Genomic DNA, 230686 nt, shown 5'->3' with positions numbered 1-230686 from the left:
CTGGCACAGAGCATCCTCATACTGCTCAGCAGCCGCAACAACTGGATATCTAACGGGAGCCGATTATGTCGACTAATTTTAACTACGGTACAGGTCGCCGTAAGACATCTACAGCTCGTGTATTTATCAAGTCGGGCAGTGGTCAGATAGTTGTTAATGACCGTCCTTTGGACGAGTTTTTCGGTCGTGAGACTGCTCGCATGGTTGTTCGTCAGCCTCTAGAGTTGGTTGGAATGGCTGATAAGTTTGATATCAAAGTTACTGTTGTTGGTGGTGGTAACACTGGTCAAGCTGGTGCGATTCGTCACGGTATTACACGTGCGTTGATGGAATATGATGAGACATTGCGTCCAGCTCTTCGTGGTGCGGGTTATGTTACTCGTGATGCACGTAAAGTTGAGCGTAAGAAAGTGGGTCTACGCAAAGCGCGTAAGCGTCCACAGTTCTCCAAGCGTTAATTTACGCTTCGGATGCAGTCTTAAAACGCCCGAAGGGATATCCTTTCGGGCGTTTTTTTGTTTATGGGGTGCTGTCAACTGCATATCGTTGATTTAGCGCAACGCTCAACGATTAAAGTGCCAAATTTCTTGAAGAAAATGCTTATTTTCTTTACTATTTGTGCCGTTTAAATTTTTGGGTCCTAAAGTTTTTAAACTAAAAAATGACTCTTTAAAGGGTTGTGAGCTGCTTGATGGGAGAAGCCAGTATGAGTAATGGCGAAGTTAACGCCGGCCGACGTCGATTTTTAATCGGCGCGACCTCCGTAGTAGGTGGGGTTGGGGCTGTCGGAGCTGCAGTACCGTTCGTCGCGTCTTGGAATCCAAGTGCGAAAGCGAAAGCTGCAGGTGCGCCGGTTACGGCCAATATAAGTAAGATTGAGCCGGGCCAGCAAATGACAGTGGAATGGCGTGGTAAACCGGTATGGATTGTTCGTCGAACACAAGAAATGATCGACAACATTGAGAAAATGAACGATAAAGTTTTGGATCCTGATTCTCTAGAGCCTCAGCAGCCTGAATATATTACAGGTATTTATCGTGCCTCTCGTCCTGAGTTTGCAGTGCTTGTTGGGATTTGTACACATCTAGGTTGTTCACCTCAATACCGTCCAGAAGTAGAAGCGGCCGATTTAGGTGCTGATTGGTTGGGTGGCTTTTTCTGCCCTTGTCATGGGTCAAAGTTTGATTTGTCTGGTCGTGTATTTAAAGGGGTTCCGGCGCCTTTAAATCTAGAAGTGCCTCCATACAAATATATTGATGACAATAATCTAATTATTGGTGTTGATGAGGAGACCGCGTAATGCAAAAGTTGATTGAATGGATTGACGAGCGGTTACCTGTTGTCACCGCTTATGAAAAGCACATGAGCAAGTATTATGCTCCGAAGAACTTTAACATTATGTATTTCTTCGGTTCGCTATCAATGTTGGTGCTTGTTAACCAGTTGTTAACCGGTATTTGGTTAACGATGAGTTATAACCCATCTGCAGAAGGTGCGTTTGCGTCAATTGAATACATCATGCGTGATGTTGAATACGGTTGGTTGCTTCGCTACTTGCACTCAACGGGCGCGTCAGCGTTCTTCGTTGTTGTTTATCTACATATGTTCCGTGGCTTGATGTATGGGTCTTATCGTAAGCCGCGTGAGCTAGTGTGGATTTTTGGTATGACAATCTACCTAGTCTTGATGGCTGAAGCCTTTATGGGTTACTTGCTTCCTTGGGGGCAAATGTCTTATTGGGGGGCACAGGTTATCATCAATTTATTTGGTGCTATTCCTGTTGTAGGTGAAGACCTTTCTTTGTGGATACGCGGTGATTACCTAATTTCAGGTGTTACATTAAACCGATTCTTCGCACTTCATGTTGTGGCGCTACCAATTGTATTGCTCGCTTTAGTTGTTTTGCACTTATTAGCATTACACGAAGTAGGCTCAAACAATCCAGATGGTATTGAAATAAAGAAAAACAAAGACGAAAACGGTATTCCTAAAGATGGTATTCCTTTCCATCCTTATTACACTGTTCATGACATTGTGGCGGTGGTCGTATTTTTGTTTGTTTTCTGTACCGTTGTGTTTTTCTTCCCAGAGATGGGCGGTTATGCGCTTGAAAAACCCAACTTTGAACCTGCGAATCCTTTGAAAACTCCAGAGCATATTGCACCTGTATGGTATTTTACGCCCTACTACGCGATGCTACGTGCTGTTACTGTGGGTATCTTAGGCTTACCTGCTAAGTTCTGGGGTGTTGTTGTAATGGGTGCTGCAATTGCTATCTTGTTTGTATTGCCATGGTTAGATCGTAGCCCGGTTAAATCTATTCGATATAAAGGGTGGATCAGTAAAATTGCACTTATTGCATTTGCTATCAGCTTTGTTGTTCTGGGTTATTTAGGTGCTGTGCCGAGTACGCCTGGAAAAACAACCTTGGCTCAAATACTGACGTTTATCTATTTCGCATTTTTCATCTTGATGCCTTGGTATAGCCGAATCGATAAAACTAAACCAGTACCAGAAAGGGTGACAGGCTAATGAAAAAGATACTTGTAACTATGGTGTTTGCAGTCTTACCTGCGTTTGCTTTTGCTGCTGGTGGGGGGGTTCCATTAGATCACATGAAGCCAGATCTTTCGGATAAAGCATCACTTCAAAAGGGTGCTGCAACATTTACTAACTACTGCATGGGGTGTCACTCCATGAAGTATGCTCGATATGAGCGTGTTGCTACCGATTTAGGTATTCCTTTGGCAGCTTACGAAGAGAACTTAATATTCAGTGACGCTAAAATTGGCGAACTAATGAATATTGCAATGCAGCCTTCTCAGGCTAAAAACTGGTTTGGTAACCCACCACCAGATCTAACATTGGAAGCGCGTCTTCGTGGACCTGATTGGCTTTATAGCTATATGCGTGGTTTCTATGCTGATCCTGCCCGCCCTTATGGCGTGAATAATTCTGTGTTTAAGGATGTGGGTATGCCTCATGTTCTAGCAGGGTTGCAAGGAGTTTGTGCTCATAAGCCTGAAACGGGTGCGGAGCCAGTGGTAGATCCATTAAGTGGCCGTATTGTTTCAGATAGTGGTTGTTCAACTTATGCCACTGAAGGAAGTATGACCAAAGAAGAGTATGACGAAACCATATATGACCTAGTTAACTTTATGGTCTACATGGGTGAGCCTTCTCGAATGGAAAGCGAAAGCTTGGGTAAATGGGTTCTTCTATTCTTAGTAATCCTATTTATACCTGCATATTTCTTGAACAAAGAATACTGGAAAGACGTTCACTAGATAATTGGTGTATAATTCGTTAACTTTCTTGTGTCCAGCGCGTGGGTAACTCCATTCGCTGGATTTTTTCATCCGTTTTTATAATGATATAGAAACGTCGATATTATGGGGTAGCTCTATGGGTGTTGTGACCAAACGGTCTTCGATGACCTTTTTCTCAGATGGTCAAAGTCATTATAGTCATCGGGTTAGAATTGTGTTGGCAGAGAAAGGTGTTGCTGTCGACGTGATTGATGTTGATCCTGATAACAAGCCTGAAGAATTGGCAGATCTGAATCCTTACAATGCTTTACCAACGCTTGTCGATCGTGAATTGGTGCTTTATGAGGCCAATATTATGATGGAGTATTTGGATGAGCGTTTCCCGCATCCTCCTTTATTGCCTGTGTATCCAGTAGCTCGCGCCCAGAGTCGACTAATGATGCATCGCATTCAAAAAGACTGGTGTGACTTCGTTGATACGATTTTGCTAGGTAAAGATGAAGCGGCAGTCGATAAGGCTCGTAAAGAGTTTAGAGAAAGCCTTATTGCAACAGCGCCTATTTTCAACGAGAAGCCTTATTTCATGAGTGAGGAATTTACAATCGTTGATTGCTGTGTAGCGCCGTTATTATGGAGACTTCCTTTATTAGGCATTGAGCTCCCAGAAAAGCAAGAGGCGTTGATTGAGGCTTATATGGAAAGGCTGTTTGAAAGAGAGTCTTTCAAGGCAAGTCTTTCTGACGCAGAGCTTGAAATGAGACTCTAGTGTTTTAAAGAAGCATGCTAAAAAGGGATGTTCGCATCCCTTTTTCTTTGAGTTGATTTTATATCTTCTTTAGTTGGTTCAGATTAATCGTTAATATCAGTCTAATTATTCGTATTGCACTGTTTGTGGAGAAATATAATGACGCCAAGTCGTCCTTATTTAATAAGAGCTCTCAATGAGTGGATTCTTGATAATGGTATGACCCCTTACCTAGTTGTTGATGCGGGTATAGCGGGTGTAGAAGTGCCTAGAGAGTTCGTAACTGACGGTCAAATTGTCTTGAATATCTGTCCTACTGCAGTTGTTGGGCTGACTATTGATAATGAAGCGGTGATGTTTAGTGCTCGTTTTGGCGGAGTACCTATGCAGATATATGTTCCTTTTATCGCTATCATGGCTATTTATGCGAAAGAGAACGGTCAGGGGATGGTGTTTGGTTCTGAGCCTGGGGTGCCGGACCCAGAGGGGCCTGCTGACGTTAAAAAAGAGAAGTCAACCAAGCCTTCATTGAAGGTTGTGAAGTAGTGTAAGGGTATAGCAGTTGCACGCTTTTAGGGTGCAGCTGCTTGCTTTGGTTTTACTGTGATAATGCTAAAAGTGTAAAGTTCTACCTATCCCACGCCAAATATTTGCTGATCTATAAGCGAGCATATTGTGTTAATCGCTAGTAGATGTCCTTCCTGAATCCTAGCGCCTGAATTGGATGTAATCCTAACTTCAACGTCTTCAGGTTGAAGTAGTGAGGATAGGTGGCCTCCATCTACGCCTGTTAAGGCAACGATCTTCATTTCTTTATCGTGTGCCGCTTGAATGGCCTGTATGGCGCTGGCGCAATTTCCGTCTTCTGTTAAAACAATTAATGTATCTTTCGCTTGGCCTATCGCACGTATCTGTTTGGAGAAGATATCGTTGTAGTTAGAGTCGCGCGAGATTGCGGTGATGGTTGAAATGTTTGATGAAAGGTTGATAGCTGGAAGCCCAGGTCTTTCGTGCTCGTGTCTATTCATAAGGCTGGTTGTTAAAAAGCTAGCTAATGGTGCGCTGTTTCCGTTAGCGCATACGACAACCTTCCCATCATTTAGTAAGCAGTTGACCATTACTTGACTTGCTGCGGTTACATTCTGGGGTAATGTTTCCAGTATGTCGGTCAGTGAATCTATGCTGTCGCAAATTATTCTTCTAGCGGTATCTTCAGGATGCATTCTATTTCTCTATTAATCGCTCTAATTTTTTATAAAACTTAGCCGCTTTATTGCCTTGGCAGGCTAGTTGTTAAGTATTGGAGGCCTAAGGGGTCATTTAATGTACCTTAACAGAAGGCAGAAACAATCCAATTGATATCATGTGACTGAAAAGGCCTCTTTGACGGTTTAATTGTAATTGCGTCAAAACGGCATGAGGTATCCCATAGTTTCTTTTTCATGAGAAAGTAATTTGCAGTCGAAATGATACTTTGCTGTTTTCTGTAGGTAATGCTTTCTTCAGCAGATCCGAAAAAGTCTTGCTTTCGGTACCTGACTTCAACAAAAACAAGCGTGTTGTCGTGGCGCATAATAAGATCAATTTCACCTTGTCTATGGCGAAAGTTCTTTTCTAGTAGTGTGAGTCCTTGTTTTTGAAGGTAGCGGTGCGCCATCTCCTCATAGAAGGACCCTTGTTCAGTCGTGTTGCTCATTATCTCATCCTTGAGAGTGTTGCGTTGTATGGTTTATCTTTCCGCTCTAGCTTCTCCGCGAACAAAGCGAGCCCAGTCAAGCGTCCTTATGATTTGTTTTTTCTCATTCATTGTTAATAAGCCTGTTTGACCATTTACTTGGCTGCCTTCAATTCGTTCTAGCAAGATAAGGCGAGGGGCTAGTGTATAAGCGTCAGAGCCTAATGCAAACAGGCGATCATAGTACTGGGCGCGTCGCGGCATTAACTTATGTACTTGATGCTTGATGGCGTTGGTTTGGCTTAGTACCCATGGCGTTTCAATAAACTTGATGCCGTTTAAGTCGTTATCCTTTTGTGGTGATGGCGTGCCAGAGTATATATGAGAGGTTGAATAAATCGGGATGTCGCTCGCATAATGAAACGAGAATAGAGGTTTTAATTGCCTAGCTGTTTCGGGTTTTGAAATGAGAACAATGGCATCGATATCTTGGCGTCGTCTTGGTGTGAACTCAAGTGACTCGACTACCGTGTTTCTAACCTGCCTTGCTCTTTGCTTGCTTTTATCGACGGCTAGTAAACTTTCAACCACGCTAGATAGTTTATCTGTGGTGAAGAAAGCGCTGTCTACAATTTCGCCATTTCGACTTAGCCATTCTTTAGAAAATGCGTCATAAATGCGCTGACCCCAATCAGTCTCGGGCATTACAGTAATGACTTGTCGAGCGCCGGTAGACCATATTTTATTAACGAGCTGACGAGCTTCGTCTTCAGCAGATAGTCCAAACTGATAAAGTTGTAAGGGTGCGATTGCATCGTCATTAAGATAGTTTAAAGCAAGTACAGGTGTTGTCAGAGCCCCTATTTTTTCGAGTGCCATTAAAGACCCTTTGTCTAAAGGGCCTATTATTAAGTCTGGCGCGTTGCTTAGAATCTCTTGGTACACTTCATTAAAGCTTCGCTGGTTTGTGTCATAAAGTGTTATTTCTGTATTGCTAGTTGTGTGATATTTGTCGGCGTAATATGTCGCTAAAAAACCATCGCGGATAGCTTCTCCGGCCTTAGCTAGAGGGCCTGTTAAAGGGAGTGCGAGAGCTATACTGTCGGGTCGCCTGTCTGGGAGTGTTGATAACAGTTCAAGTTCCTCCGGTAGCTTTAATGCAGCCGGGTGCTCTGGCCATTGAGCAAGCCACTCGGATAGGCTGGAAAGTTGTTGCTCAAGACTGATTTGATTTTGTTTAATACCTGTTGCAAGCTGTAGCCATCCTTTCAGTTCGTAATTGTTTGCGCCTGCTTGTTGTTGGCTCAACTCCGAAGTTTGAGCTTTACTTAAAGATTGCCAAATTCGTTCGTGATTACTCCAGTACTCATCACCTGAAAAAAATGCTGAGTTATTAATGCGTTCTTTTGCTGCAAAAAAGTATTGCTTAGTTAAATCGTATCCTTGGGCTTTTAACTCACCTGCTTGGCGTTGAATGTCAGGCGGTACTTGTTGAAAGAAATGGTCAGGAATGTTGGTGAGCAGTAGTGTTGTTTGTTCTATGTTTGCATCTTGTACTGACATAGAAAGGGCGATAAGGATGTATTGCTCCTTCATGTCTTGAGGCAACACAGGGTAATCTACTGTTTGTAAGAGTGTTTGAGCTTGTGCTCGGTCGTCATTTTGACGGAATGCTTCTGCAGCTTGTAGTTGGAATTTAGCTCTAGTGATGGGATCTGCTGCATTGGCCGCTTGTTTAAGTAGTGATGTTATAGATGAAAAATCTTCATCAGCAATTTTTCTGGAAGCCTCTTGACTCTCTTCTAAGGGGGTCGTTGCGCACCCGACAGAAAAAATAGTGAGAAGTATGAGTCCGGCTTTTATAAAATTGTGCATAGTCAAATGATAACCGTTAAATACTACCTGTCTCTAAGGTTGGACAGATGTTGTTAGGATAATCCTGTAGAATAACAAATAACGCTTGGCGTGTGGTCGATTGATTGATAAAAATTGATTATTTTGGGAGGTCTTTTGTTTCTCTGAAGACTTCTAAATAAAGTAAATGGTATTGGAAGGCATTCGGTGAATACAGAAGCAAGTTTGTATATTGTGGCAACGCCCATCGGTAATTTAGATGATATTACGTTAAGGGCGGTTGAAATACTAAAGAAGGTAGACTTTATTGCGGCCGAAGATACTAGGCACAGTCAGAGGTTGATGAACCACCTTGGCGTGACAGCCCGAATGATGGCGCTGCATGAGCATAACGAAAGAGATAAGTCTCAAGCGTTGATTGATAAAATCAAAGAGGGTAAAAGTATTGCTTTAGTTTCAGATGCCGGTACACCTCTTATATCAGACCCAGGATACTTTTTAGTTAAGCTAGCGAGAGAGCAAGGGGTAAGAGTGGTGCCCATTCCAGGTGTTTCTGCAGTTGTTACTGCGTTGAGTGTCTCTGGGTTGCCTTCAGACCGATTCGTATTTGAAGGTTTTTTGCCCGCCAAGCAGGGTGGTAAAATAAAACGCTTAGAAGCGTTTTTGTATGAGACGCGTACGGTTATTTTTTATGAGTCGCCTCACCGAATCGTGGATACCTTGGAGGCAATGGATGAGGTATATGGCTCTGAGCGCTATTTGGTTATCGCAAGGGAGTTGACTAAGACCTTCGAAACCATCAAAGGAGATTCGCTAGGTGCGTTGCGTGAATGGGTGGATGGCGACCTCAATCAGCAAAAAGGTGAATTTGTTCTGCTGTTGGAGGGTGTGGTCGAGAGTCCCGATGTGTCAACGATAGAGCAGGATAAAATGCTCACCTTGCTTATGGCAGAAATGCCAATAAAGAAAGCGAGCAAAATAGTGTCTGAGCTGGTGGGTGGAAACAAAAAAGATTTATATCAGCGCGCGCTTGAGAAGCAGGGGCGAGCAGGCAGTAAGGTTGATGGCTAAGTGGCTTGAGTGGGGGGGGGTAAAAAGATACTCTCACATAGGGTGAAAATTTCTTGCCCAACTGAGGTGATCAGGGTATCTTGTCGTCTGAGTTCGCCAGGCAGTCGCTATCTATGTAAATAGGTGGAGGAAAGTCCGGGCTCCAAAGGGTAGAGTGCCAGGTAACACCTGGGGGGCGCGAGCCTACGGCCAGTGCAGCAGAGAGTATACCGCCTAAGCAGCTTCGGCTGACGGTAAGGGTGAAATGGTGCGGTAAGAGCGCACCGCATGACTGGCAACAGTTCATGGCGATGGTAAACCCCACTCGGAGCAAGACCAAATAGGGATCCATTGGTGTGACCCGCACTGGATCCGGGTAGGTTGCTTGAGGTATGCGGTGACGCATATCCCAGATGAATGACTGTCCACGACAGAACCCGGCTTATCGGCGAACTCAATTCTTCTTTATTCTCATCTTTTTCAAATTAGCTTCCTGTTTTTATAGCCAAATATTCTTAAACTTAAAGTGGTTTCTTAAGAGTTATCTGTATCTCTGTGATTATAAGCGCTAATTGCTTCGATTAACCCTCTAACAACCTCCCTAAAGCGTTAACTGATGGGCTTTTTAGCCAAATCTTCCTTCTTTATATCTCTATTTTATCTTGCATTGTTTTGTCTCAATTCCTATAGTGTGTGATAGTGGTGAAAAGTGGAAAAAAGTGTGTTTTTGTGGTGTTTTTAGAAAAAACTCACCAAAACCTACGATTTTAGAGGACGAAAAACGTGTTTCAGGGCAGCCAATCCATAAATTTGGATGTAAAAGGGCGTGTTGCGGTACCTAGCCGGTATCGTGAAATGCTTGCTGACGCCTGTGATGGACGTTTGGTTGTTACTGCAAGTCCATATGAGCGGTGTTTATTTGTATACCCTGAGCCTCAATGGAAAGAAGTAAAGAAGACGCTTGAAGATCTGCCTAACAGCAATCCAAAAGTAAGGCGTATGCAGCGCTTAGTGCTGGGTAATGCGAGTGAACTAGAAATGGATGGTAATGGCCGGTTGCTGCTACCGCCAACGCTTAGAGCTTTTGCAAACTTAGATAAAAAAGTAATGCTTGTCGGGTTGGGCGATAAAGCAGAGCTTTGGAGTGAGCAAAGCTGGAACGACATGTTGGACGAACCTGATGATGGGTTTATGCCAGAAGAAATGAACAACTTATCTTTATAGAATTTTAACTGAAGCTTCATTTAATGACGGGTTTATTGTGGCAACAAGTGTAGATATTGAATCAGGCTCAGAAAACGGCTCCGGTGTGGCGCATTTAACTGTTTTGTTAGAAGAGGCAGTCGCTGAGCTCGTTAAAGATAAGTCAGGTGTCTATATTGATGGCACTTTTGGTCGCGGAGGCCATAGCCGAAAAATTCTTGGTGAGCTTACCGAAGAAGGGCGGCTATTAGGCGTAGATAAAGATCCAGAGGCTATTTTATCCGGTGAAGCGCTGAAAAAAGAAGATGCGCGTTTTTCAATTCATCACGGTTCATTTAAAGAATTAGATGACGCCGCTAAAGAGCAGGGTTGGGAAGGCGTAACCGGTATTTTATTAGATTTAGGTGTGTCATCCCCGCAGATTGATGATGCCAGTAGAGGGTTTAGTTTTCTTAACGACGGCCCTCTTGATATGAGAATGAATCCTGAAAAGGGGCTAAGTGCACAGCAGTGGATTGCCTGTGCAGATGTAAAAGAAATTATAACGGTACTTAAAGAGTACGGCGAAGAGCGTTTTGCTAAACGGATTGCAGGTGCAATTGTAGAGGCGCGCGACAAAGGTGTGATTGATACGACTGCGAAATTACAAAAAATTGTAGCTGAAGCAAACCCCGCATGGGAAAAAGGCAAAAACCCAGCAACAAGAGCCTTTCAAGCTATTCGTATCAAAGTGAACGACGAGTTAACTGACTTAGAAGAAGTGCTAGAAACAGCAGCAGAAGCGCTTAAACCAGGTGGTCGATTAGTGGTAATTAGTTTTCACTCTCTTGAAGATCGTATGGTTAAACGCTTTATGAGAAATAAAGTAAAAGGTAATGAGCCACCGGCTGGCGTGCCTGTAAGAGAAGATCAAATTGAACGGCACTTTGCACTAGTGGGTAAGGCAATTAAACCAAGTAAACAAGAGGTTGAGCGTAATGTTAGGTCTCGAAGTGCGGTAATGCGAGTGATGGAGAAGCTTGGTTGAATGCACTGAAAGATTGGTGGCTTTTCTTCAAGGCGATATCAGGCGCATTGCTAGGAAAATCGTCAGTAATAACATTTTTTATGTGCATTGCGTTAATCGCGAGTGCGGTTGGGGTGATTTATGCTTCGCACCTTAATCGTCAGCTGTTTACTGAGTTATCGGTGTTGCAGTCGGAGAGAGATGCATACGAAATGGAGTGGAGCCAGTTGCTCCTTGAACAAAGCGCATGGAGCGCACATGGAAGAATAGAGCATGTAGCCATTACTAAATTGGATATGAAAATTCCAGAAGCAGCAGACATTATCGTCATTAAGTAATCGGCGATTGACAATAAGAATAGACGGACGCCCTTTAAGGGAAATAAAAAATGAGCGGCAAGATTGACGCAAAAAATGAACAGTTAGATGACGAGCAAGGGGTCGCAGTATGGCGGTTCTGGTTTGTTGTGTCTGTTCTTTCTTTTGCTGTGATTGTGCTCATGTATCGTGCGGTAGAATTACAAGTAGTAGATCAGCAGTTTTTAAAAGGGCAAGGCGATGCACGCACTATTCGACATGAGAAGATCGATGCTCATAGAGGCATGATCACAGACCGATTTGGTGAGCCTTTAGCCGTTAGCACTCCGGTTGAAACTGTGTGGGCTAACCCTCAAGAAATGCAGTATGACGCAAGGGGTCTTCGCGAGTTGGCCAACAGGCTTGAAGTAAGTGAGACCTGGTTAACTAAAAGAATTAATAGCAATAAGTCGAGAGAGTTTATTTATCTAAAACGCAAGATTTCGCCAGCTCAGGCGGCCCGCGTTACAGATTTAGATTTACCGGGGGTGTATAGCCGCCGGGAATATAAGCGATTTTACCCAGCAGGAGAGGTTGCGTCTCACGTTGTAGGGTTTACCAATATCGATGAAATGGGGCAAGAAGGCGTTGAGCTCGCTTACGACGAATGGCTTATTGGGCATCCAGGTAAAAAGCGTGTTTTAAAAAATAGACGTGGGTCGGTGATTAAGAATTTAGATCTTGTTCGCGACGCTCAGCCCGGCAGATCGTTAAGTCTTAGCCTTGATATGCGCGTTCAATATCTCGCTTATCGAGAGCTTAAAGCGGCTGTTATGGCGCATCGAGCAAAAGCAGGTTCAATGGTTATTCTTGATGTGGCGACGGGTGAAGTGTTGGCGATGGTTAATCAGCCTTCTTATAACCCTAACAACCGTTCAAAACTTTCGACCTCGGCGTTACGTAACCGAGCCATTACAGATGTGTTTGAACCGGGTTCGACAGTAAAACCGGTTACAATTGCGGCTGCATTAGAAACAGGTGATTACTCGCCAGGGACAAAAATAGATACAACGCCAGGTTATTTTAGAGTTGGGCGTAAGTCGATAAGAGACCATCGTGATTACGGTGTTATTGATCTGTCGACGATCATCTCAAAATCAAGCAACGTTGGAACTAGTAAGATTGCGCTAGATCTCAGCGGAGAAGTCGTGTGGGATATGTTTTACCGATTAGGGTTTGGGCAGGCAACAGGCACGGGCTTTCCTGGTGAAAGCATTGGTTTATTAAGAAATCCAGTTAAGTGGCGACCCATAGAGGTTGCCACTATGTCGTATGGTTACGGTGTTAGTGTTAATGCACTTCAATTAGCGCAGATGTATATGGTTTTGGGTAATAATGGCATGAAGCCTCCGGTTAGCCTTATAAAAACAGAAGGTAATATCGCAGCAGAGAAGGTGATGGATGCCGTTGTTGCCAAAAATGTACGCCTAATGCTGCAAAAGGTAGTAGAAAAAGGTGGTACAGGCACAAGAGCTCGAGTCGCTACTTATGATGTAGGTGGAAAGTCTGGCACGGTTCATAGTGTTGGGCGTAATGGGTATGAAGATAGTCAGTATAAGGCTTTGTTTGCAGGGGTTGCACCGATTGATAACCCACGAGTAGCCGCGGTAGTCGTGATCGATGGGCCTCAAGGTCAGGAGTATTACGGTGGGGAGGTTGCGGCACCAATTTTCTCAAGAGTCATGTCGGGTGCAATGCGCTTGTTAAATGTTACACCTGATAATTTACCTCTAATGGCAGATCAGCGGACGCTTTCTTTAGATAGAAAGCAAACTAATTCAACTGATAATGGCAGAGTGAAGGGTTGATCATGATGGCGATAGAACCCCGCGAACATACATTGAGTGCGTTGTTAAAAGGCATTTGTGTTTTGCCATCGGTGCTAGATTGCCGAGTTTATGGTGTTGCGCTTGATAGTCGAAAGGTAAAGAAGGGTGATTTGTTTATCGCGCTGAAAGGGTTTAGCGCTTCGGCGCGCGCGCATGTACCTCAAGCTGTCGCCAATGGTGCTGTTGCGGTATTAGTGGATAGTGATAAAGACGTTTTGAGTATTTGCGAAGACGGTGATTCCGTAGAATTGTTTGTTCCTGGCTTGAAAGCGCATGTCGGCGAAATTGCGTCTCGATTCTTTGGTGCGCCTTCAAAACATATGAGGGTTGTGGGGGTAACCGGTACGAATGGGAAAACCACAGTTTCACAGTACTTGGCTCAAGTGCTAAGCGGACTAGGAGATAAAACAGGGGTTATTGGTACGTTGGGTTATGGGTTGCTTGATGATCTAGAGGTGGCAACGCATACCACACCAGACGTTGTTAAGGTGCAGCAAATTTTAGCAAACCTAAAAGGTCGCGGAGCAAGCTGTGCTGCGATGGAGGTTTCTTCACACGGACTAGATCAAGGCCGTGTAGATGAAGTTAACTTTGCTGGAGCAGTATTTACAAACTTATCCAGAGATCATCTTGATTATCATGAGTCGATGGAAGCGTATGGTAATGCTAAGAAAGCCTTGTTTCAAAAGCCTGGTTTGTCGTTTGCAGTGATCAACTTTGATGATGAATATGGTCGTGAGTTAGTAGGATCTATTGCAGATACAACCAAAGTCATCAGCTACGGAATCAGTGAGCCCGCCGATATTTCAGTAGATCGTATTCAGTACACCAAGCAAGGAATTAACGCCGAGTTATCAGGGCCTTGGGGGACAACAACATTAAACTGCCAGTTAATGGGGGCGTTTAATCTTAGTAACGTCATGGCAGTAATAGGTGTTGCGTTTGCTATGGGGTATGGCATAGAAGAAATTTGTCAGGCTACAGCAGAGTTGACGCCTGTTACAGGAAGAATGCAGGCCTACAATGTCGAAGGGCAGCCTGGCGTAATCGTCGACTATGCGCACACACCAGATGCGCTAAAAAATGCACTACAAGCCGTAAAGCAGCATTGCACGGGTAGCGTATGGTGTGTTTTTGGGTGCGGCGGGGATCGTGATGCTGGCAAACGCGCCATGATGGCTGCAATAGCCGAAGACTATGCCGATGTGATTGTGGTGACAGATGATAACCCTAGAGGTGAAAAGCCGGAAGATATCGTTGAAGATATTATTTTTGGATTCAGCAAAAGCGCAGATGTTAGTGTGATTCATGATCGTCAATCTGCGATTGAGTATTGCATGTCTAATGCCTGTATTAACGATATGGTATTGGTGGCAGGTAAGGGGCATGAGGACTACCAAGAAATTGAGGGGCAGCGGTTAAGTTATAGCGATATAGACGTAGTTGAGCGCTATTTGGGTGTAGGTGTGTCGAAATGATTAATGATTGCTCATTAGCAACGCTTGCAAGCATCACCAGTGGTGATGCGTTTGGTGAAGACTGCGTATTTAGGTCTGTCAGCACGGATACTCGTAGTATTCAGGCAGGCGATCTTTTTGTTGCGTTGCAAGGTCCTAACTTTGATGGCAATCAGTATGTTATTAGCGCAAAAGAACAAGGGGCTGTTGCAGCACTAGTTGATACGTATCAGGATGTGGATATCCCTCAAGTTCAGGTGACCGATACATTAAAAGCACTAGGGGTTTTAGCCAGTTACAACCGTCAATTGTTTAGCGGACGTATTGCGGCAATTACGGGCAGTAGTGGCAAAACATCTGTCAAGGAAATGCTAGCTGAACTATTGAGTGAGCAGGGTAATACTTTAGCGACCAAGGGTAATTTAAATAATCATATTGGCGCGCCATTGACCTTGCTCAGGATTAGTGAAGAGCACAAGTTTGCAGTGGTAGAGCTGGGTGCTAGTGGCGTTGGCGAAATCAACTACACCGCATCACTTGCTAAACCTGATGTATCGATTCTTACTAATGCAGGTAATGCTCACTTAGAGGGTTTTGGTAGTTACGAGAATATTGTTCAAGCAAAAAGTGAAATTATTAGTGCTTTAGATGAAGACGGTGTGGCGATTTTAAATGCTGATGATCCTGCGTTTGAACAATGGAAAAAGATAGCCGGCTTTCGCAAAACGTGCGCGTTTAGTCTTAATGCAAATGCTGGTGCGGATGTTTGGGCTGAATCCATTGATCTAAGACCTAATGGTTCAAGTTTTGAACTGTGCTGGAGTGAAGGGAGAGTTTCAATATCGTTACCTTTACCAGGAGAGCACAATATCGCTAATGCATTGGCAGCGTCTAGTGCAGCCAATGTGTTAGGTGTTAGCTGGCAGGCCATTAAAAAAATATTAAGCGAATTGAAGAGTATTAAAGGGCGACTTGAACTCGCTACATCGGAGCAGGGTTATACGGTTATTAATGATACCTACAATGCGAACCCTTCATCTACTAGAGCTGCATTGGACGTGTTAGTGAGTTCGAATGGTTTTAGAGTTGCTGTGTTGGGCGATATGGCAGAGTTGGGGGAGGATGCAGCAGATATGCATCATGAAATAGGGCTTTATGCCAAAGACGCGGGTGTTGATGCTCTATATGCCTTTGGTCAATATGCCAAGGATACTGTGAAAGGCTTTGGCAGTAAGGCACAAGAATTTAATAGCAAGCAGGATTTGATAGACGTGCTTAAGAAAGAAATAAGGGAAGACGCTACCTATTTGGTGAAAGGGTCTAGAAGCTCTGCAATGGAAACAATTGTAGAAGAAATGCTAAAACAAAAGGTGGTTGCGTAATGTTAGTTTGGTTAGCTGATTTTCTATCTCAGTATATCAGTGTATTTGGTGTATTTAAGTACCTGACGTTAAGAGGCATCTTGGGTGTACTAACGTCCCTTACTATCGCACTGATTGTCGGTCCGATTATGATCAGGAAACTAAGCCAGTATCAAATAGGGCAGTCAGTTAGAGGTGACGGGCCGCAATCGCACCTTAGTAAAGCCGGCACACCAACAATGGGTGGCGCGCTTATTTTAGTGGCTGTTGCTGTTAGTACATTAATGTGGGCAGACTTGAGTAATCGTTATGTCTGGATAACGCTTTTGGTGACACTGCTTTTTGGTGCTATTGGTTGGGTTGATGACTACCGAAAAGTCGTTGAAAAAAATTCAAGAGGGCTACCAGGAAAGTGGAAATATTTTTGGCAGTCAGTATTTGGTTTAGGGGCTGCATTTGCACTCTATAGCACCGCGACATTGCCACAAGAAACAACGCTAATCGTGCCTGTGTTTAAAGACTTTGCGCTTGAGATGGGGCCGCTATTTATCTTGCTAAGCTATTTTGTCATCGTGGGTAGTAGTAATGCTGTAAACCTAACGGATGGACTGGATGGGTTGGCAATCATGCCAACGGTAATGGTTGCCGGTGCATTGGCAATCTTTTGCTATCTATCAGGTAATGTTCGTTTTGCTGATTATCTTCATATCCCATATCTACCAGGCGCAGGCGAGCTTATTATTTTTTGTGGAGCATTAGTGGGCGCAGGCCTTGGCTTTCTATGGTTTAACACGTATCCAGCTCAAGTCTTTATGGGAGATGTAGGTGCATTGGCACTAGGTGCTGCGTTGGGCATTGTTGCGGTCATTGTAAGGCAAGAAATCGTACTGTTTATCATGGGCGGCGTTTTTGTTATGGAAACGGTGTCTGTCATTCTTCAGGTCGGCTCATATAAATTAACCGGCCGAAGAATCTTTAGAATGGCGCCATTACATCATCATTTTGAATTAAAAGGTTGGCCTGAACCTCGTGTAATCGTCCGGTTTTGGGTAATAACAGTGGTCTTGGTATTGGTAGGCCTGGCAACACTAAAATTGCGTTAAATTAAACGTTAAGTCGTTGAATAAACATTAGGAGTTAGTTTGTGTCACTTATAGCAACAGATAACAGAAGTATTGTAGTGGGGCTCGGTATTACCGGGCTTTCCTGCGTGCGTTATCTGAAGTCTAAAGGGCACCAAGTTGTTGTGGTTGATAGCCGCGAAAATCCTCCAGGCATAGATGCATGCAGATATGAGTTTCCTGATGTGCATATTGAGTGTGGTGCTTTTAATGTCGAGTTATTGGCTTCAGCGACACAGTTGATCGTGAGCCCTGGTGTATCGATCGCGGAGCCTTCAATTCAAGAGGCTAAATGTCGCGGAGTTGATGTAAGAGGCGATGTAGATATTTTTCGTGAGTTAGTTAAAGCACCTATTGTCGCGATTACAGGTTCAAACGGAAAAAGTACTGTTACCACATTGTTAGCAGAGATGGCTAAACAAGCAGGCATCAACGTTGCCGTTGGCGGCAACCTTGGGATTCCTGTTTTAGACCTGCTAGATGACAGTGTGGAATTGTATGTTGTGGAATTATCGAGTTTTCAGCTAGAAACGACTCAGCAACTGAATGCATTGGCCGCAACAATTCTGAATATTTCAGAAGACCATATGGATCGATATCCAAATAAATTAGCGTATTTGCAAGCCAAACAGAAAGTATTTCAGGGGTGTCGGTATGTCATCGTAAATGAAGATGATGTTCTCAGTGAGCCGTTGCTCGCACAAGGTATGGAGCCCGTTAGGTTTGGTGTTGGTAAACCTGATATTCGTAAATTCAGCACAATAAGCGAAGGTGATGATTGTTTCATTTGTTATGGGTTTGAGTCACTTATTAATGTCAACGATGTGGCAATCAAAGGAACCCATAATATTAGTAATGCCCTGGCTGCTTTAAGTTTAGGTCACGCTGCAGGCATTGGGATGGATGCCATGCTTGAAACGTTGAGGCATTACACAGGGCTTGCTCATCGTTGTCAGTGGGTTAGGCGTATTGATGGCGTTGATTACATCAATGACTCTAAAGGGACCAACGTTGGTGCGACAGTGACTGCGGTTGAAAGTTTTGGGCAAACGAGCGCAGGTAAAGTTGTATTAATTGCTGGTGGTGAAGGTAAAGGCGCAGATTTCTCTCCATTGCGTGAAGTAATTTCGGCTTATGGACGTGTGGTTATTTTGTTTGGGCGTGATGCGGATAAGATCAAGTCAGATTTAGCAGATGCCGCTCAGGTGATACGTGTTAACTCGTTAGCAGAAGCCGTAAAAGAAGCCCAAAAAATTGCGCAAACAGGCGATACCGTGTTGATGTCACCCGCTTGTGCCAGCTTTGATATGTTCCGTAATTTTGAGGCGCGTGGTGATGTCTTTGTGAATGTGGTGGAGCAGCTATGAGCAGCCTCGCCGCTACAAGTGCGCCAGAAAAGCAATTGCTGACGCTAGATAAAGGCATCGACTTTTGGTTGTTGGGTGCCGCGGGTTCATTATTAATGATTGGCCTGATTATGATCTCATCAGCGTCGATTGATATCGCCGATGTGCGAAATGACAACCCATTCTTCTATGTCATGAGACATGGAACGTTTTTGATAGTGGGTTTGGTTGCAGGCTTTGCCGTTGTTAATGTACCTGTAGCATGGTGGATGAAAAGTGGCTGGTTACTACTGTTTGTATCGCTCGCATTACTGGTTTTGGTGCTATTGCCTGGTGTTGGGCGAACAGTGAATGGTAGTACCCGGTGGATTGGTTTTGGTGGCCTTAATCTACAGGTTTCAGAGTTAGCTAAGTTGTTTTTGATCGCGTACATGGCAAGTTATCTAGATAGACGAAGAGAAGAAGTGATGGCGAGCTGGTGGGGCTTTGTTAAGCCCATGCTGGTGATGTTTATGGCTGCATTTCTCTTACTGATGGAGCCTGATTTTGGTGCAACTGTTGTAATTGCGTCGGCTGTGTTGGGAATGATTTTTCTGAGTGGTGCGCGCATCGGTCAGTTTTCAGTATTGATTGTTGGGTGCAGTATTACTGCAGTTTTGTTGGTGATGTCTCAGCCCTATCGATTGAAACGCTTTACTGGGTATACCGACCCATGGGCAGATCAGTTTGGTAGTGGGTATCAGTTATCTCAGGCCTTAATTGCATTTGGCCGAGGAGAGTGGACAGGCCTAGGGCTCGGTAACAGCATACAAAAGCTGTTTTACCTACCAGAGGCACATACTGATTTTGTGTTTGCCATATTAGCAGAAGAGTTTGGTTTATTAGGATGTTTTGTGGTTATCGGTTTGTTCTCTTTGTTGGTATTTAGAGCATTAAAAATAGGTATTAAAGCTGAGAAGGCTAACCAAAGATTCGCCGCTTATTTTGCTTATGGTATTGGGTTGTTAATAGGCGGCCAAGCCTTAATTAATATGGGTGTAAATACTGGACTGTTACCTACTAAGGGGCTGACGCTTCCGTTGGTTAGTTATGGTGGAAGTAGTTTAGTGGTTAGCTGTATGTGTATTGGTGTTTTAGTGAGAATTAATTTAGAGCGCTGTCAGTTTATAGCGGATGACAGTAAAACAGCAGCCGGAGGGAAAGGTGGATAAAAATAAAACCTTTTTAATTATGGCTGGTGGAACAGGGGGGCATGTCTTTCCTGCGTTGGCAACCGCTCGAATGCTTCAAGAGCAAGGTGTAAAAGTGCACTGGTTAGGTTCAGTAAACGGAATGGAAGTGGATTTGATTTCAGCCACAGACATACCGGTTTCGTGCATCTCCATATCAGGCCTTAGAGGTAAGGGTAAATTGGCCTTACTAGCGGCACCTTTTAAGTTAGTCAACGCTCTGATTCAGGCCGTTTTGGTTATCCGTTCTGTCAAACCGGACGGTGTATTGGGTATGGGCGGTTTTGTTACAGGGCCTGGTGGATTGGCGGCATGGCTGATGGGTAAACCTCTGTTGATTCATGAGCAGAATGCTGTAGCAGGAATGACGAATAAGCTGCTGTCTAAGTATGCAACTGTTGTGATGGAGGCGTTTCCTAACTCGTTTCCGTCAGATGTGAAAACAGTGGTGACTGGCAACCCAGTAAGAAAAGATATTTGTGATCTGCCCATTAGGCAGTTGAAGCAAGATGCCCGTTATAGTCTGAAAATTTTAGTGCTAGGCGGTAGCTTGGGGGCAGTGGCAATCAATCAGGTTGTGCCAGAAGCCATGAAACAACTAGGTGATGAAACACAGTTTGAAATTACTCATCAGACAGGTAAAAAAAACCTAGAAGATACACAAACTAGCTATCAGCAGGCAGGGATTAAAGCAGATGTTGTTCCCTTTATTGATGATATGAAATCAGCTTATGAATGGGCTGATGTGGTTATTTGTAGAGCGGGCGCATTGACTATTTCAGAATTATGTATGGCAGGCGTGGGGGCTATTCTAATCCCTTATCCTCATGCAGTGGATGATCACCAGACTAAAAATGCAGGCTTTATGGTTGAGTCGGGTGCAGCTGAATTAATGCCTCAGCATGAACTGACCGCCTCAGCCCTGAGTGAAAAGTTGAAAACATTGATCGAGAAGAAAGAACTAATGACGAGTATGGCTCAAGCGGCTAGAAAATTGGCCAGACCAGACGCCACCGAAAAAGTGGTTTCTTATTGTATGGAGGCGTGTAATGGCTGATAAAAAGATAGACCAAGTAATGATTTGTGATGTGCCTGAAATGAGAAGGATTCGTCGTATCCACTTTGTTGGAATTGGCGGTGCGGGTATGTGTGGTATTGCCGAGGTATTACTCAACCAGGGCTATGAAATTTCGGGGTCAGATTTAGGTGATACCGTTGTGACAAACCGCTTACGTTCACTCGGTGTAACAGTATTTATAGGTCATCAAGCGGAGAACGTTGAGGGCGCCAACGTTGTGGTTGTTTCGAGTGCTGTTAACGAAGAGAACCCTGAGGTTATTCAGGCTCGTAGTAGTCGAATCCCTGTTGTACCTCGCGCAGAAATGCTAGCTGAAATTATGCGATATCGTCACGGTATTGCAGTGGCAGGTACTCATGGCAAAACAACGACAACAAGCTTGCTTGCTTCTGTTTTAGCTGAAGCGGGTCTTGATCCTACGTTTGTTATTGGCGGTCGCTTAAATAGTGCGGGTACCAATGCAAAATTAGGGGGCTCACGTTACTTAGTGGCAGAAGCAGATGAGAGTGATGCATCATTTTTGCACCTGACCCCGATGATTGCCGTTGTGACCAATATTGATGCAGACCATATGCATACCTATGGCGGTGACTTTGACAAGCTAAAGCAAACGTTTGTCGACTTTTTACATAACCTGCCGTTTTATGGTGCAGCAGTGATGTGTGTTGATGACCCTGTTGTAGAAGAGATTATTCCTCATGTGTCGCGTGCGGTGATTACCTATGGCGTTAGTGACCATGCTGATTACCGAGCGGAGTCTATTACTCAAGTCGGTGTGCACACTAAGTTTGTGGCTAAGCGACCCGGCGAACACTCTGATATCGAAATCACTCTGAACATGCCAGGGCATCATAATGTTCTGAATGCTTTGGCAACGATTGCGATTGCCACAGATGAGGGTATTGATAACGACTCTATTCAAAAGGGGTTGGCAAACTTTGAAGGCGTAGGACGACGGTTTCAGGTGTATGGTGAATATCAAACAGGTCGTGGCGAGGTCATGTTAGTTGATGACTACGGACACCACCCAAAAGAAGTCGAGGCGACGATTAAAGCGATACGCGCTGGTTGGCCTGATAAGCGTCTTGTAATGGTTTATCAGCCGCACCGTTATAGTCGTACATGTGACTTATACGAAGATTTTGTCCGAGTGTTATCAGAGGTAGATGTGCTGTTGCTAATGGATGTTTACCCAGCGGGTGAACGACCTATTCCAGGTGCCGATAGCCGTAGTCTTTGTCGTAGTATCCGTCAGAGAGGTCATGTAGACCCAATATTTATCGATGATGGGAGTGAAATTGAGTCTGTATTGGGCAACCTTTTAGAAGATGGCGATCTTTTAATTACACAGGGGGCTGGTGATATAGGGCGTCTTTCGACCCGTTTGGCTGAGATTGATTTAAAGGTAGTTTGAGATGAGTGTAGTGAGCAGCCATTACAGAGTATCACCTGAGCTAGCCCAACAACTGGGTAAGGTGGCTGTATTGTTGGGTGGAAATTCAGCAGAGCGAGATGTGTCACTTAAAAGTGGCGGCGCAGTACTTGAGGCGTTGTTGAGTGCAGGCGTTGATGCTCAGGCTATCGATATTAAAGGGAGTCCTCTGGACTGCTTAAAACGTGTTGAGTTTGATCGTGCATTTATCGCGCTACATGGTCGAGGTGGAGAAGATGGCACCATTCAAGGGTTGTTGGAGTGTTTAGATATTCCTTATACCGGCAGTGGTGTTATGGCCTCTGCATTAGCGATGGATAAATTGAGAACAAAATATTTGTGGCAGGGCGTTGGGTTGCCAACACCTCCATTTGTGTCTCTTGATTGTGGTGAGGTAGACGATCATTACTTTGAATCTATCGTAGCTCGCTTAGGTTTACCTTTGAGCGTCAAGCCCGCGCGCGAAGGTTCGAGTATTGGTATTAAAAAAGCGAGAACACTTGAAGAGCTGATTGAAGCCTATAGCGAAGCCATAGAATTTGATGCGCAGGTGTTAATAGAAAAGTGGATTGAAGGGCCTGAATTTACGGTAGCGGTGCTAGATGGCAAGGCACTACCGGTTGTTGGACTCAGTACTAATCATATTTTCTATGACTATGATGCCAAGTATCTCGCGGATGATACCCATTATTATCTGCCTAGTGGTTTGAGTGAAGAAAAAGAGCAGGAAATTGCAAAACTGTCTGAATTAGCTTGTGAGTCAGTAGGCTGCAAAGGTTGGGCTCGTGTTGATGTGATGCAAGATAGCCACGGCGAATTTTGGTTACTAGAGGTCAATACCTCTCCGGGTATGACGGATCATAGTTTGGTGCCGATGGCGGCAAAGCATGCGGGTATTACGTTTGAAGAATTGGTGGTTCGCATCCTTGAAGATACGATAGCGGTCCCTAAATTATTAGGCTCATTGTAGTGGTAGGGGATCTGCAGTGATTGGGTATTTATAGTGGCTCGTCGAGATCATGAACCTAAGCCGGCAAAGGCGCAGGGCGCTACTTTAAGACCGCAGAAAGTAAAGCGATCATTTAAGATCGATACGTCAAGATTAAGTGGCGTAAAAAACATTAAGTGGTTGCCGGTCATTATAGTGATGATGGTGTGTGTTGTCGGAGCAGGGCTGACAATTTACTGGGATGAAATGGTCAGAAATCTTGACCGTGAAGTGACCAGAATAGAGGTAAGAGGGACGCTTAACTATCAGCAGCCCGAAGCACTTCAAGAAGCGCTTAATAGGCACTTAGGAGAAGGGTTTCTTTCGCTGAATTTAAATGCCGTAAAAAAAGAAGTAGAAGCCATGCCTTGGATTTACAGTGCATCGCTTAGGCGGCGCTGGCCAGGCACAGTGGTGATTACAGTGAAAGAGCAGTATCCCGTAGCAAGCTGGAATGAAGTGTTTTATCTGAATGAGTATGGGGAAACGTTTCGACCCCCAGAGAGCATTGAAGTCGATGAGGTTCCTGATCTTTCAGGGCCAATAGGTAGAGCGAAAGACGTGCTGAAGCAATATGTTAGTTATCGAGATGAACTAGCAGCGGTTAATGAGCGTATTGCGGTGTTGAGCCTAGAAACCCGAGGGGCTTGGCGTTTAACACTACAGAGTGGAATAGATATAAAGCTTGGTAGAGCGCCGCTAGATGAAAAACTTAATCGTTTTTTGCGGGCATACAAGCAGGGTTTGAATAGTAAGGCGAGTGAGATTAAGTCTATTGATGCGCGCTACACCAACGGTATAGCGGTGAAGTGGAAAGAAACAGCTGAGAGTGAAGGCGAGAAGGCCGGATCGATCTAGGTCAAAAGACATAGATAAATAAATAAATGTTAGTGATCATGTTTAGGGTCACTAGCGACAAGAATCTGAGATATCAGAGTTAGTGAGTAGCAAAATGATTGTAGGACTGGATATAGGAACATCAAAAGTTGTGGCGATCGTTGGCCAAGAAACACCAGATGGTGGTGTTGAGGTTATCGGGATTGGGTCTCATCCATCCAAAGGCCTTAAACGCGGTGTTGTCGTCAACATAGAAGTCACCGTGCAGGCAATACAGCGCGCAATAGAAGAAGCCGAGCTGATGGCTGGATGTGAAATTCATTCAGTTTATGCCGGTATAGCGGGTAGCCATATTCGCAGCCTTAACTCTCACGGTATTGTGGCCGTAAGAGAGCGCGAAGTAGTTCAGGCAGATATCGACAGAGTGATCGATGCGGCGCAAGCCGTAGCCATTCCGGCTGATCAAAAGATTCTGCATATACTGCCTCAAGAGTACGTAATTGATAGTCAAGAAGGCATTAAAGAACCACTAGGTATGTCGGGCGTTCGTCTTGAGGCGAAAGTGCACTTGGTGACTTGTGCCGTTAATGCCGCACAGAATATAGAAAAGTGCGTGAAACGCTGTGGCCTAGAAGTTGATGATATTATTTTAGAGCAGTTGGCTTCAAGTTATGCCGTGTTAACTGATGATGAGAAAGAGCTTGGTGTGTGCGTTGTTGATATTGGTGGTGGCACCACAGATGTTGCAATCTTTACTGGGGGGTCAATTCGTCACACTGCAGTTATCCCGATTGCGGGTGATCAGGTGACTAATGACATCGCAATGGCACTCAGAACACCCACTCAAAATGCAGATGAAATAAAGATCAAGTATGCATGCGCACTCACGCAGTTAGCGGGTGCAGATGAGACGATAAAAGTACCGAGTGTTGGCGATAGACCGCCTAGAGATTTATCTCGCCAAGCGTTGGCTGAAGTAGTGGAGCCTCGATACGAAGAACTATTTACATTAATTCAATCAGAGCTTCGTCGCAGTGGATTCGAAGATCTGATCGCAGCTGGCATTGTCTTAACAGGCGGTACTTCTAAGATGGAAGGCGCTGTAGAGCTAGCTGAAGAGATTTTCCACATGCCTGTTAGATTAGCATCGCCGCAAGGCATTTCTGGTTTAACAGATGTGGTTAATAACCCTATGTTTTCAACAGGCGTAGGGCTGCTGATGTATGGATTAAAGCAGCAGGGAATGGGGATAGTGCCCCCCGTTAAACCAGAGGGAGGAGAAAATATCATGGAACGTTTAAAAAGCTGGTTTACCGGAAATTTTTAAAAAATAAGAGCCTATTTAATGGGCAATAAAAAGAATAGAAATTTCAAAACTAACAGACTGAAGTAAAACAGGAAGGAGAAGGGCAATGTTTGAGCTCGTAGATAATGTACCACAAAATGCCGTAATTAGAGTTGTTGGTGTAGGTGGCGGTGGCGGTAATGCTGTTCGTCATATGTTGGCAAGCGAAGTCGACGGCGTTGATTTTATCTGTGCTAATACCGATGCGCAGGCGCTGAAAGAATTAGATGCTAAATCGATTATTCAACTAGGCAACAACATCACCAAAGGGCTAGGCGCAGGTGCAAACCCTGAAATTGGTCGCCAAGCAGCTATTGAAGACCGTGAGCGCATAGCAGAAACGCTTAAAGGTGCTGATATGGTATTTATTACTGCTGGTATGGGTGGCGGCACCGGTACTGGTGGAGCGCCTATTGTAGCTGAAGTCGCTCGCGATTTAGGCATATTAACAGTCGCTGTTGTGACTAAGCCTTTCCCTTTCGAAGGTGGGAAGCGCATGAAGATTGCAGATGCAGGGCTAGCTGAGTTAGCTGAGCATGTGGATTCTTTAATTACGATCCCTAACGAAAAGCTATTGGCTGTATTAGGTAAAAACACAAGCTTATTAGACGCGTTTAGCGCAGCTAATGATGTATTGCTAGGGGCTGTTCAGGGTATTGCAGACCTTATTATTCGCCCTGGTATGATAAACGTCGATTTCGCGGATGTTAAAACTGTAATGTCTGAAATGGGCATGGCAATGATGGGAACAGGTACTGCAACGGGTGAAAACCGTGCAAGAGAAGCGGCTGAAGCAGCTATTAGAAGCCCGTTACTTGAAGATGTTAATCTTCAGGGTGCTCGCGGTATCTTGGTTAATATTACCGCAGGCATTGACCTTAACTTGGGTGAGTTCTCTGAAGTGGGTAACATTATTGAAGAATTTGCATCTGATGCGGCAACGGTTGTTGTCGGGACTGTTATTGACCCTGAAATGAAGGACGAGCTAAAAGTCACTGTTGTTGCTACAGGGCTAGGTCAGTTAATAGATCGACCTGTTAAGGTGGTTGATAACACGGCCAAACCAGTTGATGGCACAACTGATTATAACCAGTTGGAGCGTCCAGCGGTTATGAGAAAGCGTCCAATGAGTAATGGCAATGCAGCGGTAGATACCAAGGCTTCAGCGACTGCCGAGACAGGCGTTGAGTATTTGGATATCCCTGCGTTTTTAAGACGCCAGGCAGATTAACAGATGGTAATAACCTTCTGATTGGTGTCAGTTGTTGATTTCTGCTATCATTTGCGAAATTTTGTGCAGATTAATTTTGTGCGGTGATATTGAATATCTTTGAGCGGTTTACATCCTTATGATTAGACAAAGGACTTTAAAAAATACAATCCGGGCAACGGGCGTGGGTCTTCACAGTGGTAAAAAGGTCTATTTGACCTTGAAATCAGCGCCCATTGATACCGGTATTGTGTTCTGTCGGACAGATCTTGATCCTGTTGTTGAGATTCCAGCTCGTGCCGAAAATGTGGGTGAGACTACGTTGTCTACCACATTGGTTAAAGATGGCGTAAAAGTGGCGACAGTTGAGCATCTACTTTCTGCAATGGCAGGATTAGGCATCGATAATGCCTATGTAGAAGTCAGTGCTGAAGAAGTGCCTATAATGGATGGAAGTGCTGGACCTTTTGTATTTCTGATTCAGTCTGCAGGAATAGAAGAGCAAGAGTCGCCGAAAAAGTTCATTCGTATAAAAAAAGAAATCACAGTATCAGATGGTGATAAGACGGCTACCTTTGTTCCGTTTAACGGGTTCAAAGTGAGCTTCACGATTGATTTTGATCATCCTGCTTTCAAGGGAAGAAGCCAGGAAACATCGGTGGACTTTTCAAGTACATCGTTTGTTAAAGAAGTCAGTCGAGCGAGAACATTTGGCTTTATGAGAGATATAGAGCAGTTACGCGCAATGAACCTTGCCCTTGGTGGAAGTGTTGATAATGCGATCGTGGTTGATGAATTTAAAGTCCTAAATGAGGACGGCCTTCGTTATGAAGATGAATTTGTTAAGCATAAAGTATTGGATGCTATTGGTGATTTGTACTTGTTAGGAAATAGCTTGATTGGCGAGTTTAAAGGCCATAAGTCAGGTCACGACCTTAACAATAAGCTGCTGAGAGCGCTTATTGCTCAAGAAGATGCATGGGATGTTGAAACATTCAATGATGCCTCAACAGCGCCAATCTCTTATATGAGACCTTTGTTGTCCGCAGAGTAATAAAGAACGTGGAATAATGATTGTTGGTCATTATTCCGGTGTGCGGTTGGTATGAGCTGCTAGCCGTAACAAAACGTCTCTAAGGTCTTTATCCTTCGTTTGCCCAGCTTCCTCTGTTAGTAGCTGGGCATTTTCATTACTGAGCAGTTGTAACTTTCGTATAAGCTTCTTTTTGTAGCGTGCAGGTCTTATTTTTATCGATATTGACTGTAGGTCTTTTAAAATGGGGTTTAAGCGTAATTTGCTCATCAATTCGCTCTGAGCAAATTTTAATCGTGTTGCAGACGTAGCTGAATGTACGACTAATTTTAGTACGCCATCTTTATAGCCTGCTATTTTAAACTTACCTTTTAGGCTATCTGGCAGCGCGATATCCAACTCTTTATCAAGTTTTGATATAGCATCAGCCTTTCTGAAAAGTCGATTGAGATCATGGGTTTTGCTGGTTATTTGAGCTAAAGATCTCTTTTCTGTCAGTTTATCGTTGTTCATATAATCGTAAAAATTTGAAAAAAGTTCGTAGAAACGCGAAAATAGCTACTTTGCGCTATTTGAGTGTAGTTGATCCCTATTGTTCATTTTTAATACAAGTCGTTACAAGAATATACAGCATTAATTGTAAAATAGTTAAAAATGAATAGTAGGTCAGGATAACTCATCCATATTGAGTTTGCAGTGTTTTGGGCTATAAAGATATTAGTGATACGGGGGTGTCGTTAGTATAGGTTAGCCGGCTATTGAAACGCGCAAGCGATAAAGAGAGATAGACATAGTTAATGAATATTATTTTTGTTGGACGTAATCACGGCAAGTCGAAAACCATGGTGATGGATAATACCAAAATCACCATGGCCGTCTTGGCCTTTATCGCGCTGCTTGCCGGTGTAGCTTTTTCAGCCTATAGGTTGGCAGCATTACCTGTGACAGGTGATTTGCCTCAAGAGTTCAGTGGAAAAACAATAGCGTATTGGCAAACAATATTGACCGAGCAGCAGCAGCAAATTAGTGAGTTGAAGCAGGTGTCTGGCGAGCAAGTGGATGCGCTAACATTGCGTATGGGGTCAATTCAAGCGAGTTTGTTGCGTCTCGACGCATTAGGTCAGAGGCTTACTGAAGTCGCTAAGATTGGTAAAGGGGAGTTTGATTTCGAAAATGCACCTGCGCTGGGTGGCCCTGAGTCCTTGGATGATACCGAGTCTTACCGTTTACCCGATTTGCAAGAGTCCCTATCTAGAATTGAAAGCCAGATTAAAGACCGGGAGCAGCAACTGGACGTGTTAGACGAGCTATTTGTTAGCCAGAAAATTCAGAAAGATTTATTTATAGCAGGTCGCCCAATTCATAAGGGGTGGATGTCGTCACGTTATGGTTATCGGTCAGACCCGTTTTCAGGTAAGCGGGCGTGGCATGGCGGTGTTGATTTTGCGGGTAAAGATGGAAGTGACATTGTCGCAGTCGCGTCAGGTGTAGTTACGTGGTCTTCTGATCGCTACGGATACGGAAATTTAATCGAAATTAATCACGGTGGTGGTGTGACTACTCGCTACGGGCATTGTAAAGAGCTATTGGTCAATGTTGGCGAGGTTGTCAAAAAAGGCCAAGTTGTTGCCAAGATGGGTAGCACAGGAAGATCTACTGGGCCTCATGTCCATTTTGAGGTGATCAAAAACAGCAAAACGCAGAATCCTGAAAAGTACATCTATAGAGCCAGTCGATAGCGTGGTTTGCTTTATCGGTTATCTCTCTCCTCACTAGAAGGGCGCACAGCCCTTCTATCAAGTACCTAAAAACTTTGTCGCTCGATTAAAATAGAGTTAGAATGTTGCGCTTATAAAAAGAATCTGTATTTCTGTTTGGCAAAAAATAATGGTAGCCAGGCAGCGCTAGTTGCGAACGATCAAGTAACTATTTTTATGTTCCGCGTAAAATAGCGATAAAAATCAGTGGTATCGTAACATTCGTACAGTGGTTTAAATACTGGGTAAAAACACGTAGGATGGTTAATATCATCCAGTATCCTCATATTTAATTTTCGTAGACATCAAACAGAAGAGCACTATGTTTTCATCTTTGGTAAAAAAGGTCTTTGGTAGCAAGAATAGCCGTGAACTGAAAAGAATGGGCAAAATCGTTCCACTGATTAATGCCATGGAAGAAGAATTAGCCAAGCTAGACGATGAGGCGCTTAAGGGGCAGACCGAAAAACTAAAAGGTCGTCTGGCGAGTGGTGAGTCACTAGATCAAATTTTACCAGAAGCGTTTGCAGTGGTTCGAGAAGCCGGTAAGCGGGCCATGGGAATGCGTCATTTTGATACGCAAATGATTGGTGGTATTACTCTTCATGAAGGGCGTATTGCTGAAATGCGTACTGGTGAGGGTAAAACTCTTGTTGCAACACTGCCTGTTTATTTGAATGCACTCGCAGGCAAAGGGGTTCATGTTGTAACCGTAAACGATTATCTTGCTAAACGAGATGCCGACTGGATGCGTCCACTCTATAACGCACTCGGTATGGAAGTGGGTGTTATATACGGCGGACAAGACGCGGAAGAGAAACGTCAAGCGTATCAGTGTGATATTACTTACGGTACCAATAACGAATTCGGTTTTGACTACCTTCGCGATAATATGGCATTTAGTTCATCCGAGAAAGCTCAGAGAGGCCTATATTATGCCATCGTCGATGAAGTCGACTCTATTTTAATCGATGAAGCTCGAACACCGCTTGTTATCTCTGGCGCAGTAGAAGACAGCTCAAAACTTTATACTCAGATGAACCTGATAGCACCAATGCTCAAAAGAGCGGAGGTCAATGAAGAAGGGGAGGCTGCAGATGAAGGCCATTATATCGTTGATGAGAAAAGCCGGTCAGTCGATCTAACAGAAGAAGGTCATACCTATATAGAGCAACTGTTAGTGAAAGAAGGGCTTTTGCAAGAAGGCGACAGTCTTTACTCTGCTATCAACTTGGGCTTGTTGCATCACGTCTCTGCGGCGTTAAAAGCGCACGTACTGTTTACAAAAGATGTCGATTATATTGTTCAGAATGGTCAGATTGTTATTGTTGATGAGCATACCGGGCGAACGATGCCTGGACGTCGTTGGGGCGAAGGTATGCACCAAGCGATTGAGGCTAAAGAAGGCGTGACGATTCAGGCTGAAAGTCAGACGTTAGCGTCTACCACATTCCAGAACTATTTTAGGTTGTATGAAAAATTGGCAGGTATGACCGGTACTGCTGATACAGAAGCATTTGAATTCCAACAGATTTATGGTTTGGATGTGGTTGTTATTCCAACTAATAAGACGGTGCAAAGAATAGACCATAACGACTTGGTTTATTTGACAGAAGAAGAAAAGTTCCAGGCTATTGTTGATGAAATCAAAGATGCTACGGCTGAAGAGAGGCCTGTACTGGTAGGTACAGCGTCAATTGAAACATCTGAGATTCTATCTGCCACGCTCAAAAAGGCAGGTATTAAGCATAATGTTCTTAACGCTAAGCAGCATGCTCAGGAAGCTCAAATTATTGCGCAGGCTGGACGTGCAGGCGCGGTCACTATAGCGACTAATATGGCGGGTCGAGGAACAGATATTGTTCTAGGGGGTAACTGGGAAGCAGAAGTTGCGACGCTCAATAACCCGACTCAGGAACAAATCGATAAAATTAAACAAGAGTGGCAGATACGCCATGATGCCATCATTAATGCGGGTGGTTTGCATATATTGGGGACCGAACGTCACGAATCACGACGTATTGATAACCAACTGCGAGGCCGAGCGGGTCGTCAGGGGGACCCCGGTAGTACGCGATTCTTCCTGTCTCTTGAAGATAGCTTAATGCGTATTTTTGCTTCAGACCGTGTGAAAAACCTTATGCAGGCGTTAGGCATGCAAAAAGGTGAAGCAATAGAGCATCGCATGGTAAGTAATGCTATTGAAAAAGCTCAGCGTAAGGTTGAAGGGCGTAACTTTGATATTCGTAAGTCGCTATTAGAATATGATGATGTTGCTAACGATCAGCGTCGGGTTGTGTATGAGCAGCGCAACGAAGTGATGAGCAATGATGACATCTCCGAAATGATTAATACTATTCGTGTAGATGTTATTAATGAAGTCGTTAGTGGTTTTATTCCACCTCAGAGTCTTGAAGAGCAGTGGGATGTTGAAGGGTTAGAGAAACACCTAGAGTCAGAAATGGCTATTTCACTTCCAGTTCAGAAATGGTTGGACGAAGACGACAGTTTGCATGAAGAGACGCTAGTCGCCAAAGTTCGCGATGAGGTCATTGCCGCGTATGAAGCAAAAGAAGCATCTGCGGGCGCTGAAGTTATGCGCAACTTTGAAAAACAGATTTTCTTACAAATACTGGATACTTTGTGGAAAGAGCACTTGGCATCAATGGATAACTTGCGCAGAGGTATTCATTTACGAGGCTATGCGGGTAAGAATCCGAAGCAAGAGTATAAACGTGAATCTTTTGAACTGTTCAATAATCTATTAAATGCGCTTAAGCATGACGTGGTTAGAGTACTATGTCATGTACAGGTTCAAAGCAAAGATGAGCTGGAGCGGATAGAGCAGCAACGCAGAGAAGCATTAGCTCAACAGATGCAAGCGGCTAAAGCGCAGCATGAAGAAGGCTCTGCAATGCCAGAAGAGACGGAATCAAAAGAAGCGCAAGCGCAGCCTGAACCGTTTGTTCGCGATGGACGAAAAGTTGGGCGGAATGAAGTATGCCCTTGTGGGTCAGGTAAGAAGTTTAAGCAGTGTCACGGTAAAATCGCGTAATCAAATTAAATTATCCAATTTAATTATTACCGATAACAATAAAGGGGTGAGCTGATAGGCTCACCCCTTTATTTCGTTTTAGAGGGTGAGTACCCGAGTCCGCCTTAGCGCATATTAGCTAAGGCACGATTATTTTTAAGTGATAAGAGAGAATAGTAATGGCGGTTGGAAAAGGTGAACTACCTGAATTTCAAGTAATCAACGGTGTACGTATTGGTGTAGCAAAGGCAGGCATTAAATACCCTGACCGAAAAGATCTTGTGGTATTTGAATTGGCCGAGGGTTGCACTAGTGCAGGTGTTTTTACTAAAAATGCATTTTGTGCGGCACCCGTCGTACTATCCAAGCAAAATCTAGCCTCTAGTTCTCCACGCTATCTACTTATTAATACGGGGAATGCCAATGCAGGAACCGGCACTCAAGGAATGAATGACGCCTTGCAGTGTTGCCAGGCACTCGCTGAGCTTACGCAGGTAGCTCATACAACTATATTGCCTTTTTCTACGGGCGTGATTGGTGAGACTTTACCGGTTAATTCGATTATAAAAGGTCTGCCAGACGCGCTGTCAGCTTTAAATGAAGCTGCATGGGCAGACGCTGCAGAAGGTATCATGACGACGGATACGAGGCCTAAGGGGGCATCTAAAGTGCTCGATATCGCGGGTCATCGAATATCTATCTCCGGCGTCAGTAAAGGTGCGGGTATGATTATGCCTAATATGGCGACCATGCTTGGGTTTGTTGCGACCGACGCCAAAATAGAGCAGGGACTATTACAGGAAATACTTACTGACTGCGCAGGGCTTTCTTTTAATCGAATTACCATAGATGGTGACACCTCGACTAACGACTCCTGTATTCTTGTTGCAACAGGTAAAAGTGACGCGCCAGAATTGAAGCGCGGAACGGTAGAATTGGCGCAATTTACGACAGCGCTAAAAGCACTTTTTGTCGAGTTAGCTCAAGCGATTGTACGAGATGGCGAGGGTGCCACAAAGTTTGTTTCGGTCATTGTCGAGAGTGCGAAAAGTCAGCAAGAAGCGTTAGACGTTGCCTACACAGTCGCGCATTCACCGCTTGTGAAGACCGCATTGTTTGCATGTGATCCTAATTGGGGGCGTATTCTGGCTGCAGTGGGTCGAGCGGGCGTTAACGAGTTGGATTTGGATGCAATCATCATTCATCTAGATGAAGTCTGTATTGTTAGTAATGGTGGCCGAGACGCTGAATATACTGAGGAGAAAGGCCAGCAAGTGATGAATCGTGAGGAAATCACCATTCGCATCCAGTTAGGGCGTGGGCGTGCTTCTGAAACAATATGGACCACGGATCTGTCACGCGAATATGTCACAATCAATGCAGAGTACCGCTCATAAATAGTACTGTAGGGATAGGTTAGTATGTCGTTAGTTCATGTAGCTGTCGCGGTTATCATGCGAGATAACGAGGTTTTGATAGCGCGGCGGCCTGATGGCGTGCATCAGGGTGGTTTGTGGGAGTTTCCTGGTGGGAAGCTCGAAAAAAATGAAAGCGTCCAGCATGCATTGAAACGCGAGCTAAAAGAAGAACTCGATATTGAAGTTGATGTGCATGCGGGTGTTGAGCCGTTAATACGCATACACCATGATTATGGCGATAAAGCTGTTTTGCTTGATGTTTGGGTGGTGAGCCGCTTTAGCGGTGTTGCTAAAGGCGCAGAAGGTCAACCTATCAAGTGGGTTGAAAAAGCTAACTTAACCGAGTTTGATTTCCCTGCGGCTAACAGGCCGATTATCTCAGCCATTATGTTACCTCATAAGTACTTGATAACAGGTGGGTATAAAACGAATGACGACTGTATTCAAAAGCTGCAGAACGCCATTTTGCATCATGATATAACGCTAGTTCAGTTTCGTCATCATGAGTTATATCTCTCTGATCGGACAGAATATATTAAGCAGGTCAAAAAAATTAAGGGCCTCTGTGACCGAAATGGTGCCCGTTTAATATTAAATGCTCAACCCTCAATTTTGCACGAGGCAGACGCTGATGGGGTACACTTAACCTTTGCTGAGGCTCGAGGGTATAACGAACGGCCTGTAGCGACAGATAAATGGTTTGGGGTTTCTTGCCATAACAAAGAAGAATTGGCTTGGGTGAGTCGACTTTCACCCGATTACGCATTACTTTCTCCAATAAAAGAAACCAGTACACATCCAGAAGCAATGCCGCTTGGCTGGACGCTCTTTCGGGCGCTAACTGATCAGGTTGCGTTTCCAGTTTTTGCGCTGGGTGGCATGCAAGAAACAGATATAAATACAGCGATTACTAATGGTGCTCAAGGTATCGCGGCAATAAGTGCTTGGTGGTAGGTTGGGCTCTGTAGAGAGAATTGAATGCTTAGCTTACGTTTGTGGTCTAATTAAACAATGGTAGAGGTTATGATGTCGACGCTTACTCATTTAGATGAGGCCGGTTCAGCTCATATGGTTGATGTGTCAGAAAAAACAGTTACGACTCGGATTGCCAGGGCTGAAGCGTATATTACGATGAAGTCAGAAACGCTTAGCATGATTACCGAAGGCCGACATAAAAAAGGTGATGTATTTGCTACGGCCCGAATTGCAGGCATCATGGCTGCTAAAAAATGCCCAGAGTTGATTCCACTCTGTCATACTCTTTTACTAACATCGGTAAAAGTGAATCTAACTGCCGAGCCAGAAAACGCAAGGGTTAGGATCGAAACAATGTGTAAACTCGATGCCAAAACAGGTGTTGAGATGGAGGCATTAACCGCTGCAAGTGTAGCAGCACTCACGCTATATGATATGTGTAAAGCCGTCGACAAAGGAATGGTGATTGAAAATATCAGACTTCTTGAAAAAGAAGGTGGGCGTACCGGGCATTGGAAAGCTGAATAAGTAGAGTTATTGCTATGAACGGTCATGAAATGATTGATACAAAATCACCGGAAACTAAGCTCGTTGATAAGTTTGGTAGACAGGTAACCTATGTTCGAATCTCTGTAACAGACCGCTGCGACTTTCGCTGCGTATATTGCATGGATGAAGAAATGAGCTTTTTACCGCGAGCGGATATTCTGTCTTTAGAAGAAATCGGTTTAGTGGCTCAGGTTTTTAGCGAGTTAGGCGTCAGTAAAATTCGCTTAACTGGAGGGGAGCCATTGATACGTAACAATGTCATGAGTGTAATTGAAGAGATTGGTGCTCTGCCGACGTTAAACGAATTAGTACTGACTACAAATGGCTCCCAATTAACGAGATTCTCTGGTGGCTTGGTATCTGCTGGTGTTAAGCGAATTAATATCAGTCTTGATAGTCTTAAACCTGACCGCTTTCGTCAACTGACTCGCACCGGGAGCTTAGACACAGTTTTAAGTGGGATTGATGCTGCTATTGCTGCAGGTTTTTCTAAAATAAAGCTGAACGCCGTGATACTTAAAGGGCGTAATGATGATGAGATTATTGATCTTGTAAAGTTTGCGAGAGAAAAGCACATTGATATTAGCTTTATTGAAGAAATGCCATTAGGTGCCATTTCGTCGCATGACCGAGGCGAAGCGTATTGCTCCAGTGATGAAATATTAAAAACGATCTCAGAAATATTTCCGTTGACGTCTACTGAAGACTCAACAGGAGGCCCATCGAAGTACTATGCTATGACCGATTCCAAAACCCGTATTGGGTTTATTTCACCGCACAGTCATAACTTTTGCGGTGATTGTAATCGAGTAAGAGTGACGGTAGAAGGGCGTTTGCTGCTGTGTTTAGGTAATGAGCATTCAGTTGATTTAAAAGACATTCTGAGATCGTACCCAGGTGATACTGAGCGATTAAAACAGGTGATTATTGATGCAATGGACCTAAAACCAGAGCGACATCACTTTAATCATGATGAAGACCCTCAGATCTTGAGGTTTATGAATATGACGGGTGGCTGATAACGCATTATTCGTCTTGAGGGTTAAATATTGGCGTAAATATTGAGGCGCAGCTAGGTGTGATGTAGCTCACACATGAATATGGATTATGGTACAATGCCGCGCTAAATTGACTATCGCGCGTTTGCAGTGTTATCGATTGTTGTACTAAATAGATATAGTTGCCTTCATGAATAATAGTTGCCTCCATGAAAATAGTGTCGAGGAAGTATAGTGTCTGTTCGCTTTATTGAAACTTGTCGTTTACCTACCCCGTTTGCAGTATTTGAAATGCATGGGTTTGAAGAAACAGAAACAGGTCAAGAACATGTTGTTCTGTCACTAGGGGATATCTCTAATGGCGAGCCTGTGCTTGCAAGAACGCACTCAGAGTGTCTGACAGGTGATGCGTTGTTTAGTATGCGGTGTGATTGTGGCTATCAGCTAGAAGAAGCACTCAGAAGCATTGCTGAAGAGGGGCGAGGTATTCTGTTATATCTTAGGCAAGAAGGCCGTGGAATAGGGCTGCTTAATAAAATTCGCGCCTACCACCTACAAGATCAGGGTGCTGACACGGTAGAAGCCAATGAGCGTCTTGGGTTTGCTGCAGATCTTCGTGACTATAGCATGTGTCAAGGCATGTTAAAGCATCTAGGTGTTGAAAAAGTAAAGCTTATGACCAACAATCCAAGAAAGGTTAAAGCATTAGAGACGTTTGGTGTGGAAGTGGTGAGTCGAGTTCCGCTTCAGGTAGGTAAGAATCCCTACAATGAAGGGTATCTTGCGACTAAGGCCGATAAGTTAGGGCATTGGTTAAAAACACATCAGGATGATAACCCTCAGGAGTGATGATTTATCACTCCTAAGTTATCTTTTTCTTACTGATTGATGACTTTGTGAGATTTGTCACCTATGCCTGCAACTGAGCTTTTCAGTTGTAGTTGATCCCATTTAGTCTTAATTGAGTTTAAGATACCTTGTTTATCAAGACCACACTCTTTAAGTAGTTCTGTAGGCTTGCCGTGTTCAACGTAATAATCAGGTAAGCCTAGATTAATAATTGATGTATCTATCGACGCGGTATTTAAAAACTCATTGACGCCACTGCCTGCGCCGCCTGCAATCGCATTTTCTTCAATTGTTACCAGTAGTGAGTGAGTATTACTGGTCTGGCTAATGAGTTCTGCATCTAGCGGTTTTACAAAACGCATATCGATAACTGTGGCATTCAGCTCTTCTGCGGCTAGCAGTGCGTCATGGAGTAATGTTCCAAATGCTAGAATAGCGATATCGCACCCCTCTCGTACTATGCGGCCTTTGCCGATAGGTAACCGCTCAAGTGTTTCTTCTATTTTTGCTCCGATACCTGTGCCTCTTGGGTATCTAACCGCAGCAGGTCCTTGGTGGTGGTAGCCGGTGTTGAGCATTTGTCTTAATTCGTTTTCGTCAGAAGGAGCCATGATCAACATTTCAGGAATGCAGCGCAGATAAGAAATATCAAAGCTACCTGCATGGGTAGGGCCATCTTCGCCCACCAAACCTGCTCTATCTATGGCAAATAAAACATCTAGATTTTGCACCGAAACATCATGAATAAGCTGATCATAAGCGCGCTGCAAAAAGGTTGAATATATAGCGACTACCGGTTTTGCGCCATCACAGGCCATACCGGCCGCTAATGTTACGGCGTGCTGTTCGGCAATGGCAACATCAAAGTAGCGTTCGGGAAATCGATCAGCAAACGCAATTAGGTCTGAACCTTCTTTCATGGCAGGCGTAATACCCACAATGCGAGGATCTGTTTCTGCTACATCGCATAACCATTGGCCAAAGACATTCGAAAACTTTGGTTTTGAAGGTTTTTCTTCAGTGGCAATGGTCGCTTTTGGTTTTGGATCAATTTTATTAATGGCATGATAGCCGATAGGGTCTTTTTCTGCTGGCGCGAAGCCTTTACCCTTCTTAGTGACGACATGAAGAAACTGAGGGCCGCTCAGTTCTTTCATGTTTTCGAGTGTTTCTATCATAGACGGTAAATCATGACCGTCTATTGGACCAATGTAATTAAAGCCTAACTCTTCAAATAGCGTACCGGGAGCCACCATACCTTTAAAGTGCTCTTCAGTTTTTCTGGCTAGTTCCATTAGGTTAGGATTTTGGCTCAAAAAACTTTTGCTGCTATCTCTTACGTGGTTGTAAGCCTTGCCTGAAAGTATTTTGGCTAGGTGCTTGTTAAGTCCACCCACGCTATTGGATATCGCCATATCGTTATCATTTAGGATAACTAACATATCTGGCCTAACATCACCCGCATGACTAAGTGCTTCAAATGCCATTCCGGCAGTTAATGCACCATCACCGATCACAGCAATAGACTGTCGTTTTATATTCTGCAAACGTGCTGCTAGCGCCATACCCAGCGCAGCGCTGATCGATGTGCTGGAGTGGCCAACACCAAAGGTATCGAATTCACTTTCTGATCGACGAGGGAATGCCGCAAGCCCTTCTTTGTGCCTGATTCTGGTCATCTGGTCACGACGACCGGTAAGGATCTTATGAGGGTATGCTTGGTGCCCAACATCCCAAACTAAACGGTCTTCAGGCGTATTAAATACAAAGTGTAGGGCGATAGTTAGCTCAATAACGCCTAAACCCGCACCAAAGTGCCCGCCTGACTGCCCAACACTATAGAGCAGGAATGCGCGCAACTCGTGTGCGAGTTGGGGTAACTGATCTTCGCTCAACAAACGCAATTGGGCTGGCGAGTCCAGCTTATCCAAAAGAGGTGTATTGGGTCTGTGAGTCGGTATTTCTTGAAAAACGTGAGAATGCAGCATCCGGCGATGTTAATCCGTTGAAACAACAAAAGGCCATTATAACGCGTATGTTCAACAAATTGACATAAAGCCGTGCACTTTTTTAGTACAGAGGCAGGCTTTCATACGTGTTATTGCGGTTTCTGGGTATTTGTCATGATATAAACGCTTTCACGTGTTATCTAAGACATTAACGTGGGCGATTAATAATGAACTCACTGATTTGTGCAAGCCTTGATGTATTAAGGCTGTCAAGGTCATTCAATGCCGTTAATGCCGATTGATGAAGTGCTTGAGCTTTTTGCTGTGCGCCCTCTAGCCCAAGTAAAGATGGGTAAGTAGGTTTGTTTCTTGCCTCATCTGCACCCTGGGTTTTACCAAGCGTTTCGGTATTACTCGTGACATCTAAAATATCATCTTGAACCTGAAAGGCGAGGCCGATGGCACGCGCGTATTGCTGAAGGGGATGCAGGGTTTTGGGGTTGTCGAGCCCAGTGCTTTGTGCACCCAAAACAATACTGGCTTCAATTAGTGCCCCTGTTTTATAGTTGTGCATGCGCTCTAGTGAGTTCAGGCTGATTTGTTGGCCCACTGAGTCAAGGTCAATGGCTTGACCTCCTACCATGCCTAGGCTGCCACTAGCGACACTTAGGGTTTTAATCATATCTAAACGCGCTTGAGCTGAATGCTCACCTCTGTCGCAGAGTATTTCAAATGCCATTGCCTGTAGCGCGTCGCCAGCTAAAATTGCAGTGGCTTCGTCGTACTTGATATGACAGGTGGGTAAGCCTCGACGAAGGTCGTCATCATCCATCGCAGGTAAATCATCATGAATAAGTGAGTAGGCGTGGATGAGCTCAACTGCGCAAGCCGCTGCCAGTGCTCTTTCTCGGCTTTGGCCAAATGCTTCTGTGGTCGCAAACACTAATACCGGTCTAATTCTTTTACCGCCCGAGAGTACGCTATACCGAATAGCTGAATGGAGCTTGCAGGGTTCTGTAGTGCTAGGCGCAAGCCAGTCATTCAAGGTGCTATCAATAAGTTGCTGACATAGCGTGAAATAGTTATTGATGTCGTTGTTATTCATTTATCTCGGAGGCCTGCTATAAGCGTTAGTGTTTCTTAATTACGGCTGTGAGTTAGTCGTTAGTTGAGTTGAAGTCGGCTAATGAAAATTCACCGTCCGAATTCTCTATTAAGATTTTTACTTTCTGTTCAGCTCTTTGCAGTGCCGCCTGACAATTCCGAGTAAGTTTAACACCCTCTTCGAATGCGCCTAAGGAGCTTTCAAGGCTTAGCTCTCCTTGCTCCATTTTTCGGACAATGTCTTCGAGTTGACGTAAGGATTGCTCGAAATCAAGGGGGGGTTCACTTTTTAAGGTTGTTTTTATTTCATCAGACATTGTACTTCTAGCCTATTTTAAGTCGACCTATTTTATATCAATAAATGTTTGCTTTAGTGCTGACATAATAAATATTAAAGCTAACATAGATTATTAAAATTATTCATGATTTTTAAGGAATTGTAGCTACAATAATAGAGTGGATTACATTATACCAGACTCATAATAATCGAAATCATTTTTCTTTATCCTTGTTTGTGCGTATATAACAACGGGAAATGAATGCCGTTCTTGGTTTGAAGAGCGGGTGAACGCTGTGGTTTTTATGACCTGTACATTGGTTGATCGAATATCATTAATATGAGCAAGGTGAGGAGTAACGGGTGGATTTAGCTAGCCTTATAGGCTTAATCGGTGGTTTTGCTATCGTCGCAATGGCGATGGTGTTGGGAGGCGGTATTGGACTGTTTCTTGATATGCCATCGTTCTTGATCGTAATAGTAGGCACCGTCTTTGTTGCATTAATGAAGTTCACGCTAGGACAATTCCTCGGCGCTGGAAAGGTTGCAGCAAAAGCCTTTATGTTCAAAATGGATAAGCCAGAAGAGTTGATTGAGCAAATCGTAGAGATGGCAGACGCTGCTCGTAAAGGTGGTTTACTTTCTCTCGAAGGAAAAGAAATTAGTAATGACTTTTTAGCTAAAGGTATTCAGTTATTGGTGGATGGGCATGATGCTGATGTGGTCAAATCATTATTAACCAAAGATAAAAATTTAGCAGTAGAACGGCATCAATTGGGTAATAGTGTATTTATGTCGATTGGTGATGTGGCCCCGGCAATGGGGATGATTGGTACATTGGTGGGGCTAGTGGCGATGCTCTCAAATATGGATGATCCAAAATCCATAGGCCCATCAATGGCCGTTGCACTGCTAACAACCCTTTATGGTGCCATGGTGGGTAACATGATTGCGCTGCCTATTGCGGATAAACTGAAAATAAGAATGGGTGAAGAACAACTGCTAAAATCCATGATTATTGATGCATTGTTAGCTATCCAAGCAGGGCAAAACCCGCGAGTCATTGAGCAGATGTTGAGAACATATTTACCCGAGAGTAAGCGAGTCTCTGCTGATGCAGATGCCTAGTGCATAATGGCTTTTTAGAATATATGCTGACTGCTTTAACGTTAAGGCTGAGCAAAAAACAGTGTGCTGTGAGTGATTGTTTGAATGAGTGATGAAGATGAACAGGATTGTCCCGAATGCCCCGTGGGTCTTCCTGCATGGTTAGCGACATTTGCAGACTTAATGTCGTTGCTGATGTGCTTTTTTGTATTGCTGCTCTCTTTTTCTGAAATGGATGTGCTTAAATTTAAGCGCTTGGCTGGCTCTATGAGAGAGTCGTTCGGTGTCCAGAATCAGGTTAAAGTGAATGATGTTCCTAAAGGGACGAGTATTATTGCGCAAGAATTTTCTCCGGGAAAGCCAGATCCATCACCCTTACAGATTGTCATGCAGCACACGACGGACCCTAATCAGCCAACGTTAAAAGTGCTTTGTGATGCAGAGGTAGAGAAAGCGATTGAAGATCAGTGCTCTGATACCGATGGTGAAAGGCGGGCAGTCAATGAAGCGGTCGCAGATAAATTGAAGGAGTTGGTTGAACAGACTGAAAGCAACGCGATGGATATGGCGGCCAAGCTTGAGGCTGAAATTCGCAGTGATATGCTCGAAATAGAAACACGCGGTAGAAAAATTGTCATAAGGGTGCAAGAGCAAGGCTCTTTTTCTTCTGGGTCGGCACGGCTGCAGTCAGATTTCTTACCTGTGTTGGATAAACTAATTCAAATGCTATCTGAGATTGAAGGCGAAATTACCGTAGAAGGGCATACCGATAACATACCGATAAATACGGATCAGTTTCCATCAAACTGGGATTTGTCAGTGGCAAGGGCGCTAGAAGTGGCGCACGGTTTGTTCGATGATGGCGGGTTAGATCAAGGGCGCTTTACTGTTGTCGGTCTGGCAGATACCGAGCCGTTGGTTCCCAATGACACCCCAGAGGGTAGGGCGAAAAATCGAAGGGTTGAAATTACCCTTCAAGAACCTTCAGGCGCTGAGTTAAAAGACAGTATTCGTAAAGCGCGAGAAGTGGATGCCGGTAGTCTTAGAGGTGATGAGCTTGAAGGCTTTGAAGACTTGGATCCCCATGATATTTTTTAAATTGATATAACGTTACTCAGCATTGATTGTTGCGTGTTTTTGGAACAGTCATTCATGAGTATAAGGCAGAAAAAAATGCATAATAATAACCAAGAGCGAAGACGTTACTTTAGAATAGTGGATCAAGTGGCCATTAGTTACAGGCTATTATCTGAAGAAGAGGGTGCCGCTGCCGGGTTGGGTATTAATTCGCCAGCAGCGTTGGTTGTGCAGCTCGAAAATCAAATATCGGCTTCACTTGAAACGTTGCGCTCTATTCAACCTCAGGTACATGAATTATTAGAATTATTTAATCGTAAAATCAATTTAGTGTTGGCGTTGGATGACTCAATATCTGAATCAGATAGCGATCAAATAAAGCGCGCGCAGCAAGTTAATATCAGTGCCTGCGGCATCGCATTTCCATCAAATGAGCAGCTGAAGCCAAATGACAAAATTCTACTTGAGCTGACGTTATTCCCGTCTAATATTTGCCTTAAAATGGTGTCGGTTGTGATCGGAAGTGAGTTGCTGGAAGAGCCTGTAGGTAATGACGCTTATATTATACGAGCTGATTTTCTGGATATAAGTAGTAATGAGCAAGAAGTACTCGTACAGCATATAATTAAGCGACAGACTATGCAGCTCAAAGAAAGGCGAGAGTCGCGCCAAAAATAACGAGTACTGCTATGCGTACCTTAACTTTTATAGGTTGTTTTTCTTGCAGTTTCTCCTTCTGCAGAATAGCTTTGTTCTAAAAAGAAGTGATTGCCGGTGCGCTGTATTTGAACGACTGTGCTGGCTCGCGTCCCGTAACTCGGGCTTCTTATAAACAAGGGGGATAGCAGCTTCTCAAGCATCTTACCGACCCCCGTGTCGGGCAATAGAGCGTCATCTGCAGGTTGGTCATGTTGAAGTAATTTTAATAACGCCTTCTCTTTCTCGGTACCCGCCTTTAATGGCCCATTTACTACTTGGCTAAACTGTTTAATGCCTGTCGTTACTTTTGGCCACGGCGTATTTAATAAATGATTGCTAAGACCATAAATACCTTTCTCAAGACGTCGAGGGGGCTGTTCGCTTCGGTTCGAAAAATAGTGTAGAGACGATGTATCGCCTACTAATAAGTTAAAGCCTGCGTATTGATGTTGGCTATCATGAATCTGATGTAAATATTCTTCAGGGCTTTGTTCGCTTTTCAAGAAACTGCTGGTTAATGCGCCCCTAGAGTAAGGATACTGGCGGTTATCGGTTGCTCTGTAATTAGTGACGGCGGCAAACCTGCCTGATTGAGTAATGCCTAGCCAAGTACCCTGCTGCTGTAAGTCTCTACCTGCTATTATATGATGGTTGTCTTTCCAGCGGTGAGCGGTTTGGCTAGGGCGGTTATAAAACTCATCCCTGTTGGCTGCGACGATCAGTTGTTCCTCAGAATCGGGATTCCAAGCAAATAAAATAAGGCACATTTGTCGATACTCAACAATATTAAATCTTTCGGTGATCCTTACCACGCTCGTGGCAATCTTGTATCATACCACTCTTTATAGAATTGATAGTTAGATTATACATCTCACCTGATTTTCCGTTTATTCATGATAAATAGGGTCAATGCCAACCATGGTTCTTCTACTGTATTTAGGCTTAGGTGCTATCGCGGGATTACTTGCGGGCTTGTTTGGTATTGGTGGCGGGCTAATTATTGTACCGGTGTTGGTATTTAGCTTTGCGTATCAGGGGATTTCACCAGACGTATTAACACATATGGCGGTGGGAACCTCACTAGCAACGATTGTGTTTACGTCTATTAGCTCGGTTAAAACACACCAAGAAAAAGGCGGTGTTCGTTGGGATTTGTTTAAACCCATGGCCATTGGGATTGTGCTAGGGGCTGTGCTTGGCGTGTTTACAGCCGCGGAACTTAGTGGTCCTGTGTTACAAAAAATAATCGGTGTTTTTGCAATTTTAATGGCCGCTCAGATGGGGTTTGGGTTAAAGCCTAAACCCACTCGAGGCATACCGGGACGCGGCGGCTTAGTGGGTGTAGGTGCCGGTATTGGTTGGGCCTCGGCTATTTTTGGTATTGGTGGTGGGTCGTTATCGGTTCCTTTCTTATCGTGGTGTAATGTGCGGATGCAGCAGGCTGTAGGTACTTCTGCAGCGTGTGGTTTGCCAATTGCTGTATCTGCAGCGATAACAAATGTATATAAAGGGTGGGGGGATCCAGCCTTACCTGAGTGGAGCGCTGGTTTTATCTATTTACCTGCTTTTGTCGGGATTGTAATAACAAGTGTTTATTTTGCCCGAGTAGGGGCAACGTTGGCGCATAGGCTGTCCCCTGAAAAGTTAAAACGCATTTTTGCCCTATTGCTATTGTTTGTGGGTGTAAGGTTTCTGTTGGCCTAATAAGATTTTAAACTTGCCATATAAGCGTGGCTATAAAGGAATGAGTAAATGTTGAAATATCCACAAATTGACCCTGTTGCGGTGTCTATCGGGCCTCTAAAGGTTCATTGGTACGGGTTAATGTACTTAGTCGGGTTCGCAACGGCATGGTTTTTGGGCACAAAGCGAGCAGCTAAATCGTGGTCGCCGATAAAGCCAGAACAGATGGGCGATCTTATCTTTTATTGCGCTATGGGGGTCGTCTTAGGCGGTCGTTTCGGTTATGTGTTTTTCTATAACTTTGATCGATTCTTAGATGACCCATTGTGGTTATTTATGGTTTGGGAAGGGGGCATGTCGTTTCATGGTGGGTTGATTGGTGTCATGCTGGCGATGTTTTGGTTTGGGCGTCAGCTAGGGCGCACCTTTTTCGAAATATCTGATTTTGTTGCGCCTCTTGTTCCTGTGGGTTTAGGTATGGGGCGTTTAGGTAACTTTATTGGAGGCGAGCTTTGGGGTAGGCAAACAGACGTTTCATGGGCTATGATTTTTCCACGAGATGCAGAGCAACTACTTAGACACCCTTCGCAACTCTATCAATTTGCGCTTGAAGGTGTCGCATTGTTTGCGGTGTTATGGTGGTTTTCATCCCGTCAGCGTCCTAAAATGGCTGTTTCAGGCTTATTCCTACTTTGCTACGGCGCCTTTAGAATTATAGTAGAGTTCTTCCGTCAACCTGATGCTCATTTAGGGTATTTGGCCTGGGATTGGCTTACCATGGGGCAGCTGCTATCGCTACCGATGGTATTGATAGGTATTGGGATGATGGTTTGGGCCTACAAAATGAATAGTATTACTGGCGCGCCGGCGACAGACAAAGCTTAAGAATTACGACATAAATTATAGGTAGTGATAAATGAAAGCATATTTGGATTTAATGCAGGATGTAGTTGATAACGGAACGGACAAAGGAGATAGAACCGGTGTTGGAACGCGTTCTGTTTTTGGTCGACAGATTCGTTTTGATTTGTCCAAAGGCTTTCCGTTAGTCACCACCAAAAAGATTCATCTAAAAAGTGTTATTTACGAACTGCTTTGGTTTCTAAAAGGCTCAACGGATAATAATTGGTTGCAAGAGCGCGGCGTATCTATTTGGGATGCTTGGGCGACTGAAAAGGGTGATTTAGGGCCTATTTATGGTAAGCAGTGGCGTAGTTGGATGGCACCCAATGGTGAGACGGTTGACCAGATTACGGATGTAATCGAACAGATTAAGTCTAAGCCTGATTCACGACGGCTTATTGTTTCGGCCTGGAATCCAGCTGAGCTACCGGATGAATCTATAGGACCTCAAGCGAATGTTGAACAGGGTAGAATGGCGTTAGCACCCTGCCATTGCTTATTTCAGTTTTATGTCTTAGACGGTAAATTATCTTGTCAGCTATATCAGCGAAGTGCTGATTTGTTCTTAGGTGTGCCCTTTAATATTGCAAGCTATGCGTTGTTAACGCACATGATTGCAGATCAGTGTGGGCTAGGTGTGGGTGAGTTTATTCATACATTTGGAGACTGTCATCTTTACCAGAATCATCTTAATGAAGACATCGTATTTAAGCAATTGAAGCGAGAGCCTCACAAACTTCCTCAGTTGCTCATTAAGCGCAAGCCCGAGAGTATTTTTGACTATGAATTTGAAGATTTTGAAGTTGAAGGATATGAGCCCGAAGGGCTGATCAGAGCGCCTATTGCAATATGACATCTTGCCTTTAGTATAAGCACGGTGGTGAGTATCTGTACTACAGCCAAAAAAAGGGAGCTACGCGTTGTAGCTCCCTTTTTTTGGCTGATTTTCTAATAGCCGCCGCTTAGATCAAAAATCTTCCCAGTCATCATCGTTAGAAAATGAGGCTGCATTGCCTCCCCCCGCTTCAGATTTCGGAAGCTGATGGGGGTAGTATGACTTTATTGCTTCTTGATTTGATTGGCGTTGACCGTAGGTTGGTGCGTTCTCGGTATAAGCGTCTACTTTAAAAAAACCAATGAGCCTATTCATGCTAGAGGCTTGCTCTGACATTGCCTCACTAGCAGCAGAGGCTTCTTCTACCAAGGCTGCATTTTGTTGGGTCATTTCATCCATTTGTACAACGGCTTGGTTAATTTGCTCGATGCCAGATGACTGTTCTGAGGCCGCAGTGCTAACTTCGTTGATCATGCCTGCTACTTGGTCAACAGCATGAACAATGGCGCCGAGGGTATCACCTGACTCATTCACTAACATTGATCCTGTTTCTACTTTAACGACACTATCTCTGATTAGGTCTTTGATTTCTTTTGCAGCATCCGCTGACCGCTTAGATAAGCTCCTGACTTCACCTGCCACCACGGCAAAGCCGCGCCCCTGTTCGCCAGCTCTAGCGGCCTCTACTGCTGCATTAAGTGCGAGGAGGTTGGTTTGGAATGCAATTTCATCAATGACACCAATAATATCGTTTATACGATTGCTTGACGTCAGTATTTCTTTCATTGCTTTGACTGCTTCTTGCACGGTTTCACCGCCTTGCTGAGCTTTGGTCTTTGCTTCAAATGCGAGGTGATTTGCTTCACTTGCATTGTCTGAACTCTGTTTAACTGTGGCAGTTATCTCTTCCATACTCGACGCGGTCTCTTCTAGTGAGCTTGCCTGCTCCTCTGTGCGCTGGCTGAGGTCGGTGTTACCTTGCGCTATTTCATTAGCGGCGGTATGGACAGTATTGGCCGCCTCCCTTATTTGAGAAATAATATCGGTCAGTCGGCTAACGGTGCCGTTTGCATCTTCTTTAATGCGCTGGAAATCACCTTCGTACTCGTTGCTGATTGACTTTGTTAAATCTCCATCGGCAAGCTGGGCGAATAGCTGACCTATATCTGAAACAAATGAGGATGAGCTCTCTAGTAAGTCATTAAGGCCAATGCTGAGCTTCTTAAAGAATCCATCTTTGTCACCTAGCGGAATACGTTTGGATAAATCGCCTTGCGCAGCTGACTCTACAATCGCATCAATCTCTTTTTCGATGGCGACTTCGAGTGTCCTATCTTTTAATTCAATAACGGTGCCTAAGCGCGCATTGTTTTCATTGATAACAGGGTTAATTGATAAATCTAAAGTGCGTCCGCCAATAAATAAGGATGTTTCGAGGGTCGTGGTGAGTGTTTCCAGTAGGCGAGCCTGTTGCTCAGGCTTCTTATTCAGGGCATCTAAGGAACCGCCTAATAGCTCTCCTACACTGAACCTAGGTAGTTCTGTTTGAATATCGGCTTCAGCATTTTTTAATGTCGCGTTGATGGCATCGTTCATGTAGATAATGTTTCGGTCAGTGTCTGCCACCATTACGTTAGCGCTAACATTATCCAATGCTTCTTTTATGCGTGTGGAGGCGGCTGCTTTTTTAGTCGCGTCGTCGACTGCAAAGCCCGTTTTAATCCGCATAGAGGTAATACCTCTTGTAAGCATTGATAGCTCGTTATTACCAATCATCTCCAGTGTTTGCTTGTAATCGCCGTTGCTTATAGAGGCTAGGTTCGCGAGGCTTTTATTAATTGTACTAAAGGTTCTTCGGCTAACGGCAATTCCGATACTGGCGACTAAGAATATTGAAATAATGGTTGCTAGCGAGATGCTGTAAAATATGAATGATAGATTGTCGATACGGCGCTGAAGCTGGGTTTCGAGCAAGCGAACTGACTGGTCATATAGCGCAAATGACTCCGATATCGCGGAGGTGCCTGATTCAAATAGGGTTGAACTATCTCCGATATAATTACCGTCTCTCACATGTGCGATTGAATTAATAAAGTTTTCAACAGCAAGCTCTGTTTTTCTTCCTTGGTTTGCTAAAAATTTAGAGGCTTCTTGGCTGGCATTCGCGCTGCTATTGTAAGACCTAGAAACACGTTTATTGGATAAACCTAGTTCTGCCGTAAGCTCGCTAAGTAGACCTTGCTCAACAAGTGATGTGTCTTTATCTTCTGCCAGAATTCCAGTGGCTAGGCCTCTTGTGCGCCCCATTAGTTCGATTAATTGAGGGATGCGGTTAACAATTAAATCCATGTTATAAAAGCTTTCTAGCTTTGGGTCTAAAATGAGATTCGATGTATCCCCTATATGCACGATAAATTGTAATAAATTATGTATAAAGTCGGTGTGCAGTGCAAAGCTTTGAGCTGGCGTCAGTGTTAGCGATCTTGATTCTAATGACTCCCACTCCTCAGATAGCATTTTGAGGCTTTGGGTTGAGTCTAATAAACGGCCTAGGCGCTCATCAACTTCTTTTGCTGAGGTAAAAGCCTTACGTATATCGCCTCTAAGCGCTCGTATTTTATTCTCGAAAGATGTGTCGCCCTTAAGGAATGCATTCGTCATTCCTCGATGCTTCGGTGTGAGTTCTAGTAGAACCCGTAGAGGCTTTATATACTCAACACCTAGCAGCTCTTTTGATGAGAAGTTGACATCCTCTTTTTGAAGGTTGAGTTGAACGACAATGGTCGCTACAAGGAAAGTAAAAACTAACCCTAACGCTATGAACTGGTGAGTCAGTTTAATATTGCCAAGTTTAGCCAGAAGAGATGCAACTCCCGGTTTAATTAGGTTGCCGTTTTCAATTCGAAGCTTGCCATCTTTAATTTTCTTTATCGCTATTTCAGCGTTGGCAATTTCTTCACGTGTCGGTTTTACGCGTACAGACATGTACTCGACAACATTACCGTCTTTAAGAACCGGCGTTATATTAGATTTAACCCAATAATAATCACCGTTTTTGCAACGGTTTTTAATTACTTGTACCCAAGGTTTGCCAGACTTTAAAGTGTTCCATAAGTCTTCAAATAGTTCGGGAGGCATGTCGGGGTGGCGCACCATGTTATGGTTTTCGCCAATAAGCTCTTCTTCACTAAAGCCACTTACAGTAATAAACTCTTGGCTTACGTAGGTGATAGTCCCCTTGAGGTCGGTCGTCGATAAGAGAGTGTCATTTTCTGAAAAGCTAATCTCATTATCTGTGACCGGCATGTTGATCTTCATTTTTACCAAGCTCCCGAGCATGACTCATTTTTTCAATGGCTATGTTTTTAATAACGTTGTTTTTTTAACGACTTTTGATGGAGGTTTGCTTTGGTTTTATTGCCTAATCAGGTGTCTTTAACGTTATTTACACTAATTTATTTAAGAATAGACACAATATTTCGAATCGCGAGGTTTCTTGCGGTGTCTGCTAGGGTTATATGTTATAAAAGCCGATTAATAGAGGCATAGTGATTCGTGATAAACGTACAGAGGTGAGTGATAAAAATGAAGAAATCGATCATTGTTGCGATGGCAGAAAATAGAGTTATCGGTAGAAATAACAAACTCCCTTGGTATCTGCCTAATGACCTAAAATATTTTAAGTCAGTCACAATGGGCAAGCCCATCATTATGGGGCGTAAAACATTTGAGTCAATTGGTAAGCCTTTGCCGGGTCGTTTGAATTTGGTGATTACAAGAAATACTGCATGGCAACATGACGGTGTTACGGTTGTTCATACGTTTGAAGAGGCTTTTGCAAAAGCAGAGGCAACGGCGTTAATTAATGGCGTTGATGAAGTGATGATTATTGGTGGTGATCAGATTTATCAAAGTTCGTTAGATTTGGTGGACAGAATTTATCTTACAAAAGTACATGCAGAGGTAGAAGGGGATGCTTGGTTTACTGAAGTCGACTGGCCGCAATGGGAAGAAACTGCGCGAGAAGATTTTAAGGCAGAAGGCTCGAACCCGTATGACTATAGCTTTATTGTTTATGAGCGCAAGTAATTGATAATCTCTTGATTGCGTTTTACGCCATCATGCTTACAAGGGCGCTTGAACCGATTTTGTAGCCGTGATACAGGGAGGTACGACTGGAATCAAGGAGGGTAAACATTGAGCCCCCTTGATTCCGTTTCTCTTTATCACGGCTATGAGATAGACTGGACGTTAATCTAGCATATCCAAGTTTCTTACGGCGCCTTTATCGGCGCTAGTTGCTAGCATCGCATACGCTTTTAACGCTGCAGATACCTTGCGTTTGCGAGGTTCTGCTGGTTTCCAGCCATCTTTACCTTTTGCGTTCATGGCTGCGCGGCGCTCTGCTAGTACTTCATCACTTACATTCACGTTGATCGCGTTGTTAGGGATATCGATAGTGATGCTGTCGCCTTCTTCGATCAAAGCGATAGCGCCGCCAGAAGCGGCTTCTGGTGAAGCATGCCCAATAGACAACCCCGATGTTCCACCTGAAAAACGCCCATCAGTCAGAAGTGCACAGGCTGCGCCTAGCCCCTTTGATTTTAGGTAGCTTGTTGGGTAGAGCATTTCCTGCATGCCCGGTCCGCCTTTGGGGCCTTCATACCGAATAATGACTACATCACCCGCTTTCACATCATCGTTAAGAATGCCTTCTACTGCAGAATCTTGGCTTTCGAAGATTCTAGCGGTGCCATTGAATACCCAAATAGATTCATCTACACCTGCGGTTTTCACAACACATCCATCTTCAGCGATGTTTCCGTATAAGACCGCTAGACCCCCTTCTTGTGAATACGCATTTTCTTTTGAGCGAATACAGCCAGATTCTCTGTTTCCGTCCAAACTTGGCCAACGAGTACTCTGGCTAAAGGCTGTTTGTGTTGGAATACCGCCTGGGCCTGCTTTATAGAACTCGGCAATAGCAGGGTCGTTATTACGCATTATATCCCACTTATCCAACGCTTCACCTAGCGTTTTTGAGTGTACCGTAGGTAGATCGGTATGCAGTAAACCTGCACGATCGAGTTCACCTAAGATCCCCATGATGCCGCCTGCACGGTGGACATCTTCCATATGGTAGTCAGGTGAGTTTGGCGCTACTTTACATAGTTGAGGTATCTTATGAGATAGCTCATTAATATGCTTAAGGGTGAAATCAATCTCTGCTTCTTGTGCTGCTGCTAGTAGGTGCAAAATGGTATTGGTGGAACCACCCATAGCCACATCAAGTGTGATTGCGTTTTCAAACGCTTTGAAGCTAGCAATCGAGCGAGGCAATACAGATTCATCGTCTTGCTCGTAATAGCGACGAGTAATGTCGACAATGGTTCTGCCTGCTTGCAGGAATAGCGCTTCACGATCAGCGTGAGTGGCTAATACTGTGCCGTTTCCTGGTAGAGAAAGGCCAATGGCTTCGGTTAGGCAGTTCATTGAGTTGGCTGTAAACATACCTGAGCATGAACCACAGGTTGGGCAAGCGCTACGCTCATACTCTTCAACGGCAGCGTCGTCAGCGTCTGGGTCTGCTGCAATAACCATAGCATCAACGAGGTCAAGCTTGTGTTCTGATAGCTTGGTTTTACCTGCTTCCATCGGACCGCCCGATACGAATATTGTTGGAATATTTAAGCGTAGAGCGGCATTAACCATTCCGGGTGTGATTTTATCGCAATTAGATATACAAACGAGTGCGTCAGCACAGTGCCCGTTAACCATGTATTCGACAGAGTCTGCAATAAGGTCACGAGAAGGAAGACTGTATAGCATGCCGTCATGGCCCATCGCGATACCGTCATCGATGGCGATAGTGTCAAATTCTTTTGCAACCCCGCCAGCTTTTTCGATTTCTCTACAAACCAATTGGCCTAAGTCTTTTAGGTGGACATGCCCAGGCACAAATTGTGTAAATGAGTTGGCGACAGCAATAATTGGCTTTTTAAAATCGTCATCTTTCATTCCGGTGGCGCGCCATAAAGCGCGAGCGCCAGCCATGTTACGGCCTGCGGTAGAGGTTTTTGAGCGATATATTGGCATCAGATTCTTCCAGTAAAACGATCGATAAAAGAGTGTAAACTTGTCTACAGCAAGCATACCAGAGATATTCTGTAGATTTAATACTCTATTGAGCTTCAAGTACGAATACTTTGATGCAATCAAAGAAATACCTGTTAAACTTTTAATCAGTCTTTTCTATCGTCATGTTAATTATTAGCGTTTAGTATCAAAAGTACGATAGCGGCCCACGGGGTCTTGCTCAAATTTGTCCAGAGAGTTTCCTTGTTTTGATTGAGCATCTTAATATAGTTGAGTTAATGTCGTCTTGGACGCTAGGGTAGATTTACCAATATATAAGGAATAGGTCCTGTTAATGCATGCTTCGATCGAAATTACGGCTGACGCGTTAAAAAAATTTCGACCTCTCGATAGGTTGTCCGAAAATCAGCGGATACTGCTTGCGCATAAAGCCCACTTCTCTTCCTTTAAAAAGAAAAAGGTCGTTTTTGAGCGGGGAACGTTTGATCATCATGACTATTTTCTTTTGAATGGCAAAATTGAATTAGAAGCCCCAGATGGTCGCACTAGAGAGATTGACGCAGGCACAGAGCAAGCGGATGCTGCAATTGCACACTTACAGCCACGGCAATACACCGTTAAAGCGGTGACAGACGTTGATTTTCTGATAATTGAGAAAGATGTACTGAATATTTTACTCAAGCAAGCGCCAGTACATAACTTTGAGGCAGATGAAGGTTTTGATGATGGTGACGCTGAAGATGTTGAGGGCGCCTTTAAAGTATTGATGAGTTTTTATCATGACTTAAAATCTAATAATTTTACATTGCCTAGTTTACCTGACGTTGCTTATCGTATTCGCCAAATAGCCGGTAAAAATGAAACCTCCGCAGATGATATTTCAAAGGTTGTAAATACTGATCCAGCCATGACGGTTAAGCTGATAAAATCATGTAATAGCCCTTTATATAGGGGGTTTAATGAAGTGTCTTCTTGTCGAGATGCGGTTGTGCGGTTGGGGATACAAACGACTCAGCAGTTAGTGACCGTATTTTCCATGAGGGAGCTATTTAGGAGTAAGAAACCCGAGCTAAAACAGGCAATGTCTGAATTGTGGCAACACTCGCGAGAAGTTGCTTCGATTGCATACGTACTCGCCGAGCAGACGCCAGGATTAAATAAAGATCATGCGATGCTTGCGGGTTTGATTCATGATATTGGTGCAATTCCGGTTATTACTTACGCTGAAAACTTCCCTGAACTTTATGCTGATGAAAAAGCACTCAATGGTGCGATTGATGAATTAAGAGGCGAAATTGGCTGCACTATTCTTGAGCAGTGGGGCTTCCCAAGTGACTTAATTGAAGTTGTGGCGAAAGCAGAAGAGTGGGGCTTTGATTCTGGGCGTGATGAGCCGAGTTATACTGATATTATTATTGTTGCGCAGATGCATGCCTTAATTAGCTGCCCTAAACGAAATAACTTACCTCCTTTTAATAAAGTGCCTGCATTTCGAAAATTGGCAAGCGGTGGTTTGACGCCAGAGCGGAGTTTAAAGGTGATGGTAGAGGCACGACATAAAATTGAAGAGATTCAACAGGTCTTAGGGCCTGCAAGTTTGTCGAGCGAATAAGCGGTTGTGAGAACTAAAGAGGCGCTAATAAGGCGCTGTTGGTGGGTTTTTGATGGCTTGTTGCTGTGCTTTAGCAACTTTGTTGAGATCATTTTCAATCTTATGAATTCTCATTTCAATTAACTCAAGTTTAGCGAGAATCTGCTGCTCTCTTTGAACGACTAGCTTTTCATCTCGAGAGACAAAAAAGGCTGAAAAACTGGCCGTGAGCATCGAGAATATTCCAATCCCCATCAGAATTAAAAATGAGCCAAATAAACGGCCTTCTGTACTAACGGGGACAATATCGCCATAACCCACTGTGGTGACCGTTACCCAAGCCCACCATATACCTTCCCAAGGGGTTTCTATTGCCGGATCAAGACCTGCGATTAGAAAGCCTGCCATTACCGTAATAATAAACCCGATCATTAATGTGGTGCCGAGATGGTTTCGTGCCAATATTCGCTTAGCGGTGCTTGATATATGGATCAGGATTCCACCCATGACAATAAGGCGGAGTGTACGAAGTACACCCGCGGCGGGGAACTCCTCCCAGAGTAACGGGAAGCCTAAAAGGATGATCACTAGGTTGACCCAGTTTCCGATAAGGTAATGTTTTTTATTCCGGACTAAGGATGTGAGTAATACGGTTTCAAATAAAAAGAAGGACCATATTAACCAATCTGTCACGAGAATAATGTTAGCCGGAATAGCCCCTTTTGCCTGCAGGTACCACTCAATAATGATCCAGATGGCCATAAGAACCATTGGCCATTCTAAGTGACCTGCGTATTTGAGCGCTTTAGAGTTTTCGTTCCGGTCAACGCCGGCTAATCCTATAACGCGAGGGAAAGGCTGATTGCTCATTGATTATTAAGGTCTTAAAAGTTATTTGATCATATAATAGTAGCAGAATATTGTTGCAAGTAATTGAGCTGATCAGATAGACGTCACTCAGTCGTTGGTTTTTCAGTTTGTTATTTATAGGATTAAAAATGTCGCGCGTAGAAATAAATTTTCCGAAAGTAACTCATTTTAGTACCGAGTTGCAGGTACGGGTAGGGGATATCAATCAAGGGAATCACCTTGGGCATGATCGAATGATTACGATGATTCATGAAGCTCGAATACAGTTTTTTCGTGCACTAGGTTATGAAGAGCTGGATATCGATGGGGTCGGTACGCTTGTGGCTGATTTAGCGATCAGCTATCAAAATGAAGCGTTTTACGGCGATTGTTTGCGGTTTGATATTTCGGTAGAGGATATTTCTCGTAAAAGTTGCCAGTTTATTTATCGGGTTGTTAGGCCTGTGGTTTCTTCTGCGTTGAGTGCGTCAGAACAAGCAAAAGGTGACATAGGTAGTGGCGATATTGGTGGTAATCATGTACAAAGTGATGAGTTCATTGCGTTAGCAAAAACAGGTATTGTGTTTTTTGATTACGCATTACGAAAAAGCGTGGCCGTACCGGTAGGCTTTATAAAACAATTGGATAAACAATCAGTTTAATGAAAACACCTCTCTTTCCTTTGAATTCAGTGCTGTGCCCAATGGGGAGAATACCTCTACAGTTATTTGAACCTCGGTACCTCGATATGCTCTCTGAGTGTATGAAAACAGACCGAGGGTTTGTCGTAGTGCTTATTAAAGAAGGCAGTGAGGTGGGGGGGGGATGTGATTTTTACAGCATCGGCACGTATGTTCGGCTCGTTGATTTTCGTAAGCTCGAAAACGGCTTATTGGGTATAACCATAGAAGGCACATCAAAAGTGCTGCTAACAGACTTTTCGCAAGGCGCTGATGGGCTTTATTCTGGACGTATAGAGCATTTAATCGAAGAAGCGTACGCAACGCTTCCAGATGAATACTTAGAGCTTGCCACGCTACTAGAACAGCTAGAAAGGCATCCTGCTATTCAAGCGCTTAATATGGATGTCGATTATGCGGATTGTCGGCAGGTGGGCTGGCGTTTAGTTGAGTTATTACCGCTCACGAAAAAAGAGAAACAACATCTACTTGAGTTAACGGATCCACTTGAGCGGCTTAAACAGATAGAAGACTTTCTCTCGTTAATGGAGCAGTGAGTTAAGGTTTTACGTTAGACAGTGGTTGATAGTTAGAAAGCGCCTCAGGTAACCCTAGCCATATATACAATACTGTAGATGTGGCCCAAAGCCCGACGGCCAAAATCGTAAACATATCTAGCGTGAGCGCTTGTCGGTCGTAACGACTATAGCTGACTCGTGTCAACGCGCAGATGCATAAGCCTAGCAGTAAGCCCCCAACGATATCACTTGCCCAGTGAACCCCTAGATACAATCGACTAAGGCCAATCAATAGCATCGGTATACTAAAGAGGCTGTAAATCATCCAGCGTTTCTTTTGCTGAATCTCTTGAGCAATAAACGCCGCGAGTAGCCCTAGAAAAACGACAGAGCCGCTAGTGTGACCGCTAGGGAAGGCTGCTGACGCGGGGCCATTGATGACTAAGTCGGGGCGTGCAATATCAAAGTATGCTTTTAGTCCATGGGTGATTAGGGCGGTTGCAATGCCGGCTAGCGATATATGGGTCGCTGCAGCGTAGAAGCCACGAAAGAGTAATAACGACACAAAGATAGGAAACGCAATATAATAGACCTTTGGGTCTCCCAGCATGGTGATCACAATCACCAGCGGGTCGTATAGAGGGTTTCTGAGCAATGAAAAAAACGTTGATGTCTGGTGGTTGATTACATCAAACCAGTGGGTGTAGCTTACCGCTTGTGCGACTAAAATAAATAGCGTTAGAGTCATTAGTGCAAGAACCAATGAAGGTAGTGGAAACTCTCCTCCATCGGCTCTTCTGTTAGACAACCCTTTCCATACCTGCTGTGTAAAGTGGTATTGCATGAGTATCCGCTTAATATAATTGTAGCTCCTGCCTTTTTGCTGAAGCCCCCACTGGAGGCGAACAAATAATATGTATGTCGCAGATAGCACACCTAAAGCGGTAAGGAGTACAGGGTAAAAATGCGGTGGTAATTCAATATCGAGAGATATTGAAGCACCTACAAGAAAGCCTGGCAATATATAAATAGGTGCCCAGCCAATGGCAGAAACAATATTAAATATAAAGAATTTTTTGGGCGGCATTTGAAGCATGCCTGCAATCATGGGCAAGATAGGGCGAATAGGGCCTACAAAACGGCCAATTAGTACGCTTTTACCCCCGTGCTTATCAAAAAAACGTGTTCCACTATCAAGCAGTTGAGGATACCGGCGGACAGGCCAGACTGTTGCAATAGATTCTTTAAAGTAACGTCCGAGAAAGAAACTCAGACCGTCACCAGAAACGGCGCCTGCAAAAGCCCAAAATAAAGATGCCTCTATCGATAGCGCCCCTCCACCAGCAACAGCCGCCACCATAAATAGCAACATGACGCCAGGTACGATAACGCCTGCAACGGCCAGAGACTCGACAAAGGAAATACTAAAAATAGCAAATGCCACCCAGTTAGGGTGCGCTTGGAGCCCATTTATTAGGGGTTGAATGTCAGATAAGTTCATTGTTGGGTGAAATGGTTAACTCTATTGTGTCCGTTGGCTTCTGCATCACTCAAAGCACATTGAACTTCTTTTAAAAGGCTTTCGGCGGTGGTTGGTTTTTCAGTTGATGTGGTGCAACCTACGCTAACGGTCATGGTGCCTATCGTTTGCCACTTAGTTTCTTCTACGGTTCTGCGCACGCGCTCAGTCATGATCAGCATCCCTTCTTGGGGGGTGTTGGGTAAAAGCATATAAAATAAACTGTTATCGTCGTAGTAGTGGCTATCTCCGGCTCTGATCATGCCGCCTAGCATTTCTGAAAGCTCGATGGTTAAATCTTTTGCTGCATTGTTACCATGAACATCGGTAAATTGGTCAAAGTAGTCAACTTTCAGTGCGATTAACGATAGTGTGTTTCCGGTGACATGAGAGCGGCTAATTTCTTTGGTCAGCGTGTCGTCAAGGTGCTTCATATTGTAAGCCCCTGTCAGTGGATCATGAAGTGATAGCTCAATTAACTTGCGATTTTTATGGTGGTGAAGGTAAGCGAAAATACTCGCAACGCTACTAATCAGAAGATAGCTAGTGAAGAATGATAGACTGTTAAATAACCCTTGCTGAATCATAATAAAGAAGGTGAGTGATATCAGTACACCGGCATTGAATACGTTTGACATTCGAAAAGGGAGCACTAAATAACTCAGTAAGCCGATTGGATATAGCCAAAGCGTTGCATTGGATGATGTTTCATTAATATTTGAGGCAATTAAAACCACCATGACTGCAAGCAATATAGGGTGTGCGTGGTCTTTAATTTCAAAGAATCTTTGTGCGTAGGTATAAGCAATACCAAACCCTAAAAGGGGAATTAGAAAGGTGGCGGTGTAAACTAACTCATAAAAGCCATAGCGGTAATTTTGAATAGCCAGAAAGAACATAAAAAAGGCGGTTAAGCCATAAGACGTTGTTCTTGTCATGTTCTTAAGTTGGGAATCAGTCATCCTTTCTGTGCCTTTTATTTAATATGGAACTAGTAACTAATTATTTTTTGGGGTTTATGTTGTTTGCCGTGCTAGCCAAGCGTGTCTGTAGCGGCTCTGACTTTACTTGTATTAGTCTCTGCGTCAACATAAGAGCGGGTTCGGTTTTGACCTCTTCTTTGTGCTTGTTGAAGCGCTGATAGCGATTTTTTTAGCAGGGAATCAGCATTATCGCCTACATTAAGGCTTGCAGCACCAATACTGACGGTAATGGGCATGTTGGCATCACTCAGCGAGTCTTTAGCTATGACTCGCAGATTCTCAGCGGTTTTCATCCCTTCTTGAGTGTTGGTATAGGGAAATACGATTAAAAATTCGTGATCCTTCCATCGATAATAACTGTCAAAGGCGCGAAGGTTTTCGTGTAGTACATGTCCTAGTTTACTGAGCAGTACGTCGTGGTCGGCGGCGTCTATATGATCAAAACCTTGGTCATCTATCGCCAGCGCCATCACCGTTAGTTCGGTACCTTCTCTTTCACTGCGTTGAATTTCTTTGACTAGATCATCGTTCAACCGCTCTTTAATAGATGCTTGGGTAAGATTGTCGGTCCGCCGTAAAGGTTTAAGTTGTTGATCTTTTATTTCTCTCAAGTAAACAAAGCCTGCTGTAAGAGCAAGGCATAACATGTAATTTATCAGAAGCTCTAATTTTTCTGCCGAATCACTTATCTGAGTGAGTATAACCACTAAGCAGAAGCTATAGATTGCGGTCGCTATAAGTGCTGTTTTTAGCGGATAAAAGAACAGCAATAACAAAGGCAAAATAAAACTCCATGGGCTGGCTGCGTATTCGCTATTTGTCGCGCTAAGCAGTGATACAGCAGCTAAAAATAGTAGGGTGATATGGGTCCAAGAACTGCGGCGTAAGCTTTTTTGCGGATCTTTTTCTAATAATCGTTGTTTCTCGAAGAGGCTATTCAATATAAGTAGGATAGAAAAAACGGCGGCAACGATAGCGCCTTCTAGCTTTCCTACTAATAAACCGGCTAGCGCTAAAAATGCGGTTATAGCCGCTGCATACTGGTATGAGCGAGTCCGTATGGTGTTGCTTAAGCGTGTTTGAGGCATAATCGTCTTTGTTATTATCCTTGTTAAATTAGGTTCTTTAAGGTCGTTCCTTAATTCAACGTTGGTGTCATTGGTTCAGAAGGTTATAATAACCTCTTTTGGTGTATCGTATAAATGATTGTTGCTCTTAGATTGCTTCTAAGGTCTTAATTTTCGTTTGATATTGTTTAATGTAGCAGCTTTATAGGTTGAAAACAGGCGATGGATGTAAAAGCATACATGGTAGACGTGGGCGAAAAGGCCCGTCAGGCATCTGCTCTAATTGCTCAGGCGAGTACAGAAGCAAAAAATCGTGCATTGATTGCGATGGCTGAAGCGTTAGATCTGGCGCGTGATAAATTAGCTAAAGCGAATGAGTTGGACTTGGAAAACGGACGAAATAATGGCCTTGATTCGGCAATGCTTGATCGTTTGGAGCTAACGCCAGCACGTATCGATACCATGATTGAAGGGCTGCGACAAGTTGCATCTCTTCCTGATCCTGTCGGCATTATTGATGATATGAAATATATGCCTTCTGGTATTCAAGTTGGCAAAATGCGTGTGCCCTTAGGTGTAGTCGGAATTATTTATGAGTCTCGCCCAAATGTTACGGTAGAAGCGGCCAGTTTGTGCCTTAAGTCAGGCAATGCGACGATCTTGCGAGGTGGATCAGAAGCGATTCATTCAAATCAAGCCGTTGCGGCGTGTATTAGCCAAGGGCTATCTCAAGCAGGACTACCTATTAATGCAGTGCAGGTGATTAAAACAACTGATCGTGCAGCCGTAGGCGAGCTGATTACGATGCCAGAGTATGTCGATGTTATTGTTCCTCGTGGCGGTAAAGGCTTAATTGAGCGAGTGAGTCGAGATGCCAAAGTAGCAGTAATTAAGCACTTAGACGGTATTTGCCATGTATTTATTGACCGTGATGCAGACCGAGAAAAAGCGGTTAATGTCGCCTTTAATGCAAAAACTCATCGATACGGTACTTGTAACACAATGGAGACATTACTTGTTGATGAGGCCATTGCCGAGTTTGTTTTGCCAACACTTGCGGTGAAGTTTGAGCAGGAAGGCGTAGAGTTGAGAGGTTGTGATGCGACAAGGCGAATTCTGACAGGTATTAACGCTGCAACAGAAGAAGATTGGTCGACTGAATATTTAGCCCCAGTACTGTCAGTTAAAGTTGTTTCAGACATGGATGAGGCGATTGACCATATTAATAAATACGGCTCTCATCACACCGACTCTATTATTACTGAGAATTACACGCGTGGTCGTAAGTTTATTACTGCCGTTGACTCAAGCTCGGTCATGATTAATGCGTCTACCCGTTTTGCTGATGGTTTTGAGTATGGGTTAGGTGCTGAAATTGGTATTTCCACTGATAAAATCCATGCGCGAGGACCTGTTGGACTTGATGGTTTGACCTCGCAGAAATATGTGGTGTTTGGTGACGGGCATATTCGTCAGTGAATATTGTTCAATGAGTGCGTTAAGGTGTCATAAGGCTGTTTTATGAAAATTGTCATGGGAGGGACTTATGACCCCGTGCATCTTGGCCACTTGCGGGCTGCACTCGAATTAAGTGAGTTATTTAAGAGTAAAACCAAGAAAGAAACGAACGTTCATCTACTACCTTGTTATAATCCTGTTCATCGGGGGCAACCCGGTGCGTCTTCGGCGCAGCGGACAGAAATGCTAAGGCTGGCGACTGAAGGCGAATCTAACGTGATTGTCGATCAGCGTGAGATACTTCGAGGGGGACCTTCTTACACAGCGGATACCCTCAAAGAGATGAGGGCGCAATATGGTGATGATGAGCCCATTGTTTTAGTATTAGGTACTGATGCCTTTAATGGACTTTCTAGTTGGCATCAATGGCTGGAAATTCCAACATTAGCCCATATAATTGTTCTAAATAGGCCAAGCTGGGAATTATCAATTGGCGGGCAATTAAAAGATCTTGTCGATTCTTGCCGAGTTGAAAAAATTGAAGCATTGTTTGAATGTGCTGCGGGGTATATATTGCCGCTTGAGTTGTCATTGCTCGATATTTCAAGTTCAAAAGTTAGATCTTCGATTTCAAAAGGGTTGTCTGCCCGGTATTTGGTGTCGGATGTTGTTTGGCGTTACATCTGTGATAATCAACTTTATGGTTATGACGATAAAAAATCATGTTATTAATATTAACCTCCAAGAGGACGTAAGCTGTCGAACTTGAGATGAGCCGAGCAACTCTTGGACTTACAAGATTCTTCCGAACGAAAATTATATGCAAAGTGAAAAGTTAAGAGACATCGTAGTGAATGCTATGGATGATATGAAGGCGAAGGACATCAATGTATTGGATGTACGCGAGCGAACCAGTGTGACCGAATATATGATCGTGGCGTCTGGTACCTCGAACCGTCATGTTAAATCGATTGCTGACAATGTTGTTGATGACGTCAAAAAGAGCGGTATTCGCCCTTTAGGTATAGAAGGCGGTGCGGGCAGTGATTGGGTGTTAGTTGATTTGGGTGATATTGTTGTGCATGTGATGATGCCTGCTGCCCGTGAGTTCTACGATCTTGAGCGCTTTTGGATTGATGGGCCTGAGGTTGTAGAAGAGCAGAGCTAGCAATCGCCTCATGAAAATTAAACTAATAGCGGTCGGTACTCGAATGCCTTCGTGGGTTAGCGAAGGGTATAATGAGTACTCAAGACGCATGCCTGCTGAGTTTTCTCTTGAATTGATAGAGATTCCGCTAGGGCAGCGTGGCAAAAACGCTGATATCGACCGTATTATTAAGCGTGAAGGCGAACAGATGCTTGCATCGGTTGAGTCATCAGACTATGTCCTTGCGCTTGAAGTTAATGGCCGTAATTGGACTACTGAGAAACTAGCCAAGCAAGCAGAGGTCTGGCAAATGGCCGGTCGAAATGTTGCTTTGTTAGTGGGTGGTCCAGACGGACTGTCTGATAGCTGCCGTGCGCGAGCAGATCAGCAATGGTCGCTTTCGCCACTAACGCTTCCACATCCTTTGGTGCGAGTGCTCTTAGCTGAACAGCTATACCGTGCCTGGAGCATCACCCGTAATCATCCTTACCATAGACAGTAAACCACTCTCATACGAAGGTTCACAGTTTGAAAAACAGCACGCTGAAGCGTAGCAGGTTGAAAAATTGAACGCTACAAGGATGATCAAAGATCCGATTAGAGAAAAAAGGATTTTTACCTTTCGTGCGGTTCTGGCCATGTTGTTTATTATATTACTGGCTGCAGTACTGGTGTCTCGAGTTTACTATCTTCAAGTGGTTGATTATGACCATTACACCACGTTATCTGACAAAAATAGAATGCAGCTCCAGTCTGTAGCGCCGACCAGAGGGCTGATTTATGACCGAAATGGTATTTTGTTAGCAGATAACCAGCCGGTCTTTAGTGTCTCGATTGTTAAGGAGCGTGTAGACGACCTTGAGCAAACAATTGCAAAAATCGGGAACATCATTGAGCTTTCAGATGATCAGATAAAAAACTTCGATAGACGTTTGAAGAACCGCCGTAAGCCTTATGATCCTGTTCCGCTAAAGTCAAAATTAACCGAAAGCGAAATTGCTAGGCTTGCTGTTCAACGCCACCTTTTACCAGGCGTTGAAGTTGAGGCAGAGTTGGTTCGAAACTATCCTTATGGCGAGCTCATGGCCCATATGCTGGGCTATGTCGGGCGCATTAATATTAAAGAACTCAAAAATGTTGATGCGACCAATTATTCGGCGACTAACTATATTGGTAAGTTGGGCATCGAAAAGTTTTATGAAAACGTTCTGCACGGTAAAGTGGGGCGTCAAACAGTTGAAACGAATGCTCGGGGCCGAGTATTAAGAGTACTCGACCAAGTGCCCCCTTTGCCAGGTCGAGATATTACACTCAGTATAGACCTCCGCTTACAGCAAGTTGTGGCTGAGGCAATGGGCGACTACCGTGGCGCTGTTGTTGCTATAGAACCTGCTACAGGCGACATTCTTGCGTTGGTGAGTACGCCTAGCTTTGATCCTAATTTGTTTGTAACAGGTATTGACCATAAATCCTACGCAGCGTTGCGTGACTCCCTTGATATACCACTTTTTAACCGGGCGCTTAAAGGTCAGTATCCGCCTGGTTCAACTATAAAACCAATTATTGGTTTGGCGGGTTTAGATACTGCCGTGGTTAGTAGGCAAACCAAAATTCAAGATCCGGGTTGGTATCAGCTAAAGAATGATGAGCGTTTTTACCGTGACTGGAAAAGGTACGGGCATGGCGTTGTCGACCTTTATGATTCTATTGTCCAGTCTTGCGATACGTTTTTTTATAGTATGGCGTTTAAGTTGGGCGTAGATCGAATGTCACTTTATTTAGATAAATTTGGTATTGGTAGCCGAACAGCGATTGATATCAATGAAGATCGAAAAGGCATTTTACCCAGTAGGGCATGGAAAAGAGGCACTAAAGGTTTACCTTGGTTTCCTGGTGATTCTTTGAATATGGGGATTGGACAAGGGTTTATGCTAGCTACACCGCTACAGTTAGCGACAGCAACGGCTGTATTGGCCAATCGAGGGCGCTGGCATAGACCGCACCTTGCTCAGAAAATATCAGAAGGCATTAGTCAGGATGAGTCCGTTGAAATACCGCGTATGCACGAAACCGATCCGCCTGATGTAATTTTAAACAACCCAGAAGACTGGGATTATATTTTAGGCTCGATGAAATCGGTTATGCATGGTAAAAAAGGGACCGCTAGAGCGACCGGTCGTAACTCGGCATATAAAATGGCAGGTAAAACAGGTACGGCTCAAGTGGTCGGTATAAAACAAGGGGAGCTCTACGACGCAGAAGCATTAGCTGAGCGGCATCGAGATCATGCTCTTTTTGTTGGTTTTGCACCTTATGAAGCCCCTGAAATTGCTTTGGCTATCATTGTCGAAAATGGTGGTGGAGGAAGCAGTACTGCGGCGCCCGTCGCACGTAAAATATTTGATGCTTGGATATTGGACTTACCTAAAGCCGAGCAAGAAAAAGAAACATCCAGTCGTATCAAGTATGAAACATTTCCTAGTCATAATAACGTAGACCCCGTGTCGGTCTCGGTGGAGCGTAGGCATAACCATGGCTAGTCAAGAATTCCTTCGTCAACTCCCCGGAGGGGATTACCACCTCAGAAACCGCAGAAGCATATTGTTTAGGTTGCACATAGACCCGATACTTCTTGTGCTGATATTGACGCTATCTATCTTGGGCTTATTTGTCTTATATAGCGGTAGCGGTGAGAGTATGGTGCATGTAAAAAAACAAGCTATGCGTTTTGTTCTCGCTTTTGTGGTGATGTTTGTGTTTGCACAATTAGACCCTAGCGTATATCGGCGTTGGGCACCTTGGCTATTTGTGGTGGGGTTAATTGCGTTGGCGGCTGTTTTAGTGATGGGGACAGGGGCAAAGGGGGCGCAACGATGGTTACAATTGCCTGGATTACCGCGCTTTCAGCCTTCAGAGTTTATGAAACTGGCTGTGCCGATGATGGTTGCTTGGTATTTGTCTGAACGGTATTTACCGCCTCGTTTTAAGCATGTATTGGGCTCATTAGTGCTTATTTTTATGCCGGTGGTGATGATTATCAAACAGCCTGATCTTGGCACCTCATTATTGATTGCTGCATCGGGTATATTTGTATTGCTGTTAGCAGGGATTAGTGGAAAACTGGTGGGTGGGTTTATTGCGTCTGTTGCGGCGCTTGTGCCTGTTATGTGGATGTTTGTGATGAGGGATTATCAGAAACAGCGGGTTCTAACGTTAATTGATCCTGAAAAAGATCCACTGGGCGCAGGTTGGAATATTATTCAGTCAAAGACTGCGATTGGTTCAGGGGGGATGACGGGAAAAGGCTGGTTAGAAGGTACGCAGTCTCAATTGGACTTCCTGCCTGAAAGCCATACTGACTTTATTATCGCGGTATTGGCCGAAGAGTTTGGGTTTATCGGTGTTGCACTGCTTATCTCTCTGTATGTAATGATTGTCGCTAGAGGGTTGTATATTGCCGTAAATGCTCAGGACTCTTTTGGTCGTATGCTAGCAGGTAGTTTAACGTTGACATTTTTTGTTTATGTGTTCGTGAATATCGGTATGGTAAGTGGGCTATTACCAGTTGTAGGTGTCCCGTTGCCCTTGGTAAGCTATGGGGGAACATCTATTGTTACGTTAATGGCTGCTTTTGGCGTTTTGATGTCTATTCATACCCATAAAAAAATGTTGGGCAAATAGCGTACTTTATTTAGATAGATGTTTGATACAAGTATCCGGTGTGTCAACAGACGTTGGCTATCGGCGTAAATTGGTAAAATAACAAAAAGGAATTGATACCTTGAGTAAATATTTAGCTCGCCTGTTTCAGAATACCTGGAAACCAGCCGTAATAGGGTTGGCTGTATCTGCAGGCATCGTCAACTTGGCAAATGCAAATTACCTTGAACATGAGTCTGTGAAACCTTTTGTGCTCGAAATGGTTGAAAAGCACGGTTTTAATCAACAAGAAATAGAAGCACTATTTGTACAGGCTGAGAAGAAACAGAGCATTCTGGATGCGATTGCCAGACCTGCTGAAAAAAGGCTGGAATGGAAAGGCTATCGCAAAATTTTTATAACTGAAGATCGAATCACTCGCGGTAAGGCGTTTATGGCCAAGTACGCAGACACGCTTGCCCGAGCAGAAAAAGAATACGGTGTTCCACAGTCAATTATTACAGCCATTATTGGTGTTGAAACTCGCTATGGTAAAAACCGTGGTAGTTATCGAGTGATCGATGCGCTTTCAACGCTTGCGTTTGATTATCCGCCTAGAAGCACGTTCTTCAAAAGTGAATTAGAACAGATGCTTTTGTTGTCTCGTGAGCAAAAATTTGACCCTTTAGAGCTTAAAGGGTCTTATGCGGGCGCTATGGGGTACGGACAATTTATACCTAGCAGTTATCGTAACTTCGCAGTAGATTTTGACGGCGATGGCGTGGCAGATATTCTAAATAATCCCGTAGATGCGATTGGAAGTGTGGCAAACTATTTTAAAAAACATAAGTGGGTCGAAGGTCAACCCATAGCAGGGCAGGTGAAGGTTGCAGGGGATGAATATGAACAAGCCCTTTACAAGTCTTTAAAGCTTAAATATACGCTAGAAGAAATGGCTGAATGGGGTATTAGCTCAGAAGATGGTTTTGACCCTAAGGCAAAAGGAAAGCTGCTTCAGTTAGAAGGTAAAAATGGCACTGAGTACTGGGTTGGGTTAGATAACTTTTATGTGATTACCCGATATAACCATAGTCACCTATACGCGATGGCGGTGTACCAACTGTCAGAAGCGTTGAAGTAGTCAGTTTCGGTCTGCAAATAAATAGTTCTAAATTTCTTATTAATAAGCAGCATCGATGAATGCGAGGAAAGGCGTGGTTTTGATTGAATCTAAACAGACCGTTTATGGTGGCTTTAAAAAGATTGGGCTGATCTTGCTGATTGCCGCTATTGTCGGTTGTTCAACGCCTTCCCGTTACAGTATGGATACTGATGCGGCGCCTGATGCCGAGATTGATGTTAGCGAATTGCCAGATCCTATTCCTGTTTATGAGCCTAAAAGTCGTGGCGGCAATATGTCTTCCTATAAAGTATGGGGTAAGACTTATCACGTACTGCCAACAGCTGAAGGCTATCGTGAGCGGGGTGGGGCATCTTGGTATGGTGCAAAGTTCCATGGACATAAAACCTCCAATGGCGAAATATACAATATGTATGAAATGTCAGCTGCGCACAAATCACTACCGTTACCGACTTATGCCAAGGTTACTAATTTAGATAATGGCCGAAGTGTAATTGTTCGGATAAACGATCGAGGTCCATTTCACGAAGGCCGAATTATTGATTTGTCTTACGCAGCAGCAAAGAAGTTAGGCTATTACAGTAGCGGTATTGCCAATGTAGAGGTCGAAGCGATTACTGTTCCACAGTACCCTTCAGCTCAACAGGAAACACCGCCATCAGTCCCGTTAGCGGCTTCTCCTGTGTCGAACCCTAAACAGCCTAGCCAAGACTTAGCGCCTGTATTAGCCGGTTCGGCGACACAAGCAAAACCACTAGGAGCCGGTTATGGTTACTATGTGCAAGTCGGTGCGTTTTCTACAGAGTCAGCGGCTTTGCAGATGAAACAGCGTGTTGATGCTGAAACAAAAGGTAGCGCTTATGCGGTTTCTTCAACAGTAAGTGCTTCAAACGTTAAAACGGCTGCGGATGCAACCAAGGTTTTTCACCGAGTTAGATTAGGCCCGTTTTATGACTTGAAACAAGCAGAGCAGTTGCTAAAGCAATTAACTGCGTCAAATGTAGGAGCACCGATGATTATTACCCGCCCCATTAACTCTTAGTAATGAGTAATCGCTAGAACGGGGTGAATCCTGCATTAGGATAAGGTAATATTTCACACGAGTTATATACGTCTCTCAGGATGAGGGGCAAATCTTTTATCAAACTAAATTAATTGAGTCTTCTCTATGTTATCCCGGAAAGTTCCACACTTGCTCTGGCCTTTACTTTTTGTGTTCTCCGCGCTTGCGTCTATTAGCGGATATTCTATGGCACAGCCTGCGCTAATCCCCGCTCCACCTCAAATTGCGGCTAAATCATACATCCTTATGGATGCTAATAGCGGCGAGATAATTGTTGAAGAGAATGCTAAAGAGCAGTTGCCGCCTGCCAGTCTCACAAAGATGATGACCGCCTATATTGTTGAGTATGAAATGGCTCAAGGCAATGTCACCCCAGACGATGAGGTTCTGGTAAGTGTCAAAGCTTGGCGTACAGGTGGTTCTAAAATGTTTATTAAAGAGGGAACGCATGTCCCCCTAAGTGATATTTTAAAAGGTATCGTTATACAGTCGGGTAACGATGCGAGCGTTGCCGTTGCTGAGCATATTGCTGGCAGCGAAGGCGCATTCGCAGACGTGATGAATCAGCATGCTCAGATACTCGGTATGTCGGGCAGCCACTTTGTTAACGCAACAGGCTTACCGTCTGATGAACATTATTCTTCAGCATATGATTTAGCACGTTTGGCGCGGGCTATTATTCAGGACTTTCCAGAGCAATATAGCCTCTACTCTGAAAAATATTTCACCTATAACAATATTCGTCAGCCTAACCGTAATCGTCTGTTATGGCGAGACAAATCTGTTGATGGTCTGAAGACAGGGCATACTGATGCAGCGGGTTATTGTTTAGTGGCTTCAGCTAAACGTGATGATATGAGATTGATTAGTGTGGTAATGGGTACCACCAGCGAAGAAGCTAGAGCAAGAGAAACTCAGAAGTTGTTAAATTACGGCTTTCGTTACTATGAAACCCATGACCTTTATGAAACCGGGCAAGTGCTGCTTGATAGTAAGGTTTGGGGTGGTCAAAGTGATGTGCTAAATCTAGGGGTTGCGAAAGATGTGGTGGTCACAATTCCTCGCGGCCAAAAGGGTAATCTTGAGGCTGTGCTAGATGTTGATAGCGTCATAAAAGCACCGGTCAGCACAGGGCAGGAATTTGGACGTGTCAAGGTGACACTAAATGGCGAAATAGTTGTCAATGAACCGCTGATTGCGTTACAGCCGATTGAAGAGGGTGGGTTCTTTAAGCGGATATGGGACTTAATAAAGCTGTTCTTTATTGGTTTGTTCTCGTAACCTCGAGAGTCGTCTTACTTGATTAGCTAAAAGAGAGACCTTCGGGTCTCTCTTTTTGTTTAAGGGGGCCCTCCCTTAAGGAATGAGATAATGAGCATTGCGTTTTTGAATGGTACTTTTTTGCCGTTGGAAGAGGCTCGAATTTCCCCGCTTGATCGAGGTTTCCTCTTTGCTGATGGTGTTTACGAAGTTATCCCCTATTACAATGGTATCTCATTTGGTATAGAGGAGCATTTATCACGCTTACAAAGAAGTCTTGCTGAAATACGTATCCCGCTAAGCCAAACCATTGAAGAATGGGCGTCACTACTGAATGATTTAGTGGCCAAAAACGGAGGCGGAGACCTGTCTGTATATCTTCAGATTACACGGGGCGCCTATGAAACCCGTAATCATGCATTTCCGCCAGAGATTAAACCGACCATCTTTGCTATGGTGAGCCCAATCGCATCGCCTCTAGCGGCTGATGCCACCAAAGCGAAAGGGATAAGTGCCATTACCGCCCCAGATATACGCTGGAGCCGATGTGATATTAAGGCAATATCATTACTCCCAAATATACTGCTAAAACAGCAGGCTGCAGATGCAGGAGCGCAAGAAACTATTTTGGTGCGTGATAATTTCATTACAGAGTGCACCTCAGCGAATGTCTTTGCCGTTAAAAATGGTACAATCTATACCCCAGTAAATGATGCCCAGAATCTGGGTGGTATTACTCGTGATATAATTATTGGGCTCGCATTGGAGCACCAGATGCCGTTTCAAGAAATAGCGATGACGGTTGAGTTTCTTGAAGACGCCGATGAAATATGGGTGAGTAGCTCCACTCGCGAGGTTGTTCCAGTGATAGCGCTGAATGGACGCGTTGTCGGAGATGGAAAGCCAGGTATGTTATGGAAAGTGATGGCTGAACACTATCAAACGAATAAAAAGCGTATATTTACTCGATAAAGCGAGTGCGAGTCTGTTAGATGTGTGTTCACCATATAAGTTATAGTTATGTGAGCCTTAACCGCTCACGATTTATTTAAGATAGGTGCAGTAATATGAGTCAGCCTGAAGCCCCTAAAATAGAGTTTCCTTGTGATTATCCAATAAAAGTCATTGGTAAAGCCGCGCCTGACTTTCAAGAGTTTGTAATTGAAACCATTTCAGTGCATGCCCCAGGGATAGATCTTGAGCGAGTAGACATTAATGCTAGTCGTAACGGAAAATTTGTATCCGTTAGGCTCTGGATCATAGCAACGGGTAAGGACCAACTTGAAAATCTTTTTGAAGATTTAAAAGCGAGTGGTCGTGTGACGATGGTTATTTAGGATAACTTGAATGTCTTCTGACGCACTAGATCAGCCGCCTCAGCCTAACGCAAAGCAATCATTGATTGTGCGGTCTCTCGGTGTTGTTAATTATACACCCGTATGGGAGGCCATGAAGTCGTTTACCGATGACCGTAACGACGAAACGAATGATGAAATTTGGCTGTTACAGCACCCCCCAGTCTTTACGCAAGGGCAGGCGGGTAAAGCAGAGCATGTTCTTTATCCCGGTGATATTCCCGTTGTACAAGTCGATAGAGGCGGGCAGGTAACTTATCATGGTCCAGGCCAACTCATCGCCTATATTATGGTGGATATTAAACGGCGTAATATGGGGGCGCGTGCGTTAGTCTCATTAATTGAGCAAGCGATTGTCGACACGCTGTTGCTGTATGGCGTTAAGGCAGCGGCACGGCCAGATGCGCCAGGCGTTTACGTTGGCGAGGCGAAAATAGCCTCGTTAGGGTTGAGAATTAGAAAAGGGCGCTCCTTTCACGGCTTAAGTATCAATATTGATATGGACTTAGAGCCTTTTTCTCGTATAAACCCTTGTGGGTATCAGGGGATGGAAATAGTGCAGCTAAGTGCGTTAAGTAAACGAGATGCGATAGATGAGGTGCAGCCTTCTTCATTGCAAGGTCAAGCGTTGATTGATCATGTGGCCGGCATATTACAGTCGAAACTAGCGACGGCATTTGGGTATGAATCAGTGAATCATAGCCATCAGCTACCTGAATTTTAAGAACGAGCGGAATGAGTTGAACAATGAAAGAGTCGGAAAATAGCACGAGCACAGAAAAAGCTGAAGCCGCAAAAAGTAGGCGCGTAGAGACCGGTGTAAAGTTACGCGGGGCAGAGAAGGTTGCCCGCATACCGGTGAAAGTTATCGCGACTGATAAAATGCCTCGTAAGCCAGATTGGATACGTGTACGTGTTCCGGCGACCCCTCGAATTGACGAAATTAAGAAAAAACTCAGAAAGCATAAATTACACACGGTATGCGAAGAAGCGTCTTGCCCAAATTTGGGTGAGTGTTTTGGTGGTGGTACCGCCACATTTATGATTATGGGCGACATTTGCACCCGTCGCTGCCCTTTTTGTGATGTTGCTCATGGTCGGCCAAAGCCGCTTGACCAAAACGAACCAACACAACTAGCAGAAGCAATTGCGGATATGGGGCTGCGTTACGTTGTGATTACCTCTGTTGATCGCGATGATTTAAGAGATGGCGGTGCGGGCCACTTTGTCGACTGCATTAGAGAAACGCGCGTATTAAGCCCTAATATTGAAATAGAAGTATTGGTACCCGATTTTAGAGGGCGAATGGACGTTGCGCTCGATATCATGGAGCAGACGCCTCCTGATGTATTCAATCACAACCTTGAAACCGTGCCGAGCTTGTATCGTAAGGTTCGACCAGGCTCAGATTATGAGTGGTCATTAAAACTACTAAAAGAGTATAAAGCGCGGGCTCCACACGTACTAACTAAGTCCGGTTTAATGCTGGGTATCGGTGAAGAAATCGCCGAAGTTGAGCAGGTGATGGAAGATCTTCGTCGTCATGATGTTGATATGTTGACACTAGGCCAATATTTGCAGCCGAGTCGAGATCATTTAAAACTAGAGCGGTTCGTAACACCTGCAGAATTTGATGCGTTGGCAGATAAAGCGCGGGCGATGGGCTTTAAACATGTCGCCAGTGGGCCAATGGTGCGCTCGTCTTACCATGCAGATAAGCAGGCTCATGGCGAAAAAGTGAGCTAACCGTAGTCTTTATTCACTTATAAAATGGACATAGCTGAAGTTAGTTAACAATGGCAGACGATAAAAAAAACGGAACCGTTACTCGTATAAAAACGGGTAGTTTTGAGCGACGATTAAGCCTTACTAAAGCAGGGCTATTTGCCAGCACTCGAATGGCAGGCCATGTGGCAGCTAATGTGTTTACCAGTAAAGATAAACGGTTAGAACGGCGCAAAGACATGCTCTCTAAACAGGCCGAATTCTTAGTGAAAGAGCTTGGCAAACTAAAAGGTAGCGTGGTCAAAATAGGCCAAGTAATGGCGCTTTATGGCGAGCATTTCTTACCGACTGAAGTCACAGAAGCATTACATACACTTGAAGACCAAACCACAGCGCTTGAGTGGCCTGCGATAGAAAAGGTTCTGCGCCTTGAACTAGGCGATAAAACATTAGATGAATTAGTGATTCAGCAGCAGTCTATCGGGGCCGCATCATTGGGCCAGGTACATCGCGCTAGGCGTAAGTCAGACGGTAAAGAAATCTGTCTGAAGATTCAATATCCGGGTGTGGCGGATGCCGTTGATTCTGACTTGAATGCCGTCGCGCAGCTTCTAAAGTTAGCAAAGCTCGTGTCGTTTACTCGTGATTTTGACGAGTGGTTAGAAGAAGTAAGAGCGATGATGCATCGAGAAGTCGACTATACGCTCGAAGCAGAAACAACCCGACGATTTGGAGAGATGTTGCAAGACGATGATCGTTTCATCGTACCCGAAATACTGCTTGAATACTCAACGCCGCATGTTATGGCGACGTCTTATGAGCCTGGTTTGACAGTATCGAATGAGCAAGTGTTGACGTTACCCCAAGCGCGGCGAAATAAACTAGCGGTGGGCGCGTTAGAGTTATTTTTAAAAGAGTTGTTTATCTGGAAAGAAATACAAACAGACCCTAATTTCGGCAATTATAGAATTAGGCTTGCAGACGACGAGCATGCAGACGATAGAATTGTCTTGCTTGATTTTGGTGCAGTACAAAAATACCCAGACGCATTTATCGACCCTGTATGCGACATGATCTACGCCTCCTATACCCGAGATTTAAAGCGCGTTATAGCGGGCGGAATTAAACTCCATTTCATGCATGATGATTGGCCAGAGAAAGTGCTCGAAGAGTTTGGTGGCGTATGTATGGCTGTACTCGAGCCTTTGGCTGAGCGTGACATAGAAGTGCCCGATTATGCACTAAATGATCAAGGAGAGTATCGCTGGCAGCAAAGTGATCTGCCTACGCGTATTGCAAAGCGGGCCGCGATGTCGGCGATAAGTCGCTACTTTAAAATCCCACCGAAAGAGTTTGTGTTTTTAAACCGCAAACTAGTCGGCGTTTATACCTTTATATCGGTTTTGGGGGCTGAGTTTAATGGGCGAGATATACTAAAACCTTATCTAAAACGGTTTGAGAATCAATAATGCTAAGAGTGGTTTTAACCGGTGCAACGGGTTATGTAGGTCAGGCTATTCTTGACCAACTTGCGCTGCTGCCTGCGGGCACTGTGGCGGTTAGAGCGTTGGTAAAAAAAGATAAGGTCTTTCCGCCCCGTGATTTTGTTGAGGTGATTGAAGGAAACCTACCTGACCTCCCCGGTAATCTGTTTTTTGAAGAGCCGCATCTGCTTATTCACTTTGGAATCAAACAAGTCGATTTTCTTAAAACAGGCTTTTATGAAACCAACGTATTGGGCACTCATAATCTTCTGCAAGGATGTAACGGCAATACGTTGGGTGTCATCTATGGCAGCACGCTGTCAATTCAAGGTAGTCGCTCTAATGTAGGGGTTGTGGAGTCAGAGCTTGTTCAGCCAGAAACAGCGTTGGAGCGATCGAGAGCACAAGCCGAGCAACTTATTATTGAGACCATGTCTAGAGATGATAAGTGGGCATTTTGTCTCAGACCTCGATTTATTTTAGGTCCTTCCGATTCGTTATTGATGAAAGGCTTGATATTACTATCACGGCTGGGAGTTAGAGTAGGGAACGGTGATCAACAGTATTCAGTGATTACGGTTGAAGACTATGCTCAGGTCGTGGTTAAATTAAGCAGAAAAATAGCCGTTGAAAAGCAAGATGTAACGGCTGACAATCATGACTCAATAACAGAGCAACCTATCCGCTGTGCGCTCAATGTGGCCTACAAAAGGCCGGTATCATTTCAGCAAATGTTCTCTGAAATTAGGTCTGTAAAAGGCATTAATAATAGGGTCAAAACCCTCCCTTTACCTGTTTGGTTACCAGGGCTAATTAAGTGGATTCCACATACCATTGCTGAGTCAGCCGCAACCCAATTGCAGTCAATCGGGTTTAATCACTGTTGTGACGTCTCGGCACTAGAACAGCTATTGGGTGACGACATTACGCAGTTAGACGGCGTTGAAAAGTTAAAACGGCTACTTCAGCAAGAGGAAGCCTAACGTCGCTTTAAAGGACTTGGCTTAAGACTTTTTCCTTGCCGCGATCTGTAGATACTGCGTCCGTGAGTTTGTTCTCATTAGTAGATCTTGGGCCTACTAGATCGGTGTACTCCGTATAGGTCATCAATCGCCAATTTCTTTGATCAGACATTAACTTTGAAACCAACTTATGGTTTAACTCATGCCCCCCTTTATGTGAGTGATAATCCGCAATAATAGGGTAGCCAGAAAGCGCGAGGTCACCTATGGCGTCCAGAACTTTGTGGCGGGCAAACTCGGTTTTATAACGGAGTGGCTCTTGGTTAACGATAACGTTTTTATTAACCAGAATAGCGTTGCTCAACAACCCGCCTTTGATATAACCGGCTGCTTTTAACGCGTCAACCTGATGTGAAAAACCAAATGTTCTTGCGTTGGCTATCTGGTCTTTGAAATTTGAGCTGCTGGTGTCGTAGCGATAATACTGCTCTCCAATTAACGTCCCTTGGAAGTCTAAACTAACTGAAAATGACTGAGTTAAACTCGGTAGTAATACGGCTCTTTTATCGCCATTAGATACCTCAACTCTACGTTGAACCCATAGCACAGACCGTTCTTTTTCGAGTATGCGTACACCCGCTTGCTCGATATTGATAACAAAATCTCTTGCGCTACCATCTAGTATTGGAATTTCTGGGCCGTCTATTTCAACAATTACATTATCGATACCGCAGCCGTAAAGTGCAGCCATTAAATGCTCTACCGTAGAAATAGAGGTGCCAAATTCATTCGTCAACGTGGTTGATAGAATTGTATTACTGACATTATATTGCCGAGCTAATATATCTCTTTTTTCAAGGGGGACGTCCATGCGTTTGAACACAATGCCGCGAGTATCGTTACTAGGTTTTAGCGTTAGGATAGCGACTTCAGCGGAGTGAACACCAATGCCTACAAAACTAATAGGTTTGTCGATCGTTGTCTGATAGTGAGATGTTTGTGCATTCATTCTAAAACTCCTCTTTTGATAGGTTGCTATCTTACAAAGAGAAGTCAACGCGTGCGGGTCACTATGCGCCAATCACCATTCAGTTAATGCCACACACCTTTTGGTGTTGGTCGCGACGATATTGCTGAGGTGAAACACCCTGCCAGCGGCGGAATGCTCTCGCAAAGTTTGATGCATCAACGTACCCCAGTAGAAAACCAATTTCAATAATGGGCTTCTCTGACTCTTTGAGGTAGTTAACGGCGAGCTCTTCACGTGTTCGGTTAAGAAGTTTTTTGAAGCTAGAGCCTTTTTCGTGCAAGCGTCTTTGCAAGTTTCTGATACTCATATTAAGCGCTGACGCGGTTTCTTTTTGGCTAGGTACGCCGCTTGGTAACTGCTCTATTAGCGTCGATTGAACTTGAATCTCAATATCTTCTTTGTTTAGCTTTTTTAAGTAATCAATCACAATTTGGTCATTCATTCTTGCTAGGTTGGCATTAGCGGCCGGCTGAATGGTTTCCATAAATTGTCGGTCAAACACAATACAGTTACGAGCTGAGTTGAACGCTATCTCAATACCAAAGAAAGCATTAAGGCGATCTTGGCAAGACGGTTGAGGACGTTTCATCGATACTGATTTTGGAACGATTAAAGGCCCCATACTGATTTTACACATTTTGTAAAAACTGCAGATAACCGCATCGGCAGTAATGTCTTCGAGGTCTCTGTCTAGCTGTTCATGGTCAAGCACGATGCAGTAGCTATTTTTGTTCTCCTCTAATGAAAAGCGCGTCACCGTTGAAAGTACTCGCTGATAACGAACCAAACGGTTAAGACTGTCTTTTAATGTAGAGCTTGTTAGCCAAGCAAGCCCTAAACCATGTAAAACCGCGGGCTGAAAATAAGAGGCATAGGCGAGGCCAAATGCATCGTCTTGCGTTTCTTCAGCTGCTATTTTCCATATCTTTTGAATTTTTGTTACCGGTATTCGGTTGCCAGGATCATAAACATCGGAAGGTTGTATGCCTGCTTTTAGTGATATAGCGTCAAAATCTAAACCGTAACTCTGTATGGTTTGCTTTAGCACCGCTACGGCTGTTGCAAGTGTAGTGTGATGATCTTGTGAACTATTCATGGCATTGAGTGTTTATAGAGGTTATTTGAAAAATCCGTTTGATATCAGGTTAGTTGCCGCGCGCTGTATTACAAGGCAAAAGCGTTAATTGACTTGGCTGGCTAGTGCGATGACGATGCCGTAGCGTGCGCCTTTACCGATAAATACCAGTACCAAAAAGGGGAGTACGCGTACCTTCATAATGCCGGCCACAAATGTAATTGGGTCACCAATTATCGGTAACCAAGCAAAAAGAAGGCTCCATAGGCCGTACTTCTTAAAGCTGTTCTGAGCTTTATTTAAACTCTCTGGTTTGAAAGGAAACCATTTTTTATGTTGAAAGTGGAGTAAGTATCGGCCGAGCAACCAGTTAACCCAAGAGCCTAATGTGTTGCCACAGGTCGCACTGAGCCAAAGCCATAAAGGGTTAGCTCCATTCACGAGCATCACGCCTAAAATAACCTCTGAATAGAATGGAAGTAGTGTGGCGGCAACAAAGGCTGATATAAATAGCGATAGATAAGACATTGTTAACAATGGGTATCCAAATTATATTGGGTAGGGCGGGAGGTTTATGCCTTTGTTCTTTTTTTCAGATATTTTTCAAACGCTTCTTTGCGGCTGTACTCAGGGTGGTCATCTTCTAACGGTACAATAGCGTTTAGATATCCCATTGCTTCTGTAAGTGCCTTCTCGCTGCGTTTCCCCGATTCTATTAATTTTAGGGTTGCTTGAATAGCATTTAAGTTTATAGATGGGTGTTGGGGATACAGACTTAACGCTTCACGGAATGATGAGAGTGCGTGTTCGTAATCGCCTGTGTCGTAATGGTGCTTTCCTTGGCGGTTTCTTTCTGTAATCAAGACTCTTTGATGATGAGAAAGTGGAATATCTAAAATAGACTGTGCTTGATCGACTAGATGTCTATTATCTTTATGGTCAACCATAAGCTTACGAAGCATTGCTTCTGCGCTAGGGCGGTCTCCGGCGAGTAATTTTGTTTCGGCGATATCTATGATTAATGTCGGCTGCTCTGCTAGTAACTCTTTATGACGGGCTACAGCTGCATCTACAATGGCGATCGTTTCTTCATTATCGCCTTGTTTAAATTTGTCTAGCGCTCTATAGAGTGTGTCGTTTATTTTTAAAGATTCGTCATCTTCAAATTTCTTTTGACCTTCTTTAATAACCCTTCGACCGTCACGAATTCGTTCATTGATGACCTTGCTGTCGGTTTCTTCTTCGATAGCTTTTCGTAGCGAACGCGAGAACGTTTGATACTGTTTAACAGATTCTTTTAGTGTGCCTTGGGCAAGCTGAATAACTGATCGGTTGGCTTTTACTGCTGTCTCAATTTCGCCGATATCCATACTTAACTCACCTAACCAACGCTGTCTTTCTATGCTCATAGGTGAAAGTGAAATGGCTTTTAAAACAGTTGCTTGAGCTTCCTTTTTTCGGCCTTCGCGTAATTGGCAGGTAGCTAAACTATCGATAGCGGGTACGGCTAAACCGTTATTTTTAATAACGTTTTCAAACTCTTCGATTGCTTGTGCCGTATTGCCAAGTTCTGCGATACACCGAGCCCGCCCGATTTGTGCCCAAGTGACAGGGCGTTTTTCTAGCGCTTTATCAAACTGTTCTAGTGCGCCTTCAAATTGTTTGAGCTCGTAAAGTGTACCGGCTTTTTTGCGTAAAGCTAAGTTGTTGTATTTAGGTTGGCTTGCTCTTACTTTGTCTGCCTCAGCAAATGCTTCGGCATATAGTTTGTTATCTAAGGCTTGATTAAACGCTAAGAATGCATCCTGTCGCTCGACCAAGCGAGTAAGCCTCTGAATGAAGTCACCTTGGGTAAATGGCTTGGCTATGTAGCCATCTGGTTCACATTCTATTGTACCTAACACAATATTTTTGGTGCGTTCAGCCGAGACAACAATAAACAATGTTGTGTAACTAAGACGGCCGATATGCCGTAAGTCTCGGAGCAACTGTTGGCCGTTTAGGCCTGTACCAAGGTTGAAGTCACAGAGCACAATGTCATACTTTTTACGTGCTAAAAGAATAAAGGCAGATTGGTAATCATGCGCGGTATCAACTTGCTTTGCCCCAAGAGACATCAGCATATTACGTCCGATGGCAACCGAAGCGCCTAAGTCATCAATGACAATGGCGCGCTTTCCACGTAGAAGAGGTGGAGTGGATGATTTATCGGCAAGCAACATAGGCTGTTTTATATAATCCTAGCGATTAATGACGTGTTATTAAAAACTCATACTGATGAAACCTATCAGATAATCTAATTAAGGTAAAAATAATTTATCGTACTGGTATGATATAGGCTACAAACTCAATGATACTTTTAGAGTGTATATGAAAACCGAATTGTGTGGGCCGCTATGGTGCTAGAAATTACTCAGAACATATTGATAGCTGATGATGAAATAGAAATTTCTGCTATTAGAGCGCAGGGTGCCGGTGGCCAGAACGTTAATAAGGTGTCTTCAGCTATTCATCTGCGGTTCAACATAAAAGACTCTTCTTTGCCTGAATTCTACAAACAACGATTATTAGAATTAAAAGACCGGCGTATTAGTAAAGAGGGTGTCATCATTATCAAAGCTCAGCAATATCGTACTCAGGAGAAAAACCGAGAAGATGCACTCGAACGATTGCAAATGTTGGTAAAAGAGGCAGGCATAGTGCAAAAAACCAGACGCCCGACTAAACCAACCAAAGGTTCCCAAACGCGACGAATGGATAGTAAAACCCAACGGGGTAAGACTAAAGCGCTTCGAGGAAAGCCGTTTGACAGCTGAAAGGTCGTCTAAGCGTATGCGTATCGACCGGTTTATGAGTCTTCAAGCGGGGGTTAGTCGTCGTGATGTAAAGCTGATGTTGGCTCAAAAGCGTATTACTATTGATGGTGTGGTCGCTCAAGACTCTCAGCACGTGATCGATGCGTTTTCTCATGTCAGGTTCGATAATCAAATACTACAAGACAATACCCCCCGATATGTCATGATGAATAAACCCGTGGGGGTGGTAAGTGCCACTAAAGACGAGCAGCATCAAACAGTGATCGACTTGCTCGATGGGGACGATCGCTCAGGGCTTCATATCGTCGGAAGACTTGACCTCAATTCGTCAGGCTTACTCCTGTTAACGAATGATAGTCGATGGTCTAGGCGACTAATGGACCCTAAAAACAAAGTGACTAAGGTCTATCGTGTGACGCTCGAAAAACCCTTAACAGACGAATATATATCGGCTTTTGCAGACGGTATGTATTTTGGTTACGAAGATATTACGACGCAGCCGGCAAAACTGAAGATCGTCAGTGAATATGTAGCTGAGGTGAGCCTTGTAGAAGGACGATACCACCAGATTAAAAGAATGTTTGGTCGGTTTCGAAACCCTGTATTAGCCTTGCACAGAGAGCGTATTGGTCAGCTGTTATTAGACCCTGAGTTAAAGCCTGGCGGTAGTCGAGCGCTCAGCCAAGATGAGGCCTGCCAGATATCTTAGGCAACACCTTGGGTTTAACAGTCAGGCCTTCACCAAGTATCCAGTCCTTGGCTTTACGCGGCGCTTTCTGGCTGCTCTTCAACCACGACGGCTTTTTTAATTTCTCTATGTAACACTGCTGGGGGTTGTATTCCGCTTTCGGCAAACAACTTCATAACATGCAGTGTGATATCTGTTTCAAAGTCTTTTTCATATTTAGTATCTAACACGTAGGCTTTGAGCCTTAAACGGAGCGCTACACAGCTGTCGATAACCACTTGCGAAACGATGACTTTGATAGGCTTTGGTAGGTAAATGAAACGTGTGTTAGCGGCGACCTCTTGGATGATCTCTCGCGCTTTAACGACATCTTGATCGATGCCTATATGAAAATCGACCATCACTTGCATATCAACCACACCATAGTTTCCGCAAGATGTGACCTGAGCTAAGAACATATTATTGGGGATCGTCACTGTGCTGTCGTCAAGGGTTTGTAGCTTCACAGAACGAAGGCCAATGGCAATAACATCACCATACTGGTCACCAAAATTAATGCGGTCACCGACTTGAAACGGACGATCAAACATAATCATGATGCCCGACATTAAAGAGGCTGTAAGGTCTTTTAGTGCAAATCCTAAGGCTACAGCACCGGTACCACTCAAGATCACTAGAATCTCTTTGCTAACCTTAAAACTGAGTAGTACCACACTGACGATAGTAGCGATGTAGACCGCAAAATGAAAAAAAGCACTGATTTTTTGAATGAGTAGGCGCTTGTCTGCAAAAATACTACCTAACTTCTCAACAAGACTGTCGGCAAATCTCAGGATGATCCAACTGGCTAAGATGACAAAAAAAGAGGCGACTAAGCCTTCCCATCGGAACATTTCAAGCATTGTTGAAACTGGATCATTTTGAGTGACGGCTTCTTCTGATGACTTATTGGCAAAGGCGTTAATAGGGGCGCAGAGTATCAAAAACAACCATATCGTTAACCGACGTAACATGGCTGTGCACGAATTAAATAAACGGGAGGTTTGAATCATCATATTATCCATAACTCCTAGGCATTAGGTTTTGGCGGGCTAATACTTTCATAATGACCTTTCTCCAATACCAGCTAAGTTGGTAATAATCATTGTCAATAACGTCAATCCATCGATTAAAAATAGCGAGCTGAATAGCGCCTTCCACTTCTTGTCGGTGTATTTGTAGGCTTTTAACGATATCGTCTATTGTAATGATCTCAGATTGACAAATAACACGTAAGACTAGCAGTAGTGTGAGGCTCGCGTTGTCCAGTGCATCAGATGTGGGTAAGCGAGGCAGGCGAGCGATGACCTTTTCATTTTTATCTAGGTAAAGCGACTTAACCCATAAACCTAGCGCAACTTGTGGGTTGCCGGTTGCCGCGCCGTGCAAAATGCGTATAAACCCTGAGAACGCTCTTTCTGCAGGGTCATCGAAATTATTGTCGTCATACTGTCGAGGGATCACTACATTTGAAAAGTCCGGCGTTATCTCTGCGGCCTCGCAGGAGTTTTTGATCAAGGTGGCAATTTGGTCAACGGTCCAAAGAGGTATTTTAAGAGCAGATTTGTCAAATATTCGATCAGCTCTGGCCCTTAAAATGTATTGCCAAGTTGATGAGTTGAGTGACATCACACAGAGTAAATTGGGTGCATGGGTAAATATCTCGGTTAACTTATCGAGGTTATCTTGGCTACCGACACAAGGGCGAATTAACCAGTGCAAATTATCAATGACTAATACTTCAATGTTCTTCAATCTGAGTTCTTCGTATACGATGCGGCGGGTAGGTTCCTTAGATTCAACATGAAGCTTTCGCGCAAGCTCTTGAATGAGTGCATCAAACCCTTCTTTTGGGCACGAGACCATAATGGAACGTTTTTCCATTGCCTTGGTGGCCCGTTGCAGTAATGTGGTTTTACCGACACCGGTTTCACCCACAACAATAATTGCACCGCCTGGTCCGTTTTCTGCGCGTGAAAGAATCGACTTAAGTGCAGAACTTGCTTGCAGTTCCATTATGGTATTACCGCAGTCGAGTAATTTCTGCTCAAGCTCTGCTGGCAGCGGTTGGGCATCTGGATCGACTTTTTGTTTTTGATAAGCCTTTGCCATTTCTAAACCCAAAAGGCTTTCAAGCATTTGTTGGCCGGTATTAAAGTTTGCGATCCAGTCTATAAATAGCTTACTCGCGTTTATTTTTAATAGATAAGCAGCCCCCATAAAACTGTAAAGAATGCCGAGTAGACCTTTATGTTTTTCTTGCACAGCTTGGGTAACAAAATTTTGTTGCGATTCATCTTCGCACTCTTCTTGTATCGTGGCGTCCCATATCTTGAGTAAGCTAAGTAACAATGCAACGAACAATATTTGGTTGCAAAGAATCATCCAACTGTAGAGTGTACCTTCGCCTAAATAATTGGAAATTAGCTGTAAACTTAAACCTGTAAAAACAACCCATACACCAAAATATCTTAATGAACGAAGAATTAACGTCCCTCGCTCTTCTTTTAATGATCGAGACGCTCGAGAAATTATGGCAAGCGTCAGTAGCACACCCATCCAAATAATCATAATCCAGTTGACGAACACCTTCGCGACTTCAATAAAAAAGGTCAGGCTAGGGCTATCTACAAAGCTAAATATAATATTTAAGAATACTAGCCATCCTACGGGGCTTTTAACCTGATCAAAATACCAAACTAGCTTGGTTATCCTTAATTGGCGCTTGGTTCTAGGTGTTTTTTTCATCAAGCTTTTGCGTAAACTAATAAGCCCTTCGGGTGCCCAACGAAGCCAGTACTTGAACACAATAATGATCAATATAAGCTTTAACAAATGTCCAATTGCGGGGATAGGCGCTGACATACGCTCAGTGATGAGAGATTTGATAAAAGTGGGCAGTTCGTCTACTCGGTAATGGAGCGTGACTTTAAGAAAGGCGACCTCTCTATAAAGCTGATTGACGCCATTAAGCCCGGTGCCAATCGCTTCGCGTTTTGAGTTTTTTGTCATGTATTCTAATACCCGAAGGCGGCCTGAATAGAGAATATCAATGACGTTGTAAATATCTTTTTGCGTATTGGCCGGCGTATAAGGCGCATTGGAGCGTCTTGGCTGTGGACGCGTGGTATTTTTAGTGTCCCAGCTTTGTTGTGTGTATCTATTGATGTTGCTGTCTAATGCATTACTGAGCTCGAGGTAGAGTGTGTAGGCATTGTGAGATTCACTATTACCCCAGTCGTTAATGTTTTTATCTATCTTGGCTAGCCAGTAACGGGCCTCTGAAGGTTTAACGACGGGGGACGACGACTGGGTTAAACCGTTGGGTGTGTCTGAAGAGGGTATGTTGGCGATAGGGATGGTACGAGCAGGATTGACATACTTTATGTCGTGTGTGTTTTGCAGGCCCAACTGTCCAGTTGTTTTTTCGTCCTGCGCCCAGATGATTGTTGAGCACAATAGTATCAAGACGCTGACTAAAAGCTGCGCACTAGCGTTTACCTTCATGGAGTAGAACCCGTTTGCTGACAAGAGGTGGTTATTTTTATAAAAAATGATCATAAAACTATAGCACGATACAGCAAGGGAGTGCCTTGTCATCAAAATTGTTGCGTGTACGGTCTGCTGATTTGGTAGAAAAACGTGTTAATATGGACCATATCTTGACTTAAGCGTGATTTACAGCGCTCTAACTACATTATTTATGGAGCAGATTAATGGGCAGAGCCTATCAAAACCGTAAGGAATCAATGGCTAAAACCTCAGATGCGAAAGCGAAGGTTTATAGTAAGTATGGCCGTGAAATATATGTATGCGCAAAAGCGGGCGGTACTGATCCCGACGGAAACTTGGCATTACGTGGTTTGATTGAGCGGGCAAAGAAAGATCAAGTCCCTACTCATGTTATCGATAAAGCAATTACCAAAGCCTCAGGCGGTGGCGGAGAAGACTTTTCGCCTGCACGTTATGAGGGTTACGGGCCTGGAAACAGCATGGTTATTATTGACTGCCTAACCGATAACCCAAACCGAACTTTTGGCGATGTGCGCCAGTGTTTCACTAAAACAAAATGCAAAATTGGTACTCAGGGCAGCGTTGCTCACATGTTTGACCATGGTGCATTGTTTGTTTTTGCCAGTGAAGACGAAGAAACAGCACTTGAAGCATTAATGGAAGCCGATGTGGATGTGATCGACATTGAAAACGAAGATGGAAAGATTACCGTTATAGCGCCTCATACCGACTACTTCAAAGCTAAACAAGCTTTGATGGATGCGTTTGAAGGTGTGGATTTTGACGTTGATGAAATTCAATTCTTACCTCATAACACCATGAAAATTGAAGGTGATGATGTCGAAATGTTTGAGAAGTTTATGGACATGCTGAACGATGTAGATGATGTTCAAAACGTTTATCACAACGTAGAGCTTTAAGTATTTCTACTCTTCCTATCTTTGTTAATTATAGTCTCTACTTTATCGCCCTGATGATGTAGAGACATTAATGCTGCCTCTCCATGCGTCTTGATAGATTTGTTTGTAAAAGTACTGACCTCATTCGGCCTGATGCGATTGCCTTGATTAACAACGGTAGGGTGGTGGTTAATGGCGAAGTAATTATTAATGAAGCGACTCAGGTGCATGAAAATAATTGCATTATGCTCGAAGGTCAACGACTCACCCCTCGGCCTTCACGTTATATTATGGTTCACAAGCCTCTTGATACCATCTGTTCAAATGTAGATGAGGGGTATTTATCTCTATTTCATCTTATCAATATAGAGCGAGCGTTTGATCTGCATATTGTTGGCCGTCTAGACACTGACACAACAGGCTTAGTCTTGGTCACGGATGATGGTCGTTGGTCTTACAATATTATTACACCAAAGAAACAATGCAAAAAAGTGTATCGGGTCGGCTTACGAGACCCTGTGTCGAGTGACACTGCTTTGTTATTTCAGCTGGGTCTTCAATTGCAGGGTGAAAAGTCGATGACATTACCTGCTGAATTAGAGGTAATTTCACCTAAAGAGGTATTGTTAACCATCACTGAAGGCCGGTTTCATCAAGTGAAGCGTATGTTTGCTGCAGTAGGTAATCGTGTGGTGTCGTTACACCGGCAGAGTATTGGTGAAATTAACTTGGACATCGAGCTAGGGCAATGGCGTCACTTAACCCCTGACGAAATAATGTATTATAAATAATGTGGTATATGCTAACGGTTTAGATAACGTTGAATATTAGGATAAGGGATTTAATGAGTGAGGCTATGAGTAGCATTAATCTCAGCAAACGAGTGCCTTTTCTTAAATGGGCAAAAAGCTATAACCGAACCACTTTTGTTGCAGATAGTGTTGCAGCCATGGTGATTACGATTATGCTTATTCCTCAGTCGTTAGCCTACGCAATGCTGGCAGGGTTACCGCCTCAGTTAGGGCTGTATGCGAGCTTGTTGCCTCTAGTGGCGTATGCGTTACTGGGGTCAAGTGGGCCTCTCTCTGTTGGGCCATTTGCAATAACGTCTATTATGACGGCCACTGCTTTAGCGGCGACGTTTCCAGAGGCGTTAACCTCAGAATATGTGGCCGGAGCAGTCATCCTTGCATTTATGACGGGCGCTTTTTTGTTGGCCTTCGGCATTTTTCGGTTAGGTTTTTTAACTAACTTTATTAGTTTTCCCGTGGTGACGGGGTTTATTTCTGCGTCTGCTATTGTGATTGCCTCAAGTCAGGTGGGTAATTTATTGGGGATATCGACTAACACATCCAGTTTTTTTGAAGTCATAACTTCAACGGCGCAGCATATTCACCAAACGCATTTTGAAACGTTCTTACTAGGTCTATGCTCCATCGCTTTTTTATATGGTGCGCCTAAAATCATCAGGGCATTAGTATTGAAGCTCACTTCATCTTATTTTATCGCCGATAGTTTAAGTAGGACTGCGCCGATACTTGCGATGCTAGGGGCTATATCAGTGGTGCTGATGTTTGACCTTGAGCATAACGGTGTGGTGCTTTTAGGTGATATTCCGCAAGGGTTACCCGCTTTAGCGCTACCCAATTGGCAGCCGATAAACTGGGATTTTAAAACTTGGAAGAGTCTGGCCAGTTCTGCATTATTAATCAGCATTATTGGTTTTGTTAGTTCATTATCTGCGGCACAGGCATTTGCCGCCAAGCAACGTCAGCGAATTAACCCTAACCAAGAAGCCTTAAGTTTAGGCGTGGCTAATATATCCGCTGGCCTGTCGGGAGCGTTTCCGGTTGCGGCGAGTTTATCTCGCTCGGCGGTTAGCTTTAATGCCGGAGCCAAAACACCGGCAACTAGCGCGTTTACAGCTATTGGAATGGCTGTTAGTTGTCTGTTTTTAACCCCGTATCTTTATTCTTTACCCGTTGTCACTCTTGCGGCTTTAATATTACTTGCGGTGTTATCGTTGTTTGATTTTAACGCCATGAAACGTACTTGGGCGTTTAACAGACAAGACTTTTCTGCCTTGTTTATCACGATGATTCTTACGCTACTGAATGGCGTTGAGTGGGGGTTGGTGAGTGGTGTTATGTTGTCTATTGGGTTGCATTTATATCGATCTAGCCATCCCCATGTCGCCATTTTAGGGCGAGTACCTGCAACCGAGCACTTTAGGAATATTGATCGACATGATGTGATGACAGACCCCGAAATTGTTTCATTTCGAGTAGATGCCAGCCTGTATTTTGCAAATGCTCGCTTTTTGGAAGACCGAGTCAACGAGTTGGTGGCTTCTCATCCTAAGGCAAAGCATCTGATTTTGATGTGCAGCGCCATTAATGATATTGACGCGAGTGCGCTCGAAAGCCTTTACGATATTAATCAACACCTGAAAGATGCTGGTATGCAGCTCCACCTTTCTGAAGTTAAAGGGCCTATTTTAGACCGTATTAAGCGGAGTGATTTTCTTGAAGAAATGACGGGCAACCTTTACCTCAGCCACTATTTAGCCTGGAAAGACCTCACGAATCAGCCGATGGCGGGCTCAATAGCTGATCGCTAGTTTCGGTAAGCACTGGCTTTTTTAGCTCAGCCCATTATTATAACCGGCTCTTTATTTACGCCTAGGGCTACATATTTTGCAGACGTTAGAACAGTTAAAATCAGGGCAACTCAAAGGCATAAAGCGGTTACAGTTAGTCGAAGGGCTAACGATGTTCCCGACTGAAATATTTGAGTTGGCCGATACGCTAGAAGTGCTGGATTTATCGAATAATCAACTTGATTCACTGCCTGCTGATTTGGGCCGTCTGAAAAATCTCAAAATACTCTTTTTATCTAATAATAAATTCAAGCATCTGCCTGCGGAATTAGCTGGTTGTCCAGAATTGGAAATGATTGGATTTAAAGCAAATCAGATCAAACGTGTGCCGGAAGATTGTTTACCTACCAAGACGCGTTGGTTAATTCTGACTGAGAATCAGATTGAGCGACTACCCGAGTCAATGGGTAGGCTGCATCGTCTTAAAAAGTTAGCCTTGGCAGGTAATCAACTCACTTCATTGCCAGACTCAATGGCGGACTGTCAAAATTTAGAACTAGTTCGGCTGTCGGCTAATCAATTAACTCATCTACCTGACTGGTTGTTTCAGTTACCTAAATTATCGTGGCTAGCGTTTGCAGGTAATCCAATCGGTGATACGCCCGCATGCCAAAATAGCACCATGCCTCAGGTCAGCATGTCAGACCTTGAGATGGGTCGGAAAATAGGGGAAGGGGCTTCTGGCGTTATTTCTTGTGCTAAATGGATTAATCAGCCTGAGAGTCTTAATGGTTCTGATTTAGAGGTCGCTATTAAAGTCTTTAAAGGCCATGTGACCAGTGACGGTTACCCAAAAGACGAATTAGCGAACTGTTTAAAAGCAGGGGAGCACAGCAACTTGATCAAAGTGGTTGCGCAGGTTGCTGAAAGTGATCAGTTAGCGCTGGTGATGAAGCTCATTCCTGACACTTTTTATAACTTAGGCCTACCTCCCTCATTAGAAACATGCACGCGAGATACTTTTAACGATGGCATTCAATTCTCTGCTGATGAGATCGCTAACGTCACCACTCAAATGGCTGAAATGTTGGCGCACCTGCATCAAAACGGCGTTAGTCATGGCGATGTCTATGCCCATAACACAATGATTGATGATAACGCTTCAGTCTTGTTTGGTGACTTTGGCGCTGCTTCTAACGTGCATGTTTTACCTGTCGCACAACAAAAGGCAATGGAGGCAATAGAAGTGCGTGCTTTTGGCTGCCTGTTGGATGACTTATTAGCGCTGAATGAATCTGACGACAATCTTGAGCTCGTTAGATTATTGAGTGAGGTTAGAGATCGTTCTATGGCTGAGGCCGTTGGTTCTCGTCCAAGCTTTAATGAAATTAAAGAATATCTTAATCAAGTCTGCTAAGGTTAATTTTTAGTTTAGTAATGGGGCGCGCCTAAGCGGCGCTCTTACAAAAACAAATAAAATCATTATGTTACCCATTCGGTATTTATCTTCAAACGGGGTGGCGGGATAGATTCGCACTGATTTTTTGATCTAGACTATAATTAAACTATAACAGCGCTTGCAGTTAGTGATTATGTAAACTCGACTTTTAAATCACCTAGCAAGGACTTGCAATCACTCTAGTGATAATAAAAGGATAATGCTCAAATGAAATTAGCAATTCTATCTTGTGGTCCTAATTCATACAGTACCATGCGCTTTAAAGAGGCGGCTGCTCAGCGAGGGCATGAGGTTAAAGTCTTGAACACGCTTAAATTTGCTATCGACTTACAGCAAGGTGTTCCTGATCTCTATTATCGACAGAAAGCACTCAGTGCCTATGATGCAGTGCTGCCGCGTATCGGGGCTTCAATTACCTATTATGGAACAGCGGTGGTTAGGCAGTTCCAAGAAATGGATATTTTCTGTGCTAATACGGCGCACGGTATTAGCAACTCTCGTGACAAACTACGTAGTTTGCAGATACTCAGTCGACACCATATCGGTATTCCTCGTACCACATTTGTTCGAGATAAAAAAGATGTGCTACCCGCAATCGAACGTGTTGGTGGCGCGCCGGTTGTCATTAAGTTGATTGAAGGGACGCAGGGTATTGGCGTGTTACTGGCTGAAACCGTGCAAGCGGCCGAATCGATTATTGAGCTACTTCAAAGTCAGAAACAAAACGTCCTTATTCAGAAATTTGTCGCTGAAAGTAAGGGTAAAGATATTAGAGCATTTGTTGTTGGCGATAGAGTGGTTGCAGCGATGCGACGGGTTGCACAAGGCCAAGAGTTTAGAAGTAACGTACATCGCGGCGGTGTCGCAGAGGCCGTTGAATTAACTGAAGAGTATGCTGAAACCGCCGTTCGTGCGGCTCAAATTTTGGGTTTGAGAGTGGCAGGTGTCGATATGCTCGAAGGGAAAAATGGCCCTCAAATAATGGAAGTGAACTCTTCTCCTGGGCTTGAAGGTATCGAAACATGTACGGGGCTTGATGTTGCGGGCGCTGTTATTGAATACATTGCTGCGCAGGTGGATTTCCCTGAGATTGATGTTCGCCAACGGTTAACGGTGAGTAAGGGATATGGTGTTAGTGAGCTTTATATTCCAGAAGGTGCCAAGCTGGTGGGTATGGCGATAAAGGATACCGACTTATCAGAGAAGGATATTAATGTACTCACGCTTTACCGAGGCAGTAAGGTTATTCCTAATCCGAAGCCTACCAGAGAGCTTGAAGCGAATGATAAGTTGCTTTGCTTTGGTAAATTAGAATCCATGCGAAGCATGGTGCCGGCAAAAACCAGACGTCGACGCCAACCTGAGGTGACTGATCTACCAGACTCTATTTTGGGGGAGACGGCTACAGAACGGCTTGAAAAAGACGCAGATAAGTGAGTGCTATTGCTTAGAACGACCTACCAAGCCTGCTTCTTCTATAAGAGGCAGGCGTTTTATGGGTGTTTGTAAGCGCGAGCGCAAGCATTTTAAATTAGGTAATACAAAACGGTTTTGAGCAAGATACCAATGTATGAAAGTAAAAGTAAGCGCTTAGCTTCACGTAAGGCATTCCGACGACGAATGTTTTTTCATATACTCTCAGCCATCACTTTAGTGATTTTAACACTCGCTATAGGTGTTGGCGGGCACGTTTATTTCGACGATATGGCACCAGGTTCAGCGCTTATTGCATCCATCACATTAACCAGTGGGCTCGGATTATCAATCCTCCCTGAAACTACGTCAGGGCAGCTATTCACTAGCCTTTATGGGATTTTTTCAGGTTATGTTTACATTGTCACCAGCAGCATAGTCATTGCCCCTATTCTACACCGGGTTTTGCACAAGTTTCATTTGGATGAAGAGTGAGTGATAGGTGCTAATGTTGCTCCTACCAAAAGTGTGGCTTATGCTCGTAATGAATATAAATTGAAAATTAACAAACAGGACTACATGATGAATAAACTTATAATGATTTTACTGGCTATTTTCTTGCCGCCACTGGCTGTTTTTATAAAAGAAGGGGTTGGAAAGCATCTGTTTATTAATATTATATTATGTCTTCTGTTTGTTCTCCCAGGTGTTGTGCACGCGCTTTGGGTTAATATGAAGTAATAGCGGCGAGCCGCTATTACTATCGTAATCAAGCCGTTACTTAAGACTCATTTTAGTAAGCTAGATACGAAAGGAGTTGGTTAAATCTAACCTAACCCTTTCCCTGCATCTTTTTTGTTAATTAATTCAATGCTATAGCCATCAGGGTCTTTAACAAAGGCGATGATGGTGCTGCCGCCCTTTACGGGGCCTGCTTCACGTGTTACTTGGCCGCCTTTGGCTTTAATGGCATCGCAGGTGGCATAAATATCGTCGGTTTCAATGGCGATATGTCCGTATGCATTACCTAGATCATATTCGCTTTGTCCCCAGTTGTAGGTGAGCTCGAGCACAGCACCTTGGCTTTCATCCCCGTAGCCTACAAATACTAGGGTATATTTGTATTCCTCGTTTTCTGACTTGCGAATTAACTGCATTCCTAAAACGTCGGTGTAAAAGGCGATTGAGCGGTCTAAATCGCCTACGCGTAACATGGTATGAAGAATTCTCATTAAGACACCTGTTGAGTTAAATTTCTTAATCACTCATGAGACAGTAACGTCTCAAGTTCAGGAATACAAGAGCCGCAGTTGGTGCCTGCATTAAGGCACTCACCAATAGCCTTAACCGATGATAAGCCTTGTGTTTTAATAGCCGATTTAAGGGTGTTTTCACCAACACCAAAACATGCACAAACCGTTTTACCGCAATCTTCTCGGCCTGCAGGTGGTGAGCCAGATAACATTGCTAAACGCTCATCTAATTCAATACTGCTTTTATTAAACAGTTCAGCCAACCAGCCTCGAGTAGGCAAGTCTAGGCTAGGAGAGATAAACAGACAGCTTTCGAGCATATCGCTTACAAAACGAGCGCCTCGGTATTTACGATGTTTGATATCAGAGTATTCAACCCATTCGGTTTCTGCTTTTTGATTATCACAAAGTAGGGTTCTGGCCCAGACAGATAAATCATCAATCATCGACTCTGCCGCGAGTTCGTAACGATAGAATTTCTGTCCTCGTATTTTAACTACATACTGAACACTCTCGATATTGAGTGCCCGCCTAGACAATAAAAAACCGAACCACTGAGGTCGATAAAGCTTGATGGTCGCAGGGGTGTGCTTGCTTTCTGGTTGACCTGAATAGGGGTCCGTTACAGGGTTGACTAATGCACCCACACGGCCTTTCGAACTGAGTTGTTCAGTCCAATGCATGGGGATAAATAGATGGCCTGGCTTTTGACTATCGGTCACTTCAGCTCTTGCGATCATCTCGCCATAGGCACTGGACGTTAACACTAAACAGCCATCATCAATATTAAAGTGCTGCGCATCAGAAGGATGAAGCTCGATGAAAGGCTCAGCTTTATGGTTATTAAGTTGTGGTGCAAGCGCCGTACGAGTCATCGTGTGCCATTGGTCTCGTATCCGCCCTGTGTTAAGAATAAGTGGGAATTCATCACTTAGGCGAGCCTCAGGCAATCTTGGTTCAATTGCGATCATTTGGGCTTTACCTGTTGGGGTAAAATAGTGCCCATCTTCGAACATACGTTTAGTGCCTTGTGGCGACACTGACGTAACCGGCCATTGAATGGGCATTAGGTCATCGTACTGTTGGGCGCTAAGTGTTGCTAATGAGGAGATATTAAAATCACGTTTTTTAAGTAACGGGTCGTTTTTATCTAAGGTGTTTTCAAATGCAGACAATTGCGCATGTTCGTTAAATATCTCATGAGCAGACTGGTACGGAAATGACTGCTCAAACCCCATGGCTTTAGCCACTTGGGTGATAATCCACCAGTCGGGCTTTGCTTCGCCTGGTGGAGGGAGTATCGCACGTTGGCGTGAAATTCGCCGTTCTGAGTTGGTAACGGTACCGTCTTTTTCACCCCAGCCAAGTGCAGGTAATAACATATCGGCATATTGGGTGGTATCAGTATGCTGCATGCAGTCAGATACCGCTACAAACTCACACTTTTCTAAAGCGGCTTTGACTTGGTTAGCATTGGGTAGGCTATCCACAGGGCTGGTGGCCATAATCCAGACCGCTTTTACTTTACCGGCTTCAATGGCATCAAACAGATCAACAGCCTTTAACCCTTGAGAAGATGAAACATGGTCGCTCTGCCAAAAGCGACTTACACGATTGATGTTGTCTTCAGTAAAATCCATATGAGCGGCTAACTGATTGGCTAGCCCGCCAACTTCACGGCCACCCATAGCATTAGGCTGGCCTGTTAGCGAAAAAGGGCCTGCGCCGATTTTACCAATTCTGCCTGTCGCAAGGTGGAGGTTTATGATGGCGTTTACTTTATCGGTACCTGAGCTGGATTGATTAATACCTTGAGAGTAAGCAGAAATAATGTTTTCTGTTTGAGTGAACCACTGATAAAAAGTGGCAACGTCAGCTTCTGCTAACCCACATATATTGGCTACTTTTGTAATATTAGGTGTGGTTTCTATCGCTGATGTAATTGCGTGAGAAAAACCTTCGACGTGTTGCTCTATGTACTCAAAATTTAATTGACCTTGTTTTGACAAGTGAGCCAGTAAGCCATTAAACAAGTAGGCGTCTGTACCTGACTGAATCGGTAAGTGCAGGTCTGCAATAGCGCAGGTGTCGGTTTTTCGGGGGTCGATAACCACTACTTTTAATGCAGGGTTATTTTCTTTCGCTTTTTTAATGCGTTGAAAAATAATCGGGTGACACCATGCGGTATTACTTCCGGTGAGAATGATTAATTCGGCATGATCAATATCATCATAGCAGCCAGGCACTGTATCAGAGCCAAACGCACGCTTGTGTGCAACGGTGGGCGAGGCCATACATAATCTGGAGTTGGTATCGATATTCGAAGAACCAATAAAACCTTTCATTAGTTTATTGGCAACGTAGTAGTCTTCGGTTAATAGTTGCCCTGAAACATAAAAGGCGACGGCATCGGGTCCGTGTTGTTCAATAATGGCGCTGAAGTGGTCTGAGGTTTCTTTTATCGCCTTGTTCCAGCTGATTTGTTCGCCTTTATAAATCGGGTGAAGAAGTCTGTCGTCGAGTGTGAGCGTGTCTGCTAGCGCGGTGCCTTTTGAGCATAGCCTGCCATAATTCGAGGGATGTAGTTTATCCCCTCTTACCATAATGGTTCGTTCATCAATATTGTTGATGGTGGCCGATATTCCACAGCCTACTCCGCAGTATGCGCAGGTTGTTTTGATTTCTTTCGGCTCAACGGGTTTGAACGAGGCGTTCTGCATATTGTTTACTCTAGACTTTTGACTTACAAAGGTTGTCGACGTTTGCGTTACGTTGCGATAACAAAGGGCCGCTCAATACGAGTTAATATATAAGGAGTGAAGCGTCACACCCTCCTAGTTGGGAGCGAAGAGGGTGTGCGCTTCGTAGGACTCAAGGAGTCCGGTCGGCGGGAGCCGGTTACAGCGCGACTAAACGCTATTTATGCTGCGATAACATCTTCTAAAAATAGATAAACCATGCCGCCTTCAAGTCGCGCTTCAAAGGTTTTTGTGCAGCCTTTATCGTGACCTTTAGCTTCTCCATCATCGAGGCCAATGACCCAGTTATGAAGCGGGCAGGTGACTGATTTACCGTGCACGATACCCTGAGATAATGCGCCTTGTTTATGCGGGCAGCTATCGTGTAGGGCGAATACTTCATCGTCCATCGTGCGAAAAACGGCAATGTCACCTTGTTTGGTTTTAACCACCCGTGAACCGAGTTTTGGTATGTCTGTTAATTTTCCTATTTCAATGGTTTGACTCATTGTTTTGATCTCTCTAACGTCTTAAAAGTCGGTACAGGCTCTCCGAAGAACATTGTTCGCCGGAGGCCATAGGGTTCGTTTGAGTTTAAACTTCTGCTAATGGAATAAAGTCATTTTGGGCAACGCCTTCACTCGCACGCTCTTTCCATGGATCTTTCTGAGAGAACTTTTGAGAGAATAAGAACCCTTCATAATAGGCTTTACGTTTCTCTGCATTCTCTACTATCTGATCTTTAATATATTGCAGACCTACGCGCTCGATCCACGGTGCTGTTCGCTCGTTGTGGTGGCCTTGCTCACGGTACATCTGCATAAAGGCACCAGTATATTCAAGCACTTCATCTTCGGTCGCGACTTTAACCAAGAAGTCAGAAACGCGAACCTTAATACCGCCGTTACCCGCTACATAGATTTCCCAGCCTGAATCAACTGCGACAATACCTATATCTTTAATGGTGGCTTCGGCACAGTTACGTGGACAACCGGATACAGCAATTTTGAACTTTGCAGGTGTCCATGAACCCCATGTCATTTCTTCGATTCTAATGCCTGCGCCGGTTGAATCTTGAGTACCAAAGCGACAGTACTGTGAGCCGATACAGGTTTTAACGGTTCGTAGTGCTTTACCGTAGGCGTGACCCGACACCATGCCTGCGTCATTAAGGTCTTTCCACATAGGAATTAGGTTTTCTTTCTTAACGCCAACCAAGTCGATACGTTGGCCGCCTGTCACCTTAACCATGGGTACTTCGTATTTATCTGCTGCATCAGCGATAACCCGCAAGTCTTTTGCTGTGGTCACGCCGCCAAACATTCTAGGAACTACGGTATAGGTGTTATCTTTTTGGATGTTGGCGTGCATGCGTTCGTTGGTGAAGCGTGATGCCAAGTCATCTTCGTACTCGCCAGGCCATGCCGCGAGCAAGTAGTAGTTAATGGCCGGACGACAGACGTGACAACCATCAGCATTAGAAAATTCAAGAAAGTGGGATACCGCATGGAATGATTTAAGGTTATTTGGCTTAATCGCATCCCGAACTTGATCATGACCATAGCTTGTACAAGCACAGATCGTCTTCTGGCTTTCGCTAGGGTTGTAATCTCCGCCTAATGTAGAGGCGATAACCTGCTCCACTAAGCCAGTACAAGAACCACAAGAGGCAGATGCTTTAGTGGATGCACGGACCTCATCGAGGGTATATAGATTCTCTTCAGTAATGGCTTTTACAATATCGCCTTTACATACACCGTTACAGCCACATATTTCGGCTGAATCGGGCAAGTCTGCAGCGGCATTAACCCCCGCGTGACCCGAGTCACCCATATGTGCTTGTCCAAAGAGCAGTGAGTCACGGAAGTCTGCGACGTTTGTACCATCTTTCATTAGCTGAAAGTACCAGGAGCCGTCCATGGTGTCGCCATACATCACAGAGCCGATGATTTTGTCTTCTTTTAAAACCACTTTTTTGTAGATACCGCGTTTAGGGTCCTGAAAGATGACTTCATCAGTATCATCATCACCAGAAAAATCGCCGGCTGAAAACAGGTCAATACCTGTGACTTTTAATTTGGTTGATGTGGCTTGTGTACGATAAATTCCAATGCCGTAGGCTGCAAGATGGTTAGCTGCTACTTTTGCTTGGTCCCAAATAGGGGCTACCAAACCAAATAGCTCTTCACGGTGCTGAATACATTCCCCAATGGCGTAAATTTTAGGGTCAAATGTTTGCAAGGTATCATTTACTACGATGCCGCGCTCACAATGGAGCCCGACTTTCTGCGCGAGTTCAATATTAGGGCGAATACCGACAGCCATAACGACAAGCTCTGCAGGCAGTTTTTCACCATCTGAAAAAACAATCGATTTAACGTGACCATTTTCATCTGCTGTTAACTCTGATGTATTGGCATTCATTTTGAATTTTAAGCCGCGCTCTACCAATGATTGCTCAAGCAACTTTGCAGAAGGCTCATCTAGCTGGCGATTCATGAGTACTTCTAGGTTATGAACAACGGTAACGTCCATTCCTTGCTTCATTAAACCGTTTGCGGCCTCAAGCCCCAATAGACCACCACCGATAACAATGGCATGTTTCTTTTCTTTAGAGGCTTTTAACATGGTCTCGACATCAGCAATATCGCGAAATGAAATCACACCGTCAAGATCATGCCCAGGTAAAGGAATAATAAAGGGATTAGAGCCCGTAGCGAGGAGAAGTCGGTCGTATTGGGCTTCGGTACCATCAGCAGCGATGACTTTCTGGTTACGACGGTCAATGTTAACGGCTTTTTTATCGTCACCGGCATGTAGTGTAATATTGTTGTCTTTATACCAATCAAGATTATTAATCATAATCTCTTCAATCGTCTTCTCACCCGTCAGAACAGGAGACAGCATGATGCGGTTATAGTTTCCGTAAGGCTCTGCACCAAATACGGTGATATCGTATTTATCAGGGGCTATTTTAAGTAGCTCTTCAACTGTACGCATACCTGCCATACCATTTCCGATTACGACCAGCTTATCTCTCATTCGTATCTCCAAAATCTTTAGAAACTTCTATATAGGTAATGCCTATCCATAAAAAACTGTTATTCCCGTAAACATCAGTCATGTCTAAAACAACCTGTCATTCCCGCCTTCGCGAGGATGACAGCAGGGTAAAACTAAGGTGCTGCTAGATGTTTACTAGGTGGTTATGTGTCTTATTGCATAAGCTATGCCAGAGTTTTTGTGTTAATTTATCTTGTTGAAAATAAAGAGTATTTATTCTCTTTTTTATTTTATTGTGCATTTTTTTGGTCGTTGATGGGTCTGTTATGAGGCATAAGCACTTGAATGGTGCACGCGCTTTTTTGGGGCTCGTGCACCAGACCTTTTGCACCAAAACATGATTTATATCGTTTTATGTCGTTGTATATATTGTGTTGTTTTTGGTTATCTTTATGAAAAATAAGCAAAAAAAACTATTGGCATTCATTTTGTAGTTGTAGGGGAGCTACTTTATAAATAAATGGAGAAAACCAATGTCCGGTGAAAGCCTCAATATTCTCAACTTTGCGGATAAAAAAATTCGCATGCTCCACGTATCGTGGATCGCATTCTTCATTACTTTTGTGGTGTGGTTTAACCATGCCCCTCTATTAGCGTTTATGAAAGAAGCGTTTGATCTATCGAGCCAGCAAGTTAAAGCGCTAATGATTTTGAATGTGGCGATGACTATTCCTGCTCGAATTCTGATTGGTATGCTAGTGGATAAATTTGGCCCTCGTATTATTTACAGTGGGCTGTTGATGACATCGGGTGTAGTCTGTACAGCCTTTGCGCTTGCTCAAACCTATGAGCAATTAGCCTTGTTGCGTTTTTTGATGGGCTTTACGGGGGCTGGGTTTGTTATAGGTATTCGTTTGGTGAGTGAATGGTTCCCTGCAAAGACGGTGGGTGTCGCTGAAGGTATATACGGCGGTTGGGGAAACTTTGGCTCAGCTGCAGCTGCGATGTTATTACCCACGCTAGCACTTGTTATTGGAGGTGAAGATGGATGGCGTTATGCGCTAATGTGTACCGGCGCAGTTGCATTTTTGTATGGTATTTTCTTTTATAAGGTCGCTCGAAATACGCCTAAGGGTTCAACGTATTTTAAACCTAAAAAGTCGGGTGGTTTAGAAGTCACCTCTAAGCGTGATTTCTATTTCTATCTAGCCATGAATATCCCCATGTATATTGCATTAGCGGTATTAACATGGAAGTTAGGTCCAGAAAAAATTAATTTGTTAAGTGACTTTGCCAGTAATGTTATCTATGTGGGGCTAGCCGCTTTGTTTGTTGTACAGACCAGCCAAATCTACAAGGTAAATAAAGAAAACCTTAAAAACGGCGTTCCCGAATTACAGCAATATAAATTTAAACAGGTTGCTATTTTAAACTGGGCTTACTTTGTTACCTTTGGCTCTGAGCTAGCGGTTGTGTCTATGCTGCCTTTATTCTTTATGGAAACTTTTGAGTTAACCGCGGTTACCGCAGGGTTATTAGCCTCCGGCTTTGCCTTTATGAACTTGGTGGCGCGCCCAGGTGGTGGTTGGTTAAGTGATAAGTTTGGTCGTAAGAAAACGTTGTCTATTCTGATTTGTGGTTTGGCGATAGGTTATATGGTGCTGAGTCAGATCGATAGTGCGTGGTTAATTCCGCTAGCGGTTGTGGCAACAATGTGTTGTTCGTTCTTTGTGCAGGCGGGCGAGGGGGCTGTATTTGCTATGGTGCCTTTGGTTCAGCGAAGAATGACTGGGCAAATTGCTGGCATGACAGGCGCATACGGTAATGTAGGTGCGGTCATCTTTTTAACGGTATTATCGTTTGTTGATACGGCTACCTTCTTTATGTTTATTGCGGGTGCTGCAGCGGTATGCTTCATCTTTGTGCAGTTTCTTGAAGAGCCTGCAGGTCATATGGCTGAAGTAATGGAAGATGGCTCTGTACAACTGATTGAAGTGTCGTAGTGAAAAAGCTTAACGGTTTTCTGGGGGCAGTCGATGCATTTAAGTAGTGGTTTAAATACTAGCGTAGGGCAGGCAACAGACAAAGGCCCTAAGCATCAGAATGAAGACTGCCTAGGCATTCGTATGCCTAAAGACCCTATGTTGACTATGAAGGGCGTGGTGGCGGTCATTGCGGATGGTGTGAGTAGTGCAGAGGCAGGAAAGGAAGCCAGTGAAACCTGTGTTAAGAACTTTCTTAATGACTACTACTCAACGCCAGACTCATGGACTGTAAAAACCTCTGCTCAAAAAGTACTGACGGCGCTGAATCGTTGGCTTTATGGGCAAGGCCAGCGATATATAGATGCGCACCGAGGCTACATCAGTACGTTATCTGTTTTGGTCATAAAATCGCGTATGGCGCATTTGTTTCATATTGGCGATAGCCGCATTTATCGTTTGCGAGGGCATGACTTTGAACAGTTAACCACTGATCACAGTGCTCACGTGAGTAAAGATAAAGCCTACTTGACTCGTGCTATGGGCATGGATATACGACTGGATGTAGATTATCGGGTAGAAGCCGTAGAAGAGGGGGATGTATTTTTTCTCAGCACTGATGGGGTGCATGACTTTTTAACCCGCAAAGAGATCAAAGCTATTATTCAGTCTGCGGGTACTGATTTTGAGCTAACCTGCCAGACGCTGATTGAGATGGCAAAACAGACTGGCAGTGATGATAATTTAAGCTGCCAGATATTGCGCATTGATCAGTTGCCTGATGCGAACTCAGAAGATGTTTATAAAAAGCTAAATGACCTGCCATTCCCCCCGTTTTTAAACGTCGGTATGACGATAGATAACTATCGAGTATTGGATGAAATTCATGCCAGCAATCGAAGTCAGTTGTATGTTGTTCAGGATGAAGACACAGGCAAGAAATGGGTGATGAAAACCCCTTCAGTTAACTATGAAGATGACCCTGCTTATATCGAGCGCTTTATTATGGAGGAGTGGATAGGGCGTCGTATAGACTGCCCAAATGTAGTGAAGGTGCCAACAGACGTACATCGCAGGCAATGGCTTTATTATCTATCAGAATATGTTGAAGGGGAAACCCTGGCCAAATGGATTGAGACTACAAATAAACGAGATGTTGGACAAATACTCGATATTATTGAGCAAGTGGTTAGAGGTGTGAGGTCGCTGCACCGAAAAGAGACGCTTCATCAAGACATAAAGCCCGATAATATTGTGTTGACTCAGGATGGCGAAGCGAAGCTGATCGATTTTGGGTCATGCTTGGTGGCAGGGGTCAATGAAATAGTATCCCCTTTTGAGCGAGATACAATTTTGGGTACAGCGACTTATGCTGCACCAGAATATAAATTACGTCGATCTGGCAGCGTGCGTTCAGACTTATTTTCTATTGCGATGATTACGTATGAAATGCTGACGGGGCGTTTGCCCTTTGGCGAGGTTTTTGATCGCTGCGAGAGTGCGCAAGATTTTTCACGGCTTAAATACGAGCCAGCCTATTGGCATAACCCTATGGTGCCGGCGTGGATGGATGGCGCGCTAAAAAAAGCCTTACATATTTCACCTGAACTCCGTTATGAGTCTTTATCTGAGTTCGTGTTTGACCTCAGACACCCCAACCAACAGTTTATGCGACTGAAAAATCAGCCGTTGATTGAGCGAAAGCCTATGCTATTTTGGCGAGCGACATGTGGTTGTTTGCTGGTCAGTCAGATAGTGACTTTATGGCTATGGCTAGGGTCGTAAACTCACTTAAACCATTTCTGAATAGTGCGGGTGGTAACACCAATGGCTTTTGCGATTTCTTTTTGTTTATAGCCTTCCATTCTCATGGCTGCTGCGATTGATTTGGGCCGAAGCTCGACTTCTTGAATGATCATATACACACCTTTGATTAGACTCTCTCCAATAATTTAATAGTGTGCCTTAACAGTGTGACAGATTAGTGTCAATTGAGTCGCGATGATGGTTAAACGCTAGTGAATAAACTGCTCCCAGTCTAATACTGCTTGTTTGAAATCATTGGTGCCGCATTCTGCATACGATTCCTGATCATACAACTCAGTATTTTCTGGCAGTTCTTCATCAATATCGATATCAAGTGCTAGCGCTATGACCTCTGCCTGCTCTGCATTTAGGCGCAGTTGAAAGGTTTTGCCTTGAATGTGGTGCTGCATGATTTGGCGCTGCTCAAGCTGTCGAATAATATCGAGCAGATCGGCAATAGATTGTTTATCTTTGCGCAGTTCTTCAGTAAACCATAGCCCAATTGCTTCGTGGCCTATGGAAAATTGAGCGATAGGGTTGAATTGCTCATCAAACGTGAATTCGTAATCCATAAAAGCCTCTAGTCGAACTTGCTGGTGGGAAGCGCATTCTACATGAATAGCCGCTACAAGCGCATCAATAGTTACCGTAAGCCCCATGGGTAAAGCAGGTTTAATAGTATAAAACATCAAAACAATAGATGAAATATATTGAGTGATGGCTATTTATGGTTTAAAAAGTAGATGTAAGTAAGCCTTGAGTGGGAGATAACGTGAGAACACCTAGAATATCACTAGAACAGTGGGCGGCCTTTAAAGCAGTGGTTGACGAAGGCTCTTTTGCTAAGGCCGCAGAAACACTTAATAAAAGCCAGTCAAGTGTTAGCTACACGCTGAGTAAAATGGAAGAACTTTTACCCACCCCGGTGCTTGAGCAGCAGGGGCGAAAAGCGGTGTTAACTGAGGCCGGGGAGGTTCTTTATCGCAAGGCGACAAATCTGTTAAAAGAAGCAGGTAACGTAGAGTCATCAGCCGACCTATTAGCAAAAGGTTGGGAGCCACAAGTGACGGTTGCTGCTGACCTTCTGGTTGATTTTGACCCATTAATCAGGGCGTTAGCTGCGTTTTCAAATGAGTCACCCGCCACCCGTATAGTGGTGCTTGAAACGACGTTGTCAGGCACTGATGAGGCATTGTTAGAGCGACGTGCAGATATCGTCTTATCACCTAAAGTCCCCCCTGGTTTTTTAGGTAAGCCTTTAGGCTTGGTTGAGATGTTACCGGTGGCTCACCCTAATCATCCGCTTTTTTCATTGAAAACGGATGTGACAGAACCTGAGTTACGCCAGCATCGCCAAGTAGTATTTAGAGATACCGGTATTAAACGGCAGCAGGATGCAGGCTGGCTGGGTTCAGAACAACGGTGGACGGTAAGTACCGGCGCTACGGCTATCAAAATTGTAAAGCGGGGATTGGGCTTTGCCTTTATTCCGCCGCATATGATTAAGGAGGAGTTAGATGCTGGGGAACTAAAACGCATACCGTTAGATATGGATGCGAGAAAATTATTACCGTTTCATATTATTCTATCTGGAATGGAAAACGCAGGGCCTGCTTGCAAAGCCTTAGCCATGCATATAACCACGCAATTTCTGAAAGAGTCGTCTAAATAACCAAGCATCGAATGTCCTATTTTTTCAGTCGAAACGAGGGCTTATTCAAAATTCAAGAAGCCCTATAACGCATGCTCATTTATATTTGATTAAGCAATATTAGACGTAAGATAATGAGCCCTCATTATATAAAATTAAGTGATTGCCATGACAGTAGACCTAAATAACCGCTACGGTTTAAACCCCGCACACAGTGAAGTGGTAGATGCGTGCAACATCGTTGAGCCATGCGATACGCTAGATATGGGGTGTTCGAATGGGCGCAATGCGCTGTACCTCGGCCAGCTCGGGTTTAACGTTGTTGCGATAGACGCTAACCCTAGTGCTATAGATATGCTGCAAAGCATTATTAATCAAGAGAGCCTGACTAATGTTAAGGCTCAAGTCTACGACATTAACTGCGCCAGTCTTGATAAGGACTATGGCTTTATTGCCTGCACCGTAACACTAATGTTTCTTGATCCCGTGCGCGTTAATGCCGTGATTGCTGATATGCAAGCGCGTACCTTGCCGGGAGGGTATAATCTAATAGTATGTGCCATGAGTACTGAAGAGCATCCATGCCCCGTTCGCTTTCCGTTTACGCTAAACGCAGGACAGTTACGAGAGACTTATGAGGGCTGGGAGTTCATTAAGTACAACGAAGACGTAGGTACCATGCACAATGGCGCGCAGTTACAATTTGCAACCATGTTAGCGCGCAAGCCTCGCTAAAGGGGGGCGTGCTAATGCTCACACTGGTGTCAGCTACAAAGTGTTTACGCTGAAACTAGCTTGGACGTGGGAGAGTACAGCGACTATCTTCTATATGTAGTGTCAAATACTGGATACAGGAGGTTTAAAATGGACGTTAAATATTACGTATATGAAGATCTCAGCTTTGACGTAGGCCCTGGTGAAACATTCGATTTCACCGCCAACTGCCAAAACTCAGGTGAAGTCCCTATTAGTGCCGGTGCTCAAATAATTGTTGCTAACGATAGTGATGATTATAAAAAAGGGTTGGTGTTATGTGAGAGTTACCCGTATTTGCTAAGTGGTAAAGAAGGTTGGGTCATTCGATATCAAAATGTCTCAGAAACACATATCGATGGGATGTTTCGTGTCTACCTTGTGTGTCAGGTGAACGCGACTTATCAGACACAGGTATTAGACTAGGTGCTAGATATAAAAAGTAGGATTAGAATGGGATATTAGGTACAAGAGGAAGAGGCGCTATTGAGTGGTGCAATTTTGCATCAGTAGCAGTGGTCCTTCCTCCACCTTTCAGACTTGTAATAGATGCCTAGTAAGTGATTTGGCTGGTGGTAAGTATTCAATTTCATCAGATAAAATTAAAAAAACCTTTCAAATCAGCTATCTTTGACTAAAGTCAAAGAGTTATTATCTTACCCGCGTGTTAGTGTATAACGCTTTTTATCTGAAGCATACGGCTCAAAAACGTCTATATTTGGATCTGTAATCAAATTGTAGGAAAAGAGCGCTATTACTTTCTATACTTCAAGCTACAGTGTAGAGCCGTTTTTCAGTATACTATTGCCACGAAATTACCGCTCCGTTAACAAAAGGGGGCCAAAAGCCGCCTTTTTATTAATTTTTTGGTTACCTTACCGATAAAATTGGGGAAAATATGACCGTTCAAAAATCAAAAATAATCTATACCAAAACCGACGAAGCACCAGCGTTGGCAACCTACTCTTTACTCCCAATCGTTAATAAATTTGCAGCTGCAGCCGGCATTAATGTCGAAACAAGCGACATATCTTTAGCTGCAAGAATACTAGCTACTTTCCCCGACAATCTTAATGAAAATCAAAAAGTACCCGATGCACTTAAAGAGTTGGGTGATCTGACGAATAAGCCTGATACTAATATTATTAAATTGCCAAACGTGAGTGCTTCTATTCCACAGCTAAAAGAAGCGATTGCAGAACTTCAGTCCCAAGGGTTTGATATTCCAGATTACCCAGAAGAGGCAAAAACTGAGCAAGAATCTGAGATTCAAGCTAAGTACTCAAAAGTGTTAGGAAGTGCTGTTAACCCCGTTTTACGTGAAGGTAACTCTGACCGAAGAGCGCCAGCCGCTGTAAAACAATATGCTCGAAATCATCCACACTCAATGGGTAAGTGGAGCCAAGCGTCAAGAACTCACGTCGCACACATGCGTAAAGGTGACTTTTACCACAGCGATATTTCAACGGTAGTTGAAAAAGCCGGTAACCTGAGAATTGAGTTGGTCGATAAAGACGGAAACGTAAATGTACTTAAGAACGCGGTGCCAGTGCTTGAAGGCGAAGTGATTGACAGTATGTTTATGAGCGCAAAGGCGTTGTGTAAATTCTTTGAAGAAGAAATGGAAGGCGCCAAGAACGCTAACTTGCTATTTTCACTGCACGTAAAAGCAACCATGATGAAGGTTACTCACCCGATTGTGTTTGGTCATGCAGTAAAAGTTTACTACAAAGACGCATTTGAAAAACATGCTGAAACGTTCAAGAAGCTAGGTGTTAATCCAAATAACGGTTTGGGTAATATTTACGAGAAAATTGAAAGCCTGCCTTTTTCATTACGCCACGAAATTGAAGACGATATTCGCGCTTGTTATGAAGAGCGTCCTGAAACGGCGATGGTCGATTCAGAAAAAGGTATCACAAACTTACACGTGCCGAGTGACGTTATTGTTGATGCATCTATGCCCGCCATGATTCGTGTTGGCGGAAAGATGTGGGGCACCGATGGTAAGTTAAAAGACACTAAAGCGGTTATTCCAGATAGCTGTTACGCGACTATTTACCAAGAAGTTATTAACTTCTGTAAGCATCATGATGCATTTGATCCTACCACCATGGGCACAGTGCAGAACGTTGGCTTGATGGCTCAAAAAGCTGAAGAGTATGGCTCTCACGATAAGTCGTTCGAGTTACCGTCAGATGGAACGGTTCGCGTTGTTGATGAAAGCGGCCAGGTGTTATTGCAGCATGTAAACTTAGAGAAGGGCGATATCTGGCGTATGTGTCAAACCAAAGATGCGCCAATTCAGGATTGGGTTAAGTTAGCCGTGACGCGTGCACGAGCAACTGGCTTACCTGCTATTTTCTGGTTAGATAAGTATCGTGGACATGATGCGCAAATGATCAAAAAAGTTAAAAAGTACTTAAAAGATCATGATACAGAAGGATTAGATATTCGCATTATGACGCCTGATATCGCTATTCGTTACACCATGGAACGTTTGCGTCATGGTGAAGACACAATATCGGTAACCGGTAACGTACTACGTGATTATTTAACGGACTTGTTCCCGATTTTGGAACTAGGTACTAGTGCTAAAATGCTCTCTATTGTACCTCTGATGGCGGGTGGCGGACTGTTTGAAACGGGCGCGGGTGGTTCTGCACCTAAGCATGTTCAGCAGTTTGTAGAAGAGGACCATTTACGTTGGGATTCACTGGGTGAATTCTTAGCGATTGCCGTTTCTTTAGAAGACCTTGCAGGCAAAACAGACAATGGCAAAGCTAAAATTTTGGCAGAAACATTGGATAAAGCCACAGGTGTGTTGCTAGAGAACAATAAGTCACCTTCACGTAGAGCAGGTGAGCTTGATAATAGAGGTAGTCATTTTTACTTGGCGCTTTATTGGGCTCAGGCTTTGGCTGAGCAAACAGAAGATGCAGAGTTGCAAGCAGCCTTTTCTAAGCTAGCAAAAGATCTGGCTGACAATGAGCAGAAGATTGTTGAGGAGTTGACAGTCAATCAAGGTCAGCATGTCGACCTAGGTGGTTACTATCACCCAGACGTAGATAAGGTGACTAAGGCCATGCGTCCAAGTGAAACACTAAACGCGTTGTTAGGCACTAACGTATAACTCGAAATTGAGTTACAAAAAAACCAAAGTGGGTACACCTGCTTTGGTTTTTTTATGCATGATAGGTTTGTTTAAATTGTAGACCTATTTGTTATCGAGTAATGCTTGAGCTTCTTTTTTCCACGAGCTAAACCCTCTGGCGCTTTCAAACTGCTTTAGTGCTTCAGTTTTGCTGGCCGGTGTATTAGCCAAGTCTTCTAGTGTTGTAAAACCGGCGTCAGCCAATTTCTTTTCTAGTACGGGGCCTATTCCTTTTATAGATGAAATCGAGGGCGCTTTACTTGCTTTTGGCTTGCTGGGTGCCTTTTTGGCTTTGGCTACTGGTGCTTTGGTGCTTTTTTTCTTGGTTGGTTTGTTAGCGGGTTTAGCGGGAGTGCTTTCTTTTAGGTTAAGTTTTTCAGCAAGCTCTTTAGGAATGTGTGCGATCACTTTATCCTGCATTTTCAATACAGAGGCCATGCGCTCATCAAACTCATCTTGTAATTCAGCTACTTTTTTGTGATAGCTTTTTTCCATTTTCTTGATCAGTTTACGTGCCGGCTTACCGGGGTCTTTACGCAGTGTTTTTACCTGAGATGTTAGCTCGTCTACTTGTTCTTGTAGTTCTTTTTGGGTCGATTTAAGTTTTGCGTTGATTTCTTTCAGCATAGATTTGCCTTTGGATTTCTTCTTACTGTCTTTTTTTGAGGCTTTGGCCATTTTGCGTTCTCCTAGGGTCGTCTATCGTCATACGAAATGTGAATGCAAATGGTATGTGTGCAGTGTTTACGCGTCAAATTATTTTGGTTGATATAAGCTCACGCCTATAACCTTTACTCGCCTTCTGTATAAATGGATACTTTAATAGCCTTCATGCTATAGCCTGAAACGGCGAGGTCGCTCTCAACCTCACCTACTTTGATTGGGCCTTCTATCCATACCGGGTCATAAAGCATGTCTGGATGCACCCCCATAGGAAAGTTTACATATACAATCTGATTAGTGGGCGGTGGAGGCGTATGCATACAAGCACCGAAATAAGGCACTAGCAAAAACTCGGTGACTTTGTTTTCGTCACCTCCTAAGGGCACCATAAAGCCGGGGAGTCTGACCTTTTGGCCATCGAGTTCTTTTTTTACCGCATTGAGAAGGGGGGACATTTGCTGCTCAAAAGCGTCGCCACTGTGATCGATTTCAATGGCGGCACTCTTCTTTAACGCTGCGATAACATGGTCAGGAATTAAGTCATCCCACTCTAGTGTTTTAACTGAGTCTGCATAGGCTGATGAGAGTGGGATAATAAATAAAGTTAATAAAAGGCTGCGATAGAATCGGTTCGCAACGGATGGCTTTTTTGTGTCCACAATAGGATCCTTTTTAAACGTGTCGTTAAGTTTATTGATCATGCTATACCCTGATGGTCATGCCATCGGCTAGCGACATTCGATAAGCGCGCACTGAAGGTGCAATGCCAATGGCTAAACCAGAGAGCAGAACAATGCCAAGCAGCTGCCACTCGTAGGTTGTGAGTAAAGAAATGGTGATTAACACACCAAATTCTTCTTGAAGTATGGGTTGAGCGATTGCTAATAGGCTAAACAATAGGGTCACGCCCAACACTGCGCCAGCGAGCGCCAAAATGCCGGCTTCACTGATCATCAATAGAAAAATTTGTAGTGGGCGAGCCCCAACCGCTCTGAGAATAGCCATCTCACGCCTTCGTTCATTAAGGCTTGCTAATATCATTGTGAGCATTCCCAGTAAGCCAGAGGCTACAACAAAGCCAGATATCACCACTAGGGCTTGCTCAGCAATGCCCATCATGCTCCATAGCTCATGGAGTGCAACGCCTGGGATGATGGCCTGTAGAGGCTCTTGTTTATACTGATTAATCATGCGCTGTAGTTGAAATACTTTTATCTTTGACGCCATACCGACCAAGGCTGCAGTGATAACAGTGGGTTCTAACGAATCAACATCGAGCGCTGACGTATCCACAGAGCCTGTCATAGGCGGCGCACCGTTATTCCAGCCAAGGTGAATTGCTTCTATGGCGGGCAGGCTCACATGCACTGTTTTGTCTACTGGCGTGGAGGTTGGCGCTAATATACCGCTGATGGTGAATGGCATCTGATCATGCTTGGTGAACGAGGTTGAGCCAGCGCCATGAGCGATGATGATTTTGTCGCCGATGCTATAGCCTAATTTCTTGGCCACTTCAGCGCCTACGACCGTTTCAAATAATGACTCAAATGGCTGCCCTTGGTTAAACTTCAGCGGCTGGTTTTGGCCAAATTGGTAGTGTTTGAAGTAATCTGTATTGGTTCCTAGCACCCGATATCCGCGATGAGAGTCTCCTAATGAAAGAGGCACTGACCACTTGACCGATTTTTGCTTGGCAATCTCTTGATAGCTCTGCCAAGAGATATTATTAGTTGCATTGCCAATTCTAAATACAGAATAAAGTAATAGTTGAACAGGGCCGGTTCGAGCGCCGATGATTAGGTCAGTGCCAGAAATAGTATGCGAAAAGCTTTCTTTAGCTTGTGTGCGAACCCGTTCAACACCCAGTAATAAACTGACACTGATAGCGATAGCAAACACCGTTAATAGTGCGGTAGCCCTTCGGTTATATAGGCTTTTTAAGGCAAGTTTTATAATGGCCATTATTATAACCTCTTGCTTGAAAGGTTGATTTTGCTGAGTTCAATCTGCTGATCAAATAACGGTGACAGCGTATCGTCATGACTCACGAACAGCAGCGTGCTCTTTTCTCTGTTGCATTCTTGGAACAGTAAATTAATAAAAGACTCGCGTGCGTCGGTATCAAGAGCAGAGGAAGGCTCGTCTGCTATCACCAATTCGGGTTGGCCGATTAACGCTCTGGCGGCGGCAACCCGTTGTTGCTGGCCAATACTCAACTCAGCAACAGGGCGGTTAATCAGGTCATTGCCCAGTTGAAGATCGCTCAATAGACGATGAGCTTCTGCATTTAGGCTGGGTGAGTGGGTGAGCGCTTTGTTCTTTCGACGTTTTGAAAAGTGGCAGGGTAGGCAGACGTTTTCAGTGACCGATAGGTAAGGCAGCAAGTTGAACATTTGGAAAATATATCCCATATGATCCGCTCGAAAATGGTCCCTCTGACGCCCTTTTATGTGATTAATGTTCTGGCCTAGTACTTTAACGTCGCCACTGTCTGGCAAGCTTACACCTGCAATAAGCCCTAATAGTGTCGACTTTCCGGTGCCGCTTGGCCCTTTGAGAAAAACCTTATCGCCTTTCTCAATCGAGAAACGCTCAATATCAATAACAGAGGTTGAAGACCCAGGCCAGCGAAACTTAACCTGATTAAGCTCAATGATCGGCATGTTGTGTGACTCCTTGAGCTACCACAACAGGTGCGAATATCGACCTGTTGTGGCAGTTAATCTTTAAAAATTGATGATGGATTGCTGTGCAGTTAACTCGGCAGCGAACTGACGTTTGTCTGTCATGATCTGTGCATCAATTTCTTCTGTTAAGGGGAATAATGTGAAAACCTGTACATCGATGCTTTTTAGTGCAGAGGGATTATTGCAGGCGAATTGATAGCTGACGGTTATGTCTGAATGGCTATCGTGATCTTCAGTGTGTTCCGTTAACGCTGATTCTATTTCTACCGATGTTTGGGCACATTGAGCGTTAGGGGGAAAGCTAAAAAGCATGGGGCCTTGTCTTAAGGTAATAAGCGCTTTATCAGCCATTTTCTTTTCTTCTAGGGTGTTTGGGGTGTGCTCAAAGCCGATAAGGTTAGCGGCAGGTGATTCAAGCATGAGTTGGACGTTGTTATCCTCCTGCACAATACTTAGCGTGGCGTGCCCATGATTGTGAGCGCCATGTTCACGGTGCTCGTGATGATCCTCGTGGTCAGATGCATAGAGTGAGGGTGCCGATATTAAGCTAACCAACATAAAAAAGGCGAAAGGTGTCTGTATAGACGATACGTGCTTCATGAAATTATTCCTGGTGATGACGATGTTGTTGTGTAATCTTCAACGTTAAATGACAGCATCAGACAAACGCCGCTCTAGGCACTAAACCTAATTTGAAGCGTTATTGATCTGAAATTAGTGACTTAAACCAGGGGAGGGGCGCGGCTCGAATAGTCAGGCCATAGCGCGATGGGGTACGCAGGGGTTGGCCGTGATGTTTCGAAAACAGCGCAGTTTATTGCGGTGTTTACTAATGTTGCGTCACTGATCGTGACTGGCGGGGTATTACCAGAAATACAAATGCTACAGTGCTCGCCATGATCTAAGGCGAGCGCTGCTTCGATATTATGGCTTAAACCAATACCTACACATATTAATACTAATGTGAGGGTAAGGGCGTTTTGCCACTGTCGCATTTGTTTCAGCATCAAAAAGCCTTAGAGGCAAACCCTGTTACTTCATCAATGCCAATCTCACGACCAATGGCCGTTAGCGGATGAACAACAACTAGCCCTCTTACAGACTTTTTCAGCTTGCCCATGTCGGCTTGCTCCGCTTTTGTGAGAGGGCGGCTAAACGCCATCGCCTTGATTTTGGCACTTTTTCCGCTTATTTCGTTGGCCTGAGCGCCTTTCATTGATTCGATTTGTTTGGTGAGTGCTGCGATTTCTTGACGACTTTGAGCAATGATCTCTTGATCGAAACGTTTTTCAGCGGCAACAAACTTACGACGAGTTTTGTCTAGTTTAATATTAAGTTGCTGTAGTTCTTGCTTTAAATTCATGTTGTTACCTTAAAGTGTTCAATTCTGAGCTGTCAATATGGTTTCATTATACAATAACTTGCTATTAATAAGTGGGTTGTCTGAGGTAATGTTTTCGATCTGATATCAAATCGCCTCAGCCGCGAACCGAAACTCATTAGCGCGTTTTAATAGAGAAAAGATCGTTGTAAACCTGCTAAAATAGAAACCATTAACTCGGCAGTTAGTCATTGGGACACGACTGCACACTGTATCAGGGCTTATTTGTGACCAATAACGATATTTTGCGTCGTCTACGTTTTACCTTAGACCTTAATGAACCAAAAATAGTGGCTATATTTGCCTTGGCCGACCATAAGGTCACAGGAAACCAAGTCACACGATGGTTAAAAAAAGAAGATGATCCAGCTTACGTAGAGTGCACTGATGTCGAGTTTGCGACGTTTCTAAATGGTTTGATTACTGATAAGCGGGGTAAGAAAGAAGGGCCAGCACCGGTACCTGAGAAACGTTTAAACAACAACATTATCTTCAGAAAATTAAAGATAGCACTCAACCTTCAAAGTGATGACGTATTGGCCATTATGGATTTAGCTGACTTGAGGATGAGTAAGCATGAACTGAGTGCATTCTTCCGTAAGCCGGGTCATCAGCATTATCGCGACTGTCTCGATCAGGTAATGCGTAACTTCTTGATGGGCTTGCAGCTCAAGTTTCGTCCTGATTCAGGTTCGAAGTAATCGTGTTTACAATGTAGGTCGGGTTTTAACCCGACGCTGAGGTGATTACCAGTGCTGCCGGTTTGCCATTTAATCCGTAAAGCTATAAGCATTTGACGGCTAAAGGTTTACTCTACCTCTTTAAATTCAAGCCGCTCCAACTCTGATACCGCGACTTGCTGCCCTGTAATACTCGTAAACGTTCTACCTCTTAGGTCCTTTTTATATGCCTGATAGTGATCAATACCACCCGTTTGCGGGTTGACGATCTTAATATCGTACAACCGGTGGTCATCTCGCCAGTCTAAAAAAAGCATCACCGTACCCGTCAGCAACGTAAGCGATAACACACCGATTGCGATAAATTTTATGTTCGCCTGAGATTCACTTTCTGACTCGGGTTGGATGGTGATGGTATGCGTTGTTTTGCTGCCGATTGATTGTTGATCTAATGATTTTTTGTACCTGATAAACACCACTGCACCAACAATGATTAAAACGGTAATAAGTATTTTTGTTAGCATGAGGCAATGACCTCTAGGGCTTCTTTATGCGGATCTGCTTGGCCGTCTAGCCAATGAATAGTCGTGCCCTTGCGTTCCATACGACGAAACCACTTTTCTTGCTGTTTAGAAAACGTGTGGATGGCTGAGTTGAGTTTTTGAAACATATCGTTCTTGTTTAATTCGCCTTTAAGATAAGATGCGACAAAACGATACTCTAAGCCGTAAAAATGTAGTGACTCCCAACTGACGCCTTCTTTGTGAAGACGTTCGACTTCTTCAATCAAACCATTATCCATTCGTTGCTTGAGGCGCTTAGTGATACGCTGTTTTAAAACAGCGCGATCCCACTTAATACCAAAAATAAGTGGGTTTATAGTGGGTAAATCAACGGAAGGTTTTTGAGATCTGGTCTCAGCTTCTGCTATTTCTAGCGCCCTCACCAAGCGCTCACGGTCTAATATATCGGTGGTATTATGGAGGTTAGGGTTGAGTGTTTTTAAGCGATTAATTAACGCTTCATCACTCTGAGAGGCAAGCGTTTCTCTTAACGCGGTATTAATAGGCACTTCAGTAAACTGATACTGGCATAACACCGACTCTAAATACAGTCCAGTACCGCCGACTAAAAATGGTAGATGATGCTTTTTTTGAATGACTGAAAATGCATCACAGAATCGTTTCTGAAATTCAAAAACATTAAACTCATAGCCAGGGTCAACAATATCGATTAAATGATAAGGCGTGGCCCCATATTCGTCTAAGTCTTTACCGCTACCAATATCCATTCCTCTGTATACTTGTCGAGAATCGGCTGAAATAATCTCACCTTTAAACTGCTTCGCGAGCTTCACGCCGAGTGACGTTTTACCGGATGCGGTGGGGCCGAGAACAACGATTAGATTGAATGGATGCTGAGAGATGGTGCTCACCTGTGTGTTCATGTTTTGATATAGTTTATATGAACGATAGTTTAACGCGTTCCGCTTTGGGTTGTCTTGGGTATTTATGCCAATTAATAAGGGGGAACGTGATATTATTTGCAATTATAATGATGAGAACTCATACCTAAGGTGGAGCGCCCAGAAATGAAAATCGCGACTAAAGCTGCACTATTCTCAGCTGTTGTCTTTCCTGGAGCGGGTTATTTTGTGGTTAAAAGAAGGGGACGTGGTGTTGTGGTATTAACGATCAGCATCGTTGGCCTCGCGATGCTGATGGTTGAGGCTTATATTAAAGCTCAAATTATTGCAGAGAAAATCGTTCGCGGAGTGATCCCTGTTGATATTCAGGTGATTAGAGATCAGCTCGTCTTAGCAAAAGGGGTTCTAAGCCCTGAAACCGCAATGGGTATTTCTTTAACCATTGGTGCTGTCTGGATATTTAGCATTGTTGATGGGTATAGGATAGGTCGTGCCCCATAGGTAGGGGATGTGGGTAATGAAGACAGGTACTGATAGTCAATCGAGTGGCCCGATGATGCAGTGAATGCAGGATATTATTAATATTTACCAACCTTTATGTGATATTTCTATTGCTTTTGAAATGCGTTGATACAAATGTGCATTATCATGAGATATCATAGCGGCCGTAAATCATTATCATCACCCTGAATTGTGCATTTATTGATCTATCTTTAATAATATAATCATAGCGGGTGAGATTTAGACTCATTCAAACGTCAGAAGCATTTAACGGGTTTGATTTGCGTTCGTTTAATTAAGCTTCTATTTTAATAGGAAAAAAATAATGGAATATTTCTTAGGTGCGTTCAAAAAATATGCAGACTTTTCTGGTCGAGCGCGGCGTAAAGAGTACTGGATGTACTTCCTGTTCTATATGATATTTTATATTGGTTTAGCCATTATAGATGGTGTAGTAGGAACGATGCTTCTTGCGTTTATTTTCTCATTAGTCATGCTGATCCCAAGCATTAGTATTGCGACTAGACGCCTTCATGATACTGGCCGATCAGGCTGGTGGCAGTTAATTGCGCTTATTCCGATAGTGGGCGCCATCGTATTGATAATATTTTTAGTACAAGACAGCCATGGTGAAAATTCTTACGGACCCAACCCTAAGCAAGCGTAGCACTATTGCACTAGGTAACGAGCAGTTTTGCTTTAGATATCATTTTTAAAAATTAAGCTTATGGAGAAATAGGCTATGAAGGGTAAGATTCTTGAGTTTAACGAAGAAAGCCGAAAGGGTGTTATTTCTGGTGATGATGGAAAACGTTATGCGTTAGATATCAGCGAGTGGAAAGGGGCGACTATCCCTAGAGCCGGAAACAAAATTGATTTTTCTGCTAATGGTGAAAATGCTGAAGCGGTATACGCTGATGCTAATATGACAAATGGTGCTTCTAAAAAGATTGCAGCAGCCTTGTTTGCATTTTTTCTGGGTGGATTTGGCGCACATAAATTTTATTTAGGCTATAACAAGCAAGGCGTGATAATGCTTGTTACATTTATATTGGGCTTTATATTGCTCGGTATACCGTCAATGATTATCGGCATCATTGCGTTCATTGAGTTTATTCTCTATCTCGTAAAATCAGATGAAGATTTCGAGCAAACCTATGTTGTAGGCAACAAACCCTGGTTTTAAGTTTGCGGTAATGGGTGCAGAATAATATTTTATGCCATGTAAGGGCAGGCCTGTATGCCTGCCCTTTTCTTTTTAAGAAACCAGAGACAGTGGGGGGCAGTATGGATGCGCCATTTTGGCATGAGAAATGGGATCGAGGGGAGATTGCGTTTCATGAGGGACAAGCCAATTGTTTGCTTGTTAAGCACTTTGGCGCGTTGACGTTAGCGCAAGGTAGTCGAGTGTTTGTACCGTTATGTGGTAAGACTAGAGACATCGCATGGCTTTTAACGCAAGGTTATGAGGTCGTAGGTGCTGAGTTGAGTGAACTAGCGGTTAAAGCGCTTTTTGAAGACCTAGGTGTTGCCCCTGACATATCTCAAATAGGCGAGTTAACGCATTACTGTAGTGATAATATCGATATTTTCGTAGGCGACATTTTTTTACTATCAGCCGAAACACTTAAGCCGGTGGATGCCATTTATGACCGGGCGGCTTTGGTGGCATTACCCGAAGCGATGCGGCAGCAATACGCCTCGCACCTTATCGAAATAACGTCTAAGGCGCCTCAATTGGTGATTACTTTTGAGTATGACCAACCGCTATTGCCAGGGCCTCCTTTTTCGGTGAGCACCGAAGAAGTGAAGCAGCATTACTCGGCTACTTATGTGGCGAGCTTGCTAGAGAGCAAAAATGTACCGGGTGGGCTCAAGCGAAAAGTGGCTGCGACTGAGTCTGTTTGGTTGTTGCGGTAGCTAGAGGGGGGATTCGCCACCTGTTTGCGGTGGCGACTGTGTTGCTACTAACTCTTTAGGTTACGGATTACATCCGCGTATTGCTCATCAAACTCTCTGAATTGGGTATCGTTATGGTCACAGCAACGAATACTTCCACTTTCAATATCATAAATCCATCCATGAATGTGAGCTTTACCTGTGGCTAGTTTTGCTGCAACAGCAGGGTGAGTTCGGATGTGTTGAACCTGCTGAAGCACATTTTCTTCAATGGCTTCGTTTAGGTGTTCAGGCCCTACGCATTGGTCATATGGAATGTCATTACGTTCACGTACGATCTCCATGGCGGATCGGCAGTGACCAAGCCATTCTTTAACGTGGGGCAGGCCGGTTAGTGCATTCAAGTCTAGTGCGCCTTTGATGGCGCCACAGTCGGTATGGCCGCAGATAATAATATGTCGAACGCCTAATAGCGCCACTGCGTATTCAATCGATGCGGTCATGCCTCCGGTTTCGTTACTGTGCGGCGGGATGATATTGCCAGCATTGCGGCAAATAAATAAATCGCCCGGGTCAGAGCCCGTGAGCAGGTTAGGGTCTATGCGAGAATCGGAGCAGGTTATAAACAAAACATCGGGGTTTTGTCCTCCCGCTAAAGTTCCAAATAGGTCTTTACATGTTGGGTATATGTTTTGACGGAAGTTAAGTACGCCATTTACTATCTTTTCCACTGTCTTGCTCCCTAAAACAAATATTCAATTCAGCATTGTGTTTTATTACACCCATATACTTGCAGATGAACTGTGCAAGTATATGGGTGTATTGCGCTGGTGTTAACTAATTTCAACTAATACTTCACCGGGCGTTACTCGATCGCCCTTTTTAACATGAATAGCATCGACAGTACCGGCTATATTGGCATGTATTTCGGTTTCCATTTTCATCGCTTCAGCGATTAAAATAGCTTGTCCTGCCTCAACACTATCGCCTTCTTTAACTAATACTTCCACAATATTACCTGGCATCGTGGTGCTGACATGTCCGGGCTCACTGGCGTGTTTTCGACCACTATCTCCCGCTGATACGAATTCATTTAACGGCTCAAATATCACCTCTTCTGGCATGCCATCCATAGACAAATAAAGCTTTCGCTTACCCGCACCATGATCACCGATACCGGTTATTGCAATATCATACAGCTCGCCATGCACATCAATTTTAAATTCAGAGGCGCGCGCTTGAGTGAGCTTTGTAGCGTTGTCGCTTTCTAGCGGTTGTAGCGCTTCTGGTTTTAGGGTGCCATCTGCTCGCTGCTGTAAAAACTCCCGCCCTAGGTCGGGAAACATCGCGTAGGTGAGAATGTCTTCTTCTGACTTTGCAAGCTTTCCAATGTCGGCTTGCAGGCTGCTTAGCTCGGGCTTTAGTTGATCTGCTGGCCGCCCTGTATCAACCTCTTCGTTGCCTATCGCGCTTTTTAATAGTTGTTCATCTACTTTGGCTGGGGCTGCACCATAACCGCCTTGTAGGTAGCGTTTAACTTCGTTGGTGATAGTTTTATAACGCTGTCCCGCGAGTACGTTATACACTGCTTGTGTGCCCACAATCTGTGAGGTTGGTGTTACTAGGGGAGGGTAGCCAAGATCTTTACGTACACGAGGGATCTCATCAAATACTTCTTGTATTCTATCGAGTGCATTCTGCTCTTTCAGTTGATTCGCCAAGTTAGACATCATGCCGCCTGGCACTTGGTTGATCTGTACTGATACATCTTCGCGGGTAAATTCACTTTCAAACTGATGGTACTTTTTGCGCACTTCTCGAAAGTAGTCAGCGACTTCGCTTAGCTTTTCGAGGTCTAACCCTGTGTCGTATGGGGTGTCTTTTAGAGCCGCTACTTGCGTTTCGGTTGCAGGGTGACTGGTGCCGTTTGCGAATGAAGAAATAGCGGTATCAATCCGACTTGCACCGGCTTCTATCGCTTTAAGCTGGCATAAAGGCGCGAGGCCTGCTGTGGAGTGGCTGTGAACAACGATAGGTAAATCTATTTTTGCGTTTAGCGCTTTTACTAGATCATAGGTCGCGTAAGGGGTTAAAAGCCCTGCCATGTCTTTTATCGCAATAGAGTCAGCCCCCATATTTTGCATGGCGAGCGCTTGCGCTACAAATAATTCAGACGTATGCACTGGGCTTGTGGTGTAGCAGATGGTCCCTTGAGCATGCTTGCCTGCCTTTTTGACGGCTCTCATTGCGACTTCAAGGTTTCGCACGTCATTTAACGCATCGAATACGCGGAAGACATCGATCCCATTTTTAGCCGCCTTTGCGACAAACGCTTCAACAACGTCGTCGGCATAATGACGATAACCGAGTAAATTCTGGCCTCTAAGTAGCATTTGTAGGCGGGTATTCGGTAGTGCTGCACGCAATTTTCGCAGACGTTCCCATGGGTCCTCTTTAAGGAATCGAACACACGCATCAAAGGTTGCCCCGCCCCAGACTTCTAGAGACCAGTAGCCTATTTGATCGAGTGTTTCGCATATCGGCAGCATGTCTTCGGTACGCATGCGGGTTGCGATTAATGATTGATGAGCATCTCGCAGAGTGACATCGGTTACTTCAACTTTCTGAGCATTGGTCATTGTTTGTTTCTCCTACACAGCAGTTGCTGCAAGTAGTGGCAATCGGTTAAATCGAGTTCTACCAGCCTGCGTGAGCCGCAATCGCCGCGGCTAATGCTAGCGCTATTTCGCTCGGGTGCCGTTTATCTGAGTAGTTCAATAGTTCTGGATGATTTGGCACAAAGCTAGTGTTAAAGTTGGGTTGCTGGAAGTCTGGGTGTTTTAGAATCTGGCGGTAGTAGCTTGCGGTGGTTTTAACCCCATGCAAACGCATATCATCCAGTGCCCGCTCACCTCGTGCGACGACTTCTTCCCAAGTGAGTGCCCAGACCACAAGTTTGAGGCACATGGAGTCGTAATAGGGGGGGATTTCATATCCTGTATAAATAGCGGTATCGACGCGCACACCTGGCCCACCGGGTGCATAATAATGAGAAATGCGGCCAAAGCTTGGTAGAAAATCATTCTTTGGGTCTTCGGCGTTAATACGAAATTGCAGTGCATAGCCTCGGTAAGCAATGTCTTCTTGGCGATAGCTCAGCGTTAAACCTGAGGCAATGCGTAATTGCTCGCGTACAATATCGACACCTGTGATTTGTTCAGTAATTGTGTGCTCGACCTGAACCCGAGTGTTCATCTCCATGAAGTAGACTTCGTTGCCGGTTAGCAAAAATTCAACCGTGCCTGCATTTTCATAATTAACCGCGGCGGCAGCTTTAACGGCCAATCCGCCAATATATAAACGCTGTTCTGGAGTGAGTTGTGGGCTAGGGGCTATCTCAATCAGTTTTTGGTTGCGGCGTTGAATTGAACAGTCACGTTCGTATAGATGTACAACGTTGCCGTGACTGTCTGCCAATATTTGAACTTCAATATGTTTAGGGTCAACGATGCACTTTTCCATAAATACTTCAGCAGAGCCAAACGCTTTAGTGGCTTCTGAAATAACGCGTGGATATTGCTGCGTTAATTCTTCTGCTGTGTCGCATCGACGAATACCTCGACCACCGCCGCCAGAGGTTGCTTTGACCATGACCGGATAGCCAATCTGCTCTGCTAGCGTTAATGCTTCTTCAATACCCGATAAGTTCCCGTCTGAACCCGGCGTGATCGGAACGCCTGCCGCGCGCATTGAGTCGCGAGCCTGAGTTTTATCCCCCATTTTATGAATAACGTCTGAACTTGGGCCTACAAAAACCAGGTTATTTTGTTCGCATAGTCTAGCGAACTCAGGGTTTTCAGAGAGGAAACCATAACCAGGGTGAATGGCATCGCAACCTGTTTCTAACGCTAGGTTCACAATGCGTAAAGGGTCAAGGTAGCCTGCTAAAGGGTCTTCGCCTAATGAATAGGCTTCGTCGGCGCGTTTTACATGTAGCGCATAACGATCGGGCTCGGTATAAATTGCCATTGAGCGTATTCCCATCTCTGCGCAGGCACGGATGATACGTACAGCAATTTCGCCTCGGTTAGCAATAAGTACTTTTTTTAACATTTAATCCTCCTCGGCCCTGCGACTAATTGCCTGTAGGGTTTAGGTGTATCCTAGTTGCTGATACTGATAAGTAAAAATTGATTTTTTTTAGTTTATCTATAAGGTATTACTTATATGTAGGTCAATATAGGCTCAACGTCATGCCATTATCTAATAAGCAAATGATCAGTCGCCTCACTTTTCGTCAGTTGCAGGTGTTTAATGCGGTATTTGAACTGAAGAGTTACAGCAAGGCGGGTGAGAGGTTAGGGCTAACCCAGCCAGCCGTGAGTAGCCAGATACGGCAATTAGAACACGCACTTGATCAACCTCTTTTTGAATATATTGGCAGGCGGTTATTTTGTACGGCCGCGGGAGAGCGACTCGCGCTGAGTGTTGAGAAAATATTTCTTGAGTTGAGGGTAATACATACCGATTTAGCGGCATTAGGCGGCAAGGTTGCGGGTGAGCTAAGGCTGGTTGCGGTTAACACGGCTCAGTATGTTGTACCTTATTTGCTGCGAGCGTTTCTCGATTTGCATCCTCAAATTAATGTGAGCGTAAAGGTTGTTAATCGTGCGACGGCCCTGCAGCGACTGCATGAGAATAGTGATGATCTCGTTGTTATGGGCATGGTGCCGACTGATAAATCACTCAATGCGCTGCCGTTTTTAGATAATGAGCTAGTACCTGTAGTGCCTGAAGGGCACCCATTACTTAAAAAAGACAGTGTTACTGCTCAAGCGTTTCTTGATAGTCGGTTATTAATGCGCGAATCCGGTTCTGGTAGTCGACTTGCGCTAGAATTGCATTGCCATCTAAAACGACTGCGTGTACAACCGGGTATTGAGCTAGGGTCAAATGATGCTGTAAAGCATGCTGTTATGGCGGGGTTAGGTGTTGCTGTATTGCCTTTACTCAGTATTTTGCCTGAACTGGAATTAGGTAAATTAAAGGTCGTAAATATTGCGGGGTTTCCGTTGCGGCGGAGTTGGAGTGTGGTGTATCCACAAGCAAAGCACCCAACACCTGTAATGCGGGCTTTTCTTGACTATGTTCAACAGAGTATAAAACAGTTTGATCAAATGTTTATGAGTTTAAAATCAATTAATTAAGGGGGCTTTAGTGCAGCAATACAATAAGGTAAGTGCGTTTATATTGGGGATGTTTATTTTTATGGGGCTGGCGTCACTAGGTTACCTGCTAGGGAGTGCCGCAATAGAATATAAACAGTTTGACCGAAGTGTGACGGTAAAAGGTTTATCTGAGCGAGAGTTTAAGGCAGATATTGTGATCTGGCCGATTCAGTTTACGGCTGCAGGGAATGACTTAGAATCGTTATATGTTTCTATAGAAGATAGCACCTTAAAAATTAAGGATTTTCTTGGCAGCAGTGGCATAAATATAGAAGAAATCACATTTTCATCTCCGTCCATTACGGATAAATCTGCGCAGCAATATGGTGGCAATGCGAGACCTGAATTTCGCTACTCTGCCATTCAAACAGTTACGGTATATTCTGAAAATATTGAAACCGTTATCAAGGTTATGGGGTCGTTATCTACATTAGGCAAGCAAGGTATCGTGTTTAGTGGGGGGAATTATCAATCACAAACAGAGTATCTGTTCACGCGTTTGAATGAAGTTAAGCCAGAAATGATTGAAGAAGCGACCCGAAAGGCGAGAGAAGTGGCGACGAAGTTTGCGTCAGACTCCGATAGTAAGCTCGGCAAAATTAAAAAGGCGTCACAGGGGCAGTTTAGTATCAATGCGAGAGATAAAAATAACCCGCATATTAAAAAGCTGAGAGTGGTCTCAACCGTCGAATACTACTTATCTGATTAATTATAAGTTCTGGGTTTAATAGTAAAGGGAGGGATGATCTCCCCTTTACTATTAAACAGTGCTATAACGAAGCGGCAATAGCCCTAAAGAATTCAACAGTTTCAGTGGTTGATTCGAAGTTATTATCCATGAAGTTGATGTTGGCGGAGTTTTTAACAATCACCACGCCTAATTTTTGATTCACATAGATATACTGGCCATAAATCCCCAATGCCATGAACTCCTGGTCGGCATTTTCTGGAATCCACCATTGATAGCCATACCCTAAATCCATTTCTGAGCTATCTCGTTTACCTGGTATCAAATGCGGAGCATCGGGTGTAGTTGATTCTGTAACCCAGTTCGCAGGAATTATTTGTTTACCGTTCCATTGGCCATTATCAAGATATAGCTTGCCAAATCGTGCGTAATCTCGCGTTCTTAAATTTAGCCCACCTAATACCATCGGTTGATTTTGTGAGTCTATGATGTATTGCGCACTGGCTTCGGTGCCAATCTTGGACCATAACTTATCATTGAAGTAGTCAGCAATTTCACGGCCTGTAGCGCTGCGTAGTACCATGCCTAAAACATGTGTGTCTATGCTGACATAGTGGAGGTAAACGCCTTGCTCTCGTTCTTTCTCAAGAGAGGCTGCGAACTCGTCAAGTGATCCGCCTAGCGCCATGGTTCTTCCAAAGCGATTAATGTCAGAATTAAATCGACCGTAATCCTCATCAAACCGTACGCCGCTAGACATTTGTAGAACATTTTTAATTGACACACCATCATAGCCAGTGCCTTTTAACTCGGGTACATACTGGGTAACAGGGTCTTGCAGGTTGGTAATATGACCTTCAGCAACAGCAACGCCAAAAATGGCTGATAGAAATGACTTAGCGGTAGACCATGAGATTCTTTGGTCATTCTCGGTTGTGCCAAGGTAGTAGTTCTCAAATGTGATGTCATTGTTTTTTAGCACGAGTAGGGCTGTGGTATTAGTGTTATTTAAAAATGTCTTGGCGTCTCTATTCTCACCCTTGTAAGGGTATTGTGTTGGAAGCGGTTGAGGGGCATGACCGAATGTGTGAAGGGGGGCGGTTTTTTCAATTTCGACAGTTTCAAATATAGAACTCATGTTTGAAAAGTTATCGACTATCACGTCTTCGTTGAAGAGCGTTAGGGTGTGATAGACTTTTTTGACGGTGGATAAATTGAGCGCGATTAACAGCGCAAGTACTGCTGCTACAATTGCGAGCGTGGAAAGTGCTATTTTTTTTGTCATTAAGTTGAGCCTTTGTATGTTGGGGCTCCTTTTAGTTGGGAGCCTATCTAAGTCTATATTTATATTATAGTTATTGATCATTAAATTTTGGTCGAGATGATATCATCGCGCTTTGACAATGAATATAATCACCTTCTTTGATGCTAAGGGTTATAAGTAGTAATGGGATGCCATAGCCAATTTGAACATAAATTTCACGTCTAAATTTCCACTGAGTTGAGAAGAACATGAGAATACTACAAGTCGGGCTCAAGCAGGCGGCTACCATATTGTTGGTGCTTTTGTTGCCGGCTATTTTTATTGAAGGCTTAGATCATTTTAATTTATTTGATGCTCGCTATCATCGCGGTGCGATAGTAGGGGGAGAGTGGTGGCGACTGCTAACGGGTCATCTCGATCATATAGGTTGGGTTCACCTGTTAATGAACGGCCTTTGCCTCGCGTTGCTATTGGCTTTATTTAGGCCTCTGGGTCGACCTGTTCGGACACTTTTTTTATGGTTACTCGCTTCGCTTTTGATTAGTTTGATGATGTGGTTTTTAAGTCCGGGTATCAGTTGGTATGTGGGGCTTTCGGCTAGTTTATATGCGCTCGTGGTTTATGCTCTGGCAACGGATACTAGTTATCCCGTTATTTTTCGTATTGTTGCGCTAGGTTTAACCGCGTTTAAAGTAGGTGTAGAGCAGGTGAACGGGGATGCTTCTTTTATGTCTGACTTTATTTCAGGGCCTGTGGCGGTTGATTCCCATCTTTATGGCGTGATTGCGGGTGTTGTTTTGATTTTAATAATGAGATTTAGAGTATTTAGATAGGTAGGGATTTAATTGGCTTTTAAGGTTGGTAATAAGGGTACAGCAGACGCTGCCCCCTTATTTGCTAACCGTATGTTACTTCGTTGTAGTCGCTTCAATTACAGCGTGAACTCTACGGTTCTGCTTGCGGCCTTCAGCAGTGCTGTTGTCAGCTATTGGCTTTTCTTCACCGTAACCGATTGCAGAAACTCTTGAGCTTTCTATGCCGTAGTCTTCTACTAAGATTTTAGCAATAGATTTAGCACGCTTTTCAGAAAGGTACTGATTGTATTTAGCGTCACCTGAACTATCCGTGTGGCCTTCGATAGTTACTTTGGTCGCAGGGTATGACTTCATAAATACAGAAAGCTCATCAATCTCAGACTTCGCGTTACTAGGCACGATTGATGAATTATTAGGGAAGTTTACGTTTAGTGTTTGGGTAACGGTAGTTGTGATGGCTAATGCACACCCTTTGCTATCAACTTTTGCTTCTGCTGGTGTGTTAGGGCACTGATCGGCACCATCTACAACACCATCACCATCAGCGTCTAGTTCACAGCCTTTGGCATCTACAGTTCTTCCTGCTGGTGTGTTAGGGCAGTTATCTAAGCTATCTTCTATGCCGTCTTTATCACCATCTCTTGGTGCTACAACAATCGCACAGCCTACGCTATCAACGTCTGTACCTGCAGCCGTGTTAGGGCATTGGTCTTTGCTGTCTAATACGCCATCGCCATCTGTATCATAATCAACGTCTTCAGCTTCGCTCGATGAGCTGCCGCCAAATAGATACACTAAACCGAAGTTAATAAGTGCGTCTTTGTTATTTGAATCATTACCGTAAAACATGCGAGCTTCTGCACGCAACGATAGGTTTTCAGTTATATGACGTTTAAAACCTGCGCCTGCGTTATAGCTGGTTTCATCATCATTCTCAGAGCCTGGCATATCCATGTCCATGTTACCAATACCTGCTAGGACATAGGGCTGAACGGTGTCGTCATCGTTCAAGTGGTAGATAGCATCAACATGGTAAAGGGTGCCATCAATGTCTTGGCCTGTGGTATTAGACTCTGTTTTTAGAATACCGTAAGAGGCTTCAGTAGAAAATCGGTTGTTAAATTGATAACCCGCTGCAAACGATGCGGTAGGGGCGTTGTCTGTATTGCGGTTATCATCAAGTAGAAAGTAACCTATTGACGGAAATATATAGAAGCCGCTATCAAGCTCGTCTGCGTTTACTGAAGGTACTGTGGCAGCTAACAAGGCGATGCCAGAAAGAAGTTTTTTCATCGGTTAGTCTCTTTTTTATGTGGATGTATTTTTATCTTAATGCTTGCTCCATTGTAGTACACACAAGTATATACTGCAGAGTATTACTGCATAATATTGTAGCAAACTAATATAATGAATAAACCCATTAACTTGAAACATTGCTAGGTTAGTAGTAATGCCAGTTTTTTGATTACTGTTGACGGGATTGCATCTCTTTTATTAACGTTTCGCCGTCACGGCGCCCTAGGTCAAACGTCGCTTGAACGCCTTGAGGGTTGGTGTAATCCCAACTGCTCACGGGTGGCTTTTGAGAAGGCGATAAGTAGTACCTTCCTGCAACAGGAGGTATGTTTCGATAAGGTCGAGTGAGCAATACTAACGTGTCGCCGCTGTTTTCAGCTACACCATGAACTGGCGCGTTATCAAATAATCCACCATCAAGGACGGGTCTGTTATCTCGATACATAATAGGTGTCATTGGAGGGGTGCATGACGAAGAGAGGATTAGGTCAGTAAGCTCTTCAGGTGAGTGGCAATCAGCGGCATTGATAAACTCTGATTTAAACCCTAGTTTTCGACCATATGTAGGGTGAACAGGCTCTTTCAGTTTCTTTTCTAGTTGGTAGGCCATAAGCCCTATGGCTACTGCGCTTTTAGGGCCTAACCAGCGGGGTATTCTAGCCACTTGAATCGCATTAGAAGGGCCTTTTTTAAGCTGCTCAAATGCGTCAAGATGCATAATTTCTAGCACCATCTCACGGTATAGTCGCTCATGCGGAAAAACAGGATCTGCGTTAAATAAATTACCCATGTAACGGTTTTTAGTATTACGGGAGGTGGTAGCCTTTACGATTCTTAAGCATTCATGAGATTGCCCTGCTAAAATACCGCAAGAAATTGCTGAGCCTGCACTAACAGAGACAAATTGTTTAGGGTTCAAGTTTAGCGGTTCTGCTATAACGTCCCATAAGCCAGCCTGCCAAAAACAGCGATTTCCGCCGCCAGCGAATACTACATTTTCAATATTGGATAGATTATTTTTCATGATGATGGGTTCACGCATATTAAATGTTAGGGTCTTGCTTCGGGCTTCGACAGTGACTGATAGAGTACCGGCACTACAAACAGCGTCAACAGTGTAGAGACGATTAGCCCGCCAATGATAGCCCACCCCATAGGAGACCACATAGAGGAGCCGCTCAATGTTAAGGGAAGTAAGCCGCCAATAGTGGTCATGGTAGTCAGTAAAATCGGAAGAAGGCGAGTTTTACCGGATTCAATAATGGCATTGGCAATATCTTGCTTACTTTCTATTTCTGCTTTAGCTGAGCCTCTGATTTGGTTTGCGTAATCGACCAGTATGATGGAGTTGTTAACCACGATACCGACTAACGAGGTTAGCCCTATAAATGCGGTGAATGAAAAGGTGTAGCCGGTCATCCATAACCCTAATATTGCGCCGGTTATCGCAAAGGGTATTGCTGCAAATATAATAAGTGGTTGAACAAAAGATCTAAACTGTAGAACAAGTACAGCAAAGATGCCGAGTAGGGCAATAATGAGTGCCTGAAGCATGCCTCCAAAAGACTCTTTACGGTTTTCTTGCTCGCCACCGATGACGTAGTGGATCCCTTCTGGCCAGCTATATTGGTCGAGTTTGTCGATAATCGCGTTGGTGACGGCTTCAGTTTGGTAGCCGGTATCTACATCGGCTGTGACGCGTGCCATGCGCTCTAGATTGTGATGCTGGAATCGAGGAATAATGCTTTCCATTTCAACATCAACTAGATGCCCAAGCATGATCATGCCGCCTGTGGGGGATTTAAGATTAACATCTCTCAGCGCATCGAAGTGAGGCGATTTTGCCCCTGCGCTGCGAATGACAATGTCATAGTCTTCACCTTGTTCATCACGGTAAGAGCCGACCGTTTGACCTACTAAAGCGGTGCGAATGGCTTGATCAATGGTATGGATAGGTATCTGTAAGCGCGCCGCTTTATCTCGGTTGATGTTGATACGAATATCCACTTTATGGCGTGCCACGGGGTTATCTACATTAACGGTCCCTTTTGTTTCTTTAACAAGGCTCTCAATGTCAACAGCGACTGTTCGCAGTGCGTCAAGGTCGTCACCCATGATTCGAACTGCTATGGGGGCAACATAGGGAGGCCCTTGCATGAACTCCTGCACAGTGACTCTAGCAGCAGGTAAGCTCTTAAATTCATCGCGCAAAATTGAAACAAAGGCTTCGACGTCTTGGTAAATGCCGGTATCTTCTAGCTGCACATATACTTGAGCGTAGTTCGGGACTTCTCGCTTAGGGGTGATGTTGTAATAGACCCGCGGATTACCTTTACCTATATTCGTGGTCACGCTAGTGACTTCAGGGTGTTTGGCAATAATATTTTCTACTTTAACGGCTAGCGCATAGGTTTTATCAAAGCTTGAACCTTCAGCAGTTTCAATATTAACCAAAATTTGTGCTTTTTCAGCTTTTGGAAACAAGCTGACCCCGACACTTTTAAATAGGGTTAGGGTTGAAACTAACACCGCAACCGAGATGATCATAATGACCCAAGGCCGTTTCAGCGTAAACGAGAGCATCCGATGATAGGGACCTTGAGCAAATCGGTTAATTTGTTTTAATGCCCATGGTGCGTCTTTATCAGGAGTATCATTACAGAGGTCGTGCTGTTTGGTTCTCGCTTTATTGGTGTTATTGCCTTGTTTAAGAAAGCGGCTAGCCATTAATGGGGTGAGCATCAGCGCGATGATTAAAGAGGCAATAAGTGTAATGACCACAGTAACCGGCATTGATCGTATAAAGGTGCCGGAATGGCTTGGCAGCAATAAGATGGGGAAAAACGCTAAAATAGTGGTTAAGGTGCCACTCACTACAGCCCAAGCAACCTGTGATGACCCTCTAACGGCACTGGTGAGTCGATCATGGCCTTCGCGCATAAACCGGCCTACATTTTCAGTCACCACAATGGCATTATCGACCAACAAGCCTAGCGCAATAACTAGACCGGCAATAGACATCTGCTGAATGCCGTACCCTGAAATATCGAGCCAACCAATACCAATGAGAATAGACATTGGAATAGCGAGCACCACCACAAACGATGCACGAAGGCCTAGCACTAATATGGTTGCGATCCCGACCAGAATAAGCCCTTGCAGCAGGTTATTAAAAAACTCACCTACTCGCTTATCAACACTGTGGCTTTGGCTCACTACGGTCTCAATGTTGATTGACTGATCGAGAGAAGGTTTAAAGCGTTCGATTTCTTCATTTAATGCGCTAGTGACATTAAAAATATTGCTGCCTTTTCGCTGAATGACGGTTACAAAAACAGAGCGAACGCCTTGATGTCGAGCGAGGTAACTCGGTAGGTCGTCGCCAAAGGATACATCCGCGATATCTTGAATGTAGACCACATGGTCACCACTAGAACGAACGATGGTGCGTTTAATATCATTAATACTGCTGAAGTCGCCGCTCGTTTGAACCGTGAATCGTCGCTGCCCCATATTGACGTGGCCACCAGGAATATTGGCTGCAGAGGCGCGTAGAGCTTGCTCTAACTCAGGTAAAGAGATGTCGAGAGCGGCTAGCCGAATAAGGTCAGCTTTTACTTGCACCTGTTGTTCAGGGAATGCTTTAACTTCAACGCGCTTTACACCGGTGACTCGCTCAAGTTTTTTTTCAAGACGCTCAGCTGTTAACTTTAAGTCGCCGTAACTAGCGCTAGGCGAACTGACGGCTAATTGCAAAATATTGATATCAGCGGGAGACACTTTATCGGTTTTTAGGCGACGAATATTGGTGGGTAATTCATCTCTAATGGTGGCTATTGCCGCCACAACATCATCATACTTTTCGTCGGGATCGCTACCGTATATAAACTCGGTTTGGATGATCGCTACACCGTCTTCAATTTCTGTACGAATGACGTGAAGGTCTTCTAGTTCGTTTATGGCGTCTTCTATCGGGTCGACAACGAGTTTTTCCATGTCGATAGGGTTGGTGCCGGGATAAACAACGCTCGTCATCGTCATTGGAAAGTCAAACTGAGGATCTTCAGAACGAGGCATATTAACGAGTGATGCGGTACCCAGTGCCACAAGAAGTAAAACAACCACTAGCGTGAACTGGTGGTTTTTAATAGCAAGAGATGGAATGTTCATGGCGTTGGCGCGATCTCTGGATTTAAAAAGAAATGATTAATAAATTAAGGGTGTGAATAGACAGAGACAGCAGCCCCTTCATGTAAGTAGGTTGCACCTGATGTAACGACAGACGCGCCTTCTAATAAACCTGACTTAACTGCAACAGACCCGCTTTCTAACCAAGCGATTTCGACATTGGTCTGTATCGCTTCAAGCGCCTCATTTAACACAAAGACCTGTGCGCTTGTGTTGCTGGCGCCAATAATGGCTTCTATAGGGAGAAGGGCTACCGCCTCTTGCTGTGAAGGCTCAATAATTAACCGGCTGATAAAACCAGAATGGAGGCGTAAATTTGTAGCATCTAAGGTAATTTCTATTTCAAATAAGTGGCTTCTGACGTCTGCGGCAGCGCCGACTTCGGATACTCGACCGCTCAACACTTTCCCGGGGTAAGCGTCTAGCCGAATGCTTGCTGAATCACCTTTGTTAATGCGTACAATGTCTTTGTCTGTAACATTGCTTCGAACAACCCAGCCCCCTTTGTTAAGTGACATTACAAACGCGGTTTCAAAAGGGGATATCATTTCGTTTGCTTCAACTTCGCGCTTTAATATACGGCCATCATCTGGTGCGACAATAACGGAGTGCTGTTTATTGAATGTTGAAATTCTTAAATCGGAGCGAGCAACCTCTAGGCGTGTTTCAGCGGACTGAAGTTGCTCCACTGGCACAACTCCTTTTTCATATAGTGCTTGATAGCGTGCGGCGTTCCGTTTTGCTTCATCATAGACTGATTGGGACTGAGCCACTTGAGCATCAATTTCTTCCTGATTAAGTTGGGCAAGAAGTTGTCCTTTTTGCACTCGATCGCCTTCGTCAACGAAAATAGTTGCTACAGGGCCCGCTGTTTTGAATGAAAGCTTTTGTTCAGACTTATTGGCTAATCGGCCGCTTACATCCACGCTTTTACCGCGCTTTAAGTAGTTGACTTGTGCCGTTTCTACTAGAAATGCCGAGGGCTTTTTAGTGTCGGCTAATGGCTCTGCTTGTGCGTGCGTTAGGGTGAAAAGAACAGAAAAAAACACGTAAAATGTGTTTCTAAAAAACATGACGAAACCCTCATTCAATACTTGCTATGTAGACAGTGTTAACATAATATTTCTTTAAAGTGATCAGTGTCAACAATGTTTTATGATTTACATCTTTTTAGCCACAGTATAAAACTATGTAAAATTACTCATATACGATAGCGTGCCGTTATCGCAAACTGCTGATTACACGATGAGAATATTAAAGGAACAAAATATTATGGGCGTTCAGGAACAGCCATATCACCATGGTAATCTTAAACAAGCGCTACTGGATACGGCGTTGGAGCACTTGACGCTACACGGGCCGGATAAGGTCAGTCTTCGAGCGCTTGCCCGTGATGTTGGGGTTTCTCAAACGGCACCGTATCGTCATTTTGAAGATAAAACAGCACTACTAGCAGCTTTGGCTACCGAAGGTTTTCGACGGCTTTATGATGCGTCAAACTCAGTGATTAAAGCAGACAGCACAGTGGCGAGTGCCCTGCAAATGTCGGGTAAAGCCTATATACACTTTGCGCTAGATAATCCTGAGCTATATCGACTTATGTTTGGCCCTATGCTGTCTCCTGATGATGATTTTCCTGAGCTTGAAGAAGCCGGTGGCAATGCGTTTAATGTCATCGTTAGCCTGGTGCAGCGAGGCATTGAAACGGGTGAGTTTGTTGATAAAGACCCTTTACTTGTCGCTAATTCAACATGGGCTATGGTTCATGGCATTTCTAGCTTGATGTTGGACCGTCGGTTTGACTGCGTAGAGGGCGGGATTTCAGAGTCGGTACTTGATGAGTCGTTAGATATTATCTTACTAGGACTACAGGTGAGATAATAGTTTTAGCTTTACGCTATCAATAAGATAAAAACTATTTATTGGCCCTATTTCTTCATTTTCTTTAACCTATCAATATCTGGTCTCAAACATTTAGCGTTTCAACGACCCGTCTGTCTTAAATATATTTGGAGAAACATTATGAAAAGAGTGACAATTTTTGGTAAGTCAGGGTGTGGTTTCTGTCAGCGCGCTAAACAGCTTTGTGAGCTTAAGGCGTTTGAATACCGCTATATTGATATTATTGAAGAAGGCATTAGTCAAGCCGACTTAGAAAAGACTGTAGGTAAAAAAGTTGAAACGGTCCCTCAGATTTTTATCGGTCAAGACTATATTGGTGGTTTTACTGAGTTTGATACGTTCGTTGCAGAACGTTAATCAACATAGATTAGTTTAGAGACCTAATACTCCTCACCAAATAGTTAAATCAGATTTATAATACTAAATCTGGAAACCTGATATAGACTTATGGGTTAGACGGATGCCTTATAGGCTTGATATTTAATGACGTGCTAATCCATAAAAGGGATCTTCAGGTTATGAATGATGAAGAACTTAATCTCATTCAATTTAGTTGGAATAGGTTAAGAGGTCAGGAAGAGTCAGCGATCAGTTGTTTTTATGATCTTCTATTTCTCCAGCAGCCTCAATACAAACTGCTGTTTACTCAGAGCAGCGAGGGACAGCGCCTTAAATTCATTACCATGTTAAACCTTATTGTTAATGGATTAGAGCATATAGATATACTTGAAGCGCACTTAGCAGATTTGGGAACAAAGCATCATCATTTGAATATTGGTATGGATGATTATGAGAACGTTGCTAAGACGCTAGTACAGGCCATTGATGAAGTCTCTGCTGTTTCTCTGACTAATAGGGAGAAAAATGCCTGGATGAAAGGATTGATGTTGGTCTCGTCGATCATGAATAAAACCAGTTATTCTGGCACATAAGAATTTTTTATATCTGGACTATCACCGCCAACCCGCCTAGAGGTGAGCGTGCTAGCGCTATACTGCCTCTATAGCTACTCACTATGTCAGCGACAACCGAAAGCCCTATACCTTGACCCGGTTGTGATGTGTCCGCTCGTTCTCCACGTTTAAGCAGTTGGGTATATTGTTCGCTATCAACACCTGGGCCATTATCACTTATGGTTATCATTATTTTGTTTGACGAAAGTGGCTTACCTGAAACCTGAACGTTGCCTCTGCCGTATTTAAACGCGTTATCAAGAAGGTTCCCTACTATTTCTAGTAAGTCCCCCTTGTCACCTCGAAACTTGAGCTTCGGAGGAATGCTTATTTTGACCTCTACGGGCTTTTCTCGATACACTTTTTTTAATGCAGATACGACACTTTCGCAACTCTCTTCAATGGGAATAGCCTCTGAAAAAGGGTTGCTAGGCGCATTAACACTCCTTTTTAGTTGATGACTTATGATCTGGTCAATACGGTAGATTTGCTGTTCTAGCTCCTGTTGGTCTATTTTTTCTGTTGATTGAAGGCTTCCTTGCATAATTGATAGCGGGGTTTTCAGGCTATGCGCTAAATCTGATAGGGTGTTTTTGTATCGGTTGCGCTGTTCTGCTTCATTGCTAATGAGTGTGTTAATACTGTCTGTGAGTTCGCTTAGCTCAGTGGGGTACGATCCCTCAAGGATTGAGGGTCGTCCTGATTGTATTTTTTTAAGGTCGTTAGAGACTTCGCGAATCGGTCTCAGCCCCCACCGCATGATCAGTAGTTGTAATAGGGTGATGGCAAGTGCGATGGCTGATAGCCAGCTCCAAAGGTTCTTTCGGTAGGCGGCAATTTGCTCCTCGATGTATTGAGTACTTTCAAAAATAACAAACTGGAATGGGTGCTGAGTACCTGATGAATCTTCCCAAAACACATTGTACTGCAGGAAAAAAAATGTGTTGTTGGCCTGATTGATGGTGCCAAATAACGCTTCCCCATATTGCTCGCCGCGAGAGGTCCAGTGGGTCAGTAACTGATCATTTAGCGCACTATTGGAACGCCATACACTATGTTGTTTACCTTTAGCGTATATTGCTGCAAAAAGGCCAGAAGACGGTTGGTTCAAGCGAGTTTCTGTGAGTTGTTCGGGTAACCAAAGCTGACCACCTTCAAGTTCTGCGGCTGCGATCAATGCATAGGCTTGCAGGGTTAACTGAGCCTGTTCGCCGGTGCGTAAACTATTCGTAAAAGCTCGATCGAGGGAGAGGCCGAGAAAACCACAGAAAATGGGTAATGACATCAGGCTCGCAATGAGAAGCCGCCCTTGTATCGATTTTGGCACAAGGCGCTGGATGACGTGGTCAATAATATTAGTGTTATTCATCGCTGATTAGGTCAAAACGATAACCTTGCCCTCTGACTGTGTTGATAGGCTTTAAACCTCCACTGGGGTCTAGTTTTTTCCGCAAACGACCAATAAATACTTCTATTACGTTACTATCGCGATCAAAGTCTTGTGCATAGAGGTGCTCTGTGAGCTCTGTCTTGGAAATGGCTTTTCCTCTGTGTAGAACCAAGTACTCTAATGCGTTGTATTCATATGCCGTCAATTCAATAATCTGCTCATCGATACGCACTTGTTTAGCGGTCAAATCAATGGTGATATTTCCAAACTGTAAGGTTGAGACTGAGTGGCCTGTTGAACGCCTCAGTAGCGCACTAACTCTGGCTAATAACTCGGCTAAATGAAAGGGCTTGACGACATAATCATCAGCGCCTGCATTTAACCCTTCGACTTTATCTTTCCAGTTATCTCGAGCAGTCAAAATAATGATAGGAAACGTGATGTTTTTAGCACGCCATTGAGTAATGACGTCAATGCCATTTATTTTAGGAAGACCTAAATCCACAATGGCTAAATCGAAGTTAGTTTCTTCCCCCAAAAAAAGCGCTTCCTGACCCTCTCTAGCACAATCAACAACATATTGGTGGTCTTCTAGCGCGCTGACCAGTTGGTGTCTTAGCTCATCTTCATCTTCAACAACAAGAATTCTCATAGCTTATCACTTTGCGTCTTTTTACTGAGGACTCGTTAGGTGGATTAGCTGCTATCGCTCTATTTGGCCTGTTGCAGCGTTAATGACCACTTGCTTGACGCGCCCTTCGTTTGTTAATAATTTTACCCTGTAAATGCTGCCAGAAGAGCGTTGCTGTATTTTTACTTTTAGTACTTTGCTTTCCTTGCCTTGCTTGGCAATAGATATTGCTTCTTCACGACTGATTGAGGCACTTTGATTTTTATCGGATGAGCTACGTTGTTGAGCGTTAACCTGTTGAGTGCTAGCCATTGTTGCAGTCGAGATCAATAACACAAAACAGATAGTCTGCAGCATGGTACTTACTAATGTTGCAGGTCGACGGTTGGTTGCCGCATTTTTCGTTTCGTTATTGAGTATAAACAATGGCTAGGTGCTCCTTAACGGTATTAGAAATATTAACAATTAATAAGGTTCAACGTTCACGCGTACTTTAATTTTATCACCTGGGCGCTGATTCATTCGGGTTTTATATTCTTCGCCGTGATAACGATACCATACATGATAGCCAATCACTTCTTCTTCATAGCTAGTCTCGTTATGAGTCTCGCAGCGGCGTTCGTTTCGGTAGCTGACCCTCGACCGTGAATTAGAATAGCCCCTGTTTGAAATATCATTGCCAACGGTCGCGCCTAGCACTGCACCAACTGCAGTACCGATCTGTTTGTTTTTCTTTTTGTGGCCGACGGCGTTACCTAGCGCACCACCAATAATGCCGCCTAAAATGGTTCCAGTATAAGAGCGAGGCTCGTTAGTCGGTTCCTCGTACCTTACTTTTTCAGTCCAGCATTCTTCTCGGGGTATCGTGCGTTGTATTGACCGAGTAATAGGTTCAACGTCTGTTACTTTAGCCCATTTAGATTTACCGTGGAATGAGTCTTTAGCCCATAACGTAGGAGATGCAGATAGGGCAATAATGACTGTGGGTAATATAAGTTTGTTCATGGTCGTACTCCTTTAAGCCATCGCTTGTGTTTATTAACAATGACTAAACGATAACGTAACGAACCTGAACAGAAGCTGAATGAAAGTATGAGGTGGCTAAGATTGAGAAAAAGGCATAAAAAAGGCGACCTAAGTGGTCGCCTTCTTACTGACGCTGTTGATTAAATATCAAAATCAGTGCTGAGTTTCTTTTCGGCTAGCGTGTTTTGTAGCTTCACGTATTTTGGTAAGCCATTGTGCTGGTAAGGAGGGTAGTCTTCACCGCGAATTAGTGGTTCTAAGTAACGACGGCACTCTTCAGTAATACCAAACCCATCATCAGTGATATAGTGAATCGGCATTTTCTTTTCTTGGTTAGCCACTTGGCTAAGTGGCGCTTCACCAATCGTCCATTTATAGTGCTCGCTTGGCTCGCGTACAATAATTGGCATGACCGCATTGCGACCTTCAATGGCAAACTCTACCGCTGCTTTACCCATCGCGTAGGCTTGATCTACATCAGTAGCTGATGCGATATGGCGTGCTGAACGTTGTAAATAGTCTGCAACCGCCCAGTGGTATTTATAACCGAGTGCTTGCTTAACTATATTCGCCAATGCTGGAGCAACACCGCCTAGTTGAGTGTGTCCAAATGCATCTTTTTGGCCTGCGTCTGCAACGAAGCGGCCATCTTCATACTGAGCCCCTTCAGAAGCAACGACTACGCAGTAGCCGTATTTTTTAACACTTTCTTCAACCCGAGCAAGAAACTTCTCACGGTCAAAGGCTACTTCTGGGAATAATATGATATGAGGCGCTTCTGATGAATCTTTGCCTGCCAAACCACCTGCAGCGGCTATCCAGCCAGCGTGGCGGCCCATTACTTCAAGAATAAATACCTTCGTTGAAGATTCGCACATTGATGCGATATCCATAGCGGCTTCTTGAGTTGATATGGCGACGTATTTAGCTACAGAACCAAATCCAGGGCAGTTATCGGTAAAGGGAAGGTCGTTATCAACCGTTTTTGGCACACCGATACACGTAATCGGGTATCCCATTTTTTCACTTAACTGAGATACTTTATAAGCGGTATCTTGTGAGTCTCCGCCACCATTGTAAAAGAAGTAGCCGATGTTATGGGCTTGAAAAACCGCGATAAGACGCTCGTACTCGCGCTTATTTTCTTCGAAGTTTTTAAGTTTGTAGCGACATGAACCAAATGCACCACTAGGGGTATGACGAAGTGCAGCAATATCTTCTTTGGATTCGAGGCTTGTATCTATTAGCTCTTCTCTAAGAGCGCCGATAATTCCATTGCGACCTGCGTATACGGTACCAATTTTATCGCTGTGAGCTCTTGCGGTTTCAATTACACCGCAGGCTGAAGCATTGATAACGGCAGTTACACCACCAGACTGTGCATAAAAAGCGTTTTTGATCGACATTACCTTTGTGCCTCGAAAAGTATTAATTTCTGGCGCGCATGATACGTGATTTTTATTACATTTTCATGATTCGAAATGAGAAATTTGGTGAATTTTGATTTGAGGGGCTGTTTTGGGGCGATTTGAACGGCCGAGCTATTCAATAAATGATGGGACGGTGTGCTTTGGGTAAAAGCACACCTTGGTGTTTATTAAAATGTGAAGCCTAGTTCTGCGGCTGCGCCATATTCAGTGCTGCTCATTAGGCCTGAAAGCTCTATATGTACGCCAAAGGGAGAAAAACCAACGCCTGCTGTTAGCTGGCTATCTTCTTCGATTCCTTGGCTGCCATTGCTGCTGCCAAAGTTATGGCGGACGCCAAGTCTAAATTGAGCCATGTCGATCAGGTCGAATTCACCACCAATCGAGATAAACTGATTGTCATCTTCAAACCCAAATGCTTTATTCTCTGTTAGATCAAGGTCACCTGTTAGGGTAAATACATCGCGTGTATAGGCAATGCCGACGGTCGCTTGTGGATCAACGTTCATACTGAGGCCCGATTTTGTTTTCAGGTCAGTCGGAATAATATTACGAATACTAAGGCCGGCTATCCATTGCTTGTCTTGGCCAAATTGATACGCAACCCCAAGGTCCATATTAAATGTACTGTCATTGGTTTCATAGTTATCGGCATCAACATCTTCGTCATCAAATGAGGTAATGTTCGCGGCGTACTCGTAAGTGATCAGTGATACGTACTTAGGGGAGACGCCAACGGTGAAGGTGTTGCCGTTCATATCAAAAGCGGTAGCAAAGCTTACGCCGAATTCACTTAGACCCCCTACTATAGCCGTGGCTTCTGAGTTGATGTTTGTATTTGACTCATTTAGTTCTGTTGCGGGTTGAGTGCCTGCAGCGACGGCATCTAAATAGGCTAGATCGCTTTGAGCTATGTCGCCTCTAACCGTGCCTTTAACTGAACCATCAAGAAATACACTGACCGCAAAAGTTTGATTGGGGATAACTAATGCAGCACCTAGGCCGGCATCGACCTTTGCGGTGTCTTTGTTCAGCTTTGAAAACTGACCGCTTAATTTTGTCGCTGAGGCTTGAATAGCGGCCTGATTGCTGTTTCTCACTGCTGAGTTGAAGGTATCTATTTCACTCTGGATGTCATCAATTTGGTCGATGACTTCTTCGTCATCTGCGTACTTGATATTGAACGAAGGAAGTATCAAGCCAAATCCATCGTGTTTTTCTTCATGTTTTATCGCTAACAGTGCTGGGTTGTGAAAGCTGGCACTCGCAGGGCTTGAAGAGGCAACACCTGTCCCGCCCATGGCGAATGATCGTGCATCTTGAAATCCATTAGGTGCAGCGAATGCTGTTTGGCTTTGTGCAACAACTAACCCGATAGAAATAGCGAGGAGTTTATGTTTCATGGAGGTAAGGTCCTTACGTTATCAGTTGACTAAAGGGATACGGTTTAAGTGGGTATGGTCTAATTCGTTCAAAGAACACGAGGCTATTAATTAGCTGATGCCTAGGCTTATGCTAATGCTATTCCCTTAAGCTTAGGCTGAAATAGCTGATTTAGACGTGACAAAGTGTTTTTGTTTGTAACGAATAGCCCTAAAAATTTACTGAAGTGGCAATGGATAACCTTTAAATGTAAATAACAAATACAAAGGGGCAGTCCTTTGCCGGTATATGACTTAATAGGCTTGATAATTGTGGCATGACTTTTTCATGTAAGTTTAATTAATCTCGTTAACCGCCAACGCTTTGTCAGTTAGTTTTGATCGCGTCGTGCTGCTAAAACATAAAAATATACATAAACGTATACGGTAGGTTTTTTATGAAATATGTTTCAAGACTGATTTTGATGGCTACCTTGATTGGGCTTTTGTCATCTTGTGCAGGTACAGTTGACGATGACTCAGAAGCGAATAGTCGTACTGAAGCACTGCCTCCTATTTTAATTAGAGTGTCGGGTTATGGTACTTATGAAAATGATAAAGATAGACTCTCAGAGCGCAAGCGACTAATGGCAATGCGGGCTTCAAGGTTAGATGCTTATAGAGCCTTAGCTGAACGAGTTTATGGCACGGTAATATTCGGCGCGTCAACGGTGAGTGACTTTGTTTTAGAGCACGATAATTACAGAACGATGGTCGATAGCGTGATTCGTGGTGCTAAAGTCATTACTGTCACAGAGCATAAAGGAGGCACATATGAGACAGTCGTTGAATTGTTGCTAGAGCCTCGCTTTAGAGAGTGTTTATCTCACGTAAATCATTTTCGATATAACGAAGACTGCAGACTACCGTTACCTCATGGCAATGACTCGGCAGGCGATATTACAGTGACCAGTAAATCTAATGATAGTCTCTATTATTTAAAGTAGCAGGCTGCTTGTCGTGTTAGCGACTTATGAGGATTATATATGACCATTAAGACGCACGTGTCTTCAGCTCTATTTATGGCTTTTTTGCTCTGTTTGTCTTCGGCAACCCAGGCAGAGTGGGTTCAAGTGACAGGGCGTGCAAACATTGTAGATGGGCAGTATGAGTTGGCGCGAAAACAGGCTAGGGAAGATGCGCTGCAACAAGCTGCGATTCGTCTAGGTGCAAGGATAGAAGGGCGCCAAGAGATGAGTAATGGTGCGTTGACCAAAGACGACGTGACGGTTACGACACAAGCTAAAGCAAACAGTGTTGTGGTGGTTGATGAGTCAGTCGACGACGGTGTTTTGAGTATGGTTGTGAATGCGGATATGGTTAAAGTCTCAATGCAACTATGCGCCCCAGATAAAGCTAATGGTTATAAAAAAGAGATCGCCGTGTTAGGTTTTTTGGTGCAGAACCCCATAGAGGCTAACTTAGGGGCGTTAAATGACGTAGATAGAAAGCTAGCCAGCTACTTAAGAGAGCAGCTTGTTGGTTTTGATAATTTGGTTGTGCATGAGTCTAGCCAGTATCGACTTTATGAAGAAGCCACCAATGCGCCAACCACTGAGACGACTCAAAGAACCCTGACCAAGGTTGTCAAGTATGCCCAGCAAATGGGGGTGCAGTTTATTGTTTCAGGCATTGTTAGAGACTTGTCCGTCCTTGATGAAGACGCTTACGGCAGTTCAATGTGGAAGTCGATTAAACGCAATATTGGGTTTGCTGATCGTAAGCGACGGTTTGCGATAGAGGTGTTTATTCATGACGGTTTTAGTGGGTCCGTTGTCTTTCAGAAACGCTATGAGCTGACAGATATTTGGAATGCCGACCCTAATGATAAAATTGGGTTTGCTTCAGCGTCATTTGAAAAAACTAAGTATGGACGTGCTGTTGCATCATTGCTCAATGATGTGGCAAAAGAAGTCAATGGCTCCATGCGATGCCAGCCATTTATGACGAGAATCACCAGAACCGATGGAAAAACGATCCACTTTGCGTCTGGTGCTAGTTCAGGTATTCGACCAGGTGACCAGTTAGCGGTGTATAGAACCTATCGTTTTTATGATTCTGACTTACTGGCGGGGACTGAGTTGACTAACGCAAAAGCAGCACTGACCGTTTCTCAAGTGCACCCCTCTTTTGCGACGGGGACTATTTCAGTGGACACGGGAAGATTGAATATTCAGCCGGATGATTTGTTGATCGCTTGGTAGAGAGCGTTCAGGGCAGGGGGGGGGCGCCACTTTGGCGCGAAGCAATCTTGATGTGTTTTTGCTGAGGTTTAACGTTTGGTTACACCAATTGCTCAGCTATAACCTGAACCTTCTTAACCATTGAACGTAAGCCGTTGCCGCGTGTGGGGCTTACGTGGCGGATCAAGTCCATCTTCTCAAAGATCTCTTCAATGTCAACGGCTAGTAAGTCACTGGGTGATTTCGCATTCATGGCCGCGAGTACAACGGCTGCTAAGCCTCTTACAATTAATGCATCGCTTTCTATCAGTAAGTAGAGTTTGCCGCTTGCTTCGTCAAGGTGGTGAATAAGCCATACTTGGCTCTGGCAACCATGAACATAATTCGCTTCGATTTTTTCACTTTCTGGAAATTCAGGAAGTTTTTTGCCTAGATCAATAATAAACGCGTATCGATCTTCCCAGTCATCTAAAAATTCAAACGTTTCCAATATTTCATCAGTGTTGATTGAACCGCCAAAATCATTCTGGGTAAATTGAGCGTTTTTATCGAAGGTCATCTGATTAATAATCCAGTTTTTTAGTTTGTTCAAGTTCAAGTTGTCACGGCTACGGCTTAAAGCATGCCTAATTCTAGTTTTGCCTCGTCTGTTAGCATATCATTGCTCCAAGGCGGATCGAAAACTAAGTCGATAACGACATGGTCAACATTAGGCACTTGTAGCACCTTTGATCTAACGTCCTCTACAATCACAGGCCCCATTCCACAGCCTGCGGAGGTGAGGGTCATGTCGATGCTGATGACATTACCTTTATCGGTCTTGTTTTCGATTTTACAGCTATAAATAAGGCCGAGATCAACCACGTTAACGGGGATTTCAGGGTCATAACACTGTCTGAGCGCTTCCCAAACCTGATTATCGTTAATGGTGCCGTCTGCAGGGGTTTCAAAGTCTTCAAACTTGATCTCTTTACCTAAGGCGTCGGCATCTTTCCCTTCAATACGGGCCAAGTTACCGTTTACTGCGACACTAAATGTGCCCCCTAAGGCTTGAGTAATGGTCACGAACGTATCTTTAGGGATCATGATCTCAGTACCCGCAGGCACTAATCGAGCTTCACATTCACGCTTGGTTAATACAACCTCTCTTTCCATTAGATTGAAACCTCAGACTATCGAAAAGCTTTCGCCGCAGCCACATTCAGCTGTTGCGTTAGGATTGTTGAAATGGAGTACCGAGTTTAACCCTTGGGTAACAAAATCGATTTCGGTGCCATTTAATATCGGTAAGTGTTTTTTGCTAACAAATAGCTTTACGTCTTCAGCCTGAACAAAAATCTGATCGTTTGCTTGTTGCTCAACCGCTTCTTCTTGGCTTACGAGGGATGTTTCGTACATGTAGCCAGAGCAGCCGCTGGTTTCTAACCTAAGTCTAATGCCTTGGCAGCCAGGCATTTTCGCAATTTCTTTACGAATATGTTTGATGGCAGCTTCTGACATCGTAATCTTTACATCGGGTGTAAACTGTTCGGTACTCATTCTAATTCCTCAATTCAACGTCTATTAAAGGCTTTTTACCTATCGGACAGTAAGCGCTTGCTTATGTAGTGGATCAGGTAAAAAGACGTTGGATTTTTTGCAGACCTTCAAAAAGCTTTTCCACTTCGGACTGTGTGTTGTAAAAAGCAAATGACGCTCTGGCGGTGCCAGGTAGACCATAAAAATCCATCAGCGGCATGGCGCAGTGGTGACCGGTGCGAATAGCGATGCCTTGTTGATCTAGCAATGTCCCTATATCGCTAGGGTGGAGTCCATCAATCATAAATGACATAACAGGCACTTTATTCGCAGCATTGCCGATAATGCGCATGCCAGGTATGCTGCTTACCATTGAGTTGGCAGTACTCAAAAGATTCTGTTCATAAAGCTCTATTGACGGGCGGTCAAAAGCAGCGAAATACTCAATGGCTTTTGCAAGGCCAATGGCTTCACTAATGGGTGGTGTGCCCGCTTCAAATTTGTAAGGTAGCTCGTTGAAGGTGGTTTTTTCAAACGTCACTCTTTCGATCATCTCGCCGCCGCCCTGATAAGGAGGTAGGGCATTGAGTCTTTCTTCTTTACCGTAAAGAACACCAATACCGGTTGGGCCGAACAACTTGTGAGATGAAAACACAAAAAAGTCGCAGTCTAGTGCCTGAACATCCACTAAAAAGTGCGGTACAGCTTGAGCACCATCTATCAATGTTAAAGCGTCGACCGCTTTTGCTTTTTCGATAATCTCTTTAACCGGATTAATGGTGCCGAGTACGTTTGATACCTGAGTGACCGCCACTATTTTCGTGCGTTCAGTCAGCAGTTGGTCAAATGCACCTTCTAATAGCTCGCCTGCCTCATTAATCTCGATGACTTTGAGAATTGCACCTGTCCGTTCTGCCAGCATTTGCCATGGAACGATGTTCGCGTGGTGCTCCATGCGGCTGACAATAATCTCATCACCTGCTTTAAGTGATGCTGTAAGGCCGCTTGCCACTAAGTTAATGGCTTCAGTCGTGCCGCCTGTCCAGATGATTTCTTTGGTGCTTTTGGCGTTTATAAAGTTACGTACACACTCGCGAGCGCCTTCAAAGGCCGCTGTTGCTCTATCACCTAGTGAGTGTGCGCCGCGGTGTACGTTAGAGTTGTCGTTGCAGTAATAATCGCTAATAGACTGGATAACCGCATCAGGCTTTTGTGCACTCGCTGCGTTATCTAAATAGATAAGCGGCTTGCCGTTAACATTTTGATTTAGAATAGGAAAAGACTTCCGAACTTTGTTTATGTCGAAAATCTCTTTGCTATTGCTGCTGGTATCTACTGCCTGCTGGTTCATGCCTAATTAGACCTCTGTGAACGCGCTTTGTATCAAACTTTCGAGGCGTTTCTCGACTTTTTCTCTGATGATTTCATTTGGAATCTTCTGTACCAACTCATTAACAAACCCAAGGGTTAGCATGGTTGCTGCGTCGTCAGGTGAAATGCCACGAGTGACTAAGTAGTACAGTTCTTCTTCGTCTAGTTGGCCTATGGTCGTACCGTGGGCGCACTTGACGTCATCGGCATAAATCTCAAGTTCTGGCTTGGTATCGATTTCTGCTTTAGAAGATAGAAGAAGGTTTTTGTTGCTCATCGCACCCAACGTTTTTTGAGCGTCACGGTGAATCATGATTCGACCGTTGAACACAATGTGAGACTCGTCTCCTGCAATACAGCGATAGCTCTCATCACTTTGACAGTGAGGCGAGACATGTTCAATCTCGGTGTGATTGTCATAATGTTGTTTTTCGAGAGTAACGCAAACACCGTCAAGTGAGCATTCTGCGCCTGGCTCAATAAGTTTAACTTTTAAGTCATGACGTCTTAGTGAACCACCTAAACCAATGCAGTAGCTTTTAAATCGGCTATTTCTATGCTGTATCACGTTAGTGATGCCTACATGAGAAATTTTATCCTGCTCTGTATTTAAGCGGATATAGCGTAGCTCACTTTGCTCTTTTAGCTGAAGCTCTGTCACGCTAGTGGTTAACAACTCGGTTTGTGTGCTGCCACTAAACTCTTCTATTAGCGTTGCTTCCGCGCCTTGCTCTGCGACTAAAAATACGCGAGCGGAAGATGTTCCTTCGCCTTCAGCGTGAAAGTGCACCTGAATAGGCTTATTGACCTTGACGTTTTTTGGGACAGAGATATAAATGCCGTCTGATAGGTAGGCGGCGTTAATCGTCGCAAAAGGAAATAGCGCCGGAGGCGTTGGTGATGCGCTTTCTGCGGCAGGCATCGCACTTGATACAACTTGTTCAGCTTCTTCGCTTGAAAGTTCAGCAAATGGCTTGATCGTCAACTCAGCATTTTGCGGTAGTCTTGACCTGTTCGCTACAAATTGACCATTCACAAAGACAATTAAATAACCATCAAGGTCGATAAACGCGTTATTGAGTGCTGCGTCAGATGATGAAGCTAAAGGTTTGGCAATTGCGTCTGACATTTTTAAATGTCGACTTGAATAACGCCAGTCTTCGGTCTTTCGCGTCGGCAAAACGCACTGTTCTAATTGGCTTTGCTGACTCTCCCGAAAGGCCACCATCCAAGGCGGCGATATGCGAGCCTCGTCATGATTAAAGGCTTTTGATGCATCAACAAAAGCGTTTGGGAAATTGAGTATGGCACTCATTCAATGACTCCTGAAATTTTAAACACGGCTTAGCTATAAGGTTTAATAATTGGCATGGGTCCTAGTGACGATTTACTAATGCTAGTCGTCAGGATTATTCTTCAATACCCAGCCAGCCGTAGCCTTTTTCTTCCAGTTCTAGGGCTAATTCTTTGCCGCCAGATTTAATAATTTTACCTTTTGCTAACACGTGAACGTAATCAGGTACGATATAGTCAAGTAGTCGCTGGTAGTGGGTTACCATAATGACCGAACGCTCAGGTGAGCGAAGTGCGTTGACACCATCGGCGACGACTTTAAGTGCGTCAATATCAAGGCCTGAGTCGGTTTCATCCAATATCGCTAGCTTTGGTTCAAGCATTAGCATTTGCATGATTTCGTTACGCTTCTTTTCGCCGCCAGAAAAGCCTTCGTTAACGCCTCGCTTTAAGAATGCGGGGTCTAAGTTAACCTGTTTAATCTTTTCTTTAGCACGCTTCATGAATGACACTGCATCGATTTCTTCTTCGCCGCGGTATTCACGAATGCTGTTGATGGCCGTTCTAAGAAACTGCAAGTTGCTTACGCCAGGAATTTCAACAGGGTACTGAAATGCTAAGAATACACCTTCACGAGCGCGTTGCTCTGTCGGCATTTCTATTAACGATTGGCCTTCGAGAGTGACTTCGCCACCGGTAACGTCATAGGCTTCGTTGCCTGCTAGTACTTGGGCTAGGGTACTTTTACCAGACCCGTTAGGCCCCATAATGGCGTGAACTTCTCCAGGGCGAACGACTAGGTCGATGCCTTTGAGTATTTGGGTTCCTTCGACTGATGCTTGTAGGTTGCTAACTTTTAACATTACTCTCTCTCTCAAACACTGAATCGCTGCACATAGTATTTACGAACAGCTTTTTAATTTTTTGCTGGAATGCGTTAAACCGTAATTAGCCGACTGAGCCTTCAAGGCTGACTTCGAGTAACTTGGTGGCTTCTACGGCAAACTCCATCGGCAACTCTTTAAATACTTCTTTACAGAAACCATTAACGATCATTGATACTGCGCGTTCTGCGTCCATGCCGCGTTGTTGGCATAAAAACAGTTGGTCGTCACTGACTTTAGAAGTCGTTGCTTCGTGCTCTATAATGGCACTTTTATTTTTGCTTTCGATATAAGGGAACGTATGAGCGCCGCACTTATCACCGATGAGTAGCGAATCGCACTGAGTATAATTTCGAGCATTTTCAGCATTAGGACCAAACTTAACCAGTCCACGGTAGCTGCTGTTACTTTTACCCGCTGAGATACCTTTGGCAATAATTGTACTCTTAGTATTCTTGCCTAGGTGTATCATTTTGGTGCCGGTATCTGCCTGTTGGAAGTTGTTGGTTAAGGCAACGGAGTAAAACTCACCAACACTGTTATCGCCGCGTAAAATACAGCTAGGATATTTCCAAGTAATAGCAGAGCCTGTTTCAACTTGCGTCCAAGATACTTTGGAGTTTTTACCAATACAGGTCGCGCGTTTGGTTACGAAGTTATAGATACCACCTTTGCCTTCGTCATCGCCCGGATACCAGTTTTGTACGGTTGAGTACTTGATTTCAGAGTCATCCAGCAGAACCAGTTCAACAACCGCCGCGTGCAGTTGGTTTTCATCACGCATAGGGGCTGTACAGCCTTCAAGATAACTTACATGACTGCCTTCTTCTGCGATGATTAGTGTGCGCTCAAACTGACCCGTATTCGCTTCGTTAATGCGGAAATACGTTGAAAGTTCTAGAGGGCAACGAACCCCTTTAGGAATATAAACAAATGAGCCGTCACTAAATACCGCAGAGTTCAATGCTGCATAAAAATTGTCACGCTGAGGAACGACAGTACCTAGATATTTTTTTACTAGCTCAGGGTGCTTTTGAATGGCTTCTGAAATAGGGCAAAAAATAACACCGGCTTTAGCCAGTTGGTCTTTATAAGTCGTAGCGACTGAGACGCTGTCAAATACAACATCAACCGCAACGCCTGCAAGTCGAGCGCGCTCGTGTAAAGGTATGCCTAGTTTTTCATAGGTACGTAAAAGCTCAGGATCAACTTCGTCCAAACTCTTTGGCGCATTTTTTTGAGACTTAGGAGCGGAGTAATATGAAATATCTTCAAAGTCGATAGGGGGGAATGTTACATGAGCCCACTCAGGTGTAGGCATTTCAACCCATGCACGATAAGCTTTTAAGCGCCATTCCAACATCCATTCCGGTTCATTTTTACGAGCAGAAATGTTACGAACCGTCTCTTCATCAAGACCGGCGGCGAAGGTATCTGATTCAATATCGGTTACAAAACCGTGTTTGTACTCATTTTTGATAAGTTCGTTAACCGATTTATCGGAGTCTGACATGATATTATTCTCCGCATTCTCTCAAATAATGCATGGTATGCGTTAATTAACGACACCTTGCGGCAGGGTTCAATTGCCAGCGATGCTAACTAGGTGGTATCGCATTGATCGTATCTATAATGGGGATATTTTACAATAACTGACTAAAATAGTCAGGTATTATTTTTGCGGCGACCAAAAGAGTATAAATTTTAATCTTTTTTGAGCTAAAGTAGAACCGTTAGTTGGTAGCTGAGGGGACTAATTTAGACTTAATTTAACGTTCTCTTGTCGCTCATCAGGCATCAATAACAGCTGCCTGACGAGCATTACTTGGTCTAGGTCAAGAATTCAAAGAATTATCGTAAAAACGCGCATTGATAATCGTGCGAGTAGTAGAGTAGATGTCTAGTCGTCAAATAGTGCATCGATATCGGTGTTATAAGCCACATCGACTAACGTCCAACTATTTCGTGGTTGGTAATAGTTTATTTCCCAAACAATTGCGGCATTATCAAATTTGAGCAGGTATTTCTGTTTATAAAAGTGCGTTTTGATATTGTCTGTAGTAATTAAGTCATAAGCGATTGGGCTGCCGAGCTGCTCTCTTACTTTTAGCATAAATGCGGCAACTTCTGTGGCTTGGTTTTGTAACCGCTCTGAGTCACCTCCGACCGCTAAGAGAAGGTCTTTGTAGGCGAGCTCGGTTTTGCCTTTAAGCAACAGCGACATAAAGTGATCACCGGCTTTGGTGAGCTTGTCTTCTGTGTCGTTTGATAGTGTTTCAGAGTCGCTTGCTAATACAGTGTGACTGTATGAAAAAATGAGGGTAAACAGAGCGATAAAGAACCAACGCATATTGTTATCTTCCTTGCTGTATTTAAATTAAGAATCTATTTGTGAAAACTTGCAACATCATACCTTAAGGTCCATCTTTAGAGTAGTCGCGGGTTTGGTAAAGCAGCTTTTGCAATACAACAATAGAGCTAAAATGAGCGAGAGCCCGGATGACGATAACGCAGTGATGAGGATGTAAGGGGTTTATGGAATACACAATATTAAAGTCTCTTGGCGTAAAAGAATTCGATTATGTTGAGCGCTATTCGGTTCGAACAGAAGGTAATAGTGATGTCTTAAAAATCTACTATAAGAAAAAAGGGCAGTTATTCCATAAAAGTGAAAAATTCAAATTTTCTCGCTCAATGCGCAGTGTTCGTTCTTACTCTGAACCCAATATCTATAAAGAAGTCAGCGAAGTGTCGCCGATGCTAACCAAGGTAATGGCGGAGCTTGACGATATTGTTGATCAAGATCATCAGGAACAGGATGCGAAAAATAAAATCCTTAATGACTTAAGGCATCTTGAAAAGGTTGTTCAGCAGAAAATTCAAGAAATAGAAGAGCAGCTGGATAGGCTATAAAATCAGGAGTTAGTTTTCGTCATCACCTAGTGGATTTAGTTCGTCTACCGGCGGGCAGTGATAATCGTCAACGATCTTATCTTCGCCTTTATGGTCACTAATAACACTTTCGAGATGAATGTCGAACCCCCATAAACGATGTATGTGCTTGAGCACCTCGGCGGTGTCTTCTTCCATGGGGATTCGGTCTACAGGAATATGCCTGAGCGTGAGAGATCGGTCGCCTCTAATATCAACATTCCATACTTGTATGTTGGGTTCTTTGTAACTCAAATTGTACTGTTTTGCTAACTGCTCTCGAACGATTTTGTAGCCGTTTTCGTCGTGTATTGCCTGTACGTGATATTCGTTTTCCATATCATCATCTAATATGGAAAACAGTTTAAGATCACGAATGACCTTGGGGGATAGGAATTGCAAAATGAAACTTTCATCTTTGAAATTTTGCATTGCGAAATGAAGGGTCGTTAACCAGTCGCTGCCAGCAATATCTGGGAACCACTGCTTATCTTCATTAGTGGGTTCTTCACAAATGCGACGAATATCTTGATACATGGCAAACCCTAATGTGTAAGGGTTGATGCCGCTATACCACGGGCTATCAAAAGGGGGTTGGTAGGTGACTGCGGTATGGGATTGTAAAAACTCGATCATAAACCCGTCGGTTACCAAGCCTTTATCATAAAGGCGATTGAGAATGGTGTAGTGCCAGAAAGTAGCCCAGCCTTCGTTCATGACTTGTGTTTGCCGTTGGGGATAAAAATACTGCGCAATTTTACGAACAATTCTAACAATCTCTCGTTGCCAGGGTTCTAGTAACGGCGCATTTTTCTCAATAAAGTAGAGTAAGTTTTCTTGGGGCTCTTTGGGGAATCGACGCCGCTTGCCAGACTTCTCTTTGCCCGGTTTTGTCGGAAAGGTCAGCCAGAGTTCGTTGACTTGCTGTTGCAGGTATTCTTCGCGCTCTTGTTGACGATTTTTTTCTTCTTCTGCAGAAATAGGGGGCGGGCGCTTATAGCGGTCGACCCCATGATTCATAATGGCATGACAAGAGTCTAAGAACTTTTCAACGGTTTCAAGCCCATGACGTTGTTCGCACTTGGAAATATAATTACGTGCAAACAAAAGGTAATCGATGATGGCACTGGCATCCGTCCAGGTTTTGAAGAGGTAATTTCCTTTAAAAAATGAATTGTGCCCATAGGCCGCGTGGGCAATCACCAGGGCTTGCATAGTAATGGTATTTTCTTCCATCAAGTAAGCAATGCAAGGGTTAGAATTGATCACAATTTCATAAGCTAACCCCATTTGGCCACGGCTATAGCGCTTAGAGGTATTTAAAAACTGTTTACCGAAAGACCAGTGATGATAACCTACAGGCATACCCACCGATGAGTAAGCATCCATCATTTGCTCTGCACTGATGACTTCAATCTGGTTGGGATAGGTATCGAGCTTGAACTCCTTGGCGATTTTGGCGATTTCTTCGTCATATTGCTCTATTAGCTCAAATGTCCACTCAGACCCTGTTGAGATAGGTGTTCGATTTGAGGGTGAGGCGGGTGTTGAGTTTATTGGCTGACTCATACCTGTTTCCTCTGAAACAAATCACGAAAAACCGGATAAATATCACCGGTGTCGACAATTTGTTGCATGGCAAAGCTATCTTGAAATTGTTTGCTGATTTTTTCGTATTCATGCCAGAGCATTTGATGCTCGTGCGGGGTTATTTCAATATAAGAATAATACTGGACCATTGGCAGTATTTTATCATTAAGCAGCTTGCCGCACAGAGGGGAGTCATCGTTCCAGTTATCACCGTCAGACGCTTGGGCTGCGTAGATGTTCCAACTACTGGCTGGGTAGCGTTCTGCCATAATCTTGCTCATGAGGTTTAGTGCACTCGATACAATCGTACCGCCGGTTTCTCTTGAGTAGAAAAACTCTTCCTCATCGACTTCTTTAGCGCTGGTGTGATGACGAATAAATACCACATCAATTTTTTGGTAATTGCGCTTTAAGAACATGTAAAGCAAGATAAAAAAGCGCTTCGCAATATCTTTGTGCATTTGGCTCATTGAGCCGGAGACGTCCATCAAACAAAACATGACGGCACTGGTGCTTGGTATAGGCTGTTTGATGTGTTGATTGAATTTAAGGTCAAATTCATCAATCCAAGGGATCTTCTTAACGCGATCTTTTAATCGCTGAATTTCTTCTTTAAGACTTTTGATTAGATCTTGATGGCTAAAGGCAGGGTCTTTTGCATCGGGGGCAGCTTCGAGCTCTTTTAGTTGTTGCTCTAATTTACGAATGGCTTCTCGAGACTTACCCGTCAGCGCAATTCGGCGTGCATAGGCGCCCCTCAGTGAGCGTACGATATTAATTTTGGCAGGTACACCTTTGCTCGAATAGCCTGCTCTGACGTACTTATAGGCCGTAGTGTCTTTAAGTTGTTTTTTGATGAGGTTGGGGAGCTCTAGGTCTTCAAACATAAAGTCTAAAAACTCTTCTTGGGATATGTTGAATACAAACTCATCCATCCCTTCGCCGGAGTCACTTGCGTCCCCTGTTCCGCTACCGCCACCCGTACCAGAGGGGGGCTTGGGTAATGTGTCGCCTGCGATAAATTCTTTATTCCCGGGGTGGATGGCCTCCTGCTTACCACCTTGGCCGTGGCGAAAAACAGGCTCAGCAATATCCTTGGTGGGAATGCTAACGCTTTCACCTCGCTCGATATCTGTAATGCTACGCTTATCAATGGCGTCTGAAACGGCTCGCTTAATATGGTGGCGATAACGTTTTAGAAATCGCTCGCGATTGACTGCACTTTTGTTTTTGCCGTTCAGACGACGGTCGATAACATGGATTATCCCCATAGATTCTCTCCCATATACCCGCGTTCATTAACTACCTACGGCGTTTAATCCTTATGACTGGCGTTACTGAGATTTGCGAACCCTGAGGTACCACTCGGCTAATAACCGCACTTGTTTTTCTGTGTAGCCTCGGTCGATCATCCTGTCGACAAACTCCTTATGTTTAGTTTGGTCTTCACTGGAGGCTTTGGCATTAAAGGATATAACCGGTAGTAAATCCTCTGTATTGGAGAACATCTTTTTCTCGATGACGGTTCTCAGTTTTTCATAACTTAACCAAGATGGGTTATTGCCTGAATTGTTGGCTCTAGCCCTAAGAACAAAGTTGACGATCTCATTTCTGAAATCTTTAGGGTTGCTGATGCCTGCGGGTTTTTCTATTTTTTCTAACTCTTCATTAATTGCTGCGCGGTTTAATATCTCACCTGTTTCAGGGTCTCTGTATTCTTGATCTTGTATCCAAAAATCAGCATAAGTGACATAACGATCAAAGATGTTTTGGCCGTATTCAGAGTAAGATTCGAGATAAGCGGTTTGTATTTCTTTGCCGATGAACTCAACATAATGAGGGGCTAGGTACTCTTTGATATAGCGAAGATAACGTTCAGCTACTTCGGTAGGGAACTGCTCTTGCTCGATCTGCTTTTCAAGCACATATAATAGGTGAACTGGGTTGGCCGCCACTTCCGTGGTATCAAAATTAAAGACCTTGGATAATATCTTAAACGCGAAACGGGTAGATAGCCCTTCCATACCCTCGTTAACGCCTGCAGAGTCTTTATACTCCTGAATTGATTTGGCTTTGGGGTCGGTGTCTTTAATATTTTCGCCGTCATAGACTTTCATTTTGGAAAAAACGCTCGAATTTTCGGGCTCGTTCAGTCTTGACAGTACAGAAAATTGACCTAACATCGCAAGCGTGTCGGGCGCGCAATGAGCGTTTGATAACGAACTGTTTTTGAGCAATTTGTCATATATTTTGATCTCTTCCGTTACGCGGAGGCAGTAAGGCACTTTGACAATTGATATACGGTCTAGAAAAGCTTCGTTGTTTTTGTTGTTTCGGAATGTCTGCCATTCTGACTCATTGGAGTGCGCTAGAATGATGCCTTCAAACGGCACAGAGCTCATACCTTCTGTGGTGTTGTAATTGCCTTCTTGCGTTGCGGTTAAAAGAGGGTGGAGCACTTTTATGGGGGCTTTGAACATTTCCACAAATTCCATCAATCCTTGATTGGCTCGGCATAGCCCACCACTAAAACTATAAGCATCAGGGTCATCTTGCGGATACTCTTCTAACATTCGAATATTAACCTTACCCACGAGGGCAGAAATATCCTGATTGTTTTCATCTCCAGGTTCTGTTTTGGATATTGCAATTTGATCTAAGATTGACGGCCAAAGCTTAACGACTCGAAATTGGCTAATATCGCCGTTGAACTCATGTAGTCGTTTTACCGTCCAGGGTGACATGATAGAGCTAAGGTACCGGCGAGGGATGCCGTACTCATCTTCTAAGATCGGGCCGTCTTCTCCAGGGTCAAATAACGCTAATGGTGACTCATGCACTGGTGAGCCTTTTATTGCGTAAAAAGGCACTTTTTGCATTAACTGCTTAAGCTTCTCGGCGAGCGAAGACTTACCGCCACCCACAGGGCCTAATAAATAGATAATTTGTTTCTTTTCTTCTAACCCTTGGGCGGCATGCTTGAAAAATGACACCATTTGTTCGACGCACTCCTCCATGCCGAAAAAATCATCAAACTCCTGATATCGTTTAATAATTTTGTTAGAAAAGATCCGGCTAAGGCGTGGGTCTTTTGACGTGTCGATAAACTCGGGCTCGCCAATAGCCAGTAATAAGCGTTCAGCTGCGGTCGCATAAGCAGAAGGGTCATTTTTGCAGATTTGTAAGTACTCTTCGAGCGTATACTCTTCGTGTTTCGTCGATTCATATCGCGATTGGAAGTGGTTGAATATACTCATGTTAGCCCCCTGAAATGTTTGCCGAATTTACACGTGTTTTCCCCAGTACAGTTACATGTTATTGAAGTTGTTAAGCCTCTTTATAAATCACACTAAGGTCATTTAATACCGCTTAGTACAATGGCATTGGCTCTAATTTAAAAGGTTTCTTGTTGCTATAAGATTAGTCGATATTATGAGTATTGGACAGAAATGGTAATGTTTTGTTCTAAAGTCGGTAGGTTTGCAAGGTGCTCTAATCAGAAAGGTTGTACTGAGCCTTTGATCCTTATTTAACGTAGGTAAGGCTCAGATAAGGCAAAATGTTGTTTAATCGCTGTTTTTTAACGATGTTCTTTGCAAAAACAACGTTTGATTTCTATGCTAAAGGGACGGCTATTTACAGGTAATTATTGGATGAACCGCCCATTGTATTCTTCATTATTGACAAAGTTTTTATTGGCAGCGGCGTTGCCGTTGATGTTGCTCTTGGTCTTTGCCAATGTTGTATATCTCTATTTAAAAACAGACGAACTACGCGCTCGACACTTAAATGATGTGAAAAATGAAGTGCAGTTGCTCGCGTCTCAGCTGTCTATTCCTGTTTGGCAGTTTGACAAAGAAACCGTGATATCACTGGTTAATACCTTGGAAGACTCTGCTTATATTGTCTGTGCAACACTGGAAGAGTACGAAAGCTATAGCGTTGTAGTGCGCCAATCGCACAAAGTGGGTACGTGCTCAGAAGCCGAAATATCAACGCTTGAAACCGTCAAAGCAGACGTTATTTATGACTATGATGGTGAAATGATCAAAACTGGCGTGCTTGAAGTAATGCTAGATTTGAGTCAGGTGGGTGACTCATTAACGACTTCGCTTCTTAACGAGCTAATACTGTTTATTTTGTATGTGGTTATATTTCTCATTGGCTTTACAGTCGCGTTAAAAGAAACCGTGCTAAAGCCACTGCGGATGGTGCATGCTTCTATTTTGTCATATCAGAATACCGGAAACAGAGAGTTGGTAGAGTGGAAATCTAAAGACGAATTAGGAACATTAATATCAGAATATAATAAAAATCTGACCGGTATGGATAAAGCCGAGCAAGCATTAAAAGATAAAAATATTGTCTTGGAAAAGGCGAATAAAGAGGCTGAAGAAGCCCGAGAGGTGGCTGAACAGACCGCGAGAGCCAAAAGTGAGTTCTTGGCAAATATGAGCCATGAAATAAGAACGCCCATGAATGCTATTCAAGGGCTGGCCGAAATGCTAAGTCGGACGCGCTTAGATGCAAAGCAAGGAGGATACCTTCACCGAATCCGAAACTCAGCGGATATATTGCTTGCGATTATTAATGATATTTTGGATTTTTCAAAAATTGAAGCCGGAAAACTAGAGTTAGAGTCGGTAGAGTTTTCACTATCTGAGATCGTCGAAAAGGTTGTAGATGTTGAGTCGTTTGTCGCAAGCAACAAAGGTATTGAGTTAACGGTCAAGGTGTCTGATGCTATTCCAGATAAGCTAAAGGGCGATTCAATGAGGCTTTGTCAGGTTTTGATTAACCTGATTAGTAATGCCATTAAATTCACAGAAGCGGGTGAAATCACAATAGCATTAGAGCTAGAAAGCCGTATTGCTGACGATATTGTGATTAGGGGGACGATAACTGATACGGGTGTGGGTATTTCTGATGAGGCGCTACAAAAGTTATTTCAATCGTTTACTCAAGCTGACGGTTCCACCACGCGACGTTTTGGCGGGACCGGCTTAGGTCTGGCCATCTGTAAACGGTTAGTTGAGCTAATGGGCGGGGGTATTAGTGCCAAAAGTGAACTAGGAAAAGGTAGCGAGTTTTCGTTTACTGTGCGTTACTCTGCGATACCTGAGGCACAAGAATCAACGTCTCCATTAGACGTATTCAAAGGTAATTTACCGGCGATCATGATAGTAGGGGATAGCCGGCCATGCGATGAGCTGAACACTATTTTTAGCCGCTTGGACTTGAGTATTCAAAGAATTACAACAGGTGAAGGCATACTGAATTTATTGCAAGCTCTTTTTATACAGCAGTCCACTCCATCTGCCGAATTGGAAATGACGGTTCCAGTTGTTATTTATGTTGATATCACCAGCGTTCGAATTAGTTTTTCAGAAGTGGCTGATAAAATAACTCAACTCAACCAACCTCATAAATATAAATTAGTGCTTATATTGTCGGTTAGTCAGCGAGAAAAAATTGTGTTAGAAGAAGGAGGAAGGCAACCTCATGCAGTGTTGACTAAACCAATTCTAAAACGCCGAGCAGTTAAGTCTCTTATTAATGCGCTAAAATCGTCGAATGATGAAGAGTTCGATGTGGCGGCCGACCCTGTAGAGGAGGGGTTGTCCGGGGCTAATATACTTGTGGTTGAGGACAACCAAGTGAATCAACTGGTTGCGCGAGAAATGCTTGAAGCTGCGGGTGTTAATGTGAGAGTTGCAGACGATGGCGAGCAAGCGCTAAAGAGGTTAGAGGATCAAGAGACGGTTTATGATGCAGTGTTAATGGATATTCATATGCCGGTTATGGACGGTTATAATGCCACTAAAGCTATTCGTGAAAAGTATGGCAATCAGTTACCTGTGATTGCATTGACAGCGAATGCGACCACCGAAGAGAAAAAGCGTTGCTTAAATATCGGCATGAATGATTTTTTAACTAAGCCTATTGATAGTGATACGCTGTTTAAGGTGCTCTCTCACTGGGTTCGAGAAGGTAAAGAGGGCGATAGTTATACAAATGTTAATCGTTTATTGCTAAATGATGAAAATGCGGACAGTGATGTAGAGGACGAGATGAATCAAGAAGAAAAAGTAACACCTACCGTTGTTGCGTCTGAAGACGTTATAGATATGGACAAGCTCGCGTTTCGCTTTAAGTCGCACCCTACAATAATTCCTCGCATTTTTAAAAGTTTTAAAGAGTGTTTTTGTGACTTTGAAGCGGAGTTTATGGCTGCTCGAGATGCGGAGGATGACGAAACCATGCATCGCCTTGCTCACTCACTCAAAGGCAGCGCATCAAACTTATCCGCTGATCGGTTAACGGAGTTGTCAGCTGACTTAGAGCAAAAACTAAAAGATAATCAGTTAATTGAAGCGTTGGAGTGGTTTCCTTGGGTGGTTGATCACTTAAGCAAGGTACTTATTTATATCGATGAATACCTCAAAAATGAAGAGACTAAGTAAACACTAATGAATTTGAGCGTTAAGATTGAGCAACTAGAGGCTTGGTTGTTTTCTAACCAGAAGGGGCTGGGTAAAGCAAGGCAGTCGGTTCGTCGAGTGGCGCGTGTTTTGTTTGCTGTTATTCGAGATGTATTAAGCGGTAACTTAACCTTGCATGCGATGGGGCTGGTATATACGACGATGCTGTCGGTAGTCCCGCTTTTAGCGCTAAGTTTTTCTGTATTGAAGGCGATGGGGGTTCATAATCAGTTGACACCACTTTTATACAGTTTCTTTGAACCTATGGGGAAGCAAGGCATTGATATAGCGAATAATGTGCTGGGCTTTGTCGATAATATAAAAGTGGGTGTACTGGGCTCTGTGGGGTTAGTGTTATTAATTTATACCGTCATCTCTCTCGTCCAGAAAATTGAGCGCTCATTTAATTATATTTGGCGCGTGCCACAGCTTAGGTCTATCAGTCAGAGGTTCAGCAATTATTTAAGTGTCATTATGGTGGGCCCTCTGCTAATGGCATCTGCTATTGGTGTGACCGCCACTATTATGAAATCGCCTATTATTCATGAGGCGATGCAAATAGAGGTGTTTGGTTTTCTGATTGCGAGCCTGAGTAAGCTGACACCCTTTCTGTTTATCATTGCGGCATTCACCTTTGTTTATTTATTTATGCCTAACACCAAAGTGCGCTTTAGAAGCGCCTTAGTGGGCGGTATTGTCAGTGGCGTGACCTGGCAGATGACGGGGGTTTTGTTCGCGTCATTTGTGATGAGTTCTGCTCAATATGAGGCAATTTACTCTGGCTTTGCGGTGGGCATCGTATTGCTGATATGGCTATATATTTGTTGGTTGATACTGCTTTTGGGGTCAAGTATTGCGTACTATGATCAGAATTTTAGTGGTATCACTCGCAGCTATGATGTCAAAGTCTCGGCAGAAGTTTCAGAACGTTTAGCTTTAACGATTATGGAAGAGGTAGCGAGGCGTTATGACCGATCAGAAGCGCCTATCACTCAGCTACAACTTGAAGAGCTCTTGCCGGTCCCTCCAGTGTTGACTCGCGACGTATCTGATAAGCTGTTAAGGCAGTCTATTTTGATGGTTGCAGGCGAGAGTGGCGACGCTATAGTACCTGCGACTTCATTAGATAAAATCTCAGTGCTTGATGTTATTAAAGCCGTGCGAGTTGATGAAGAGAAACTGATGGAGAGGTTGAGGCGTAATACTTCTTTGACGGTATTTCATGAGTCTATTGATCAGGTATTGGAGCATCAGTTTAAAGATATGTCGTTACAGCAGCTGGTTAGGCAGCCGCTGTAACGTCAGTAACTAACGCGCTTAGCCAGATAGGCGCGCTAGCATGCTGCAGCGTTCATGTATCATCGACTCATAAGAGCGAATTGTACCGAAAGTTGGTTTAGAGCGGTGCGCTTCAGCTAATTCGAGTTTTTGAATAAGGTGATTAACTTCTTCTAATAGCTGTTTTCTTATTTGATTTCGCTTTTTAACTTCACTACCTAATCGTATTTGACAAAGGTCGCTTGCCATTTCTGTCTCCTGGATATAACCAGATTAATCATGCGTTAACAAAATAAATAAAATATAACAAAATTTAACATTTCATATAAAAGTTAAGTACATCAATACATATAAGTCAAAAACTTATAAAAATTTTTATAAAAACTTATTATCTTGTTGTATTTAAAGTTATTTACTAATGATTAAGCACTAAAGACAAATATTAATTGGGCGACACCTGCACCAAAGCCTAGTGCGGCACCGATAAGAATAAGCTTTACCTCATCCTCTTGAAAGCAAGGCCTGAGAAGATCTTGGAACTCCTCTGATGTTAAGTTTTCCATGCGCTCTCGCATGATCTGCTCAACTACCTCGGCTCTTTCGTTATTAAAGACTGGGTCAGTAAAAGCGCTCGCGGATATGTCGATCGCCTTTTCACCTACCTGATGCTTGAGGTGAGCAAAGCCTTTTGGGCCAAAGGCGATTTGGGTTAGTGGCTTTGATAAACCGGCGGTATCGTCAACAATGGGTTTAATGTGCTTTTTAACCATGTTTTTAGCCCTGTCTGCATTAGGGCCGTTCATTACTGCGTTGATAATATTGCCGATAGTGAGTATTTCATGAGTGATAATGCTACAAAAAGATTGAGCAACTGCTTTTTGCCGTTTCAAAAACAGACCTTGAAGTTCGATACCCATTATTTTAATTGGGTTTAAAGGGCGAAAAATAACATTGAGCGCAATCCAGTTAGTGGCGTAGCCGACGATAAGACCTGCAACAGGTAGAATCCACCAGTTCTTAAAGAAGTACCAGACCACCATTTGTATAAGGCCAAAGAAGAAACCAAGCCATGCGCCTGAGTTGATGATGAAGCGAAACTCTTTGTCGCCACACTCTAAAAATATCCGATTAAGCAGCACTTTATCTTCGGCTAGTTGATTGATTACCATCCCTTTGATGTCTAAAAGTTCCTCTATATTATTGGCAAGGTCTTCGACTAGGTTGTCTACAAGCTCCGGGGCGCTCTTACTCACGCGATCATAGACCATCTGACGCATAGGGGTGGGTAGATTTTCCCAAAACGTCGCGTGCTCTCTAAGCATTAATTCATCAACGTATTCTTCAACTCTAGGCTCGACCGTTTCTATGATATGAGACGCGAGTACGTTCGGATCAATTTGACCGAAAATTTCACTAACCGTGCCAATTTTAGAAATAGTGGCGTCAACACTGATGGCTGCCATCTTTCGTGCTTTAGAGGGGATGATGCCTTGCCAGCCAAAAAACGGGCGGATACCGACAAATTCTAGCGGCAAGAAAGTGAGTTTGATGGCAAGCCAATTGGTCGACCACCCAATAAGCCCTGCAATAAACGGAATACTTATGTACTTCCAAAATTCAGGGTTTTGTAATAAGTCCATCATCAGTTTATCTAGCCTCTTAAATGCAAAAGAAAATGACGTAGTTGCATTTAATCTTGGAGTTATATGTAGGGTATCTAGCATAGGCTAGATAAGTTTATTCGAAATAATTTAACTAATGTTTAAAAGTGAACATTTTTGGCACGTATGTATTATATCTATGGAAAATCGATTGGAAAGGCAAGCTGATACAATTTGTAACAAAACACGGATTAGCTCACATTTTGTGCACTTTTAAAGGTTACATTTATCGATAAAATAAAATGATACTCACAGTTGACAATACGAGATAAATATCCATCTTTAAAAAAGTGATTAAATGTCATTTTTCAATGTTGACATTTATAACCTGTTGATTTTTATATCTTAAACGTCTCGGTCTATTTTTCGGCCAATTTGACACAACCCCATATAAGACAAGGCTAAGCGACAGTTTCCCAAAATTTATTAACAGAGTTATCCACATATTATCTCTCTATAGCAATATATATAATTATATCTATATATGACCCTTAATATATGGCGTTTAGACATTCCCATTAAATATTATATAACTATTTAATGTACTAATTTCATTACTCTAAGCTGCATATTAAATGATCAGCCTGCCTGGAGGTTACTTATTTTCTAGAGCCGGAACTAATGATTGTTAGTTATGCACAACCTTACTAACAGAATCTGTGGGTAACTTAATAATTTGAGACGCAGCTTTTCAGAAATATAAAACAAAGAGGGCCTTTCCTTTGGCGGAAAGTCGACTCAAACTACAAATTTCTTGTCGTAAAGCACGTCGCCGGTGACTTCAGCAATGAAAGAAGAGCGGACTAAATCATGGGACAGAAAAGTGCCAGTTCAAGACACTGGCGCTTGCTGCAGGTTTGGCCAGATATTTCTAGTTTTGAACTTTCTCGTTATATCTCAAATTGGTGGAAAGCGGACATATGGAACATTTCTAGTCTGGCAATATTTTCTTAATCTCTATGGTATGCTTTTAAGCAGTAACAGAGGTACCTTAAGAAAGGATAATTAGGCTTAAAAATGTTACTCTGCCCCCAATTATTAAGGCAACTTATTTTCTAGATGGACTTTACGAGACATAGGAAGTTAGACAGTGCGAACAAAAATACTCATCATATTCTTAACTATCACTTTTCTTCAAGGGTGCGACAACTCAGAAAAACAAGCACGCTTGCTTCTAAACCAAGCGATAAAAGACTGGGACGAAGGAGAAATCACCTTCGCTGAACGAAAGTTTGAGTTGATTGAAACAAACTATTTGGAAACGTCCGTAGCGACTGAGTCAATTAAAGAGCGCTCACAGCGAAAACAAAAATATAAAGCGAAATACAATCCTGTGCTAGCAAAAAGGGCAAATAGAGGTCAATTTTCCAGGAAAGTTTACCAAGCTATTGAGGCGTTCTTCGAAGCAAACGGGGCGTACCCCGAGAATCTCAATACAATAGAACCCAAAGATGTCTCAGACTCTGCTAAATACCTATCGCTATGCAGTTATGACAGGGCGTTATTTAACTACGGCTATCAGCTTAACTGTAAAGCAGCAGATACAGCCTACAAGAGCGAAGCCTTATCCAACCTCCATCGAAGCACAGGGAAAAATAGCTCAACAAGTAAAAAACAGATAAAAGTAATCGATGATTTTCCACAAGCCAACAGGACCTGGGGAGACAAGTTTAACCCTAATAATGACATCCCATCAAAAGGGTTTAGGGCATATTATTTCGATACCAGTGAACCGACCCAGGTAATTGCCCGAGAGCTAGTTGATGGCGTGAAAATTAACTATATCTACAATAAATTCCAGAATATCAGATCACAAGACTTCGGGGCATATTGGGTCGGCACAGTAAAGCTTGATAAAAGTGAAACGAAGCAGATCGCCATTAGTCAAAGCTGGGCGAAAACAAGACTGATTATTGATGGTCGAATAGTGTATGAGGGCGGGTCAGATAAGGAAATATTGCTGACCCTTGCAGAAGGGAATCATCTCGTAGAAGTTGAATATGTGAATAATTGGCATACAACTGAGTTTTCGGTATCGTTTATCGATCAAGTGGAAAAACTTACGCCGGCAGAAATTGAACAGCGTTTGAAATCGAACTTGCTTGGTGACTATGAAATATACTATGCGGGTTTATATGAGAGTGATAAGAAAGACCTGTCAGTTGTTTTGAATATGGAAAAAACCTCAAAACAAATTGTATTGTTTTTAGGCTCTTACAGTTCTATTCAATGGCATATCTCCAATCCTTTCGATGTTGATATTAGAGCAGTCGTTTATGGTTCCTACAGTCCAGGAACTACCGTTGTTGGTGATATTAATCCGGAGACCCTTTTATTAGTTGCAAATGGTCAAATTGGTTCACATAGCGCACAACGAAAATGCAGTTGTGTCGGTAGCCATTTTCATTGTGAAGGACGTAGCTTGATGTCCACAAAGAACACCGTTGAAAAGATGGGTAGATCAAAATTAACGGGCTTTTCCGGCAAGTATTCAGCTGGCTCTTTGCGTATACCTGAAGTTATTGTCAATTCGCGTTATCTAGAAGATTTGGAACAAGAAGCGAAAGAAGTTGATGTCGCAAGGCAGTCATGTAAGAAACAAACCGATCCGAATTTTGAAAATATGTTTGATGGTAAATAGGGATAATATATTGAATTGGCTGTCAGTTGCCAGCCCCATCACTTTCATTTGTAATGAAAAATACCTCTGTAATTTGGTACTGACTTTATGTCTGCTTCTCTCACATTCCAGATGTAACTGATTAGGCCTATATTGACCTGATTATCTATGCTTCGCTATAAAAGCTGAGCGTCTACTTTGCGGACTTTTTAGCCATGTTTACGTGTCAGCTAAGACGCCAAAGTTAATGGGACTTAACCCATGACTTTAGGTCAGCTTCAAGCGGGAAAGAGACATCACGCCTCACATTTCGAGTTATTAACATCAGACCAATAAGGCCGACGCTAACCCTGCAATATAGCGTCGGCGCTGTCTATTTTGTCGACTAACTTGGCAATTGCTGAAGTAAAGCCAACCTTCATTATAGTTTTTCCGTTCCCGTCTTTTAGACGCCCTGTTTTGCTTGTTGTCCAACCGTTATCTTCTAATAATTTGGGAGACGCAGCGTATCTTAGCGCCTCTATTTCGGTCACAGATAACAAGCTCTCTAATGGATTTCGAGCTTTATCAGAAACAGTAGATATTTCCTCGCTTCTACAATCTATCGTAATGTTGCACTGTGCTTTTAGCAGTCTATTTTCGGCCATAAATCTATTACGCTCGGCAATAATTGTCCCCACGATTGCTCTAAGTGCAGGGTCTTCTATCCGTCTAAGCAAATCCTCAGCTTTATTCGGAAGACGCGATTTGGATATTGAAGGTTTTTTAGTATTAGTACCTTTTGATTCAGCCCAGGCTTCAATTAACCTTCTATAATCAGATCCGCCTTTGTTTCTTATTGATTGCTCTGAAGGGCCACCTGATGAATGTGATAGTTTGCCGATACTGGCAATAGAATAATCTGGCCTCGTCTCTTCAGATTGCCCTTCAAGAATCTGATAAATAATATCGAGAGAGCGCTGCTTTCTAGAATTCGAATTGGCCTTCAGATCAGCCAAGACTGTAGAGGGATTAATTGTAAATTCGACATCATTACTCATAGTCTTTATTTTCCACTATTTGTTTGTTCCTCGATTCGACAAGTCGATCACTAATTGACGCCATGTCAGAAATACGAAGTATTGGAGAGCCATACGCAGTCTCTAAAGCCGTTATCCCTTCATCCATAGTGCCTGCGCTATCAAGTGACTCTGAGGCTTCAATTAGTCCAGAGACGATCCGCATGCCTTCAGATTGATGTCTTTCAGGGCATAGCTTGTTAGCAAGAGCTCTCATAAAGGCATTCCCCATGATGATCTGCATTTTCTCATCCATTTGCATAAAAATAGGTGCGAACCCGTCTCTTATGAGGGCTGTATTGAGAGCATTTGAGCGTTTATGTAGAGCGGGTGTCTTTCTTATATCGTCTTCCAACTGAGGGTAAATTTCTGCATCCAGGCATATTTCTGAGATCTGCCATAATTCAGAGTCGGCCTCGATCAAACTCATTGTCTGTTTAATATCTGAAGTGTAGTGGTACGGTGAATTTGGTCACGTAATAAGAGGTGTTAGAATGCACACAAATCATTACGGTGACAACATGACTAAGACAAACAGACCGAGATTCAACCCCGAGTTTAAAGTCGAATGTGCTCAGCTCGTTTTAGACCAAGGATATTCCGTTCGTGAAGCTGCTGAGGCAATGAATGTCGGTAAATCTACGCTCGATAAATGGGTCAGAAAGTTAAAGGCTGAGCGCGGTGGAGAGCTAACTACTGGCAAACCTATCACTGAAGAACAGCGTGAAATTGCTGAGCTAAAGAAACAAGTAAAGCGCCTAGAGATGGAGAAAGACATTCTAAAAAAGGCTTCAGCTCTCTTGATGTCAGACAGCATGAACGGTTTGCGTTAGTCAGAAAACTTAAGGGAGCCAGAAGCATCAAAGACTTGTGCAAAGTATTTCAGGTGCATCGCAGTAGTTATCATTATTGGAGCAGTAGAAAGAAAAACATTAAGCCTGAGAAAATTAAGCAGTTAGCAGAAGTAAGGCGCATTCATGGCCTCAGTAATGGCTCAGCAGGTGCAAGAACCATAGCAACCATATCTTCAACTGAAGGCCTGCCTATGAGCCGCTATGTTGCTAGTAAGCGCATGAAAGAGCTGAAGTTAGTGAGCTGCCAGATGCCGGCTCATCGCTATAAAAAGACAGGTAATGAGCACTTGGCGATTCCAAATACGTTGAATAGGGAGTTCACCGTTGATAGACCGAATCAGGCGTGGTGTGGGGATGTTACCTACGTTTGGACAGGAAAGCGTTGGTCATATTTGGCCGTTGTCTTAGATTTATATGCAAGACAAGTCGTGGGCTGGACCATGTCTCATTCTCCCGATAGCGAGTTAACCACAAAGGCTTTGCGCCTGGCTTTTGAGGCAAGAGGAAGACCAAAAGGTTTAATGTTTCACTCAGATCAAGGCTGTCATTACACTAGCTTAAAGTTCCGACAAACATTGTGGCGCTTACAAATAAGACAAAGCATGAGTCGTCGCGGAAACTGCTGGGACAACGCGCCTATGGAAAGATTTTTTCGAAGCTTTAAAACAGAATGGATGCCATCAACAGGCTATCAATCATTTACTGAAGCGAGACCGGAAGTGTCGCGATACATAATCGATTATTACAGTCGCTATAGACCACATACTTTTAATGGCGGGTTAACACCTGCTGAAGCTGAGGCAAGATATAAACTTGCCTCTTAACTTGTGACCAGATTTAGTTGACCACTACAGCCAGATAATATAGATATTCGTTCCATAACTTTAGAAAAAGCCTACCTACGTCTGATGGGAACCAATGAAGCTGTATAAAAAAATCCTTATGGTCACTTATTCTATTCTTCCAACCAACATGTTGTGTGCCAGTTATTCGATTACGGGAAGTAAGTGCATATTTTTCCCTTAAGTAGGCAGCTCTATTTGTACTTCCTTTAGAACTTTTCCATCCATCCGGTGCCAGGCCATCTTCAGGGTGATATAGCCTCACATTGCCTTTCTTCTCATCGTTATGATCGTAGTGAACATCTTGGACCCACAAATGCAATGAATCACTGATCCTGCAACCAGTGAAATGCATCATCAAGATAATGAGCTGGTTCCTAACAATGACTCTTCTATCTGACGCACCGCCGATACCTTCAAGAAAGAAACGACCGAAAAGAGGTTCTGAAAATGCAATTGCATCACTCGACGTCGCCATTAATTGTCTGCCGCTAATGCTTCGAACCTTATTTACTGTATCGCTAATACTGCGATCCTTAATGTGACCAAGAAAGTCATTATGCGAACGTCTAAACCAAGCAGCGTAATTGAGCCTCTTTTCGAAACTATCAGCCTCACGCAAAGGATTCATATTGTTAACGTTATGATTCTCACTAAGCCAATCTGTTAATCCAGAAATAGCGTTGATGACTCCATTGGTAGTTTTATTTCTTGAGGGGAGCCAATAAAGATTTGAAGGGTCCAGACCATTATCACCAATGGTTCCTTCATACAGGGCCAGCGTAAATGATTGGAAGAGCTGAACTGGATCATGGAAGCAATGCTTGTTTGCTTCCATGTATTGCATCAGCAGATAAGTTGAATGTGTAACTTTAGTCATCCAACTCACACTTCTGTCATGCCTGTGGGTTAGCAAGTAATCCAACAACGGTTTTAAAACACCATGTTCTGTAACTAGAACAGGAAGCCAGCATTCAACACCTGAATTATCAGTGATGACTCTTACTTTCACTTTTACTGGCGTAACCATTACAACCTACATTCTAATTATATTTATTATAGATAATGCTATAGGTATCACCTTATATCAACTAGAATTCAAGCACTAAAAATACTCTTTTGAGTATGATTATTATGTTTTAATCCGCTATACATTTAGAATATGTGGGTAACTCGATAACTTGTTATATTTGTTGATTTTCAGGTTCTATAGGCCGCTTTTACGAGGAGGTTGGCGGCACGTTAGCCCTGTGCCGCTAGTGGCTTATTTTTGAATAAAATACGGTTAAATATCGCTTTTACTCAAAAAATGGCGATGAAAAATAATTTTCCCATCTTCGATTAAGGACAATATGACGGGTATGACAATCAGTACGAGTAGCGTCGCGAAAGCAAGGCCAAATGAAATGCTAACTGCCATAGGTATTAGAAACTGAGCTTGAAGTGAAGTTTCAAAAAGTAACGGTGTTAAGCCGGCAATAGTCGTGAGTGATGTTAACATTACGGCTCTTAGCCTGAGGCAAGCGGCATCAATAACGGCTTGTTTAATTGCGAGTCCTTTTGAGCGTAGTTCTTGGTAAAAGGTAACCAGAATAATGGCATCGTTGATCACAATACCTGACAGCCCGAAAAAGCCAAACAGTGAAAGAATGGTAAGGTCAATATTCAGCAATGCATGGCCGAACACGGCCCCTGTGAGACCAAATGGAATGGCCACCATAATGGCAAAGGGCCAAGTATAAGACCCAAACACCCAGGCTAAGATAAGATAAATGAGTGCAAGCGCAATGAGTGCGCCATTTTTCATATCACTGCCTGTTTCTCGTTGTTCTTCGGCTTTCCCTTTCAAGTCGACGCTAAGACCATACCTGGCAGATAACTCAGGAAAAAAACTACCCTGCATCTCTTCCAATATAATATTCGCGTTGTTCACTGTGGTGTCCACCTCGGCGGTAATGTGGATGCCTAGATGACCATCTGTATGCCTAAGCAGCTCTAATCCTTTGCGGCTAGTAAGGTTCACTATATTGCTTAATGGCGCGCTACTGCCGTTAGGGGTGATAATAGGGAAGGTTTCAAGCGTTGCATAACTATCTCGCTCTTCATCAGGTAAGATCACTCTGACTTCAACTTCCTCATTATTATCATAAAATATTTGAATCAGTTGCCCGTCAAACGCGGCTCTTAACTGGTTGCCAACATCAGAAACAGTGATACCTAGCGCGTTTCCGAGGGGTGTCAGATCGTAAATAAATTGTTGCTTACCGTAGGGAAGGTCATCTTGAACATTGCTGATGCCCGTATAACGGCTTAGCTTGTCGCTGACCTCTTCTGCGGCGGCTTTAAGTTCTGTTGGTGGGATTCCTGATAGGAATATATCGATATCTTTTCCTGGTGAACCGCCTTTAGGGCTGGTAACGCTGAGCTGCTCAACACCATCAGGCATATTCATTGCAGATTCCCAAGCATTAACAAATTCGGTATTTGTCACTTCTCGAAGGTCGGGGGAGGTTAGTTCTGCTTGAACAGAGGCATACTGATCGCCTGACGAATAATTCATGCCGCCATCAAATGTGGCTGTGTTTATCCTTAGCACGCTGTGCATCAGGATGTCGGTGTCTGACTTTAATGCTTGGTTGGTATTTTGCAGTTGTTTTTCCATTTCCAAGCCAAAGGCGCGGACTTTTTCGGGTGGTGTGCCTGCTGCAAATTTCACACTGGCGATTAATACTTTGTTATCAGGCGACGGGAAAAAGGTAAATTGAATTCGGCCACTGGCGATGAGTGATATGGCTAAGGCAAGCGCACATATGGCCAGTAATACTGTAGTGAGGCGGTTTTCCATCGCCGTAGTTACTAGCGGGCGAAATCGAAGGTCTCTGAATCGAGTAAAGGCATCATCCAGTTTAACGCGAAAAGGCCCTGGAGCTTTATGGTGGCTATTATGAAAGCTATGCCTTAAATGGCCAGGTAAGATTAAAAAACTTTCAATTAATGAGGCGATAATAACGCAGATTATAACTAGAGGAATTGCACTGAGGATGTTTCCAATAATGCCACTCACCATCATTAATGGTAAAAAAGCCGCAATCGTCGTAAGGGAAGAGGATACGACCGGTATAAACATCCTTCGAGCTCCCCCTTCAGCTGCCTGAAGTGAGCTTTCGCCTGTTGTGTAGTGGGTAAGGGCGTCTTCACCTACTACAATGGCATCATCAACAATGATACCTAGCGCCATAATCAGCGCAAATAAACTGACCATGTTGATACTGCCGCCGGCGAGGTAGAGCACTGCTAGTGTCCCCATAAATGAGACAGGAATACCCCACGCAACCCAGAATGCAACACGGCCATTAAGAAATATAAATAATATACCGATGACCAGCATTAAACCGCCCAGTCCATTTTTTAACAGCAAATCTATACGCTCTTCAACCAGAACGTAGGCTTCGTTAAATGCGTGTAATTCTGTACCGGGTGACAGTCTAGGTTTTGCACTATCGAGCCATTGATGCAGTATCTCTGCGGCTTTTAGCGTATCGGCATTTTCCGTACGCATTATTTTCATTAAGATTGCAGGGTTGCCTTTATAAAATACTTCGACTTGGTTGTCTTTTGATCGCTGATCGATATCGGCAATATCATCAAGGGTGAGTTTCTGGGTATTTTTAGAGGTGAGTATGGCGAGTGCTTGAAACCCTTTATCGGTACGCCGCTGTTCAAGGCTTCGAAGCTCTCTGGCGACTTCATTTTTGCCGCTGGTACCTGCAGGGATATCCTGGCTTTGGTCTTTAATTAATCGTCCAATTTGAGGGAGCGAGAGTTTTAATCGCTCGATTGAATGACTTGGAATCTGGATGGCGATTTCCTGTTCTGGTAAGCCAGTAAAGTCAACTTTTGCAATGCCTTTGGCTAAAAGCTCTCTTTCAAATTGGTAGGCGAGAGGACGTAATTCGTCGAGAGAGTTATTAGTGGTCAGTATGAGGGTCGCGACATCTTCGTTGCGCACAACTTTGGTGACTTTGGGCTCTTCAGCTTCTGAAGGTAAGTTTCTAACTAAACCGACAAACTCTTTGACTTGGTCTAGTGCCAAGCCCATATCACTGCCTTCATCGTACTCAAGAATAATGGTTGAAAAGCCTCGGCTTGATACCGACCGCATCTCTTTGACGAAGTCTAAGTTTTTAAGTTCTTGCTCTAGTGGTGTGGTGACCGAACGGGCAATATCTTCGGCTGTCGCGCCCGGCCAGACAACTCTGACGGTAATATAATCTAAGGTGAAGGTGGGTAAGAACTGAGTGTTAAGACGGCTAAGCCCAATAATACCGGCCAGCAGCATGATGAACATTAATAGGTTAGCCGCAACTTTATGCTGAGCAAATCGCCCGATCATATCTTGTTGTTGAGGGATGCTCATGAACTAGGCTCCCTGACAGTTACTTTTAAACCATCGATCGCATTAGGGAGCTGTGTGGTAATAAAAGGCTCACCGGATGCTAACGGGGTCTCTAAAATAAGGCGTTGTTGCCCATTTTTATCAAAATAAGCCCCTATAATAGAGGCTTTTACAGAAACAAGCCGTTGGTCTTTAACGCTATAAATTCGATCAGTTCCATAAACAGCTGAAATGGGTGCCGTAATGGCTGTGTCTAGAGGAGGGAGGTTGAGTACAAGCTTAACTGAGCCTCCAATAATAAAGGGGGGGTTATCGCTAGTGGCCTTAAATAATCCATCAACGCCTCCCGAGCCCGCGTTAGTTTTGCCCGATAGACGGCTGAGTATGAGCGTTACGTCCTCACCATAAATTGAAACCGTTGCTTCAAGTGGGGCGCCTGCTTTAAGTGAAGATTGAATCAGGCTTATAGACTTGTCTGGTATCTGGGCGCGTACTTCAATCTGGCTGCTATCATAAAGCTCAACGATTGGCTCACCAAGGCGTACTCTACCACCGGGGGATACATTTACACGGATGATTTGGCCATTATAAGGAGCGGTGACGTTGGTTCTAGCCAAGTCTAGTTCTGCATCTGTTACATCAGCCTTAGCGCGAGCAAGATTGGCGCTTAATTGATTGATCCTGCTGTTATGGTCTGAGATGCTGAGCTGGCGGCTATTAACTGATAAGGCTTGTTGTTCTAGTTTGTTACTGGCGTTGTCGATTAATTCTTGGGATGTAAGGTTAGATTTTTCTAGTTTTCTTTGCCGTTCAACTGATCGCTTAGCAATATCTAAAAGTGATTGCTCGCTCTTTAGCGCGACTAAATCTGACTGATAGCGGTTGTTTTCAGCCATGATTAACGCTTTTATCTCGACAACATTGGCTTGTTTTTGTTGTAGGTTTAGTCGTGCCTCAACGTCGTCAAGCTCGACTAATATATCACCCTTAGTGACATAATTTCCTTCTCGAACAGGTACCCGAAGTACATCAGCGTTTATCGCTGCCGAAATTTGTGTCATGTAGGGCGATTCAATGGTTCCGAGTAGCTCTAGCTGTGGGTGCACCGGTGCTCGAGTGGCGATCTCTGTACTAACCGCCCAAGACTTTTCGTCCTGCTCTTTAGTTTGTGGAACTGGGCGAGAGGCCATGAGAACGAACATTATCAACACTGTAATAGCGACAATTATCAGTGGCAAGAAACGTTTAATTAGGGCCTTTGTTTTGGATGTTTGTTCCATTTTTTATTATCCTAGATTGTGTTTCTTGGTGTTGGGTGTGTTCGTATGTGACTGCTAGAAATTCCGTCCTTACTATGAAGAGGATCGTCACTATTAACGGTTAAAATCACCCCATAACCACTGAATAATTGACAAGGCTGCTACCGGCGCAGTTTCTGTTCTAAAAACGCGAGGCCCAAAAGTGGTCGCGACAAACTGCTGATTGATCGCCATGTCTATTTCAGACTTTGAAAGCCCACCTTCCGGGCCAATGAGTAAGCATACTTTTTCGGGTTGCTTGATATCGGTAATTTGCTGCGTAGTACGGTGGTGGAGCACGAGCCCTAGCGTGTCGTCTGGCTTGCTGCTAACCCACTCATCAAGAGAGGTGACTGGGTTAATGATGGGGATTTTAGATCGACCACATTGCTCTGCTGCACTGATCGCTATTTGCTGCCATTGTTTGACTCTTTTTTCTTCCCTGTCACCTTTCAACTTTACTTCACAACGCTCGCTTGTCAGGGGTGTTATTTCGGTTGCGCCTAATTCTGTGCTTTTTTGAATCATGTAATCCATTCGATCGCCGCGAGACATGACCTGACCAATATGAGTCTCAAGAGGCGATTCTGACGCTACTTTGATTGTACTGTCGATTACGACCGTGACGTGCTTTTTAGTGACGTCAGAAATACTCGCAGTGTAATCATTACCGCTGCCATTAAATAATATCAGTGATTGATCGGGCTTCATGCGAAGCACTTTGCCTACATGGTTTGCGGCGGCAGAATCGAGCTCGATAGTCGTACCTTCAGTGAGCTCTGTGGCGGTATAGATTCGAGGTATTCTCATGCTGTTTTTTCTTAGGCTTTAATTGAATAAGTGTATAACGAGTTGGATATAGACTTTACAGGATAACCCAGTCAAAAGTGAAGAAAATTTATACAAAGCCCATAGAGTAACCGTGATGAAAGGAGGCGCGACTGGAATCAAGGAGAGATAGGCAATCCTTGACACCAGTAGCTAACATTAAAATGCGATTTTTTCTTGGTCACTTAGGTTCAGGTTGTCCCATATATTTAAACTAGGCTCTGCCTGATTAAGTGTGTAGAAGTGCAGGCCTGGTGCGCCTTCATCGAGCAAACGCTCACACATTTCAGTCACCACTTCTTCACCAAACTTTTTGATGCTGTCTATATCATCACCGTAAGCTTCAAGCTGCTTACGAATCCAGCGAGGAACTTCTGCACCACACATATCACTAAACCGTATAAGGTTTGAGTAATTGGTTATGGGCATAATGCCAGGTACGATCGGAATATCGATCCCCATGGTTTCTGCACGATCTACAAAGTAGAAATATGAATCTACGTTATAGAAGTACTGCGTGATCGCACTGTTGGCGCCGGCATCTACTTTACGCTTGAAGTTGATCAGATCTTGCTCTGCGTTCGCCGCTTGTGGGTGAAACTCAGGGTAAGCGGCAACTTCGATATTAAAATGGTCACCACTATGCTTACGAATGAACTCAACTAAATCGTTGGCGTATCGCAGTTCGCCATGAGCACCCATACCCGAAGGTAGGTCGCCGCGAAGCGCTACAATGCGTTGAATGTCGTTAGCTTTGTATAAGTCTAAAAGCTCAGTCAATGTTTCAGTGGTTGCACCGATACATGATAAATGAGGGGCTGTAGAGATACCTTGCTTGTGCAAATTAACTACTGTATTGATGGTGCGGTCTTGTGTAGAACCGCCTGCACCGTATGTTACAGAGAAAAAATCGGGATCACGTTTCGCCAGCTCATCACGGACGGCTTGAAGTTTTTCCATGCCCGCGGGTGTTTTCGGCGGGAAAAACTCAAAGCTGAAGCGCTGCTTAAATGGTCTTTGCGAATTCATGTGTTAATTCCTTGGGGAGTTTACCCTAATGGCACTTAGTTACGTTTATCATTCCCGCTTTCGCAGGAATGATAGCTATTCAGGGTTAATTCTAATTAGTACTTATAGCTTTCAGGCTTATATGGTCCATCAACCGGTACGTTGATGTAGTTTGCTTGCTCTGTTGTCAGGCGTGTTAATACTCCACCAAAGCCTTCTACCATATCTTTTGCTACTTCTTCGTCTAACTTCTTAGGTAGCACTTTAACGTAAAGGTTGGCTTCTTTTTCGTTTGCTGGAAGGTCTGCGAATTTCGCTTCCCACAAGTAGATTTGAGCAAGTACTTGGTTAGCAAAAGAACCGTCCATAATACGTGAAGGGTGACCTGTGGCATTCCCCAAGTTAACCAAACGACCTTCAGAAAGAAGAATTAAGTGATCGTTTTCAGCGGCATTACGAACAATCTTGTGAACCTGAGGCTTAACTTCTTGCCACTCCCAGTTTTCACGCATAAACGCCGTATCGATTTCGTTATCAAAGTGACCGATGTTACAAACAACCGCGCCGCTCTTAAGAGATTGAAGCATGTTCTTATCACATACGTTTGAGTTACCAGTAGTTGTTACTACAAGGTCAGTCTTTTGTAATAATGCTTTATCGATAGACGCAAGCGTACCGTCGTTAATGCCATCAATAAACGGAGATACCACTTCAAATCCGTCCATGCATGCTTGCATCGCACAAATAGGGTCGATCTCAGATACTTTAACAATCATGCCTTCTTGGTTAAGAGATGCGGCTGAACCTTTACCAACATCACCGTAACCAATAACCAATGCTTTCTTACCTGAAAGAAGGTGATCAGTACCACGCTTGATGGCATCGTTTAAGCTATGACGACAGCCGTACTTGTTGTCATTTTTAGACTTGGTTACCGCATCGTTTACGTTGATGGCAGGCACCTTCAACTCGCCTTTTTCAAGCATTTCTAATAGACGGTGAACACCGGTAGTGGTCTCTTCTGAAATACCGTGAATAGCATTAAGCATTTCAGGGTACTTGTTGTGAACCATTTCAGTCAGATCGCCACCATCATCAAGGATCATGTTAGCGTTCCATACATCGTTACCGTCTTTTTCAGCAAGAATCGTTTGCTCAATACACCACAAAAACTCTTCTTCAGTTTCGCCTTTCCATGCAAAAACAGGGATGCCTGCGGCTGCAATAGCGGCGGCTGCGTGATCTTGTGTTGAGAAAATGTTACATGAAGACCAACGAACGTCTGCACCCAAATCAACTAATGTTTCGATCAATACAGCGGTTTGGATCGTCATGTGAATACAGCCCATGATGCGCGCATCTTTTAACGGCTGTGCTGCTTTGTACTTACGACGTAATGCCATCAATGCTGGCATTTCACCTTCAGCGATGTCTATTTCACGACGACCCCAGCCCGCTAATGTGATGTCGGCTACTTTGTAATCTGTAAATCCTGCTTCAACTGCTGCGTTCATTGTTTTCTTACCTATATCTGTTTGTCATCCCTTCGAATAGGGTTTATAGACTTACTCGTCATCCCCGCGAAGGCGGGGATCCATTATTTGATAGGACTCCGAGCTATAAATCCCACTAACGCAGGAATAACCGGAGACCTTAGTATTTGTTAATCTAAAGACCTGCCGCCGCTTTCAATGCCGCCGCCTTGTCAGTATGTTCCCAAGTGAATTCTGGCTCAGTACGACCAAAGTGACCGTATGCTGCCGTCGCACGGTAGATTGGGCGACGGAGATCTAGCATATCGATGATGCCTTGTGGACGCAGGTCAAAGTGCTCACGAACCAAGCTTTCGATTTTTGACTCTTCGATTTTGTTAGTGCCAAAGGTGTTGATCGCAATAGACGTTGGCTCAGCAACCCCAATCGCGTAAGACACTTGAATTTCACAACGGTCAGCTAAGCCCGCAGCAACGATATTCTTCGCGACGTAACGGCCTGCGTAGGCGGCTGAACGGTCAACTTTTGATGGGTCTTTTCCTGAGAAGGCACCACCACCGTGACGCGCCATACCACCATAGGTATCAACGATGATCTTACGGCCAGTCAAACCACAGTCACCCACAGGTCCACCAATAACAAAGTTACCGGTTGGGTTGATGTGGAATAAAGTGTCGTTGTGTAGCCATTCTGATGGCAATACAGGCTTAACAACTTCTTCTAGAACTGCGTCACGTAAATCACCTAAAGAGATACCTTCGTCGTGTTGTGTTGAAAGTACAATTGCATCAATCGCTACTGGTTTGCCGTTTTCATAACGTAGCGTCACCTGGCTTTTAGCATCTGGACGCAACCAAGGTAAAACACCTTTTTTACGTAACTGAGCTTGACGCTCAACAAGGCGGTGAGCATAAAAAATAGGGGCCGGCATTAGTACTTCAGTTTCGTTAGTGGCATAACCGAACATGAGTCCTTGGTCACCCGCACCGAGGTCTTTATCGTTTGCTTCATCAACACCCATTGCGATATCTGCAGACTGCTTACCAATGGCGTTAAGTACAGCACAAGAAGCACCGTCAAAACCGACATCAGAGCTGTTGTAGCCGATATCTAAAATAACTTCGCGAACCAGATCTTCAAGATCAATGTAGGTACTGGTGCGAACTTCACCCGCAATCACCGCCATACCGGTTTTAACCATGGTCTCTACGGCGATACGTGAGTGCTTGTCTTCTGCAATGATGGCATCAACAATGGCATCAGAGATTTGGTCTGCCATTTTATCTGGGTGGCCTTCAGAAACTGATTCTGAAGTAAATAAAGAATATTCGCTCATTGTTTTTTCCTTACTTTAATAATGTGGTTCTATCAATGTGTGTTTAGGTTTATCAATCTGACTTTAAAGTGTTAACGCTTAATAAATTCTCTTACTTGAATCTGAAATCCGTTGCGAAGACCTATATATAAACTTTCGCCTTCTTCTAATCCCGCGTTTTTGGCCCATAGCGAAAGTTCTTCGCTTTCAAAACCCAACCAAAGGTCACCGCAGTTTTCTTTTACCCAATTCTGATCGTGGTGGCTAAGATCGCTGACCAACATAATGCCATCATCATTAAGCAACTTAGCGCAGTCTGTAAATATATCCCCAGGGCTCGGAATATGATGCAACACCATATTCAGCACGATGGCATCGACAGTAATATTCTCTTGTCGTGCTTTGCCGCTTTCACCTAATAAAAACTCAATATTGGTGAGGTTGTGTTCACTTGCATGTGCTTTTGCTTTATTCAGCATGCCTTCTGAATTATCGAGGGCGTAAACCTTGTTAAAGCGAGTTGAAAGCTCGTTTAAAAATGCACCTTCACCGGGGCCGATCTCCATCGCGCTAGCGTTATCAGCAAAATCATGGGCGTTGATTAAATCAACCACCGGTACAGCATACTGTTCAAATAGCGCAATCAGTTCTTGTTGCTCTTTGAACTTATCAGCATAACGAGAAAAGAAGGCTTGGGACTGTTCTGCCCGTTGTTCTTTAATTAAGTTAATGCTCTCTGCGGTAGTAGGCGATATTTCTGTTTGATCGATTATTGCGAACAGTGAATGGATTAACTCATCATTGATGCCATCGTCTTGTTTAATCGGGCGACGGTAAAATATTGAGTTACCTTCACGCTGAGTTTCAACAAGACCTGCTTTGTGCAGTACCTTTAGGTGATGGCTCATACCTGATTGGCGGCTATCAAAAATATTGCACAACTCCATCACGCCAAACGTATCTCGCTGTAATACACGCAGAATCTCGAGACGTAGCGGATCACCGCTAGCCTTTAATACCGGCGCTAAAGAAGACAGGCACTGAGTGACAGCAGGGCTTGGGTGCTCTGTGGTATTGTTGGCTGTCTCTGGCGAGATGGAGATAAGGTTATTTAACATGGAGGGCAGTTTATCAGTGGTTTTTGAAACACACAATATCTATATCAAATTATTTTGATATAGATATTGTGGTTGCGTGCCTGATCACGTTTTAAGAGGGAAGGGGGCTGATCGGACGCTTGAGTAGCGATGGTGTCGGTTACTTTTTGATCCGTTATGATTTATAATCCCCCTCAGCTATTCAGGAAGAATGGCATTCAGTGGTATCAGGTCAGGCTATGGCTTGTTAATACGTTGAATTTTAATGAAAAGAGGTTTCAATGCCTCTGACTCAAGGAAGAGTAACATGTCAAACCTCATGCCTTCGGTGCTGAATCAGCGGCACTGGGATGCTCGCTTAATGTTGTCTGTAGCGGGTATTAACGATCTGCTTCGGGTGGTCCATTTTGAAGGGCACGAAGCCATTTCATCACTTTATGAATACACCATCGATATCGCCTGTGAAAATAATGCGTTGTCACTAAATGATTTGATTGGCCGCCAAGCGACCTTTCAGATTAAAGATGACAAAGGGCATAGTCGCACCATTATGGGGGCCGTGTATGCAGTTACGCAGGGTTCTATTCAACGACGATTTTCATTCTACACTTTTACGTTAGTCCCTCAGTTTAAGTGGCTTCAACACCGGCACGGCTTTAGAATATTTCAAGATCAAGATGTCCCTTCAATGGTGCAGCAGGTATTTGATGAAGCCGGCCTTGATAGCCAGAGTTATCGCTTTGAGCTAAGCAGCCAATACCCACAGCGTGAATATTGTGTTCAGTATGACGAGCATGAATGGCATTTTGTGTCGCGTCTATTGGAAGAAGAGGGTATCCATTATCATTTTGAGCAGAGTGAGCGTCAGCCTGTGATGGTTATTTCAGATAACCCATCGTCGTTTCGTCTGTTAACCCCCAAAAGAGACATCAAGTTTCAAGGTAATAGCGGCCAAGCAGGGGATGAAGCAACCCTTCATGGGTTGAGCTGGAATCAGCAAGTCTCCCACGACCAAATAACGTTTAATGATTATAACTACGAAAAACCAAATCGCTCACTCCTATCAAGCTCACAAGAGATATCAACGTCTAAGCTAGAAAACTATCGCTTCCCCGGTGGCTATAAAAAGACAGAAGAGGGTAATAGGCGATCCAAAATCGAATTGGCAAGAAGCAAGGTGGCCAGTTGCAAGATAGAAGCAAAAGGTGATGTTTGTTTTTTAACTAGCGGTGCCGTATTTACACTTTCTCAACATCCGCGAGAAGATTTTAACACCGACTTTCTCATGACCTCTATTCAGCAAAGCGGAGATCAACCTCAAGTGCTTGAAGAGCAATCGGGTGGTGGGGGATATCAATTTCACACCACGGTTTCCTGTATCCCTTCTACCATGGAGTACCGACCTCAGCGGCGTCATAAGAAACCCGTTATTCAAGGCGCGCAGACAGCGGTTGTTTACGGTGCACCAGGCGAGTCTATTTATACGGATGAGTTAGGTCGCATTAAAGTCAACTTTCATTGGGAGCGAGAGAATAAGCGTTCCTGTTGGTTGCGAGTGTCACAGGCGTGGGCAGGAAACCAATGGGGCTCCGTTAGTTTGCCTAGGGTTGGGCAAGAGGTGATTGTTGATTTTGTTGACGGTAACCCTGATACCCCTCTGGTGACAGGTTGTGTTTATCATAGTCTGCACAAGCCTCCTTACCCATTACCTGACCATAAGACCCGCACAACTTTTAAGAGTCAGAGTGTACCTGCTGGGGGCTTTAATGAGCTCAGAGTGGAAGACAAAAAAGGCCATGAGCAAATCTTTGTACAAGCTCAAAAAGATTTTGACCTGAAAATCCTTCAAGACCACAAAATCCATGTCGGTGAGAATCGTCATTCTATCGTTGAGCAAGACATGTTTGAGCAGGTAAAAGGCGAGTTAAACCAACGTGTCGGCGGCGATATTAAAGTGCAAACGCAATCGGGGCATCATTTAACGATTAAAGGGGATCGGCAGGAGAAAGTAGCAGGCTCTATAAAACAGCAGGCAGGCGGTGATATACATATTAAATCGGGCAGTAAAGTGGTTCTGGATGCCGGTGTTGAGCTCACTATTCAGGCCGGCGGTGCCTTTATAAAACTAAGCCCTGCAGGGGTGCAGATTCAAGGCGCCACTATTAACTTGAATGGCGGTGGTAGCGCAGGGCCAGCCAGTGCGGCATCTCCTAAAGCACCCTCGCCAGCGATTCAAGTTGTTAGAGAGGGGGCGGGTAAACAGACTGAAATAAATCCAGAAAAAGCCCCCTTTGAAAGAGGCGAATTAGCATTTAAAGAAGGGGCTCAGTCTACGATTAACAAACGAGTGCACTTAAAGGCATTAGTCGCGAATGAGCAGTTACTCGCCGATGAGTGTATGCGAGACGAAAACGGCCAGTGCGCAAAACAAACCTGTACCTGTGTTGCGGGCTAAGGAGTTGTTAATGTCATCATTAAAAAGCGATCCGCAGCTAGCGGCACTCGGCCTACCTGAAACAGATGCATTTGATTATCTGTTGATTGACGGCATCAAAATGGAACCTGTGTTGAAATGGGTATATCAGCATATTGATAACCCTGAGTGGTATCCCTTATATAAAAATACGCGCTATCAAGATGTCATTGATCTCAGCCCTTGCTTGGTAAAAGTGTCAATAGATTCAGATATCCCTTATTTGTTTGAGAGCGAATTAGGCCCTAAAGGCTCGGCCATTTGGGTGCGATCACCTTATGAGCTTGAAGTGTTGGGTTCTACCTTGAGCCGATTACTGTGGATTACCACCGAGGGTGGACGGTATCTCCATTACCGTTTTTATGACCCTACTTCGCTTTCTCGATTAATACCCGCACTCACGCCAGACGAGTGCGCTGAACTCTACCGTGGCATTGAAAGTATTACATGGTTTAATGCTCAGCAGCAGACATGGCAAAAAATGACACTATCCATACCAGAAGCACCGCTTCTGCAATCCTCTGGCGTGGTATTTAAACCACAATGGCTAGATGCGATATTGACGGCGAATGAATAACCCAATATCGGATAATCACTAACAACATTGATCACATAGCAAGGATGCTAAATGACTAATATTTGCAAAGAAAGCCCAGCGATTACATCGGGAATCGCACCTGCCGCCTGCGAAACGGAGTGGACAGATCTTGTCCATGTTACAGGTGATAACATGCAAGTGTATTGCCTCACCCAAGGTCAAATCAAAGAACTTGAGAACGAAGAGAGTTTTGTATCAGCCCCCATTAAAAATTTGTTGGATGCCTATTCACAGTCAAATAAAACGATCATCGATGTTAAAAAGAAGACTTGGGAATCACTCAAAGAAGAAAAGTTAATCCCGCCCTTAGTGCCTTCTTCAGGCTTAACGCCATTAAAGCGCTATGAAGCGCAGGCTACATTGGCTAAACATCGCTATGAACGACAGCTTAACAGATATAAAAGAGTAAGCAGCGATGTCTACATTATCGAAAAAGAGCTACAGCACGGACTCTTAGCGCCAGAAACGCGTGGGTTTTATATGCGCTATTTAGCAACATTGCAGCAAACGCGCTTAGATTTAGGCGCGAATCTCGATAACTTAAAAGAAACGCTAACACAAAAGCAAAAAGTGTTAAGCCGTGAAGAGGGCAGAATTAGCAAGCTTAAAGAGGCGGTTGAAAGTGAGGTCGCCTATAAAGTCGCACTGCAAAAAACACCGCCTGACAGTGATGATGAACTAAAACGATTAAAAGAACATGCTAAAACCCTCAGTGATGAAACGGGGATGGTCAACTATGTATCATCTGCCGAGTTAAATCACCTAGCTGATATTGACATTAAGACTCTCGAAATAGAAAGAGAAATCGATAATAGAGCTTCTCGAATGGGCACTTTGAGAGTGCTAAAGTTTTTTCACTGGTTTACTAATAGCGATCGACTCTATCAGCGAGATGTTGAAGAGTTGGCTAAGTATGAAAATAGTCAAAATAAGTTGCATGCTGATAAAAAGAGTTTAGAACAAAAGAAAGAGGCTTTTTATAGCTCCATGGCGGACAGGGTGCCTGTAGAGGCCGCCTTTCAAATGCCTAAGTTGCGATACACACATCAACTAATCGAAATAAAGCGCACCGGCTCCCAAAACTTAAGTTACATTCGCAGAGACTCGCTGAGTCAGTTTAAAAAGAATTGGCAAAAAATATCGATCGCAGATGTAAAACGATCGCTCAAATTAAATCGAGCTGGCATAGAAGGTGCGGCCAAGCAAGCCGCGCAAGGTTTAAAAGAAAATGTCAGCGGTAAGTTAGTGTTTAAAACGTGGCAAAGCAAAGAAGATAATTTTTTTAATCAGCTTAATAAAGAGTTATTTAAAGTCAGCCTAAATGGCGATGTCGTTCCTGAAGATAAACAGTTGACCGCAAGCGCGGAAGCGCAGTTGATGAGGTTTTCAGCAGGGGCGCAGTTTGCGGGGGAGTATGACCCTAAAAAGGGACGGATTCATTTAGGAGGGGAGACAAGCGCTGAATTTAGCTTACTGAAAGCCAGTGCCAATGCCACATTACGCCTGCCAAGCGAAGCAGGGCATGAACTTAAACTGAGCTACCAAGGTGACAGCGGTGAGCTAAAACAGCTTCATTGTGGGGTATTTAGAACCTCATTGATACTCACCGTTCAAGGTTCGGTCGGCGCTTGCGCCATGCTATCAGCTAAATTGCGAGTCGACACAAAACCGGGCGAGCTCAATGTAGGCGGTGATATGAATGGTAATGTATTTGCCGGTGGTATGCTAAAGAACGAAGCCGACCTTTCAGTCGAGTGGGCAAAACCGATAAGCCAAAATAGACTTGAATCAGGCCGTGTAGCTAAATCAACGGTCGCTAATTTTAGCGAGTTAGTAAAAATAACACCTAGTGCCTCTGTCGCGTTTGGCGTGGGGTTCGGGTTGGATTTTACGGTGGGTTATTCAAGAGGTAAGTTTATTGCTCATTTCAGTGGTCAGCTGGTGTTTGGACCCGGTGGCGCAGGAGGTGTGGCGGCTGAGTTAAAAGTGGAGCAGGTGATTGAATTGATTCAGTTTGTGCGACAGGCATTGGAAGAGTCAGATTTTCGGTTTTTGGAGTGGGTTACTGAGACTGCTTTTGACATGATTTCTAAGATTATGAGTTTGCATATTGCTGTTGGCGAAACTCTAAGTGTGCTAGCTAATTTATCGGAGGATCAGATTATTGATAAATGGAAAAGTCTGTCTTCTAATCAGAAGCTGGTCAAAGAGGAATGCAGAAATATATTGTCAACACCTAGTAATTTAAGATTCTTAACACCTATAGCAAAAGCTGATGTATTAGACAGGGTTTGTTTGACGTATTTCTTTGAGCCAAATAGCTTCAACTTAGATGATGATGAGCTGCAAGCGTCTGCTTGTATGATATTACTAGAGCGTATTGACTCAGAAAGAGAGTTTTTTGAAGTATTGCGATTGATGGGGAGAAAAGGCAATAAAGGCAACTCACATACTTTAGTTAGTAACTATAAAAGAATATTTGATGATTTGTTATTTCAGTCAAAGCAAAAAACTAGAGCACGGAATTGGCTTAAAAATAGAGCCGGATCTTTCTACCTTAGCCTTGAATGAAGGTAGTTAGTTCTGCATGACACACCTAAACCCAGTATCCAACCCCATTAATTCTTGAGGTTTATCTAAGCGAGAAACGGTTGTATTGCCCCAGAAATCATAAAACCGGCCGCCGCGAGAGACCTTGTGGTGATAAGTTGGTCCGCTTTTAAGTCCGCTTGTTTTGGCTGCTTTGGGCCCCTGAGGGTTATGCTCTGGTGAGTGTTCGTAATAATCTGGTTGGTAATTATCTAGAACCCATTCGGTTGCGTTTCCTGACATGTCGTATAAACCCAGAGGGTTAGGAGGGAAGCTTCCTGGTACCTTGGGAAGGGCACTTTGATCAAAAATGCCCTTTTTAGCTTCTTGAGCCATGTTTATGTCTACAACAGCCTCACCTGTATCGGTGGCAAAACGATACATCTGCCCACGGGAGCGAGCTGCATACTCCCATTGGGCTTCGGTGGGTAAATTAATAGCTTTATTACTGAGCTTGCCAACCCATTGGCAAAATGATTTAGCGTCAGCCCATGCAGCTGGTGCTGGCATTTTTGCGGCGAATCGGTCTGGGTTGTCGCCTCTTTTTTTATCATAGTTTTCATAGGATGACACATACCCCGTCACCTCCATAAACAAATCCATATCCCCCTGAGTCACTTCATACTTCTGAATAGAAAAACTATCCAAAGTCACCTTGTGGGCAGGGTAAGAATCAGCGCCTAAAGCCCAACCTAGCCCTGGGTTTCCCATCATAAATGAGCCGCCTTCAACAAACACAAACGCATTCATATGACGTTCGAGTAGGTCATTCACTTTATCTTCGGTGGAGGTGCAAGCGGTGAGGGTTATGGCTGCTAGTAATGTAATGGTTTTGAGGGTGGCGTTCATCCATGTCGTCCTTGATTCATTGAAATCCGTTTTCAATTTGGTGGGGAATTATAACAGGGAAGTGAACTAGGGTGAAAAAGTAATTGGGGGGGGTAGCGTTGCCCCGTGATTTTTAACATGACTTGGAGTGTAAACGTATAGGATAAGTTGTAGCCTTGATGAAAGGAGGCACGACTGTAATCAGGGGTGGGCTATTGGTGGTTTCAGTGTGGCAGGCCCCTTGAATCCGCTGCGCTGCATCACGGCTACGGGTATTTCAAACAATAGACCTGACATCTTTTATAACTGGGTTCTGAGTGGTTTTATAAAATTTTTATCGGGACCATTGCAATCCCTCCTGCCACTTTGATCCGTTCAGTAAGAAGGCAGGAGGTGCGATATACAAATAAAGACTATCGATTTCTGATAATGACACCGTCAATGCCGTCTAGCATTATGATGGCATTAAAGAATTCGCGTCCTTGAAGGGTGTTTAGCTCAACTAAGTGTTGACCTACAGTGCTAAGTTGACCTGTTAGTTCTTGGCCTGATTCAAGCTTAAGCGTGACGTTTTTGCCAGAGAGTTTGACTAAGAGTGTCTTTAACGTCTCTTGTTTGCTAATGCTGATAGCATTGTCTGACGCTAGAAGGTTAGACGAGGTGAAAAGCGATAGGCTAACAATAATAGACGATAGCAGAATGCGTCTTCTCATGATGAAATTCCTTTTCAAAAAGTGAGTTATGCTTAGCGCGTCAATGCGCGGGTGGGATTATATTCGATTGATCTTCATAGTGCCATTATTTAAGGCTATCCCCTATATAACGAATAAAACTAACCTAGCCTTAATAACCTTTGCATAGGCGCATACAGTGATGAGAGTTAGAAATATCTATTGGTTACGAATTAAAACCCAATAAATTTGCTCAATAGGCCTATATAAGGGAAAATAACCGCCTTTTTTTATTGTGCATTTTAAAGTGACAGCAAGCCCTAATCTCAGTCGCTTGAATGTAAAAATATTTTAAACTGTCGGTGGGAGACAATTTAATGCCATCTCGTAGAGATCTAGCAAACGCAATTCGTGCACTCAGTATGGATGCTGTTCAAAAAGCCAATTCTGGGCATCCTGGTGCTCCGATGGGGATGGCCGATATCGCTGAGGTTTTGTGGAATGACCACATGACGCATAACCCAGTTAATCCTGAATGGACTAACCGTGATCGATTCATCTTATCTAATGGTCATGGTTCGATGCTTATATACTCTTTACTGCATCTTACTGGCTACGATCTGAGTATTGATGATCTCAAAAACTTCAGACAGTTACACTCAAAAACCCCAGGTCATCCAGAATATGGTTATACCCCAGGTGTAGAAACCACGACTGGGCCGTTGGGTCAGGGTATTGCCAATGCGGTAGGTATGGCCATCGCTGAAAAATCAATGGCGGCGCAGTTTAACCGAGAAGGGCATGACATTATTGATCATAACACCTATGTGTTTTTAGGTGATGGTTGCTTAATGGAAGGTATCTCCCACGAAGTGAGCTCATTAGCGGGCACATTGGGTTTAGGTAAGCTAATTGCGTTCTACGATGACAATGGTATTTCGATTGATGGCGAAGTAGAAGGTTGGTTTACTGACGATACACCCGCACGTTTTGAATCTTACGGCTGGCAGGTTATCCCCGCTGTAGACGGACATGATTCAGACGCGATACGTGATGCGATTGCACAAGCCAAAGCAAATCCAGATCAGCCAACAATGATTTGCTGTAAAACCGTGATTGGGTTTGGCTCACCTAATAAAGAAGGCACTGAAGGCTGTCATGGTGCACCATTAGGTGATGATGAAATCAAAGCGACGCGTGAGAAACTAGGCTGGACGCATGGTTCTTTTGAAGTGCCAGACGATATTTATGCGGGCTGGGATGCAAAAGAAAAAGGGCGTGCCGCTGAAGCCGCATGGGATCAATCATTTGCTGCATACGCCGCTGAGTACCCTGAGCTAGCTTCAGAACTGACGCGACGAATGAAGGGTGAGTTACCGGCTGATTTCTCTGCAAAAGCTGAAGCGTATGTTCAGGAATGTCAGGAAAAAGGCGAAACGGTTGCGAGTCGTAAAGCATCTCAGAATACATTGAATGCGTTTGGTCCTTTGTTGCCTGAGTTATTAGGTGGTTCTGCTGACCTAGCGGGTTCAAACCTAACGCTTTGGAAAGACTGTAAAGGCTTAGAGAAAGACGACGCATCAGGTAACTATATATTCTACGGTGTGCGTGAGTTTGGTATGTCAGCCATTATGAATGGTATTGCCTTGCACGGTGGATTTGTTCCTTACGGCGCAACCTTCTTAATGTTTATGGAATATGCGCGTAATGCGGTACGTATGTCTGCATTAATGAAGCAGCGTGTGATCAATGTGTATACTCACGACTCTATCGGCCTGGGCGAAGATGGCCCCACTCACCAGCCTGTTGAACAGATGGCGAGCTTGAGAAATACACCCAACATGAACTTGTGGCGTCCATGTGACACCGTTGAGTCAGCGGTTGCTTGGAAATCAGCTATCGAGCGTCAAGACGGTCCTTCTTCATTGATATTCTCTCGTCAGGGCTTACCTCATCAGGATCGTACTGCTGAGCAGGTTGCGTTGATTGCGCGTGGTGGGTATATCCTGTCTGACTCAGAAGGTACACCAGATGTAATATTGATTGCGACCGGTTCTGAAATTGGTTTAGCTCAGAGTGCTGCTGATGCGCTTCGCGGAAAAGGCACTAAGGTACGTGTTGTATCCATGCCCTCTACGGACGTATTTGATGCGCAAGGTGCTGAATACAAACAGCACGTATTGCCTTTAGAAGTTTCAGCGCGAGTAGCGATTGAAGCGGGTATTGAAGACTTTTGGTATAAGTATGTAGGTCTTGATGGCCGTATCGTAGGCATGTCTACTTATGGTGAGTCTGCACCTGCTAATGAGCTCTATGAAGAGTTCGGCTTTACCGTTGATAATATCGTTGCTGTAACAGAAGAGTTACTTTAAACATCACTGTTTAAATATTTGATTGTTAGAGTGCAAACCTTCTTCTCGCAATATGAGAGGAAGGTGTTAACGTGAAGATCAATAATTGTTATCCATACAAGAGTTGTTGTAAATAAATGTCATACAGAGTGGCGATAAATGGATATGGGCGTATAGGGCAGTGTGTGCTCCGTGCGTTGTATGAGAATGGATATCGCGAGAAGATTCAAGTTGTCGCTATCAATGAGCTATCTGACATTGATACGATCGCTTATTTGACTCGATACGACTCTACACATGGCCGTTTTTCAGGCTCTGTCAATGTAAATGAGGGTCGGCTTTGCATCAAAAGTGGCAGTCGCTACAGCAATGCTGAATATGATAAAGATGCACATCACGATCATATTGAAGTGATTAGTCAAAAGTCCCCTGAAAAACTCCCTTGGAAAGCCTTAAATGTAGACCTTGTGTTGGAGTGTACTGGGGCGTTTGGCGACAGGGATGGCGCAGAAGCACATATCACCGCAGGCGCGGGTAAGGTGCTATTTTCACAACCTGCAGATGCTAATGTAGATAAAACCATTGTATATGGTATTAATCACGAATCGCTATCTAGTGCTGACCGCATCGTTTCCAATGCATCTTGCACGACTAACTGTATTGTTCCAGTTATTAAAGTGTTGCACGAGAAATTAGGTATTGAGCGAGGTACGATCACGACCATCCATTCAGCCATGAATGATCAGCCAACCATTGATGCGTATCACCATCAAGATTTACGCCGTACCCGTAGCGCAATGCATAACATTGTGCCGGTTGATACAGGGTTGGCAAAAGGCGTTGATCGACTACTCCCTGAAATGGAAGGTCGCTTTAGTGCTGTCGCGATCAGGGTGCCGACTATTAATGTATCGTTGCTCGACTTAACAATCAACGTCAGTCGAAATACCACTATTCAGGAAGTGAACCAAATATTATCAGGCGCCTCCCAAAATGGTTTAGGGGGTGTGTTAGGTTTTACTGAAGAGCCACTGGCTTCGTCTGATTTTAATCACGATTCACGATCGGGAATTGTTGATGGAAGTCAGACGCAAGTGAGTGATGGCAAGCTAGTGAAGGTATTGACCTGGTTTGATAATGAATGGGGGTTTGCTAACCGTATGCTAGATGTTGCATCGGTGTGGTTGGACTCTGCTAATAAGCGTTAACTATTGCTTGAAACTACCGTTAAAAATACTGTTTAAATTAGAGTACATGAGGATAAAGAATGGCGATCATCAAAATGACAGATCTTGATCTTGCAGGAAAGCGAGTATTGATCCGTGAAGATCTTAACGTCCCCGTTAAAGATGGCAAAGTCACCAGTGATGCACGTATTAGAGCGTCTTTACCCACCATTAAGTTGGCGGTAGAAGCCGGTGCAAAGGTGATGTTGATGACACATTTAGGTCGCCCCACGGAAGGCGAATTTGCAGAAGAGTTTTCATTAAAGCCTGTCGCTGAGCACTTGTCTGGTTTGTTAGGCCAACAAGTGGATGTGGTTGCAGACTGGCAGAACGGTGTTGATTTGCAAGACGGCCAAGTCGTGCTATTTGAAAATGTTCGATTTAATAAAGGCGAGAAGAAAGACGATGAGTCACTTTCTCGTGCTTATGCTGCATTATGTGATATCTACGTGATGGATGCGTTTGGTACGGCTCACCGAGCTCAAGCGTCAACTCACGGTGTAGGAAAGTACGCGCCTGTTGCTTGTGCGGGCCCATTATTGGCTGGCGAATTAGAAGCACTGGGTAAAGCGTTGGATAACCCAGCACGACCATTGGTCGCCATTGTCGGCGGTTCAAAGGTATCTACTAAGTTAACGGTTCTTGAGTCGCTATCTGATGTGGTTGATAAGATGATTGTTGGGGGCGGTATCGCGAACACGTTCTTAGCCGCAGCGGGTAACCCTGTTGGTAAGTCGCTTTGTGAACATGACTTGATTCCTAACGCCAAAGCATTGATGGCTAAAGTTGATGTGCCTGTGCCGACTGATGTTGTCGTGGGTAAGGCGTTCTCTGAAACAGCAGAGGCCACGCTTAAAGCCGCCGCTGACGTTGCTGAAGATGACATGATCTTTGATATTGGCCCAGACTCAGTTACCGCATTGGCTGCAACACTAAAAGAAGCTAAAACGATTATTTGGAATGGCCCTGTAGGGGTATTCGAATTCGACCAGTTTGGCGAAGGCACTAAAGCGCTTTCATTGGCGATTGCTGAAAGCGATGCTTTCTCGATTGCAGGTGGTGGCGATACCTTGGCAGCGGTTGATAAATACGACATCGCAGATAAAGTGTCTTATATATCTACAGGAGGCGGTGCGTTCCTTGAGTTTGTAGAAGGTAAAGTACTACCGGCTGTCGCGATGTTAGAAGCGCGCGGCACTAAGTAATGCATTGATAGAAATACGGTCATTCCCGCCTTCGCGAAGATGACAAGAAAATTGAGTAGCGAATTTTAGAGTGGGCACTGGCTAGTTTTTGTTACACTCTTTTTAATACATTGAATTAAACTTGCACGTATCATTACGTGGAAATAAATAAAAGGAAAAGCTCATGGCACTTATTAGCATGCGTCAGATGCTCGATCACGCAGCAGAATTTGGATATGGTGTACCCGCGTTCAACGTTAACAACCTTGAACAAATGCGCGCTATTATGGAAGCTGCAGACAAGACTAATAGTCCTGTTATTGTTCAGGCTTCTGCAGGCGCTCGCAGCTATGCAGGCGCACCCTTTTTAAGGCATCTTATTCTTGCAGCCATTGAAGAATTTCCGCATATCCCTGTTTGTATGCACCAGGATCACGGTACATCACCTGCGATCTGTCAGCGCTCGATTCAGTTGGGTTTCTCATCTGTCATGATGGACGGCTCGTTGATGGAAGACGGTAAAACGCCTGCTTCTTACGAGTACAATGTTGATGTAACACGTCGTACTGTGGATATGGCTCATGCCTGTGGTGTTTCGGTTGAAGGTGAGTTAGGTTGCCTGGGTTCTTTAGAAACAGGTCAGGCGGGTGAAGAAGATGGCGTTGGCGCAGAAGGTATATTGACGGCTGAGCAAATGCTGACAGACCCAGAAGAAGCAGCAGACTTCGTTGCGAAAACCGGTGTAGATGCATTGGCTATCGCTTGTGGTACTAGTCACGGCGCTTACAAATTTACACGTCCACCGACAGATGATATTTTGGCGATCGATCGTATTAAAGCGATTCACTCGCGTATCCCGAATACTCACCTTGTTATGCACGGCTCATCATCTGTGCCTCAAGAGTGGTTGGCGATTATTAATGAGTTTGGTGGTGAAATCCCAGAAACTTACGGTGTGCCAGTAGAGCAGATTGTTGAAGGTATTAAGCACGGTGTTCGTAAAGTAAATATCGATACCGACCTTCGTTTGGCTTCAACAGGTGCTATTCGTCGCTTTATGGGTAATAACCCATCAGAGTTTGACCCACGTAAATACCTAAAAGAGTCGGTTAAGGCGATGACTGAAATTTGTATTGCGCGTTATGATGCATTTGGTACATCAGGCAACGCAAGCAAGATTAAAGCAGACTCACTCGAAGTGATGTATAAGCGTTACGAAGCTGGCGAATTATAAGTCGGTCATAACGTATTAGCAGCAAAAAAAACCGTGTTAAATCACGGTTTTTTTTCGTCTGCGAAAATTCTTTATTGATTAGGCTGTTGTTGATGGGCAAACTAACCTGACGTTAGAATATACCCACTTACCACCCGAAAACTGCGAGATACTACCTTATGGATAAGCCGAGTAAACCTGCCAGGGATAAACTATTTTCATTTGCCTTGATCTTAATAGCGGGGTCGATTGCTTATTTCTCTTACTCGCTATTAAGTGTCAGTAAGCAAATACCCGCAATACTCGATCAAGTTAGTACTGTCAGCCAGCAAATTGATCGGACGACTCATAACATTGAGCCGATTCTCACGACCGTTCCCGACATTTTAGAGCGTGTGCCAGATATACTAAAAACCATTGATAAAACCACAGAATCAATCCCGCCCATTCTGGAAGAAACGGCTAAGGTTAGGGCATTAATTCCTGGGGTGCTGAGTGAAGTTGAAGCTGTTAGAGGCGCATTGCCTGCCATATTAGATCGAGTTGATACCCTTCAGAAGCAAGTGGCACAGTTACAAAAAGAGCTTCCTGTTATATTAAAGTCGGTAGAGGGTGTTACCGCGGTTGTGGGTGAAACCAATCAGCGGGTCGATAAAATTATTCCATTAGTTCCTAAGGTATTAGAAGAAGTTAAAACAACCCGTGGGGAAATTCCAGGGTATCTAACACGGGTTGAACATATTGTTGAAAACACCAAAGGTATTAGTGAAGAGGCAGGGAAAGGTGCGGTGACAGGTTTCTTTAAAGGAATTGTATCAACGCCTTTCGAATTATTAAAAGGGACGGAAGATAGGGTGCGTGCTAGCTTGAAAAATGAAGGCTTGCTAACCGATGAAGATTTCGAACTCGTTTATGAAGCTTCTGCAAAACTTTTACAGAACCAAGGTCAGAAGTTTCAGGCTTGGAGAAACCCCTCTAGTGGTAATGGCGGTAAGTTGACCGTAGTAAGAGGGTATCAATATAAAGGCCAAGAATGTAAAACAATACAGCTCTACTTCAAGACCGTGAATGGTAGTGAAGAAACAACAGATAACGACGTTTGTAAAAATAGTGAGGGTAAATGGGTCCCCGTGGATAAAAAATAAACCAGATCACTTATGTAGATAAAAATCCCTCTCATGCTTCTCTTCAAATGGCCGATAAGCTAATTAGACTAAACGCTTATCGCCGCCTTTTAGTAGAATTAGAGTAGGCCTACCTTTTCTCTAGTGGCGATTGTGGAGAGGAGAGAAACGTGAAAATTGACGCTAGTACTATTCAACTAACGGCTCAAGCTGCGCAATCTAGTAAGCTTGAGCAGCAAGAAAAATCCTCTATAAGGCTTTCTAGTGGCTCGCCTTCTGTTTCTGGAAACTCAGCAATCTCTGAGCATGAAGCAACGTACCAATATCATTCTAAAGACCGTTTATATTTATATTCAAATAGTCTTGTTTCTCGCGATGGTGACGCTTCAAACGAGTTCTCAAATAACCGATTGCTAACCGAAATGGTCGATGTTGCTTTAAGCGGCAAAGAAGCCATTCATGCGCTGACTATAAAAAATGGACAACCCGTAGGGCCTGCTATTCCTGGTTTTTCTGGGCAAGCGAAGATTGAAATGTCGCGTTATCAGTTTGTTTCTGAGTCACAGGATCTAGCGCTTAGTTCTAATGGTGTAATCAAAACTGAAGATGGCAGAGAGATCGATTTCTCGCTCTATCTTCAGTTAAACCAGCAAGCCACTTATGAAACCTCTGAATCATTTGTAATGGACGTTCAGCAGATGAGAGATCCCTTGGTGATAAATTTCGGTACTGATTCTGTCAGCTTAACTGACCAGTATTTTGAGTTTGACCTAGAAGGCGATGGAGCAGATGAGGTGATTGCGTCTCTTGCTTCGGGCAGTGGCTATTTAGTGTTAGATAAAAATGCGAATGGCATCGTTGATAACGGAACCGAGCTATTTGGTACGCGAACAGGGCAAGGCTTTGCTGAACTGGCGGAGTTTGACCATGATGGCAATCTATGGATAGATGAAAATGATGAGATCTTCTCACAGTTGAAAATATGGGTGGGTAATGAAAAGGGTGAACAGCAGCTTCAAACATTAAAAGAGGTCGGTGTAGGTGCAATATATTTGGGGCGTGCTGAAGGTCATTTTAATCTTCACTCGCCATCTGGTGCCGTGTTAGGTGATATAAAATCATCAGGACTCGTTTTAATGGAAGACGGTGAGGTCAGAACTATTCAAGAGATAGACCTAGTTGATCAGTCTGAGCCTGAGGTTGGAGCGCTGCAACTCAGCCCTATACCTATACCCATAGATGGTACTCTACTATCGAAGCGTGACGAACAGGCGCCGTCGGCAGACTTAAACGTTACCGTAATTAACAATGCACTCGAAAAGCTAGAAGAAATTCGAGCCCAGCAACGCGCTTATTCGGACAGTTTATTAGATAAAAAGCTTGAAGCCGGATCACCGTTGACAGAATTACTTAAAAAAATGGAAGAAATACGCCTAGAAATGCTTGAAAAACAGAGAGGAAACGCTGATCGTTTATACCGCGAATACGCCGCGAGGTTTTAGCGGGCGGGGAGTTATCAGCACTAGAGTAGCGATAAACCAAATGAAAGCAAAATGCTCACAATGGTCACTAAGATAACGCGCTCGGACGTACTCAAGCCAATTTTGGTGGCGGGCAAAGGTTCAAGATCTTGCATATTATTATATAGAATTCTATTTTGTGGGTTGTGTGCTAATTGTACCTCCTCTGATTCAGTGATGGGGGTTAGCAATTTGAAATTTTGTAAAAAATGGAGGGCGGTATACCTAGTTCACAATTTATTAATGCTGTGGTTATACCGCTTGGGCTTACCCATTATCTACCGCTATTCCCGCCTTTGCTTTGCGAGGATGACATAAAGCTGCATTGACAGTGTGTCAGGGTAGGAACTAGCTATGTACTCCCTTATTGTTTATTTCTTAATAGTAGATTGTTCAGGGTTAAGGATTTTAACCTCACGCTGAGGGAAGGGTATTTCGATACCATTTTCTTTTAACGTCTCTAGAATAATCAGCATCAAGTCTCCGCCGACTCTGTTTTTACCATCATCAACGCCATACATCCAAAACTCGACAAACATGTTGATGCCAGAGTCGCCAAAACTATCTATCTCACAGTCTGGACGCTCTTCAAATGGCACATCAGGGCCGCTTATAACTTGTTCATGTTCGGCTACGGCTACTTTGATAAATTCAACCATGCTGCGTACGTCTGTTGAATACGGCACAGAAAAATCGACACGAAACCTTTGCTTAGGATCTTTGTGAGTCCAGTTAACCATCAAAGAAGAAATGAACTTTTCGTTAGGTACTAAAATATCTTTCCCGTCGTAGGTTTCTAGTACGGTATAACGCATTCTAAATTCTCGAACAATGCCACTTCGGCCATCATCCAACTCTACAAAGTCGCCTACTGTCAGTGAGTGATCGAGTAAGATAATGATACCGGATATAAAGTTAGAGGCAATGGATTGTAAGCCTAACCCTAGCCCGACACCGAGTGCGCCACCAAATACGGCTAATGTGGCTAAATTGATCCCCATAATGTTGAGCAGTAGCAGTGCAACAATACAAAAAAGTACTACTTCAAATAGTTTGCTGAATACTTCTTTGGTCGGGACATCGAGCGATGGTTGTTTTCTAATGACTGCTTTGCCAAAGGTACTTGAGGCTCGGCCTAGCCAAAATAAGAAGCTGCCAAAAATCAGCACTCTGGTGACACCGTAAGCAGATATACTGATGTTACCGACGTCTAAAGATATTTCTTCAAGCGCCTTAACGACGGCAGGTAGCAAGCCTAATAAATGTAATATTAATATGGGTAATCCGATCCATCTGAACAAAGATGCAGCGAACGAATGCTGAACAAAAACACGTATCAAAGAATTGAAAAATAACAATACTGCAATACCTATGGCTGTTTCAATTAGCCAAGGTGTAAAGGCGAGACTTTTACCTGCCATTGTAGAAATTTGAAGGAGTATGATGGCTAATAGTGGAAATAAAATTCCGCCAACTCTAAAGGCTAGTTTACGCACAGGGTGAGCGCTATCTAATGGCTCATTACGAGTAAGGCCAACGTTACGCCTTATTTTATAAGCAACCGCAAACGACAATGCATAGATAACGGCAATAACAACCAGTTGAATATAAGTGCTGCTGTCACTGATTGCGAACTGAGCGGTTTTAAACAAGGATTCTAACGTTGTAGAAACTGGTTTTATGTCCATAGAGTGGTTGTTTCTTCTTATTGTGTATCGAGACTAAGGTTGCTGTTCAGTGACGCTTACTTGAAAGTGTAGTGCTATGTTTATGAGTTGTCACAAATAACTAACTATCGTTTTTCGATGACAGAGTCGATGTCCACCACCTTAATTTATGCGTTGTATGGCGCTGTAGCGATTAAGTATAGCTTGATACGCAAAATGGGGAGGGGCGTATTATTGAACTGCTCACGCCCCGATAACTATCTACGATTTACCTTTTTTCTTCTTAGTTGTTTTTGCTGCGGCTCGATTAGGGCCTCGGTTGCCGCTTTTTGCTGCATTTACTTTGTTTCGAATAATTTTGGTTTGCGTTGCCTTGTTTGTTCGGGCAGCGCGAGGGCTTTCTGCCAAGTTATTCCATAGTGTTTCTCGGCTACCTACCTCAAAACCAGGTAGGCTTTCACGCTCTATCGTGTAACCAATAAGGCGTTCTATATTATCAAGTACGCGCTCTTCCTCACGGCTTACAAATGAGATGGCCTGACCTTCTGCTCCCGCACGTCCTGTTCGCCCTATGCGGTGAACATAATCTTCTGCAAGGTAGGGTAGGTTGTAGTTAACGACATGCTCAAGACCTTGGATATCAAGCCCGCGAGCAGCGACTTCTGTTGATATGAGAACTTGAATTTTACCCGACTTAAAATCGGCTATTGCTCTACGGCGAGAGCCTTGGCTTTTATCACCGTGACAAAGTGCTACATCAAACTTTTCTTTTTTTAGCGTACGCATTAACGTATCTGCTTGCGCTTTTGTGCTGGTGAACACCAACACCTGAAACCAGTTGTATTTGTTAATGAGTTCTACAAACAGCTCGGCTTTGCGGCGCTCTTCAACAGGGTAAACAGTGTGCTTAACCGTATCGGCAGTGGCATTCTGTTTCGCGACACTCACCACTTCATGGTTAACTAATAGCTTGTGTGCAAGCTCGTTAACGGATTTGGATAAGGTGGCAGAAAATAATAATGTTTGGCGCTTCTTAGGTGCTTTTTGAAGCAGAGATTGCACATCTGCAATAAACCCCATATCTAGCATTCTGTCGGCTTCATCCAGTACTACATATTCAACCTTAGAAAGGTTAACGTTGCACTGTTCAATATGCTCTAGCAAGCGCCCAGGTGTTGAAATAAGGATATCGACACCGGCGTTAAGTTTTTTCTGCTGGCCGCTCATTTTCACGCCGCCATAGAGGGCGATGACTGAAAGCGGTAAGAACTGTGCGTAGCGCTTAATGGTGTCTGCTAATTGTTCGGCAAGTTCGCGGGTCGGCGTTAGAATTAGTGCACGCGTATTACCCGATAATGTTGGTTTTGGGTTGTCGTGCAGCCGTTGTAGAATGGGTATAGCGAATGCAGCGGTTTTGCCGGTCCCCGTTTGGGCATTAGCTAAAATGTCGCGGCCTCGTCGAGCAGGAATAATTGCGCGCTCTTGAATCGGGGTCATCTGACTGTAACCACAGGCATCAAGGGCTTGCTGAATTTCAGGAGCCAAATCTAAAGATGAAAATATCATGAAAAATCCTATGTAAATCGCGTACAGTCAAAATTGAAAGGGAATTATAAAGGATTTCGTCTCGCTTAGTGAGATCATTTCACTTCAGAGCGGAATGTTATTTAAGCGAGTCAATAAAATAGAGAACTTCTAGCGCTGGATATCTATAAATATCCCTAATCAGGCTGTTCTAGGGCTATTTCAAGATGATATTATTTCGCCATTAGTCTGACTTTGGGGTAGGCTAGTCGAACTTTCAAATATACCCTGTAATTGTTGAATATTGTTTATGACACAAGAATGGACTCGGAGTAGGTTAATTGCTGGAATGCCAGTCTTTGACTTTAAAAATCTCCCTGAATTGACTGAAGAAGCAAAGCGATACTGCCGATATTATCAGATCGATTTTTGCGATACGCTGCCCGATGTAAATCACTATTTAGGGAGTTTTGATTCGCTTGGTTATCGTATGGCGATGCATTACTACCTGCCAAAAACGATAAAGGGAACGGTGTTTATTTTTCATGGCTATTTTGATCATGTGGGGCTTTATGGGCACCTCATTAAACACTGCCTTGAGCAAAACCTAGCCGTTATTGCCTATGATCTGCCAGGCCATGGTTTATCGTCTGGTCGACCGACGGCGATTAAATCGTTTGATGATTATCAGTTAGCCTTAAAAAGCTGCGTAACACTTTGCCAAGACAATATAACCGCTCCTTTTTATGGTATTGGTCAGAGTACAGGTGGCGCGGTGTTGATTGATCATTTGTTAAATCGTACCCAGCAGTTTGCTGAACCGTTTTTTGAAAAGGTGGTTTTGCTGGCGCCATTGGTCAGACCGATGGGGTGGAAGGGCGCATTATTTATGCACTCTGTCGTAGGGCCTTTTATTAGTACTTGGAAGCGTGTTTTTTCAGAAAATAGTAATGATCCAGTGTTTATCAAATTTCTAAAAAAACATGACCCGCTGCAGTCGCGAATAATGTCTATTGAGTGGATTACGGCTTTACGATTGTGGATAAGAGCGATAGAAAGTACCGGCTCTATAAAAGGCCATGTCTCAATTGTTCAGGGTAAACGAGATATGACCGTAGACTGGCGTCACAATATTACGGTTCTACAACAGAAATTTTCTGAGGTAGATGTACATTATCTGCCCAAAGGGCGACATCATTTAGTGAATGAGTCCGAAGAAATACGACAGGACGTTTTCAATTATATTGATGGTGTATTAGCATCGTCTTAACGTGAATCGATTAAACTAAAAATTAGTAACCATTAGGAGGTTGTAGAGTAATGATTCGGAAGGGATTAAGTATTGCAATAGTATCTGTGTTGGCATCGGGTTGTATGACATACGACCCTTACACAGGTGAAGAAAAAGTGTCTAGTGCAACGACTGGCGCTGCTATTGGTGCATTAGCGGGTGCTGCGATTGGTGTTGCTTCTTCAAGCAAAAAAGACCGTGGTAAGGGTGCCTTGATTGGTGCTGCTGCAGGCGGCGCAATGGGAGGCGGTATTGGTTATTACATGGACCAGCAAGAAGCTAAACTACGTCACCAGCTGCAAGGTTCAGGTGTACAGGTTGCTCGTTCTGGCGATGAGATTACACTGATCATGCCTGGCAACATTACCTTTGATACCGGTAAGTCTAATATAAAAAGTAACTTTACAGATGTGTTAGCGTCAGTGGCGGTTGTGTTGAAGGAGTTTGATGAGACGGCTATACAGGTTGAAGGTCATACCGACTCAACGGGTTCGTTAAGCTTAAATCAGACGTTAAGTGAGCAACGTGCTAATAGTGTTAAGTACTTCTTGCAGACCCAAGAAATTCCATCAGGACGCATACATGCATCCGGTCTTGGACCTCGTTACCCAATTGCGAGCAACAGTTCGGCTGCAGGTCGTGAAGCAAATCGACGTGTAGAGTTGAAATTATTACCATTGAAGTAATAATTAATCGTTGAGTAATAAAAAAGGGGCTTTAGAGCCCCTTTTTTGTACCTGTTTGATTAAAAGCAGCCTAGTAAAGTACGCGACAACGGATCGTACCTTTAACCGCCTTTAACTTTTCTAGCGCTAGAGTGCTGTACTCTTTGTCTACTTCAACAACTACATAACCGACTTTTTCATTGGTCTGTAGGTACTGACCACCGATGTTGATGTCGTTATCAGAGAAGACTTTGTTAATTTCTGAAAGAACGCCGGGTACATTCTCGTGAATATGCAGCAAACGGTGCTTAGAAGGGTGTGCAGGTAACGCTACCTCAGGGAAGTTAACCGATGATACGGTAGTACCTGTGTCACTGTAGGTTGATAGCTTTTCAGCTACTTCAACACCAATGTTCTCTTGAGCTTCCATGGTGCTACCACCGACATGAGGCGTAAGAATAACATTGTCTAAACCACGTAATGGAGAAACAAATTCCTCTTTGTTTGATTTAGGTTCAACAGGGAATACATCAATCGCTGCACCCAATAGCTTCTTGCTTTTAATCGCTTCAGCTAGAGCTTCAATATCAACAACCGTGCCGCGCGCAGCGTTCATAAGAATGCTATCTTGCTTCATTTGCTCAAACTGTTCAGCACCAAACATATATTTAGTGGCAGGTGTTTCAGGAACATGAAGGCTGACAATGTCAGAGATTTCAAGCAACTCTTTTAATGTCCCTACTTGAGTGGCATTTCCTAGCGGTAGCTTTGTAACGACATCATAAAAGTAAACTTTCATACCGAGTGATTCAGCTAAAACACTAAACTGAGTGCCGATGCTTCCGTAGCCGATAATACCGAGTTTCTTACCACGGATTTCATAGCTGTTTACAGCTGATTTTAACCAACCACCACGATGACAAACTGCGTTTTTCTCTGGCACACCGCGTAGCAACAAAATCGCTTGAGCTAATACAAGCTCAGCGACACTACGAGTGTTTGAGAACGGTGCGTTAAATACAGGAACCCCTTTCGAAAGGGCTGCTAATAGATTCACCTGATTGGTTCCGATACAGAAACAACCTACTGCAATTAGCTTTTTAGCCGCGGCAAAAACATTCTCTGTGAGCTGCGTACGTGAACGAATACCAATGAAGTGAACATCTTTAATCTTTTCGATCAACTCTTCTTCTGAAAGAGAAGTCGTCAAGTATTCGATATTGGTATAGCCAGCAGCATTCAAGGTGTCGACGGCGGATTGGTGAAGCCCTTCAAGAAGAAGGAATTTAATCTTGCTCTTATCGAGTGACGTCGTAGTCATGATGTTTGATTAACCTTTGCATGGTAGGAAGCAATAGAATCAGGCTGGCTGGAGAAATAAAAATGACTAATTGAAGAAATTTTCATTGAAATAGCAAGCCGAGATCAACAGAATAAGCGCGATATGATACCATAATTAGCAGTGAGTGCACGGCATCAAATATAGAGTCGGCGTGATTTTAATCAAGACACCGCTATTTTTAGCAAGATTTTTGTGAATTAAAGGTTTCGAGAGAACTATGGCCCCAGAGCAGATGATTGAAGAGCTAAAAAACTTGGTTGATGAAGGTAAAGTAAGAGTTGATGAAGACTCATTGCAGACCTTTGGCAAAGACTGGACAAAAATCCATGAGCCTAAGCCTTTAGCGATTGTGTTCCCGAAGAGCACGGAGCAAGTGCAGTCTGTGGTTAAGTTTGCTAATAAGCACAATATCGGGCTTGTACCTTCAGGCGGTCGAACAGGACTCAGTGCTGGCGCGGTTGCCACTAATGGCGAAATAGTTGTGTCGTTTGATTACATGAATCAAATCCTTGATTTTAGTGCCAGTGATCGCACGGTTAAGTGTCAGTCGGGCGTTATTACTCAACAACTACAAGACTACGCCGAGCAGCAAGGGCTTTATTACCCTGTGGACTTCGCTTCTGCAGGTTCAAGCCAGTTAGGTGGAAATCTATCTACTAATGCAGGTGGTATTAAGGTGATTCGTTATGGCATGAGCCGTGACTGGGTTTCAGGGCTTAAAGTTGTGACCGGTAATGGCGATATCCTTGAGCTGAACAAAGACCTTGAGAAAAACAATACCGGCTATGATATTCGCCATTTGTTCATTGGTGCCGAAGGAACTCTCGGTTTTATTACCGAAGCAACGATGAAACTAACGCGTCAACCGACAAACCTTACAGTTCTGGTTTTAGGTTTAAGCGACTTAACCAATACCATGGATGTTCTTCAGACCTTCCAGCAGCAGATCGACTTAACCGCGTATGAATTTTTCTCTCACCAAGCGATGGGGCACGTATTGGCTCATGGTGATGTTCAAGCACCGTTTGAAGGTGAAGCGCCCTACTATGCATTGCTAGAGTTTGAAGCAATTTCAGATGACGTGATGGACGACGCTATGGCCTTGTTTGAAAAGTGCGTAGAAGAGGGTTGGGTTGTTGACGGCGTGATCAGTCAAAGCGAAACACAGGCACAAAACTTGTGGCGTTTGCGCGAAGGTATTTCAGAGTCTATTGCGCCCCATACACCGTACAAAAATGATATTTCGGTCGTGGTGTCTAAAGTGCCTCAGTTTTTACAAGAAATTGATGCGGTCGTTACAGAGCATTACCCTGATTTTGAAATTATCTGGTTTGGTCACATCGGCGATGGAAACTTACACCTCAATATTCTTAAACCTGCAGATCTTGCAAAAGAAGATTTTTTCGAGAAGTGCCTACAAGTGAATAAGTGGGTATTCGAAATCGTCGAAAAGTATAACGGCAGTGTTTCTGCTGAGCACGGTGTAGGCTTAACTAAAAAAGATTATTTGAGCTACACCCGAAGCCCTATTGAGATTGAATATATGAAGGGAATCAAGCGTGTGTTTGATCCGAACAATATCATGAACCCAGGGAAAGTGATCGACCTATAAAGACCTGCCCGGGTGAGTCCTGCTCACCCGGAATACCTTCAAATGGAGATGTTATGGCCTACCAACATCAGTTTTCTGATGGCGCAAAATTTGAACCCCCACTAGGTAAGGTTGTTTGTGTGGGGCGTAATTATGCCGAGCATGCAAAAGAACTTAATAACCCCATCCCATCGACCCCCATTCTTTTTATAAAACCAGCGACGACGGTGACACCTTTCTCTGAAGCAATCACATTGCCAAAAGGAAAGGGAGACACGCACTATGAAGTTGAATTAGCGATCCTGATCGGCAAACCGTTAACGGACGTTAGAGAAGATAATGGCGGTGCTGAAAAAATTAAAGAGGCGATTGCAGGTTACGGGTTGGCTTTGGATTTGACGCTGCGAGACTTGCAGGGCGAATTAAAAGCTAAAGGACATCCCTGGGAGATTGCCAAAAGCTTTGATGGTGCTTGCCCGTTATCCGTTTTTGTAAGCCCTGACGCCATACAAAACTCAGATAATATTGAGTTTTCATTAAGTATTAATGGCAAGCTGCGTCAGCATGGTCATACTAATGAGATGATTACAGCGGTAACGCCGTTAATAGCCTATATTAGCCAGCACTTTACACTAGAGCCGGGGGATGTAGTGCTAACAGGTACGCCTGCTGGAGTAGGGCTTTTGCCGTCTGGTGCTAAACTGGCTGCAAGTCTAGAATCTGTCTTGTATATTGAGACAGTCGTTAAGTAATAGACGCTAATTAATAGACTCTGTCGGATAATAACGCTATGGCTAAGAAATCAGTGACGACCCGAACTGGGCGCTTTATGAAGCTAGCAGGCATGACCGCTAGCGTCGCGGGCCGCTATGCGTCAGAAAAGGTGAGAAGTAGCTTTAGTTCTGATGACGAGAAAGAAGACCGCCGCTCGAAAACCTACGATAAAATGGCAAATGATATCGTATCGACACTAGGAGAGTTAAAGGGCGCCGTGATGAAGGTCGGGCAAATTGCCTCGCAAACGCAAGATTTCTTACCGAAAGAGTTCTCATCTGCGCTACAAAAGCTTCAAAAAGAAGCCCCTCCAATGGACTTCTCGCTTATTCGTCAGCAGATAAAAGATGAGCTTGGCGCAGAACCTGAAGCTATTTTTGACACGTTTGACCAAGAACCATATGCCGCTGCGTCGATAGGACAAGTACATCGAGCAAAAACTAAAGACGGGCGTGAAGTTATTGTAAAGGTTCAATATCCTGGGGTTGATAAATCTTGTGATTCAGATCTAAAGCAGCTGAGAATGACCCTTAAACTGGGTGGCTTGCTTAAAATACCCAAAGAAAGCGTAGACCAATTATTTCAAGAGATACTCGAGCGGCTACATGAAGAGCTGGATTATCAAAACGAAGCTACAAACATAAAGCGGTTTCAAGAATTTCATAAGGATGACGAAGGGCTTATAATCCCAACCGTGCTTGATGAGTTATCGACACGCCGGATATTGACGATGGAGTTGGTAGAAGGGGATCACTTAAGTGAGCTTGATCGGTCTATATATACCCAAGATGTCATTAACCTAATCGGTCATCGCATCTTCACGACCATGGCAGACCAACTGTTTAAATTTCAGTGTATTCACGGCGACCCGCATGCTGGAAATTTCGCTTTCCGCCCAGACGGCACCGTCATCATGTACGATTTTGGCTGTGTTAAGCAGCTAAAGCCAGAAATTGTGACAGCCTACAAAGCCGCGCTTAATGCGGGTATTGGCAAAGACTACAAACTACTTGATAAACGCTTGATTGAATTGGGTGTCAGAGTAGAAGGAAAACCCGCTTTGGATGAAGGGTATTACGCAATGTGGCGTGATATTTTTATCACACCCTTTGAGCATAAAGATGAAATTTACGATTTCGCACAAGCGAGTTTGCACACTAAAGTCGCGTCAAAAGCCCCGACGGTATTTAAGCACCTAGACTCTTTTAAGCCTCCAGTAGAAAGCCTGTTTATTGACCGTTTAATTGCAGGACATTACTGGATGATGAAAAATTTAGGTGTACAAGCGGCATTTAGAAATGAATTAGAAGCGTATTTGAAATAGAAATACAGCATTCATAACTAAGAAAGTTTGATTATTATACTTATGTGGTCATCCCCGTTAATATAATGGCATTAGTTTTTCAGCGCGCCTATTGGTGGCGGCACCTAGCCAAAATAGCGGTTAGATCTATTCTTTTTATCGGAACAATTTGTGGATTCAAGTAACGAAAAACGGCTTAATAAATATATCAGCGAGTCTGGTTTTTGCTCTCGCCGTGAGGCTGATAAGCTCATTGAAAACAATAGAGTGACCATTAATGGCAAACTCCCAGAACTAGGCACAAAGGTCGCACCTGGCGACGAGGTGTTGGTTGATGGACGGCGCATAAAAGCAAGCGCCGATAACAAGTCTGATCGTGTCTATATTGCGTACAACAAACCGATCGGCATTACCTGCACCACCGAGCATAGAGTCAAAGGTAATATCATTGATGATATACGCCATAAACAGCGAATTTTCCCCATTGGACGGCTAGATAAACCCTCAGAAGGTTTAATATTTCTGACCAGTGATGGCGATATTGTTAATAAAATACTAAGAGCTGAAAATGCTCACGATAAAGAATACATCGTCACCGTCGATAAACCGTTGAGTGAGCGCTTTGTTGAACGGATGTCACGTGGTGTCCCGATACTCGATACGGTCACTAAACCTTGTAAAGTGACCATTCAAAGTCGATTTGTTTTTAAAATCATACTCACTCAAGGGCTCAATCGTCAGATTCGTCGCATGTGTGAGTACCTCGGCTACGAAGTCACAAAACTAAAACGTACCCGTATTATGTCAGTCCACTTGGGCAACTTAAAGGTAGGGCAGTGGCGCAACTTAACCGATGAGGAAATGGCTGAAATAAACCAAGCAGTGGCCTCTTCAAATAAAACCCCTTCAGTGTCGAATACCACAGAGTTGCAATCCGAAACCGCTTCAAACCAGCCTACCAAACCCAAGAAGGACGACGGGAAACGTAACCCTCGATCAACGAGGTCAGAATCGAAGACTGCAAAGCCAAGATCAAAAAAAAGCACAGCTAAGCCTCGTGTCTCGAATGGTCGGTCGAAGCCTAAACCGAATTCAAAGCAGGTTAGAGGTAAGCGAGGAGTAAAGTAGCGGGCTATAGCGCGCACTTACCACCACTGCTTCGTACAAGAATGCTTTGAAAAAAGATTGCGTTATGGGCGATATATATTAGTAAGAATATATATCGCGGGTTGATGTGTCATCCTTGGCCACCTAATTCAATTTTAGATGCCAGGGGTTAGTGGATTCCCGCCTGCGCGGGAATGATGCGAGGAGTGGGGCATACGCTGGAATGACAAACACAGGGGGGGCATTATCAGCTCTTATTAAGCTTATTCTTGCGCAGTCTGTTTTGTCGTCGGGCTATTTTTCTTCCCTCGGTGAACTCCAGTACTTTAGTGTGGACACCTCGTGTGAATGTTTTGGTCTGCCCCTCTAACAAGTCAACGCCATATAGTATGGTAACTACCAATATTGATAGTTTAACCGCAGCGATTAGTGACCCCGTTGAGATTATGACGCCAATCGCAGCCAGTACCCAAATTGATGCGGCGGAGGTTACACCTACCACGACACCTTCTTTAGAGAGCATGACGCCTGCACCTAAAAAACCTATCCCGGTGATAACTTGTCCCACCACTCGAGATGGATCCATGGTCCCGCCTTCAAGCATGAAGGCGGTGGATAAGAATAAGTAGGTGCCTAGGATTATTAATGCTGATGTTCTGATCCCAACAGGCTTGCCTCTCAACTGGCGCTCAAGACCAATAATAGAACCGCAAAAAATAGCGGTTCCTATAGAAGGCCAGTCATAAGGGGATATATCAAATAAAAATGTCCAATTCATTTAAGATTGCTCATTAATCTATAGTCTTCGTATATAACGGTAGTCTATCAAGTTTACTTCGAGTTTAGGTTGGCTAATAAAGTTAACGCTTTTATAAAGGCACTAACGGACTCTAAAGGTGCTGACTCAGAGAGTGTATGGTAGCCAGAGGTGGGAATCTGTAATGTGGTCCCATCAACTAAGCCGTTAGACGATGAAATAATTCGTCCCATTTCAGTTGAGCCAATTGAATGAGGCTCTTCTCCTTTAGCTATTAGCTCGACATTTTTTTGTTCAACGTATTGATCTTTAAATTGATAGCTAATGCCATTTTCTTCACACAAAGACACGAGTTTGCCTGTTAGTTCTTTATTAAAAGATGCGTTGGCATCTTTGTTTCGTAATACCAAATGCTGCTTTTTAGCCGTTTCCAAGTCTGGATAGGGGCTGGTATCGACCACGATGAGTCGGTTAGTTGAACTGCCAAAGCGACGGAACCATTCTAGTAAATAACGCCAGCTCTTGCCTGCTTCTTCTTGGGCGGTGAAAAACATTGTGCCCTGAAACCCCATCTCAAACATATACACTAAGGCTGCTGCGGTAAGTACGTTATCTAATTGGCCAACGAGCGCTTCGTCAGTCATTTTTAATCTGTCGGTAAATGCAACCGGTGTACCGGCGACAAGGTGTTCCATTCCTTTGAGTTCGAAGATCAGGTTGTTCCGGTATTCGCAGATATAGGTACGATCAATGACGCCTTGTCCTCGATAGGCACCTGACCAGGGTTCGTAAGCAAATACGGTTTCAGACGCAAAACGGTCGACAATTTTTTTCATTAATAGTTCGCCAACGGAGTTGCCTAACAAGTCTGAGCGAGCACCGGCGACAAATGCGGCATACTGAAATTCGTTTGGGCCTGTACACATCAACCCATGGCGATCAATATGCGCTGAAAACATGACACTATCTGGTTTATTGCCCTGAGCGACCAAGACGCCTTCATACCAACTAACCTTTGCGCCACGTTCTTCTAGTTCACGCTGTAATACGCGGAAAAAAGAATGTTCTGCCCCAACCACACTCGGTGTTCGTATGAGTGAAGTTAATAATTCAATAAATGAAGAGGGGAGTTGCGTTCCAGTTAAAGCGTTGCTCATTGTTAGTCAGTCCAGGTCATGTTTATCAAAAAGGGTTGTTGCTGGGTTGATGCTTGCTACATCATGAATTGACGGTCTGGGCGTCCCAACTAAAATATAAATTTTTAGTAACAAATTGGGTATTCAAAGTGCTAAATATCATCATTTTAAATGTAATACAATGAGTATTTAGCGAACGTTGCACCGCCTCGCTCTTTACATATCAAAAAACGCTTATTTTGATAATAGATCATCGTGCAATGTTTGATTGCTTTTTAAGCTTCAATGGACTTAAGTGGATAGATATAAAGGACGTAATTTAACGACCCTTCATTGATAGGCAATATAAAATGACGGATAAAAAAGCATTGTTTGATTGGCAAGGGGCGCTACAAGAAACTTACCAAGAATTTATAAATCAGGTATTTCAGCATTTACCTCAGGTTATTGCTGCAGTACTTTTGTTATTGGTGGGGTGGCTCGCGGCTCGTTTATTACGCGTATTAGCACGCAAGATGATATTAGCTTTACCTGCAATGCTGCCTTCCAGTATTGGCAAGCGTGATAGTTTACATACGCAAATACTCTCTTATGCTCGTTGGGGTGGGAATATTGTCTTTTGGGCGGTATTTCTATTTTTTGGGGCGGCCAGTGCAAACCTGTTGCAGTGGGATTTCTTTTCAGGGTTATCAAGTGCTTTGTTGTCGTATTTACCCAACCTATTAACCGGCCTGCTTATTATTCTGGCAGGCTTTGCCTGTAGTGGGTTAATACGCACGGCAACGATTAGTGCTGCTAACTCTGCGGGTGTAGAAAAGGCTGAGATTCTGGGTACGACTGCTCAGCTCACGGTGATACTGACATCGGTTGTTATTGGTGTTCAGCAGTTGGGAATCAATGTGGACTTTTTGACCACCACCTTGATCGTTATGGCCGGTGTTTTATCTGCCGGGTTCTCGTTAGCGTTTGGTTTGGGGGCGCGTGAATATGTCGCCAATATTATCGGTGTGCAGGCGGCACGTAAGCACTTTCAAATCGGTCAGCACCTTCATATCGCTGGCGTTGATGGTGAGTTATTGGAGATTACCCCAACGGCACTGGTGCTCGACACTGAAAAAGGTCGTGCTACTGTGCCGGGCAAGCTATTTAATGATCACGTTTGTGAAATGGTATCTGAATCTCAAACGGCGAGCGGCGGTTCGCTATTAAAAAGCTTATTTCAAAAGAAAGAGGCCGCACTTAAAGAAGATATAGCATCTAAAGATGAGCCCCCAGGTAGCATTAACGATGAGCATAAAGCAGGAGATTGATATGGCTTCTCATGAGTTAAGTGTCGCCAAAACGTTTATTCAAACCCATGTAAATGCGGCAGCACGAGAGCTTGAGGGACAAAGTGCGGAGGCCGCTCGACAATTGCTGGAGGCGCTACCAGCCAATCAGGCTCACCGTATTTTAATGCATATGCTGCCTCCTTATGCTGCGCGGCTTTGCTGCCAGCTACCGATAAAATTGGCTGCGAGCTTTTTAGCCGATGGTGATGCTAACCATATTGTGGCGATACTACGTTGTATGCCGAGCAGTAAACGCAAAACACTGCTTAAAGTGATGCCGGATAAAATAGCGGCGCTTTGCCTGTTGTTGCTAAGTTATTCAGAGGATACCGTCGGTGCCAGAATGACGGCGGATATCATCATGCTGCCCAAGGGCATTTCTGTGGGTGCCGCACTCAAACGATTGGCCAGCAATCAGGGTGTAAGCGACAGTGACGCCATTCCACTAGTAGATGATCAGATTCAATTGGTGGGGTTGGTTAGCGTTAGAGCATTACTAAGCGCACATGATGACTTAGCCATTGAGACGTTGATTGATTCGACTCGACCTGCTTTATCGAGTCGAGCTAGCTTGGTATCGGTTGCCGAGCATGAAGGGTGGCACCGCTATGACACATTGGTGGTGCTTAATAGGCATAAGCAATTGATAGGGTTATTGAGGCATGTTGATTTACGACGAGGACTAGAACAGTCGATGGCCGATGCTAGACCTATACCTACCGCTGATATTGTTTCAGATGTAAGTCAAGTGTATTTAAGCGCGCTGACAGGGGTGTTAAACCTGTTTGGTGGAAGTGCTAATGCTGCGAGAAAACAAAAATGAAGACTGAACCCTCGGCGCTATCAGATCAGGAAACCGCAGTGCAGAACGGTCTCAATATGAGCGCTGCAGGAGCGCTTACTCAGGCGTTTTTACGGAACTATCCAAGAGACGCCGCACGCGAACTTGAAACAATGGTCGTCGAAGAAGCTGCAGACATTCTAGTGTCGGCCCCTTTATTTGTACAGCAACGAATATATAGCCAAATAACACCGCCTTTTGGGGCGCAACTGTTGTTGCTTATGAATGATGAGACTGCATTAGGACTGCTTAGATCTATGGATGCAGGCCCTTGTGCTGCGCTGTTAAGTCGCTTTGATGTGGTTGATCGAGATCGTTATCTGGCACTGCTCGGAAGCGATGAAGCACATGAGCTACGAGAACTAATGGATTACCCTGCAAATACGGCAGGGTATATGATGGATACTCGTGTTTTGTGTGTTAACCAGAGTATTACTGTGGCTGATGTGATGGGCCAGTTGTCACAGTACCCGGCCGTTATGCGACGTTATATCTATACACTTGATAATAGTATGCGTCTGACCGGAAAAATAGAGCTAGAGCATTTAGTCTGCGCCGAACCTAGTCAACCTCTAGCAGACCTTAGCACACCCGTTTTACACTTTGTCGCAGCACTCGACCCCAAAGAAGATGTTGCCGATAAGCTACAGAAAAATGTGATTGATATATTGCCTGTCGTGGATATTCATCATCGACTACTGGGGGTTATTCGTGGTGCCAATGCTATTGAAACATTAAAAGAAAATATTGCAGCTGACTTGCAAACTATGGTGGGTGCGAGTCGTGATGAGCAGGCGTTATCGAGTAGTTTTTTTGCGGTTCGAAAACGTCAGCCATGGTTGCAGATCAACTTGCTCACCGGTTTTTTAGCTGCTTCCGTGGTGGGGTTGTTTGAGGGAACGATTGCGCAATTTACTGCATTGGCTATTTTAATGCCTGTTGCTGCGGGTCAATCGGGTAACACGGGCGCTCAGGCGTTGGCGGTTACAATGCGTGGGTTAACATTAAGAGAGATCACTACCCGCGATTGGTTAACTGTTACGCTAAAAGAGGCGAGGGCAGGGTTTATCAATGGCCTTGCTATTGCGCTAACTTGTGGTGCGGGGGTTTTTGTTTGGAGCCAAAGTGCAGGGTTGGCAATAGTGATTGCGTTAGCGATGGTGATCTCTATGACTATTGCCGGTATGGCGGGGGCGTTGGTGCCAATTTGTTTGAAAAAACTAGGGCAAGATCCGGCCCAGTCATCGTCAATTATTTTAACAACTGTGACTGATATAGCGGGTTTTATGTCCTTCTTGGGAATTGCCGCAGCGTTATCCAGTTACCTAGTTTAGTCCGGTAGATCTTATTTTAACTAAATTGTGTATGATGCAGATCTTTAGTGATAGACATTGAATGCTTACTGTTTAGGATGTTGTTGTGCAAACCGTTATTTTTGATTGGATGGCAGAATACAAATTAAATTTAGCCGTCACCGTGGTAATACTGGCAATATATTTTGTTTTCCGTTTTGTGGCAGGGCCCAGAATAAGAAAACAGGCGGCCCATGGACGGTTGAAAGATGAGGCTATTTCAAAAGCACTTTCAACACTTAATATCTTACTGGTGATTGGTGCTTTAGCAAGCAGCTTGATTGTGTGGGGGTTTGACTTCAAAGGTTTGCTGACCCTCTCTGCCAGTATATTAGCGGTTACGGGTGTTGCATTATTTGCTAGTTGGTCAATATTAAGTAATGTGACTGCATTCTTTTTGTTATTGGCTCATACCTCTTATCGGCGGGGTAATTTTATCCGAGTAATTGAAGCCGATAATTATATTGAAGGGTATATTTCAGAGATAAACCTGTTTAATACCAAGCTGATTAGTGAAGACCGAGAAGTGATTATCTATCCTAATAATTTGCTTCTATCCAGACCTACAATAGTAAACCCTCGTGACCGACTTCAAGGTGTAGGAAAGATCCCTTTGCCGGTACACAAAGAACCTTGAATAAAGCGAGAGGGGAATAAAAGCCCCTCTGTTGCTCACTAGTTTAGATAAATTGCATATTGCGCTTTATGTTTTAGATTGAGTCCCATTGATAATCAGTATTTCTACACGACGATTAGCCGCGCGACCTTCTGCCGTTTCATTGCTGATGACAGGTCTTTGTTTGCCGTACCCTTTAAACTCAATTCTTTCGATCGGAATATTACCGACTTGATTGAGGAACAGAGCGACCTTTTCGGCTCTCGCTTCTGAAAGACTCAAGTTGAACTGATCCCCTCCTACATTATCGGTGTGTCCCGAGACTAGAATTTTTGCATGGGGAAAGGTGCTTATAGCCTCGGTAATTTTATTCAGCAAGGCAAAGTTAGTAGACTCAATTTCACTTTTACCTGAAGGGAAATCAAAGCCATAAGCACGAATCAATACATCGTTGGTTTGACGGTATACTTCTGCTTCATTTTGCGTAAATAGTGACTGTACAAATGCAAACTTAGAGGCCGCGGCTTGATTTTCTCGTTGCGCTTGCATAGACAGCATTAATACTTCTTCTTTCTCTCTTGCCAGTTGCTGCTTGCCAGCGCTTGAGGCTTCTAATTCACCTAACAAGACCGCATTAGCATTAATGATGCCCTGGATATCAGCGTTTAAGCCCTTTATGACTTCTTTGTTAGGTAAGTTATAAGCAACCTCATTTGTGATAGGGGCGGCTAACCTCGAAATTTGTTCTTGATACCAAAGTACCTTGTCTTCTTCTGAGTAGTCTGAAGATTCAAAGTGGCGTAATGTTTCGCTAATCTGGCTCGCTCTTTGTGAATACCACAGAGACCTGTTGGCATGCACTGCGGCTTTATCTACATTATTACGGTCGGCATCGAACACGTTTAGTGCTAATTGGTATTCTTCTTCGGCTAACTTAAGTGTTTTAGGCGCGTGATCATCCACATCACTTTTTTTAGCGCTAGCAAGTGCCATTTTTGCATGCTCGACGGTGTCGCCTTTAAGTGCGATTAATTCGAGTTGCTGATAAGCCTTAAGTACTTCAGTTCTTCCGTCTTTGGCTTTACTCACCTTACCTGATTCAATGAGCGTTGTGAGCCCAAGAAAAGACTTTTCTGCCTCTTTAAATTTGCTAGCTTGGCTGGTACTGGCCCCAGCTGCAATGGTTTTGCTGCGAGCGTTAAGTACTTCTTCAAGGATGTAGCGTGACTGCACGGCATTAGCGTTGGCTTTAGCCAACGTTGAAAGCCCTGTCTGAGCAAAGCTATTCGCTTTTGGGTCATCGGCGGAAGCCCATTTTATTGCGTCTGAGTAAGACTGACTTGCTTGCTTGTATAAGGTAGGTGAAAAGATATTCACTTATTGATCTTGCGCGTCTGACAGTTGGTTTTGAAGTTCGCTTACCGCAGGGTATTGTCGCTGCATGTCGGCTTCAGAGAGGCTGATGTTAGATGCGCAAGCCGAAAGCAGCAAGCTAAGGCTTAAAAGTAGACAATAATTCCATAACGTAGTCATGTGTATTTCTCCATAATTAGGTTGTTATAACCTAGTACTGTAAGTTTAGGTAACGATCAGGCATTTAATAATTTTTCGTTAGACCAAATAACCATTAAAGGCTTTGCTGTAGCGCGAATTAGCTATACTCTTACAGCGTTAACAGGCTATTTTTAAGAGGTTGAACTTGGATAAAAACGCACTCATTTATGGTTATACGTTAAGCGGGCCCGATAAAGGTGTGCCTATTACTGTTGACGACGTGGCAAGAGGAGTATCAAAAGAGCAGTGCACTTGGCTTCACTTTGACTATACACATCCCGATGCCATATCGTGGATAGAACAACAAAGTGCGCTAGACCCAGTGGTCATTAATGCGCTTTTAAGCGAAGAAACACGGCCTCGCGCGACGGCCTTAAAAGGTGGCGTTTTGCTCTCATTGCGCGGTGTTAATTTGGCTGCAGGCTCTGACCCTGAAGATATGGTCGCTATACGTGTGTGGGTAGATGAGAAACGAGTCATTAGTACGCGTAAACGTTCGCTATTATCTGCGCAGGACATCGCCGCGTTAATCGATGCCAAGGAAGGGCCAGAAACCCCCGGTGAGTTTGTTGCAATGTTGGCCGATCGATTGATTGCCAGAATGCAGGAAACGATTCAGGACACCGAAGATAAAGTAGCTGAAATAGAAGAAAAAGTACTTACAGCTGAGTCTTATTCATTAAGGAGTGAAATAGCGGACCTGCGGCGGCAGGCTATTTCTTTGAGGCGTTATTTGGCACCCCAAAGAGAAGCCATGTTGCAGCTTTTGAGTGACAAAATGCTGTTATTTTCTGCCGACGATCATGTTAGGCTGCGTGAAACCACCGACCACCTAATCCGTTATATCGAAGACTTAGACTCAGTACGTGACCGTGCGGCAGTGACTCAGGAAGAATTGGTAAATCGGTTATCAGAGCAGCTGAATAATCGTATGTATGTATTGTCTATTGTTGCGGCTATCTTCTTGCCACTAGGCTTTTTTACTGGGCTTTTAGGTATTAATGTAGGCGGGATACCAGGCGCAGATAACTCAAACTCGTTTATGATATTTATATTGTTTTTAGTGGTTATAGTGAGTTTGCAAGTGTGGTTATTTAAAGTTAAACGCTGGTTTTAGAGAGGGGGATAGTAGTTGACTTTAGCAAGCTAAAACGGCTATTTTCGCGTGTATTAGGCGCCGCAAATACACGCGGAAACTTTAAAGGGGGAGCGTTTAAAAAACAAAGCCAAGCAGTAAGCCTCCGCGATCAATGTCTACGCGATCTTTATCGAGAACTTTAACGTACTCCAAGCCCACCATGATCCAATCGAAATAGTAGATGGCGCCTGCTCCATAGGAGAGCGAAAACTCAGTGTACTTATCTTTTGATTGAACACACGTTCTGCCGCAATAGAGTTGAGAGGTTTCTGATGAGACAAAGCTGGGCCCCACTAGGGCGTAAGTGTTGAGTCTGCCAAGGGTGTACTGAGGTTTAAAGTAAAAAGAAAAGTAGTGATCGAGTGAGTAGCTTTTACTACCGGAGGTGTCCGTTCCTCCAAAGCCTAGGCGTGCTTCTATCCCCATATTGGGGTGGAATGTTGCCCCGCCAATGAGGTCGAAGGTATACAACTGAAAATCGTTATTTAGATTGTTTTCTTCAATCTCCATCCAGCCTTGAGCGATCCCAAAATAGGTTCCCAGTGTTGAAAACTTTTGTTCAGACTCAGCTAATGCCAGGTTTGTGGAGATTGATATGAGGCCGATTATTGTCCAGAGTGCGCGTTTCATGATTGTCGTCCTTTAGTGTTATTGTTGTGGGTCCGAGTTTACTTTTTAAGCGATCGTGTTAGCCTCCTTCGAATTGACACACACTATAAACAGCGAGCCCTTTTTCTCTTAACTTGCGTGACCCACCTAAGTCAGGCAGGTCAATAATAGCGGCAGCTTCAATAATTTCTGCGCCTAGCCTTTCGATTAAAGATGAGGCAGCCAGTAACGTTCCGCCAGTGGCGATTAGGTCATCCACTAAAATAACGTTATCGCCGGGCTGAAAGGCGTCTTTGTGAATTTCGACTTCTGCTTTGCCATATTCTAGTTCATAGCTCTCTGATACGGTGTCGAAAGGAAGTTTGCCTTTTTTACGAATAGGCACGAAGCTGGCGTTTAGTTCATACGCGAGCACAGAGCCAATGATAAAGCCTCTTGCATCAACACCGGCTATCGCGTCTATATCCAAATGATGGTAGCGGTGGATAAAGGCATCAATGAGCTTTCTGAAGACAGTGCGGTCTTGCAACGCAGTGGTGATATCTCTAAACATCACCCCTTTCTCTGGCCAGTCTGGCACTGAGCGGATAGACCTCTTAACGACATCACTGAAGTATTGTTCACTTAAATGAAGGCTTTCGTTTAGTCTGCTATCTATTACTGAGTCCATCTTAGGCGCCTAGGAATATAAATTTTAGAACAAATAGCGCCGATATTAGCACTAGGCTAATGTTAAGTGCGCTCAACTTACCGCTCATTAATTTGATTGCAGTATAGGTGATAAAACCGATAGCGATACCGTTAGCAATCGAAAAGGTGAGAGGCATCATCAATGCGGTAACGGCTGCAGGTGCCGCTTCAGTAATATCATCCCAGTCGACATGAGATAGGCCGCGGGCCATTAAAACAGCGACATATAAAAGTGCGGGTGCTGTTGCATAAGCAGGGACGATTGATGCAATAGGCGATAAAAATAGACAGAGTAAAAATAGTATCGCAACCACCACTGCGGTTAAGCCTGTTCGACCACCTGCAGAGATGCCGGCCGTGCTTTCAATATAACTGGTGGTGGTGGATGTACCTAAGGCAGCACCGCTCATGGTTGCGACGCTATCTGCCATTAAGGCCTTGCCTAGTCGAGGTAGTTTGCCATCTTTGTCGAGTAATTTACCTTGTTGAGCCGCACCGATTAGGGTGCCTGATGTGTCAAACAGGTCTACAAATAGAAATGCAAAAACGATACTGACCAGCCCGACATTCAGAGCACCAGCAATATCCATCTGCATAAAGGTGGGCGCTAAGCTCGGCGGCATAGAAGCAAGCCCTTTATATTCGATCATACCTAATAGAAGCGCAATGACCGTGATGGTTATAATGCCAATCATCACAGCGCCCGTCACACGCCTATAGGCTAATGCGCAAATCATGAAGAACCCGCCTAATGTTAGCAAGCTAGGTAGGCTAGTAATATCGCCAAAGGAGACTAATGTTGCAGGGTGGTCGACCACAATACCTGCGTTTTTGAGTGCAATAAGTGCTAGGAAAAAACCAATACCGGCCGATATACCAAACCGTAATGACAATGGAATACTATTAATAATCCATTCTCTTATCTTAAAGATGCTTAAAAAGAAAAATATCAGGCCTGATAAAAAAACAGCACCCAGTGCGACTTGCCAGGTATGGCCCATTCCCTGCACAACGGCAAATGCGAAGAAGGCATTGAGCCCCATGCCAGGCGCCAACGCGATAGGGTAATTAGCCAAAAGCCCCATTATTAAAGAACCAATAGCGGCTGCGATACAGGTGGCAGCAAAAACAGCACCGTAATCCATGCCTGACGCGGATAGAATGTCTGGATTGACTACAATAATGTAAGCCATCGTGAGAAAGGTGGTAAGGCCTGCGATGACCTCGGTTTTGACATCCGTGCCATGTTCTTTCAATTGAAATAGTTTTTCTAGCATGACGTTAGGGCCTATTTGAACGAAAAAGAGCAAATTTTAATCATTTGAACGGACTCTTTAAAGCATTATCACTAAAGTAACTTAAATTAATTGTTAAAAACTGTTTTTAATTTAGTAAATTACTGACTAGACTAAGTATTTAGTCAGCAGTGACGTAACTGTTCTCAGAATCTCGTTTATCTACTAGCAACGAGGTTTTATAGAAAAATGATAGAAAAATTTGCTAATTAATGGAGTAATACGATGTTGAAAAAACTAATCGCCCTTGGTGCAGTAACTTCAATGGCTTTGGCAACAGGTTGTGCAAGTCTGTCTACTGACGATCAAGCGACACTTAATGATGCAGCACAAGAAGCCGCACAAGCGCAAAGCGCAGCTAACGCTGCAAAAACGGCAGCCGGTGCAGCAATGACTAAAGCGACAGGTGCTGATGCTAAAGCCGCTGATGCCTATAGCAAAGCAGAAGAAGCGTTAATGATGGCTCAAGAAGCGATGAAGAAAGCAGAAGCAACAGCAGAAAAAGCTGAGCGTATGTTGAAAAAAGCAAGCAGCAAGTAATTAAGGTTAGCTTGTTAAGAGAGATTAAAATCATCGCATTGAAATAATACTTGATTATTATCCTGTCTATGGATTCATGGTGTTGGGTTAATTAATCGTAGCGGCTGAAGACGAAGGGCTGACGGCAATGACGTCGGCCTTTTTATTTGGCTGATGGTTGCCAAGCTTTATACTGCCAATACGTTGAGGAATACCTAGTGGTTTTTTAATTGCATTTTCAATCGCGACAATATCCAACTTCATTTCACCGTGACGCTTCTCTAAACGAATCGCTTTTTGAATGATTTGTTGAACCATTTTTTTATTGGTTACATTATCTGCTTCATCAGGGTGAAGCTCTACATAAAGATGATCACCTTTCATACCTAGCTTTATCGGTTCTTTAACAAGTCTGACGGGGGTTTTTTTGGGAACTTTAAATACAAGGTCAGAAATGTCTTCATTGTAGAGACGAATACACCCGTGGCTAACTTTTGTACCAATGCCAAATGATTTATTGGTGCCATGTAAAAAGTAACCTGGTAGATCAAGCTGGATGGCGTAGGGGCCGAGAGGGTTGCTCGGTCCGGGAGGGAATATTCTCGCCATTTCTTTGCCGTGCTCTTTAAGGTACTCGGCTCTCACCGAAGCGGGTGGGTACCACGTAGGTTTTTCAATTTTCAGTTTTACCTGGGTTTTAACGATCGGCGTTGGGGTACTTTGAGCGCCAATGCCGACCGGGTAGGTAATCACTTTTCCGCCATCTTTGGGGAAGTAATATAAACGATATTCGTGAAGGTTGATGACAATCCCCTCACGAATGCTTGGCAGGATATATTCAGAAGGTACCGTAATTTGACTGCCTTCACCGGGTAACCAAGCATCTATATCGGGGTTTGCATTAACAATTTCATTATACCCAATATTGTTGGATTCACCGACGTCAGAAAGGGTGTCTTCGTATTTAGCGGTTATGACGCGCTGTTCTCCAATGATGTCGCTTTGTTCCGCCCATGGGAATTCTTTTGCCTGCGAAAATGTCGGAGATACTAAAAACGTTACGGCTGAAATGAAAGCAGCGGATGGACCAAATCTGGTAAGGGTGCGTGTCATAAGTTAGCTAACAGTGATTGCATTACATTTTAAGATTAATAAATAGTACGGTGACTTAACAATGGTTAAGTCACTCGCCATAACAGAACCATAGCGCTCTGACGGTTATATGTCTAATAACCGTATTTATTAATCTTAAATTGTGGGCTGGGTTAATCCTCTTTTAATAAGTACTCTTGCTCTGGGTCTACTATCAAGCGACCTTCCATCGCTTGGCGACCCAGAAGCATTAAGTAAGACATTGCAGAGCGGTCGGTTAATGTTAATTCAATCGCCCAGGTGGCATCGCCTAGTTGAATTTTGGTGTCAATAACATACCTTTTTTGGCGCGTTGCATTGGAGCTTTTGATGTGCCGCTGCGCTTTAACTTTCGCTTCTCGCTGAACAATGGTATCAACATTATGGATATCGGGGTGGATATCAAAGCGAACCCATAGTTCATTATCTTTTTCAAATTCTTCAATATTATCAACATGAATAGAGGAGGTTTGCGCGCCTGTATCGACGCGCATATCCACCGCGTCAATATTCAAGCCTGGCAGGCCACACTCCTCAAGTGAGCCGACAAGTAACTTATCATTTATTTTCTTCATCTATTTTATGAACCTTCTATATATTCAGCGATACCTATCGTCTCTTCAGGTACTAAGTTGTCATGCATGATTTCTAAGTTTTCGACAACATCATCTGGTTTTTGGAAGTAGGCGATGTGATACATGGCTTCGCCTTCTTGAGCCAACGGAATATTTTGCTTTCCAATAATAATGCCTTCTGCATTACTGATAACTTTATCGAGTATAACGCCAAAGGGGTCTTTAATTGTAGCCAGTAAATCGCCTTTAGCGACATGGTCACCGAGCTGCCGTTTGTGGCTAACAAATCCGCTATCTGTAGCTCTTACCCAGCCACTTTGCCTTGCTACAAAAGGCTCTACAGGCGTTTTTTTAGAACGTCTAGGCGGCAGCAATGATAAGTGACGCATGACATTAATAATACCCCTGAACCCGGCTCTAATCGACAACTCATCAAATCTAAGCGCTTCACCTGCTTCATAGAGGAGGATTCGCACGCCTAGAGAGTCGGCGCTTTCTCTTAGGGAGCCATCTCTTAAGTTTGAGTTAATTAACACCGGTAGACCAAAGGCTTTAGCCATCTCTAGTGTTTCTGCATCATCTAAGTTTGCACGTATCTGTGGCAAATTGCTTCTGTGAATCGCACCGGTATGAAGGTCAATACCATAGTCACACTTAGCCACGATTTCATTTAGAAATAGGTGCGCCATACGACCCGCCAAAGAACCTCGCTTAGACCCTGGAAACGAACGGTTAAGGTCTCGCCTGTCAGGTAAGTAGCGGCTTTGGTTGAGAACACCATAGCCATTCACAAAAGGCACTGCTATTAGTGTGCCCCGAATGGCGTTGATCTGCTTGCTGTTAATCAGCCTGCTGATGATCTCAATGCCGTTAAGCTCATCACCATGAATCGCTGCACTAACAAACAAGATAGGCCCAGCCTTTTTGCCGCGTTTTACAAACACAGGAATAGACATGCTGGTGTCGGTGTATAGCTTTACGGTTTCAAGCTCAATTCGCTTAGTTTCGCCAGGTTTAATCGATACGCCTGCAATTTCTAGAATATCTGCCATCTATATATCCTTTATCCCTTACCCTTGGTGCGGGTGCTGCTTTGCTTAGCTGTCTTTTCAATATAGGAGAAAATCATTGATGCAACATCTTTTCCTGTTGCTAATTCAATTCCTTCCAGTCCCGGTGATGAGTTTACTTCCATCACAACCGGGCCATTTTTTGATCTCAGAATATCAACACCTGACATGCCTAGCCCCATGGTTTTAGCTGCTGCAATTGCTGTTTTTCGCTCTGCTGGCGATAATCGAACGAGCTCTGCAGAACCCCCTCTGTGTAGGTTAGATCTAAATTCACCTTCTGCTGCCTGACGCTTCATCGCAGCGACGACTTTGTCCCCAATCACTAAGCAACGAATGTCTGCGCCGCCGGCTTCCTTAATATATTCCTGCACTAAAATGTTAGCCTTTAATCCCATAAAGGCTTCGATAATACTTTCTGCTGCCTTGGTTGTATCAGCCAATACCACGCCAATACCTTGGGTGCCTTCTAGCAGCTTGATAACCACAGGGGCGCCACCGACGTTTTTCAACAAATCGCTGATTTTGTCAGGGTGGTGAGCGAAGCCTGTACGGGGCAAACCAATCCCTTTGCGAGATAGTAATTGCAAAGAGCGAAGCTTATCGCGTGAACGACTAATAGCAACAGATTCATTGATGCTGAATGTCCCCATCATTTCAAACTGTCTGACAACCGCTGTACCGTAAAATGTCACCGACGCGCCAATGCGTGGAATAATGGCGTCGTACTTAGGTAAAGGCGCACCTTTGTAGCGAACAGATGGACGACTACTGGTGATATCCATATAACAGTGCATGGTGTCGATGATATCAACCGTATGGCCAAGGCTTTCACCTGCTTCTTTTAGGCGGCGAGTCGAGTACAATTTTGGGTTACGAGATAAAATAGCGATTTTCATGGTAATGGCCTTAAAGTTTGGGTGATTGGACTCGCTAGGTGTTAGTGACGAATATCATTGATATGGCGCGCATTCTGCTGCAGAAATATTGAGTCGTAAAACAAAAACTATTTGTGGTTACGACAAAGAAAAATTAATGGGCATCTTATAAGAAGAAGGCGAAAATACAGGCTAATAAATTTTAGAGTTTGATGATTAATGATATGCTACCTATGACTCATAAACAGGCTAACGAAAAGAAAGAAAGTGCTTTTGAATTATACGAAACGTATCGTAATCATGAGCTCACGGCGTCTTTTGAAGGAGGGCTTTGTGTAGGTAAAGTGTTTAGTAAGGGCACACAGGTTGCCTACTGCGAAGCGGAAGGGTGGGCGCAGGCTGAACAGCATCTTCGCCTAATTGTTGATACCGACATTGAAAAGAAATACCAGTATAGACAGGGCGAACCGGTTTCGTTTGAAGAGCTTAAACAGGCACTGGTGGAGATTAAAGCATACTTGGACCCCAGTGCTATCAATATGCTGAGGTGTCATTATCAAGCCCCTAATGGGGCTATCGAGCTAGCGCAATTAGCTCAGCGAGGGCAGTGCAGTTCGACTACGGAGGTTTATGTCATTTACGCATCTATTGCGCGTTGCTTATGCGATGAGCTAGCTTACATGCCTCCTGCTCAGCATAACGGTCGAGACCCTATAATGTCTATGTTGGTTGAAGAAACCAAATACGCCTTGGTCGAGCAGCAGGGTGTTGAGTTCATATTGGAATCAGAGATCACGCGCGCACTGAAAGAACTGCAATGGTAACGTCGACTTATACTGTGATGATATAAGTCTCAAGTAGCTGAATAAACATCATTTTATAATCTCCACATGGTAGAGACCTACCGTATTTAAATGGTAAGGTATCCCGCATGGATATCGAACTATTAAGAACCTTCTTAGAAGTCAAAAACACGCGCCATTTTGGTAAGGCTGCAGAGAATCTGTACCTTACCCAAGCCGCTGTGAGTGCGAGAATAAAACAACTTGAGAGCATTCTTGGTGCGCCACTATTTACGCGCCTTCGTAATAATCTTCAGTTGACCGTCACCGGCGAACGCTTAATTAATCATGCAGAAACGATACTGATTGCATGGGAGCGCGCGCGCCAAGATGTCTCATTAAAAAAGCGTCAAAAATATGTATTATCGCTCGGCGCAACGAGTGGACTTTGGGACTTGTTGATGCAAGATGTATTGCATGTGACCCATCGCTCTCTTCCTGAGTTAGCACTTAGAGCAGAGGCCCACGGCCCAGAAACGTTGATTAGACACTTAATGGAAAGAACCATTGATTTGGCGATGATCTATGAGCCCGCTAAGTTGAATGACCTTATCTCGGTGCCGATCTCGCCTGCAGAGTTGATACTGGTTTGTAATAAACCCGGCCAGACGTTAGAGATTGCCATGTCTCAGGGGTATGTGTCGGTCGATTGGGGGCTGTCATTTCACATGAGTTATGCTCAGCACTTTCCAGATGCATCGCCACCTGTTCTTCATACGACTTTAGCGCGTATCGCATTAGAGTTTATTTTTAAGTATGGCGGCAGCGCGTACCTGCCTTATCGCATGGTGGCAGAGTATATGGACGATGCGTTATTTCAGGTGGATGATGCACCGGTCATATCCCGCCAGATATACGCAACATACCATCGTGAAAACAGTCATACAAATGAAATAGAGTCGATATTGGATGTAATCCGGTCGCTTGAAGTGCCGGTAGAAGATAGTAGTTTGGATACCATAGAAATATAGAGCGACCACGATTGACTAAAAATTTTTATCGTAATGACAAAAATAAATAGTTTCCCTGTTTTCAAAGCCGAATACATAATCCTTTAAATATTCAATGAGGATTTTTAATGAAGTACTTTGCTTTGCTCCTTTTTATCATACCGTCGGCTTACGCCAATACGCCTGCAGACAATACAGACGAAAGTCACTTACAGGCTAAAGAATACTGTCTTTCTATGGTTCAAGATGGTACACCTGATGCTGAATCAACTGAGTTTGTCTCTCAGTGTATGTCAGAGCAGAGCGCCTACATTGATGAGGCTATAGAAGCATCTAAACCTGATTGTTATCAACAGGTCGATGAAATGATTCAAGAAAAAATGGACAGTGATCCAGATAGCAGCTATGACTATGAACTGCTACTCGATAACTGTCTTAGTGAAACAAATCTAGATTAACTTCCATTGGAGGATTAGAACATGTCAATTGAACTTTTTACTTCATCGTGTGAGTTTTATGATGCGGTTAACTTCCCGCATGGCTTTAGGCGTTCGGGTGAATTTACCTTGGCGGAATCAGATATTTTGAGTCAGTGCGGGTATACCATTAAACAATTAGTGAATAAAAATATAGAGCCTGAAAATGAAGCGCATCAGCGTATTTTACAGGTGGCTGAAGGTACCGTTGAGCCTGTCTCAAATGTGGAGAAGGCTTGGTCTAAATATTTATCAAAGACGATCAGAAAGGTACCGGTAAAACGGTTTAATTTATCTGATGTGATTGGTGATACCGATTATTCTTCAGATGACTTTGTCTACGACGATTAATATCAATATTGTTGTATGAATATTTAGCCACCGTAATGATACGAGTGGCTAAATACGCAACATCATATGAAGTTTTTTATTCTGTCACAAACAGGTCTGTCATCAGCGGTTCGTTATTGTCTGGGTTATATCTGTACTGCTCAAAATCTGTCACGCCGCGCGCCCTAAGCAATGCTTCATCTATCAAAAACTCGCCAGTTAATTCACAGTTTTCTGTGGTCAGTATTTCATAAGCTGCATCGGCCATTATGGCAGGTGTTCTGCCTTTATTTAAGGTTGCCTTACCGCCACCTTCAAACTCTACGGCCGCTGTAGAAATAACTGTTTGTGGCCATAATGAATTAACCGAAATGCCATGTCGTTTTACCTCTTGTGCTAGCCCCATGGTTAACATCGACATACCATATTTGGTAATCGTATAAGGCGCGTAGTGAGCAAACCATTTAGGGTCTAAGTTGATGGGAGGGGATAGGCTAATGATATGCCCATGGTCAGATTTTTTAAGCCATGGGAGCGCCGCTTGAAAAGTGGATAGTACCGCGCGAGAGTTTATCTGAGTCATCAGGTCAAAACGCTTGAGTGGTAAGCTAGCAGCGCCCATTAACTTAATAGCGCCTGCGTTGTTAATGACTGCGTCGATTCCACCAAAGGTCTCGGCGGTTTTCTTCATTGCGTCTTTTACTGCTTCATCATCTCGAACATCTAACTGAATTGCGAGTGCTTTACCGCCAGCGGCTTCCACTTCTTTTGCTACGGTATGAATGGTGCCAGGTAGTTTAGGGTGCGCGTCGACGGATTTTGCTAGTATCGCGATGTTGGCACCATCTTGTGCACATTTAAGCGCAATTTCACGACCGATACCTCGACTTGCGCCGGTAATTACAATGGTTTTTCCTTTCAAGTTTGCCATTACATGCTGTCCTTTATTTCAATAAAACGCTTAACATAATTGGTTTACGTGAACATTACTCTTCATCGGGGGTCACGGTGACTAATAATTGTCGAATCTTAACCTGGTCGCCGGCTTGTACGGCGATTGATTCGACGGTACCACTCACATCCGACTTCAATGGGTGCTCCATTTTCATAGCTTCTAGCATGACTAATGTTTGCCCTTTTTCGACGATATCGCCAATCTTAGCTAGTACGTCGATAATCGCGCCATCCATGCTTGCGGCTATTTTGCCAGACCCCGCTGAATCATCGCCGACGGCTACCTCATGCGTTAGGTCGGTATAATGGTGATAGCCGGTGCCGACTCTAAGGTAAACCTCGTCGCCTTCTAGTAAGTACTCACAGCGCTGCCTGATACCATTATAGATAAAGGTCACTTGTTGCTTGGTTTGCTTAATAACCTTTAGCTCAATGGTGGCCGTTGGCTGGTCAGCGCTTGAGTCTTCGTTGATGACAAAGTGTTGGTCGTCTTCACTGAGGGTGACTTCTAAGCGTGCATCACCACAGCGTAGCTCATAAGGCCAAGGGGTTGGGTTCGAATTTTGCCAGCCACTTAGCGCAGGGCTGTAACCTGCATCTATATGACGCTGATTATAAAGAATGACGCTTGCAAGTGCGGTGGCTAGTTTATCCGCGGGTGCAATAGACATAGTGCTATGTTGACCAAAGTCTTCTTCAATAAATGCGGTAGTTGCCTTGCCATCAATAAACGTATCATGCTGAATAACATGAGATAAAAACTCACTATTAACCGCAACACCTAACAATGTGCTTTCTTCAATTGCGCGGGCTAATCGACGTCTTGCTTCTTCTCGATTGCTGCCATAGGCGATGACTTTTGCTAGCATCGGGTCATAATGAGGGGTGATGGTCTGTCCAGTTTTAATGCCTGAATCTATGCGAATGCCGTCTCCTCTTGCCGGTGTCCAACGTTTGATCTGCCCCGTTTGAGGCATAAAATTCTGTCGAGGGTCTTCTGCATAAAGCCGAACCTCAATGGCGTGCCCAGTTATTGTAATATCTTCTTGAGTGAGTGGCAGTGTAGCCCCCGCCGCGACATTGAGTTGCCAAGCGACTAGGTCTGTGCCTGTCACTAATTCGGTCACAGGGTGTTCAACCTGTAATCGCGTGTTCATCTCTAGAAAGTAAAAGTTTTTGTCGGCGTCAACCAAAAACTCTACCGTCCCTGCACCGACATATTGGCAAGATCTAGCGGCCTGACAAGCGGCTTCTCCCATGCGTTGCCTTAACACTTCATCAACAAAGGGGGACGGCGCTTCTTCGACGACTTTTTGATGGCGGCGCTGAATCGAGCAGTCACGCTCACCTAAGTAAACGACGTTGCCATATTTATCAGCAAATACTTGAATTTCAATGTGGCGTGGTTTAATAACCGCTTTTTCTAAAATTAACTCGTCATTGCCAAACGCATTTTCAGCCTCTGAACGGGCTGTTTTTATTTGCGCTGCAAGCTCCGATTCCTCATGAACTAAGCGCATTCCTCGACCACCACCACCGGCAGAGGCTTTAATCATGACCGGAAAGCCTATTCGCTTAGCTTCGCTCATCAGGGTTGCTTCATCTTGATCTTCGCCTTCGTAACCCGGAATACATGGCACGTCGGCCTTTATCATCGCAATCTTGGAGAGCCGCTTGTTGCCCATTAATGATATCGCGTCAGTCGGTGGGCCTATAAACTCGATAGCCTCTTTGTGGCATATGCGAGCAAAGTCAGCATTTTCAGATAAAAAACCATAACCCGGATGAATTGCATCGGCCCCCGTTAGCTTGGCGGCGTCGATGATTTTATTCATCACAAGGTAAGATTCACTGACCGATGCAGCTCCAATGCAGACGGCTTCGTCTGCTGCTTTAACGTGCGGCGTGTTGGCATCGGCTTCGCTATACACGGCGACCGTTTTAAACCCTAGGCTTTTAGCGGTACGAATAACGCGTACTGCTATCTCACCACGGTTTGCCACGAGCACTTTAGAAAAATTGCATTTTAGAGACATGGTTATGTTCCTTGCTTTTTACGCATTCTAAGCCCAGTTGGGGCGACGCTTTTGTATAAACGCCATCGTGCCTTCTTGCCCTTCTTTACCTTGCACACAGTCAGAAAAAGACCTTGCTGCGTGGTCAAGAACGTTGTCTAGCTCATCGTTACCGACGGATAAAATAAGCGCTTTAGTGATGATGTTTGCTTCGGGAGCGCAGCGTTTAACTTGAGTCAGTACTGCTTCAAGTTCCTGTTCGATGTCTTCGTCGCTGCACACGGTGTGAACAATGCCCAATCTAGCGGCCTCGGTGCCATCAAAACGAGCCCCTAATAATGCTAGCCGCCTAGTTTGGGTTAACCCAATGCGGTTAACTACAAAGGGGGCAATTTGTGCGGGTGGAATACCTAGCCCGGTTTCAGGCAAGCCAAATTTTGCTGACTCTGCCGTAATGGCTACATCCGACACACAGACCAAACCAAAGCCGCCTCCAAGTACCGCCCCTTCTGTTACCGCGATCACCACTTGTGGCGCGCTATTAACCTGCGTAAGCATACGGCCAAACTCGCGGTTGAGGTTGTAATACGGGTCATTCTGTTCGTCTGCGTTGCTGGCGGCTGCGCGTGCTCCCGCCATGTCTTTAATATCACCGCCAGCACAGAAATGACCGTCTGCGCCTCGCAAGACTACGGCACGCACTGAGCGGTCATCTTTAATGCTTTCAAATACCGCCATTAGCTCATGCACCATTTGTAGGCTCATGGCATTGCGAGCTTTGGGGCGGTTGAGTGTGATGTGTAGCGCGTGGTCTTTTTGTTCTAAAAGTAATGTTTCGGTTGTGGGTAAATTCATAGTTTAACCATTTAATAATTTGCCAAGTATCATTCGATGTAGCCTTGATATAGCGAAGCGTAATCAGGGTTGGTTCTGCATTCCGCAGTGGCCATTTCCTTGATTCCAGTCGTGCCTCCTTGCATCACGGCTACGGGGGGGGTGCTTTGGGTTTACTTCTTTTTCTTACCCGGCAGAATCCCCATCATCTTACAAATAATGCCCAACATGATCTCGTCTGCACCACCACCAATCGACACTAAACGAATATCGCGCATGCAACGAGAAATAGGGTTGTCCCACATGTAGCCCATACCGCCCCAATACTGTAGGCACGCATCCGTTACTTCACGGCCGAGTCGGCCGGCTTTTAGTTTTGCCATCGAGGCTAATCGTGTTGCATCTTTACCGCTGAGATAAAGTTCAACTGAGTGGTAGGTTAAGGCGCGTAAGGCTTCTATTTCAGTTTGCAACTCAGCAAGACGGAAGTGAATCACTTGATTGTTGATTAGCGGTTGCCCGAAAGTTTCACGCTCTTTACAGTAGGCGATAGTCTTGTTCACGCAGCCTTCAAGCCCCATGAGCGTGTTAGCAGCACCAAACATGCGTTCTTCTTGGAACTGCATCATCTGCATCATGAAGCCCATACCTTCGTTACCGATACGGTTACGCTGAGGAACACGCACATCGTCGAAAAATACCTGTGCGGTTTCAGATGAACGCATCCCCATCTTTTCAAGCTTTGGCGCAACGGTGATACCAGGTGTGTTCATCGGTACTACGATGAGTGATTTGTTGATATGTGGTTTGTCGTCAGAGGTGTTAGCTAACAGGCAGATAAAGTCAGCACTTGGAGCGTTGGTAATCCACATTTTTGTGCCGTTGATGATGTAATCATCACCGTCTTTTTTAGCGGTTGTTTTAAGACCTGCGACGTCAGAACCCGCACCGGGCTCACTCACACCAATACAGCCGATCATGTCGCCTGCAATAGCAGGTGCAAGAAATTCTTTACGTAGTTCATCTGAACCAAAGCGTGCTAGGGCAGGTGTGCACATATCGGTTTGAACGCCAATCGCTAGCGGTACCCCACCACAATGGGCGGCGCCTAATGCTTCAGCTGCGACAATGTTATAGCTGTAATCAAGCCCCATGCCACCATACTCTTCTGGCTTGCTTATACCCAATAAACCGAGGTCACCCATTTTTTTGAATAGTGCTCGCATGGGGAAAGTGCCTGCTGCTTCCCATTCGTCGCAATACGGGTTTATTTCGTTTTCTACAAAGTTCTTTACGGTACGGCGAAGTTCGTTGTGTTCTTGTGTAAATAGCATGGTGATTACCTTATATTTTTAATATTTCTTGTTCTAGTCGTTTAGCAGCCCTTGTAGCCTTGATGCATCAACGCGAAATCAGGGGTGGGCTCTGCACTCCGCAGCTGCCACGTCCTTGATTTCAGTCGTGCCTCCTTACATCATGGCTACAATCTTGGAACGCCGAAACGGGTTGGGCACAGTGGCCTGACGGTTGCTTCGGTACAAATGTCGAGTACATAGGCTAAAATGCTGCGCGTGTCGCGCGGGTCTATTAACCCGTCATCCCACAGTCTTGCGGTGCCGTAGAGTGGGGTTGAGCCAGCGTCTAGTTTTTGGGCCGTTGCTTGTTCAATCATATCTAGCATTTTGGGGTCTGCTTCTTTGCCCATCTTGGCATGTTTTTCTTCGGTCACTATGCGCAAAACCTTACCTGCTTGAGCGCCACCCATGACGGCTGTACGGTTGTTAGGCCATGCAAATATAAACCGAGGGTCAAGCCCGCGACCACACATGGCGTAGTTACCCGCACCATAAGAGCCACCGATAACAACGGTGAGTTTGGGTACTGTGGCATTGGCTACCGCTTGCAGCATTTTTGAGCCGTGCTTTATGACCCCATTTTGCTCTGAGTCTGTGCCGACCATAAAGCCTGTGGTGTTGTGAAAAAACAGTATGGCAGTATTAGATTGCTCACAAAGCTGAATAAACTGCGCTGCTTTGGCGGCGCCTTTAGGGGTGATAGGGCCGTTATTGCCGATGATGCCGCAGGCGTGTCCTTCTATAGTGATATGACCGCAAACAGTTTGATTGTCGAATAACGGTTTAAAGTCTAGAAACTCAGAACCATCAGCAATGCGCGCAATAACTTCCCGTACATCGTAAGGGCGCTTGGCGTCACTCGGTACAACGCCTATTAACTCTTTTGGCGAGTACAGTGGCGCTTTCCATTGCTTGGATGTTTTAGGAGGAAGTTGCTCATTCCAAGGGATGCTTCGAACTATTTCTCGCGCTATGCGGATGCCATCTGAGTCATCTTCAGCCATGTACTCAGCGGTTCCCGCAATACTGGCGTGCATATCGGCGCCACCGAGTTCTTCGTCAGTCGCGACTTCACCGGTAGCCGCTTTAAGTAGCGGAGGGCCCGCCAGAAACATTTTTGATTGGTCTTTAATCACGACATTGTAGTCAGACAGGCCTGGTTGATAGGCCCCCCCGGCGGTCGCGTTGCCGTGTACGATGGTGATCTGCGGTATTCCTGCGGCTGAGAGTCTTGCCTGGTTGGCAAAACCACGCGCACCTTGAACAAATATATCGGTGGCATAGTTTAAGTTGGCCCCGCCACTTTCTGCTAGGGTGACAATGGGGAGTTTATTCTCTCTTGCGATTTCTTGAACGCGCAATGATTTATCGAGCCCCGCAGGAGATATCGTGCCACCTTTGATCGCACTGTTGCTCGCCATAATGAGGCAACGAACGCCCTCTACATAACCAATGCCTGAGATAACGCCGCCACCCGCCATAGAGCCGTCTTTGTCGTCGTGCATTTTATAGCCCGCTAAAGGGCAGATCTCAAGAAAGGGGGCACCGCGATCAAGTAATAGTCTTAGTCTCTCTCTGGGCAGTAGCTTACCGCGCTTATGAATCTTAGCTTTTGACTCATTGGCTTTATCTAGAACTTTTTGCTCGACTGCACGAAACTCATCAATGCAGGCTTGCATTGCTTCAGAATTCTCTTGAAACTCATTTGAATGAGTATCGATTTGTGATTGTAATACTGGCATGAGTAGATTCCGCTAGCTGTGGTTGTCAGTTTTTTGATTATCTTTTGCTTGCTCTGCGTCTTGAAATATCTTGGGGGTGGTGGCGCGATGAAACCCGTTGTAAGACTCAGAATTTTTGGCATTGGGGAGTGGCCACACCCGAGTGCCTTGAGAGGCTGCGCCATCAATTCGGATGCAGTCACCGCTAATGAAATTAGCCCCTTCACTGAGCAAAAAGCAAATAACTGAGCTGACCTCAGATTCGGTCCCGACTCGTTTAAGGGGGACCGCATCTTTTAGTGAAAGGATGTAAGGCTTCATATGAGGTGGATAACTATCCATACCACTAGACGCTACCCAGCCGGGCGCTATGGCATTAACCCTAACCCCAGAAACACCCCATTCAATGGCGGCTGTTTGAGTAAAGTTAACCATACCGGCTCTGGCCGCACCGGAGTGCCCCATTCCTGGCATACCCCCCCACATATCGGCGACGATGTTGACGATAGAGCCGCCATTTTTAGACATTGATTGGGTGTACACTTCACGGGCGACTAAAAAACCACCCGTTAAGTTGGTTCGAACGACGGTTTCCCAACCTTTTTGGTTAATGGAGGCCAATGGTGAGGGGAATTGCCCGCCTGCATTGTTAACCAAACCGCTAATATGACCATGTTTTGCGATCACCTCTTTTATCATTGCCTTAACATGGTCTTCTTCACGAATATCGCAGCTAAAATAGTCAACTTTGCCGCCATCTTCTGTGATCTCTGATGAAACCTGTTTAAGCTTTTTAACTTTACGACCAACAATAATGACATTCGCGCCTAATGCGGCCAACTCATGGGCTGAGCAGCGACCGATACCGCTGCCGCCACCGGTGACAATGATGTTTTTACCTTCGAAAAGGGATTCTTTGTAAATAGAGTTATAACCCATTATTGGTTAACCTCTTCGGCGATGGCTGGTGAAACAGGAATAGGGAACTCAAGCAACTGCTGAGCAAAGGCTTTGCCTTGTGGGTCAATTCTTAAGCTGGCAACACCGCCTCCACCGAGACTATGCTCCAGTAAAAAGTTGATTGCGTTTACGCCTGGTAATTCCCAACAGCTTACGTTGCCATGCTCGCTATCGAGTGTATGCTTCATAAACTGGGCGACATTGGCGGTGGAAAGCGCGTTTCTAATGTAGGGTAGGTACTCGGGTGTACGAGCGATAACGCCGATGTTTGAATGGTCGCCCTTATCGCCACTGCGTGCCCAAGCCAGCTTGATGAGCGGTACTGTTTCAGTGGTCGCCTCCATGTCGCCTTGAGTAATGGATTGGGGTAGCACGCAATCACCTGTAAAGCCGCCTATTGTTTCAATGGAAACGGGTGTGAGTTCGCCTTTAATATCAACCGCCACGTCAATACCTTCTTTGGGGACAAGACACGAAAACAATCTAATTTTAGGCCATACAGTTGGGCGCCCGCCGACAATGCCTGTGAGGCCAGGTGCCATACCTGTACCTGCTTGAGCGATTTCTCTCGAGAACAGAACGAGGGCTTTCTTTTCTGGGTGAGCAACGGCAATTTTTACAACCACTTCTCGGGTGCCTGTTTTAGTGGCTCGTTCCCCATAAGTTGTTTCGGTCCCCAGTAATTCTATATTGACGTCGGAGTAAGGCTGCATACCACGCGCGTCAAATAGGCGGCTGGTTTTTTTGATAATAGCGTTGGCCACTGCTTTTCCTTTAGCCGCAGCCTGTAGGCCGCCAATCAAAAACGAAACGCTGCATTTAAAACCGTCAGGGTAGGTCGCTGATACTTTATAGCTTTCAGAAGGAGGGTGGCCTGTCGCGCCCGTCACTTGTACTTGGTTTTCGCCTACTTGCTTAAGGTTTACGTGTGTAAAATCACACACCACATCGGGTAAAAAGTATGCCCGAGGGTCGCCAATCTCATAAACGAGCTGTTCACCCACTGTGGCGGTGTTGACGAGCCCGCCAGTACCTTCAGGTTTACTCACTATAAAGTTGCCATTGCTATCGACTTCAACAATAGGGAAACCCATGTCATCGTAGCCATCAGCCACAGATTCCCAGTCGGTAAAGTTGCCGCCGGTGCATTGGGCTCCACATTCGATAATGTGTCCTGCTAAACTGCCTTGGGCAAGTTTATGGT

209 protein-coding genes, 1 other RNA gene and 1 pseudogene (2 of these 211 only partly in view) are annotated in these 230686 nt (G+C 44.0%); 116 read left to right on the top strand and 95 right to left on the bottom strand.

Annotation, left to right across the window (positions count from 1 at the left end; genetic code table 11):
• The 7 genes from rplM to NKI27_RS16145 form a co-directional block, all read left to right on the top strand.
• Positions 1–53: the final stretch of a 50S ribosomal protein L13 gene (rplM, locus tag NKI27_RS16175; protein WP_265047068.1), read on the top strand. Its footprint begins 376 nt before the window's first position; the window shows 53 of its 429 coding nt (coding positions 377–429); the start codon falls outside the window, past its left edge; its stop codon occupies positions 51–53.
• 12 nt (positions 54–65) lie between these two features.
• Entirely contained in the window at positions 66–458 is a 393-nt protein-coding gene (rpsI, locus tag NKI27_RS16170) for a 30S ribosomal protein S9 (protein ID WP_265047067.1), read from the top strand.
• Between the two features lie 248 nt (positions 459–706).
• On the top strand, positions 707–1300 hold the full coding sequence (petA, locus tag NKI27_RS16165; RefSeq protein WP_265047066.1) for a ubiquinol-cytochrome c reductase iron-sulfur subunit: 594 nt from the start codon (positions 707–709) through the stop codon (positions 1298–1300).
• Positions 1300–2532 carry a cytochrome b gene (locus NKI27_RS16160; protein ID WP_265047065.1) on the top strand — a complete coding sequence of 411 codons (1233 nt, stop codon included), beginning with the start codon at positions 1300–1302 and terminating at the stop codon, positions 2530–2532. Before petA ends, NKI27_RS16160 begins: the two co-directional genes overlap by 1 nt.
• Positions 2532–3287 carry a cytochrome c1 gene (locus tag NKI27_RS16155; RefSeq protein WP_265047064.1) on the top strand — a complete coding sequence of 252 codons (756 nt, stop codon included), beginning with the start codon at positions 2532–2534 and terminating at the stop codon, positions 3285–3287. Before NKI27_RS16160 ends, NKI27_RS16155 begins: the two co-directional genes overlap by 1 nt.
• A 118-nt stretch (positions 3288–3405) precedes the next feature.
• Positions 3406–4035, top strand: coding sequence for a stringent starvation protein SspA (gene sspA, locus NKI27_RS16150; protein ID WP_265047063.1), 630 nt, complete (start codon positions 3406–3408; stop codon positions 4033–4035).
• 138 nt (positions 4036–4173) lie between these two features.
• A complete protein-coding gene (locus NKI27_RS16145; RefSeq protein ID WP_265047062.1) occupies positions 4174–4560 on the top strand; it encodes a ClpXP protease specificity-enhancing factor in 387 nt (128 codons plus the stop codon).
• A gap of 86 nt (positions 4561–4646) precedes the next feature.
• On the opposite strand, the gene NKI27_RS16140 is transcribed toward NKI27_RS16145, so the two are convergent.
• The 3 genes from NKI27_RS16140 to NKI27_RS16130 form a co-directional block, all read right to left on the bottom strand.
• The gene (locus NKI27_RS16140) at positions 4647–5237 is read right to left on the bottom strand and encodes an SIS domain-containing protein (RefSeq protein ID WP_265047061.1); all 591 of its coding nucleotides are present in this window, start codon (positions 5235–5237) and stop codon (positions 4647–4649) included.
• A gap of 107 nt (positions 5238–5344) precedes the next feature.
• Positions 5345–5710: a YraN family protein gene (locus NKI27_RS16135; RefSeq protein ID WP_265047060.1), complete on the bottom strand. Its 366-nt coding sequence runs from the start codon at positions 5708–5710 to the stop codon at positions 5345–5347.
• A gap of 33 nt (positions 5711–5743) precedes the next feature.
• On the bottom strand, positions 5744–7564 hold the full coding sequence (locus tag NKI27_RS16130; RefSeq protein WP_265047059.1) for a penicillin-binding protein activator: 1821 nt from the start codon (positions 7562–7564) through the stop codon (positions 5744–5746).
• A gap of 186 nt (positions 7565–7750) precedes the next feature.
• Between NKI27_RS16130 and rsmI the strand changes: the two genes are divergently transcribed.
• From rsmI to lpxC (NKI27_RS16040), 18 genes are all read left to right on the top strand, one after another.
• On the top strand, positions 7751–8614 hold the full coding sequence (rsmI, locus tag NKI27_RS16125; RefSeq protein WP_265047058.1) for a 16S rRNA (cytidine(1402)-2'-O)-methyltransferase: 864 nt from the start codon (positions 7751–7753) through the stop codon (positions 8612–8614).
• An 88-nt stretch (positions 8615–8702) separates the two neighbouring features.
• Positions 8703–9054, top strand: an RNA gene (gene rnpB, locus NKI27_RS16120) — RNase P RNA component class A.
• 322 nt (positions 9055–9376) lie between these two features.
• Positions 9377–9817, top strand: coding sequence for a division/cell wall cluster transcriptional repressor MraZ (gene mraZ, locus NKI27_RS16115; RefSeq protein WP_265047057.1), 441 nt, complete (start codon positions 9377–9379; stop codon positions 9815–9817).
• A 37-nt stretch (positions 9818–9854) separates the two neighbouring features.
• Positions 9855–10823 (top strand): 16S rRNA (cytosine(1402)-N(4))-methyltransferase RsmH, encoded by a 969-nt coding sequence (gene rsmH, locus NKI27_RS16110; protein ID WP_265047056.1) that lies wholly within the window; start codon positions 9855–9857, stop codon positions 10821–10823.
• The gene (gene ftsL / locus NKI27_RS16105; protein ID WP_265047055.1) at positions 10820–11140 is read left to right on the top strand and encodes a cell division protein FtsL; all 321 of its coding nucleotides are present in this window, start codon (positions 10820–10822) and stop codon (positions 11138–11140) included. Before rsmH ends, ftsL begins: the two co-directional genes overlap by 4 nt.
• Before the next feature lie 50 nt (positions 11141–11190).
• A complete protein-coding gene (locus NKI27_RS16100) occupies positions 11191–12966 on the top strand; it encodes a peptidoglycan D,D-transpeptidase FtsI family protein (protein ID WP_265047054.1) in 1776 nt (591 codons plus the stop codon).
• A 2-nt stretch (positions 12967–12968) separates the two neighbouring features.
• On the top strand, positions 12969–14465 hold the full coding sequence (locus NKI27_RS16095) for a UDP-N-acetylmuramoyl-L-alanyl-D-glutamate--2,6-diaminopimelate ligase (RefSeq protein WP_265047053.1): 1497 nt from the start codon (positions 12969–12971) through the stop codon (positions 14463–14465).
• A complete protein-coding gene (locus tag NKI27_RS16090) occupies positions 14462–15826 on the top strand; it encodes a UDP-N-acetylmuramoyl-tripeptide--D-alanyl-D-alanine ligase (RefSeq protein WP_265047052.1) in 1365 nt (454 codons plus the stop codon). Before NKI27_RS16095 ends, NKI27_RS16090 begins: the two co-directional genes overlap by 4 nt.
• Positions 15826–16908, top strand: coding sequence for a phospho-N-acetylmuramoyl-pentapeptide-transferase (gene mraY, locus NKI27_RS16085; RefSeq protein ID WP_265047051.1), 1083 nt, complete (start codon positions 15826–15828; stop codon positions 16906–16908). The genes NKI27_RS16090 and mraY overlap by 1 nt, the downstream gene beginning before the upstream one ends.
• A 41-nt stretch (positions 16909–16949) precedes the next feature.
• The gene (gene murD / locus NKI27_RS16080) at positions 16950–18293 is read left to right on the top strand and encodes a UDP-N-acetylmuramoyl-L-alanine--D-glutamate ligase (protein WP_265047050.1); all 1344 of its coding nucleotides are present in this window, start codon (positions 16950–16952) and stop codon (positions 18291–18293) included.
• Positions 18290–19483 (top strand): putative lipid II flippase FtsW, encoded by a 1194-nt coding sequence (gene ftsW / locus NKI27_RS16075; RefSeq protein ID WP_265047049.1) that lies wholly within the window; start codon positions 18290–18292, stop codon positions 19481–19483. The genes murD and ftsW overlap by 4 nt, the downstream gene beginning before the upstream one ends.
• Positions 19446–20558 carry an undecaprenyldiphospho-muramoylpentapeptide beta-N-acetylglucosaminyltransferase gene (gene murG / locus NKI27_RS16070; protein WP_455168456.1) on the top strand — a complete coding sequence of 371 codons (1113 nt, stop codon included), beginning with the start codon at positions 19446–19448 and terminating at the stop codon, positions 20556–20558. Before ftsW ends, murG begins: the two co-directional genes overlap by 38 nt.
• Positions 20551–21993, top strand: coding sequence for a UDP-N-acetylmuramate--L-alanine ligase (gene murC / locus NKI27_RS16065; RefSeq protein WP_265047047.1), 1443 nt, complete (start codon positions 20551–20553; stop codon positions 21991–21993). The genes murG and murC overlap by 8 nt, the downstream gene beginning before the upstream one ends.
• Position 21994: 1 nt before the next feature.
• Positions 21995–22981: a D-alanine--D-alanine ligase gene (locus tag NKI27_RS16060; protein ID WP_265047046.1), complete on the top strand. Its 987-nt coding sequence runs from the start codon at positions 21995–21997 to the stop codon at positions 22979–22981.
• Positions 22982–23014: 33 nt separating this feature from the next.
• Positions 23015–23857, top strand: coding sequence for a cell division protein FtsQ/DivIB (locus NKI27_RS16055; protein ID WP_265047045.1), 843 nt, complete (start codon positions 23015–23017; stop codon positions 23855–23857).
• A 94-nt stretch (positions 23858–23951) separates the two neighbouring features.
• A complete protein-coding gene (ftsA, locus tag NKI27_RS16050) occupies positions 23952–25163 on the top strand; it encodes a cell division protein FtsA (RefSeq protein ID WP_265047044.1) in 1212 nt (403 codons plus the stop codon).
• Between the two features lie 85 nt (positions 25164–25248).
• A complete protein-coding gene (gene ftsZ / locus NKI27_RS16045; protein WP_265047043.1) occupies positions 25249–26412 on the top strand; it encodes a cell division protein FtsZ in 1164 nt (387 codons plus the stop codon).
• Between the two features lie 118 nt (positions 26413–26530).
• Positions 26531–27445 (top strand): UDP-3-O-acyl-N-acetylglucosamine deacetylase, encoded by a 915-nt coding sequence (gene lpxC, locus NKI27_RS16040; protein ID WP_265047042.1) that lies wholly within the window; start codon positions 26531–26533, stop codon positions 27443–27445.
• A 30-nt stretch (positions 27446–27475) separates the two neighbouring features.
• Here the strand turns inward: lpxC (NKI27_RS16040) and NKI27_RS16035 are convergent, their stop codons facing one another.
• Positions 27476–27937 carry a DUF721 domain-containing protein gene (locus tag NKI27_RS16035; protein ID WP_265047041.1) on the bottom strand — a complete coding sequence of 154 codons (462 nt, stop codon included), beginning with the start codon at positions 27935–27937 and terminating at the stop codon, positions 27476–27478.
• Between the two features lie 284 nt (positions 27938–28221).
• Here NKI27_RS16035 and NKI27_RS16030 point away from each other — a divergent pair, with 284 nt between their 5' ends.
• From NKI27_RS16030 to ribA, 7 genes are all read left to right on the top strand, one after another.
• Entirely contained in the window at positions 28222–29163 is a 942-nt protein-coding gene (locus NKI27_RS16030; RefSeq protein WP_265047040.1) for a M23 family metallopeptidase, read from the top strand.
• 340 nt (positions 29164–29503) lie between these two features.
• Positions 29504–32236: a preprotein translocase subunit SecA gene (gene secA / locus NKI27_RS16025; RefSeq protein WP_265047039.1), complete on the top strand. Its 2733-nt coding sequence runs from the start codon at positions 29504–29506 to the stop codon at positions 32234–32236.
• A 158-nt stretch (positions 32237–32394) separates the two neighbouring features.
• Complete coding sequence (gene argJ, locus NKI27_RS16020) at positions 32395–33612, top strand: bifunctional glutamate N-acetyltransferase/amino-acid acetyltransferase ArgJ (RefSeq protein WP_265047038.1); 1218 nt, start codon at positions 32395–32397, stop codon at positions 33610–33612.
• A gap of 24 nt (positions 33613–33636) precedes the next feature.
• Entirely contained in the window at positions 33637–34587 is a 951-nt protein-coding gene (locus NKI27_RS16015; RefSeq protein ID WP_265047037.1) for a Nudix family hydrolase, read from the top strand.
• 69 nt (positions 34588–34656) lie between these two features.
• Positions 34657–35136 carry a cyclic pyranopterin monophosphate synthase MoaC gene (gene moaC, locus NKI27_RS16010; protein ID WP_406802555.1) on the top strand — a complete coding sequence of 160 codons (480 nt, stop codon included), beginning with the start codon at positions 34657–34659 and terminating at the stop codon, positions 35134–35136.
• Between the two features lie 14 nt (positions 35137–35150).
• On the top strand, positions 35151–36176 hold the full coding sequence (moaA, locus tag NKI27_RS16005) for a GTP 3',8-cyclase MoaA (protein WP_265047036.1): 1026 nt from the start codon (positions 35151–35153) through the stop codon (positions 36174–36176).
• 213 nt (positions 36177–36389) lie between these two features.
• Positions 36390–37004, top strand: coding sequence for a GTP cyclohydrolase II (gene ribA / locus NKI27_RS16000; protein WP_265047035.1), 615 nt, complete (start codon positions 36390–36392; stop codon positions 37002–37004).
• Positions 37005–37033: 29 nt separating this feature from the next.
• Here ribA and dxs read toward each other — a convergent pair whose 3' ends face one another.
• The 3 genes from dxs to NKI27_RS15985 form a co-directional block, all read right to left on the bottom strand.
• A complete protein-coding gene (dxs, locus tag NKI27_RS15995; protein WP_265047034.1) occupies positions 37034–38992 on the bottom strand; it encodes a 1-deoxy-D-xylulose-5-phosphate synthase in 1959 nt (652 codons plus the stop codon).
• Positions 38993–39161: 169 nt separating this feature from the next.
• Positions 39162–40058, bottom strand: a complete 897-nt coding sequence (gene ispA / locus NKI27_RS15990; protein WP_265047033.1) for a (2E,6E)-farnesyl diphosphate synthase — start codon at positions 40056–40058, stop codon at positions 39162–39164.
• 52 nt (positions 40059–40110) lie between these two features.
• The gene (locus NKI27_RS15985; protein ID WP_265047032.1) at positions 40111–40374 is read right to left on the bottom strand and encodes an exodeoxyribonuclease VII small subunit; all 264 of its coding nucleotides are present in this window, start codon (positions 40372–40374) and stop codon (positions 40111–40113) included.
• A 323-nt stretch (positions 40375–40697) separates the two neighbouring features.
• Between NKI27_RS15985 and pomA the strand changes: the two genes are divergently transcribed.
• From pomA to NKI27_RS15970, 3 genes are all read left to right on the top strand, one after another.
• On the top strand, positions 40698–41462 hold the full coding sequence (gene pomA, locus NKI27_RS15980; protein ID WP_265047031.1) for a flagellar motor protein PomA: 765 nt from the start codon (positions 40698–40700) through the stop codon (positions 41460–41462).
• A gap of 84 nt (positions 41463–41546) precedes the next feature.
• Positions 41547–42539 (top strand): flagellar motor protein MotB, encoded by a 993-nt coding sequence (locus NKI27_RS15975; protein WP_265047030.1) that lies wholly within the window; start codon positions 41547–41549, stop codon positions 42537–42539.
• Positions 42540–42614: 75 nt separating this feature from the next.
• Positions 42615–43196, top strand: coding sequence for a PilZ domain-containing protein (locus tag NKI27_RS15970; protein ID WP_265047029.1), 582 nt, complete (start codon positions 42615–42617; stop codon positions 43194–43196).
• Positions 43197–43216: 20 nt separating this feature from the next.
• Here the strand turns inward: NKI27_RS15970 and NKI27_RS15965 are convergent, their stop codons facing one another.
• Positions 43217–44029, bottom strand: a complete 813-nt coding sequence (locus NKI27_RS15965; RefSeq protein WP_265047028.1) for an NRDE family protein — start codon at positions 44027–44029, stop codon at positions 43217–43219.
• A gap of 106 nt (positions 44030–44135) precedes the next feature.
• Between NKI27_RS15965 and NKI27_RS15960 the strand changes: the two genes are divergently transcribed.
• Genes NKI27_RS15960 through NKI27_RS15950 form a run of 3 tightly spaced genes read left to right on the top strand, consistent with a single transcriptional unit; the run spans position 44136 to position 46656 of the window.
• On the top strand, positions 44136–44921 hold the full coding sequence (locus NKI27_RS15960; RefSeq protein WP_265047027.1) for a sulfite exporter TauE/SafE family protein: 786 nt from the start codon (positions 44136–44138) through the stop codon (positions 44919–44921).
• A gap of 48 nt (positions 44922–44969) precedes the next feature.
• A complete protein-coding gene (gene lgt / locus NKI27_RS15955; protein WP_265047026.1) occupies positions 44970–45785 on the top strand; it encodes a prolipoprotein diacylglyceryl transferase in 816 nt (271 codons plus the stop codon).
• A 31-nt stretch (positions 45786–45816) separates the two neighbouring features.
• Entirely contained in the window at positions 45817–46656 is an 840-nt protein-coding gene (locus NKI27_RS15950; protein WP_265047025.1) for a thymidylate synthase, read from the top strand.
• A 114-nt stretch (positions 46657–46770) separates the two neighbouring features.
• On the opposite strand, the gene NKI27_RS15945 is transcribed toward NKI27_RS15950, so the two are convergent.
• On the bottom strand, positions 46771–49956 hold the full coding sequence (locus NKI27_RS15945) for a methyl-accepting chemotaxis protein (protein ID WP_265047024.1): 3186 nt from the start codon (positions 49954–49956) through the stop codon (positions 46771–46773).
• Positions 49957–50223: 267 nt separating this feature from the next.
• On the opposite strand from NKI27_RS15945, the gene NKI27_RS15940 reads away from it, so the two are divergent.
• Positions 50224–50727: a dihydrofolate reductase gene (locus tag NKI27_RS15940; RefSeq protein ID WP_265047023.1), complete on the top strand. Its 504-nt coding sequence runs from the start codon at positions 50224–50226 to the stop codon at positions 50725–50727.
• A gap of 162 nt (positions 50728–50889) precedes the next feature.
• Here NKI27_RS15940 and ilvD read toward each other — a convergent pair whose 3' ends face one another.
• Complete coding sequence (ilvD, locus tag NKI27_RS15935) at positions 50890–52734, bottom strand: dihydroxy-acid dehydratase (RefSeq protein ID WP_265047022.1); 1845 nt, start codon at positions 52732–52734, stop codon at positions 50890–50892.
• A 334-nt stretch (positions 52735–53068) separates the two neighbouring features.
• Here ilvD and NKI27_RS15930 point away from each other — a divergent pair, with 334 nt between their 5' ends.
• A complete protein-coding gene (locus tag NKI27_RS15930) occupies positions 53069–54346 on the top strand; it encodes an HDOD domain-containing protein (RefSeq protein ID WP_265047021.1) in 1278 nt (425 codons plus the stop codon).
• 24 nt (positions 54347–54370) lie between these two features.
• Here NKI27_RS15930 and NKI27_RS15925 read toward each other — a convergent pair whose 3' ends face one another.
• Positions 54371–55195 (bottom strand): potassium channel family protein, encoded by an 825-nt coding sequence (locus NKI27_RS15925; protein ID WP_265047020.1) that lies wholly within the window; start codon positions 55193–55195, stop codon positions 54371–54373.
• A 128-nt stretch (positions 55196–55323) separates the two neighbouring features.
• Here NKI27_RS15925 and NKI27_RS15920 point away from each other — a divergent pair, with 128 nt between their 5' ends.
• Both NKI27_RS15920 and NKI27_RS15915 read left to right on the top strand, forming a co-directional pair.
• On the top strand, positions 55324–55836 hold the full coding sequence (locus NKI27_RS15920) for an acyl-CoA thioesterase (protein ID WP_265047019.1): 513 nt from the start codon (positions 55324–55326) through the stop codon (positions 55834–55836).
• Entirely contained in the window at positions 55836–56411 is a 576-nt protein-coding gene (locus tag NKI27_RS15915) for an LON peptidase substrate-binding domain-containing protein (protein ID WP_265047018.1), read from the top strand. The genes NKI27_RS15920 and NKI27_RS15915 overlap by 1 nt, the downstream gene beginning before the upstream one ends.
• A 1-nt stretch (position 56412) precedes the next feature.
• On the opposite strand, the gene NKI27_RS15910 is transcribed toward NKI27_RS15915, so the two are convergent.
• The 3 genes from NKI27_RS15910 to NKI27_RS15900 form a co-directional block, all read right to left on the bottom strand.
• The gene (locus NKI27_RS15910; RefSeq protein WP_265047017.1) at positions 56413–57873 is read right to left on the bottom strand and encodes a bifunctional DedA family/phosphatase PAP2 family protein; all 1461 of its coding nucleotides are present in this window, start codon (positions 57871–57873) and stop codon (positions 56413–56415) included.
• On the bottom strand, positions 57870–58853 hold the full coding sequence (locus NKI27_RS15905) for a GGDEF domain-containing protein (RefSeq protein ID WP_265047016.1): 984 nt from the start codon (positions 58851–58853) through the stop codon (positions 57870–57872). The genes NKI27_RS15910 and NKI27_RS15905 overlap by 4 nt, the downstream gene beginning before the upstream one ends.
• 71 nt (positions 58854–58924) lie before the next feature.
• On the bottom strand, positions 58925–59962 hold the full coding sequence (locus NKI27_RS15900; protein WP_265047015.1) for a GGDEF domain-containing protein: 1038 nt from the start codon (positions 59960–59962) through the stop codon (positions 58925–58927).
• 201 nt (positions 59963–60163) lie between these two features.
• Here NKI27_RS15900 and NKI27_RS15895 point away from each other — a divergent pair, with 201 nt between their 5' ends.
• The 15 genes from NKI27_RS15895 (at position 60164) to NKI27_RS15825 (ending at position 75196) form a co-directional block, all read left to right on the top strand.
• Positions 60164–61420, top strand: coding sequence for a glutamate-5-semialdehyde dehydrogenase (locus NKI27_RS15895; protein WP_265047014.1), 1257 nt, complete (start codon positions 60164–60166; stop codon positions 61418–61420).
• A 42-nt stretch (positions 61421–61462) separates the two neighbouring features.
• Positions 61463–62131, top strand: coding sequence for a nicotinate-nucleotide adenylyltransferase (gene nadD / locus NKI27_RS15890; protein WP_265047013.1), 669 nt, complete (start codon positions 61463–61465; stop codon positions 62129–62131).
• An 88-nt stretch (positions 62132–62219) separates the two neighbouring features.
• A complete protein-coding gene (gene rsfS / locus NKI27_RS15885; RefSeq protein ID WP_265047012.1) occupies positions 62220–62567 on the top strand; it encodes a ribosome silencing factor in 348 nt (115 codons plus the stop codon).
• Positions 62568–62577: 10 nt separating this feature from the next.
• Complete coding sequence (gene rlmH, locus NKI27_RS15880; RefSeq protein WP_265047011.1) at positions 62578–63048, top strand: 23S rRNA (pseudouridine(1915)-N(3))-methyltransferase RlmH; 471 nt, start codon at positions 62578–62580, stop codon at positions 63046–63048.
• Between the two features lie 79 nt (positions 63049–63127).
• Entirely contained in the window at positions 63128–65086 is a 1959-nt protein-coding gene (gene mrdA, locus NKI27_RS15875) for a penicillin-binding protein 2 (protein ID WP_265049542.1), read from the top strand.
• A complete protein-coding gene (rodA, locus tag NKI27_RS15870) occupies positions 65079–66227 on the top strand; it encodes a rod shape-determining protein RodA (protein WP_265047010.1) in 1149 nt (382 codons plus the stop codon). The genes mrdA and rodA overlap by 8 nt, the downstream gene beginning before the upstream one ends.
• A 100-nt stretch (positions 66228–66327) precedes the next feature.
• A complete protein-coding gene (gene mltB / locus NKI27_RS15865) occupies positions 66328–67326 on the top strand; it encodes a lytic murein transglycosylase B (RefSeq protein WP_265047009.1) in 999 nt (332 codons plus the stop codon).
• A 55-nt stretch (positions 67327–67381) separates the two neighbouring features.
• Positions 67382–68368, top strand: coding sequence for a septal ring lytic transglycosylase RlpA family protein (locus NKI27_RS15860; RefSeq protein ID WP_265047008.1), 987 nt, complete (start codon positions 67382–67384; stop codon positions 68366–68368).
• 207 nt (positions 68369–68575) lie between these two features.
• The gene (locus NKI27_RS15855; protein WP_265047007.1) at positions 68576–69670 is read left to right on the top strand and encodes a D-alanyl-D-alanine carboxypeptidase family protein; all 1095 of its coding nucleotides are present in this window, start codon (positions 68576–68578) and stop codon (positions 69668–69670) included.
• A gap of 90 nt (positions 69671–69760) precedes the next feature.
• Positions 69761–70621 carry a D-amino-acid transaminase gene (dat, locus tag NKI27_RS15850; RefSeq protein ID WP_265047006.1) on the top strand — a complete coding sequence of 287 codons (861 nt, stop codon included), beginning with the start codon at positions 69761–69763 and terminating at the stop codon, positions 70619–70621.
• A gap of 95 nt (positions 70622–70716) precedes the next feature.
• Positions 70717–70986 carry an HP0495 family protein gene (locus NKI27_RS15845; protein ID WP_265047005.1) on the top strand — a complete coding sequence of 90 codons (270 nt, stop codon included), beginning with the start codon at positions 70717–70719 and terminating at the stop codon, positions 70984–70986.
• A 10-nt stretch (positions 70987–70996) separates the two neighbouring features.
• Complete coding sequence (gene lipB, locus NKI27_RS15840; RefSeq protein WP_265047004.1) at positions 70997–71728, top strand: lipoyl(octanoyl) transferase LipB; 732 nt, start codon at positions 70997–70999, stop codon at positions 71726–71728.
• Between the two features lie 23 nt (positions 71729–71751).
• Positions 71752–72750, top strand: a complete 999-nt coding sequence (lipA, locus tag NKI27_RS15835) for a lipoyl synthase (RefSeq protein ID WP_265047003.1) — start codon at positions 71752–71754, stop codon at positions 72748–72750.
• Between the two features lie 50 nt (positions 72751–72800).
• A complete protein-coding gene (locus NKI27_RS15830) occupies positions 72801–74198 on the top strand; it encodes an ABC1 kinase family protein (RefSeq protein WP_265047002.1) in 1398 nt (465 codons plus the stop codon).
• On the top strand, positions 74198–75196 hold the full coding sequence (locus NKI27_RS15825; protein WP_265047001.1) for an NAD-dependent epimerase/dehydratase family protein: 999 nt from the start codon (positions 74198–74200) through the stop codon (positions 75194–75196). Before NKI27_RS15830 ends, NKI27_RS15825 begins: the two co-directional genes overlap by 1 nt.
• Before the next feature lie 7 nt (positions 75197–75203).
• Here the strand turns inward: NKI27_RS15825 and lpxC (NKI27_RS15820) are convergent, their stop codons facing one another.
• From lpxC (NKI27_RS15820) to NKI27_RS15805, 4 genes are all read right to left on the bottom strand, one after another.
• On the bottom strand, positions 75204–76184 hold the full coding sequence (gene lpxC, locus NKI27_RS15820; protein WP_265047000.1) for a UDP-3-O-acyl-N-acetylglucosamine deacetylase: 981 nt from the start codon (positions 76182–76184) through the stop codon (positions 75204–75206).
• Positions 76185–76263: 79 nt separating this feature from the next.
• A complete protein-coding gene (locus NKI27_RS15815) occupies positions 76264–77301 on the bottom strand; it encodes an AraC family transcriptional regulator (RefSeq protein WP_265046999.1) in 1038 nt (345 codons plus the stop codon).
• A gap of 84 nt (positions 77302–77385) precedes the next feature.
• Positions 77386–77808, bottom strand: coding sequence for a YqaA family protein (locus NKI27_RS15810; protein WP_265049541.1), 423 nt, complete (start codon positions 77806–77808; stop codon positions 77386–77388).
• Between the two features lie 44 nt (positions 77809–77852).
• Positions 77853–79502, bottom strand: coding sequence for a tetratricopeptide repeat protein (locus NKI27_RS15805; protein ID WP_265046998.1), 1650 nt, complete (start codon positions 79500–79502; stop codon positions 77853–77855).
• Between the two features lie 177 nt (positions 79503–79679).
• Between NKI27_RS15805 and arfB the strand changes: the two genes are divergently transcribed.
• Complete coding sequence (arfB, locus tag NKI27_RS15800; RefSeq protein WP_265049540.1) at positions 79680–80096, top strand: alternative ribosome rescue aminoacyl-tRNA hydrolase ArfB; 417 nt, start codon at positions 79680–79682, stop codon at positions 80094–80096.
• A 16-nt stretch (positions 80097–80112) separates the two neighbouring features.
• Positions 80113–80805 carry a pseudouridine synthase gene (locus NKI27_RS15795; RefSeq protein WP_265049539.1) on the top strand — a complete coding sequence of 231 codons (693 nt, stop codon included), beginning with the start codon at positions 80113–80115 and terminating at the stop codon, positions 80803–80805.
• 53 nt (positions 80806–80858) lie between these two features.
• Here the strand turns inward: NKI27_RS15795 and NKI27_RS15790 are convergent, their stop codons facing one another.
• A complete protein-coding gene (locus NKI27_RS15790; RefSeq protein ID WP_265046997.1) occupies positions 80859–81839 on the bottom strand; it encodes a mechanosensitive ion channel family protein in 981 nt (326 codons plus the stop codon).
• Position 81840: 1 nt separating this feature from the next.
• Positions 81841–84330 (bottom strand): AAA family ATPase, encoded by a 2490-nt coding sequence (locus NKI27_RS15785; protein ID WP_265046996.1) that lies wholly within the window; start codon positions 84328–84330, stop codon positions 81841–81843.
• A gap of 209 nt (positions 84331–84539) precedes the next feature.
• Between NKI27_RS15785 and NKI27_RS15780 the strand changes: the two genes are divergently transcribed.
• From NKI27_RS15780 to NKI27_RS15745, 8 genes and pseudogenes are all read left to right on the top strand, one after another.
• Positions 84540–85256: a YebC/PmpR family DNA-binding transcriptional regulator gene (locus tag NKI27_RS15780; RefSeq protein WP_265046995.1), complete on the top strand. Its 717-nt coding sequence runs from the start codon at positions 84540–84542 to the stop codon at positions 85254–85256.
• An 83-nt stretch (positions 85257–85339) separates the two neighbouring features.
• Entirely contained in the window at positions 85340–86026 is a 687-nt protein-coding gene (locus NKI27_RS15775; RefSeq protein WP_265046994.1) for a pseudouridine synthase, read from the top strand.
• 65 nt (positions 86027–86091) lie between these two features.
• Positions 86092–87855, top strand: a complete 1764-nt coding sequence (locus NKI27_RS15770; RefSeq protein ID WP_265046993.1) for a SulP family inorganic anion transporter — start codon at positions 86092–86094, stop codon at positions 87853–87855.
• A 76-nt stretch (positions 87856–87931) separates the two neighbouring features.
• The gene (locus NKI27_RS15765) at positions 87932–89251 is read left to right on the top strand and encodes a leucine-rich repeat-containing protein kinase family protein (protein WP_265046992.1); all 1320 of its coding nucleotides are present in this window, start codon (positions 87932–87934) and stop codon (positions 89249–89251) included.
• A gap of 249 nt (positions 89252–89500) precedes the next feature.
• Positions 89501–90424, top strand: a pseudogene (gene rimK, locus NKI27_RS15760) (30S ribosomal protein S6--L-glutamate ligase); the annotation flags it as partial.
• Entirely contained in the window at positions 90407–90730 is a 324-nt protein-coding gene (locus NKI27_RS15755; protein WP_406803169.1) for a cation:proton antiporter regulatory subunit, read from the top strand. The pseudogene rimK (NKI27_RS15760) and the gene NKI27_RS15755, both read left to right, overlap by 18 nt.
• Positions 90731–90859: 129 nt before the next feature.
• Positions 90860–91201 (top strand): hypothetical protein, encoded by a 342-nt coding sequence (locus NKI27_RS15750; RefSeq protein WP_265046991.1) that lies wholly within the window; start codon positions 90860–90862, stop codon positions 91199–91201.
• A gap of 87 nt (positions 91202–91288) precedes the next feature.
• The gene (locus NKI27_RS15745) at positions 91289–91447 is read left to right on the top strand and encodes a YqaE/Pmp3 family membrane protein (RefSeq protein ID WP_265049537.1); all 159 of its coding nucleotides are present in this window, start codon (positions 91289–91291) and stop codon (positions 91445–91447) included.
• 86 nt (positions 91448–91533) lie between these two features.
• On the opposite strand, the gene gloA is transcribed toward NKI27_RS15745, so the two are convergent.
• The 4 genes from gloA to nirB form a co-directional block, all read right to left on the bottom strand.
• Positions 91534–91938 (bottom strand): lactoylglutathione lyase, encoded by a 405-nt coding sequence (gloA, locus tag NKI27_RS15740; RefSeq protein WP_265046990.1) that lies wholly within the window; start codon positions 91936–91938, stop codon positions 91534–91536.
• Between the two features lie 29 nt (positions 91939–91967).
• Positions 91968–94679 carry a nitrate reductase gene (locus NKI27_RS15735; RefSeq protein WP_265046989.1) on the bottom strand — a complete coding sequence of 904 codons (2712 nt, stop codon included), beginning with the start codon at positions 94677–94679 and terminating at the stop codon, positions 91968–91970.
• A 200-nt stretch (positions 94680–94879) separates the two neighbouring features.
• Positions 94880–95206 carry a nitrite reductase small subunit NirD gene (nirD, locus tag NKI27_RS15730; protein WP_265046988.1) on the bottom strand — a complete coding sequence of 109 codons (327 nt, stop codon included), beginning with the start codon at positions 95204–95206 and terminating at the stop codon, positions 94880–94882.
• 85 nt (positions 95207–95291) lie between these two features.
• A complete protein-coding gene (nirB, locus tag NKI27_RS15725) occupies positions 95292–97739 on the bottom strand; it encodes a nitrite reductase large subunit NirB (RefSeq protein ID WP_265046987.1) in 2448 nt (815 codons plus the stop codon).
• Between the two features lie 494 nt (positions 97740–98233).
• Here nirB and NKI27_RS15720 point away from each other — a divergent pair, with 494 nt between their 5' ends.
• Together NKI27_RS15720 and NKI27_RS15715 are read left to right on the top strand one after the other, a co-directional pair.
• Entirely contained in the window at positions 98234–99703 is a 1470-nt protein-coding gene (locus tag NKI27_RS15720; protein ID WP_265046986.1) for a NarK family nitrate/nitrite MFS transporter, read from the top strand.
• 33 nt (positions 99704–99736) lie between these two features.
• Positions 99737–101467, top strand: coding sequence for a bifunctional protein-serine/threonine kinase/phosphatase (locus tag NKI27_RS15715; protein ID WP_265046985.1), 1731 nt, complete (start codon positions 99737–99739; stop codon positions 101465–101467).
• 2 nt (positions 101468–101469) lie between these two features.
• Here the strand turns inward: NKI27_RS15715 and NKI27_RS15710 are convergent, their stop codons facing one another.
• Entirely contained in the window at positions 101470–101601 is a 132-nt protein-coding gene (locus NKI27_RS15710) for a helix-turn-helix domain-containing protein (protein WP_265046984.1), read from the bottom strand.
• Between the two features lie 96 nt (positions 101602–101697).
• Positions 101698–102177: a YacL family protein gene (locus NKI27_RS15705; RefSeq protein ID WP_265046983.1), complete on the bottom strand. Its 480-nt coding sequence runs from the start codon at positions 102175–102177 to the stop codon at positions 101698–101700.
• 83 nt (positions 102178–102260) lie between these two features.
• On the opposite strand from NKI27_RS15705, the gene NKI27_RS15700 reads away from it, so the two are divergent.
• The 4 genes from NKI27_RS15700 to NKI27_RS15685 all read left to right on the top strand — a co-directional run bounded on the left by NKI27_RS15700 (position 102261) and on the right by NKI27_RS15685 (position 107025).
• Positions 102261–103160, top strand: coding sequence for a LysR family transcriptional regulator (locus tag NKI27_RS15700; protein WP_265046982.1), 900 nt, complete (start codon positions 102261–102263; stop codon positions 103158–103160).
• Between the two features lie 147 nt (positions 103161–103307).
• Positions 103308–103874 carry a tellurite resistance methyltransferase TehB gene (gene tehB, locus NKI27_RS15695; RefSeq protein WP_265046981.1) on the top strand — a complete coding sequence of 189 codons (567 nt, stop codon included), beginning with the start codon at positions 103308–103310 and terminating at the stop codon, positions 103872–103874.
• A 129-nt stretch (positions 103875–104003) separates the two neighbouring features.
• The gene (locus NKI27_RS15690) at positions 104004–104318 is read left to right on the top strand and encodes a hypothetical protein (protein WP_265046980.1); all 315 of its coding nucleotides are present in this window, start codon (positions 104004–104006) and stop codon (positions 104316–104318) included.
• Positions 104319–104790: 472 nt separating this feature from the next.
• Complete coding sequence (locus NKI27_RS15685) at positions 104791–107025, top strand: NADP-dependent isocitrate dehydrogenase (RefSeq protein WP_265046979.1); 2235 nt, start codon at positions 104791–104793, stop codon at positions 107023–107025.
• An 84-nt stretch (positions 107026–107109) separates the two neighbouring features.
• On the opposite strand, the gene NKI27_RS15680 is transcribed toward NKI27_RS15685, so the two are convergent.
• The 7 genes from NKI27_RS15680 to NKI27_RS15650 form a co-directional block, all read right to left on the bottom strand.
• On the bottom strand, positions 107110–107724 hold the full coding sequence (locus tag NKI27_RS15680; RefSeq protein WP_265046978.1) for a helix-hairpin-helix domain-containing protein: 615 nt from the start codon (positions 107722–107724) through the stop codon (positions 107110–107112).
• Positions 107725–107837: 113 nt separating this feature from the next.
• The gene (locus tag NKI27_RS15675; protein ID WP_265046977.1) at positions 107838–108368 is read right to left on the bottom strand and encodes a DUF3299 domain-containing protein; all 531 of its coding nucleotides are present in this window, start codon (positions 108366–108368) and stop codon (positions 107838–107840) included.
• Positions 108369–108411: 43 nt separating this feature from the next.
• Positions 108412–109671 carry an ABC transporter permease gene (locus NKI27_RS15670; RefSeq protein ID WP_265046976.1) on the bottom strand — a complete coding sequence of 420 codons (1260 nt, stop codon included), beginning with the start codon at positions 109669–109671 and terminating at the stop codon, positions 108412–108414.
• Positions 109672–109673: 2 nt separating this feature from the next.
• Positions 109674–110366 (bottom strand): ABC transporter ATP-binding protein, encoded by a 693-nt coding sequence (locus tag NKI27_RS15665; RefSeq protein WP_265049536.1) that lies wholly within the window; start codon positions 110364–110366, stop codon positions 109674–109676.
• A gap of 69 nt (positions 110367–110435) precedes the next feature.
• Positions 110436–110996, bottom strand: coding sequence for a DUF2796 domain-containing protein (locus NKI27_RS15660; protein WP_265046975.1), 561 nt, complete (start codon positions 110994–110996; stop codon positions 110436–110438).
• Between the two features lie 122 nt (positions 110997–111118).
• A complete protein-coding gene (locus tag NKI27_RS15655) occupies positions 111119–111403 on the bottom strand; it encodes a hypothetical protein (protein ID WP_265046974.1) in 285 nt (94 codons plus the stop codon).
• A complete protein-coding gene (locus NKI27_RS15650) occupies positions 111403–111759 on the bottom strand; it encodes a YibL family ribosome-associated protein (RefSeq protein WP_265046973.1) in 357 nt (118 codons plus the stop codon). The genes NKI27_RS15655 and NKI27_RS15650 overlap by 1 nt, the downstream gene beginning before the upstream one ends.
• Positions 111760–112004: 245 nt before the next feature.
• Between NKI27_RS15650 and NKI27_RS15645 the strand changes: the two genes are divergently transcribed.
• Positions 112005–112478, top strand: a complete 474-nt coding sequence (locus NKI27_RS15645) for a YehS family protein (protein WP_265046972.1) — start codon at positions 112005–112007, stop codon at positions 112476–112478.
• A 107-nt stretch (positions 112479–112585) separates the two neighbouring features.
• On the opposite strand, the gene NKI27_RS15640 is transcribed toward NKI27_RS15645, so the two are convergent.
• Positions 112586–112981 carry a hypothetical protein gene (locus tag NKI27_RS15640; protein ID WP_265046971.1) on the bottom strand — a complete coding sequence of 132 codons (396 nt, stop codon included), beginning with the start codon at positions 112979–112981 and terminating at the stop codon, positions 112586–112588.
• The gene (miaA, locus tag NKI27_RS15635) at positions 112975–113904 is read right to left on the bottom strand and encodes a tRNA (adenosine(37)-N6)-dimethylallyltransferase MiaA (protein WP_265046970.1); all 930 of its coding nucleotides are present in this window, start codon (positions 113902–113904) and stop codon (positions 112975–112977) included. Before miaA ends, NKI27_RS15640 begins: the two co-directional genes overlap by 7 nt.
• A gap of 144 nt (positions 113905–114048) precedes the next feature.
• Here miaA and NKI27_RS15630 point away from each other — a divergent pair, with 144 nt between their 5' ends.
• The 4 genes from NKI27_RS15630 (at position 114049) to tmpT (ending at position 116304) form a co-directional block, all read left to right on the top strand.
• Positions 114049–114384 carry a hypothetical protein gene (locus NKI27_RS15630; protein ID WP_265046969.1) on the top strand — a complete coding sequence of 112 codons (336 nt, stop codon included), beginning with the start codon at positions 114049–114051 and terminating at the stop codon, positions 114382–114384.
• 325 nt (positions 114385–114709) lie between these two features.
• Positions 114710–115051: a DUF805 domain-containing protein gene (locus NKI27_RS15625; RefSeq protein ID WP_265046968.1), complete on the top strand. Its 342-nt coding sequence runs from the start codon at positions 114710–114712 to the stop codon at positions 115049–115051.
• A gap of 75 nt (positions 115052–115126) precedes the next feature.
• Entirely contained in the window at positions 115127–115570 is a 444-nt protein-coding gene (locus NKI27_RS15620) for a TM2 domain-containing protein (RefSeq protein WP_265046967.1), read from the top strand.
• A gap of 101 nt (positions 115571–115671) precedes the next feature.
• Positions 115672–116304: a thiopurine S-methyltransferase gene (tmpT, locus tag NKI27_RS15615; protein WP_265046966.1), complete on the top strand. Its 633-nt coding sequence runs from the start codon at positions 115672–115674 to the stop codon at positions 116302–116304.
• Between the two features lie 47 nt (positions 116305–116351).
• Here the strand turns inward: tmpT and NKI27_RS15610 are convergent, their stop codons facing one another.
• The 3 genes from NKI27_RS15610 to NKI27_RS15600 form a co-directional block, all read right to left on the bottom strand.
• Positions 116352–117014 carry a carbonic anhydrase gene (locus NKI27_RS15610; RefSeq protein WP_265046965.1) on the bottom strand — a complete coding sequence of 221 codons (663 nt, stop codon included), beginning with the start codon at positions 117012–117014 and terminating at the stop codon, positions 116352–116354.
• A 102-nt stretch (positions 117015–117116) separates the two neighbouring features.
• Positions 117117–118922: a sodium-extruding oxaloacetate decarboxylase subunit alpha gene (gene oadA / locus NKI27_RS15605; protein WP_265046964.1), complete on the bottom strand. Its 1806-nt coding sequence runs from the start codon at positions 118920–118922 to the stop codon at positions 117117–117119.
• Between the two features lie 58 nt (positions 118923–118980).
• Positions 118981–120396: an acetyl-CoA carboxylase biotin carboxylase subunit gene (locus NKI27_RS15600; RefSeq protein ID WP_265046963.1), complete on the bottom strand. Its 1416-nt coding sequence runs from the start codon at positions 120394–120396 to the stop codon at positions 118981–118983.
• 140 nt (positions 120397–120536) lie between these two features.
• Between NKI27_RS15600 and NKI27_RS15595 the strand changes: the two genes are divergently transcribed.
• The gene (locus NKI27_RS15595; protein ID WP_265046962.1) at positions 120537–121490 is read left to right on the top strand and encodes a LysR family transcriptional regulator; all 954 of its coding nucleotides are present in this window, start codon (positions 120537–120539) and stop codon (positions 121488–121490) included.
• A gap of 10 nt (positions 121491–121500) precedes the next feature.
• On the top strand, positions 121501–122220 hold the full coding sequence (locus NKI27_RS15590; RefSeq protein ID WP_265046961.1) for an SIMPL domain-containing protein: 720 nt from the start codon (positions 121501–121503) through the stop codon (positions 122218–122220).
• Positions 122221–122281: 61 nt separating this feature from the next.
• On the opposite strand, the gene NKI27_RS15585 is transcribed toward NKI27_RS15590, so the two are convergent.
• Entirely contained in the window at positions 122282–123484 is a 1203-nt protein-coding gene (locus tag NKI27_RS15585; RefSeq protein ID WP_265046960.1) for a serine hydrolase domain-containing protein, read from the bottom strand.
• A 227-nt stretch (positions 123485–123711) separates the two neighbouring features.
• On the opposite strand from NKI27_RS15585, the gene rrtA reads away from it, so the two are divergent.
• Entirely contained in the window at positions 123712–124296 is a 585-nt protein-coding gene (gene rrtA / locus NKI27_RS15580; RefSeq protein WP_265046959.1) for a rhombosortase, read from the top strand.
• Positions 124297–124371: 75 nt separating this feature from the next.
• On the opposite strand, the gene NKI27_RS15575 is transcribed toward rrtA, so the two are convergent.
• The 4 genes from NKI27_RS15575 to NKI27_RS15560 form a co-directional block, all read right to left on the bottom strand.
• Positions 124372–125571 carry an OmpA family protein gene (locus NKI27_RS15575; protein ID WP_265046958.1) on the bottom strand — a complete coding sequence of 400 codons (1200 nt, stop codon included), beginning with the start codon at positions 125569–125571 and terminating at the stop codon, positions 124372–124374.
• A 172-nt stretch (positions 125572–125743) separates the two neighbouring features.
• Positions 125744–126598, bottom strand: coding sequence for a patatin-like phospholipase family protein (locus NKI27_RS15570; protein ID WP_265046957.1), 855 nt, complete (start codon positions 126596–126598; stop codon positions 125744–125746).
• 26 nt (positions 126599–126624) lie between these two features.
• Positions 126625–129744: an efflux RND transporter permease subunit gene (locus NKI27_RS15565; protein ID WP_265046956.1), complete on the bottom strand. Its 3120-nt coding sequence runs from the start codon at positions 129742–129744 to the stop codon at positions 126625–126627.
• Between the two features lie 44 nt (positions 129745–129788).
• The gene (locus NKI27_RS15560) at positions 129789–130835 is read right to left on the bottom strand and encodes an efflux RND transporter periplasmic adaptor subunit (protein WP_265046955.1); all 1047 of its coding nucleotides are present in this window, start codon (positions 130833–130835) and stop codon (positions 129789–129791) included.
• Positions 130836–131034: 199 nt separating this feature from the next.
• Between NKI27_RS15560 and NKI27_RS15555 the strand changes: the two genes are divergently transcribed.
• The 3 genes from NKI27_RS15555 (at position 131035) to NKI27_RS15545 (ending at position 132596) form a co-directional block, all read left to right on the top strand.
• Positions 131035–131643 carry a TetR/AcrR family transcriptional regulator gene (locus NKI27_RS15555; protein WP_265046954.1) on the top strand — a complete coding sequence of 203 codons (609 nt, stop codon included), beginning with the start codon at positions 131035–131037 and terminating at the stop codon, positions 131641–131643.
• Positions 131644–131784: 141 nt separating this feature from the next.
• Positions 131785–132021 carry a GrxA family glutaredoxin gene (locus NKI27_RS15550; RefSeq protein ID WP_265046953.1) on the top strand — a complete coding sequence of 79 codons (237 nt, stop codon included), beginning with the start codon at positions 131785–131787 and terminating at the stop codon, positions 132019–132021.
• Between the two features lie 161 nt (positions 132022–132182).
• On the top strand, positions 132183–132596 hold the full coding sequence (locus NKI27_RS15545) for a globin domain-containing protein (protein ID WP_265046952.1): 414 nt from the start codon (positions 132183–132185) through the stop codon (positions 132594–132596).
• 7 nt (positions 132597–132603) lie between these two features.
• Here the strand turns inward: NKI27_RS15545 and NKI27_RS15540 are convergent, their stop codons facing one another.
• The 6 genes from NKI27_RS15540 to NKI27_RS15515 all read right to left on the bottom strand — a co-directional run bounded on the left by NKI27_RS15540 (position 132604) and on the right by NKI27_RS15515 (position 138494).
• On the bottom strand, positions 132604–133986 hold the full coding sequence (locus tag NKI27_RS15540) for an ATP-binding protein (RefSeq protein WP_265046951.1): 1383 nt from the start codon (positions 133984–133986) through the stop codon (positions 132604–132606).
• Complete coding sequence (locus NKI27_RS15535) at positions 133979–134659, bottom strand: response regulator transcription factor (protein ID WP_265046950.1); 681 nt, start codon at positions 134657–134659, stop codon at positions 133979–133981. Before NKI27_RS15535 ends, NKI27_RS15540 begins: the two co-directional genes overlap by 8 nt.
• A gap of 51 nt (positions 134660–134710) precedes the next feature.
• Entirely contained in the window at positions 134711–135064 is a 354-nt protein-coding gene (locus NKI27_RS15530; protein ID WP_265046949.1) for a PepSY domain-containing protein, read from the bottom strand.
• 39 nt (positions 135065–135103) lie between these two features.
• Positions 135104–135643, bottom strand: a complete 540-nt coding sequence (locus tag NKI27_RS15525) for a glycine zipper 2TM domain-containing protein (protein ID WP_265046948.1) — start codon at positions 135641–135643, stop codon at positions 135104–135106.
• 161 nt (positions 135644–135804) lie between these two features.
• Positions 135805–137070 (bottom strand): 6-phosphofructokinase, encoded by a 1266-nt coding sequence (locus tag NKI27_RS15520; RefSeq protein WP_265046947.1) that lies wholly within the window; start codon positions 137068–137070, stop codon positions 135805–135807.
• A gap of 191 nt (positions 137071–137261) precedes the next feature.
• Positions 137262–138494: a conjugal transfer protein TraF gene (locus NKI27_RS15515; RefSeq protein WP_265046946.1), complete on the bottom strand. Its 1233-nt coding sequence runs from the start codon at positions 138492–138494 to the stop codon at positions 137262–137264.
• Positions 138495–138910: 416 nt separating this feature from the next.
• Between NKI27_RS15515 and NKI27_RS15510 the strand changes: the two genes are divergently transcribed.
• Both NKI27_RS15510 and NKI27_RS15505 read left to right on the top strand, forming a co-directional pair.
• A complete protein-coding gene (locus tag NKI27_RS15510; protein ID WP_265046945.1) occupies positions 138911–139459 on the top strand; it encodes an LPP20 family lipoprotein in 549 nt (182 codons plus the stop codon).
• Between the two features lie 39 nt (positions 139460–139498).
• Positions 139499–140716: a flagellar assembly protein FlgT gene (locus NKI27_RS15505; RefSeq protein WP_265046944.1), complete on the top strand. Its 1218-nt coding sequence runs from the start codon at positions 139499–139501 to the stop codon at positions 140714–140716.
• A 79-nt stretch (positions 140717–140795) separates the two neighbouring features.
• On the opposite strand, the gene NKI27_RS15500 is transcribed toward NKI27_RS15505, so the two are convergent.
• The 8 genes from NKI27_RS15500 to NKI27_RS15465 form a co-directional block, all read right to left on the bottom strand.
• Complete coding sequence (locus NKI27_RS15500; RefSeq protein ID WP_265046943.1) at positions 140796–141254, bottom strand: SufE family protein; 459 nt, start codon at positions 141252–141254, stop codon at positions 140796–140798.
• 56 nt (positions 141255–141310) lie between these two features.
• Positions 141311–141850, bottom strand: coding sequence for a putative Fe-S cluster assembly protein SufT (gene sufT / locus NKI27_RS15495; protein WP_265046942.1), 540 nt, complete (start codon positions 141848–141850; stop codon positions 141311–141313).
• Between the two features lie 12 nt (positions 141851–141862).
• Positions 141863–142234 carry a HesB/IscA family protein gene (locus NKI27_RS15490; protein WP_265046941.1) on the bottom strand — a complete coding sequence of 124 codons (372 nt, stop codon included), beginning with the start codon at positions 142232–142234 and terminating at the stop codon, positions 141863–141865.
• Positions 142235–142307: 73 nt separating this feature from the next.
• A complete protein-coding gene (locus tag NKI27_RS15485; protein WP_265046940.1) occupies positions 142308–143564 on the bottom strand; it encodes an aminotransferase class V-fold PLP-dependent enzyme in 1257 nt (418 codons plus the stop codon).
• A 6-nt stretch (positions 143565–143570) separates the two neighbouring features.
• Entirely contained in the window at positions 143571–144899 is a 1329-nt protein-coding gene (gene sufD, locus NKI27_RS15480) for a Fe-S cluster assembly protein SufD (RefSeq protein ID WP_265046939.1), read from the bottom strand.
• A 94-nt stretch (positions 144900–144993) separates the two neighbouring features.
• Entirely contained in the window at positions 144994–145740 is a 747-nt protein-coding gene (sufC, locus tag NKI27_RS15475) for a Fe-S cluster assembly ATPase SufC (RefSeq protein ID WP_265046938.1), read from the bottom strand.
• Between the two features lie 85 nt (positions 145741–145825).
• Positions 145826–147274, bottom strand: coding sequence for a Fe-S cluster assembly protein SufB (gene sufB, locus NKI27_RS15470; RefSeq protein WP_265046937.1), 1449 nt, complete (start codon positions 147272–147274; stop codon positions 145826–145828).
• A gap of 387 nt (positions 147275–147661) precedes the next feature.
• Positions 147662–148111 carry a hypothetical protein gene (locus NKI27_RS15465; RefSeq protein ID WP_265046936.1) on the bottom strand — a complete coding sequence of 150 codons (450 nt, stop codon included), beginning with the start codon at positions 148109–148111 and terminating at the stop codon, positions 147662–147664.
• A gap of 185 nt (positions 148112–148296) precedes the next feature.
• On the opposite strand from NKI27_RS15465, the gene NKI27_RS15460 reads away from it, so the two are divergent.
• Complete coding sequence (locus NKI27_RS15460) at positions 148297–148674, top strand: DUF3461 family protein (RefSeq protein ID WP_265046935.1); 378 nt, start codon at positions 148297–148299, stop codon at positions 148672–148674.
• Between the two features lie 9 nt (positions 148675–148683).
• Here the strand turns inward: NKI27_RS15460 and NKI27_RS15455 are convergent, their stop codons facing one another.
• The 3 genes from NKI27_RS15455 to NKI27_RS15445 all read right to left on the bottom strand — a co-directional run bounded on the left by NKI27_RS15455 (position 148684) and on the right by NKI27_RS15445 (position 153539).
• On the bottom strand, positions 148684–150261 hold the full coding sequence (locus NKI27_RS15455) for a SpoVR family protein (RefSeq protein WP_265046934.1): 1578 nt from the start codon (positions 150259–150261) through the stop codon (positions 148684–148686).
• Positions 150258–151553 carry a YeaH/YhbH family protein gene (locus tag NKI27_RS15450; protein ID WP_265046933.1) on the bottom strand — a complete coding sequence of 432 codons (1296 nt, stop codon included), beginning with the start codon at positions 151551–151553 and terminating at the stop codon, positions 150258–150260. Before NKI27_RS15450 ends, NKI27_RS15455 begins: the two co-directional genes overlap by 4 nt.
• Positions 151554–151616: 63 nt before the next feature.
• Positions 151617–153539: a PrkA family serine protein kinase gene (locus NKI27_RS15445; protein ID WP_265046932.1), complete on the bottom strand. Its 1923-nt coding sequence runs from the start codon at positions 153537–153539 to the stop codon at positions 151617–151619.
• Between the two features lie 396 nt (positions 153540–153935).
• On the opposite strand from NKI27_RS15445, the gene NKI27_RS15440 reads away from it, so the two are divergent.
• The gene (locus tag NKI27_RS15440; protein WP_265046931.1) at positions 153936–156746 is read left to right on the top strand and encodes an ATP-binding protein; all 2811 of its coding nucleotides are present in this window, start codon (positions 153936–153938) and stop codon (positions 156744–156746) included.
• A gap of 6 nt (positions 156747–156752) precedes the next feature.
• A complete protein-coding gene (locus tag NKI27_RS15435) occupies positions 156753–158063 on the top strand; it encodes a YihY/virulence factor BrkB family protein (RefSeq protein ID WP_265046930.1) in 1311 nt (436 codons plus the stop codon).
• A gap of 18 nt (positions 158064–158081) precedes the next feature.
• Here NKI27_RS15435 and NKI27_RS15430 read toward each other — a convergent pair whose 3' ends face one another.
• A complete protein-coding gene (locus NKI27_RS15430; RefSeq protein ID WP_265046929.1) occupies positions 158082–158291 on the bottom strand; it encodes a hypothetical protein in 210 nt (69 codons plus the stop codon).
• Between the two features lie 173 nt (positions 158292–158464).
• On the bottom strand, positions 158465–159685 hold the full coding sequence (locus NKI27_RS15425) for a DUF445 domain-containing protein (RefSeq protein WP_265046928.1): 1221 nt from the start codon (positions 159683–159685) through the stop codon (positions 158465–158467).
• 1108 nt (positions 159686–160793) lie between these two features.
• On the opposite strand from NKI27_RS15425, the gene NKI27_RS15420 reads away from it, so the two are divergent.
• Complete coding sequence (locus NKI27_RS15420; RefSeq protein ID WP_265046927.1) at positions 160794–162344, top strand: hypothetical protein; 1551 nt, start codon at positions 160794–160796, stop codon at positions 162342–162344.
• A 323-nt stretch (positions 162345–162667) separates the two neighbouring features.
• Here NKI27_RS15420 and gmtX read toward each other — a convergent pair whose 3' ends face one another.
• Positions 162668–163363 carry a gamma-mobile-trio protein GmtX gene (gene gmtX, locus NKI27_RS15415; protein WP_265046926.1) on the bottom strand — a complete coding sequence of 232 codons (696 nt, stop codon included), beginning with the start codon at positions 163361–163363 and terminating at the stop codon, positions 162668–162670.
• The gene (locus tag NKI27_RS15410) at positions 163356–163811 is read right to left on the bottom strand and encodes a hypothetical protein (RefSeq protein WP_265046925.1); all 456 of its coding nucleotides are present in this window, start codon (positions 163809–163811) and stop codon (positions 163356–163358) included. Before NKI27_RS15410 ends, gmtX begins: the two co-directional genes overlap by 8 nt.
• A gap of 91 nt (positions 163812–163902) precedes the next feature.
• Here NKI27_RS15410 and NKI27_RS15405 point away from each other — a divergent pair.
• Positions 163903–165059, top strand: a protein-coding gene (locus tag NKI27_RS15405; protein WP_265049535.1) for an IS3 family transposase whose coding sequence is annotated in 2 segments (ribosomal slippage) — positions 163903–164173 and positions 164173–165059 — 1158 coding nt in all. Because the reading frame shifts where the segments join, the coding sequence is not laid out codon by codon here.
• Positions 165060–165072: 13 nt separating this feature from the next.
• On the opposite strand, the gene gmtY is transcribed toward NKI27_RS15405, so the two are convergent.
• The 8 genes from gmtY to NKI27_RS15365 form a co-directional block, all read right to left on the bottom strand.
• A complete protein-coding gene (gene gmtY / locus NKI27_RS15400) occupies positions 165073–166107 on the bottom strand; it encodes a gamma-mobile-trio recombinase GmtY (protein WP_265046924.1) in 1035 nt (344 codons plus the stop codon).
• 255 nt (positions 166108–166362) lie between these two features.
• Positions 166363–169494: an efflux RND transporter permease subunit gene (locus NKI27_RS15395; RefSeq protein ID WP_265046923.1), complete on the bottom strand. Its 3132-nt coding sequence runs from the start codon at positions 169492–169494 to the stop codon at positions 166363–166365.
• Positions 169491–170753: an efflux RND transporter periplasmic adaptor subunit gene (locus NKI27_RS15390; protein ID WP_265046922.1), complete on the bottom strand. Its 1263-nt coding sequence runs from the start codon at positions 170751–170753 to the stop codon at positions 169491–169493. Before NKI27_RS15390 ends, NKI27_RS15395 begins: the two co-directional genes overlap by 4 nt.
• Before the next feature lie 93 nt (positions 170754–170846).
• Positions 170847–171581 carry a 16S rRNA (uracil(1498)-N(3))-methyltransferase gene (locus NKI27_RS15385; protein ID WP_265046921.1) on the bottom strand — a complete coding sequence of 245 codons (735 nt, stop codon included), beginning with the start codon at positions 171579–171581 and terminating at the stop codon, positions 170847–170849.
• Positions 171582–171758: 177 nt separating this feature from the next.
• Positions 171759–172628, bottom strand: coding sequence for a methylenetetrahydrofolate reductase [NAD(P)H] (gene metF / locus NKI27_RS15380; RefSeq protein WP_265046920.1), 870 nt, complete (start codon positions 172626–172628; stop codon positions 171759–171761).
• Positions 172629–172723: 95 nt separating this feature from the next.
• A complete protein-coding gene (gene ahcY, locus NKI27_RS15375; protein WP_265046919.1) occupies positions 172724–174121 on the bottom strand; it encodes an adenosylhomocysteinase in 1398 nt (465 codons plus the stop codon).
• A gap of 154 nt (positions 174122–174275) precedes the next feature.
• On the bottom strand, positions 174276–175436 hold the full coding sequence (metK, locus tag NKI27_RS15370; protein ID WP_265046918.1) for a methionine adenosyltransferase: 1161 nt from the start codon (positions 175434–175436) through the stop codon (positions 174276–174278).
• Positions 175437–175507: 71 nt separating this feature from the next.
• A complete protein-coding gene (locus NKI27_RS15365; RefSeq protein WP_265046917.1) occupies positions 175508–176533 on the bottom strand; it encodes an ArsR/SmtB family transcription factor in 1026 nt (341 codons plus the stop codon).
• Positions 176534–176819: 286 nt separating this feature from the next.
• Between NKI27_RS15365 and NKI27_RS15360 the strand changes: the two genes are divergently transcribed.
• From NKI27_RS15360 to NKI27_RS15350, 3 genes are read left to right on the top strand one after another with little or no spacing between them, the layout of a single operon-like run.
• Positions 176820–178967 carry a type VI secretion system Vgr family protein gene (locus NKI27_RS15360; RefSeq protein ID WP_265046916.1) on the top strand — a complete coding sequence of 716 codons (2148 nt, stop codon included), beginning with the start codon at positions 176820–176822 and terminating at the stop codon, positions 178965–178967.
• Positions 178968–178977: 10 nt separating this feature from the next.
• Entirely contained in the window at positions 178978–179562 is a 585-nt protein-coding gene (locus tag NKI27_RS15355; RefSeq protein ID WP_265046915.1) for a DUF4123 domain-containing protein, read from the top strand.
• A 51-nt stretch (positions 179563–179613) separates the two neighbouring features.
• Positions 179614–182154: a hypothetical protein gene (locus tag NKI27_RS15350; protein WP_265046914.1), complete on the top strand. Its 2541-nt coding sequence runs from the start codon at positions 179614–179616 to the stop codon at positions 182152–182154.
• A 6-nt stretch (positions 182155–182160) separates the two neighbouring features.
• Here NKI27_RS15350 and NKI27_RS15345 read toward each other — a convergent pair whose 3' ends face one another.
• Together NKI27_RS15345 and NKI27_RS15340 are read right to left on the bottom strand one after the other, a co-directional pair.
• Positions 182161–183021: a formylglycine-generating enzyme family protein gene (locus tag NKI27_RS15345; RefSeq protein WP_265046913.1), complete on the bottom strand. Its 861-nt coding sequence runs from the start codon at positions 183019–183021 to the stop codon at positions 182161–182163.
• 392 nt (positions 183022–183413) lie between these two features.
• On the bottom strand, positions 183414–183713 hold the full coding sequence (locus tag NKI27_RS15340) for a hypothetical protein (RefSeq protein ID WP_265046912.1): 300 nt from the start codon (positions 183711–183713) through the stop codon (positions 183414–183416).
• A 335-nt stretch (positions 183714–184048) separates the two neighbouring features.
• On the opposite strand from NKI27_RS15340, the gene tkt reads away from it, so the two are divergent.
• The 6 genes from tkt (at position 184049) to NKI27_RS15310 (ending at position 192271) form a co-directional block, all read left to right on the top strand.
• The gene (gene tkt, locus NKI27_RS15335; RefSeq protein ID WP_265046911.1) at positions 184049–186043 is read left to right on the top strand and encodes a transketolase; all 1995 of its coding nucleotides are present in this window, start codon (positions 184049–184051) and stop codon (positions 186041–186043) included.
• A gap of 116 nt (positions 186044–186159) precedes the next feature.
• The gene (gene gap / locus NKI27_RS15330; protein WP_265046910.1) at positions 186160–187230 is read left to right on the top strand and encodes a type I glyceraldehyde-3-phosphate dehydrogenase; all 1071 of its coding nucleotides are present in this window, start codon (positions 186160–186162) and stop codon (positions 187228–187230) included.
• A gap of 59 nt (positions 187231–187289) precedes the next feature.
• Entirely contained in the window at positions 187290–188453 is a 1164-nt protein-coding gene (locus NKI27_RS15325; protein WP_265046909.1) for a phosphoglycerate kinase, read from the top strand.
• A 163-nt stretch (positions 188454–188616) separates the two neighbouring features.
• Positions 188617–189666 (top strand): class II fructose-bisphosphate aldolase, encoded by a 1050-nt coding sequence (fba, locus tag NKI27_RS15320; RefSeq protein ID WP_265046908.1) that lies wholly within the window; start codon positions 188617–188619, stop codon positions 189664–189666.
• A 158-nt stretch (positions 189667–189824) separates the two neighbouring features.
• Entirely contained in the window at positions 189825–190790 is a 966-nt protein-coding gene (locus NKI27_RS15315; RefSeq protein WP_265046907.1) for a hypothetical protein, read from the top strand.
• Between the two features lie 149 nt (positions 190791–190939).
• A complete protein-coding gene (locus NKI27_RS15310) occupies positions 190940–192271 on the top strand; it encodes a hypothetical protein (protein ID WP_265046906.1) in 1332 nt (443 codons plus the stop codon).
• A 389-nt stretch (positions 192272–192660) separates the two neighbouring features.
• Here the strand turns inward: NKI27_RS15310 and NKI27_RS15305 are convergent, their stop codons facing one another.
• On the bottom strand, positions 192661–193977 hold the full coding sequence (locus NKI27_RS15305; protein ID WP_265046905.1) for a mechanosensitive ion channel family protein: 1317 nt from the start codon (positions 193975–193977) through the stop codon (positions 192661–192663).
• Between the two features lie 240 nt (positions 193978–194217).
• Complete coding sequence (locus NKI27_RS15300; protein WP_265046904.1) at positions 194218–195522, bottom strand: DEAD/DEAH box helicase; 1305 nt, start codon at positions 195520–195522, stop codon at positions 194218–194220.
• Between the two features lie 307 nt (positions 195523–195829).
• Between NKI27_RS15300 and NKI27_RS15295 the strand changes: the two genes are divergently transcribed.
• Both NKI27_RS15295 and NKI27_RS15290 read left to right on the top strand, forming a co-directional pair.
• Positions 195830–196750, top strand: a complete 921-nt coding sequence (locus tag NKI27_RS15295) for an alpha/beta hydrolase (RefSeq protein ID WP_265046903.1) — start codon at positions 195830–195832, stop codon at positions 196748–196750.
• A 50-nt stretch (positions 196751–196800) separates the two neighbouring features.
• A complete protein-coding gene (locus NKI27_RS15290) occupies positions 196801–197457 on the top strand; it encodes an OmpA family protein (protein WP_265046902.1) in 657 nt (218 codons plus the stop codon).
• A gap of 70 nt (positions 197458–197527) precedes the next feature.
• Here the strand turns inward: NKI27_RS15290 and serA are convergent, their stop codons facing one another.
• The gene (gene serA / locus NKI27_RS15285; protein WP_265046901.1) at positions 197528–198757 is read right to left on the bottom strand and encodes a phosphoglycerate dehydrogenase; all 1230 of its coding nucleotides are present in this window, start codon (positions 198755–198757) and stop codon (positions 197528–197530) included.
• Positions 198758–198995: 238 nt separating this feature from the next.
• On the opposite strand from serA, the gene NKI27_RS15280 reads away from it, so the two are divergent.
• The 4 genes from NKI27_RS15280 (at position 198996) to rluF (ending at position 203574) form a co-directional block, all read left to right on the top strand.
• Complete coding sequence (locus NKI27_RS15280; RefSeq protein WP_265046900.1) at positions 198996–200390, top strand: FAD-binding oxidoreductase; 1395 nt, start codon at positions 198996–198998, stop codon at positions 200388–200390.
• Positions 200391–200443: 53 nt separating this feature from the next.
• Positions 200444–201121, top strand: coding sequence for a fumarylacetoacetate hydrolase family protein (locus NKI27_RS15275; RefSeq protein ID WP_265046899.1), 678 nt, complete (start codon positions 200444–200446; stop codon positions 201119–201121).
• Positions 201122–201159: 38 nt separating this feature from the next.
• A complete protein-coding gene (locus NKI27_RS15270; protein ID WP_265046898.1) occupies positions 201160–202467 on the top strand; it encodes an ABC1 kinase family protein in 1308 nt (435 codons plus the stop codon).
• A 150-nt stretch (positions 202468–202617) separates the two neighbouring features.
• Positions 202618–203574, top strand: a complete 957-nt coding sequence (gene rluF / locus NKI27_RS15265; RefSeq protein WP_265046897.1) for a 23S rRNA pseudouridine(2604) synthase RluF — start codon at positions 202618–202620, stop codon at positions 203572–203574.
• A gap of 226 nt (positions 203575–203800) precedes the next feature.
• On the opposite strand, the gene NKI27_RS15260 is transcribed toward rluF, so the two are convergent.
• Both NKI27_RS15260 and NKI27_RS15255 read right to left on the bottom strand, forming a co-directional pair.
• Positions 203801–204331 (bottom strand): MgtC/SapB family protein, encoded by a 531-nt coding sequence (locus tag NKI27_RS15260; RefSeq protein WP_265046896.1) that lies wholly within the window; start codon positions 204329–204331, stop codon positions 203801–203803.
• A 53-nt stretch (positions 204332–204384) separates the two neighbouring features.
• On the bottom strand, positions 204385–205467 hold the full coding sequence (locus NKI27_RS15255) for a peptidase M42 (protein WP_265046895.1): 1083 nt from the start codon (positions 205465–205467) through the stop codon (positions 204385–204387).
• A gap of 329 nt (positions 205468–205796) precedes the next feature.
• Here NKI27_RS15255 and NKI27_RS15250 point away from each other — a divergent pair, with 329 nt between their 5' ends.
• The 4 genes from NKI27_RS15250 (at position 205797) to NKI27_RS15235 (ending at position 209607) form a co-directional block, all read left to right on the top strand.
• Entirely contained in the window at positions 205797–206756 is a 960-nt protein-coding gene (locus NKI27_RS15250; RefSeq protein WP_265046894.1) for a mechanosensitive ion channel family protein, read from the top strand.
• Complete coding sequence (locus tag NKI27_RS15245; RefSeq protein ID WP_265046893.1) at positions 206734–207600, top strand: magnesium transporter MgtE N-terminal domain-containing protein; 867 nt, start codon at positions 206734–206736, stop codon at positions 207598–207600. Before NKI27_RS15250 ends, NKI27_RS15245 begins: the two co-directional genes overlap by 23 nt.
• Complete coding sequence (locus NKI27_RS15240; RefSeq protein ID WP_265046892.1) at positions 207597–208952, top strand: magnesium transporter; 1356 nt, start codon at positions 207597–207599, stop codon at positions 208950–208952. The genes NKI27_RS15245 and NKI27_RS15240 overlap by 4 nt, the downstream gene beginning before the upstream one ends.
• Before the next feature lie 85 nt (positions 208953–209037).
• A complete protein-coding gene (locus NKI27_RS15235; protein ID WP_265046891.1) occupies positions 209038–209607 on the top strand; it encodes a mechanosensitive ion channel family protein in 570 nt (189 codons plus the stop codon).
• A 66-nt stretch (positions 209608–209673) separates the two neighbouring features.
• Here the strand turns inward: NKI27_RS15235 and NKI27_RS15230 are convergent, their stop codons facing one another.
• Both NKI27_RS15230 and NKI27_RS15225 read right to left on the bottom strand, forming a co-directional pair.
• On the bottom strand, positions 209674–210963 hold the full coding sequence (locus tag NKI27_RS15230; protein WP_265046890.1) for an OmpA family protein: 1290 nt from the start codon (positions 210961–210963) through the stop codon (positions 209674–209676).
• Positions 210964–211119 (bottom strand): hypothetical protein, encoded by a 156-nt coding sequence (locus NKI27_RS15225; RefSeq protein WP_265046889.1) that lies wholly within the window; start codon positions 211117–211119, stop codon positions 210964–210966.
• Between the two features lie 166 nt (positions 211120–211285).
• Here NKI27_RS15225 and NKI27_RS15220 point away from each other — a divergent pair, with 166 nt between their 5' ends.
• Entirely contained in the window at positions 211286–212257 is a 972-nt protein-coding gene (locus NKI27_RS15220; RefSeq protein ID WP_265046888.1) for a zinc transporter ZntB, read from the top strand.
• Between the two features lie 96 nt (positions 212258–212353).
• On the opposite strand, the gene NKI27_RS15215 is transcribed toward NKI27_RS15220, so the two are convergent.
• From NKI27_RS15215 to NKI27_RS15205, 3 genes are read right to left on the bottom strand one after another with little or no spacing between them, the layout of a single operon-like run.
• Positions 212354–212908, bottom strand: a complete 555-nt coding sequence (locus NKI27_RS15215; protein WP_265046887.1) for a porin family protein — start codon at positions 212906–212908, stop codon at positions 212354–212356.
• 58 nt (positions 212909–212966) lie between these two features.
• Positions 212967–213557, bottom strand: a complete 591-nt coding sequence (locus NKI27_RS15210; RefSeq protein WP_265046886.1) for an adenine phosphoribosyltransferase — start codon at positions 213555–213557, stop codon at positions 212967–212969.
• Position 213558: 1 nt separating this feature from the next.
• A complete protein-coding gene (locus NKI27_RS15205; protein WP_265046885.1) occupies positions 213559–214854 on the bottom strand; it encodes an NCS2 family permease in 1296 nt (431 codons plus the stop codon).
• 243 nt (positions 214855–215097) lie between these two features.
• Here NKI27_RS15205 and NKI27_RS15200 point away from each other — a divergent pair, with 243 nt between their 5' ends.
• Positions 215098–215412, top strand: coding sequence for an alanine-zipper protein (locus tag NKI27_RS15200; protein WP_265046884.1), 315 nt, complete (start codon positions 215098–215100; stop codon positions 215410–215412).
• Positions 215413–215499: 87 nt separating this feature from the next.
• On the opposite strand, the gene NKI27_RS15195 is transcribed toward NKI27_RS15200, so the two are convergent.
• The 4 genes from NKI27_RS15195 to rimK (NKI27_RS15180) all read right to left on the bottom strand — a co-directional run bounded on the left by NKI27_RS15195 (position 215500) and on the right by rimK (NKI27_RS15180) (position 219066).
• Entirely contained in the window at positions 215500–216504 is a 1005-nt protein-coding gene (locus NKI27_RS15195; RefSeq protein ID WP_265046883.1) for a L,D-transpeptidase family protein, read from the bottom strand.
• A gap of 152 nt (positions 216505–216656) precedes the next feature.
• Entirely contained in the window at positions 216657–217097 is a 441-nt protein-coding gene (locus NKI27_RS15190; protein ID WP_265046882.1) for an ATP-dependent zinc protease family protein, read from the bottom strand.
• A gap of 5 nt (positions 217098–217102) precedes the next feature.
• Complete coding sequence (locus tag NKI27_RS15185; protein ID WP_265046881.1) at positions 217103–218149, bottom strand: succinylglutamate desuccinylase/aspartoacylase family protein; 1047 nt, start codon at positions 218147–218149, stop codon at positions 217103–217105.
• 11 nt (positions 218150–218160) lie between these two features.
• Positions 218161–219066, bottom strand: a complete 906-nt coding sequence (gene rimK, locus NKI27_RS15180; RefSeq protein ID WP_265046880.1) for a 30S ribosomal protein S6--L-glutamate ligase — start codon at positions 219064–219066, stop codon at positions 218161–218163.
• A 212-nt stretch (positions 219067–219278) separates the two neighbouring features.
• On the opposite strand from rimK (NKI27_RS15180), the gene NKI27_RS15175 reads away from it, so the two are divergent.
• From NKI27_RS15175 to maoP, 4 genes are all read left to right on the top strand, one after another.
• Positions 219279–219869, top strand: coding sequence for a hypothetical protein (locus tag NKI27_RS15175; protein WP_265046879.1), 591 nt, complete (start codon positions 219279–219281; stop codon positions 219867–219869).
• A gap of 107 nt (positions 219870–219976) precedes the next feature.
• Positions 219977–220858, top strand: a complete 882-nt coding sequence (locus tag NKI27_RS15170) for a LysR family transcriptional regulator (RefSeq protein WP_265046878.1) — start codon at positions 219977–219979, stop codon at positions 220856–220858.
• Between the two features lie 107 nt (positions 220859–220965).
• On the top strand, positions 220966–221295 hold the full coding sequence (locus NKI27_RS15165) for a hypothetical protein (RefSeq protein ID WP_265046877.1): 330 nt from the start codon (positions 220966–220968) through the stop codon (positions 221293–221295).
• 21 nt (positions 221296–221316) lie between these two features.
• The gene (gene maoP / locus NKI27_RS15160) at positions 221317–221664 is read left to right on the top strand and encodes a DUF413 domain-containing protein (protein ID WP_265046876.1); all 348 of its coding nucleotides are present in this window, start codon (positions 221317–221319) and stop codon (positions 221662–221664) included.
• A 76-nt stretch (positions 221665–221740) separates the two neighbouring features.
• On the opposite strand, the gene NKI27_RS15155 is transcribed toward maoP, so the two are convergent.
• The 7 genes from NKI27_RS15155 to NKI27_RS15125 form a co-directional block, all read right to left on the bottom strand.
• The gene (locus tag NKI27_RS15155; RefSeq protein WP_265046875.1) at positions 221741–222574 is read right to left on the bottom strand and encodes an SDR family oxidoreductase; all 834 of its coding nucleotides are present in this window, start codon (positions 222572–222574) and stop codon (positions 221741–221743) included.
• A 55-nt stretch (positions 222575–222629) separates the two neighbouring features.
• Complete coding sequence (locus tag NKI27_RS15150) at positions 222630–224633, bottom strand: acetyl/propionyl/methylcrotonyl-CoA carboxylase subunit alpha (protein ID WP_265046874.1); 2004 nt, start codon at positions 224631–224633, stop codon at positions 222630–222632.
• 27 nt (positions 224634–224660) lie between these two features.
• Positions 224661–225467, bottom strand: coding sequence for an enoyl-CoA hydratase/isomerase family protein (locus NKI27_RS15145; RefSeq protein WP_265046873.1), 807 nt, complete (start codon positions 225465–225467; stop codon positions 224661–224663).
• Positions 225468–225619: 152 nt separating this feature from the next.
• Positions 225620–226780: an acyl-CoA dehydrogenase family protein gene (locus NKI27_RS15140; protein ID WP_265046872.1), complete on the bottom strand. Its 1161-nt coding sequence runs from the start codon at positions 226778–226780 to the stop codon at positions 225620–225622.
• Between the two features lie 146 nt (positions 226781–226926).
• Positions 226927–228543, bottom strand: a complete 1617-nt coding sequence (locus NKI27_RS15135; RefSeq protein ID WP_265046871.1) for an acyl-CoA carboxylase subunit beta — start codon at positions 228541–228543, stop codon at positions 226927–226929.
• A gap of 12 nt (positions 228544–228555) precedes the next feature.
• Positions 228556–229461: an SDR family oxidoreductase gene (locus NKI27_RS15130; RefSeq protein ID WP_265046870.1), complete on the bottom strand. Its 906-nt coding sequence runs from the start codon at positions 229459–229461 to the stop codon at positions 228556–228558.
• Positions 229461–230686, bottom strand: partial view of an acyclic terpene utilization AtuA family protein gene (locus NKI27_RS15125; protein ID WP_265046869.1) — the 3' portion only. The gene runs 622 nt beyond the window's last position; only the last 1226 of its 1848 coding nucleotides appear in the window; the start codon falls outside the window, past its right edge — the gene reads right to left on this strand; its stop codon occupies positions 229461–229463. Before NKI27_RS15125 ends, NKI27_RS15130 begins: the two co-directional genes overlap by 1 nt.

It is taken from the genome of Alkalimarinus alittae (assembly GCF_026016465.1).
Taxonomy (GTDB): domain Bacteria; phylum Pseudomonadota; class Gammaproteobacteria; order Pseudomonadales; family Oleiphilaceae; genus Alkalimarinus; species Alkalimarinus alittae.
This window is presented reverse-complemented; position numbering and strand designations above follow the sequence as displayed.

Excerpts from the sequence above, each read along its gene's own strand:
- rpsI (WP_265047067.1), top strand. The coding sequence starts at position 66 with ATGTCGACTAATTTTAACTACGGTACAGGTCGCCGTAAGACATCTACA.
- petA (WP_265047066.1), top strand. The coding sequence starts at position 707 with ATGAGTAATGGCGAAGTTAACGCCGGCCGACGTCGATTTTTAATCGGC.
- NKI27_RS16160 (WP_265047065.1), top strand. The coding sequence starts at position 1,300 with ATGCAAAAGTTGATTGAATGGATTGACGAGCGGTTACCTGTTGTCACC.
- NKI27_RS16155 (WP_265047064.1), top strand. The coding sequence starts at position 2,532 with ATGAAAAAGATACTTGTAACTATGGTGTTTGCAGTCTTACCTGCGTTT.
- sspA (WP_265047063.1), top strand. The coding sequence starts at position 3,406 with ATGGGTGTTGTGACCAAACGGTCTTCGATGACCTTTTTCTCAGATGGT.
- NKI27_RS16145 (WP_265047062.1), top strand. The coding sequence starts at position 4,174 with ATGACGCCAAGTCGTCCTTATTTAATAAGAGCTCTCAATGAGTGGATT.
- NKI27_RS16140 (WP_265047061.1), bottom strand. The coding sequence starts at position 5,237 with ATGCATCCTGAAGATACCGCTAGAAGAATAATTTGCGACAGCATAGAT.
- NKI27_RS16135 (WP_265047060.1), bottom strand. The coding sequence starts at position 5,710 with ATGAGCAACACGACTGAACAAGGGTCCTTCTATGAGGAGATGGCGCAC.
- NKI27_RS16130 (WP_265047059.1), bottom strand. The coding sequence starts at position 7,564 with ATGCACAATTTTATAAAAGCCGGACTCATACTTCTCACTATTTTTTCT.
- NKI27_RS16100 (WP_265047054.1), top strand. The coding sequence starts at position 11,191 with ATGAGCGGCAAGATTGACGCAAAAAATGAACAGTTAGATGACGAGCAA.
- NKI27_RS16095 (WP_265047053.1), top strand. The coding sequence starts at position 12,969 with ATGATGGCGATAGAACCCCGCGAACATACATTGAGTGCGTTGTTAAAA.
- NKI27_RS16090 (WP_265047052.1), top strand. The coding sequence starts at position 14,462 with ATGATTAATGATTGCTCATTAGCAACGCTTGCAAGCATCACCAGTGGT.
- mraY (WP_265047051.1), top strand. The coding sequence starts at position 15,826 with ATGTTAGTTTGGTTAGCTGATTTTCTATCTCAGTATATCAGTGTATTT.
- ftsW (WP_265047049.1), top strand. The coding sequence starts at position 18,290 with ATGAGCAGCCTCGCCGCTACAAGTGCGCCAGAAAAGCAATTGCTGACG.
- murG (WP_455168456.1), top strand. The coding sequence starts at position 19,446 with ATGACAGTAAAACAGCAGCCGGAGGGAAAGGTGGATAAAAATAAAACC.
- murC (WP_265047047.1), top strand. The coding sequence starts at position 20,551 with ATGGCTGATAAAAAGATAGACCAAGTAATGATTTGTGATGTGCCTGAA.
- NKI27_RS16060 (WP_265047046.1), top strand. The coding sequence starts at position 21,995 with ATGAGTGTAGTGAGCAGCCATTACAGAGTATCACCTGAGCTAGCCCAA.
- ftsA (WP_265047044.1), top strand. The coding sequence starts at position 23,952 with ATGATTGTAGGACTGGATATAGGAACATCAAAAGTTGTGGCGATCGTT.
- ftsZ (WP_265047043.1), top strand. The coding sequence starts at position 25,249 with ATGTTTGAGCTCGTAGATAATGTACCACAAAATGCCGTAATTAGAGTT.
- lpxC (WP_265047042.1), top strand. The coding sequence starts at position 26,531 with ATGATTAGACAAAGGACTTTAAAAAATACAATCCGGGCAACGGGCGTG.
- NKI27_RS16035 (WP_265047041.1), bottom strand. The coding sequence starts at position 27,937 with ATGAACAACGATAAACTGACAGAAAAGAGATCTTTAGCTCAAATAACC.
- NKI27_RS16030 (WP_265047040.1), top strand. The coding sequence starts at position 28,222 with ATGAATATTATTTTTGTTGGACGTAATCACGGCAAGTCGAAAACCATG.
- secA (WP_265047039.1), top strand. The coding sequence starts at position 29,504 with ATGTTTTCATCTTTGGTAAAAAAGGTCTTTGGTAGCAAGAATAGCCGT.
- argJ (WP_265047038.1), top strand. The coding sequence starts at position 32,395 with ATGGCGGTTGGAAAAGGTGAACTACCTGAATTTCAAGTAATCAACGGT.
- NKI27_RS16015 (WP_265047037.1), top strand. The coding sequence starts at position 33,637 with ATGTCGTTAGTTCATGTAGCTGTCGCGGTTATCATGCGAGATAACGAG.
- moaC (WP_406802555.1), top strand. The coding sequence starts at position 34,657 with ATGATGTCGACGCTTACTCATTTAGATGAGGCCGGTTCAGCTCATATG.
- moaA (WP_265047036.1), top strand. The coding sequence starts at position 35,151 with ATGAACGGTCATGAAATGATTGATACAAAATCACCGGAAACTAAGCTC.
- dxs (WP_265047034.1), bottom strand. The coding sequence starts at position 38,992 with ATGCTGCATTCTCACGTTTTTCAAGAAATACCGACTCACAGACCCAAT.
- ispA (WP_265047033.1), bottom strand. The coding sequence starts at position 40,058 with ATGAATAACAACGACATCAATAACTATTTCACGCTATGTCAGCAACTT.
- NKI27_RS15985 (WP_265047032.1), bottom strand. The coding sequence starts at position 40,374 with ATGTCTGATGAAATAAAAACAACCTTAAAAAGTGAACCCCCCCTTGAT.
- NKI27_RS15975 (WP_265047030.1), top strand. The coding sequence starts at position 41,547 with ATGAGTGATGAAGATGAACAGGATTGTCCCGAATGCCCCGTGGGTCTT.
- NKI27_RS15970 (WP_265047029.1), top strand. The coding sequence starts at position 42,615 with ATGCATAATAATAACCAAGAGCGAAGACGTTACTTTAGAATAGTGGAT.
- NKI27_RS15960 (WP_265047027.1), top strand. The coding sequence starts at position 44,136 with ATGGTTCTTCTACTGTATTTAGGCTTAGGTGCTATCGCGGGATTACTT.
- lgt (WP_265047026.1), top strand. The coding sequence starts at position 44,970 with ATGTTGAAATATCCACAAATTGACCCTGTTGCGGTGTCTATCGGGCCT.
- NKI27_RS15950 (WP_265047025.1), top strand. The coding sequence starts at position 45,817 with ATGAAAGCATATTTGGATTTAATGCAGGATGTAGTTGATAACGGAACG.
- NKI27_RS15945 (WP_265047024.1), bottom strand. The coding sequence starts at position 49,956 with ATGAAGATCAACATGCCGGTCACAGATAATGAGATTAGCTTTTCAGAA.
- NKI27_RS15940 (WP_265047023.1), top strand. The coding sequence starts at position 50,224 with ATGAAGAAATCGATCATTGTTGCGATGGCAGAAAATAGAGTTATCGGT.
- ilvD (WP_265047022.1), bottom strand. The coding sequence starts at position 52,734 with ATGCCAATATATCGCTCAAAAACCTCTACCGCAGGCCGTAACATGGCT.
- NKI27_RS15930 (WP_265047021.1), top strand. The coding sequence starts at position 53,069 with ATGCATGCTTCGATCGAAATTACGGCTGACGCGTTAAAAAAATTTCGA.
- NKI27_RS15925 (WP_265047020.1), bottom strand. The coding sequence starts at position 55,195 with ATGAGCAATCAGCCTTTCCCTCGCGTTATAGGATTAGCCGGCGTTGAC.
- NKI27_RS15920 (WP_265047019.1), top strand. The coding sequence starts at position 55,324 with ATGTCGCGCGTAGAAATAAATTTTCCGAAAGTAACTCATTTTAGTACC.
- NKI27_RS15915 (WP_265047018.1), top strand. The coding sequence starts at position 55,836 with ATGAAAACACCTCTCTTTCCTTTGAATTCAGTGCTGTGCCCAATGGGG.
- NKI27_RS15910 (WP_265047017.1), bottom strand. The coding sequence starts at position 57,873 with ATGAACTTATCTGACATTCAACCCCTAATAAATGGGCTCCAAGCGCAC.
- NKI27_RS15905 (WP_265047016.1), bottom strand. The coding sequence starts at position 58,853 with ATGACTGATTCCCAACTTAAGAACATGACAAGAACAACGTCTTATGGC.
- NKI27_RS15900 (WP_265047015.1), bottom strand. The coding sequence starts at position 59,962 with ATGCCTCAAACACGCTTAAGCAACACCATACGGACTCGCTCATACCAG.
- NKI27_RS15895 (WP_265047014.1), top strand. The coding sequence starts at position 60,164 with ATGGATGTAAAAGCATACATGGTAGACGTGGGCGAAAAGGCCCGTCAG.
- nadD (WP_265047013.1), top strand. The coding sequence starts at position 61,463 with ATGAAAATTGTCATGGGAGGGACTTATGACCCCGTGCATCTTGGCCAC.
- rsfS (WP_265047012.1), top strand. The coding sequence starts at position 62,220 with ATGCAAAGTGAAAAGTTAAGAGACATCGTAGTGAATGCTATGGATGAT.
- rlmH (WP_265047011.1), top strand. The coding sequence starts at position 62,578 with ATGAAAATTAAACTAATAGCGGTCGGTACTCGAATGCCTTCGTGGGTT.
- mrdA (WP_265049542.1), top strand. The coding sequence starts at position 63,128 with ATGATCAAAGATCCGATTAGAGAAAAAAGGATTTTTACCTTTCGTGCG.
- rodA (WP_265047010.1), top strand. The coding sequence starts at position 65,079 with ATGGCTAGTCAAGAATTCCTTCGTCAACTCCCCGGAGGGGATTACCAC.
- NKI27_RS15860 (WP_265047008.1), top strand. The coding sequence starts at position 67,382 with ATGAATGCGAGGAAAGGCGTGGTTTTGATTGAATCTAAACAGACCGTT.
- NKI27_RS15855 (WP_265047007.1), top strand. The coding sequence starts at position 68,576 with ATGGCACAGCCTGCGCTAATCCCCGCTCCACCTCAAATTGCGGCTAAA.
- dat (WP_265047006.1), top strand. The coding sequence starts at position 69,761 with ATGAGCATTGCGTTTTTGAATGGTACTTTTTTGCCGTTGGAAGAGGCT.
- NKI27_RS15845 (WP_265047005.1), top strand. The coding sequence starts at position 70,717 with ATGAGTCAGCCTGAAGCCCCTAAAATAGAGTTTCCTTGTGATTATCCA.
- lipB (WP_265047004.1), top strand. The coding sequence starts at position 70,997 with ATGTCTTCTGACGCACTAGATCAGCCGCCTCAGCCTAACGCAAAGCAA.
- lipA (WP_265047003.1), top strand. The coding sequence starts at position 71,752 with ATGAAAGAGTCGGAAAATAGCACGAGCACAGAAAAAGCTGAAGCCGCA.
- NKI27_RS15830 (WP_265047002.1), top strand. The coding sequence starts at position 72,801 with ATGGCAGACGATAAAAAAAACGGAACCGTTACTCGTATAAAAACGGGT.
- NKI27_RS15825 (WP_265047001.1), top strand. The coding sequence starts at position 74,198 with ATGCTAAGAGTGGTTTTAACCGGTGCAACGGGTTATGTAGGTCAGGCT.
- lpxC (WP_265047000.1), bottom strand. The coding sequence starts at position 76,184 with ATGAATGCACAAACATCTCACTATCAGACAACGATCGACAAACCTATT.
- NKI27_RS15815 (WP_265046999.1), bottom strand. The coding sequence starts at position 77,301 with ATGAATAGTTCACAAGATCATCACACTACACTTGCAACAGCCGTAGCG.
- NKI27_RS15810 (WP_265049541.1), bottom strand. The coding sequence starts at position 77,808 with ATGTCTTATCTATCGCTATTTATATCAGCCTTTGTTGCCGCCACACTA.
- NKI27_RS15805 (WP_265046998.1), bottom strand. The coding sequence starts at position 79,502 with ATGTTGCTTGCCGATAAATCATCCACTCCACCTCTTCTACGTGGAAAG.
- NKI27_RS15795 (WP_265049539.1), top strand. The coding sequence starts at position 80,113 with ATGCGTATCGACCGGTTTATGAGTCTTCAAGCGGGGGTTAGTCGTCGT.
- NKI27_RS15790 (WP_265046997.1), bottom strand. The coding sequence starts at position 81,839 with ATGATGATTCAAACCTCCCGTTTATTTAATTCGTGCACAGCCATGTTA.
- NKI27_RS15785 (WP_265046996.1), bottom strand. The coding sequence starts at position 84,330 with ATGAAGGTAAACGCTAGTGCGCAGCTTTTAGTCAGCGTCTTGATACTA.
- NKI27_RS15780 (WP_265046995.1), top strand. The coding sequence starts at position 84,540 with ATGGGCAGAGCCTATCAAAACCGTAAGGAATCAATGGCTAAAACCTCA.
- NKI27_RS15775 (WP_265046994.1), top strand. The coding sequence starts at position 85,340 with ATGCGTCTTGATAGATTTGTTTGTAAAAGTACTGACCTCATTCGGCCT.
- NKI27_RS15770 (WP_265046993.1), top strand. The coding sequence starts at position 86,092 with ATGAGTAGCATTAATCTCAGCAAACGAGTGCCTTTTCTTAAATGGGCA.
- NKI27_RS15750 (WP_265046991.1), top strand. The coding sequence starts at position 90,860 with ATGTATGAAAGTAAAAGTAAGCGCTTAGCTTCACGTAAGGCATTCCGA.
- NKI27_RS15745 (WP_265049537.1), top strand. The coding sequence starts at position 91,289 with ATGAATAAACTTATAATGATTTTACTGGCTATTTTCTTGCCGCCACTG.
- gloA (WP_265046990.1), bottom strand. The coding sequence starts at position 91,938 with ATGAGAATTCTTCATACCATGTTACGCGTAGGCGATTTAGACCGCTCA.
- NKI27_RS15735 (WP_265046989.1), bottom strand. The coding sequence starts at position 94,679 with ATGCAGAACGCCTCGTTCAAACCCGTTGAGCCGAAAGAAATCAAAACA.
- nirD (WP_265046988.1), bottom strand. The coding sequence starts at position 95,206 with ATGAGTCAAACCATTGAAATAGGAAAATTAACAGACATACCAAAACTC.
- nirB (WP_265046987.1), bottom strand. The coding sequence starts at position 97,739 with ATGAGAGATAAGCTGGTCGTAATCGGAAATGGTATGGCAGGTATGCGT.
- NKI27_RS15720 (WP_265046986.1), top strand. The coding sequence starts at position 98,234 with ATGTCCGGTGAAAGCCTCAATATTCTCAACTTTGCGGATAAAAAAATT.
- NKI27_RS15715 (WP_265046985.1), top strand. The coding sequence starts at position 99,737 with ATGCATTTAAGTAGTGGTTTAAATACTAGCGTAGGGCAGGCAACAGAC.
- NKI27_RS15710 (WP_265046984.1), bottom strand. The coding sequence starts at position 101,601 with ATGATCATTCAAGAAGTCGAGCTTCGGCCCAAATCAATCGCAGCAGCC.
- NKI27_RS15705 (WP_265046983.1), bottom strand. The coding sequence starts at position 102,177 with ATGTTTTATACTATTAAACCTGCTTTACCCATGGGGCTTACGGTAACT.
- tehB (WP_265046981.1), top strand. The coding sequence starts at position 103,308 with ATGACAGTAGACCTAAATAACCGCTACGGTTTAAACCCCGCACACAGT.
- NKI27_RS15690 (WP_265046980.1), top strand. The coding sequence starts at position 104,004 with ATGGACGTTAAATATTACGTATATGAAGATCTCAGCTTTGACGTAGGC.
- NKI27_RS15685 (WP_265046979.1), top strand. The coding sequence starts at position 104,791 with ATGACCGTTCAAAAATCAAAAATAATCTATACCAAAACCGACGAAGCA.
- NKI27_RS15680 (WP_265046978.1), bottom strand. The coding sequence starts at position 107,724 with ATGGCCAAAGCCTCAAAAAAAGACAGTAAGAAGAAATCCAAAGGCAAA.
- NKI27_RS15670 (WP_265046976.1), bottom strand. The coding sequence starts at position 109,671 with ATGGCCATTATAAAACTTGCCTTAAAAAGCCTATATAACCGAAGGGCT.
- NKI27_RS15660 (WP_265046975.1), bottom strand. The coding sequence starts at position 110,996 with ATGAAGCACGTATCGTCTATACAGACACCTTTCGCCTTTTTTATGTTG.
- NKI27_RS15655 (WP_265046974.1), bottom strand. The coding sequence starts at position 111,403 with ATGCTGAAACAAATGCGACAGTGGCAAAACGCCCTTACCCTCACATTA.
- NKI27_RS15650 (WP_265046973.1), bottom strand. The coding sequence starts at position 111,759 with ATGAATTTAAAGCAAGAACTACAGCAACTTAATATTAAACTAGACAAA.
- NKI27_RS15640 (WP_265046971.1), bottom strand. The coding sequence starts at position 112,981 with ATGCTAACAAAAATACTTATTACCGTTTTAATCATTGTTGGTGCAGTG.
- miaA (WP_265046970.1), bottom strand. The coding sequence starts at position 113,904 with ATGAACACACAGGTGAGCACCATCTCTCAGCATCCATTCAATCTAATC.
- NKI27_RS15630 (WP_265046969.1), top strand. The coding sequence starts at position 114,049 with ATGAAAATCGCGACTAAAGCTGCACTATTCTCAGCTGTTGTCTTTCCT.
- NKI27_RS15625 (WP_265046968.1), top strand. The coding sequence starts at position 114,710 with ATGGAATATTTCTTAGGTGCGTTCAAAAAATATGCAGACTTTTCTGGT.
- NKI27_RS15620 (WP_265046967.1), top strand. The coding sequence starts at position 115,127 with ATGAAGGGTAAGATTCTTGAGTTTAACGAAGAAAGCCGAAAGGGTGTT.
- tmpT (WP_265046966.1), top strand. The coding sequence starts at position 115,672 with ATGGATGCGCCATTTTGGCATGAGAAATGGGATCGAGGGGAGATTGCG.
- oadA (WP_265046964.1), bottom strand. The coding sequence starts at position 118,922 with ATGACCAATGCTCAGAAAGTTGAAGTAACCGATGTCACTCTGCGAGAT.
- NKI27_RS15600 (WP_265046963.1), bottom strand. The coding sequence starts at position 120,396 with ATGTTAAAAAAAGTACTTATTGCTAACCGAGGCGAAATTGCTGTACGT.
- NKI27_RS15595 (WP_265046962.1), top strand. The coding sequence starts at position 120,537 with ATGCCATTATCTAATAAGCAAATGATCAGTCGCCTCACTTTTCGTCAG.
- NKI27_RS15585 (WP_265046960.1), bottom strand. The coding sequence starts at position 123,484 with ATGACAAAAAAAATAGCACTTTCCACGCTCGCAATTGTAGCAGCAGTA.
- rrtA (WP_265046959.1), top strand. The coding sequence starts at position 123,712 with ATGAGAATACTACAAGTCGGGCTCAAGCAGGCGGCTACCATATTGTTG.
- NKI27_RS15575 (WP_265046958.1), bottom strand. The coding sequence starts at position 125,571 with ATGAAAAAACTTCTTTCTGGCATCGCCTTGTTAGCTGCCACAGTACCT.
- NKI27_RS15570 (WP_265046957.1), bottom strand. The coding sequence starts at position 126,598 with ATGAAAAATAATCTATCCAATATTGAAAATGTAGTATTCGCTGGCGGC.
- NKI27_RS15565 (WP_265046956.1), bottom strand. The coding sequence starts at position 129,744 with ATGAACATTCCATCTCTTGCTATTAAAAACCACCAGTTCACGCTAGTG.
- NKI27_RS15560 (WP_265046955.1), bottom strand. The coding sequence starts at position 130,835 with ATGTTTTTTAGAAACACATTTTACGTGTTTTTTTCTGTTCTTTTCACC.
- NKI27_RS15555 (WP_265046954.1), top strand. The coding sequence starts at position 131,035 with ATGGGCGTTCAGGAACAGCCATATCACCATGGTAATCTTAAACAAGCG.
- NKI27_RS15550 (WP_265046953.1), top strand. The coding sequence starts at position 131,785 with ATGAAAAGAGTGACAATTTTTGGTAAGTCAGGGTGTGGTTTCTGTCAG.
- NKI27_RS15545 (WP_265046952.1), top strand. The coding sequence starts at position 132,183 with ATGAATGATGAAGAACTTAATCTCATTCAATTTAGTTGGAATAGGTTA.
- NKI27_RS15540 (WP_265046951.1), bottom strand. The coding sequence starts at position 133,986 with ATGAATAACACTAATATTATTGACCACGTCATCCAGCGCCTTGTGCCA.
- NKI27_RS15535 (WP_265046950.1), bottom strand. The coding sequence starts at position 134,659 with ATGAGAATTCTTGTTGTTGAAGATGAAGATGAGCTAAGACACCAACTG.
- NKI27_RS15525 (WP_265046948.1), bottom strand. The coding sequence starts at position 135,643 with ATGAACAAACTTATATTACCCACAGTCATTATTGCCCTATCTGCATCT.
- NKI27_RS15520 (WP_265046947.1), bottom strand. The coding sequence starts at position 137,070 with ATGTCGATCAAAAACGCTTTTTATGCACAGTCTGGTGGTGTAACTGCC.
- NKI27_RS15515 (WP_265046946.1), bottom strand. The coding sequence starts at position 138,494 with ATGAAACATAAACTCCTCGCTATTTCTATCGGGTTAGTTGTTGCACAA.
- NKI27_RS15510 (WP_265046945.1), top strand. The coding sequence starts at position 138,911 with ATGAAATATGTTTCAAGACTGATTTTGATGGCTACCTTGATTGGGCTT.
- NKI27_RS15505 (WP_265046944.1), top strand. The coding sequence starts at position 139,499 with ATGACCATTAAGACGCACGTGTCTTCAGCTCTATTTATGGCTTTTTTG.
- NKI27_RS15500 (WP_265046943.1), bottom strand. The coding sequence starts at position 141,254 with ATGACCTTCGATAAAAACGCTCAATTTACCCAGAATGATTTTGGCGGT.
- sufT (WP_265046942.1), bottom strand. The coding sequence starts at position 141,850 with ATGGAAAGAGAGGTTGTATTAACCAAGCGTGAATGTGAAGCTCGATTA.
- NKI27_RS15490 (WP_265046941.1), bottom strand. The coding sequence starts at position 142,234 with ATGAGTACCGAACAGTTTACACCCGATGTAAAGATTACGATGTCAGAA.
- NKI27_RS15485 (WP_265046940.1), bottom strand. The coding sequence starts at position 143,564 with ATGAACCAGCAGGCAGTAGATACCAGCAGCAATAGCAAAGAGATTTTC.
- sufD (WP_265046939.1), bottom strand. The coding sequence starts at position 144,899 with ATGAGTGCCATACTCAATTTCCCAAACGCTTTTGTTGATGCATCAAAA.
- sufC (WP_265046938.1), bottom strand. The coding sequence starts at position 145,740 with ATGTTAAAAGTTAGCAACCTACAAGCATCAGTCGAAGGAACCCAAATA.
- sufB (WP_265046937.1), bottom strand. The coding sequence starts at position 147,274 with ATGTCAGACTCCGATAAATCGGTTAACGAACTTATCAAAAATGAGTAC.
- NKI27_RS15465 (WP_265046936.1), bottom strand. The coding sequence starts at position 148,111 with ATGCGTTGGTTCTTTATCGCTCTGTTTACCCTCATTTTTTCATACAGT.
- NKI27_RS15460 (WP_265046935.1), top strand. The coding sequence starts at position 148,297 with ATGGAATACACAATATTAAAGTCTCTTGGCGTAAAAGAATTCGATTAT.
- NKI27_RS15455 (WP_265046934.1), bottom strand. The coding sequence starts at position 150,261 with ATGAGTCAGCCAATAAACTCAACACCCGCCTCACCCTCAAATCGAACA.
- NKI27_RS15450 (WP_265046933.1), bottom strand. The coding sequence starts at position 151,553 with ATGGGGATAATCCATGTTATCGACCGTCGTCTGAACGGCAAAAACAAA.
- NKI27_RS15445 (WP_265046932.1), bottom strand. The coding sequence starts at position 153,539 with ATGAGTATATTCAACCACTTCCAATCGCGATATGAATCGACGAAACAC.
- NKI27_RS15440 (WP_265046931.1), top strand. The coding sequence starts at position 153,936 with ATGAACCGCCCATTGTATTCTTCATTATTGACAAAGTTTTTATTGGCA.
- NKI27_RS15435 (WP_265046930.1), top strand. The coding sequence starts at position 156,753 with ATGAATTTGAGCGTTAAGATTGAGCAACTAGAGGCTTGGTTGTTTTCT.
- NKI27_RS15430 (WP_265046929.1), bottom strand. The coding sequence starts at position 158,291 with ATGGCAAGCGACCTTTGTCAAATACGATTAGGTAGTGAAGTTAAAAAG.
- NKI27_RS15425 (WP_265046928.1), bottom strand. The coding sequence starts at position 159,685 with ATGATGGACTTATTACAAAACCCTGAATTTTGGAAGTACATAAGTATT.
- gmtX (WP_265046926.1), bottom strand. The coding sequence starts at position 163,363 with ATGAGTAATGATGTCGAATTTACAATTAATCCCTCTACAGTCTTGGCT.
- NKI27_RS15410 (WP_265046925.1), bottom strand. The coding sequence starts at position 163,811 with ATGAGTTTGATCGAGGCCGACTCTGAATTATGGCAGATCTCAGAAATA.
- gmtY (WP_265046924.1), bottom strand. The coding sequence starts at position 166,107 with ATGGTTACGCCAGTAAAAGTGAAAGTAAGAGTCATCACTGATAATTCA.
- NKI27_RS15395 (WP_265046923.1), bottom strand. The coding sequence starts at position 169,494 with ATGAGCATCCCTCAACAACAAGATATGATCGGGCGATTTGCTCAGCAT.
- NKI27_RS15390 (WP_265046922.1), bottom strand. The coding sequence starts at position 170,753 with ATGGAACAAACATCCAAAACAAAGGCCCTAATTAAACGTTTCTTGCCA.
- NKI27_RS15385 (WP_265046921.1), bottom strand. The coding sequence starts at position 171,581 with ATGAGAATACCTCGAATCTATACCGCCACAGAGCTCACTGAAGGTACG.
- metF (WP_265046920.1), bottom strand. The coding sequence starts at position 172,628 with ATGAATTCGCAAAGACCATTTAAGCAGCGCTTCAGCTTTGAGTTTTTC.
- ahcY (WP_265046919.1), bottom strand. The coding sequence starts at position 174,121 with ATGAACGCAGCAGTTGAAGCAGGATTTACAGATTACAAAGTAGCCGAC.
- metK (WP_265046918.1), bottom strand. The coding sequence starts at position 175,436 with ATGAGCGAATATTCTTTATTTACTTCAGAATCAGTTTCTGAAGGCCAC.
- NKI27_RS15365 (WP_265046917.1), bottom strand. The coding sequence starts at position 176,533 with ATGTTAAATAACCTTATCTCCATCTCGCCAGAGACAGCCAACAATACC.
- NKI27_RS15360 (WP_265046916.1), top strand. The coding sequence starts at position 176,820 with ATGTCAAACCTCATGCCTTCGGTGCTGAATCAGCGGCACTGGGATGCT.
- NKI27_RS15355 (WP_265046915.1), top strand. The coding sequence starts at position 178,978 with ATGTCATCATTAAAAAGCGATCCGCAGCTAGCGGCACTCGGCCTACCT.
- NKI27_RS15350 (WP_265046914.1), top strand. The coding sequence starts at position 179,614 with ATGACTAATATTTGCAAAGAAAGCCCAGCGATTACATCGGGAATCGCA.
- NKI27_RS15345 (WP_265046913.1), bottom strand. The coding sequence starts at position 183,021 with ATGAACGCCACCCTCAAAACCATTACATTACTAGCAGCCATAACCCTC.
- NKI27_RS15340 (WP_265046912.1), bottom strand. The coding sequence starts at position 183,713 with ATGAGAAGACGCATTCTGCTATCGTCTATTATTGTTAGCCTATCGCTT.
- tkt (WP_265046911.1), top strand. The coding sequence starts at position 184,049 with ATGCCATCTCGTAGAGATCTAGCAAACGCAATTCGTGCACTCAGTATG.
- gap (WP_265046910.1), top strand. The coding sequence starts at position 186,160 with ATGTCATACAGAGTGGCGATAAATGGATATGGGCGTATAGGGCAGTGT.
- NKI27_RS15325 (WP_265046909.1), top strand. The coding sequence starts at position 187,290 with ATGGCGATCATCAAAATGACAGATCTTGATCTTGCAGGAAAGCGAGTA.
- fba (WP_265046908.1), top strand. The coding sequence starts at position 188,617 with ATGGCACTTATTAGCATGCGTCAGATGCTCGATCACGCAGCAGAATTT.
- NKI27_RS15315 (WP_265046907.1), top strand. The coding sequence starts at position 189,825 with ATGGATAAGCCGAGTAAACCTGCCAGGGATAAACTATTTTCATTTGCC.
- NKI27_RS15305 (WP_265046905.1), bottom strand. The coding sequence starts at position 193,977 with ATGGACATAAAACCAGTTTCTACAACGTTAGAATCCTTGTTTAAAACC.
- NKI27_RS15300 (WP_265046904.1), bottom strand. The coding sequence starts at position 195,522 with ATGATATTTTCATCTTTAGATTTGGCTCCTGAAATTCAGCAAGCCCTT.
- NKI27_RS15295 (WP_265046903.1), top strand. The coding sequence starts at position 195,830 with ATGCCAGTCTTTGACTTTAAAAATCTCCCTGAATTGACTGAAGAAGCA.
- NKI27_RS15290 (WP_265046902.1), top strand. The coding sequence starts at position 196,801 with ATGATTCGGAAGGGATTAAGTATTGCAATAGTATCTGTGTTGGCATCG.
- serA (WP_265046901.1), bottom strand. The coding sequence starts at position 198,757 with ATGACTACGACGTCACTCGATAAGAGCAAGATTAAATTCCTTCTTCTT.
- NKI27_RS15280 (WP_265046900.1), top strand. The coding sequence starts at position 198,996 with ATGGCCCCAGAGCAGATGATTGAAGAGCTAAAAAACTTGGTTGATGAA.
- NKI27_RS15275 (WP_265046899.1), top strand. The coding sequence starts at position 200,444 with ATGGCCTACCAACATCAGTTTTCTGATGGCGCAAAATTTGAACCCCCA.
- NKI27_RS15270 (WP_265046898.1), top strand. The coding sequence starts at position 201,160 with ATGGCTAAGAAATCAGTGACGACCCGAACTGGGCGCTTTATGAAGCTA.
- NKI27_RS15260 (WP_265046896.1), bottom strand. The coding sequence starts at position 204,331 with ATGAATTGGACATTTTTATTTGATATATCCCCTTATGACTGGCCTTCT.
- NKI27_RS15255 (WP_265046895.1), bottom strand. The coding sequence starts at position 205,467 with ATGAGCAACGCTTTAACTGGAACGCAACTCCCCTCTTCATTTATTGAA.
- NKI27_RS15250 (WP_265046894.1), top strand. The coding sequence starts at position 205,797 with ATGACGGATAAAAAAGCATTGTTTGATTGGCAAGGGGCGCTACAAGAA.
- NKI27_RS15245 (WP_265046893.1), top strand. The coding sequence starts at position 206,734 with ATGAGCATAAAGCAGGAGATTGATATGGCTTCTCATGAGTTAAGTGTC.
- NKI27_RS15240 (WP_265046892.1), top strand. The coding sequence starts at position 207,597 with ATGAAGACTGAACCCTCGGCGCTATCAGATCAGGAAACCGCAGTGCAG.
- NKI27_RS15225 (WP_265046889.1), bottom strand. The coding sequence starts at position 211,119 with ATGACTACGTTATGGAATTATTGTCTACTTTTAAGCCTTAGCTTGCTG.
- NKI27_RS15215 (WP_265046887.1), bottom strand. The coding sequence starts at position 212,908 with ATGAAACGCGCACTCTGGACAATAATCGGCCTCATATCAATCTCCACA.
- NKI27_RS15210 (WP_265046886.1), bottom strand. The coding sequence starts at position 213,557 with ATGGACTCAGTAATAGATAGCAGACTAAACGAAAGCCTTCATTTAAGT.
- NKI27_RS15205 (WP_265046885.1), bottom strand. The coding sequence starts at position 214,854 with ATGCTAGAAAAACTATTTCAATTGAAAGAACATGGCACGGATGTCAAA.
- NKI27_RS15200 (WP_265046884.1), top strand. The coding sequence starts at position 215,098 with ATGTTGAAAAAACTAATCGCCCTTGGTGCAGTAACTTCAATGGCTTTG.
- NKI27_RS15195 (WP_265046883.1), bottom strand. The coding sequence starts at position 216,504 with ATGACACGCACCCTTACCAGATTTGGTCCATCCGCTGCTTTCATTTCA.
- NKI27_RS15190 (WP_265046882.1), bottom strand. The coding sequence starts at position 217,097 with ATGAAGAAAATAAATGATAAGTTACTTGTCGGCTCACTTGAGGAGTGT.
- NKI27_RS15185 (WP_265046881.1), bottom strand. The coding sequence starts at position 218,149 with ATGGCAGATATTCTAGAAATTGCAGGCGTATCGATTAAACCTGGCGAA.
- rimK (WP_265046880.1), bottom strand. The coding sequence starts at position 219,066 with ATGAAAATCGCTATTTTATCTCGTAACCCAAAATTGTACTCGACTCGC.
- NKI27_RS15175 (WP_265046879.1), top strand. The coding sequence starts at position 219,279 with ATGACTCATAAACAGGCTAACGAAAAGAAAGAAAGTGCTTTTGAATTA.
- NKI27_RS15170 (WP_265046878.1), top strand. The coding sequence starts at position 219,977 with ATGGATATCGAACTATTAAGAACCTTCTTAGAAGTCAAAAACACGCGC.
- NKI27_RS15165 (WP_265046877.1), top strand. The coding sequence starts at position 220,966 with ATGAAGTACTTTGCTTTGCTCCTTTTTATCATACCGTCGGCTTACGCC.
- maoP (WP_265046876.1), top strand. The coding sequence starts at position 221,317 with ATGTCAATTGAACTTTTTACTTCATCGTGTGAGTTTTATGATGCGGTT.
- NKI27_RS15155 (WP_265046875.1), bottom strand. The coding sequence starts at position 222,574 with ATGGCAAACTTGAAAGGAAAAACCATTGTAATTACCGGCGCAAGTCGA.
- NKI27_RS15150 (WP_265046874.1), bottom strand. The coding sequence starts at position 224,633 with ATGTCTCTAAAATGCAATTTTTCTAAAGTGCTCGTGGCAAACCGTGGT.
- NKI27_RS15145 (WP_265046873.1), bottom strand. The coding sequence starts at position 225,467 with ATGAATTTACCCACAACCGAAACATTACTTTTAGAACAAAAAGACCAC.
- NKI27_RS15140 (WP_265046872.1), bottom strand. The coding sequence starts at position 226,780 with ATGCTATTTACACAAGAACACAACGAACTTCGCCGTACCGTAAAGAAC.
- NKI27_RS15135 (WP_265046871.1), bottom strand. The coding sequence starts at position 228,543 with ATGCCAGTATTACAATCACAAATCGATACTCATTCAAATGAGTTTCAA.
- NKI27_RS15130 (WP_265046870.1), bottom strand. The coding sequence starts at position 229,461 with ATGGGTTATAACTCTATTTACAAAGAATCCCTTTTCGAAGGTAAAAAC.